The following is a 230,686-nucleotide window of genomic DNA, read 5'->3' on the forward strand; positions in this document are numbered from 1 at the left end:
TGGGGGCAAATGGATCATCGAGGGGGCGCCCAAGAGCCGGTCGTATTCGGATTCGGCAAGCCGTGTGGATGGCCGCCGACGAAACACCGAGGCGGCGCCGAGCAAATGCCGACGCCGCCGAACAAATCGATTCCTCCCAGTTCGATTTTTCGAATCGGCCCGCTGCGCGAATTCAGTGTCCACGCCTTGTCAGGCTGATTCTCGACCCCTCGCGCCGATCGACGAAGCAGGACTGTTCGGTCGATTGGCATGACGAAAGCTATGACGTTTTGTGGCAAAAGGCAAGCCGCTGGCCAGTACCGGCCAGGCCTTGCCGCACAAGCGAATGCGCGGCCCGCAAGGGATCGCGCGTCGATCCGAAATGTCAATGCGGGTAGGCACGAAGAACAATGCAGACATGCGGGTCAAAGGGGGGGGGCACGCGCAGGCCGGAGACCGCCGTGCTATATCCTGACGCCGCGTTCGGTGCCGCTGAAGGGGCCGCAGTTCAAGCAGCTGGTGTCGCTGCCGCTCGCCAGCCCGATCCTGAACAACGGCCGCATCCACGTGATCACGCGGGCCGGCTGCTGTCGCCGGTGGCCGACAGGCTGCTGCGGCATGTGGTCAAGGCCTTCCCGGTGATCCGAGGCCCAGGCCGCGGGGAACGAATGTTGCTCCCGCTGCAACGATCTTCCGTCTTAATCAACGCTTAATGTCGCGCTGGCATCCTCCCGTGCCCGCGGCTCTCCATTCCACTCTGGATACGCTTTCCGATGACAAGCGCCATCGATTTGCTGCTGGTCGAAGACGATGCCATGCTGGCCGAGGTCATTTGCGATGGCGCCCGGCAGAACGGCTGGCGGATCGACCATGCGGATTGCGCCGCCGCGGCCCGCGCCGCGCTGGTCGACCATGCCTATTCGGCGGTCCTGCTCGATATCGGCCTGCCGGGCGAGTCCGGGCTGACCGTGCTGCGGGCCATGCGCGCTGGCTACGACGTCACGCCGGTGCTGATGCTGACGGCGCGCGGCCAGCTGAGCGAGCGGATCGAAGGGCTGGATGCCGGCGCCGACGACTATCTGGTCAAGCCATTCCAGGTCGACGAGTTATGGGCGCGCGTGCGCGCGGTGATCCGGCGCAGCCAGGGCCGGGTGGTTCCCGTTTTCAGCTGGGGGGACATCGAGCTCGATCGCAGCCGCCGCGTGGTCACCCGGGCGGGCGCCCGGGTTCCGCTGAGCGCGCAGGAGTACCGGACACTGCTGGCGCTGCTGGAGCGCCCGGGCCGCGTCATCACGCGGGAACACCTGGAGCGCGTGGTATACGGCAATGCCAGCGCGATCGAGAGCAATACCATCGCGGTGTTCATCCATCAGTTGCGCCGCAAGCTGGGCGAGGGCTTGATCACCACGGTGCACGGCCATGGCTACATGATCGGGGAGTCCGGCGCATGAGGTCGCTGCAGGGGCGGCTGCTCGCCGTGATGGTCGGCGTCATCGTGCTGTGCTGGGTCGTGTCGCTGGCGGCGCTGATGGTGTATCTGCAGCACAGCCGCTCCAGTATCTGGGACGACAAGCTGCAGGCCTTCGCCGCCCGCATCGTCCGCGCGCTGCCGGCCAACAAGAAGGCGTTCAATCTGGTCGGGCCGGGGCGCGAGGTCCGCGACGACGACGGTTCGCCCGAGTTCGATCTGGTGATCCAGATCTGGTCGCAGCGCAAGCTGCTGACCGTGCAGAGCCCGCGGCCGCGTGCCCAGGCCAGTTCGCCGGCGGCCGCGCTGAAGCCGGACTTCGTCGACGGGTTTGCCACGCGTGTCATCGACGGCGAACGCTGGCGCGTCTATGCCATCTCCGACAGCACCGGCACCATGCAGGCACAGGTGGGGATTCCGCATGCCATCATCGACGCCGAGGTACGCGAGGCCACGATGCACGCGCTGATTGCCAACAGCGTGCTGCTGGCGCTGGTCGGCGTGCTGTTGTGGCACACGATGCGCCGATCGCTGAAGCCGGTCGCGGTGCTGGAGCGGCTGGTGCGCGATCGCACGACGTTCGACCTGACACCGCTCCCATCGACGTCCTTGCCGACCGAATTGCAGCCGCTGGTGCAGTCGTTCAACCGCGTGCTGGCGCAGCTCGATCAGGCGGTGGAGAGCGAGCGGCGTTTCATCGGAGACGCGGCGCATGAACTGCGCACGCCGTTGTCCGCGCTGCAGGCTCAGGTGGAGGTCGCCATGCGCGCCCCCAGCGGGAAGGAGAAGGACACCGCGCTGGAAAAGCTGCTGGCCACGGCCAAGCGGACGACGCGGCTGGCGGAACAATTGCTCGATCTGGCCCGCCTCAATGCCTGTGGCCAGGCGCCGCACGAACCCGCCGACCTCGGCAATCTGGTACTGCATGTCGCCAGCGAGTTCGAGGTGCAGGCCGAACTGCAGGCGCGCCAGCTGTCGGTGGAGACCGGGGGCGGGTGCATCGCCTGCAATGTCGACGAGATCGGCATCCTGCTGCGCAATCTCGTCGACAACGCGCTGCGGTATACGCCGCCGGGCGGCCGGATCCATGTCGCCTGCGGGACTGCGAATGGCGGCGCAGGCGGTGCCGTCTATCTGGAGGTCGCCGACGACGGGCCGGGCGTGCCCGCCGCCGAACGGCAGGCGATCTTCCGGCGCTTTCACCGCGCCAGCGGCAATCGGGTCCGCGGCAGCGGCATCGGCCTGTCGCTGGTCGCCACCATTGCGCAATCGCACGGGGCGCGCATCGAGACGGGCCCCGGCCTGGACGGCCGGGGCTTTCGCGTACGGGTCGTCTTCTCGCCGGCCGAGCCGATGCCGCCATCGGCATTGCCTGCGGTGTCGTTCCCCGGCGGCTCAGAACCGGTACAGGTAGCCCACCTGCACGGTGGTCGTGTTGGAGCGGTCGACGATCGGGCTGTCCTTGATTCCCGAACCCAGCCGCGTGGCGCTGACGTCCAGGAACAGCCCGTGATGGCGCGCCAGGCGGTAATCCACGCGCAAGCCCGCGGTGAAGTTGACGGTTGAATCGCCCTGATATTGGGGCCGGCCGATCCGCGCCTCCGATGCCCTGACGCCGTAGTAGTAGTCGACGTTCTGGCTGCTGAGCCATTGCGCCGAGACATGCGGCGTCAGCCGGAAGTTCCCGTACTGGAAGCCGCGGCTGACCTGCAGCGTGGCCCGGTTGCCATCGGCCGAGCCGAGCCATTCGGCCGAGACATTGCCGATGGGGTTGTGCCAGATCGCCGCACCGCCGAACCACAGCCTGGCGTTGCGGTCGGCCATGCCTTCCAGCGCTCCAGAGTCCGAGGCCTCATAGCCGTCGCTCAGGCCGTAGCGCGTGCGCAGCCGGAACGAGACCGGGCCCAGCGAAGGCAGCTTCAGGTCCGCAGTGAGGCCGAACACGTGGACCCACCGGTTCTCGTACGACAGCACCGGAATCACGCTGTAGTCGGTGCCGATATCGCGATAGGGCTTGCGCCGGGCGGCGGCGCCGACACCGAGGCCCCACTGCGATTCGCCGGGCTGCAGCGCGGCATCGGCAACCTGCGCCCAGCCCTGTGGCGTCCACAGGCTGGCCAGCAAGGCAATGGCCGCCACGGCGGCCGGATAGCGAATGGGTGTCGCGCGGCGACGAGATCTGGTTCGGTTCATTCTGGATGGGTAAGGCGAGGGTGGATCGGGAGGTCAGCAGGGCGGGCGATCGGCTGCGCCTGCTCCACGCGGGCACGCGCAAGCGCCAGTGCCCGGCACCGCAGGCACAGGCATGGGCCGTCGATGGCGGACGCAGGCGAGCCAGCCGGCGCCGCGGGTGCAGTCGTGGCGGAGCGGGGAGGAAGCATGGGAATCGGCACGGGACACCTTGCTGTTGCCGGGGCCGCCAAGGGCTGGCGTCCCACGGTGCGAATCGTGCCGATGCGGGTTTAAGAAGTTATTAGCGACGGCATCGCTGCCCGGCAGGCACCGCCGATGTCAGACGCGCACCGATGACACGCGCGGGTCCGGCTGCGCATACTGGTCGGCATCACCATGATCTTGCCCGCGGAATATGAATCGACCGCGGCGATGCGACGCCATGCCATCAAGGAACGCGCCTTCTTCCCCTGCCAGCGAGCGCAAGCGCCTCGGCAGCTGGCTTCCCGCCGACGAGTCCGCCGTGGCCGAATTCAGGCTGCGGCTTTGCCGGCAGGCCAGCGAGCACGCAAGCAGCAGTGGTCCCCGCTCAGAAGCGGTAGCTGCGCTGCATACCTTGTTGCGCGACGACGCTACGCTGCGGATGGGCCTGACGCGAGCGATCGGCGAGGCGACCGATGCGGGCTACGCGCTCGGATATCGCGACATCGACGAGCTGATGCTGGTGGTCGACTATCTGATGTCGTACGCGCCGCCGTTCAGCGACAGCAGCCTGGTGGTGTGCCCGCTCAATGCCGTGTTCGACTGGCCGATGTGCATGCCGTCGGGCTACGCGGTGTTCCGGCATCCGGTGTTCAACAAGCAGATCCGGCGCGTGCTGACGGCGTGGTCGGCGTTCCTCAGCGGGCCGCACTCGCGGGCGCACCTGAATACCGGATCGCCCGATGGCTGGTTCAGTGCCGAGGCGGACGCCAAGATCGGGCTCTCCCAATTCGTTACGCATCGCGAGCTACCGTACTGGGGCTTCCTGTCCTGGAATGACTTCTTCACGCGGCGTTTCCGCGACGGCGTCAGACCGGTCGAAGGCGCCGACGACGGCAAGATCGTCGTCAGCCCATGCGAGGCAAAGCCGTACGCGCTGCGCCGCGATGTCAAGCTGGTGGACGACTTCTGGATCAAGTCGCAGCCGTATTCGCTGCGCGACATGGTTGGCGCGCACGAGGAAGACCTGGCGCGCCGCTTCGTCGGCGGCACGGTCTACCAGGCCTTCCTCAACGCCTACAGCTATCACCGCTGGCACGCGCCCGTCGGCGGCACCATCGTCAAGGCGTACAACCTGGCCGGCACCTACTACTCGTGCGCCGAGGCGCAGGGCCCCGATCCCGAGGGCCTGAACGATTCGCAGGGCTATACCAGCGCGATGGCCGCCCGCGCGGTGATCGTCGTCGAGGCCGACGACCCAGCCGTCGGGCAGATCGCCTGCGTGTTCATCGGCATGGGCGAGGTGTCGTCATGCAGGGTCGAGGTGGTGCCGGGCCAGCGGGTCAGCAAGGGCGAGGAACTCGGCTGCTTCCAATACGGCGGATCGACGATCTGCATGCTGTTCGAGCCGGGCAAGGTCGACGAGATCGTCTGGGACCCGACGCGCATCCACGATCCGCCGATCGTCAAGGTCAACGCGCATCTGGCGACGGCGCGGTAGCGGCGCCGTCGGTAAACACATCGCGCGTTCCCGCGCGCGCGCCGTCGGTGAACGGATCGACGCGGCCCTGATGGGCACCATCCAGATAGACGTTGCGTGCGCGGATATCGGCGGCGCTGCCCGCGCTCGCAAAGGCGGGCAGTGCGGCCAGGGCCAGCGTGGTGGTGAGCAGGGCGTGCTTGAGCATCTTCATCGTCAGCGTTCTCCGAAAGGGTTGGCCGGTTGCGACCGGTGAAGACAGTCTAGGGAGCGCTCCGCCACCACAGCATGACGGCGACATGACAATGCTGTCATGCGCGTCGGAGATGCCATCGGCGATGCGATCCCGGCGTGGACCCCGGCCATCGGGTCGACGGTTGTCACCGGCCGCTGCAGTCTGACGACGACATGACAAATTTGTCATGTTCGGCCGTGAGCGCCAGGATTGCGGTACCGTTACCGTCTTGCCGGCGGTCCGGCGATTCGTTGAATGTCGATGCGTGTATTGATTGTCGAGGATGAACCGAAGGCGGGGGCCTATCTGCACAAGGGCCTGACCGAGTCCGGCTTCGTCGTGGACCTTGCCCGCGATGGCGTCGATGGCCTGTCGCACGCCCGCGCGCACCCCTACGACCTGATCGTGCTGGACGTGATGCTGCCGGGCATGGACGGCTGGCAGATGCTGCGGGAGCTGCGGCGCGACCAGGACACGCCGGTGCTGTTCCTGACCGCCCGCGACGATCTGGCCGACCGGCTCAAGGGGCTCGAGCTCGGCGCCGACGACTACATCATCAAGCCGTTCGCCTTTGCCGAGCTGGTCGCCCGGATCCGCACGATCCTGCGCCGCGGCCCCGTGCGCGAGAACGAGTGGATCGAGGTGGCGGACCTGCGCATCGATGCCGTTCGCCGGCGCGTCACGCGTTCGGGACAAAAGATCGAGCTGACCTCCAAGGAGTTTGCGCTGCTGCATCTGCTGGCGCGCCGGCGCGGCGAGGTGCTGTCGCGCTCGCTGATCGCCTCGCAGGTGTGGGACATGAACTTCGACAGCAACACGAACGTCGTCGACGTATCGATCCGGCGGCTGCGCGCCAAGGTCGACGATCCGTTCCCGGCCAAGCTGATCCACACGCGGCGCGGCATGGGCTACGTGCTGGACGATATCGCGCGGTAGCAACATGGTCGCCATCGCGAAGTCGCTGGGCATGCGCCTGCTTCCGCAATCGCTGACGGCGCGGATGGCGCTGGCCTTCGGCGCGCTGGCCGCCGCGATCATGGCGGCGATGGGCACCTATCTCGCCTCAGCGCTGTCGACCCAGCTGCAGGAACGGGACGAGGCCGAGCTCGTCGGCGAGGTGGTGCTGGTCCGCCATCTGTTGTCGGAGGTGGACTCGGAGCGGGCCGTGCGCGAGGGGACGCACCGGTTTGCCGATATCGCGCTCGGCCACGAGGGCCTGATCCTGCTGGTCCGTAGCCGCCAGGGCGAACCGCTGGTGACACTGAATCCTCGCCACGAGGTGGTGCCGCCGCTGACGGCCGTGCCAGCCGACGTGCATCCCGAACCTTCGATGCTGCAGACCTGGTATCCGCGCAATGGCGTGCCGTCGCGCGCGATCGCCGCGCTCGGCCGGCTCGGCGACAGCGACGAGACCGTGGAGATCGTCGTGCTGCGTGACGCGGGCTATCGCGCGGTGCTGATGCGCGACTACCAGTTCCATGTGTTCTGGGCGACGGTCTGCGCGAGCGGTGCCGCCGCCGCGCTCGGCTATCTGCTGGCGCGCCGCGGACTGCGCGGCCTGCGCAGGATGGCGGAGGAAGCGTCGGCCGTCACGACGAGCCGGCTGGCGACGCGGCTCGATGCGGGCACCGCGCCGAGCGAGTTGCGCGAGCTGGCGGACGCCTTCAACGGCATGCTGGCCAGATTGCAGGACAGCTTCTCGCGGCTGTCCGAGTTCTCCGCCGACCTGGCGCACGATTTCCGCACGCCGCTGAGCAATCTGATCGGGCAGACCGAAGTCACGCTGGCCCAGGCGCGCAATGTCGAAGAATACGAGGCGCTGCTCGAATCGAACCTCGAAGAGTACGACCGCCTGTCCCGCATGATCGAGAACATGCTGTTCCTCGCCCGTGCCGATCACGCGCAGGTCGCGCTGGCGCCGCGCACGCTCGATGCGCGCGCCGAGGTCGAGGCCGTGGCGGAGTACTTCGAGGCGGTGGCCGCCGAGCGCGCGATCTCGCTGTCGCTGCAAGGGCATGCGCCGGTGCGCGCGGACCAGACCCTGCTGCGCCGCGCGCTGACCAATCTGCTGGACAACGCGCTGCGCCATGCGCCGCAGGGCAGCCGGGTCTCGGTCATCGTCAGCGCCGAGCGCGAAGCGACCCGCATCCGCGTCGCCAACGGCGGCGCCGGCATCCCGCCCGAACGGCTGGCGCATATCTTCGGCCGCTTCTACCGCGGCGATCCGGCGCGCAGCAATTCGGCGCAGTCGACCGGCCTGGGCCTGGCCATCGTCGATTCGATCATGCGGCTGCACGACGGGCGGGCCACGGTTTCGAGCCGGCCGGGGCTGACGGTGCTGGAGCTGGCGTTTCCGCTGCCGGCCGCATGAGCGGTTCCGGGATTGACGGTGAACCGGGGGGAATGTTTGCGGCGCTCAGCTGCGGGGTGAATCCAGGTAATGAACAGCGGTGGCTGCGGCAAACATCCGTGCGAGACAGCGACCGTCGCGGTCAGGCAGGGTCTGTCCGCTCGCCGTCCGCGACAGGTGGCGTGCCTTCCGTGGCGTCCGCTGGCGAAGCCTGGGCAGGTGCCGGGGAAGATGGCTTCGCGCGCCGGCTGCGCAACTGCTCCAGATGCCGCGCGCGAGCGGCATCGCGCGCCGACACCTGGCCCGCTTCCGCGCCGGCCAGGTCGATCCGCGGCGCGCCTTCGGCCAGGCACGCCCAGTAGCGGCTGCCGCGGCACCATTGCTTCAGGGCGTCGCGCAGCTCCTGCTCGGTCATCTGCAATGCCGCGGCATGCGGCAGCAGATCGTCGTAGATGCCGATCTTCAACGGCAGCTTGGCGGCCGGCGCCTTGGGGAACGCGAGCGGGAACTGCTTCTGCAGCTTCCAGATGTTGCGCACGGTCGGATCGACCGGCTCTTCGGTGCGCCGGGCGGCTGCCGGCTCCCGGCGTGCCTTGCGCTGCGGCTTGCCGGCGCCGGTGCCAACGCCACCAGGCTTGGTGCCGCCATGTACCGCCTTGTCGCGTGCCGGTGCCTTGCCCTGACGATGTTGTCCCTCGTCTTGCGACTTGGCCTTGCCCTGAGGGGCCGTCGCCTCCTTGGCGGGGCGGCGTGCGTCGGATCGTCGTTCGGCGGGACGGCGCGAGCCCTCCCGTTGCCTGGCGAGTTCGGCTTTCAGTGCGGCGAGTTTTTCAAAGCCCATTTACGGTTCGGACAGCAAGTCCGGATAGCGAGTTCGGAGCGATTCTATCAGCGCGAAGCCATCCGGCGCCGGGCAGGGGCCTCGATTACGTCGCGCTGATGCCCTTCGCCTTGACGATGGCGCTCCAGCGGTCGTAGTCCTTGTTCAGCCGCGCCTGCATCTGCTTGCCGTCCTGGAACGACGCAATGGCGCCGGCCGTCACCAGCTTCTGCTGCAGTTCCTTGTCGTTGGACAGGATCTCGCGCGTTTCGCTGGCGATGCGGTCGACGATCGCTTGCGGCGTATTGAGCGGCGCGATCAGGCCGCCCCAAGAATCGAAGTCGAAGCCGCGGAAGCCCTGCTCGGATACCGTCTTCACGCCGGGCAGCAGCACCTTGGCATTGGGCGAGCTCAGGGCGATCGCCTTGAGCTTGCCGGCCCGGATATGCGGCAGCGCGGCCACGACGTCGGCAAACATGGTGCCGACCTGGCCGCCGAGCAGATCGGCGACGGCCGGCGCGCTGCCGCGGTAGGGCACGTGCATCATGTCGAAGCCGCCCAGGTCCTTCAGTTGCTCCATCGCCAGATGGCCGAAGCTGCCGGTGCCCGAACTGGTGTAGTTCAGCGGCGTCTTGCTGGCCTTGGCAAAGCGGATCAGGTCCGCCAGCGTCTCCACGCCCGGTACCACGTTCGGGTTGATGACGATGGCCATCGGCAGCACGTAGACGGTCGCAACCGACTGGAAGTCCTTCTTCACGTCGTACGCGCTGTTGTTGTACATCAGCGGGGCCAGCAGCGCCGGCATGCCGAACATCGACAGGTTGTAGCCATCGGGCGCGCTCTTGATGAAGCTGGCAGTGCCGATCGAGCCCGACGCGCCGGGCTTGTTCTCGATGATGACCTGCTGCCCCAGCCGTTCGGACAGCTTCTGCGCGACGATGCGCGCGGCGGTGTCGGTCGGGCCGCCGGCGGGGAAGGCCACCACCATCTTGATGATCTTGTCCGGCCAGCCGTTGCGCGCGAGCGCGGCGGGCATCATCGCGGCCATCGAGGCGGCGGCCCCGGCCTTGAGCATCTGGCGGCGGCTGAGGGTCAGCTTGGTCATGTTGTTGTCTCCGTCTATTGAGAGCGTCGATTGGGAATTTCGATCGTCAGATGACGCCGCGCGATCGCAGATCCGCGATGGCGCCGTCGTCGAGCTGCAGCAGTTCCTTGAATACCTGCTCGGTGTGTTCGCCCATGTGCGGCGGCGGCATCCGCACCGGCATGCGCCGGCCGTCGATGGCGTACGGCGGCGCCAGCACCGACTGGGTACCCGCCTCGCTGTCCTCGTAGCGATGCAGCAGGCCGGCCTGGGCGGTGCGCTCGGACTGCAGCGCGTCGAACATGCCGAGCACCTCGCCGCAGGGGATCTGCGCGGCGGTCAGGCGCTGCAGCAGTTCGGCCCGCGTGAATTGCCGCAGCGCCTCGCGCAGCTGCGGCAGCAGCGTATCGCGATGCCGCGAGCGCGCGGTGTTGGTGGCGAAGCGCTCGTCCTCGGCCCATTCGGGCCGGCCGATCACGTCGCGACAGAACCGCTGGAATTGGCCGTTGTTGCCGACGGTGATCACCAGCGGGCCATCGGCGGCATCGAACACGCCATAAGGCACGATCGACGGATGCGCATTGCCGAACTTGGCCGGATCCCCGCCCTGCAGCAGGGCCTCCATGCCGTAGTACGAGGTAATCATCAGGCCGCAGTCGTACAGGGCCATCTGCACATGGCGTCCGCGTCCGCTCGACTGGCGCGCATACAGCGCGGCGAGGATCGCCTGCGCCGAATACATGCCGGTGAACATGTCGACCGCGGCCACGCCGAACTTCAGCGGTCCCTGGCCGGCTTCGCCGTTGGTGGCCATCACGCCGGCCTCTCCCTGCACGACCAGGTCGTAGCCTGGCCGTTCGGCCTCGGGCGTGAAGCGGGCGTAGCCGGAGATCGAGCAGTACACCAGCCGGGGATTGCGCTCGGCCAGTTGTTCGTAGCCCAGGCCCAGCTTTTCCGCGCCGCCGACCTTGAAGTTCTGGATCACGACGTCGCTGCGCGCGGCCAGCTCGCGGGCCAGCTTCAAGCCCGCTTCGCTTTGCAGGTCCAGCGTGATCGAGCGCTTGTTGCGGTTGGCGCTGTTGAAGTACGAGGTATTGCGCGTGCCGATGCGCAGGCCCCAGTCGCGGGTGTCATCGCCGCGGGCCGGGTGTTCGACCTTGATGACGTCGGCGCCGAGGTCGGCCAGCGCCATCGCGCACATCGGCCCCGCCAGCACGCGCGACAGGTCCAGTACCCGCACGCCGGCCAGCGGCAGCGATGCGGCATTGTTTTCATGATGCATGGTCAGCGTCCCCTCCCCGCGGACGATCCGGTGTTCTTGGTCAGCGCAGATTGTCTATATGTTGATAAAGTTTGACAATTGCAACGGGTAATCACCATACCTGACACCTCGGAGTTGACAATGGATTTGAGCGCGCTGTCTCTGCTGGTCGATATCATCGACGCCGGCAACCTGAGCCGGGCCGCCCGGCAACTGGGGATGAGCCGGGCGAACGTCAGCAAGCGCCTGAACCATTTCGAGCGGCAGCTGGGCGCGGAACTGCTCAGGCGCAGTACCCGCCAGCTCGAGCCCACCGAGCTGGGCCGCCAACTCTACGAACACGGCCGCGCGATCCGGCGCGAGCTGTTGGCGGCGCGGGAATCCGTACAGAGCCTGGGCAAGCGGCTCAGCGGCACGGTGCGACTCGCCGTGCCGAGCGGCTTCGGCCAGCACACGATGTCAGCCTGGTTCATCGAGTTCATGCGGAAGTATCCGGCCATCACGCTGAACGTGATCTTCGACAACGACATCGAGGACCTGATCAAGGGCGCGGTCGACTTTTCGATCCGCGTGATGGGCGAGACGCCGACCAATGCGGTGGCGCACAGCCTGGGGGACATCGAGTATGTCGCCTGCGCGACGCCGGAGCTGGCCCGCGAGGTCGGCATGCCGGGCTCGCTCGCGCAGTTCCGCGACCTGCCGCTGATCACCTCGGAGCTGACCGGCGAGCGGCTGCAACTGGCCGGACTGGGCGGAACCGCCGGCGCCCGGCCGCATATCCGCCCCCGGCTGATGTCGGCCAACTTCTTCTTTTTGCGCGACGCGATCCTGCAGGGGATCGGCGTCGGCCTGGTGCCGCAATACATGGTGGCCACGGATCTGGCGGCCGGGACGCTGGTTCGCCTGCCGCTGCCGCCGCGGGACCTGGCCTTCCTGCGGACCACGATGTATCTGCTGTATATGCCGGCCCGCTACCAGACGCGGGCCGTGACGACCCTCATCGCCTTCCTGCGGGAGAAGGCGACGGCGGCGATGGCGGCGATGGCGGAGTAACCGCGGCGGCGGCGAGTTCGCGGCCTTTCGCGATGGCCTGGGCGATCGCCGAGACGATGTCCTCGCGCTTGCCGGCGTCATCGACCCGCAACGCATAGGACGGGTGCCAGGTGGCGACCAGCCAGGCGTCGCCGAGCCGCACCGGCGCGTTCAGGTGGTCGCGCAGACTGGCCTTGGGGCCCAGCATCGCGCCGAGCGCGGTCGCGCCCAACGTGACGATGACCGAGGGCCGTACCCGCGCCCGTTCCTCGTCAAGCCAATGGGCGCAGGCCTCGACCTCGCGCTGCGCCGGCGTCTTGTGCAGGCGCCGCTTGCCCCGGGCGATCCACTTGAAATGCTTGACCGCATTGGTCACGTAAACCGAATCGGGCGGCACGCCGGCCCGGCGCATCGCCTCGTCCAGCACCTTGCCCGCCGGCCCGACGAAGGCGCGCCCGGCGAGATCTTCCTGATCGCCCGGTTGTTCGCCGACCAGCATGATGCGGGCCGTCTGCGGACCGTGGCCCGGCACGGCCTGGGTCGCATGGCGCCACAGCTCGCAGCGGCGGCATTGGTCCAGCGAAGAGGGCGCCGGGCGCAGCGGCTGCGCGTCCTCGGGATTCACCGCGACCGGCTTGCCCCTCATCGTGCCGACCGCGCCAGCCTGTGCGACGCGGCGGGCGCCGTTGCGGGCGTCGGCGATCATCGCCGGTATCAGGCGGCCCTCCGGCAGCCCCTTCCAGAAACGCACCGGCATGTGCTGCTCGAGCGCGGCTTCGTTCAGGCGGGCCGGATTGAAAATGCTGCGGTAATAGGCCAGCCACAGCGGCTCGATGTCGTCGGCGGTGGCGCCTGCGCGCAGCGCGTCGACATCGATGCCGGCCACCGCACCGGCCACCCCGCTGGCCGGTGTCTCGGACAACTGCAGCGTATGCCCGTCCCACAGCGCCGCGCCCTGCGGCGTGCCGATCCACCACGACGAACCGCCCATGCGGCGCGCGAAGTGGTCGGCGGCGTCGGCCAGCACGTCATGCTCGGGCTCGTACCAGGCCAGGTATTCCGGGCTCCCGCCATTGCTGCGCCGATGAAACCGCACGTAGGCAATCATGTCGTGGTGGGCGCGCCGCACCGACTTGGCCATCGCGTGCAGCCGCGCGCCGTCTTCGTCGGCGGGCGAGGCCACCGCGCGATCGCCCTGGCACCATCGCCACAGCACCCGATAGAGGAAGGCCCAGCGTTGCGGCGAGCGGTAGCGCGCGGCTTGCTGCAGCAGGGCGGCCAACGCCTTCGATACACGGACCATCGGGGCGGCGCCGACGGCCTGCTGGCACTCCGCGGATGGCGGGTCATCACCGGGCATCGGCGCCGGGCCGGCGTCGAGCAGCATCAGCTGTGCCGTCCCGGTGCAGGCTGCCGAACCCCGTTCCGCCCAGGTGACGGCCTCCGGGGGCCAGCCGGCCGCCAGCGCGCGCAAGGCCTGCGCACGCCAGCCCGCGTAGCCGCCGTCGACTTCCAGTACCGGCGAGCTGGCGCGGCTCATAGCAGCGCCAGCTGCACGGGCGGCGCGGCCAGCGCCCGCCGCAACTGCTCCGACGGCCGGTCCGCCTGCGCCGGCCGGTAGTCCTGCACCACGATGAACGGTTTGATCTTGTCCATCGCGCAGCGCAACCGCACCAGGTCCTGATAACGGATCGCGCGCGAGCGGCGCAGCTCCACCAGCCGCTTCGCATTGCGCATGCCGATGCCGGGCACGCGTGCGATCAAGGCCTGCGGCGCACGGTTCAGGTCGACCGGAAACGACTCGCGATGCGCCAGCGCCCAGGCCAGCTTCGGGTCGATGTCGAGCGGGAGGTCGCCGGCGGACTGGAACAGCTCCTCGGCCTGAAAGCCGTAGCCGCGCATCAGGAAGTCCGCCTGATACAGACGATGCTCGCGCAGCAGCGGCGGCGCCTGCGCGGGAAGGCCGGAGGGACTGTCGGGAATCGGGCTGAACGCCGAGTAATACACGCGCTTCAGCTTGTAGGCGCCATAAAGCGTCTGCGCGGTCTGCAGGATCGTGCGGTCATCGGCCTCGTCCGCGCCGACGATCATCTGCGTGCTTTGGCCGGCCGGCGCGCGGCCCGGCGCGGACTTGTCGCTCTCCGCCTCTTCCTGGGCGAGCCGGATCGACCCCATGGCGCGTTTGATCGTATGCGCATTCTTCTCCGGCGCCAGCCGCTGCAGGCCGCCGTCGGTGGGCAGCTCGATGTTGACGCTGAGCCGGTCCGCATACTGGCCCGCCTGCGTGATCAGCCGGGGATCGGCGTCCGGAATCGTCTTCAGGTGGATATAGCCGCGGAACTGGTGTTCCTCGCGCAGCGAGCGCGCCACCTGGACCAGCTGCTCCATCGTGTAGTCGGCGCTGCGGATGATGCCGGAGCTGAGGAAGAGGCCGTCGATATAGTTGCGCCGGTAGAAGTCCAGCGTCAGATCGACGACCTCGCGCGGCGAAAAGCGGGCCCGCGGGACGTTGCTCGAGCGCCGGTTGACGCAGTACTGGCAGTCGTACTGGCAGAAGTTGGTCAGCAGGATCTTGAGCAGCGAAACACAGCGCCCATCGGGCGTGAAGCTGTGGCAGATGCCGGCCCCGGTACTGGCGCCCAGCCCGCCCTTGCCGAGCGAATCCCGTTTCGGCGCGCCGCTGCTGGCGCAGGAGGCGTCGTATTTGGCCGCGTCCGCCAGGATCTCCAGCTTGGTGAGCAGTTCCATCGGGAAACCATACTGTATGAATGTACAGTATTATAGGCGGGATCGAGCTGCCTCGGCTCAATACCGATGTCCGCTCCCTGCGATGGCTGCGACGATGGTGTACTCGTGAGCGCCAAAGGGAGAGTCCGATGTGCTACGCCGCGCAGATCAAGGCCGACTTCAGGAAGTTCACGCGCCAGTACGGCGCGGTGATGAGCCTTCGCCAGTTCTTCGAACTGTTCTGGCAAAAGCGCAAGGACCAGGAGTGGCAGAAGCTGCCCAAGGCGATGCGCGTCGCGTTCGCGCAGGGCGGCGGGGGAGGCGAGGAGGGCGACCCCGAAGAGCGCGAGCTGGCCGCGCTGATCGCCGCCGGCGACCGCGAACAGGCCAATGCGCTCGAAGCGGAGCTGTTCCGCCAGCGGGCGCGCCTGGCGGAGGCCGAGCGCGCGCTTGCCGGGCGGCCGACCCGCAAGGCGGAGAACGAGCAGCGCATCGCCGCCGACAAGATCGCCCGGCTGCAGCAGAACCTGGCCGACCTGCAACGCGCCACGCCCGCCCCGGAGGACGCGATGATCTTCCCGGGCTATTACGCGCCGGTGATGATCGAGGTGGACGGCCAGCGCACGATCGTGCCGATGCGCTACCGCTGCCGACTGCCCGGCTGGGACGTGTCGATGGAAAGAAAAAAGCCCGGGACGTACAACGCACGCCGCGACAATCTCGAGACGGCATGGCGCCAACTGTTCGGCTACCGCCACGGCATCCTGCCGATCCGCGCCTTTCATGAACACGTGGCCCGGCATCGGCTCGAGCACCGCGAACTCGGTCCGGACGAGAAGGAGCAGAGCGTCGTGCTGGAGTTCCGTCCCGATCCGCCGCAGGATCTGCTGATCGCCTGCCTGTGGTCGCGACACAAGGGCGAGGCCGGCGAACCGGACCTCTATTCGTTCGCGGCGATCACCGACGAGCCGCCGCCCGAAGTCGCCGCGGCCGGCCACGACCGTTGCGTCATTCCGATCAAGCCGCAGCACGTCGACGCGTGGCTCAACCCGGACCCTGCCAATCTGGCCGCGCTGTACGCGATCCTGGACGACCGCGAACGGCCGTTCTTCGAGTATCGGCTGGCGGCTTAGCGGGGAGCGCCGTGGCCGCATGGCCGACGGGGATGGTGCGTATCAGCCTGACTGCCCGAAGGTGTTGAGGTATTCGTCGAACTCGTCCCGGACGATGCTTTCTATCCGTTCGACTTCATCGTGGGTCAGGTCTTCGAACAGCTTGCGCTTTCGCTTCGACAATTCTCCGTGGTTCTGCACGATGAGATCGATCAGGTTGGAAAGCCGCGACTGTGGCAGATCAAGCCAGCCTTCTATGCGCTCTAGACTGGCGTCGTAGGCTCGCAGGTATTGGATTTCCTGCGCCAGATCGTGCTCGACGCATTGCTCGATACACCTGAACACAAACTCGCACAACGCAGTCGCGTCGAACGACGCATACAGCCAATACGGTTGAGGCGACTTGATCAGAATCGTGTCGCTGTCGGCGTCCAATGCGTAATTGAGCAGTGCGGTGCGCGGTGCCGAGTACGCCTTCAGCAAGCCGGCATAGGTGTCGATCTCCTTGAGCATGCGTGCAGATATGGGCAGGACGACGCCTTCCGGGGTGACCCCGGCCTGCCGGAGCAGGTGATGGATCAGGAAGCGGTGCAGACGCCCATTGCCATCGTAGAAGGGGTGAGCGAACACGAAGCCGAAAGATGCGCAGGCAGCCACAACGATGGGATGGACAGTCCCTGTCTGAATCAGGCTGGCCACCTGCGAAATGCCTTCCATCATTGCGTCAAGTTGCTCGGGATTCGGAGGAATATAGTCCGCCATATTCCGCATGCGGCCACCGCGCGAAAGCCAGTTTTGCCTGTCGCGATACGAATACTCGCTACGCGGGCCCGAGATGATTTCGTTTTGCCATTCGCATAGCTGGTCCTCGGTCAAAGGTCCAGGTGCGCCGGCAAACTGAAGCAATCGACGGAATTTCGCCACGCGCTGGTTATCGGGCACCTCTCTCTCGATCGAGTATGTCGAACGGGTTTCGGCGAGATACAGATAGTCGACGGCCCGGGCCAGCACCTCTGGCTCAAGGCGCTCAATCGCCGCGGCGACCTTGTCTGGCAGGTCAGACGCGATCCAGGCCGCGAGTTCGTCGGTGCGTCGCACCACCGGACAGAATGCAGGCGGTCCGAGATGGTTGTTCTGGACGCCGAACTGGGTATCGTTCTTGACGGGGCCGGTGATATACGCGCGTTCGTCGAGCGCCGGAATGCGGGGCGCGCCGGAAGGCACGTTGTAGTCGAACTGGGCTCCAGCCAACCATTTGGCGTAGAAACCGCTCAATCGGGCATAGCGCGACGTGGGCGCGGCTCGGAGCCATTCCTGCACGGCCTCGATGGCCTCCGGGTGCTCGAACAGTGCCGACAGGACAGTCAGGTCCAACTGTTCCTTCTTCAGCGCAAAGAGAAGGTGATCGACGATCGAGTCGCCGCCGCGGTACCTGTTTCGCGGGTAAATCACACGAGTGGTGCCATCGGGGCCAGTGTGCCGAGTCAACACGCCTGTCTTGTCGGCCAGCTCGTACGTCGAGCGTAGCGGCGGCACGCGCAGATCGAACTTCTGGACCAGCGCCATGTAACCGAGTGATGTAAGTGCCATATTTTGCGATGCAACTTTGGGCGGTTTGCTCGCGGCAGCTTACCAAACCTTCTACTCGACTTACCAGAATATCTATTTTTTGCCCTCGGACTTACCGTTTCATCTATGGGGCGTCGTGCCCTCGAAGGTATCGGGCTTGACAAGACCTGATGGGACGGTGCCGTGCCAACTTACCAATTTCTCTACTCCCTTTACCAATTCATCCACAAAAGGTCCCGAGTCTTACCATTTCGTCTACACGACCCAGGCTTCAGCGCCGGAACCACAGCACCGACAGCACGCTCGCCGCCACCAGCAGCAGCACCGCGCCCCCGGCAAACAGCGCGCCGATCTCGGTCTCCCTGCGCTCCAGCGCAAACCGCGTGCTGAGCTGGCGATAGACCTGGCTCAGGTCGGCCTCGGAGCCCGCGTGGAAGTATTCGCCGCCGGTGAGCTTTGCCACCGCCCGCAAGGCCGGTTCGTCGAGCTGCATGTAGTAAGACATGGTCGAACCGCTGGCGGCCCCGCCATCCTGCGAGCCGAAGCCGACCGTATAGACGCGCACGCCGCGCTCGGCGGCCATGCGGGCCGCGATGACCGGATCGGGGCCGGTGGTGCGGCGGCCATCGCTGAGCAATATCACCGCGCCGTGCCGATAGGAGCCGGGCTCCGCCGCCGGCCGCTCGCCGCGCCTGGCGCGCTTGTCGCGATGGCGGGCGGCCTCGGCGGCCGCCGATTCGTCCAGCGATCGGCCCTGGCTCTCCATCAGCTCGGATGCGCTGCCGAACAGCACGGACTCCAGGTCGATGCCATCGTCCGGGAACAGCACGGCAAGCGCTTCGATCAGGCCGCTTCCGGTCGCAGTGCCGCGCTGGAGCTGGAAGCGCTCGATCGCCTCGAGCATGTCCTGCCGGTTGTCGGTCGGGCTCAGCACCACCGAGGCCGTCGCCGCGAACGACACGATGCCGAGCCGGACGTTGGCGGGCAGCCCGGTGACGAGATTGGTGGCTGCCTGCTGGGCCGCGCTCAGGCGGGTTGGCGCGACGTCGGTCGCCTCCATACTGCGCGAGACGTCCATCGCGAGCACCAGCGTGATGGTGTCGGCCGGCAGCGTGATGGTCGCGCTGGGACGCGCGCAGGCGAGCAACGCGGTACCGAGCGACAGCAGGAAGAGCAGGGGAGGGAGGTGGCGCCGAAGCCATTGCCTCGGACCGAGCGCCGCGCGCGGCAGCGCGAGACTGGCGTACAGCAGGGCGGCCTTTCTGCGCCGGGCAAGCACGTAGAAGTAAGCCGCTGCCAGCACCGGAAGCACGAGCAGCAGCCAGAGCATTTGAGGCCAGAGAAACTGCATGCCCTGCTCCTTGGCGCGTGGTTAAGAACGATGGTACTGTAGTTTCCGATGCGTGAACTCGAGGCAGCGATGAAACGGGTGACGATCTACGGAACAGCCTTGGCGGCGATCGCACTCGTCTTCGCAGCGGGCGTTGGTTCCGCCTGGCTGCTGCAGCCGAAACAGCGGACGTTGACGCAGTCCGACATCGATTCCGCGGTGCTCCACACGCTGCACAACAAGGATCTGCCGTCGCGCGCCGCGCGCGCCGCCGAGGCGATCCGCCAGTCAGTCGTCGAGGTCCGCAGCTATCCCGCCGCCGAAGCGCCCGCGGAAAAATCGCGCGCGGACAAGGGGGGGCGCGATCGGTCCGCCAAGCCGCCCGAATCCTCCGCCCCTTCCAGACGCCCGCCCCGCGACGAAACCGCCAGGGGCAAATCACCGGGCACGCCCGCCACCCCCGGCCCCCACGCAGAAAAGGGCGGGCCGGAAGCCTTGCCCGACGGCCGGCACATCGGCACGGGCGTGGTCGTCACCGAAAGCGGCGTCATCCTGACCAACTTCCACGTGGTGGCCGGCGCCCGCCGCGTCGAGGTCCGCTTCCACGACGGGCATACGGCCGAGGCCACCGTGCTGCAGGCCGTGCCGGAAAAGGACCTGGCGATCCTGCAGCCCAGATCGATTCCCGACGACCTGCCGCCGGCGACGCTCGGCTCCAGCCGCGAACTGGCGCCGGGCAGCGAAGTGGTCGCGGTCGGCTTTCCGTTCGGCATCGGCCCGTCGGTGACGGCCGGCGTGGTGTCGGGGCTCGACCGCCAGTTCGTATCTCCCGACGAGAAGCAGCAGCTGGACAAGCTGATCCAGTTCGACGCCGCCGCCAATCCAGGCAACTCGGGCGGGCCGCTGGTCAACATGAAGGGCGAGGTGGTCGGCATCGTTACCGCCATCCTCAATCCCAACCAGAGCGGCAATTTCCTCGGCATCGGTTTTGCCATCACGATCGAAAGCGCGGGCGGTTCCGTCGGCGCTTCGCCCTTCTAGCCATCCAGACCTTCCAGATCGGAGCGACAGGCCCATGAACGACCAAGCCCGGGACGCCATCGAGACCGCCAACCTGATGGAACGCCTGCTGTACGAGGTCAAGCGCGTGGTGGTGGGACAGGACCACTTTCTCGAACGGGTGCTGGTGGCGATTCTTGCCGGCGGCCATCTGCTGGTGGAGGGCGTGCCCGGGCTGGCGAAGACGCTGACCGTCAACACGCTGGCCAGAACCATGCGGGGAACGTTCAAGCGGATCCAGTTCACCCCGGACTTGCTGCCCGCCGATCTGGTCGGCACGCGGATGTATCACCAGGGCACCGGCGAGTTCTCCACGGTGCGCGGGCCGGTCTTCGCCAACCTGCTGCTGGCCGACGAGATCAACCGCGCGCCGGCCAAGGTGCAGAGCGCCCTGCTCGAGGTGATGCAGGAAAAGCAGGTGACCATCGCCGGCGAGACCCACCGGGTGCCGATGCCCTTCCTGGTCATGGCTACGCAGAACCCGATCGAGACCGAGGGCACCTATCCGCTGCCGGAGGCGCAGGTCGACCGCTTCATGATGAAGGTGCTGGTCGGCTATCCGAGCGAGGACGAGGAGGTTGTGATCGTCAATCGCGTCACCGGTCCGCGGATCGACGTAAGCCCGGTCGCCACGCCCGAGCAGCTGGCCGAGCTGCAGCAGGAATGCCGCAACGTCTATGTTGATCCGGGACTGATCCAGTACGCGGTGCGCGTGGTGTCGGCCACGCGCCGGCCGGCCAGCTACGGGCTCGGCGATCTGGACCGCTACGTGACCTTCGGTGCCAGTCCGCGCGCGACCATCGGCCTGATCGAAGGCGCGCGTGCGCTGGCGCTGCTGCGCGGCCGGCACTATGCGGTGCCGGAAGATGTCATCGACCTGGTGCCGGACGTGTTGCGCCACCGGCTGTCGCTGTCCTACGAGGCCATGTCCGACGGCGTCACCGCCGATGCGTTGATCGGCCGCATCGTGCAGGCGATGCCGGTGCCCGAGCGTCCGCTGGAATCCCATGTTCGGGCGGCTGCGCGCTAGGCGCCGGTCCGGCCCGGACCCCGCCTCCGACAAGGCCACCACGCGGGGCGCGCCGCGCGGGGTCGCCGCCAGCCGTACCGACGCCTTGCTGCGCCGGATGGAGTGGACCGTCGTGCGGCGCCTCGACGGCATGCTGCAGGGCGACTACCGGACGCTGTTTCGCGGCTTCGGACTGGACCTGGCCGACCTGCGCGAGTACCAGGCCGGCGACGACGTCCGCCACATCGACTGGAACGTGACCGCGCGGCTGCAGACGCCGCATGTGCGCATGTTCCAGGAGGATCGCGAGATCGCGGTCTGGTTTCTGCTCGATCTGAGCGGCTCCGTCGAGTTCGGCTCGGGCGAGGTCCGCAAGCGCGATCTGCTGAGCGACTTCACCACCGTGATGGCGCTGCTGCTGACGCGCTATGGCAACCGCGTCGGCGCCGTGCTCTACAACGGCGCGGCCGACATGACGGCGTCGGTGGTGCCGGCGCGCGCCGGTCGCCGGCAGCTGCTGCATCTGCTCGACCGCATGCATGCGACGCCCGCCGCCTCGCCCGGCCACACCCGGCTGCGCGGCCTGCTCGACCATGCGCGGGCGGTGGCCCGGCGCCGTTCGGTTCTGTTCGTCGTCTCGGATTTCATCAGCGACCCGGGCTGGCAGGCTTCGCTGGCGATGCTGGCCAGGCGTCATGAGGTCATTGCGGTGCGGCTGGTCGATCCACTGGAGCAAGCCTTGCCCGACCTGGGTTTGCTGGTGCTGCAGGACGCCGAGACCGGCGAGCAGATGTTCGTCGATACGCATGATCCGGCCTTTCGCAAGCGCTTCCTGGCGGCCGCGCAGGCGCGCGAGGAAGAACTGCGGCTGGGGTTCGCACGCGCCGGCGTCGATTGCCTGACGCTGTCGACCGACGCGCGCCTGGACCTGGCGCTGCTGGACTTTTCGCGGCAGCGCCGTCACCGGCAGGGCACGGCGAAGGGCACGGCGAAGGGGACGGTGAAGGGCGCATCGAAGGCAGCAGTGAAGCAGGGGGCCGCATGGACGGCGTAAGCGACGCGATCAGCCGGCTGCCCGCCATCAGCTTCCTGTGGCCCAGGATGCTGTGGTTGCTCGCGCTGATTCCATTGCTGGCCCTGGCCTACCTGTGGCTGGACGCGCGCCGGCGGCGAACGGCGGTCCACTATCCGGCGCTGAAGACGGTCGGCTTCGCCAACCGCAGTGTCGCGGGCTGGCGCCGGCACGTGTCCCCGGTGCTGATCCTGCTTGCGCTGACGGCATTGATCGTTGCGATCTCCCGCCCGCATGCGCTGATGGTGCTGCCGTCCCGCATCGAGACTGTGATGCTGATCATCGACCTGTCGGGCAGCATGCGCGCGAAGGACGTTCAGCCGAACCGGTTGCGCGCCGCTCAGCACGCCGCCAAAGGGCTGCTGGAGGCCAAGCCTGCGGGCGTCAGCGTTGGCCTTGTCGCGATGGCGGGGACATCGGCCGTCGCCCAGGCGCCGAGCCGCAGGAAGCAGGACGTGGCCACGGCGATCGACCGCCTGCAGCCGCAGGGCGGCACCGCGCTGGGCAACGGGCTGCTGATCGCGCTGACGGCGCTGCGCCCGCAGGCGACCGAGGATGCCGCGCGCCTGCTGGAGGGCGACGCCTCGCCGCTGAAAAAGGGCGGCCCACCGGGCAGCCCGTTCGGCGCGCCGGGTCCTGCGCACGGAGGGCCGCAGGCAGGGGCGCAGGGGGCAGCGAATTCCGCCGACCCCGAGGCCCCCGCTGGTCCGGGGTCCTATGCGGCCGGTGCGATCGTCGTGTTCTCCGATGGCGAAAGCAACGCCGGCCCGACCGCGGTGCAGGCCGCCGAGCTGGCGGCCACCTACGGCGTGCGCGTCTTTACCGTGGGCGTGGGCACGACCCAGGGCGTCGTACTGTCCGCCGACGGCTGGTCGGCACGCGTCAAGCTGGACGAGGCGGTACTGAAGGAGGTCGCCAATATCACCGGGGCCGAATACTTCCGGCTCGAGGATGCCGCCAGGCTGAAGCAGGTCTATCGCGCGATCAACGCGAAGCTGACGCTCGGCAAGACCGAGCAGGCGGAAATCACCGCGCTGTTCGCCGCGCTCGGTGCGGTGCTGGCCGCCGGGGCGGCGCTGCTGTCGCTGTGGTGGTTCGGGCGCGTGATGTAGCGGCGCGGCTGCGCCATCGGCGCACCTTCAGCGCCCCTTGAAGATCGGATGCCGGGCGCAGGCCGACAGCACGATGCGCTCGGACTGCACCAGATAGTCGTTCAGCGCCGTCGCGCACTCGGCAAGCTTGCCCGACTCGAACAGCTGCAGGATCTGCTGGTTCATCTCGACGTAAGGGCCGTGCAGGAATTCCGGATCTTGCAGCATGCCGAACGCCAGCCGCAGCTCCGCCAGCAGGTGGGAGAACATCACGTTCAGCCGTTCGCTGTCGGCCAGTTCCACGATGGCCATGTGGAACTCCATGTTGGCGGTGCCTGCCCCCTGCCAGTCGCCGCGGTCGCGGCATTGCAACCCCGTTTCGACCGCTTGCCGCATGTGCTTGCGCGCCGGATGGCTGGGGTAGGCCTGCGCGATCGCCTGGCATTCGATCAGGCGGCGAACCCGGTAGATGTCGATGATCGCCGCGATGCTCGGAATGGCCACCGCGACGCCGCGGTTGGGCTCGTGCTTGAGCAGGCCTTCCTTGGTCAGCACGCGGAACGTCTCGCGCAGCGTGTTGCGGGAGATCTGCAGGCTTTCGCTCAGCGCGGCCTCGGACAGCCGCTGCCCCGGCGCGAAGTCGCCATGCAGGATGCGCTGGCGAATCTGCTCGGTGACCCGCTCGGCCAGGTTTTTTACGTCGGAACTGGTTGTCATGTTGGCTGCAAGGGACCGGTCGTCCGGCTGGGGAATCGGGAGGCGCGGCAGGCGCGCCCGCACCCCGCCGCACGCCTGCCGGGATTTCGCGCGATGTTACCCCACCTTTGTTCAACAAAATGCCCCTGATTGGTGCTGCGCCGCTGGCCTGGGTGCGGCTAGGTGTATACCAGAATCGATCCTGTCGGATGATTGTTGAACAATCTAGCCACGGTGGTTGAGTAATACGTGCATATATATCAACATGGCACGTGCCTTGCTAAACAGCGCTGCGGTGGAGGGGCGGCTGTTTCGATGGTCCGCTCACTGCCTCGACGCCGTCGCAGCAGGGTCGTGAAGACAGCGCGACGAGCATCCCACGTTTCGCCGTTATCCCAAGTGAGCGCAACCATGTGGCTTAAAGAAACAACGCAGGCAGAGCGCAAGACGCTCTTTGCCGCCTTCGTCGGCTATGGGGTCGATGCCTTCGACTACATGATCTACACGTTCATGATCCCCACCTTCATCCTGGTGTGGGGCATGACCAAGGCCGAGGCCGGCTATATCGCGACCGGCGCGCTGATCAGTTCGGCGATCGGCGGCTGGCTGGCCGGCATCCTGGCCGACAGGTACGGCCGCGTGCGCGTGCTGCAGCTGACCGTGCTGTGGTTCAGCTTCTTCACCTTCCTCAGCGGCTTCACCCAGTCGTCCGAGCAGCTGTTCGTGACGCGGATGCTGCAGGGCCTGGGCTTTGGCGGCGAATGGTCGGTCGGCTCGGTGCTGATCGCCGAGATGATCCGCGCCCGCCATCGCGGCAAGGCCGTCGGCCTGGTGCAGAGCAGCTGGGCCGTCGGCTGGGGCCTGTCGGCCATCGCCTTCTGGGCGGTCTACGCGGTCTTCGAGCAGCAATACGCCTGGCGCGTGCTGTTCTGGATCGGCGTGCTGCCGGCGGTCTTCATCCTCTATATCCGCCGCAATATCAGCGAGCCCGAGGTGTATCGCGAGACCAAGGCGAAGCTCGCCGCCACCGGGCAGAGCAACAACTTCATGCTGATCTTCAAGCCGGGCGTGCTGCGCGTGACCGTGCTGGCGAGCCTGCTGGCCACCGGCATGCAGGGCGCCTACTACTCGGTGACGACCTGGCTGCCGACTTACCTGAAGATGGAGCGCAACCTGTCGGTGCTGAACACCAGCGGCTACCTGATGGTGCTGATCGCCGGCTCCTTCGCCGGTTACCTGACCAGCGCCTGGCTGTCCGACCACCTGGGCCGCCGCCGGTGCTTCATGCTGTTCGCGGTCAGCGCGGCCATCCTGGTGATCTGCTACACGCAGTTGCCGATTACCGATGCGGCGATGCTGGTGCTGGGCTTTCCGCTGGGCTTCTTCCTGTCGGGCATCTTCTCCGGCATGGGTGCTTACCTGACGGAGCTCTATCCGAGCCATATCCGCGGTTCCGGACAGGGCTTCTGCTACAACTTCGGGCGTGCGGTCGGCTCCGTGTTCCCGGCGCTGATCGGACATATGGGGGCCACGATGTCGCTCGGTGTCGCGATCGGCTATCTCGCGGCCGGCGCCTATGGACTGGTCGTGCTCGCCTGCCTGCTGCTGCCCGAGACCCAAGGGCGCGAACTGGTCGGCGAAGCCGAGCCCGCGCATTGAGGTCCGACGCCATGCAAATCGATCTGAACAGCGATCTCGGCGAGAGCTTCGGCGCCTGGCGCATGGGCAGCGATGCGGCGATGCTCGACATCGTCAGCAGCGCCAACGTGGCCTGCGGCTTCCACGCCGGCGATCCGGCCGGCATCCTGCGCACGCTGAAGGCCGCCGCGGCGCGCGGTGTCGCGGTGGGCGCGCATGTCTCGTATCCCGACCTGCAGGGCTTCGGCCGCCGCAACATGGACGTGGCGAGCGAGGACCTGATTGCCGACGTCATCTATCAGATCGGCGCGCTGGCCGGCATGGCGGCGACGGTCGGCACGACGGTGCGCTACGTCAAGCCGCATGGCGCGCTGTACAACACCATCGCCAGCGACGAGCGCCAGGCGCGCGACGTGATCGCAGCCATCCGCGCGGTCGACCCCGAACTGGTGCTGGTCGCGCTGGCCGGCTCGCCGCTGGTGGGCTGGGCGCGCGATGCCGGCCTGCGCGTCGTCGCGGAGGCCTTCGCCGATCGCGCCTATACGCCGCAGGGCACGTTGGTCTCCCGCCGGGAACCGGGCGCGGTGCTGCACGATGCCGGCGAGGTCGCACAGCGGATGTTGCGCCTGGTGCGGGAAGGCACGGTGGTCGCCATCGACGGCAGCGTGGCGCGCGTCGAGGCGCAGTCGATCTGCGTGCATGGCGACAGCGAGGGCGCGCTGGAGATGGCACGCGCCGTGCGCGAGGCGCTGGAACGCGATGGCGTGAAGGTGTCCGCGTTCGCCTGAGCGCGGATCGCATCCGGAGATCATCTTGCGTTTCCTGCCCGTTTCCACGAATGCGCTGCTGGTCGAGCTGGCCGGCCTGGAGCAGACGCTGGCGCTGCTGGCCTCGCTGCAGCGCGATCCGTTGCAAGGCGTGGCCGAGCTGGTGCCGGCCGCGCGCACGATCCTTGTGCACTACCGCCCCTGGGCCACCAACGCCGCCGTGCTGGTCCGCGCGATCGCCGCGCGCGACCTGTCGCGGCGCGTCGAGCGCAGCCGTACGCTGATCGAGATCCCGGTCCGCTATGACGGCGAGGACCTGGCCGAGGTCGCGCAGCGGCTTGGCATCACCACCGACGAGGTCGTGCGCCGCCATACCGGCAGCGAATACACGGTCGCGTTCACCGGCTTCGCGCCGGGCTTCGCCTACCTGAGCGGCGGCCATCCGTCGCTGGACGTGCCGCGCCGCCATACGCCGCGCACGTGGATTCCGGCCGGGGCCGTGGGTCTGGCCGGGACCTTCAGCGGCGTCTACCCGAAGGCCAGTCCCGGCGGCTGGCAGATCATCGGCACCACGCCGGTGGCGATGTGGAATCTTGATCGAGAGCCGCCCGCGCTGCTGCAGCCCGGATATCGGGTGCGCTTTGTCGATATCGCGACGCTGGACGATGCCGCGCAGAGCCGCATGACGTCCCTGCACGACCCCGCACCCGCTTCAGGGGCGCAGGGCCCGGAGGGCTTGCAGGGCTCGCAACGCGAATGCGCTCGCGCCGCGGCGCTGAAGGTCAAGGGCACCGGATTGCAGACCGTATTCCAGGACCTCGGCCGCCCCGGCCAGGCCGGGCAGGGCGTGTCGGCCTCGGGCGCATTGGACCAGACCGCACTGAGGATGGCCAACCGTCTGGTCGGCAATCGCAGCGACGTCGCCACGCTGGAAACCGTCGGCGGCGGCATGCAGCTGCAGAGCCAGGGCGAGACCGTGCTGGCCGTGACCGGTGCCGATGCGCCGCTGACCGTGCGGGCGGCCGATGGCCGCCAGTGGCGGGTGCCGACGCATCAGGCCGTGGCCCTGGCCGATGGCGACACGTTGAGCGTCGGCCAGCCGGTCGCCGGCGCCCGCTGTTATGTGGCGGTACGTGGTGGCTTTGCCATGGCGCCGGTGCTTGGCAGCTGCGCGACCGACACGTTGGCCGGCATCGGTCCCGCGCCGTTAGCCGTCGGCGATCTGCTGGGTGTCCTGCCCGCGGCGCCGGGCGCCGTGGTCGGCATGCCGGAAGAGCCCGCGGCCGATCTGCCGACGGTCGAACACGACGTGGTGCTCGACATCGTGCTGGGCCCGCGCACCGACTGGTTCACCCCCGAGTCCGTCGCGCGGCTGGCCGCGCAGCGTTGGCAGGTCACGCCGCAGTCCAACCGCGTCGGCCTGCGGCTGGCCGGCGAGGTGCCGCTCGAGCGCGCCATCACCGGCGAACTGCCCAGCGAAGGCACCGCCCTGGGCGCGCTGCAGGTGCCGCCCAGCGGGCAGCCGATCCTGTTCCTGGCCGACCATCCGCTGACCGGCGGCTATCCGGTGATCGGCGCCGTGGCGCCTCACCATCTGGACCGTGCCGGTCAGATTCCGGTCGGCGCCTGGCTGCGCTTCAACCCGATCGGCCCGTTCCAGGAACTGCCACCATCCGCCGACTGAGCCGGCGCCTTTTACCGAAACTCGCGATGAAGAAAGTCCTGATTGCCAACCGTGGCGAGATTGCCGTCCGCATCATTCGCGCCTGCGCCGACTACGGTGTCGGCTCGGTGGCGGTGTATGCCAACGCCGATATCGACGCGATGCACGCGCGCCTGGCCGACGAGGCTTACGGCCTCGACGGCGACCGTCCCGCCGATACCTATCTGAACATCGCCAAGCTGCTGGACATCGCGCGCCGCAGCGGCGCCGATGCCGTGCATCCCGGCTACGGCTTCCTGTCGGAAAGCGAGGCCTTCGCGCAGGCCGTCATCGATGCCGGCCTGACCTGGATCGGCCCGTCGCCGGCCACGATCGGGCGGCTCGGCGACAAGGTCGAAGCGCGCAAGATCGCGCTGCGCGTCGGCGCACCGCTGGTCGCCGGCACGCCCGAACCGGTCGCCGACGCCAACGAGGTGCTGGCGTTTGCCGAGCAGCACGGCCTGCCGATCATCATCAAGGCGGCGTTCGGCGGCGGTGGCCGCGGCATGAAGATCGCCTGGCGCATGGACGAGGTCGAGGAACTCTATGCCTCAGCGGTGCGCGAGGCGGTCACCGCCTTCGGCCGCGGCGAGTGTTTCGTCGAGCAGTTCCTCGACAGGCCGCGCCATATCGAGGCGCAGGTCCTCGCCGATCGGCATGGCAATGTGGTCGTGCTCGGCACGCGCGACTGCTCGCTGCAGCGCCGGAACCAGAAGCTGGTTGAGGAGGCTCCCGCGCCGTTCCTCAGCGATGAGCAACGCGAGCGCATCCACGCCGCGGCGCGCGACATCTGCGCGGCCGCGGAATACACGAGCGCCGGTACGGTGGAATTCCTGCTCAGCACCAGCGGCGCGATCTCGTTCCTCGAGGTCAACACGCGGCTGCAGGTCGAACACCCGGTGACCGAACAGACCACTGGCGTCGACCTGGTGGTCGAGCAATTGCGCGTGGCCGATGGCCTGCCGCTGTCGATCACCGCAACGCCCGCGCCGCTCGGCCATGCGATCGAGTTCCGCATCAATGCCGAGGACGTGGGCCGCGGCTTCCTGCCCACGCCTGGGCCGGTGCGGCGCTTCGACGCGCCGTCCGGCCCGGGCGTGCGCGTCGATTCCGGCGTGCAGGCCGGCTCGGTGGTGCCGGGGACCTTCGATTCGCTGATGGCCAAGCTGATCGTGACCGGTGCCACGCGCGAACAGGCGCTGGCGCGTGCCCGCCGCGCGCTGCGCGAATTCCGCATCGAGGGCGTGGCATCGGTGCTGCCGTTCCATCGCGCCGTGATCGATCATGCCGATTTCGTCGGCAGCGACGGCTTCAACGTCCATACGCGCTGGATCGAGTCGGACTTCGCCGAGCCGCTGGCCGCGGCGGCACGTGCCGAACCGCAGCAGGACGACGGCCTGCTGCGCACGGCTATCGAGGTCGACGGCCGCCGCATGGTGCTGGGCTTGCCAGCCCAACTGCTGCGCGGTCTGGCAGACGCGCCGGCCGGCTCCGCTGCCGAAGGTACCGCGGGGGCCCAGGTGTCCGCGAGCAACCCCGCTGAACTGCCATCGCCCATCGCCGGCACGGTGCAGGCGTGGAAGGTCGCGCTCGGCGACGAGGTCAAGGAAGGCGATCTGATCGCCGTGATGGAAGCGATGAAGATGGAGATGCAGGTCCACGCGCATCGCGACGGACGTGTCGTGTGGCAGGCGGACGCCGGGACGTTCCTGGCCGCGGGCGCGCGGCTGGCCGAGATTGCCTGAGCGGGCTTGCACGGCCCGGCCGCGGTCGCGTCATGCCGCCTTTGCGTCGGTGACCGGCCGCTCGGCGTCCGCATGGAAATGCGGCAGCACGTAGGCGGCAATTTCCTCCATCGCGTCCCGTACCGGCCGCTGGTTGCGCCGGAAATGCAGGCCGACATGGTGGACGCCGGCCTCGCGCATCGCGTGCAGCTCCTCGATCAGGCCATGGCGGCCGACCGCACCGCCAAAGCGGTGCCGCTGCATCGGGGCATCCGGGTCGGCCAGCAGATCCAGATGGATGAAGCTGATGTACGGCTTGTCGCCGGCAACCTCGCGCCATCGCGCGCTGCGGCGGACATGGTCCTGCGGCGTCCCGGGATAGGCCAGCCAGCCGTCCATATGCTGTCCTGCCCAGCTCGGCGTCTGCTGCGCGAGACCGGCGACCAGCAAGGGCAGCGGACCGGTGGCGCGCGGCAATAACGCGATGCCGTTCGGCAGGCCCGCGGCGCCGTCGCGCAGCAGCGCCACGTGCTCGCGGAAGTGTTCTCCGCGCTTGTCGAAGTCGCGGCCGAAGATCGGATACTCCACGGGCCGATCGCCGCTGGCCACGCCGAGCAGCAGCCGGCCGTTGCTCAGTTGGTCGATCGTCGTCGCGGACTTCAGCGTCAGATGCGGGTCTCGCAGCGGCAGCACGATGGCCGCCGTGCCGAGCAGGATGCGCTCGGTGATGCCGGCCAGGTAGCCGAGATAGGAGAAGGCCTCGAAGACCTGCGCGGCGTCGCCGAAGTGCGGATCGTACAGCGGCACGTCGCGCACCCACAGCGCGCGAAAGCCGGCGCGATCCGCCAGCTGGGCCAGCGCGCGGTGCTCCGACAGATCCGGTTCACCCGGCAGGCGTCCGTCGCGCTGGCGCGCCACCTGGCCCGCCGGCGACCAGTCGTTGTCCAGGGGCAGCTCCACGCCGATGCTGAAGCCGCCTGCGGTCAGTGTGTGCAATGCCGACATGGCAGATCCTCCAGGCGGGCATGCGAGCCCGCCTTCCATGCTGAGTCGAAGAAGGGCCGCCGGGTCAGGTGGCCGCGCTGACCGTGCTGACCGCGCCGACCGCGTATTTCGGGTAATCGGTATAGCCCGCGGCGCCACCGCCGAAGTAGTGGGCCCGATTGCCCGGGTTGAGCGGCAGGTCGTGGCGCAGGCGGTAGGGCAGGTCGGGATTGCCGATAAAGCTGCGGCCAAACCCGATCAGGTCGGCCCAGCCCCTGGCAAGCGCTTCCTCCGCGCGCGCCTTGTCGTAGTTGCCCGAATAGATCAGCGTGCTGGGATAGACCTCGCGCAGCGCCTCCTTGAACGCGGCAGGCATCACAGGCGCGTCTTCCCAGTCGGCCTCGGCGATGTGGATGTACGCGACGCCGATCTTGCCGAGCGCGTGGGCGGCCGCCAGATAGGTGGCCTCGGGCGTATCGTCGACCGCGCCTTGCAGCGTCGTCAGCGGGGCCAGGCGCACGCCGATGCGGTCCTTGCCGACGACATCGGTGACGGCCTGCGCCACTTCCTTCAGAAAGCGCAGCCGGTTGTGCAGCGAGCCGCCGTATTCGTCGGTGCGCGCGTTGGCCTGCGAATCGATGAACTGATTGATCAGGTAGCCATTGGCCCCGTGCAGCTCGACGCCGTCGAAGCCAGCCTCCAGTGCGTTTCGCGCAGCTTGCGCGTAGTCGGCAACGATGCCGTGGATCTCGGGGACCGTCAGCGCGCGCGGCGCGGAGTGCTGCACCATCTCGCCGGCGCCGCCGGCCGGACCCTTGCCTTCCACATCGACGAATACCTTGACCCCTTCGGCCACCAGCGCGGACGAGGACACGGGAGCCGCATTGCCAGGCTGCAGCGAGGTGTGCGACACGCGGCCGACGTGCCAGAGCTGGGCGAACATGATGCCGCCGGCGGCGTGCACCGCGTCGGTGACCTTGCGCCAGCCGGCCACCTGTTCCGGCGTGTGGATGCCCGGCGTCCACGCGTAGCCCTGGCCCTGCTGGCTGATCTGCGTGCCTTCGGAAATGATCAGGCCGGCCGAGGCGCGCTGCCGGTAGTACTCGGCCATCAGGTCGGTCGCCACGCCGCCATCGCCGGCGCGCGAACGCGTCATCGGCGGCATCACGATACGGTTTTCGGTGGTCAGCTTGCCAAGGCGGTAGGGCGTAAACAGCATGGGTTCCTCGCGGTTACGGTTGCGGATCGGCGTGGCGGTGGGCCATGCCTATGCCGCGATGAGGCCATTGTGGGCAACGCGTCCGTTCGGAAAAACCCGGTGACCGGCAAATGATTCTTGCGCCGGGGTCAAGGGTCATGCGTGCTTCGGCAAATGCGCGGCGGTATCCTTCGTCCGGGCCACCGATCAGGCGGCGTCGCATCTGAAGACCTTGAAGACACCGAACAAGACGATGAGGACTGCATGACGGAGTCGAACTCCACCTCCCGGCCACCGGCCATCGGCCTCGCAGGCGCGGCGCGCGACCTGTATCGCGCGCTGTGGCGTCATGCGAGCGGCGTGCGGCTTCATTTGATCGGCGCCACGGCGCTGCTCGCCGCCGCGCAGCTGCTGCGGCTGACGATGCCGTGGCTGGCCGCCCAGGCGATCAACGCGCTGCAGCAGGACAGCCTCGCCACGGCCGGCCGCTGGATTCTTTATCTGATCGGCGTCTATCTGCTTTCGTGGCTGCTGCACGGACCGGGCCGCGTGCTCGAGCGCAACGTCGGCGTCCGCGTACGCGAGCGGCTGGGCGACCAGCTCTATGCGCGCATCGCCGCCGCGCCGCTGGCCTGGCGCGATGGCCGGCATTCCGGCGAGTTGCAGCACCGCGTGGTGCAGTCCAGCCGCGCGCTGTCGGACTTCGCGCAGAACCAGTTCGTCTACCTGCAGAACGCCTTCAACTTCGTCGGCCCGCTGGTCGCGCTGACGCTGCTCTCGCGCACCAGCGGCCTGATCGCCGTCACCGGCTACGTGGTGATCGCGCTGATCATCCTGCGCTTCGACCGCACGCTGATGCAGCTGGCCCGCGCCGAGAACGATGCCGAGCGCCGCTATGCCGCGGCGTTGCTCGACTTTGTCGGCAACGCCGGCACGGTGATCGGGCTGCGCCTGCAGGCGGCCTCGCGCAGGCTGCTCGGCCGCAGGATGGCGGCCGTGATGGCGCCGCTGCGCCGTGCGGTCATGGTCAACGAAGGCAAATGGTTTGCCGTGGACCTGCTCGGCATGGGACTGACCTGGATCCTGGTGGTGATGTACGTGCTGCAGGAGCGCTCGCCGGGGCAGGCGGTGGCGTTGGGTACCGTCTTCATGATCTACCAGTACGCGCAGCAGGCCGCCTCGGTCGTCGGTTCGATGGCCGCGAACTTCCAGAGCTTCGCGCGGATGCACACCGACTACGGCAGCGCCGAGCCGATCTGGGACGCCCCCGGCGATCCGGACGCCGTGGTGCCGGCCGTGGTGCCCGATGCGCCGTGGCAGACGCTGGAATTGCGCGGCGCCACCGTGCACTATGCCGACGGTTCCCGCGGTGGACTGCACGGCATCGACCTGGTGCTGCGGCGTGGCGCGCGCGTGGCCCTGATCGGCCCAAGCGGCGGAGGCAAGAGCACGCTGCTGCGGACGCTCGCCGGTCTCTATCAACCGCAGCACGGCGAACTGCGGCGCGACGGCGCGGCGGTCGGCTGGACCGAGCTGCGTACGCTGGCCACGCTGATTCCGCAGGAGGCCGAGGTATTCGAGGCGAGCGTCGAGGAGAATCTGACCTTCGGCCTGCCGGTCGATGCGTCGGCGCTGGGCGGCGCCGTGCATACGGGCGGATTCGACGAGGTATTGCACCGCCTTCCCGATGGCCTCGCCAGCGCCATCAACGAGCGCGGCGGCAACCTGTCCGGCGGTCAGCGGCAGCGGCTGGCACTGGCCCGCGGCGCGCTCGCGGCGCAGGGAAGCTCGCTGCTGCTGCTCGACGAGCCGACCAGCGCGCTCGACCCGCAGGCCGAGGCTCGCGTGTTCGACCGCATGCACGCCGCCTTTCCGTCGGCCTGCATCGTCGCCTCGGTCCATCGGCCGAGCCTGCTGGCGCGCTTCGATTCCATCGTCGTAATGGAGGGCGGAAAGGTCGTCGATGCCGGGCCGCGCGACGAGGTGCTGGCCAGGCGGGCGCATTGAATCGATTCAAGCATCGTTCCGGCGCCCGGATGTCCGGGGTTTAGCGATCCCGGTTCGCATGGCGGCGGCCCGCCCGCGCGCCGGACCTTCCGCTGTGCTGCTCCCCAGCGCACCGGCCGCCGCCGCGCGCAGCATGCGCCGGAACGTCGGACACTCCAGGTGGCTCGGCGCCGGGCACACCGCGGCATGCCGCAGCCCATCGCGCATCGCCGTCAGCCGGCGGATCGTGCGATCCAGCTCGTCGGCCTTGGCGGCGAGCCGCGCGCGGTCGATCCGTGGCCGGCCGTCGCTGGCGAACATCAGCGAAATCTCATCCAGCGAGAACCCGGCGGCACGGCCCAGCGCGATCAGCGCCAGCCGATCCAGCACGGCCGGCTCGAACAGCCGGCGCAATCCGCGCCTGCCGACCGACGCGATCAGTCCCTTTTCCTCATAGAAGCGCAGCGTGGAGGCGGGAACGCCAGATCGTTGCGCGACTTCTGCAATGTCCATGTCGGCAGCCCTTGACTTCAAGTTGACTTGAAGTGCCATGATGGCTCGCATGGACGATCAATGCAACGATCGATGCAACGGTCAATGCAACTGCGAGGAGCCGACGATGGACGGAAAACGGCAGGCTTACGACGAACAGGCTGCACTATGGAACGGTGCGGCCGGACAGGGATGGGTAACGGCGCAGCACGTGCTGGACCGGATGTTCGAGCCGATGGAGGCGCTGCTCGTGCAGGCCGTCCGCGACAGCGGCGGCACCGAGGTGCTGGACGTCGGCTGCGGCACCGGCGCCACCACGCTGGCCGTCGCGCGCGACCTGGGCGAGCGCGGGCGGTGCACCGGCATCGACCTGTCGGAGCCGATGATCGAAGCGGCCCGGCATCGCGCCAAGCGGGAGGGCGCCACGGCGCGCTTCCTCTGCGCGGATGCGCAGCGATACGCGTTCCCGCGGGCGAGCTTCGATACGGTGATCTCGCGGATCGGTGTGATGTTCTTCGACGATCCCGTCGCCGCCTTCGCCAATCTGCGCCGCGCCGCGCGCGACGGTGCCGCGCTGCGCTTCATTGCCTGGCGCGGCGCTGACGAGAACCGATTCATGACGACCGCGGAGAAGGCGGCCGCGCCGTTGCTGCCCGCGCTGCCGGCGCGCGCGTCCGACGGGCCCGGGCAATTCGCGTTTGCCGATGCAGACAGGCTTCGCGGGATCCTGGCGGCCGCGGGATGGACCGGTATCGGCATCCGTCCGGTCGATCTGGCATGCACCTTTCCCGCGAGCGAACTGCGGCGATACGTAACCAGCGTGGGGCCGCTGGGGCGAGTGTTCGGGACGCTGGATGCCAACGTGCGGGACACCGTCGTCGCGACGGTGCTGCGGGCCTTCGCACCCTACGTCGACGGCGGCGAGGTCCGGTTTACCTCGGCGTGCTGGATGGTCGAGGCGACGGCGGGCTCGCGCGAGGAGCACGGCCATGCATGACAAGCTGCCGCTGCTGGCCGTCGCCATCGGCGCCGGCGCAACGCTGACGATGGACCTTTGGGCCGAGATTCAACGGGTCGGGCTCGGCATGAAGCCGCTGGACTACGGCATGGTTGGCCGTTGGCTGGGCCATATGCCACGCGGCCGTTTTCGACACGAGGCAATCGGTCAGGCGCCGGCGATTCCGGCCGAACGCTGGATCGGCTGGACTGCGCACTACGTGACCGGCATCCTGTTCGCGGCGGCGCTGCTGGCCATCTGGGGACCGCAGTGGGCCTGCCGTCCGACCTTCGGCCCCGCGCTGATCGTCGGGCTCGCCAGCGTGGTGTTTCCCTTCCTGCTGATGCAGCCCGGCATGGGCGCCGGCATCGCGGCCCGCCGCACGCCCAAGCCCGGCGTCGCCCGCTTGCGCAGCCTCGTCACCCATGCGGTATTCGGCCTTGGCCTGTACGCGTCGGCCCACGTGATGCTGTTGCTCGACGGGCTGCTGCCGGGCATCTGCGGGGGATGACGCCGACCGCGTCCTGACATACGCCAATCAACCGGCGGTCGCGGCCACCCCGGCCCCCTGCAGGAAAGCCCGCTCCGCCAGACCCGCCAGCCCGGCGCGGGCAATCCGCCCGCGCCGCTCCCCGTCGAGCAGGCCGATCAGCACCGATGCCCAGATTTCGGTCAGTGCCTGCGCGGTAATGTCGATCCGAAACACACCTTGCTGCTGGCCGCGCAGAAAGAAGGCGTCCAGCTTGCCCTCCCAGTCGGTCTGCCAATCCGACGAGACGCCGGAAACCACCTCCCGCCAGTAATAGATCAGGAACGCCGCCACCTCGCGTTGCTCGATCATGTTCGCATTCAGGCGTCGTAGTGCGTCAAGGGGAGAGGGGTCGTCCAGTTCGGCGCACTGGACCACTTCGGCCAGCACGCGCACGCCATGGTCGATCAGGCGGGAAATCAGTTCGTCGCGTGTCCGGCAGAACCGGTACAGCGTGGCCTTGCTGATGCCGACGGCTTTGGCCAGGTCCTGCAGCGTGCCGCGCGGCTGGTCGACCAGCGCAAGCGCGAGCGCGGCCAGCAGGCGGCTGTTGTCTTCGTTCGATGCGGGGACGGCGGTCATGACAAGGTGAAATCCATTCTTTGTATCTCAAGAAGCACTTTCTGTGGCGTTTGCGGGGACGCAGCGCGTCGGTCCCGGATTATCCGGCAAAACAGGCAACTCCCATACCATATGAATCTTTATTGATTCATATGATGAATGAGCGTAGCATGCGCTCCTTTGCCGAACACTGAAGAAGGTAGACATGAATCACTTCCCAACGCGGGGATGGCGCACGCTGGCGGTAGCCGCGGCGGTCATCGTCACGGCGGCATGCGGCAATGCGGAACAGGCGGCCGCCCCGGCGGCGCCCTCGGTCGATGTGCTGACGGTGCAGCCGCGGCCGATGGCCGTCAGCAGCGAGCTGCCGGGCCGCATCGAGCCGGTTCGTGTCGCCGAGGTGCGGGCACGGGTCGCCGGCATCGTGCTCAAGCGCAACTTCAAGGAAGGCAGCGACGTCAAGGCCGGCGATCCGCTGTTCCAGATCGATCCGGCCCCGTTGCAGGCGGCGCTGTCGCGCGCCGAAGGCGAGTTGGCGCGCGCCGAGGCGGTACTGGCCGACGCCGACGCCGTGGTGCGCCGCTATGCGCCGCTGGTCGAGATCGAGGCGGTCAGCCGGCAGGATTTCGATGCGGCGCAAGCCACGCTCAAGAGCGCGCAGGCCGCCCGCCGCAGCGCGGCCGCCGAAGTCAAAACCGCGCGGCTCAATCTGGAGTACGCAACGGTGCGGGCGCCGATTTCCGGCCGGATCGGCCGCGCGCTGGTCACCGAAGGCGCGCTGGTCGGGCAAGGCGAGGCGACGCCGATGGCGACCATCCAGCAGCTCGACCCGGTCTACGTCGACTTCAAGCAGCCGGTCGCCGATGTGCTGCGCATGCGTGAGGCGCTGGAGCAGGGCCGGCTGCAGCGGGAGCCGGAAGGCGGCGTGCCGATCGTCGTGACCATCGAAGGCACCGACAAGAAGCGCGAAGGGCGGCTGCTGTTCTCGGACATCTCGGTCGAGCGCGGCACCGGACAGGTATCGCTGCGCGGCCAGTTGCCCAATGCCGACAGCCTGCTGCTGCCGGGCATGTACGTACGCGTGCATGTCACGCACGCGGTCGATCCCGCCGCGATGCTGGTGCCGCAGCGGGCGGTGCGCCGCAGTCCCGACGGCAAGGCCCAGTTGCTGGTCGTCGGCAAGGGCGACGTGGCGGAGACCCGCCAGGTCCGCACCGGCCCGATGCAGGGCGCCGAGTGGCAGATCCTCGAGGGCGTGAAGCCGGGCGACCGCATCGTGGTCGGCGGCGAAGCCAGTCCCGGACAGAAGGTCACCATCGCCCCCGCGGCGCCAGCCAGGCAGGCCGGGGAAGCCGGACAGTCCGGCCCCTCGAACCCTCCTGCGGCGGAACGAGGCTAGGCGCGCAGGCGCCGCGCCACTGAACAGACATCATGCTGCCAAGATTCTTCATTCATCGCCCCAACTTTGCCTGGGTGCTGGCGATCTTCATCGTGCTGGCGGGCCTGCTCGCGATGCCGTCGTTGCCGGTGTCGCAATATCCCACCGTCGCGCCGCCGCAGATCGCCATCTCGGCGGTCTACCCGGGCGCGTCCGCGACCACGCTGGTCGATTCGGTGACCAGCGTCATCGAGGAGGAACTGAACGGCGCCAAGGGGATGCTGTACTACGACTCGTCGAGCAGCTCGGCCGGCATCGCGGAAATCACCGTGACGTTCGCGCCGGGCGTCGATCCCGATCTGGCGCAGGTCGACGTGCAGAACCGGATCAAGCAGGCCGAGGCACGCCTGCCGGCCGCGGTCACCCGCCAGGGCCTGCGTACCGAGCAGGTCAGCGCGGGCTTCCTGCTGGTCTACTCGATCAACTTCAAGGGCGACGACGCCGGCAAGGACATGGTCACGCTGGCCGACTACGCGGCGCGCCGGATCAACAACGAGATCCGCCGCGTGCCGGGCGTCGGCAAGGTGCAGTTCTTCGGCGCCGAGGCCGCGATGCGCGTGTGGATCGACCCGCAGAAGCTGCTCGGCTTCGGCCTGTCGGTCGCCGATGTCAACGAGGCGATCGCCGCGCAGAACGTGCAGGTGCCCGCCGGCAGCTTCGGCAGCCCGCCGGGCAGCGCGGACCAGGAGCTCAGCGCGACCATCGCCGTCAAGGGCATGCTGACGACCACCGAGGAATTCGGCGCGATCGTGCTGCGCGCCAATCCCGACGGCTCGAAGGTGACGCTCGCCGACGTCGCGCGGCTCGAGGTCGGCCTGCAGGACTACAACTTCGACATGCTGACCAGCGGCAAGCGCGCGGTCGGCGCCGCGGTGCAACTGCGCCCGGGCGCGAACGCGCTGGAGACCGCCCGTGCGGTCCGCGCCAAGCTCGAGGAGTTGTCCAGATCCTTCCCCGACGACATCGAATACTCGGTTCCCTACGATACCTCGCGCTTCGTCGAGGTCGCGATCGAGAAGGTCATCCATACGCTGGTCGAAGCGGTGGTGCTGGTGTTCCTGGTGATGCTGCTGTTCCTGCAGAACCTGCGCTACACGCTGATTCCGACCATCGTCGTGCCGGTCTGCCTGGCCGGCACGCTGGCGGTGATGTATGCGATCGGCTTCTCCGTCAACATGATGACGATGTTCGGCATGGTGCTGGCAATCGGCATCCTGGTCGACGACGCCATCGTCGTGGTCGAGAACGTCGAGCGCATCATGGCCGAGGAAGGGCTTGGGCCTGTCGAGGCGACCGCCAAGGCGATGAGCCAGGTGTCGGGCGCCATCATCGGCATCACGCTGGTGCTGGCGGCGGTGTTCTTCCCGCTGGCCTTCATGTCGGGATCGGTCGGCGTGATCTACCGGCAGTTCTCGCTGTCGCTGGCCGTGTCGATCCTGTTCTCGGGCTTTCTCGCGCTGACCTTGACGCCCGCGCTTTGCGCGACGCTGCTCAAGCCGATTGCGCAAGGCCATCATGAAGAGAAGCGCGGCTTCTTCGGCTGGTTCAACCGCCGGTTCAGCCGGCTGACCGAGCGTTTCACCGCGCTGAACTCGAAGCTGCTGCGCCGCGCCGGCCGCTGCATGATCGTCTACGGCATGGTGGTGGCGCTGCTGGCGCTGCTGTACACGCGGCTGCCGGAATCGTTCGTGCCCATCGAGGATCAGGGCTACTTCGTGGTCGACGTGCAACTGCCCCCGGGCGCGACCAACCAACGCACCGAGGCCGTGGTCAAGGAACTGGAGAGCTGGCTGCTCGGCCGCAAGGCGATGGAGTCGACCACGATGGTGCTGGGCTTCAGCTTCTCGGGCAGCGGCCAGAACGCGGCGCTGGGCTTTCCGACGCTGACCGACTGGTCGGAGCGGGGCAGCGGCCAGCATGCCAGCGACGAGGTGGCCGCCTTCAACGCGCAGTTTGCGGGGCTGAAGGAGGCGCGCGTGATGGCGGTCGATCCGCCGCCGATCGAAGGGCTGGGCAATGCCAGCGGCTTCGCGCTGCGCCTGCAGGATCGCGGCGGCCTGGGACGCGCCGCGCTGGTGGCGGCGCGCGATACGCTGCTGAAGGAGGCCAGCGCGTCGCCGGTGCTGGCGTACGCGATGATGGAAGGTCTGGAGGACGCGCCGCAGCTTCGCCTCGATATCGATCGCGACAAGGCCGAGGCGCTGGGCGTCGGCTTCGAGGCGATCAACACCGCGATTTCCAGCGCCTATGGTTCCGCGACGGTGGCCGACTTCGCCAACGTCGGGCGGCTGCAGCGGGTCGTCGTGCAGGCCGACGTGCGCGACCGCATGACGCCCGAAGCGCTGCTGTCGCTGAACGTGCCGAACGTGCGCGGCGAACAGGTGCCGCTGAGCGCGTTCGCCACGCCGGAGTGGGAGATCGGCCCGGTGCAGGTGTCGCGCTACAACGGCTATCCGACGATCAAGATCATGGGCGACGCCGCGCCCGGTTTCAGTACCGGCGAGGCCATGGCCGAGATCGAACGGATCGCCGCCAGGCTGCCGGCAGGCATCGGCTACGAATGGACCGGGCTGTCGTACCAGGAACGGCAGGCCGGCGCGCAGGCGCCGCTGCTGCTCGGGTTGTCCTTCCTGGTGGTGTTCCTGCTGCTGGTCGCGCTGTACGAGAGCTGGGCGATTGCCGCCTCGGTGATGCTGATCGTGCCGATCGGTGCGCTGGGATCGGTGCTGGCGGTCAATGCCCTTGGCATGCCGAACGACGTCTATTTCAAGGTGGGGCTGATCACGATCATCGGTCTGGCGGCCAAGAACGCGATCCTGATCGTGGAATTCGCCAAGTCGCTGCGCGAGCAGGGCATGCCGCTGATCGACGCCGCGCTGGAGGCGTCGCGGCTGCGGTTCCGCCCGATCGTGATGACGTCGATGGCCTTCATTCTGGGCGTCGTGCCGCTGGCCATTGCGACCGGCGCCGGCGCGGCCAGCCAGCGCGCCATCGGTACCGGCGTGATCGGCGGCATGCTGACCGCGACCACGCTGGGTGTGGTGTTTGCCCCGGTGTTCTTTGTCTGGGTGCTGTCGCGCTTCAAGCGGTATCGGGACAATGCAGGGGACAACGCACGAACCACGACGCCGACTGCAACCACGACGACGGAGGGCGCGCAATGAAATCGATTCGATACCGCACGACGTTGCCGTGCCTGCCGTTGAGCGTCACCGCTGTCCTGACCGGTTGTTCGCTGGCGCCGGTCTATGAGCGGCCGGCGGCGCCAGTGCCCACGCAATGGACGTCCGGCCAGATGACGCAGATGGCCGGGATGGCGTCCGGCGAAGCACAGGCCGCGCCCTCATCGGCCGCCGTGCTGCAATGGGACAGCTTCATCGTCGACGACAAGTTGCGCGAGCTGGTCGCGCTGGCGCTCGAGAACAATCGCGACCTGCGGCAGGCGGTGCTGAACATCGAGGCGGCGCGCGCGATGTATCGCGTGCAACGTGCCGACCGTGTGCCGGGGCTGCAGGCGGAGGCGGGCGGCACGCGGCAACGCGTGGCCGAGGACCTGCGCCAGCCGGGCATGGGTTCTGTCCAGCAGACCGTGCAGGCCGGCATCGCGGTGCCGGCGTTCGAGCTCGACCTGTTCGGCCGCGTGCGCGACCTGTCCGAAGCCGCGCTGCGGGAATACTTCGCGACCGAGGAGGCCGCACGCAGCGCGCGGATCAGCCTGGTCGCCGAGGTCATCCAGGCGTATCTGGCGCGGGACAGCGCCCAGCGGCGCCATCTGCTGACCACGCAGACGCTGCAGACGCGCGAAGCGTCGCTGCGGCTGATTGCCCAGCGCCGCCAGGCCGGCACGGCCACCGCGCTCGATTTCTACGAGGCGAGCGGGCTGACCGACCAGGCGCGCGCCGACCTCGAACGGACCGACCGCGAGTTTCGCCAGGCAACCAATGCGCTCGCGCTGCTGGTCGGCGTGCCGGACATCGCCGCGCAATTGCCGCAGGCGCCGCGCGACGACGTGCTGCTGGTGCAGACACTGGCGCCCGGCACGCCGTCCGAGCTGCTGATTCACCGGCCGGACATCCTCGCCGCGGAACAGCGGCTGCGCGGACGCCATGCCGACATCGGCGCGGCACGCGCGGCGTTCTTTCCGCGCATTACGCTGACCGGCATGTTCGGCAGCGCCAGCGGCGAGTTGTCCAACCTGTTCGGCGCGGGCCAGACGGTATGGTCGTTCGCCCCGCAACTGACGCTGCCGATCTTCTCGGGGGGCCGCAATCTCGCGAACCTCGATCTTTCCCATGTGCGCAAGGACATCGCGGTGGCCAACTACGAGAAGACGATCCAGACCGCGTTCCGTGAAGTCTCGGACGCGCTGGCGGCGACCGACACGCTGCGCCGCGAAGAAGTGGCCCGCCGCGCCGTTGCGCAGACCAGCGAGCAGACGTTGCGCCTGTCCGAGGCGCGCTACCGCGCCGGGGTCGACGATCATCTGCGCTATCTGGAGGCACAGCGCAGCCACTATGCCGCGCAAACGGCGCTGATCGACGTGGCCGCGCAACGGCAAAGCGCGCTGGCCGCCCTGTTCAGGGCCCTCGGCGGCGGCTGGTCAAGCGGGCGGACGCAGGAGGCCGACGCGTCCACAGTGGGGCAACGTTCCCCGACATAGTGCTTCGGATGCCCCCTTGGGTAACACCTTGGGGATCCGTTTTGGGGCGGGCATTGGCCTTAAGTTTTTCTTGGGAGACGGCAAATAAAGTCTTAATTTTCTTTATTTGAGCGGGCCAGTAACATCGGGCGACCATAAGAGGAGAAGCCTGCCATGCCCGCCGTTCGCAACACCGTTCGCAACCCCGTTTGCAACCCTGTTCGCCGCCGTACCTTGCTCGCCGTGGCCGCGTTGTGCGCGATGCCTTCGCTGACAGTCGCCGCGGACAAGTACCCATCCAAGCCGATCCGCATGGTGGTTGCCTTCGCGGCGGGCGGGGCGAACGACACCATCGCCCGCATCCTGGCCAAGGAACTGCAGCAGAGCATGGGCCAGTCGGTCGTGGTCGAAAACCGCGGCGGCGCCGGCGGCCTGATCGGCGCCGACATGGTCGCCAAGGCGACGCCCGACGGCTACACGCTGCTGCTCGGCAGCGCCGGCGCGCAGACCATTATGCCGGCACTGACCCGCAAGATGCCCTACGATCCGCGCACCGGCCTGGCTCCGGTGTCGCTGGTTGCCGAGGCGGCCAATGTGCTGATGGTCAGGACCGGTCTGCCGTTCAACAACGTCAAGGAACTGCTGGCCGGCGCGAAGCAGAAGCCCGGCGCCTATACCTACGGCTCGTCGGGCAATGGCACCACGCTGCATGTCTCCGGTGCGCTGATGGAAAAGCTGGGCGGCATCGACCTGCTGCACATCCCCTACAAGGGCAACGGCCCCGCGATGAACGACCTGTACGCCGGCAACGTCGACATGGTGTTCGGCTCGGTCCCGGTGGCGATGGCGGCGCTGAAGACCGGCAAGGCGAAGATCCTGGCGGTCACCACGAAGAAGCGCATCCCGTCGCTGCCCAATGTGCCGACCATGGCCGAAGCCGGCGTGCCGGGCTACGACTTCTCCAGCTGGTACGGGCTGTTCACCACCGGCGGCACCGATCCGGCGATCGTCGAGCAATTGGCGCGAGAAACAGCCAAGGCACTGGCCAAGCCCGACGTGGTCGCCGCGCTGGCGCAGCAGGGCGTCGAACCGGAGAGCAGCACGCCGGCGGCATTCCGCGCCCGCATCAACGACGAGCTGGTGCGCTGGGAGCGGGACGTCAAGACGATGAAGATCACGGCGGAGTAAGACCGTCAGTCAGTATCGGCGCGCGCGGCGGCGCGGTATGCGCACAGCGCCGCGCCGGTGATCGCGATCTGCACGATGGCGCAGGCCGTCGCCGGCGTCGAACCGAATCCGACCAGCCTGGTGCCCAACGCGCCGATCGCCATTTGCCCGCAGCCGTAGAGGCCGGCGGCCGCGCCGGTCAGTCCGGGCACCGCCGAGATCGAACGCGACAATGCCGCGGGGCTGGCCAGTCCCGCGCCGACCGTGAGCATGAAGGTGATGGCGATCAGCAGCGGGGCGGTGAGCCAGCCGCCAAGCTGCACCAGCAGCAACGCCGATGCCATCGACAGGCTCAGCCCCGCGCCGGCATTCAGGAAGACCTCCGGCCTGAGCTGGCCCGCCAGGCGCTTGGTGATCATCGTTCCCACACTGGCGCCGACGATCGTGACCGTGGCAAACCAGCCGATCTGCCAGACCGGCAGACCCAGCTGGTCATGGACGATGTACGGCGAGGTCGCCAGATACGGGTAGAGCGCGGTGGTCGAACAGGACCCGCCCACCATGAAGCCCAGATAGCGCCGATTGCGCAGCAGGCGGCCGTAGTCTCGCGCGATCGTGAACACCTGCAGCGATCGGCGCTCCGGATTCGTCTCGGGCAGCAGCCGCCAGGCGCAGTACACCATCACCCCGGCAATGGCGACCAGGAATACATAGATCGCACGCCAGCCGAACTGGTCCGCGAGAAACGATCCCACGACCGGCGACAGGCCCGGGCCTACCAGCGTCAGCAGGTTCAGCAGCGCCAGTTCGCTGGTCACACGGTCAGGCGCGGCGGTGTCGCGCACGATCGATCGGCCCAGCGTGATGCCCGCAGCGCCGCCGAGCGCCTGCGCCATCCGCGCGAACAGCAGCCAGGTCAGCGACGTTGCGAACAGGGCCAGGATGCTGGCGCACAGGTATAGAGCCAGCCCGATCAGCAGCGTGGGCCGCCGCCCGATCGTGTCCGAGACCGGCCCATAGATCAGTTGGCCAAAGGCCAGTCCCAATACGTAGTACGTGATGGTCTGCTGCATGCCCGCGGTGCTGGCGTGCAGGTCGGCGCCGGCGAGCGGCAGCGCCGGCACGAAGATATGCATGGCCATGGTGCCGCTGAGCGTCACCAACACCAGCAACCACATCGGGGCACGGACGGAAGGGGGAATCGCTTGTTGTGAGGACTGCATGATCGGGGCCGCTTCAGACTTCGGTCAGGCGGCGTGCGATTTTCTCGAGGGCGGCACGGGTCGTGTGCAATTCTTCGGGCGACAGCGCCTGCAGGATCTGCGCTTCGATTTCCAGACTCTTGCCCAGCATGCGTTTGGCCATTGCCCGGCCTTTCGTCGTCAGGCGAATGCTCTTGGCGCGCCGGTCGGACTCGTCCGCCTCCCATTCGACCAGACCCATCTCGCGCAACTGCGACAACACCCTGACCAACGACGACTTGTCGAGCGCCAGGTATTCGGCGAGCTCGCCCTGGCGCATGCTCGGCGCCGACGATTCATAGAGCGCGACCAGCGGCGCACGCGAAGCATCGGTCAGCCCCAGCTCGCGAAAGCTCTGGTCGACGGCTTTTCGCCAGCGGCGATAAACGGCGCCGACCAGACGGCCGAGACGCGCGGGGGATTGTTCGACGGCGGAGAGATCGGGGGGGTGGGACGGCGGAATGGGTGGCATGCAAACTATTTTGCCGGGTAGATGGTTTGCATGTCAACCAAGCGCTATGGGCCAGACCTTGAGGCTCAAGAGGCCGTGAGCGGCGTTTCGATAGGCGATAAGGCTTCAGGGAACGGCGAAAGGCATTTGATTTCCCGGTAAGCGATACCAAAATTACCGGTTTTACTTGTATCCCCCGATCTTTTACGCTGCTCGCCATTCAATATTCGAAAGACGAGGAGACTTGAATGGGGGACCAGCATAAGCGCAGCGTTACCGATCCAAGCCGCCGCACCGTCATCAAAAGCGGTGCGGCGCTAGCGGTTCAGGGAACGCTCGGCCTGGTGGCACCGAGCGTGTTCGGAGCGACGCGGACCAGGGAAATGCCGTTCGACAACGGCCACCGCCAGCTGATCGCATTTCCGCAGAAGCGCCCGCTGATTCTGCTGACAAGCCGGCCACCGCAGCTGGAAACACCGTTTGAAGTGTTTCGCGAAGGCGTGATCACTCCCAATGACGCATTCTTCGTGCGCTATCACTGGAGCGGCATTCCCACGGATATCGATCCCGCCAGCTATCGCCTGAAGATCGACGGCCATGTCGGCAACGCGATGGAGCTGTCGCTGCGGGAATTGCGCAAGATTGCCGATCCCGTCGAATTGGTCGCCGTCAACCAATGCTCGGGAAATAGCCGGGGATTCTCCGATCCACGCGTCAATGGCGGTCAGCTTGGCAATGGCGCGATGGGCAATGCCCGCTGGACCGGTATTCCGCTGCGGGCGCTGCTGGAAAAGGCAGGCATCAAGCCCGGCGCGGTACAGGTCAGTTTCGATGGACTGGACCGCCCTCCGTTGGAAACAGGACCCGACTTCGTCAAGGCGCTGACCGTCGATCACGCGATGGATGGCGAAGTCATGCTGGCCTGGGCGATGAGCGGCAAGGACCTGCCCATGCTGAACGGCTACCCGTTGCGCCTCGTCGTGCCTGGGCACTACGGTACGTATTGGGTCAAGCATCTGTCCCACATCCAGGTACTGGATAAGCCGTTCGACGGATTCTGGATGAACGCCGCCTACCGGATTCCAGCCAATGACTGCGCTTGCGTCTCGCCGGGGACCGCGCCCACTAGCACCGTTCCGATCGGCCGCTTCAATGTGCGCTCCTTCATTACGAGCCATATGCAGGACAGTGTCGTCCCGATAGGCCGGGACGTCATCGTCAAGGGCATTGCGTTCGACGGCGGGCACGGCATCCAGGACGTCGCATTTTCCGACGATGGCGGCGCCAGCTGGCGTGCGGCGTCGCTTGGCAAGGACCTGGGCCGGTATTCGTTCCGGGAGTGGACCATTGCGTTCCGTCCGGACAGGAAGGGCACCTATGACCTGCGGGTTCGGGCAAAAAGCCGGTCCGGCGAGATGCAGCCTCTGACGGCAAACTGGAATCCCGCTGGATATATGCGCAACGTGGTGGAATCCACGCGCGTCATCGTCAGGTGAGGGCGCCATGAAAAGAACGACATTGCCTTCCATCGTTGCTGCGCTCATTGCCTTCGCAGCAACATCGAGTGTGACAGCGCTCGAGGTCAAGCTCCCTCAGGAAACGGCGATGTACCAGCCCAGTACCCTGCCGGGATACGCGCTTGCGCTGCAAAATTGCATGACCTGCCACTCCGCGCAATATGTCTCGACGCAGCCCGTGACTTCGTCGCGGACCTACTGGGAAGCCACCGTCAAGAAGATGAAGAAGCCGTTCGGCGCCCCGCTGAAAGACGAGGACATACCGGCGATTGTCGATTACCTCGTCAAGACCTATGGGGCCGAAAAAGGGGAGGGCGTTTCCTCGACCGTGAAAAAGTGAGGCGATGCAGGTGCGGGTGCAGGTGGTTCGCGGCGCGATCGTGGCGCTTCTCCGGTATCAGGCCTGGAGATGCGGATGGATCAATTCCTCGAACCACTCGATAAACGCGCCGACGCGGCGCGATCGATGGCCGCGATGCGGATAGATCAGCGAAATCGGCATCGGAGGCGGGCGGAATTCGGGCATGACTTCCACGAGCCTGCCTCGGTCCAGCAGGTGCTGTACGTCGAAACGCGGGATCTGGATCAGGCCAATTCCGGCGGTGCAGCAGGCGATATAGCTTTCGGCATTGTTGACGACGAGGCGGCTCGGAATCGTCGCATGATGCAGCGTGCCGTGCGACATGTATTCCCATGGCAACTCGCGTCCGGTGGTCGGCGAGGCATAGCCCACCGCCCAGTGGCCTTGCGAAAGATCGCCGGGATGCGCCGGCATGCCTTATTCGTGCAGATAGTCCGCGCTGGCGCAGTTGATCAGGGTCAGCATGCCGAGCCGATGCGCCACCAGGCTGCTGTCCTGCAGCGTCCCGACCCGGATCGCGCAATCGACGCCTTCACGTACCAGGTCGATCGCGCGGTCGGTCGACCCCATGACCAATTGAAGCCTGGGATAGCGCCGCAACAGGTTGCGCAACGCCGGCGCAACCAGACGCCGTGCGATGCGGCTCGGCATGTCTACATGCAGCCGTCCCGAGACGGCGCGCTGGCTGGCGCGAAACATCTGGCCGATGTCGTCGGCCTCGTCAAGAAGCGGGCGAACGCGATCGAGCAGCAGCATGCCGTCGGCGGTCAATTGCACCTGCCGCGTGGTCCGGTGCAGAAGGCGGACGCCAATGCCCTGTTCCAGCTGCTGGATGGCCGCCGACACCGTGGTACGCGGCAGATCCAGCGCATGCGCGGCCTTGATGAAGCTGCCCATTTCCGCCACGCGGACAAAGACGCGGTATTGATCCAATCGGTCCATACGATTTCTTCCGTTGCCGCCATGCTACGGCATCGGCCGTCGTACCGGGAGCCGGGGCGCAAGAAAACGGCCCGCTCATGCGCCGATGGAACCGGGCGCGAGCAGGCCGCAAATGGGGGTAGGGGGAATCAGGGGGAATCCGCGGAGAACGTCGTCAGACCGCCGACCGCCTACTTCGTGGTGTAGCCGCCATTGATCAACAGGGTCTGCCCGGTGATCCACCAGCCGTCACTGACGAGATGGCGGATAAAGGGAACCACGTCTTCGATATCGGTCAGGCCGGTCGCCGAGAACGGGGACAGCGCCGCCGCGGTCTTATGGTAGGCGACCGCGTCTTCGCCCTCTGCGGGATAGAAGAACGGGGTATCCATCGGCCCCGGCCCAACCGCGGTTACCGAGATACCGCGCGCGCCGAACTCCTTGGCGGCGGCCCGTGTGAAATGCTCGACTGGCGCCTTGGTGCCGGCATAGGCGGAATCGAAGGGTGTAAATGCGCCCAGCAGCGAAGTCACCAGCGTCACGATCTTGCCGTTGTCGTTGACGTGCCGACCGGCCTCCTTCAGAAAGAAGAAAGCGGACTTCGCGTTGACCGCGGCCATCTCATCGTATTCGGCTTCGCTGACCTCGAGGATCGGCTTTTTCAATACCTTGCCCACCGTATTGATGGCGATGTCCGGCCTGCCCACCGCGGCCACCGTATCGGCGAACAGTTTGCCGACCGCAGTCGCACTGCCGAGATCGCCCTGGAACGCAACGGCCCGGGCTCCGGCGCGCTCGATCGCCGCCAGTGTCGCTTCGGCATCGGCCTGACTGGCCGCGCTGTGGTAGTGGATGGCCACCGCCTTCGCGCCTTGCTCGGCGAGGTCGCGGGCAATCAAGCCGCCAAGGTTCTTTGCGCCGCCCGCAATCAGGACGGTCTTGTTCCGGATCGAATGGTCTGCCATTGCGGTCTCCCTTGGGTGTCGAGGGGACAAGTGTAGGCAGCAAACGATGGGAAATTGAGAGGGCGCGTTGGGATGGACTATCCACGAATTACGGACAATGCACCGCACATGCGAATAAATTGGCGCCTCGGGCCGACACGGCATTAAAGAAGAGTTGACTCGGCCCGCTGAGTTGCGTGTCCTTCAACCACGCGCGATTCGCCGGATGCGCTCAGGAGCCAATGCGTTGCAGGAGCCGTGTTCACCAAGCCAAGGGCCGCGGCAATCCACCGGAATCGCCCGGTATCCGTGGGAGACTTGTGGACCCCAGACGCGCCTCTACCTTTGCCCCACGCGGAGTCTTCAGAAGGGGCATTCGGCAAAAGACAGTTTCTTATCGCCGACGTAGCTTCATTCTCCTCCCAGCGGGGAACAAAGCCGTCGCGTCGCCGTGCGGCTGATCCGGGCGCCGGCTCCAGTAATCTGACCGATACATCGCTACACGATAAAGGATTGCATTTATATCCCTCTTTCGTATGGGGAGAGATGCCGTTTGCTGAATTTCAGATGACAGAAAAAATTAGGTGGAGATTTGCATAAATAAGAGAAAATGCCTTTGATCTAATACATCGGCAAGCCATCCATTTAATCCAGATGGAAGTTTATTTCATCCGTTGCTTCGAGCGATTCCAAATTATCCAGTGATATTCTTGCGCCGCATTTGGTGCCAAGTCTGTTGTCAGGAACGGTTGTGTGCACGACGGCCGTGGGGATAAAACTAATTTGGAAAACAGCTCATGCGCTCACGGAGCCAATGGTTTGCTTTTGATTCCCGCGCCGCAACGCTTGCTGCGGTTACCCTTGTTGCTTTGATTGCCGGCTGCGGAGGAGACGGTGCACCGGACGCCAAGGCAACCCTTTCCACACAGGAGCCGATGCTCCGACCCGCTGCGGTAGTCCAGGTCGACGTGCCTGCCATCACTCAGGACAAGTGCCAGAACGACGCTGACTACATTTTCATGAGCGAGGACACCTCGAGCGACAATCAGCAGCTTGCATTGGTGAACCGGCATGTGGACTGCCGTTCGGGCCTGAGCGACCAGTTCGACCTCTACGTCGAGCTCAAGGAAAAGGACGGCGTCTACAGCTACGCCAATCCACAAGTCGATGGGACCGGTGACGTCATCGGCGATTCGATCGGAACGGTCCGCTTTCGTACCAAGATGAGCGTCTATGGTCCCTACAACCGCCTCAGCAAGCGCGTGGCCGTGAGCGTCAAGGCGGAGGGATTCAACCCTAACCCTGAGTACAAGGGACCCGTCAAGCAGCCACTCATCAAGGTCATGCCGATCTTTGCCTGCGGCGAATCCCAGGAGGTCTCGGGCTACACGCCGGAATGCACCGTGGCTGGCAGCCCTCTGAGCGTTCCCTTGAATGGCGGGGAGGTCAGTAGCGAGTACACGATCACCTTCAATTGGGTTCAGACCGCCGAATTGAAGCGGGACGCGCTGACTTTCCCGGTCAAGTTCGACACGTTCGCCTTTGCGCCCGATGGTGCATCGTTCCAGAGCGCCTATGGGCAGACCATCTCGTTCTATCCACGGCTGGACTCGTCGGGTATCCTGCTACGCTGCGACCGCGGGGTTGCGTACAGCGGAGATAACGGCTGCGTTTTTCCCCAAGCCGCCGCCGTGCTTACCGTATCTTCGCCTGGGGCAGAGGAGTATGCGGCTCACATCATGGAAGCCCAGACTGCTGGCGCTCCCGGCAAGTTTCAGATGAAGCCCGGATTTCGGGCCATTGCTGACGACTCAGTACGTGGGACTGGCCTCGTACTACAGCGGACGCAAATACCTATCATGAACGTTGCTAACCGATACGCCTCGTGCGGGAGCCCGAGCTCGCTTATCGTTCAAAATCCCAGGGCAAGCAGCTCATGCTCCCCAACAGGCGGTGTGCCCACGTGCCAATGCGACGAGTATCCCTTTGCCAGTACATATCAAGGGGCTTTCGAGATGCCATCGACCACTTCTGCGAAATACATTCTTGCCGCACATAACGGAAAAGGGGGAACCGACCTCGGAACGTTCTACCGGCAGGAGCGTGTTATTGATCTCTCCTATGAGACTGGTCAGGCTGGAAGCCGCTTGGACCCGTATCCAGCATCCGTTCGCGAGTATGGTGGCGATGCGTTTTGGGTCCATGTAACACCGTGAGCTAGCAAATGAACACCACCGTGGTACAACTATGGAAACGCCTGGACTTGCTGTTGCGGGAGCGTGCTGCGCCGATGTACACGATCCTGCTGCCGCCAGCGCATTCTTCCGATTTCGAAGCACTGGAGCAAACTCTGAATCTGAGGTTGCCGGACGACGTACGCCAGTGTTATTCGTGCCACGGTGGCCAGCACTTCCAGGACTGGAATTCTCTCGCTTTCTTCCCATTCCTCTACTGGCATGATTTGGATCGCATCGGACAAGATATGGCGTTCCTGTCGACGCTGCGCGAAGAGGGCATCGCATCTGACGGCAATGCTGACATGTGGTTCCAGCCGGACGATTCTATTCGTGCGAACCAGGCCGTTCGTTTCGACTATTGGAACCCGAAGTGGATTCCCATTGCGAGAAGCGTGACCGGCGTAAGGGTGTTTATTGATTTGGTGCCTGGACCGATTGGTACGGTGGGGCAACTTGTCTTGTGGATGCCCGACAGTGGCGATGGAAGGTATGTCCTGGCACCAAGCCTTCCGGCTTATCTATCCGACATGGCGGACGCACTTGAGCACGGCTGGCTGCGCTTGTCAGGGAAGGAATGGTGGGATTGCATCCTGAATGGACCGTCTGGGGATAAATGGCCGCGGAAAACTTAGCAGGATTCCCAACCAATGAATACCAATGTCGCATCGCTGCGCACTACTGGCATGATGTTGCGCAGAGCCCTGTCACCTCCGGACCCGCTGGTACATCGCCATCAGCGGCGTGGCGGTCGAACCATGCAGCACAATTGACACGACGACCGTGCACAAGGTGATCTGCAGCAGCAGGTCGGCCTGCGCCATTTCGGGGGCATGGGCGAGCGAATAGGCCAGGTAGTACAGCGAGCCGATGCCACGGATGCCGAACCATGCGGTAAGCCGCCGTTGCGCCGGCCGCAAGCCCATGCCGGCCGTGGAGAGATAGATCGAGAGCGGCCGGATCAACAGGATGAGCAGCAGGGCGCAGCCCAGCGCCGGAACGCTGAACGTCGCCCGAGTCAGCATGGCCCCGATCAGAAGCGTGACGCATAGCTCCGCCAAACGCTCCACGTCGAGGGAGAACGCGGATACGGTCTGCGTGAGATACGCCGCGGCCTTGTGCTCGTGAGTGGCGACCTGTTCGAGGCCCTTTATGGGGACGGTACCGAGCACTTCGTCCGGCGGCGTGTTCGGGTTTTCGTCGCGTTCCACCTGGCGCATTGCCACCCCGGCCGCAAACACCGCCAGGAAGCCATACGTGCTCGCCGATAACGCGGCGCCATAAGAGACGCCGATCAGCCCCAACGTGAAGAAGCTCTCTAGCCCGACAGCCTCATGAAAGCGCATGCGCAAGGCAAGAATCGTCTTGCTGGCCAGCAGGCCGAGCGCGGCGCCGACCGCGAGGCCTCCTACCGTTGCCCAGATCAGGTCGACGGCAATCCATCGCGTCAAACCGGGGCCCAGCTGGTGATGGCCGAGCAGGCCCAGGCCAAGCATCACGAAGGGAAATGCCGTGCCATCGTTGAGGCCGCCTTCCCCGGTCAGGCTGAAACGAACGATGTCCCGGTCTTCGGTGTCCTCCATTTGCACGTCGGAGGCGAGCACGGGATCGGTGGGCGCAAGGATGGCGCCGGCAAGGACCGCGACGCCAAGCGGCAGGCCGAGCCAACCGACCCCTACCGCGCATACCCCGGCGATGGTGAGCAGCATCGCCACACTGGCAAGCTGGACCGGCAATCGCCATATCCGATATGACATGCGCACGCGCAAGCGCAACCCGACGCCGAACAGCGAGATCAGCACGGCGATTTCAGTGACGATCTCCAGCGCGGCGACGTGGTCCGGATCGTGGAGATCGAGCAAGATAAGCCCGGCGCCAACCGGTCCGAGCGCCACGCCAAACAGCAGGTATAGCGCCGAGGGGGCGATCGGCATCTGTTTCACAACCGAGCCGATGAGGCCCATCGTCACCATCAGCCCACCGATTACCAGCGCCCAGATCGCGAACATCGTGACCTCCCGGCCAAGCGGTTCGCCAGCGCCGGGCGCAACAATCGACTCGCCCGTACGCAGCTATCCGCACCCAATCAACTTAGGCGAAGTTGGGCGATAGACGCAATGCCGGGCGCGGGCGCGGCGGGCAATTCGATCCGGACCCGAAGTCCTCGTCCATCGGGCACGTCCTCCAGCAGTACCCGCCCGCCATGCGCCTCGCAAACCTGGCGCACGATAGCCAGGCCCAGACCACTGCCCGGCTGTGCCACGTTACCCAGGCGCGCGAATCGATCGAAGGCCTTGTCCCGCAGCGCCGGTGCAATCCCCATGCCGCTGTCGTCCACCAGAACCAGGTGCGTGGCGGTGCCGGCAATCACCGTCACTTCCACCCGTCCGCCCGCCGGCGTGTATTGCACGGCGTTGTCCAGAACGTTGGCGAGCAGCTCGCGCAGCATGCCCTCGTCGCCATTGACGTAGGCCTGCGCCTCGTCGCGGGCGATCAGGCCAAAGTCCAGCTGCCGGTCGCGTGCGGCGAGATACCACTCGGCCGACACCGTCCTGCATAACGCCGTCAGGTCGAGCGGATGTGCCGCGGCGCCAGCGGCAGAATGCGGCGGCTGGGCATCGCTACGTGCCAGCGTCAGCAGCTGGTTGGTCAGCCTGATGGTGCGGTCGATTGCATCCCTGATCTCGCGCCATTCCGGCTTGGCCTGATAGGTGCGCACGGCATGGTCTGCCTGAGTTCTGACCAGTGCCAGCGCGGTGCGCAATTGATGCGAGGCGTCGTCGAGGAATTGCGATTGCCGCGAGATCATGGCGCGCAGGCTGTGCAGATAGCCGTTCAGCGACGCGAGCAGGGGATGGACTTCGCGCGGCAGCTCGGGGACGTCGATCGGGTCCAGACTGTCGGCGCCGCGGGCGCGCAGCGTTTCCTCGATGTTCTTCAGCGGTCGAAGCGCGACATGTACGGCCAGCGCGATCAGCGCAATCGAGGCGGCAATCAGCAGTGCTTGCTGCCACAGCGTGGTCGCCAGCAGCCGCATCGCCATATCGTCGCGCATTTCCAGCGTTTCGCCGACCTCGACCAGAGCGATACCGCCATCGCCAGCGCCGGCCACCGGTTGCCACAACGCCGCGACACGCAAGGGCGTGCCGAGATAGTCGGTCTTGTAGAAATGCACGAGAGCAGGGTAGTCGTCGCTGCGCGGCACATCGTTGGGCATCGCGGGTAGATCGCGATCGCCGGAGACAAAACGCCCGGCCGGATCTCGCACCCGGTAATAGATGCGGCCGCGCGTATCGACCTGGAAGGTATCCAGGGCAACGTAGGGAACGTCGACCACCAGTTGCTCGTTGCGATAATCCAGCCGTTCGGCGATCGCGCGCGCGGAGGCCAGCAGCGTGCGGTCATGGGCCTGGTTCGCTTCCGCCAATGCCGTGCGATACGACGTGAAGGCGGTAAAGAGTCCTACCGCCACCAGTGGAATGGTCAGGCGCCACAGCAGACGCCGGCGCAGACTGTGCCGCCTGTCAGCCGTCGCCATGGTTCGCTTCGAGCAGGTAGCCGATACCCCGGACGGCGGTAATCGTCGTGTTGCCATTGCGCAGCTTCTTGCGCACGCGCGACACGTAGAGTTCGATGGCCTCGGGATTGACTTCATCGTCGAGCGAGAACACCCGTCCCAGCAGGCTTTCGCGGGTCACGACCCGGCCCGCGCGAATGAACAGCGCCTCCAGCACCGCATGCTCTCGCCGCGACAGCGTCAGCGGTTCATCGCGCAGCAGAAAGGCGCGCTCGACCGAGTCGAAGGCGAGGTCGCCGAAGCGCGTCACGGGCTGGCCACCATGGGTGCGACGCAACTGCGCCTTGATACGCGCGCTCAATTCACCGAGGTCGAAGGGCTTGGCGATATAGTCGTCCGCGCCCAGGTCCAGGCCCTTGATGCGGTCGGCAACTTCGGTGCGGGCCGTCAGGATCAGAATGGGCGCGCCGATGCCGCGAGCCCTCGCAATACGCAGTACCTCCAGGCCATCGATGCCCGGCAATGACAGGTCGAGCAGGATCAGGCCATAAGGTTGGTCCTGCAGCATCGACAGAGCCGTTTCGCCATCGGGGACATGATCGATATCGAATCCGTCCGCCCGCAGGGATTTGACCATCCAGGCTGCCAGCTCCTGATGGTCCTCGATCAGCAATAAACGCATGGAATAGGGTAAACGCTAGGCCGTGACAGTCGCAATGACAGGCTTGCGACAGGATCGGGCTCTACGATACGGCCAATCGCGCGGAAGTCAATTCGCGTTCGCGCGCCATAACAACGACCACAACGACCGGACCAGGAGACCCCATGACCGCCATTCCCAAGCTTGTTGCCGCCGTGCTCGCGACCGGCTTGCTGCTATCGAGCAGCGCGCAAGCCCAGCCATCGCGACCGGAATGCATTGCGCCCGCCAAGCCGGGAGGCGGATTTGACCTGACCTGCAAGCTCGCACAAAGCGCGTTGCAGGACGGCGGGCAGCTGAAGTCCCCAATGCGCGTTACCTATATGCCGGGCGGCATCGGTGCGGTCGCCTACAACGCCGTCGTCGCGCAGCGGCCGGCCGATGGCCAGGCCATCGTCGCGTTCTCCAGCGGCTCGTTGCTGAATCTTGCGCATGGCAAGTTCGGCAAGTACGGCCCTGACGACGTCAAGTGGCTGGCCGCCATCGGCACGGACTACGGCATGGTCGCGGTCGCGGCCAACTCGCCATACAAGACGTTGAAGGAGTTGATGGCCGCGATGAAGGCCGATCCGCAGAAGGTGGTGTTTGGCGCCGGCGGCTCGGTCGGCAGCCAGGACTGGATGAAGGCGGCACTGGTGGCCAAGCAGGCCGGCGTCGAACATCGCGCGATGCGTTACGTCGCATTCGAAGGCGGCGGAGAGGCCATCACCGCGTTGCTCGGTAACCACGTGCAGGTCGTGCCCGGCGATATCGGCGAAGTCGCCGGCATGCTCGAGGCCGGCAAGATCCGCGTGCTTGCGGTGCTGTCGGACAAGCGGCTGCCGGGCAAGCTGTCGGGCATTCCGACCGCGAAAGAGCAGGGCTTCGATGTGCAATGGCCGATCGTGCGCGGCTTCTATATGGGGCCGAAGGTGCCGGACGCCGAATTCCAATGGTGGAGCACCGCGTTCCGGACCTTGCTGGCTTCCCGCCAATTTGGCGAGGCGATCGACGCGCGTGGCTTGTTCCCGTTCGCCAAGACCGGTCCGGAGCTGGACGCCTATGTCAGGGCCGAGGTGTCCCGTTATCAGACCCTGGCGCGCGAATTTGGCCTGCTGAAGTAGGCCGGCAAGCGGCCTGTGCCGGGCGCATGCCGCCCGGCATTCCTCCTGGCATTCCTCCCGACGCCGCGTTCGCGGCCCTTCCAATACGCCGAGACATCGATGAATAGTGATCGCGTTTTCGCCATCGCGTGGCTGCTGCTGAGCGTCGCCGCCGGGTGGGTGGCCACCGCCTTTACCGCCGAGTTCAGTTACGAGCCGGTCGGCCCGCGGGCATTTCCGCTGTTGCTGTGCGTGCTGATGGCACTGTGCAGCGTCTGGTTGCTGCTCTTCCCGGGACCCAGGGTGGCCTGGCCAGAGCGCCGCGGCGTCATCCGGCTCGCCATCATGGTGCTGACCTTGCTGGCGTATGCGCTGGTGTTCCAGTGGCTTGGCTTCGCCATTGCCACCGCCTTGCTGACGATCGTGCTGGGCCGGCTGTTCGGCGGCGGCTGGCGGGCGTGCGTGGCAACGGGGGCCGTCATGGGCATCAGCCTGTTCTTCCTGTTCGATCGCTGGCTGGAAGTCACGCTGCCGATCGGCTCCCTGATCGAGGGTCTGCTATGAGCGCGTTCGAACATCTGCTGCATGGCTTCGGCATCGCGTCGCAATGGTCGAACCTGCTGGTCGCGGCCATCGGCGCCTTTATCGGAACGCTGGTCGGCATGCTGCCGGGGCTGGGCCCGATCAACGGGGTCGCCATTCTGCTGCCGCTGGCGTATGCGATGAAGCTGCCCCCGGAGACCGCGCTGATTCTTCTCGCGGCGGTTTACATGGGATGCGAGTATGGCGGCCGCATTTCGTCGATCCTGCTGAACGTGCCCGGCGACGCGGGTGCGATCATGACTGCGATCGACGGATACCCGATGGCACGAAAGGGGCTGGCCGGCGTGGCCCTGTCCATCTCGGCGTGGAGCTCTTTTGTGGGATCGGTGATTGCCACCATCGGCCTGGTGATATTTGCGCCGGTGCTGGCCGACTGGGCGGTCGCCTTCGGTCCCGCCGAGTACTGCGCGCTGATGGTGTTTGCCATCGCGTGCCTGGCCGGCATGGTCGGCGACAAGCCGGTGCGCACGCTGCTGGCGGCATTGATCGGTCTGACCCTGGCCACCGTCGGCGTCGATGCCAATAGCGGCGTGTACCGTTTCACCTTCGACAACGTGCACCTGTCCGACGGCATCCAGTTCATCGTCGTGGTCATCGGCTTCTTCTCGGTCAGTGAGCTGATGTTGATGCTCGAGCAGCATACCGAAACAGGACAGCAACTGGTCAAGAATACCGGCCGCATGATGTTCAACGCCCGTGAAGCCGCGCAGACCTGGTGGTGCACGGTACGTTCGTCGGTCATCGGCTTTTTCGTCGGCGTGCTGCCGGGGGCGGGTGCCACCATTGCCAGCGCGATCACCTATATGACCGAGAAGCGCATCTACGGCGGCAACGGGACGTTCGGTCATGGCGATACTCGCGGCGTGGCAGCACCCGAAGCCGCCAACAACGCCTCGGCGACCGGCTCCTTCGTGCCGATGCTGACGCTGGGTGTGCCGGGCTCCGGTACGACCGCCGTGATGATGGGCGCGTTGACGCTGTACAACATCACGCCCGGCCCGATGCTGTTTACACAGCAGCCGGATATCGTCTGGGGCCTGATTGCGTCGCTGTTTATCGGCAACGTGATGCTGCTGGTGCTGAACATCCCGCTGGTCAATCTGTTTGCGCGGGCACTTTCCACGCCGATGTGGATGCTGGTGCCGGCCATCGCGGCCATCAGCGCCATCGGCGTCTACGCCGTGCATGCGACCACCTTCGATCTGGTGTTGATGACGGTGCTCGGCGTGTTCGGCTACATCCTGCGCAAGATGGATTTCCCGATGTCCGCGCTGATCCTCGGCTTCGTGCTGGGCGAAATGCTGGAACAGAACCTGCGCCGCGCGCTGTCGATTTCGAATGGCGACGTGGCGGTGCTGTGGTCGAGCCCGATTTCGGCGGGCTTGCTGGCGGCGTCGATCACGATGCTGATTGCACCGGTTCTTGTCCGTCGGTTGCGCAGTGTACGCAGGCAAGCGGCGTAAGGCCTGGAACGTTCCAAAGGAGATTGGCGATGTCCCTGTTGATGGCACCATGGCACCGCGCACTGGCGTTTGTCTTTGCGGTGCTGATCTGGTCCGGCCAGGCGTTGGCGGCCGATATTCATGTCGTGACCTCGGGCGGCTTCACGGCAGCGTACAAGCTGCTGGTGCCCTTGTTTGAACAGGCGACCGGTCATCGCGTGATCAGCGCCTATGGCGCTTCCATGGGCAACGCGGCCGACGCCATCCCCAACCGGCTCGCGCGTGGCGAGCGATTCGATATCGTGATTCTGGCCGATAGCGGCCTTGCAGCGCTGCAGCGCGAAGGGCGGGTCCAACCGGATTCACGGGTTGACCTGGGTCGCTCGCTGATCGGCGCGGTGGTCAGAAAGGGCACCGAGCCGCGGCCCGATGTCAGTACCGTGGAAGGCTTGCGGCAGGCCTTGCTCGATGCCAGGTCAATCGCGTATTCCGCAAGTGCCAGCGGCACCTATCTGTCGACGGAGCTGTTTCAGCGTCTCGGTGTCGCCGAACAGGTCAAAGGCAAGGCGCACCGCATTCTGAGCGAACGTGTGGGCACCGTCGTGCTGCGAGGCGATGCCGATCTCGGTTTCCAGCAGGTCAGCGAACTGCTGCCGTTCTCCCAGCTGGATTTCCTCGGCCCGATCGCGGCCGAAGCACAGCAGCGCGTGTTCTTCTCGGCCGGCCTGACGGCCGACGCGCGTGAACCCGAGGCAGCCCGGCAGTTGATCCAGTTCCTGGCGTCGCCTGCCGCTGCACCCATCGTCCGCATCACGGGGCTGGAGCCCGCTGGCCAGTGACACGGCATGGCCGGCCATTCGCCGGCCTGCCGGGGCTATTGGTCGCGTTGCAGGTCGGCGAGCAGCTTCCGGCGTTCGCTCTTCTTCCTGATCTGTTCCGTGTCCAGGGTAGCGCCATGCAAGCGCAGCCTGTCTGCCGCGGACGTCACGACGAATCGACGCCGAGCACCGACCGGAAGGTCCTCGGAGCCGTAGACACCGAGGACGACGATCGTCACGGCCTGCACCGCCGCAGCTCCTTCAGGCAGCTCCCGCAGTGCGGGCGCCATCAGATGTTCGAACGAGCCGATGTCCCGGATCGCCGCCGGCTGCAGCGGCCCTTGCCGCGTACGCTCCAATGGCCGCGAGTAGGCCCGCTGTTCTTCGTCCTGGGTTTCGGTCGCCGGCATGACGATCGTTCTGTCTGGCGTCTCCAGCGCAATGAGGACGCTTTGCACATAAAGCGGTCCCCAGCTCATGTTCGTCACGAAACAGCGCGCGGCAAGGCCCTCCCCCGGGCCTCGCGTGATCAAAAGCGTGGCGCGCAGTTGCCGCCGGTAACTGCTGACGAACACCTGCAGATAAATGACCCATACCAGCAAGGTCCCCACGCCCGTGAACGCGGAAATCAGCTGGCTGTGGTCGAGAATCCACTGCAAGACATACTCCGGGGAACGGGTTGGCAGGAGAGGGCCCCGGGGGGCGTGCCGGGATCTTCGCTACCCCTGGATGTCGCGAGGGTCGTTGCCGAAGCTGTTGCGCTCGCGAATCCGGCCGTCGGCGCCATGGATGAACAACTCGACCTTCGCCTGTTGCGCCGCTTCCGTGGCGGAGGCGATCGCCTCCAGTTGTGTCGCGTAGGTAGGGCCGGTGCCGTCCGTTCCTTCGATCTGCACTGCCCATTTGCCGCCGTCGGTCGGCACAACGTGGACATTTCCTGCCATGGTCGCCTCCTGTCAGTGCTTGGCTTGCATTCCGTTGTACGCCGTGCCGCAGAGATGCGGTATCGGGCGCCGTCTGACCGCGTCGGAGGCCTGGCGCCGCGTCCCGACCGATGGGACCGAGGCTGCCAAGAGAATCGGGCAAGCATCGCGGACCAATAGGCATTCGCGTCTGCCGGCCGCAGCTGGACAATGACGCGGTCAGACAACACCACCCCCGAGGGGCCTGTCATGCCAGATCGCCATCGCTTCGCTTTCCTTTCCCGTCTTCGTTCCGCCGACCCCGCCCTCGTGCTCGCCGCAATCTACGTCAGCGCTACGTTCAGCGTGGCGTACGCCCAAGGGGTCACCGGTAACCAGCCCGCGCAAGGCACGCCGCGCGAGCGCGGCAACGCCACCATGGACAAGCTTTCCGGCGGGGCGGGCCAACCCGTGCTGAACGCGTTGCGCAGGGACTTCCCACCGCTGGCGGACGCCATCGTCGACTACTCCCTTGGCGATGTCTGGTCCCGGCCCGGGCTGGACGACCGCACCCGCCAGCTCGCCGCCATCGCCGCTTTCGCGGCGCAGGGAAACCTGCAGGTGCTGAAGATCCACGCCGGCTACGCGCTGCGCCTGGGCGTAACCCCCGAAGAATTGAAGGAGGTGGTCTACCTGACCACGGTCACCGCCGGCTTTCCGCGGGCTATCGATGCGGCGAACGCGGTGCGCGAGGTGCTGGAGGCTGCTGGGCAGGGAAAGGGCGGGGTGGCTCCGCGTTGAATGGGATCGAGCGATCAGATCCTGATTTTCTGCCGCTTGTTATCATTGAATTTGCCAAGCCAAATGCGACTTTCTGCGATACCAGCGATATGAAACATCCCGAAGAAGCGTTGCAAGCTTTTCAGAATGCCTGGAACCAACACGATATGGAATCCTTTGGAGCATTGTTCCATCAGGATGCGACGTTCGTGAACCGGTTTGGGCGATACGTTCGCGGTGTCGAGGCAATTATCGAGATGCACGCCCCGATCCATGCAACGATCTACAGTGATTCCACGCTCGAGAACGAATTGATAGACGTGGTGGCAATCGGTACTGATGCGGCGGTCATGCATTTCTGGAGCCGGCTGACAGTCGGAACGGCTCACCCCGCGGGCCCGCATGCTGTCGACACGCTGATCCTCGCGGTACTGACGCGGCAGGCGGACGAATGGCGAATCATGGCGCTGGAGAATGTCACCTTGACCAATCCTCGCACGGGTGAACCGGTCTTGAGAGACGGCCTGAAGCAATGAATCTGCCGGCAGCGATCCATACCTGAGATGATGGCGTTCCTGCTGGCGGCTTCCTTGCTGCTACTGATTGCCCTGCCGCCGTTCTTGCTGCAGCGGTTTCGTAGTCAGGCCCCATGGTGGGCAAAGTATGTGATTGCACTTGCCCCCGGCATGCTGACATTGGCTGGCTGGAAGACGGCAGCCTTCCTACAGCCATTTCTTGATTGCAAAGGCGGGCCAAAGAACCTTCATGGATGCAACGGCTTTGGCATGGACCTGACCTGGCTGACAGACTTCAGCTTCTTCATGATGCTCGCTTGCATCCTTGTCGCGACGCCATTGTCATTTTGGTTGACTGTCCGCACATTCGCCGAACACTTTGCCTTGAAGCCAACTCGGAATGCAGAAGAGTAATTGGCGAGGTCGACGCGACGCAGCGATAAATCGCTACGACACCGCCGCCTCCTCCCGCGCCCGCAGTTCCTGCACCAGGCTGACGTAAGCCTGCATCGCCGCCTGCGTCGTCATGCCTTTGCGTGCCGCCCAGGCATCGTACTTGGCGCGGCCCACGACATCCATGACGCCCGGGCGCTCGCCTACCACATCGCCAATGCTGCCTTGCTTGTAGAGCGCGTAGAGGGCAAGCAGCGTGTCGTTGTCTGGCGCCTGGCGCAGCGTCTTCGACAGCGCCGCGGCTTCGGCGAACGCCTTTTCCTGCGGGCTCGGGCCGTCGGGAACGGGCTCGCCGCCGAAGAAGCGGTCTTCCAGCGTGACGTCGTCGGGAAACCAGCGTGCTTCGAGCAGCTTGCCGGCGCGCATCGCGAGCGCCAGTACGCCCGGCGAAGCGAGCGCATTGCCGGCCATCAGCGTGGCCGGCAACACCGCCACGCCGGCGTTCAAGCTCGGCATGCCGAAGGCGCCGAAGCGCAATGGCGGCTGACCCATCGCCCAGCCCTTGAGCCGGGCCAGGCCCTTGGCGCCGCGGTAGACGCCTGTCGCGCGGTTCGAGCCCGGTTGCAGCCATGCAAAGTCGGGAATGCCGGCGGCGTAGAGACCGGCGAAGTCCCCAGATTCGAGAAGGCGCCGCACGGATTCGAGCAGCGACAGCACATCGGCGGGCGCCATGGCCGCATCCACTGGTCCCATGCCCAGAGAGGCCGCGGCCGTGACATCGAAGAATTCCAGCACGTTGCGGGCGACGATCTCGCGGTCGTTGTCCACGCAGACCATGTGGTAGCTGTCCTCGAGGACCACCATGCGAGCCAGCCCGGCGCGCTTCCGGCCGCCGATGTGTTCGACCAGGTAAGTCGCCGAACGCAGGCTGGTCAGCTCGTCCTCGCGCGCATGGACGACCAGCGTCGGGCACACGATTCGGTCCAGCCCCGTCATGACGAACGCGCGCAAGCGGTCGACTTCGCGGATGCAAGCGAGCGGTACCCATCCATAGTGGAAGTTCTCGCCGCGCTCGAACTTGGCCTTGACGATGGCGCGCAGCTGCTCGTTCTTGATGCCGTACGGGTCTTCTTCCATGACCTTCATTCGCGCGGGCACACCCGGCAGCCGATAGAGAAGGCTGCGCGCGCCCCGATACCAAGGCGTGGCCCAGCCATCGATATAGACCGGCGGCGCCAGCACCACGAGCTTGCCCTTGGCATGGCGTTCGCGCTTGGCGGTTTCCACCGCCAGCAGCGAGCCCATGCACATCCCCATCAGGTGCAGCACGTCGTGCTGATCGATGATTTCGTGGTACTTGGCCCGTACCGCTTCGAGCCAGTCCTCCGCGCGCACGCCGACCAGGTCCTCCGGCGTCGTGCCGTGACCGGGCAAGGTCAGCGAATGCGTGACGAACCCCGCGTTCTTGAGCCGCTTGTGCATCGAGCCCAGGTCGTACTGCGTGCCGCCCAGCCCGTGGATCAGGAAGACGCCGGGCTCACGCATGGCGTTCCGCGCCGACCGGCGAAACCAGACGCAGCAGGCATGCCACGCGTTCGACCGCGCCATCTGGTCCCCGTACCGGAGCCAGACGCGCCTGCACATGCAGATCACGGCCGTCAAGCCGGATGTCATACGCATCGGTGCTCATATCGCGATGTCCGGCGGACACAGCTTCCCAGCCGGCCTGCGCCAGCGGCCGGTCCGCATCGTCGACGCGGTCGAGCCAGTCGCGGATATTGCGCAGCTGCGCCGCCTCGGCGCCGAGTACGGCTTCGGCCGATTCTCCCCACCACGCGACGCCGGTGACGGCATCGAACTCGACGCTCGCCACGCCATTGGCCTGCAGCGTCCGTTCGTAGCGCAGCTGCCATTCACGTGCCTTGGCCAGTGCGATTCGTCGCGCCTCGTTGAGCGCGCGGCCGGCCAGAAGCAGCACGGCCCAGACCCAGACATAGGCCTGCACTTCGATCACCGACTCGCCCGGGAAACCTTCGCGGATCGCAAACGGTCCGCCGCCATGCGCGGTCAGCCAGATGATCAGCAGCGCGCCCACCATCGTGGCAACGGCACCGCCGCGCGGGCCCCAGAACATCGAGGCCAGCAGCAGGAACGGCATCGGCAGGTAAGTAAGCGTCGCCGCGACGTCGCCAAAGCGCTGATGCACGCTGCCGTCGAAGACGATCAGGGTCGTCAGCAGGAACAACGCGAACATGGTCGCGCCGGCGCCGAACTGCTTCATTGGCATGCCGCCGGAGCGCTTGACCGCAAATCCCTTGAAGCCGACGATCACGGGTGCGACGAGCAGGATGCCGACGATCGTGGAAAACGCCCAGGCGCGCCATTCGCGGGATAGGTCGATCGCGCGCTCCGGTTGCAGCCAGCGCCAGAACTCCACGGCCAGCGTCGCGCCCACCACGCTGGTGACGATGGCGCCTGCCACGAGCAGTGCCGCCGCGGTCAGCGGCCGTGCGGCCTGCTGGCGATGCGAGGCGATCCAGGCGCCGATCGCAATGCTGGCTGCCTCGATCAAGGCGAATGCAAGCGCGGCGCCGAAGGGCAGGGCGTGTCCGGCCACGCCCCAGATCGCCGCGGCAACCACGGTGCCGGCCAGCACTGCCGCCCGCATGCCGGGCGGACTCACCAGCCAGGCGCCGAAGCTGACGCCGCAGGCCAGCCACACGGCGACCGCTTGCGTATCGCTGGCGGCCATGGCGCGCGACAGCACGCCGACGGCCAGATAAACAACGGCGATCAGGATCGCCACGACGATGAAGCGGGTGCCTGCAGACTGCATCGGTATCCCCCATCGATCCGAATTCCTGCCGGAGCGAACCGCCCGCGCGGCCGCCATGCGTCGATGACGATAGTAGTACAAGGTCGCGCGGGCGCAACATTGTGACTAGAATCCGCGTGGAAGACATCGCCCTGGGGAAACGATGATCCGGCTCGCGTTGATCCTGTTGGGATTCGACTATCTGCGCCAACGGGCACGCGGAATGTTCTGGCTCGGCATCGCCTTTTTGCTGGCCGGCATCGTGTTGTTCATCGATGGACTGGACGGCGCGGTCTATTTTCCGCTCGAACTCTTTGCGGTGCTGCTGATGGCTGGCGGCATCGGTACGCTGGTCGTCGCGTTCGTCGGCGCGGGCGGCATGCGGACCATGCGCGTGTTCAAGGGACTGTCGCTGATGCTCGCGGCATCGCTGATCCTGGCTGGACACCATCACGGTCACTTCTGGCTGTCGATGATCTTCGGCACGCTGTTCCTGCTCGATGGCTTGCTGCAATGCATATCGGCGAGCGTGGTCCGGTTCCCGCGCTGGCGCCTCGCCGTTGGCATGGGCGCGCTGGAAATCCTGATTGCGATGTTCTTCTTCCAGCCTTATCCGACGGATTATCGGGGCACGGTGCCTTACGCATTGTCGCTGTGGATGTTGTTCGGCGGCTGGGGCATGGTCATGCTGGCCTACCGCGCGATGCGGGTTCCCGAGACGACAACGATCGAAAGCCTGATGCACGGTCCGCGACGGCGGCGCGGCGGGGCAGAGAAGGGCGGCGCCGCGGACGCCGGTTCTCCGCCGTTTCGTACTGGCACGGCGCAAGAGCCCGTGCACAAGGTCACGAAGACGCTGCTGTTTTCGCAGCCCGAACCATCCACGACGCTCCCCGCCAAGGATGGCCCGGCTCTGACGGTCCATGTCTGGACGCCGTCGGGGTCGGTACAGCGTCCGCTACGGCGCCGTCCGCTGGTCGACCGATATATCGCTGCCGTCGACGCCAACGGCGCAATCTGGACCGGCCACGCCGCGCTGGAATCGCCGGAAGGCATCTACATCAGCTTCGACCCGGCCACGCCGTTGAATCGTACGCCCGACAGCGTCGCGCAAGCGCTGCGCGCGTCCAGCGACAACGATGTGGAGGGGCACTTCGAACTCGACTACCCAACGGAGTCGGCCCGCCGGGGCGATTCCACCGCGCGCGTGCACCTGCGCAACTACGATCCGGCGCGGCTCGAGCGATTCCGGGATGCCTGGTGCTCGGATACGACCTACAACCTGACGTATCGCAATTGCGCAGTCAGCGTGGCGCGCGGGCTGGAGGCAGCAGTGGAGGGCGCGCTGATGCGCCGGCGTGGTAATCGGCACAGCTGGGGCCTGCTGCTGACGACGATGCTGACGCCGGAACTCTGGCTTGCCGCGCAGATCCGCAAACGCGCGAAGACGATGGCATGGACGCCGGGCCTGGTGCGCGACTACGCGCGTGCGCTGAGCCTGCTGGTCGATCCCCATACGGGACCGCAAGCCCGGCGTGCATGGCGGCTCGGCATCCCGGCATTGAGGCGGCTGCAGCGTCAGCGTCGGCGATGGCAGGAGGAGGACGAGCGGGGCTGGTGATTCGTTCGCTGGTCCAGCTCGGGAGCGGAGGGCGCCGCAGTCTTGGCGATTAACGCTGGTGAGTAACCCGTGCTATATTGGAAAACGATCGATTCCAAAATAAGCGATATTTTGAGCATGGCCTCCCAACCGCAAGCCCCCTCCGGCCCCCGCTCCCGCAGCCTAGGCCGACCGCGTGAATTCAACGTCGATCAGGCGCTGGACCGGGCCGTGCGGGTATTCAGCGAACGCGGCTACCACGGTGCCTCGATCTCCGACCTGACTCAGGCCATGCATCTGGCACAGGGCAGTCTCTACAAGGCATTCAAGGACAAGCAACAGCTTTTCCTGGCGGCGTTTGACCGATACCGCGCGCAGCGCGCCGAGAAGCTGCGTCATGCCATCGGCGATGGCGGTACCGGCCTGGAACGCCTGCGGAAAACGCTTGCCTTTTATGCGGAATCCTCTCAAGGGGCGACGGGCCGGCAAGGATGCCTTGTGGTCGGCAGCACGGTAGGCCTGTCGGCGTTCGAGAAGCCAGTGGCCGACCACATTGCCACGGCGCTGGAACGGAACGAAGCATTCCTCGCAGACCTGATTCGCCAGGGACAAGACGACGGTTCCATTGCCCTCCATGTCAATGCCGAGGCCACCGCGCGGATGCTGTTGTGCCTGACGCAAGGCATGCGCGTGGTCGGCAAGACCCGCCGCAGCCGCCAAGACATGCACGCGGTGGTAGAGGCCGCGCTCAACGCGCTGACCTGATTTTTTTGGTTCTTCGCAGAATTCCGTGAAGGGTTCCGGTTTTTCGTATGCTTGATGCCTGTTATTTCAGGGGTCAGGAGCGGGAATGCTGGATCGGAAGACGTTGCAGGCGCTGGGTTGCTGGACCGGATACCGTCTTGAGCGGGTAGTCTGGCCCGAAGGCGACAGTCGGACGCTATCGCTTTATCTGAAGCCGACCAGCAAGGTCATGCACTGCCAGGAATGCGGTGCGCGCTGCAAGCAGGTACACGAGACCACCGTTCGGCGGGTACGAGACCTGCCGATTTTCGACTATCGCGTCGTTCTACACGTGCCGCGCCGGCGTGTCTGGTGTGATCAATGTGGCGGCCCGCGGCTGGAGCGCCTGGATTGGCTCGGGCGCTATCAGCGCGTGACAGCGCGCCTGGCCGAGGCTTGTGGTCGACTGTTGCGCGACTGCTCGGTGCGCGCTGTCGCCGCGTTCTATGAGCTTGGGTGGCACACGATCAAGTCCATCGACAAGGCGCGCTTGCGCGAGGCGGTGACGGAGCCGGACTGGGCCAACATCCGCTATCTGGCGATGGACGAATTTGCGCTGCATAAGGGCCACCGCTACGCCACGGTCGTCGTGGACCCGATCGGCCGGCAGGTGCTGTGGATTGGCAAGGGCCGTTCACGCGAGACGGCGCGCGCCTTCTTCGAGCAACTGCCAGCGGGCGCGGCAGAGCGGATTGAAGCGGTTGCCATCGACATGACGACGGCATATGAACTCGAGATCCGCGAGCATTGCCCGCAGGCCGAAGTCGTCTATGACTTGTTCCATATCGTGGCCAAATATGGACGCGAGGTCATTGATCGGGTTCGGGTCGATCAAGCCAATCGGCTACGCCACAACAGGCCGGCCCGACGCGTTCTGAAGTCGACGCGTTGGCTGCTGCTGCGCAATCGGGCCAATCTGAGCGAGGGTCAGGCCATTCATCTGAACGAGGTGTTGGCTGCGAACCGACCGTTGATGACGGTCTACATCCTGCGCGACGAACTCAAGCGGCTGTGGTTCTACCGCCGCCCGGGATGGGCGCAGCGGGCATGGCACAACTGGTTTGAGCAAGCGCAGCAAAGCGGTATTGGTCCGTTACAGCAGTTCGCCCATCGCTTGAGCGGCTACTGGCACGGCATTGTGGCCCGGTGCCGGCACCCGCTGAACACCAGCGTCGTCGAAGGCATCAATAACACCATCAAGGTCATCAAGCGGCGCGCTTACGGCTATCGCGATGAGGAGTACTTCTTCCTCAAAATCCGCGCTGCCTTCCCCGGTATTCCTCGATGAACCATTTTTTTTCCTATTTAGGAAACAAGCATTTCCCTTTAATCAAGGAGATTCCCCATGAAAATCGCATTTCTCGGCCTCGGGACGATGGGCCTGCCAATGGCAATCAATCTGATCAAGGCAGGCCACGCGGTGCGGAGCTGGAACCGCTCGCCAGCACCGATGACGAAGCTGGCGGAGTTTGGCGCGCAAAGCGCCGCCACACCGCGGGAAGCCGCCGCCGATGCCGATGTCGTGATCTCGATGCTGGCCGACGACGCTGCCACACGCGCCGCCGTGCTCGAGGCGGGAACGCTGGCCGCCCTCAAGCCCGGTGCGATCCACGTCAACATGGCCACGGTATCGGTCGTCCTGGCCGCCGAACTGGCAGCGCTGCACCGCAAGCAAGGCGTTGGATACGTCGCCGCGCCGGTGCTTGGCCGCGTGAATGTCGCCGAAGCGGGCGAGCTCAATATCCTGGCTGCCGGCGCTGCCGCGACGGTAGCGGCAGTGCAACCGCTGTTCGACGTACTGGGCCAAAAGACCTGGTATCTGGGCGAGCGGCCCGAGCAGGCCAATGCCGCCAAGCTCGCGGTGAATTTCATGATCGGCAGCGCGATCGGCACCATGGGCGAGGCGGTCGCGCTGGCGCAGGGACATGGCGTGGACAAGGCCGAGTTTCTTGAACTGGTCACATCAACAGTATTTGCCGCACCGGTCTACAAGGGCTACGGAAAGGCGATCGCCGAGGAGCGCTTCGAGCCGGCCGAGTTCAAGCTGGCACTTGGCCTCAAGGACATACGTCTTGCGCTGGCTGCCGCCGAGCAAGTCAACGTACCGCTGCCGTTGGCAAGCGCATTGCGTGACGCCCACATCGAAAGCCTCGCGCACGATGAAGGCCATCTGGACTGGGCGGCGTTGTCGCGGACGTCGGCACGTCGGGCAGGGCAGAGGTAGGACGATGTCAACGGAACGTTTGCACGCCGAGGCCTGGCTGAGCGAGAGGGCAGAACCCTACGCTTGTACGAACCTACCCTGTGTCGTCGCTGGAAATCGCATGGCCTTGGTCGCGCAAGGCCCTCGTCCAGCGCTTGATGCGGGCACGAGGGTCGCCCTCGGGCAGCATACTCGTTCGTTATTTCGGCCGCAGCCCGATGATGTGCTCGAGGTCTTCCCGATTCATGCCGGGGCTCCGAGCACAACGCCCGTCTTCAATGCTCGAACCTGGGCCAGTACCTGGTCCCGCACGGCGTCTGGTAACACCGTGGGCAGAGGAGAGGCTTGACGGAGCTCCTGGGCACGCCGGGTCCGGCCAAGCGCTTTGCGCCAGGATCGCTTGGCAAGGATCGATTCCCACTCTGACCACAGTGAATCGGACCGGTAGTCCCCCTTTGCGCGCCATCCTGTGCCCGGAACAATAGGGCAGGATTGGCCTCGATCAGTCGAACTGCCTCTCTGTGGAGCGCCAAACTCTGCAGGTCCTGCACCTCATGGCGGCCAGGATCTGTTCTGACCCGTACCTCGAGCTGTGGTGCAGCACGCCTGGAGGACGCCGCAACAGAATCCACCGGCGCCGGCTGGAACGTACGTGACGGCCGAGGTCAACAAGAGTGCTCAATCAGGAAGGCATGCACATGCTCAAAGGAAAATATCGCCATATAACCGCAGACTTACGTAGAGACCTATTTGTGAGTGCTGCCTTTTCTGTTTAGTCGCAGCCCGGGGTATTGCCTGTCGATTCACTTTCGTTATCGAATCGTTCCGACTTTGCTATTTCCTGATCCACGAGGTCTCTGTTAGCCTCTTTGCTGTTACAAGAGCGAGAAAGGCGGTGAAGCAAATGGAAACTAAACGTGCTCGTGGCTGTGTTATACGGCCTTCGCAGTTATCGGTCTACAGTCCGGCCAACCATCATGGTACCAAGAACATTAGACTAATTGGGGCCGATACGGGCGCGCGTCACTTGGAAATGTTGCTGGGCGAAATTACGGCCGGAGGAAGTGCCTTGCCGCATGCCCACCCGGGTCTGGAGCAAGCCGCTTACATACTGGAAGGATCTGGAGTTGCCACAATTGACGGTACGGAACATGAGGTGTCCAGTGGCGATGTACTGTTCTTTCCCGAGGGTGTTTTCCATTCCGTCAAGGTTACCAGCGGCGTGCTTAGGCTGCTGGTGATTTACTCCCCTCCCTATGGCGAGGATCCTGCCAAGGTGCTCAGGTAAGTGAAATGGCCGGACAATCGTGGAGGCTGCCGGGTTAAGTTGGGCGCGGTCCGGCAACAGGATTTTTTAGCTCCCGATAGTAGTTTGCCTCCGGTTTTTTGCGAGGCGAAACATAGCCGAGCGGTTCCGTCAGTAGAGTGGTGATCGAACCCGGCCGCCACCCTGCTGGCTGGCTCGAGGGATTCACGCGTGGTTTCGGCAGTGCGTAGATGAATCAGCTCAGCCTAGTGGATGGCGTTAATCGCTTCGGTAAGGGTGGTGTCATTGCTACCGCCTCGCACCGCATGGCTGCTGCGCTGCACAGCTCTCGCTCCAAACTTTAATTCCCAACAACATGGGACAGCGCATTTTGCTCAACATATGAGCAAAAGCGCTCCACGGCGGTCGACATACTGCGCCCCGCTAGGCTCAAAATACCAATGCGACGTTGCATGACTGGATCGTTTAAAGAACGCGCTGCCAAGCCCGCCTGTCCCAGATGGGTGAAGGTACTTCGAGGCAGAGCCGTCAAACCTAAACCCGAGGCAACGAGCCCTCCGATCAACTGCAAGTCCATGCTCGCAACTTCCAACACCGGGCGGATCGTAACTCCGGCTTCTATAAATGCGGCATCCGTTGCTGCGCGGGTACTGGTGCCGGGTGTAACAGCGATGAATGGGCGGCTAGCGAAGACCCGCCAGCTCAATGCCCGGTCGCGCGTCTTGTGATCGTTCAATGCGTCGTCTCGAGGACACACCAGCACGAAATGGTCATCGTACAGGTGGCGATAGTTGAATCGACCGTCCGGCGGAGGTTGCACGCCCAGCCCGACATCGATTTCGCGGCGCTCCAGCAGAGCTAGGATTTGATCCGCTGTATCTACCCTCAGGGTGAATCCAACTCCCGGATAGTCGGTGCAGTAGCGCTTGACGGAATCCAGGAGAAGGTATTGGGCAATGGACGGCAGGGCAGAAACCCGTAGCAGCGAATACGATCCCCTACGAGCATTGAAACACAAAATCCGCCAGCTCGACATGGATCCGCCAGCTTGGTGGAGGCCACGCGGCGACGAATTGTCCAATGGTGCGCGATATCCAGTGACCGAATCCGTCTCTGAGTGGGCGGACGAGATCCTTGCTCTAGATCAGTTGCTGAATGAGGGATTCCTCGTTAAGCCGCTGCAAAGGCTGGCCGACGAGGCAAGTAGGCCAATTGATGGACAGTGGAGATCGCTGCGCCTTCTCCAGGACTATCTCGAAGCCCAAGGTAAAAGCACCGAAGAAGCACGAGCGGTGATGGCACCGCTTGTTAGGCTGCATGCGCTACGCAACCCTCTTAAGGGCCACGGGTCGACGAACGAACGCAAAGCCGCCCAGAAGCAGGCGCGATCTGATCATGGGACCTTGCGGGCCCACTTCACAGCTCTGGTAACGGAGTGCGATAGAACTCTCGCAACCCTCCTTGAGGTCTTTGGCGTTGCTCTCGATGGGAGATGCTAGTGCTCAAGAGCAATCACATCGGCACAACAAAAGAGACGGCACAAAGTGTCGAATGATCTAGGGCAACGCAACGATGCGCTATTTGTGTCAAAAGCGAACTATCGAGCGCTTCTTAATGAACTTCGCACCCGACTGTGCACGCATTCGCGTTCGAGCACTGACAAGCGCCAGCGTTATTTTGCGTAATTTTGTTACTCATGCACTGACGGCGTGACGCGGTGTGTGGGTTGCGTGGTAACAAAATTTGAGCTCGATCTTCTGCGGAGCCGAGACTTCGGCCTTGTCAGCCGGCGTCGACGAGACGAGCTTGGGATGGGCGAGGGCGGCAGAACTGGCTACCACGGCAACGATCACGAGCGCTGCACGGATCGGGAAGCGGAGGGCTTGCATAGTGAACTCCAAGGAAGAGCGTGAGTTGAAAGACTGGGCTAGAACCACATCCGAACACCGGCGACAAAGCGCGTCTCGCCACTACGGCCGCCGGAGGCACGCACCATATCCGCGGTGTCGCCAAAGGTCTGATACCGTTCCACGCCGATGTACGGGGCAAACTGGCGGTTGAACTCGTAACGCAGACGCACGCCTACTGCGCCGCTGGAAAGCCCGCTGCCAATACCGATTTCTCGGTCGCTCTTGCCGTACAGGTTGGTCTCGATTCGGGGTTGCAGGATCAGACGCTGCGTAATCAGCAGCTCGTACTCGGCCGACAGGCGCAGTGCGGTGCGTCCCTCCGTGCCGAGATAGCCGGTGGCATCGATCTCGAACCAGTACGGTGCTAAGCCTTGCACGCCGAATGCCAGCCAATTGCGCGTCGGTCGTCCGTATCCGGCATCGTTGCGGATACCGAGCTGGGTGTCCCAGTAGGTCGAGATGGCATGACCCCAGAGCAGCTCCGTGCGAGCCTCGTGGATCTTGCGCTTTTCTGCCTCGCCCTCTGCCTTGATGACGAACCGATTGTATGTGCCGCCGATCCACGCCTGTGCCTCGTAGGCAGCGGCATTGCTCTCGCTGCCTTTGGCCCATTCGAGCCGGTCCACCAGCACCGAGGCAAACACATGCTCGTCTGCCATGTGGAGCGACCGAGTTGGCCCCAACGCGTATTTGCCGACCCCCAATCGGTACCCGCCGGAATACGCATGCGGGTCACGCGCGTCAGGCGGGGCGCTGCCCCCCTGCATCTGCATGTCTCCATGGTCCATGTCGGCTTGACCATGATCCATGCCCCCCATCTGGCTGGCGTCCATAGGCTGCATCGTGCCGTGGTTCATGCCCTGCATCTGGCCGTGGTCCATGCCTTGCATCTGGCCGTGGTCCATGCCTTGCATCTGGCCGTGGTCCATGCCCTGCATTTGGTTATGGTCCATGCCCTGCATCTGGCTATGGTCCATGCCGCCCGGTTTGGCAGGCGATGCCGACGCTCCAACCGACTTCGCTTCCTTGGAGAGGCTGGTCGAAGTCGAGTCCGCCTGGGGATCCGCCGTGTGGGCGTGCTGGCCCCACGCGGCGCTCATGCCTGCGGTCGCGAATAGGGTGACCAGTATGGTGCTTGTTCTTTTGTACATGCTCGTACTCTGTTAAGGGTCAGGCGACCACCACTTCGCGGAACATTCCGGCGTCCATGTGCAACATCAGGTGGCAGTGCCATGCCCATCGACCCAACGCATCAGCGGTGACTAGGAAGCTGATGCGCTGCGCAGGCTGCACGGCAATCGTGTGCCGCCGCGCCTGGAACGCGCCATCGGGTGCCTCCAGTTCGCTCCACATGCCATGCAGATGCATCGGGTGCGTCATCATCGTGTCGTTGTGCAAAATGACCCGCAGCCGCTCGCCATACTTGAAATAGACGGGCGTGGATTTGCCGAACTCCACACCGTCAAAGGACCACGTATAGCGCTCCATGTTGCCGGTCAAGTGCAATTCGACTTCGCGACCCGGACCGCGCTGGTCCAGCGGGCCGCCGATGGTGTGCTGGTCGGCCAGCGTCAGTACCCGACGGCCATTGTTGCGCAGGCCGATGCCAGGGTCATCAAGGTTAGTGCGCGCCATGTCCACCCGCATATCGGTGCTCGCGCCGTACTCGGTCTTGGCGTGGCGCGCTTTGGTACTTGGGACCTTGAGCGATGCGTCACCTGCCATGCTATTCATGCCGGCCGCGCCGTGCTGACTGTGGTCCGTGGTCATGGCACCGTGGGCCATCCCTTGCATGGCCATGCTGCCATGATCCATGCCTGGCATGCCGCTGTGGTTCATCCCGGACATGGTCATACCGCCGTGATTCATGCCCCCCATGCTGCCCATCATGTCTGCCATGGTGAGCCACTCCGGTTTATCGAGTGCTGGCACGGCGGCCGCCAGTCCCTCGCGCGTGGCCAACGTGCCGCGGGCGTAGCCAGTGCGGTCCATCGCCTGCGAAAAGATGGTATAGGCCTCATCGCGCGGCTCCACCAGGACGTCACACGTCTCGCCCGCGCCAAAACGGAACTCGTCGACAGTGACTGGTTCGATATTCTGCCCGTCGACCTGGAACACCTTGAGCTTGAGGCCGGGAATGCGCACGTCGTAGAAGGTGTTGCCCGAACCATTGATGAAACGCAGCCGCACTTTCTCGCCGGGCTTGAACAAGCCGGTCCAGTTGCCGGCCGGCGTGACGCCGTTGGTCAAATAGGTCAGCGTGGCACCGGACAAGTCCGCCAGATCGGTCGGGTTCATCCGCATCTGCTGCCACATCTTGCGCTTGGCTAATGCGCTCTGAATGCCGTCGTTGGAGACGTCTCGAAAGAAATCGATGACGGTGGGCTGGTTGTAGTTGTAGTAATCGCTTTGGACTTTCAGCTTGGAGAGGACCCGCATCGGGTCTTCATCGGTCCAATCGGACAGCAGCACAGTATAGTCGCGGTCAGCTTGCACGCCATCGATCCCCGAAGCTGGGTCGATGACAATGCCGCCGTATACGCCGGTCATTTCCTGAAAGCCCGAGTGCGAGTGATACCAATAACTGCCCGTCTGCTCCACCTTGAACCGGTACGTGAAGGTCTCGCCCGGCGCGATGCCTGGAAAGCTAATGCCAGGCACACCGTCCATTTCAAACGGCAAAATGATGCCGTGCCAGTGAATCGAGGTCGCTTCGCGCAGCCGGTTGGTCACTCGAATGGTGACCGTGTCGCCCTGGCGCCAGCGTAGCGTTGGGCCGGGCAGCATTCCGTTGATGGTGGTGGCAATCCGTGGGCGGCCAGTAAAGTTGACCAGCGATTCGCCGATTACCAGGTCGAACTCCGTGCCGCGCAGCACCGGCGCGGTACCAGACTCGACGCGTTGCGGCCGGTCTGATGTCTGGGCCCAGGCAATGCCCCCCAGACCGGACAATCCCGCGACCACGCCGCCCGCAGCCAAGCCCTGCACGAAGCGGCGGCGCGGTAGATTGGGCAGCACAATGCCAGACGGTCGATCACGTCCCATGAACTTGTCCTTTTTCGCTTGTATGGCCGCATCGAGCAGCGGCATGCAGAGCGTAACTAGATCAAGGCTACTGCCAACTTACCTGCGCATTACATTTCGGTAATGTTGCTGTCACGCCTAGGATCGCTGGATAGACTAGCCGCGTGTGCAGTGGCCGGCGGCGCTGAGGACCGGCAAAAGCAAACGCGGGGAGTTCAGTGAATGAAGCTGCTGGTGGTAGAAGACGAGGTCAAGACCGGCCAGTACTTGCGCCAGGGTCTGACTGAGGCAGGTTTCGTAGTGGACCTGGTCACGAACGGCTTGGATGGTCAGCATCTGGCGATGAGTGAGTCGTATGACGTCATCATCCTGGACGTCATGCTGCCGGATCTGGATGGATGGCGAATTCTCCAGACGCTGCGTAGCGCGCAAAACCCCGTTCCGGTCTTGTTTTTGACTGCGCGCGACAGCGTGGCCGACCGCGTCAAAGGACTCGAGCTGGGCGCCGACGACTATCTGGTCAAGCCGTTCGCCTTTTCGGAACTGTTGGCGCGGGTCAGGACCTTGCTGCGCCGGGGCAGCGCGCAGATGGCGATGGACCGCATTCAAATTGGCGATCTAGTGCTTGACCTGAGTCGGCGCCGCGCGACGCGAGCGGGCCGCCGGATTGCGCTGACCAGCAAGGAGTTCGCGCTGCTCGAACTGCTGGCGCGCAGGCGGGGCGAGGTGCTGCCGCGCTCGCTGATCGCGTCGCAGGTCTGGGACATGAACTTTGACAGCGACAGCAACGTGATTGACGTGGCGATTCGCCGCCTACGCGCCAAGATCGACGACGATTTCGACACCAAGCTGGTCCAGACGGTACGTGGTATGGGCTATGTGTTAGAAGCGCCCGAGGATCAGGAATGAAGCGCCGCATGTCGTTGACCTTGCGGCTGACCTTGCTGTTCTCTCTGACTTCGGCGGTCGTGCTGTTGGGCCTTGGCGTGCTCATCTGGCTGTCCATGGACCGGCATTTTGCCGACGAAGATTTTGTCGTGCTCGGGGACAACGTTCGCCTGATACAAAAGGTCGCTCACGAGGAACATAGAGCGCGACTGCCAAGCCGCCTCGCTGAAATGGTGGAGCACCACCCGGGATTTGTCGCCCACGTGAGCACCGCGAAAGGCGAGGCCGTTTACCGCACCAAGGGTTTCGACTTTGGCGCCGTGCTTGACCGCATTGATCGGCTGCCCCCCGACGAGACGACGTTGGTCTGGCAGCAAGATGACAAGGAATACCGTGGGATGCGCGCGCACGCAACCGTGCCCGGCGAACCGTCACCGCTGACGGTGGTGGTCGGCATGGACACAGAAATTCATGCCCACTTTATGCACGCGTTTCGCCGCTCGCTGGCGTTCTATACCACGCTGGCGGTCCTCGCCAGCGGTCTGTTCGGGTGGTGGGCAGCCAGGCGAGGGCTGGCTCCGCTGCGAACGATGGCTTCTCGTGCCAAGGGTGTCACGTCCAATCACCTCGATGCCCGCATGCCGGTGGAGACTGTGCCGGTCGAGATGGCCGATCTGGCGGCGACGCTGAATGCCATGCTAGAGCGCTTGCAGGACGATTTTCAACGCTTGTCCGAGTTCTCTTCCGATCTGGCCCACGAACTACGCACGCCGATTACCAATCTAATGACTCAGACGCATGTCGTGTTGTCACAACCGCGTGACGCTGCCAAGTACCGCGATGTACTGGCCTCCAACGCCGAGGAGCTGCAGCGCCTCGGTCGAATGGTGTCCGATATGCTGTACTTGGCCAAGATGGAACATGGCATCACCCTGCCCAACGAGGAGTCGATCAAGGCGAGCGACGAGATTCGTGCGCTGTTCGACTTTTACGACGCTTTGGCCGAAGACAAAGGTGTGCACTTGCATCTGCAGGGCGATGCCAGAATTGTGGGCGACCGTCTAATGTTGCGCCGGGCGTTAAGCAACCTGCTGTCGAACGCGTTGCGGTACACGCCCCATGGCAAAGCTATCGTGATTAAGGCACGCGAGCAGGACGGGGCGGCGACCATCGTCGTCGAAAACGAGGGCGAGGCCATCGATCCAGAATTGTTGCCCTCGCTGTTCGATCGATTCTTTCGCGCCGACAAGTCACGGGCGCGCGCGGACTCGGATAGCGTGGGACTTGGGTTGTCGATCACGCAAGCGATCATGGCCGCGCATGGCGGTGGAATTGCCGCCGAGTCGTCGGAGGGAGTCACTCGCTTTATTCTTAGCTTTCCGCCGCGCCAACTCTGAATTTAGAGCTACTGCCGTTTCCCCGGGTATGCAAATGGGTCAGTGCTCTTCAGGCTTTGTCGCCCGCCGGTCAAGATTTTGCACGGCTGGTGAAGCCAATGTGACTCGCGCCGTGACGTTTCTAAAGTCCGAGCTCGTTCATATCCCTGCTATTACGATAAGTATCCTTATCCCAATAGCTCTTTGACTACGCTAAACTGGCGCCCATGAAATCGCGCCTGACCCGACCTGACCCTGCATCTGCCGCCAACTCGCGCACGAATGCCGGGCTCGTCGACGCCTCCACGACGTTCCCCGATGCCGCCTCCCTGGCCGCGCTTCGCGCCTGGCATGCCGGCCTGAGCTCCCGGCAAGCCGTGGCACAGTACCTGGGGGAGGAGAGGGCGCATGGCCAATCCTCGCGCGCCGTGCTCGGCCGCATGCGCCGCCGGCTTGCAGCGCTGGCACGCGAACGCGGCCGCGACGACCTGGCCGCATTGTTCGAGATGCCGGCGTCCGAACGCGTGGAGCAGGGCAGGGCTGCCGATCGTGCCATCGAGGTCTTGCGCGCGCTGCCGATACCACGACCCGCGATCACCGACGACATCGGTCGTTGGCTCCCGGCGCGCGCCGTCGCTGCCTTGCGCGCCCACGGCATCGATACGCTGGCGGCGTTGACCGTGCGCGTGCCCAGGCGCCGCCGCTGGTGGGCGGCCATCCCGAAGCTGGGCGCTGCCAGCGCCAGGCAGATCGAGGCGTTCTTCGCCGCGCATACCGAGCTGACCGAACGGGCGCGTGCGTTGATCGTGCAGGAGCGACGCAGCGTCGTCGTGCCATGGGAGCAGTTGCGCCTGCCTCATGAAGTCGACGGCTCGCAAGGGCGGTTTCGCGCGCCGCGCGAGAGTTGCACGTTGACTGCGGACAACGATTACGAAGCAGTGCAGGCCTGGCTGGCGCTGCACGAGTCGCCCGCCACTCATCGCACCTACCGCAAGGAAGCGGAACGGCTGATTCTGTGGGCCATTGTCGACCGGCAGCGGCCGCTGTCGTCGCTGACCACCGAGGACGCCGTCGCTTATCGCGGCTTCCTGCGTCGACCCATGCCGCGCGAGCGGTGGGTCGGTCCGCCACGCCCGCGTTCGTCGCCCGACTGGCGGCCATTCACGGGCGCACTGTCGGCACGCTCGGTCGCCCATGCGCTCTCAATCCTCGGCGCGATGTTCCGCTGGCTGGTCCAGCAGCGATACATCCTCGCCAATCCGTTTGCCGGCATCAAGGTCCGCGGCGGTGGCCGCACGGCGGCGCTGGACAATTCGCACGCCTTCACCGAGGGCGAATGGAAGCTGGTGCGGACCATCGCCGACGGGCTCGAGTGGTCCTACGGCTGGGAGGCCGCCGCGGCGCAGCGCCTGCGCTTCGTGCTGGATTTCGGCTATGCCACCGGACTGCGGGCCAGCGAATTGATCGCGGCAAGGCTTGGCGATATCGAAACCGACGGGCAGGGCGATGAATGGCTCAAGCTGACGGGGAAGGGCGGGCGCAGCGGCAAGGTGGCATTGCCGCCGTTGGCGCGGCGCGCGTTGGAGCGCTACCTGACGGAACGCGGATTGCCGATCAGCCAGAGTCTGTGGCGGCCAGAGACTGCACTGGTCGGTGACCTGACGGGCGAGCCGGATTGCGGCATCACCAGCACTCGGCTATGGTACGTGGTGAAACGGTTCTTCAAGCTGGCCGCGGATGTCATTGGTGCGGACCATCCGGCGGCGGCAGACAAGCTGCGCCGTGCCAGTCCGCACTGGATGCGGCATACGCATGCCACACACGCTTTAGCCCGGGGCGTCGAGTTGACCAGCGTTCGGGACAACTTGCGGCATGCGTCCGTGTCGACGACGTCGGTCTACCTGCACAGCGATGAAGTGAAGAGGGCGCGACAGATGGGAGAGGCCTTTACCGCCTGAACCGAACGACCAAGTCATCAAAATCCGAGCCGTTTCATAACGACACATACATAATTTCTTGATAGCACAGGAAAATGCAGACCAATTCCTAACATATGGATCTTCGCAGGAAACTGCATGAAGGAGTTGAGGCGTGCACTTCTCTTGGCCACGACATAACTGCGACCAAGGACCGAGTACCTCATGGCAATCGATCTGAGCGGCGCCTCAAAACGGCACTTCAGATTCCGACGAAAGCTGAGCGCTCAAAAATTCGAGCTTGGCTAATAGCTCGTCAAACGTCACAATCTCGACGTCCTTGCATGCGTTTCGGAACATCTCGAAGCTGCGCAATCTAGTGGAGTCACTCGGCAAACGACCTGCAACGACGACGCATCTGATAACGTCAGAACCGGATTTTCGAAGGATTGGAACATCGTTAACATGAGCGAACCAACGTTGTCTGAGTTCGCTCTGTTGGAATAGCACTTGCGTGACCGCCCCCGAGAGCTCGGAGCTTGGACCGAATACTTCTTGACCTCGATAGGCAGTCTTTTGTAGCAGGGTGGTTTCCGGGGTTTTGATCTCCACGATGGCGAGTGCCTGTCCATGTTCGCTAAATAGAAAGTCGCCGATCTGCGCACCGGCGCCAGTGAGGGTAGAACCTTTTGCGTGGAACTGAGTGCGAGTCAACTCAACCGGACGCGCGAAGACCATACTTAGCACCAGTTTGTTTTGCTCGAAAAATGTCTGCCAGTGCCCTTCATTCAGCTTGTCTGATATCTTCGCCCTAAATGCCTCAATCATCTTGGCGAGAGTCACACGCTCAATCTCGGCATGTAGCATGAGCAGCTCTGCCGGAGCTTCCGTTACCAGGTCATCAAGCTGTTTGCGTACGGCATCTACACTGGAACGCCGTTCGGCGCGCGCTCGAGCGGCCGCCTGCGTCGGCCCCTCACGTCGAACTTCCATTAAGGGGCGGGTCACCGGCACGATTCGTTGGAATCGCTCAGCATCAAGCCTGGCGAGCATTTCGTCCTGCACGATGCTGTGCTTTGTTTGCCGGATGAGCTCCCGGCCGCGTTTTGTGACGCGGTTGAAAGCTCGGCGAAGCCTGTCTACTTCCTCTCCATCAATCGAAACTACACCGTCTAGGACGCCCACTTCCAAATTATGACCAATCACTAGAACACTGGCATGCGGGATCCGCGATAAGCCTTGCCAGATAGGAGCGAGGTCCTTGTTCAGACCGAGTCCGTTGCCGGGAGGATCAAAGAGGGCCCAGTCCAACCGCGATTCGATACGCGAAGCCGAAGCTTCTGCGTCGTCTAGCAATTTATCGGCAATGTCATCGACATAGATTACGGTAGTGAAGCGGCCGTTCTTTGGGGCGAGGTAACGCCGTGCGTGCGGATTCGCATGGATCGGCCGCATGATGATTCTGTTCGGGAGGATCGTTGCCAGTAAAGGCCATTCATCCTCAGGCATGGCCTCCCACAGCCCCACCTCCTCATTGATGGCGCGCTTGTACGTCCGCAGAAAGAGCTTGCGTGCAGGCTCCGTTCCCTCCGTCGATACTTCCAACCGATAGTGTGCTTTGAGCACGTCTTCGTCACTGAACGCGTGCGGCGTTTGGAGTGTTAGCTGTTCCATTTATCGTCGAAAGCAGGCGTTGCGCACACTTGAGGAGGGCCGATAATAGCTATTCCTCAATCTCGGCTGATGACTTATGTAGACCGGACAGAGGATTTTCGGTCGTCTGTCAAGTACTTCGCTCGCAGCCTGTGCATAATCCGGCAAAGCTCTTAGCTCCGCGTCTGAATGCTGCCCATTCAGCCGCGGCTTCCTCCGGCGCAGTTTTCCACAACAGGTCGGTTGTACCGCGTCGACGAAGCCAGCGCCACGAATGCGTTAACATTGTTACATAATTAGATGAGAGGGCGGCGGGCCAGTTGGGCAGCCGCCAACGTAATGACCGGGGAAGGGGCATGTATCTAAAACGCATACGCGCGCGGAACTATCGCGCATTCGGGGACGGCACGTCTACGCCAGCACTTGATTGGGAACTCAACCCCGGGCTCAACATCTTGGTGGGTGAAAACGATGCGGGCAAGACCTGCATCGTAGATTCAATCCGGCAGGTGCTACTGACCACAAGCTACGAGCCCGTCCGGCTTTTCGAGCAGGATTTCCACATAAACGGAACTAACCGGGCGCACGTACTCAACATCGAAGCCACACTGTGCGACCTGAGTCCAGACCAAGAGGCCTCTGTTCTCGAGTGGCTAACCCTTGAGAAAGATGGCACTTGTTCGCTCACCCTTCATCTCGAAGCGCGCTATCACCCTCCTAATGCGACCAAGCGGGGGCGGGTGGACACGATCGTTCGGACCGGACCAAACGGGACCGGCCCAGAGGTCGGCCATGCTGTCCGAGAACTAGTCCGTGCGACCTATTTGAGGCCGCTGCGTGATGCTGAGGCAGAACTTCGCCCCGGTCGGCAATCACGTCTTTCTCAAATTTTGGCGGTACACAACGACATCGCTGGCCAGGAGATCAACGACTTCGACAAGGCATCGCCGGAGACAATCCCAGAGCGGCTCGTTGGTTTGATGGCCTTTGCACAGCACCACCTTGGCGAGCATGAGGTCGTGAAAGGCGTCGAGAAGGACATTAACGACAATTATCTCAGCCAGTTCGCATTTGCCGGAGGTGACCTACGGTCCCGAATTCGCATCGCCTCGGACCTCGCGTTGACACCAATCCTCGAGAAGTTTGAGCTATCACTGCTTCCTGGCACGCATATCCATCCCGATGCGCGATGTGTCCGTGGTCTCGGATACAACAACGCCCTCTTCATGGCTACGGAACTGGTCCTGCTGCGCGATGGCGAGGAATTAGCGCTGCTGCTTGTCGAGGAGCCAGAGGCCCACCTCCATCCTCAGCTGCAAGAGCGCGTCATGGACCTCCTGAGGAATCACGCGAACGCGGACCAAGGTGACAAAAGGGTTCAAGTCATCATGACAACCCATAGCCCATCGTTGGTGTCAACCGCGCGGATTGAGGATATGACGCTGGTGCACAAGGCTCATACCTTCCCGCTTGCGGTGGGAAAGACGAAGCTCAAATACACCGACTACTCCTTCTTGCGTAGGTTTATCGACGCCACGAAGGCCAACCTATTCTTCGCGCGTGGCGTCATGATGGTGGAAGGGCCGGCAGAAGCCATCTTGCTACCTGCCATCGCCGAGATGTGCGGCCGGTCATTTTCCAAAAACGGCGTCTCGATCGTTAATGTGGGCCACACCGGCCTCTACCACTATGCACGCATTTTGCAGCGCGAGGGCAGTGGACCGGACATCCCAATCCCTGTGGTATGCGTGACCGACCGAGACATCGTCCCAGATGTCGCCAGGTCGTACGTGCCGACGACCGCAAAGGGCAAACGCTTCGAATCCGATTACTCCGCATCGGACATCGCTACGTTGGTAAAGAAAAAGAAGGACCGCGCGGAAGGTGGCAAGACCATCGTCTGTGTCTCAGATCGTTGGACCCTCGAGTACGACTTGGCGCTGTATGGCTGCGCCGAACTCATGTACCTCGCAATCACACTCGCAGCGAAGGCAAACTCCCGTGACGAGCGTCTCGATGAGCAGGATGAGTCCGATACGCTCATGGCTGCCAAGAAGCGTTGGGCTACCCTGAAGGAAGGTGGGCACGCCGCAGATGAGCTGGCCTCGATCATCTACCGGCCATTGATGATGAAGGAGGCCTCAAAGGCTATCGCTGCGCAGTACGCTGCCTACTTAGTCGGCACAGGAGCGTATGGTAAGGGTAACGATCTGTTCGCGAAGCTGCCTCCGTATCTGCAGACGGCATTTGCCCACCTAACCAGTTCCCCGGCTACTATGTCTGCGGCAGCACCGGCGGCGGCGGCCGGCGGAGCCGTGTTCGCTGCAGCGACAACTCATTTGGTTCCTGGCGCACCCGTGGCGTCGCCCTCGCCGGTGCCGGTTGGTGCTTGCGATGCAGCGCCCATCCCCCACCTGCCACTTCCCGCGGTTCCGCTGCCAATTTCGGCTGTACCCCCGGCAATTCCCTCTTGCTCCATGGATCTGAACGATTCCGCGGCTATCGCTACCGCACCAACTCAGTTGGTAGCCGTTCAGCAGGCGAATTCGAAGTCGCTAAGCACTGAGGCAGAGAAAAGAACAGAGGAAGCAGGCGAGTGAACGCGGTCAGCCTCCAACCACAAGATTTAGTCGACCTGGCAGCCCTTGCCAAGGATCTAAACCTGGACGATAGAGAGCGCCGAGCCGCGCTTCTAGAGAACAATTCCAGGGATTTCAACGCGGTGCCAGGAAGCGGCAAGACCTCGCTACTCGCAGTCAAATTGCTGCTGCTCGCGAAGAAGTGGCCTTATGCGCGGCGCGGTCTTTGCATCCTTAGTCATACGAACGTCGCACGTGACGAAATTGCTCGCCGCCTTGCGCAGACGACGGAGGGGGCGCAACTGCTTAACTACCCTCACTTTATCGGAACAATTCATGGCTTCGTCAATCAGTTCTTCGCCCTGCCCATATTGCGAACCTTAGAGCAGAAGATCGATGTCATCGACGATTCAGTGTTCGCTCAGAAGGCTCTCGCTCAGTTGCAGCTGGGTCAATTCTCCAAATTGCGCTATTTCTTGGAGAACCAGAGCAATGGCGAGGGCATTGCCACGTCGTTGTTCTACAGAACTGCAGCCCTTACGGTGAGTGCCGAAAGTGGTGCTCTACCGGCATCTCATACGGCGTCGTATAAATCCCTGATCACCCTCAAGACACAACTTTCTAGCTTGGGCATCTTTCGGCATCGCGACATGTTTGCGTATGCAGACTTGGCGCTCCGAACGTGTCCGCGCCTTCTCGATGTGGTGCATCGCCGCTTCCCTATGGTCTTCATCGATGAGATGCAGGACACGTCGTGGGAACAGGAGTCGTTTCTGAACCGGATCTTTGATACGAAATCCATAATGCAGCGGTTCGGCGACGTCGACCAGAAAATTCTCTCAGACGAGGAAAACGTTGAGCTGCTCACATTTCCTCGCGAGGGCCACGGTTCCATCAGTACTAGCAAGCGGTTCGGCAAGGCGATTGCGCACGCCGTAGGCACGGTACGCATAAGCAGCGAAGCCCTCGTTGGTGAAGGGGCTGACACCCAGAATCCCCTGCTCTTGCTATACGCCACGGGTGATGTGACAAAGGTAGTCCAGCACTTTGGACGAATCGTCATCGAACGCCTGAGCGAAGCTCAAATAAGTACCCACGATGTGCGTGCAATGTGTGCGCGTAAAGCCGGCGAGGGCAGAGTGTCGGCCGGGCGCCATTTGCGTGACTACTGGCCGGCCTATGGGGATGGACTGCCCAGCGAGGGCATGCGCTCAAGAAACTTCTGGAATCTTATTGGAGACCAAGGGCTTCAAGAAACATCATTGAGTAAGCGCGTTTCGGATGTCCGAAGGGCCTTGTTGCTAGTACTTCGAGATGCGGGTGCCCCGTTGGCTAAGGACCTCCGTGACGGACGAGCCCTGAAACGAGCTAGCAGCGCGTTCCCGTCTATGCGCCATCTGGACGCAGTTACCCGGCAACTGGCGCTGTCCGGCGACCGGCTTTGTTCAAGCGACCAGCGCTCCATTCTATTTCACCTTCTGTACGAAGGCCTGAAGCCGTATCTTCCAGCCACTCTCAAGTTTGACGCGTTCAAGGCGTTGGAGGTATTCGACGAGCCCGACGTTACCACCGCCTGTGCTTCTCCTGTATCGACGATGTGTGAGGTTGTTCACAAAGAACGGACGCTCCAGATTGATCTCGGGACGATCGCCGGCATGAAGGGGGAGACACATTCAGCTTCGCTGGTGCTGGAGTCGTATGGTGGCATCAGCCGCAAGTTCGATGTTGCCCTCGGGCTCGAGTACATCGCAGATATGCCGTCGAGGCCCATAACCAAGCTTCCAAAGACTCAGCAAGCACAGATGCGGAACCTATACGTGGCTATGTCACGTCCCACGAGCCTGCTTTGTCTCGCTGCCAATGAAAGTCGCGTCCCTCAAAGAGTACGGGAAGCCCTTGTAAAGAAGGGCTGGCAGATAGAGACCGTGACTTGAATTCGCATTCCAGCGGTATGAAGTTATAGGAGCCTTACGCGGGAACTCCGTGAACTGATGGACGCGAACGTCAATTCAGCTTCGTCGTCTTCGAAAGCGTTGAACGTGCAGGTTATCGGACGGGCGGCCACTCATGGGCGCTATCGCCACGCTTGCGCCGATGTGCTGGAGATGCGCAGGAGATGCTCTGTGCGACGTGCCAACAAATTGGTCGCGGGAAGGCTACGCAATATCGAATCCACGAGGAGGGCAACGAGTTACTGAAGCAAACGGGAAAGGCTGGCGCGGCGTCAAGGGGTAACCTTGGCGCCGTTATCGCGGCCGGCTGGCCCGATGTCGACGACGCGAGCCGGCCGGCGCTGTAGTGTCCGTGGCGGCGAAGTCGGTCTTATGGCTTTCGGCATGTCTTCCGAACTGCGAGATTTGTACATAACAGAAGAGAATGCACAAAGCGTCGGATCAAGCGGCGAAACGCAACGATACGCTCACTAAGTCAAAAGAGATGTATTGAGCGCTTTTCCCCGCACTTCAGACGCGACTTTGCTCACATTTACGTTTGAGCACTCCCGGCATAGTCGCCGGCTGTGCCGTCATCGAAACTGCCAGCCTCCGAAAGGTGAGCGCCTAGGGGCGGGTAACAAATTTATGCAAAAACCGGTAACAAATTTATGCAAATTAACGGCCAGCGGGGACAGAGACGATGCGGCCGCCGCCAACTTAACATAAGAAGTATTATCGGCGACACAGATGTTGGAGCTAAGTTGTAATGTCCGGTTTTAGCCAAGTTCAAATGTCCGAGTGAGTTGGCGTACCCTGACCGGCTGCCATCTGATGGGAGCCGGCCATGTCTTCAGACAGGATCACCCTGACCATGAGGCAGATCGATCGGTTGAAGGTATTGCAGGCGCTGGCCGAGGGATTGCTCAAGACCGGGATTGCGGCTGCGCGCATGGGGCTCTCGACCCGGCAGACGTTGCGACTGCTGAGGCGATTCGAGGCCATTGGACCGGTGGCGCTGATCAATGGCCGTGTTGGTCGTGCCGGCAATAACCAATTGACACCCGGACTAGAGGCGCGGGTCCGCGGGCTGATCCGTGACACCTACGCCGATTTCGGTCCCACGCTCGCCTGCGAGAAGCTGCGCGAGCGCCACGGTATTGATCTGGCCAAGGAGACGGTGCGCCGGATCATGATCGACGCCGGCTTCTGGGTCCCGAGGAAGCTGCGCCCGCCCAAGGTTCACCAGCCGCGGCACCGGCGCGCCTGCCTGGGCGAGCTGATCCAGATCGATGGCAGCGACCACCGGTGGTTCGAGGACCGGGGGCCGGCCTGCACGCTGCTGGTCTACGTCGATGACGCCACTGGCCAGCTGATGCAACTGCTGTTCGTGCCAACCGAATCGACGTTCTCGTACTTTGCGGCCACGCGGGCCTATCTGGAGCGGCACGGCAAGCCGGTGGCGTTCTACAGCGACAAGGCTGGCGTGTTCCGGGTCAATGCCAAGGATGGGCCGGATGGGCGCGGCTATACGCAGTTCGGGCGGGCGCTGTTCGAGCTGAACATCGACATCCTGTGCGCCAATTCGAGCCAGGCCAAGGGGCGCGTCGAACGGATGCATGGCGTGCTGCAGGACCGGCTGGTCAAGGAGCTGCGGCTGCGCGGGATCGACACGCCTGCAGCCGCCAACGCCTACGCCCCGGCCTTCATGGCCTAGTTCAATGCGCGCTTTGCCAAGGAGCCCAGAAGCGCGTTCAATGCGCACCGGCCGGTGCGCACCGATGAGGACCTCGAGCGGATCTTTACCTGGCGCGAATGGCGCAAGGTATCGCAGAACCTGACGTTGCAGTACGACAAGGTCGTGTATCTGCTGCAGGACTGCGCGGCGCATCGCAAGCTGATTGGCCGGACCATCGAGGTGGCCGAATACCCGGATGGGCGGATCGAGTTATGGGCCGATGGGGCTGCCCTTCCCTACAGCGTGTTCGATCCGCGCGAGACGATCCGACAGGCGGACATCGTGGAGCACAAGCGACTGGGGCACGTGCTGGAGATTGCGGCGCGGGTGCAGGCGTTGCGGGAGGATCGGCAGACGGCAGGCCCGTCCAGGACGCTCAATGGGGGCGCGGCCACGGCGATGAAGCCCACGCCGGGGGCCAAGCGCAAGCGGCAGATCAATCGGCTGGATCTGGACAGGGCGATCGCGGGGTCGACCGCCCCACCCTGTTGAGACGGCGCCGAGACCGGCCAGCTTGACTGCGTTACGTCTGACCCCGAAAGAAAAAAGCACGATCGGACTGACATTTGAAAGTAGCCAGCGGTCACACCTTTGAAAACCAGCTGGACAACAGATGTCAGGCATGAATAGAAGTGTCCGCTTCAAGAGGATTAGAGATGTCCGCTGTTGCTCAATGGCTCAATGACCGACACCTGGAGCTTCTCGCCCGGCGTCCGGAGATTGCCGTGGGCAAGCCAGAATCCATTGGCACCGATAATGCGAGGCGCCATAAATTGAATAATGGTCTGACCAATTCACATCGATATCGATGATTTTCGGCAAACCATATCCAGAACTTGCCGTCGCGCAGTCCAGCGGATCACGCCGTATTACCGAATAATCGACACCTATATATGCGGCCGTACTGTTTTGTCGTCTCGGCGCCCCCCCCCTGCGGCCAGCGATCCGGCAATCCTCCAAGCTCAAACCGACACAAGACGCCGCCCACATGCCCTAGCGGTTCCCCCGGGATCATTGAACCATGCCACGCAACATTACTCCGTTGCATGGAATATATTCCAATTTGCAATACAGGTATCGGTTCGGGTGTTCCCCCATTGAGAACTTCCCCAAGGTTTATAGACTGAGGCGTCTGATAATAACAATGCGTGATGAATATTCCGTACCACGGAATATTCGGGACTATCGGGGTCGGCTTTCACTAGAAAATGAGGAGACAACCATGGATTCGCAAAGCGCCCCGCAAACAGAGGGCAATCGATCTGTCCGACCGAAAGGCCGACGTGGAACCCGGACCGCTGTGCCATTCGCTGTCCTGGCATCGACGGCGCTGGTGCTTGCCGTTTCCGGATGCGGAGGGGACCGTGACGAGCCGGCGAAACCCGCCAAGCCGGCCATTTCGGTGAAGAGCCTGTCTTCGCCCGAGGGCCTGGTCAGTGGCGACGACACGCTGATCGAACTTACCCAAGCCGATGGCGGCACGATTGGCGACGCGAAGGTGAAACTGAACGGCGTCGATGTCACGGCGAGCTTCAAGCAGGATGCCGGCAGAAAATCGATGCTGGGGCTGGTGTCCGGGCTGAAGCAGGGCGAGAACAAGATCGAGGTCACCGATGCGGCCGCCGATGCGAAAGTGCGCGGTTCCTTGACGCTGACTGCCTTCCCGATACAGGGGCCGATTCTCTACGCGCCGCAGGAAGGCAGCTTCCACTGCCAGACGGACACGTTCGCCGTCTATCCGGGCGGCCCGACGCTCACATCCGGTCCGAATACCGATCCCAATTGCGCTGCCCCGACCCGGGTCGATTGGGTCTATCACGATGCGACAAAGTCTGGAACCGCGGTCTGGCAGCCGTACGACCCGGCGAATCCGCCCGCCAATGTAGAGACAACCACGCTGCTCGATGGCCGAACCGTACCCTACATCGTCCGACTGGAAACCGGCGTCATCAATCGAGGCATATACCAGATCGCCGTGCTGGGAGATCCGGTAAAAAATCCGAATCCCAGCGCGTTGAATCCGCCCGGTAATTTCAACGGGCGGCTGGTCTACCCGTTCGGGCAGAGTTGCGGTGGCGGCTGGTACGTTCAGGGTAGATCGATGGGTCCGGTGGGAGGCTCGAGCAATTCCGCCAATGGCGCAGCCGGGGATTTCAACGCCTTGAACGACTTGCCGCTCAGCAAGGGTTTTGCGGTAGCCAATTCCACGCTGAATTATTTCGGCCAGAACTGCAACCACATCATCTCGGCCGAGACCATGATGATGGTCAAGGAGCGATTCATCGAGGCAAACGGGCCGGTGTTGTACACGATGGGCTGGGGTTCCTCCGGATCTGCCATGCAACAGAGCATGATTGCCGACACCTATCCGGGACTGCTGGATGGCATCGTGATGTTGGCCGGCTTTCCGGATAACGGCGGCCCCCAAAGCATGGAGGGCCGTCTCTTCTACAACTTCCAGCTCAATCATACGAAAGGCGGGACGACGCAGAACGGCACTTACTCCCCTGTTCCCAACAGTCCTTACGATCCGACTTACGACAACGCCACCGCCGCGGCCAGAGCCGCGGATCCGACGCTGTTGAACTGGACCAACGCGGAGATTGCCGCAGCCTCCGGTTATGGCACCTATCACAGCGTTCGCCAGCAAGCCAGCTTCTGGGCCGCGCGAACCGACTCGGTGCTGAGGCCGGCCAACCAGGGCGATCGCGACAACGTGATGGGGGGTGCCGGGAACAGTTCGGTGTTCAATGCGGTCATCGGCAATGCGGAGAAGTACAGCCCCGCCAACGTGGTCACCAGCGCTCCCATGGGCGTCCTGCCAGCGCCCCCTGTCAGTCTGCTGCCACCCAACCCCACCGGGCTTCGGCCTAACGTGAACGATCACAACAAGAATATTCTTGGCGTCGATCCTTCGACCGGATTCGCACGATCGTTCACCGGCAACGTCGGCGTTCAGTACGGGCTCAATGCACTGAACACCGGCCTGATCTCCATGGCTCAGTTCATCGACCTCAACCGCAAGATCGGCGGCCAGGACATCGACGGCAATCTGCGTACGGAGCGCATGCGCGCGGACCCCGAGGCGCTCAAGCGCGCCTATCAAACGGGAATGATCATGTATGGCGGCGCCGGGCTTCGCAGCACCGCCATCCTGAACCTCGATGGCTTGAACAACGAGTTCACGGGCGCTGGTGACATGCATCTGAAGTTCTTCCACTTCATTGTCCGCGCTCGCATCGCGGCGGCGACGGGCCAGTTCGCGAACCATGTCATGTGGACGGGAACGGCCAATGTCGGCAGCTTCGCGCATGATCCGAATGCACACCACACGATGCCCGTCCAGGCTCCGCGCCCGGCTCACACCGGGCGGTCGTTGCCGGCGATGCAGAAGGCGTTTTTCGGCATGGACCGATGGCTGACGGCGGTAGTCAGCGACCGCAATGCCGATTCGCGCGCAGCGAAAGTCGTTCGAAACAAGCCGGCGGACATCGTCGACGGCTGCTTCGGTGCCACTACGGCTGGCGCGGCCGATGACTTTATCGCGGAGCCGCAGCAATTTGGCGGTTTCAGTACCGTGTTCCGCAAAGGCAATGGCAGCATTTCGCCGGCCGGAATCGTCGAGGTTAGCGAAACGCCGTCGCGGTGCAATTCGATGTTCCCTGCTTCCTCGTATCCGCGCTTCGAGGCCGGCGAACCGATCCATGCCCGCACCATGCAATGCCAGCTCAAGGCCGTGTCGGTCAGCGACTACGCGGGTTACGCGGAGCGCAATCCGTCGTGGACCGGCTCGCAGCGCGAAGCCGATCTGGCGGCGCTGCGCGCGGTGTTTCCCGGCGGGGTCTGCGACTACAGCAAGCCGGGGGAGCAGGAGCAACCGCTGGCAGGGACATGGATCCGGATCACGCCTGACAACGGGATGGTGATCGGGCATCCGCTCGCACCGTGATGTTGGGGCGCGGCGGCGCCGGATCGCACCGCCGCGCCGCTGCATTTCCCATCGGCAATGATCTGGAGGAGTGGATGGGCCGCAGACGAATCGATCCAGCCGCCGCAAGCGATCCCGCGGCGGACCCGCGCTTCGTGACCGCGCTGGCACGCGGGCTGGAATTGCTGCGATGCTACCGGCCCACCGACCGCTGGCTCGCTCACCAGGAACTGGCTCGTCGAACCGGGCTGCCGTCCGCCACGGTCTCACGCCTGACATTCACCTTGTCGGCTGCCGGATATCTGAAACATCGCCCTTCCACTGGCGAGTACGCCTTGGCGCCAGGCGTCTTGTCGTTGGGCTTCAGCATGCTGACCAACTTCGACATCGGGCGTTTGGCTCGTCCCTACATGGAGGCGCTCGCGGAACACACGCAGTCGGCGATCTCGCTCGGGGTCAGGCACGAAGCCTCGATGGTTTATGTCGCGCACTGCCGCGGCACGGCAAGGTTGATCCTGGGGCTCGACGTCGGCACACGAATCCCGCTGGCGGTCACGGCGATGGGCCGGGCGATGTGGTCGGCCTCTACGGCAGGCATGCGCGAGATGATCAGCCGGCAGCTGCGGGCAGCCCAGCCGGTCGAATGGCCCGCGTTGCTCGATGGCCTGAAACGCGCAGAACGCCAGGTCGCGGAGCGTGGCTATACCAGTTCGGAGTCCGAGTGGGAACGGGAGATCGCTGCCGTCGGTGTTGCCATCGACCTCGGAGACGGCCGGGAACCATTGGCGCTGACCGTCGGCGGCCCCTCCTCCCGTCTGCATGGCACTCTACTACATGACGACTTCGCGCCCGCGCTGATGAACACCGCACGTGCGATCGTCGCTTCCATCCAGGCCGCCGAGTGGGAGGACTAACGGACGTCATTCGTATCCTTCAATGACGACGAGATCCGCCTGGGAATACGGTGTTCGCAGCGCGATCAATGCCTGATATTCCGGGGATTCGTAGCACTCCAGCGCGCGCTGGTAGCTGTCGAATTCGAGCACGACTACGCGCGATCGAGGTTGGCCCTCGACGACGGCCTTTTGTCCATTCCGGACCAGAAAACGGGCGCCGAATTTCTCGAATACCGTCTTGTTTGCAGCGATGTACTGTTGATAGCCTTCCATATCGGCGATATCGACCATCGCCACCCAATAACCCTTGGCCATACCTTCCTCCGAGTTTGAATTGTCGCGTCAGGCCGCGCGCCACCGCTGCCGGCGGAGCCGCCGCACGGGCTTCCCGATCAGTCTATGCCGAGTCTCGGAAAAGAACAGGCACCTGGGCGCCGCGAGAGGGTGCCCTGCCGTTTCGCCGGCTCGCTAGCGGCTCAGTGCGAGCACCATGCTTTCCACGGCGGCGAAGGCCTTGTCGCGCCGGTCATAATCCCAGCGCTGAACGGCGCAGCCGACGTGCCCATCGTCGACGTGGTACTCGATCACGTTCACCGAATTCGGGATGGATCCGCGGACCCGGTGCGATACCGCGGTTCCGGCTTGAACCGCCCAGGCACGGCGGCCCGAATTGGCGAGCAGCGGCGCCACATACGGAAGGTGGATATGCCCTCCCAGCACGATGTCCATGCCGGCATCCACCCATGCCGGTACGGCAGCTTCGCGGCCGATCAGCAGATTTCGTGTATCCGACTCGACGACCGCGCGCACCGGTTGATGGACGACGACGATTCGTAGCTGGTGCGGGTGGGCTTGGCGCAGCTGCTGACAAACGCGGTCGATCTGCTCGCGCGACACCTCGCCGTTCTTGTGTCGCGATGGCCGGGTCGTGTTCACGCCGATGGCAAGAACGCGTTCATTGCTGAAGACCGGCTCCAGCACCATACCGAGCACTCGCTTGTAGCCGCCGTACGGATTCAGCATCCGAGCCGCCACGTTGAAGAGCGGAATATCGTGATTGCCGGGGATGACCAGCGTCGGCAGCCCCAGCCTGCAGAGAAACGCGCGCGCCGCCGCGAATTGGCCCGTTCTCGCCCTCTGCGTGATATCGCCCGACAGAACGACGACCTCTGGCATCAACTGGCGCGCCAGCGACAGCACGGCCTCCACGACCGGCGCTTGCTCGGTACCAAAATGCGTGTCGGACAGGTGCAGGACGCGAGCCACGCTCATGAGCGATCCAACCGGCTTGTGTCCCGCGGCACCAGCAATTGCAAACGCTTCGGCGATACCGAAAAGTGCAAGGGCGTGCGAGCCCAGTGGATCTCGCCGTCCATCGCCACCTTGATGCGCCGGCGCCCGCGCACGCGCACCGTCAGCGATTCAAAGCTGAAGCTGATGACCCTGGAGGTATCGCCCAGCCGGCCGATCGCACCCATCAGCAGCAATCCATACAACGCCAGCGTGCCGACTGGTTTCGCAATCATGGCGACCAGGCGATTGTCTTCCAGGTGGGCAACTTCGGGAATGCCGACCTGCTCCAGCTGCAGGCTGTTGTTGCCGACCACCAGCGTCGGCGTTCGCATTACCTGGTGTTGGCCGTGGGACAGCAGGTCCAGCGTCAGCTGCGCCGGCGCGCGCGCCAGTGTGACGAGCGCCGACAGCAGCGCGACCCAGCGGCGCCGACCGAGCATTTTCTTGTAGACCTCGCGGTCTTCCAGCAATTGTGGATATAGCCCCAGACTGGCATTGACCAGGAATGGCCGGCCGTCGAGCAGGCCGACCTGTACCGGTTCGATGCGGGCGTCCAGCAGGCTGGCCAAGGCCTCGTCGGTTTCTCGCGAGATGCCGTAGGTGCGGCCGAAGTAATTGAACGTGCCGCGGGGCAGGATGCCGAATGGCAGCCCCGTCGGCAACACGGCTGCGGCCACCGCGTTCAAGGTACCGTCGCCGCCCGCGGCGACCACGATGCCGCTCTCCTGCCTGGCACGTTCGACCGCGATCTGGGCAAACTGCGGCAACTGTTTGGGCCGGTCCACTGCGAAGATGGTATAGGCGCGCCCTGCTTCGCTCAGTCGCTGCTCGATCCTGGCGCGCGTCTCGATCGCGTCGCCGCTGCCGGAGCCGCCATTGAATACGACGAACAATGGCTCATTGCCAGTCAGGCGGGCAACGGATTCGGTCAGCGGCGAAGCGTCGGCGTTCGGCATGGTCACAAGATGCGGGCAGGCAGTGTCGCGGCCCGAGTCCGGTCCTTTGACATCAAGCGTCAGGCCGGCCGAGCCGTGCCGCCTCGATCGCCGCGATGTCGATCTTCTTCATGGTCATCATCGCATCGAATACGCGCTTGGCCGCCGCACGATCCGGGCCGGTGACCGCGTCAGTCAGGGCGCGCGGGCTGATCTGCCATGACAATCCCCACCGGTCCCTGCACCAGCCGCATTCGATTTCCTGTCCGCCATTGCCGACGATTGCGTTCCACAAGCGGTCGGTTTCGGCCTGGTCGTCGGTAGAAATCAGAAACGAGAAGGCCTCGTTGTGTTTGACCTGCGGGCCTCCGTTCAGTCCGACGCAAGGAATGCCGATCACCGTGAATTCGACCATCAGGACATCACCCTCCTTCCCGGACGGATAATCGCCCGGTGCCCTGTGGATGGCGCCGACCGCGCTGTCGGGAAAGGTTTGCGCATAGAAGGTAGCGGCATCGAGCGCGTCGTTGTCGTACCACAAGCAGATCGTGTTCTTGCTGAGCATGTCGTGTCTCCTGGAGCGTCAAGAATCCGCCATCCGACGCTGCGTTCGCGGCGGCCGCTGTCCACATTGGTGGGCCGGTCTATCGGATGGAACGGATGCCGTTGTCGGGCCCTGCCACTGTCGCACACTATCGCGACAGGAGCGAGGCCAGCGCTCCACCATCACGGCTGCGATCTTCGAGCCGATGCGCGGGACAGCGCCGAGAACACCGGCTGGCTGCCGACCGTTGGGCGCTGCAGCATTCTCGCGTACCAGGCTCGCAACGCCTCGCACTCGGCAGGCACCGGCAGCTTGACCAGTGCGGCAAAGATCAATCCCCCGATCACCGCGATATCCGCCATCGAGAAGGCCTCGCCAGCGACATACGGCTGCTGTTTCAGGACCGAGTCGAAATAGTGCATGCCCTTCACTGCCTTGTCGCGCTGGCGCAAGCCCCATTCCGCGTTTTGATAGATTTCGACATCCGGCCCCAAGCCCGGGGTGGCGTGATGGAAATAGACACTGATGGCATCCAGCAATTCCAGTTCGGCGCGTTTGTTCATCATGTGGATGATGCCTTTTTCGCGCGCCGTCCGGCCGGTCAGAGTCGGTTGGCCATCGACTGCGTCCAGATATTCGGTGATGGCCGTACATTCCGCTATGCACGTGCCATCGCCAAGCTCCAGCACCGGCAGTGTGCCTGAGTAATTCCTGGTGGCAATGAACTCCGGCCTTTTGTGCTCGCCCTGGTAAAGATCGACCATCACGAATTCGACACGCGACTGAAGGTTCTTTTCGGCCAATGCAATGCGAACGCGCGTTGGATAAGGCCCAGTCGGGAAATCGTAGATCCGCATCGGGGATATCGTTGCGGCGGTGTTACTGCCGGGATGGGAGGTCACGATTGCCGTTCTCCAAAGTGAATCGCATGTCGGATGGAGGGTGCGTAAACCCTCCGCAGTCTATCTACCTAACGATCGTTAGGTTCGACAATAGAAGGTACAATGCGGCACGTCAAGAACGTGCGGATGGAGAGACGCAAACCATGACAAGGCACACGAGCGCGAGCGGGACCGCTGGCCCGTCCCCTGGCTCCAGGGAGCGGATCCTGACCGCGGCCACTCACATCGCGCAGGCGCATGGCTACGGCGGCTTGAATTTTCGGGATCTCGCGGAGGCGGTGGGAATCAAGGCCGCCAGCATCTACCACCATTTCGATGGCAAGGCCGATCTTGGCGCGGCCGTAGCGCGGCGGTATTGGCAGGGCACAGCGGACGCTCTTGAAGAACTGCTGGCAAAATCGCCGGATCCGCTATCGAGCCTGCATCGCTATCCCGAGTTGTTTCGCAAGGCGCTCGAAAGCGGCAATCACATTTGCCTATGCAGCTTCATGGCCGCGGAAACGGATGACCTGCCGGAAGTGGTGAAGGCCGAGGTCAAGGCCTTTCAAGACGTGAATATTGCCTGGCTGACCAAGGTGTTGTCGGCAGCGGCCGTAGTGGATCCGGCTCAGAGCGGCCAGCGGGCACGCGCCATCTTTGCCGCCATTGCGGGCGCTCAACTTGTTGCAAGAAGCCATGCCGACATTGCTGTGTACGACGCGTTGGTCGACAGTTATCGAAGCGCTGGTCTTCTACCGGCATAGCGTCTTTTCTGCTGGCTGAACGAATCGGGCCGCACCCATTTGCACAGCCCGTTTCATCGCACATCCGGCCCATGGAAGGCCGGCGATCCGTGTTCGGCAAGCTCTGCCAGCACCTTGTGCACGGTCACGCGGTGGCGGCCGTGGCCGGATTCGCCGCGGGCGGTGCGGTTCGCAGCGGCAATACCACCTTCGCGACGAGCCCCGGCCGGCCATCCGCGCGCCCCGTCAGTTCGACGCGGCCGCCCAGGTTCGCTGCAATCGTCTGCACGATGGCGAGTCCGAGTCCACTGCCCTCTTCGTCGGTCGCCCCGCCGCGATAGAAACGCTCGAATACCCGCAGGCGAGCAGTCTCCGGAATGCCCGGCCCGGTGTCTGCCACTTCGATCACGACATTGCCGCTGCCACCGCCACCGCCTTCGTCGCGGCGCACGCTCAGGTCTACCCGCCCTCCCCGGCCGCCATACCGGATGGCATTGTCCGCCAGGTTCTTGATCAGCATGCGCAGATCCGTCTCCGTGGCGGCGAGCCGCACGTCGTCCAGCCGCTCCACGCCCAGGTCGACGCCGCGGTCGATGGCGAGCGGCAGCAGGTCGGTCACGACATCGGTGACGACAGCGGCCACCGCCACGTTGTCCAGCGCGCGCGGCGTGCCGATTTCCGCGCGCGCCAGTTCGAGCAGCCGGGTGATCAAGGTCCCGGTGCGCCGGATGCCGCGGCGCAGTTCTTCGAGTTGCTGGTCGATGTTGCCGCGCGGCGCCTGCATCAGATTCTCGACCTGCAGCTGGAGGGCGGTCAGCGGCGACCGCAATTCATGCGCGGCGTTCGCGATAAAGGTGCGCTCCGTGTCGATCAGGCCGGACAGCCGGACCATCATGCGATTGACCGACTCCAGAAAGGGCCGCAGCTCCTCCGGCGCGGTGCCGGTATCGATCGGCTCCAGGTGATTGAGGTCGGCCTGCGCGACGCGCTCGCCGATCACGCTCAACGGCCGCAGCGCGTCCCTGACGCTGACGCGGATCGCCCATATCAGCACCGGCAACAACAGCACCACGGGAACCGCGGCCCATGCCGCCACCCGCCGCGCATTGGCCGCGCGAACGGCACGCTGCTGGGCAATCTGCATGTAGGCATCGCCGGCCTGCATCGCAAACACGTCCCAGACGATTCCGCCGGCCTCCACGTCGGAGAAGCCCAGCGGCGCCCGCGGCAGCAGTACCCACGGCGCGCTGCTGTGCCCGGGGCGGACGCTATCCTCCGGCCCCCAGGTCTGCACCAGGACAGGCGGCGCCGCCGACGGCCCGCCGTGGGGCGGTGCCGGCATGACCGGCGGCGCCGCGCGGATCGCTGCAGCGGCGTGCCGCAAGTCGTCGTTGAACTCGCTGGCCAGCTGGCGGACCACGATCCACGCGCCCAGCGCGCCCAGAAATCCGACAAGGAGCGCCAGGCCGCCGAGCGACAGGCTCAGACGGCGGTGCAGCGATCCGACGGCAGCGGTCTTGGCCATATCCGACTCCGGTCCGGTTCACGGCCGCAGTGTCGGCGATCGGCTCTCCGATGCCAATCGGGTTGGCCCCGCGCATTGCGCCAGAGCGGGCGCAATCTCGGGCCTGAATGCGGCCCTGAAGGCGGATCCGATGTGTTTGAGCCCCGAAGTTGAGCCCCGAGGTTGAGCCCCGAGGTTGAGCCCCGAGGTTGAGCCCCGGCGTTGCGCATGGCACGATACCGTGATGCCTGCCGCCGCCCCCGATACCACGCTCCGAGACCTCGCACGCCTGCGCCGCGTTCGCGACCGCATCGACCGCGACTACGCGAAACCGCTCGATGTCGAGGCGCTTGCCCGGGGCGTCCACATGTCGGCCGGCCATCTCAGCCGCCAGTTCCGACAGGCGTACGGCGAGTCGGTCTACTCCTACCTGATGACCCGGCGTATCGAGCGCGCGATGGCGCTGCTGCGCCGCGGCGACCTGAGCGTGACCGAGGTCTGCTTCGAGGTCGGATGCTCGTCGCTGGGCACGTTCAGCACGCGGTTCAGCGAACTGGTCGGTGTCTCCCCCAGCGTTTACCGGCGCGACTGGGCCGGCGAAGCCGAGGGCATTCCGGCCTGCGTCGCCCGGCAGGTGACGCGACCGATCAGGAATCGAGAAGCGACGGAAAAAGAGCCCGTCTAGACTGGCCCCCATGGCTTCGAGCCCGCGCCGCGACGGCCCGGCCGGGGCCTGCCCTCAAACACCATGGAGCCCGATCTTGGACATCACCATCCACTCGACCTTCCTGCCTCACAGCGACCCCGAGGCCTCGCTGGCCTTCTATCGTGACGCGCTCGACTTCGAGGTCCGCAAGGATGTCGCCTTCGGCGGCCATCGCTGGATCACCGTCGGTCCGAAGGGCAAGCCCGACACCGCCATCGTGCTGTACCCGCCCAATGCCACGCCCGGCGTCACCGACGACGAGAAGCGCACCATCGCCGAGATGATGGCCAAGGGCACCTTTGCGATGCTGCTGCTCGGTGCCGCGGACCTCGATGCGGTGTTCCAGCGTTTGCAGCAGTGGGACGCGGAGATCGTCCAGGAGCCGACAGACCAGCCCTATGGGGTACGCGACTTCGGTGCAAGAGACCCGGCCGGCAACATGATCCGGATCCAGCAGTTGAAGTGAGGTCGAATGGGCCGCGCATCCTGATTGCTGGATGACTCGCCGCCCCCCCCGGGGCACCTCCTCCGGCGAACCCTTGCTTCGGCGCCTGACGTTTTTACCAACGGCGACGCGTCAAGATTGCATCGCCACGCCATATCGATCGCCCCACGGAATCGGTCCCCGGATGTAGCGCGACGCACGTTTGCGCCGATTCGGGTGCCGGTCCGGCGGCTTGTCGCCATTGTCCCTGCCTCTCGCCGCATTGGCGCAGCCCTTGCGTGGCCGCCCAGAGTGCTCCGCCTTGTCGGGGCCCTGATGGCGACACACGGAGGACCGACATGCTGGCACCCGAGCCCAAACCGATCACCCGCTCCCCGCAGAACGAGCCCCGCCCGGTGCCCTCGCGGCTGCCGGTACGTCTTCGCATCAATGGCGCCGATTACACGTTGCACGTCGAGCCCTGGGTCACGCTGCTGGACCTGCTGCGCGAGCAGTTGGACCTGACCGGCACCAAGAAGGGCTGTGATCATGGCCAGTGCGGCGCCTGCACGATTCTTGCGGACGGGCGCCGCATCAATGCCTGCCTGGCGCTGGCGGTCGCCTACGACCAGGCCGACATCACGACCGTCGAAGGACTCGCCCGGCTTGCCGGCGACGGGGGCGCGCTGCATCCGTTGCAGCAGGCCTTCATCGAATGCGATGCGTTTCAATGCGGCTATTGCACGCCGGGCCAGCTCTGCTCGGCCGCGGGATTGCTGAACGAAACCCCGCCGCGCAACGTGCCGGAGATCCGCGAGCGCATGAGCGGCAATCTGTGCCGCTGCGGCGCCTATCCGCAGATCGTCGAGGCGGTCTCCCGGGTGGTGCTGAACGGCCGCGCACGGGATGAAGGCGCACGCCAAACGGATAACGCAGGCGAAACCGCCGCGATTCCTGCCGGCGCAACGCCGTCATCGGCAACACCGGAGCAGACGCCATGAACCCGTTCCGCTATGAACGCGCCGACACCATGCCGGTGGCGCTGGCGCTGATCCATGAGGCGGCCGAGCGCGCGTCGGGCAATGCGTCCGCACGCTGCCTGGCGGGCGGCACCAATCTGGTCGATCTGATGAAGGTCGACGTGATGCGCCCTGTCACGCTGGTCGACCTGGGCCTGCTGCCGCTGGCCGAGATCGAGGCACAGCCCGACGGCAGCCTGCACCTGGGCGCGATGGCCCGCAATGCGGACACCGCGGAGCATCCGCTGGTGCGCGAGCGCTATCCGCTGCTGCGCGCCGCCATCCTGGCCGGAGCCTCGCCGCAGATCCGCAATATGGCGACCAACGGCGGCAACCTGCTGCAGCGCACGCGCTGCTACTACTTCTACGATGCCGGCGTGCCGTGCAACAAGCGCGCGCCGGGCACCGGTTGTCCGGCCGCGAGCGGGCTGGCCCGCCAGCACGCGATCCTCGGCGCCAGCGAGCACTGCATTGCGACCCACCCATCGGATATGTGCGTGGCGCTGGCGGCGTTGGATGCGACCGTCCATGTCGAATCGGTCAGCGGCACGCGCGAGATTCCGTTCAGCGAATTCCATCGCCTGCCCGGCGATCGGCCGGACATCGATACCACGCTGGCGCCCGACGAGATCATCACGCATCTGTCGCTGCCGCCGGCCGAAGCCTTCTCCGCTCACAGCTGCTATCTGAAGGTCCGCGAGCGCGCCTCGTACGCCTTTGCGCTGGTGTCGGTGGCGGCGGCTCTCGATCTGGAGGCCGACGGCCGCATCCGCGCCGCCCGGCTCGCACTGGGCGGCGTCGCCCACAAGCCCTGGCGCGACACCGAGGCCGAGGGCTTGCTGGTCGGCAGGCCGGCGGACGCCGAAGCGTTCGCCGAGGCGGCCCGCTTCGTGCTGCGCGATGCGCGAGCCTGGGGCGGTCCGGCGCTGCCGGAAAGCTGGGCGGATAGCCCGCCCGACGGCGGCCTCAACAACGGCCCCAACAGCGGCCCAAATAACGGCTTCAAGATTCCACTGGCCGAGCGCGCGATCGTGCGCGCGCTGGAAATGGCGGCCGCCGGCATACTGACCAACACCGGTCAGGACGCATACCGCGAGGAGACGCTGGCATGACCAAGACCGTGCTCGAACCGATCGACGAAAATCAGCAGCCGGTGGCGTTGCCCGGCTCCGGCCAATCGGGGATCGGCACGCCGACGCCCCGCATCGACGGCGTCGCCAAGGTCACCGGCCACGCTCGCTATGCGGCCGAGCATCCCGCGCCGGATCTGGCCTATGGCGTGGTGGTCAACAGCACCGTTGCGCGCGGCCGCATCGTGTCGATCGACGCAAGCCAGGCGCTGGCAGTGCCCGGGGTGATCGACGTGATCACGCACCAGAACCGTCCCAAGGTCCGTTCGCTGCGGCTGTTCTACAAGGACATGACGGCGCCGGCCGGCTCGCCGTTCCGGCCGTTGTACGACGACGAGATCCACTACAGCGGCCAGCCGGTCGCGCTGGTGGTGGCGGAGACCTTCGAGCTGGCGCGCTACGCCGCGATGCTGGTCCAGGTCCAGTACGAGGCCACACCGCACGAAACGAACCTGCTGGCCAACTTGCAGCACAACCACGAGCCGTCCTCGCTGAAGGCCGGCTATTCGCCGACGCCGAAGCCAAAGGGCGACGCCGATGCGGCCTTCGAGGCCGCGCCGGTCAAGATCGATGCCGAGTACTACGCCGGCGTCGAGCACCACAATCCGATGGAGATGCATGCCAGCACCGTGATACGCGACAGCCGCGGCCATCTGTTGATCCACGACAAGACCCAGGGCTCGCAGAACTGCCGGTGGATGGTGTCGCGCGTGTTCGGCCTGCCCAAGCGCAAGGTGGTGGTGCGCAACCAGTTCGTCGGCGGGGCTTTCGGCTCGGGGCTGCGGCCCCAGTACCCGCTGCTGATGGCGGTCATGGGCGCGCTGAAGCTGCAGCGCTCGGTGCGCGTGGTGCTGACCCGCCAGCAGATGTTCACCTTCGGCCATCGTCCGGAAACGTGGCAACGCGTACGGCTCGCCGCGGACACCGAGGGCCGGCTGAAAGCCGTGATCCACGAGGTCGCCGCGGAGACGTCGCGGCATGAGGACTACGTCGAAGTCGTCGCGAACTGGTCCGGACAGCTCTACGCCAGCGAAAACGTCCGCCTCGAATACCGGCTGGTGGATCTCGATCACTACACGCCGATGGACATGCGCGCACCGGGCGCCGCCCACGGCGTGCATGCGCTGGAAGTGGCGATGGACGAGCTGTCGTACGCGGCCGGCATCGACCCGCTGGCGCTGCGGCTGGCGAACTACGCCGAGCGCGACGGCAACAAGGGCCTGCCCTTCTCGACCAAGTCGTTGCGCCAATGCTATGACGAGGGTGCCCGGCGCTTCGGCTGGAACGAGCGCCCGCTGCAGCCGCGCTCGATGCGGGACGGCCACGAGTTGATCGGCTGGGGCATGGCCACGGGCACGTGGGACGCGATGCAGATGGCCGCACGCGCCAGCGCGACGCTTCATGCCGACGGCCTGCTGGAGGTCGCCAGCGCGGCCAGCGACATCGGCACCGGCACCTATACCGTGATGACGCAGATCGCGGCCTCCGCGATGGGCCTGCCGCTGGAACGGGTGGTGTTCCGCCTCGGCGATTCCGAATTGCCGTTCGCGCCGATCGAGGGCGGCTCCTCGCATGTGGCGACCGTCGGCTCCGCCGTCGATGGGGCCTGCGAACGCCTGCAACGCCAGCTGTGGCGCCTGGCCCGAGGGCTGCGCGACAGCCGCTTCCAGGGCTGCGGCTTCGAACAGGTGGCATTCCGTGACGGCATGATCTGCCTGCGCGCCGATCCCGCCGTCGCGATGCCGCTGACCGATGTGCTGTCGGCCCACGGCAAGGACAAGTTGGGCGTGCGCTATCTGCTGGTCCCCAATCTCGCGGAACAGAAGAAGACGGTGCGCGCGGTCCATTCCGCGGTGTTCTGCGAGGTACGCGTCGACGAGGCACTGGGGCTGGTGCGCGTGATGCGCGTGGTCAGCGCGGTGGCCGCCGGCCGCATCGTCAATCCGCTGACCGCCCGCAGCCAGGTGATCGGCGGCGTGGTCTGGGGCATCAGCCAGGCGCTGCACGAGGAAACCCATGCCGACCACGCGCTGGGCCGCTTCATGAACCACGACATCGCCGAGTACCACGTCGCGGCCAACGCCGACATTCGCGATATCGACGTGGTCTTCATCGAGGAGGACGACCGCATCGTCAGCCGCATCGGCGCCAAGGGCGTCGGCGAGATCGGCATCGTCGGCGTCGCGGCCGCGATCAGCAACGCGATCTTCCATGCGACCGGCAGGCGCCTCCGGACGACGCCGATGACGCCGGACAAGGTGATGGCGCGGTAGGTCGGCCCCCGGCACAGCCCGTTCGTTGCGCATATGCGCTCGCCGCATATGCGCATGCCAATTTGCAGCTTCGCTCCCGTCTCGCCCGTCCCTACAATGGGCCGGCATGTTCCCCGGCGCAGCCGCGCCGCCGCAGAACAACACGCAGAACAGAATCGAGAACCAACGGGAGAATTCGATGCGAGTCGCAAGCCGAGTCCGGATACTGGCCACCCTGTTGCTGGCCTTCGGCGCCATGCAGTCCGTCTGCGCGGCGGACCCTGACAAGAAGGAAATCCGCTTCGGCGCGACCGCCGGCCCCTATGCCGACCAGATCCGCTACGGCATCAAGCCGATTCTCGAAGGGCGCGGCTACAAGGTGACCATTGTCGAATTCAGTGACTACGTCCAGCCAAACCTGGCACTGGCGGACGGCGCGCTCGACGCCAATGCCTTCCAGCATTCGGTCTATCTGAAGACCTTCTCCGCCGACCGCAAGTTGCAGCTGTCCGAGGTGATCCACGTGCCAACGGCACCGATCGGCATCTACAGCCGCAAGCACAAGGCGTTGAGCGACGTGAAGCCGGGGGCGACGGTCTCGCTGCCGAACGATCCGACCAATCTCGCACGCGCGATCGCGATCCTGCAACAGATCGGCTGGGTCACGGTCAAGCCCGGCACGGACGCGGTGCGTGCATCAGAGCGGGACATCGCCGGCAATCCGCACAAGCTCAAGCTGGTGCAGCTGGAAGCGGCGCAACTGCCCCGCTCGCTCGATGACGTCGACTATGCCTTCGTCAACGGCAATTTCGCACTGGCCTCCGGGCTAAAATTGACGTCGGCGCTGGCGTTGGAAAAGATCCCCGACTACTACATGAATCTGGTGGCCGTCAAAACGAGCGATCTGAACAAGCCCTTCGTTGCCGATATCCGCGATGCCTACCGCTCTGCCTCGTTCAAGGCCGTGACGCAGCAGCGCTTTGCCGGCTTCGTGCTGCCGGCATACCAGAAGTAGCGCACCGTCGCGGCCGCGTCGGGCTCGCGGGACAGCGCGCCGTCAGCAGCGGCCGAACCGCGACGGCCGTCAGCACCAGCGAGATCATTGCCAGCGCGACCACCGTATTGGCTGACACCGGCTGCCGATAGACGAACGTCGCCACGACGAACTGCGTGGTCGGCAGGCTGAACTGCAGCGGGCCGCTGATCGACAGTGTGCAATCCGGGGCGGTTTCAGGGCTTGAGGGCCGGATGCTTGAGCGCGTGCGCCGTCTCGACCAGATGGAAGCGGAAGTTGCGCTCGTCGGGGTCGAGGCCCAGCTCGCCATGGCGGTAGGCGATGGCGAGCGCCTGGATCGATTCCGGGTGATCGCGCTCCGCGGCAGCTTCGTACCAGGCCACAGCCTTGTCGTCGTCGCGCGCGACCCCGCTGCCCTCGCGATAGGCATTGGCCAGCATGAACATCGCCTGCGCCACCCCGCCTTCGGCCGCCACCGTGAACCAGCGCGCCGCTTCGGCGGGGTTCGGCTGCGCGCCGTAACCGCCGCGATGGAGCAGGCCCAGGTAGTAGGCCGCGCCGACATGGCCCGCCTCTGCCGCGGCGCGCAGATGCCGCCAGGCCGCCTGATGGTCGGGCTTGCCGTTTACCGCCGCGCCGCCGTCGCCGCCAGCACCGCCAAGGAACGCGGCCTTGCCGAGCACGAAATTGGCACGCGCGTCGCCCGTCGCCGCCGCGCGCTGCAGCCACCGGCGTGCCTGTTCTCGCTCCGAGGCATTTGGCCGCGACAGCAGCGTTTCGCCCAGCGCGGTCTGCGCGGCCACCTCGCCGCGCTCGGCCGCGGCACGCAGCGAGGCCAACGCGTCGGGATCGGCGGCCGCCGTGGCCAGGGTCTGCCATTGCGTGAGCTGCATCCGCCGGGCATCGTCATGTTGCGCGGCATGATGGCGCCAGACCGCTGCGCCGGCGACGCAGGCGCCCGCCAGCAATACCGCGGCCGTGGCGATGACGGGCAACGGATTCAGGCGGCGCCACGCGAGCGGCTTGCCGCCGCCCCGCCACTCAGCTGTTGAGGTCGATCGCATATTTCGCCAGATTCTTGCCGGAGCCGTCGTCGGCGCTCTCCAGCGTGATATTGGTCAGACCGGCGGCCTGCGCCTGCGGCAGCTGCCCCGGCGCGGAACTGAACACCACCTTGCCCGCGGTCGCGACCTTGGTGAAACGCCAGCTGCGTGCCGAGCCGTTGGCGGCACGGGTGATGGTGCCGATCTTCTTGATGTAGGCAATCAGCACGTCGCGGTTCGCATCGGGCGAGGCGTAAACGGTCTTGCTGCCGTCCAGCCCCGGAAAGTTGCCGCCGCCGCTGGCGCGGTAGTTGTTGGTGGCGACGATGAACTGCTGGCTGGCGGTCACGGGTGCGCCGAGATAGCTGAGGTTCTTGATGCGGCTGCCGACCGGCTGGGTCACGTCGATCTCGTAGCTCAGGTCCGCGCTGGTGAACATGTCGAAGTTGTAGCCCGGGAAGCTGCTGATCAGCTGCTGCTCGGTGCTCGCCGTGGTGCTGATCTGGTTGAAGCGGCGCGCCGCGGTCTCGAGCCAGGCCTTCATCTCGTCGCCATTGACCTTCACCGCGTAGACCGTATTCGGATACAGGTAGAGATCGGCGGCGTTGTTGATGGCCAGGTTGCCGGCCTGCACGTCCGTGTAGTCGCTGCCGCCGCCGAAACCGCTCTTGAACGGCGCCGACACCGACAGCACCGGCAGCGACGCCAGGTCCGGCAGGTTGGCGGCGATGTAGTCCTTGACGTAGGCCGCCTGGGCCTGATTGACGATCTGGATCGCCCCTGGATCGCCGACGTCCGCGAAGTAGCTGTTCATCCGGTAGTCGGTGGTGCCGATCGGCGTCTTCACGTAGGCGATGGTGGCCTGGTGCTCTGCCTCGATGGCAGCGGCGACCTCCGGGTCGGCCTCGACATAGGTCTTGTCGGCCTTCTGGATCGAGCGCGCCTGCACCGTGGTCGCATTCTTGTCGACCGTCCAGCGCGTGCCGTCATGGGCGAGTTCGAGCTTGATCACGCCCAGGTGCTTGCCCCAGTAGTTCGCCATTACCGTCGGCACGCCGTTGACCAGCCCCCTGGCCTTGTCGACGCCGGGCAGGTTGAACTGCGCCACGGTGCTGTTGGCGTCGGGGAAGATCTGGTGCGAATGCCCGATCAGCATCGCATCGACGCCGGGCACCTTCGACAGATGCCAGCTCGCGTTCTCCATGTTCGGCGAATACGTCGACGCATCGAGGCCGCCATGCGAGATCACCACCACCAGGTCGGCGCCCTTCGCCCGCATTTCGGGGATGTACTGCTCGGCGGCTTCCCTGGCGCCGACCGTGTAGACCTTGCCGTCGAGCCAGCGCTTGTCCCAGGTCATGATCGCCGGCGGCGCGAAGCCGATGATGCCGACCTTGACGGGCACCGTCACGGCCTTGCCGTCGGGCGCGGTGGCGCTCAACTGCCGCGTGATGATCGTGTAGGGCTGGAACAGCGGCGCCTTCGACTTGACGCTGTAGACGTTGGCCAGCACCTGCGGAAAGGTCGGACCCGCGCAAGCGGTCTGCGCGGCCGGCTCGGGCAGCCCGTCGACGTTGAAGCGGTTGCCGGTGACCTGGTTCAGGAACGGCAGGCCGTAGTTGAACTCGTGATTGCCGATACCGCCGCCATCGAACCTGGCCGCGTTCATCACCTTGTACATCGCCAGCGTATCGCCGCACGACAGCGGGCTGACCTGCGCCTGGTAATCGGCCAGTGCGGTGCCCTGGATCGTGTCGCCGTTGTCCAGCAGCATCGTATTGGGGAATTCGGCGCGCGCCTGCTTGATCAGCGTCGATACGCGCTCGAAGCCCATGGTCTGGTCTTCGGCCAGCTTGAAATAGTCATAGCTGCGCACGTTGCTGTGCAGATCGGTGGTCTCCAGCAAGGCCAGCGTGGCCCGGGTGCCCGGCGCGACCGCGGCCGGCGGCGGCGTGCCCGGACCGGGATTGCCCGCGCCATCGTCATCGGAACCGCAGGCAGCCAGCACGGTAACGGTCGCCAGGGCCGCCAGCCTGGCCAATGTGGATCGGAGTGGGGACACGGGTCTGCTCCTTCGCTGGGTGAGAAGCCGAAGATTGTCGCGGCCAACTATGGCGGCGGCATGGCAGAAATGTGGCAGCCGGCGGACGGTGCGCGATCCGGCTCCCTGCCCTGCCTCGTCCGCGCGCCACACGCCTCGCGCCCCAGACCCATCGCGCCTTGACAGATTTCGTTTAACTCTGTTATTAATAATGATTACTATTTGCATCATTCTGTTTTCGTCACCTTTCCTTGCCATTCCGCCTTCCGCTCTGCCGTGTCCGCCTCCGCCCCGCCGGAGCGGCGGTCGAGCGGAATCTCCTGCTGCAACATGCCTACGCCGGTCTGCCTGCCACCCACGAGCATCGAGTCGCTGTATTGCGACCACCATCTATGGCTCAAGGGCTGGCTGCACCGGCGCCTGGGCAGCGCCGAGCAGGCCGGCGACCTGGCGCACGACACCTTCGTGCGGCTGCTGAACAGCGATCGGGTACCGAGCCGGCTCGACGAGCCCCGCGCCTACCTGACCACGGTCGCGCAGCGCCTGGTGTCCAACCACTGGCGCCGCGAAAAACTCGAACGCGCCTATCTCGAGGCCCTGGCGCAGGCGCCAAGCCGCGTCGAACTGTCGCCGGAGGAACGAGCGATCCTGCTCGAGACCTTGCTCGAGCTCGATTGCCTGCTCGACGGCTTGCCGACGATCGTCAAGGAGGCCTTCCTGCTGTCCCAGCTCGACGGGCAGACGCACGCCCAGGTCGCGCAGGCGCTGGGCATCTCGGTCCCGACGGTCAAGCGCTATGTCGTCAAGGCGCTGCAGCGATGCTTCTTCGCGGACCTGTCGTTCGTCGGATAACGACCGCATCAACCCGGATATCGCCGCCTTGGCTTCGACCTGGTACCAGACCACCGCCGACGCCGCCAACGTTCCGGCCGACGTGGCCGAGCGCGCGCTGGAATGGCTGCTCGAACTGCAGGGCGAGGACGTGGCGCCCGAGGTCGTCGAGGCATGGCAGCGCTGGCGCGCCGCGCATCCCGATCACGAGCGGGCCTGGCAGCGGATCGAGTCGGTCAAGGACCGGCTGCGGCCGCTATCCTCGCCGGTGACCGCCGATATCGCGCGGGCCGCGCTCGCCCCGCCGCGTTCGCCAAAGCGCCGGCGCGCGGTCAAGGTGCTGGCGGTCTCGCTGTTCGCTGGGGGCCTCGCCTGGAGCGCGCGCGACCATACGCCGTGGCGCCAATGGGCGGCGGACCATCGCACCGCGGTCGGCGAGCGCCGTTCGCTGGTGCTGGCGGACGGCACGCAGCTGTGGTTGAACACCGCCAGCGCGATCAACATCGAGTTCGACGCCGCGCAGCGGCGCGTCAGGCTGCTGGCCGGCGAAATCCTGATCGCCACCGCGAAGGACGATGCATCGCCATCCCGGCCCTTCCTCGTCGAAACGGCGCAGGGCACGGCGCAGGCGCTCGGCACGCGCTACGTCGTGCGCCAGCGCGGCGACGATACCGACGTCAGCGTGTTCGAGGGCAAGGTCGAAATCCGCCCCAATGGCAAAGGCAACGATGGCCGCTCGATCGTGCTGCCGGCCGGCTATCGCGCCAGCTATACGGCGGACAGCATCACGTCCCCTGGCCCGGCCGAAAGCGACGGCGCGACCTGGGCCGAAGGCTTCATCGTCGCCCGCAGCATGCGGCTGGACGATTTCCTTGTGGAACTGGGCCGCTACAGCCACGACGCGTTGTCCTGCGACCCGGCGCTGGCCGGCCTGCGCGTGTCCGGCTCGTTCCCGCTCGACGACATCGGCAAGGTATTGAGCGCGCTGGGCACGACGCTGGAGGTTCGCACCGAAGTGGTGACGAGGCTGTGGGGGCGACGAGAGATCCGGCTGACGCGGGGCCCGGCCGCAAGGGGGTAGTTCACGACGATCCGAAAAAAATTACCGCGAGCTGATCCGTTCTGGATTTTCGCGGGTCATGGGAGGTGAGCACTCCAACTTCTCCTCCTTCAGAAAGGTCAGATCATGGCTTCCCTCCGGGTCCACGTCACGGCGCCGACGCGCCAGCCCACTCACCGATTCCGGCGCAAGTTGCTGGCCCGCGCGGCGCGGCAGATCGCCTGCGGCGCCGCCATGGTCCTGCCGGCGCTGTCCGTGCCGGCCATCGCCCATGCGCAGCCTGCCTCCGCAAGCCGCAGCTATGACATCCCGGCCGGCACGCTCGAATACGCGCTCAGCCGCTTCGGCCGCGAGGCCGGCATCATGCTGTCGTTCAAGCCCGAACTGACCGCCGGCCGCAGCAGCGCCGGCCTGCAGGGCAACTACACGGTGCGCCGCGGCCTGGACACGCTGCTGGCCAACTCCGGGCTGGTGGCCGTCGAGCAGGCGAACGGCACCTACGTCGTCAATGCCGCGCCGCGGTCCGCGGATACCGGCGATGGCGTCGCGATGCTGCCCACAGCGACCGTGGTCGCATCGGCCAGCGACGGCGCGCTGCCGGCGCCCTATGCCGGCGGCCAGGTCGCGCGCGGCGGCAGCCTGGGCGTGCTGGGCACGGCCGACGTGATGGACGTGCCGTTCAGCACCACCAACTACACCGCCGAGATGCTGCAGGACACCCAGGCCCGCACGCTGGCCGACGTGGTCGTCGGCGAGGCTTCGGTACGCACGCTGACATCGAGCGGCGGCTTCGGCGAGGACTTCCAGATCCGCGGCTATACCGTGTCAAGCGGCGACGTCGGCTTGAACGGCCTGTACGGCATGGCCTCCGCGAGCCGGATGCCGGCGCTGATGATGGAGCGCGTCGAGGTGCTCAAGGGCCCGGGCACGCTGATGTACGGCATCGGCCCGAACGGCAGCATCGGCGGCGCGATCAATGTAGTCACCAAGCGTGCCGGCGACGAGCCCCTGACCCGCCTGACCGGCACCTTCCAGAGCAAGTCGCAGCTCGGCGTGCAGGCGGACATCGGCCGCCGCTTCGGCGACAACAAGGAATGGGGCGTGCGCTTCAATGGCGGCTACCAGAACGGCAAGACGACGCTGGACGATGGCCGCGCCGAACAGACGGTCGGCGCGATCGGGCTCGACTATCGCGGCCGCAAGCTGCGCTGGTCGCTCGATGCCTACAGCCAGCACGAGGGCATCGACAATTTCCGGCCGCAGATCGGCTTCCTGGCCGGCGTCACGTCGATTCCCGAGGCGCCGTCCGGTCACCGGAATTTCTACCCCGGCACCAAGCTGAACCTGCACGACACGGCCGTGATGAGCCGGGTCGAATACGACCTCGCGCCTAACCTGATGGTATGGGGCGCGGCCGGCTATCACGAGGGATCGACGTATCAGGACTTCCCGTCGGGACGAGTCGATGCCCTGGGCAATTTCACCGTCAACAACGCCTGGTACGACGCGTACAGCAAGACGCGCACGGCCGAGGTCGGCGCGCGCGCAAGCTTTGCAACCTGGAACGTCGGCCATACCGTGACGTTCAGCGCGACGCGGCTCGATCAGGAGGCCGGCAACTTCTATCGGGCGAATCCGCTCAGCGACGGCGTGCCGTCCAGCATCTACCACCCCGTGCCGATTCCGCCGGTGCGCGGCACCCGTGACGAACCGCAGCGCGCCTCCGAAACCGAACTGACCAGCTTCTCGCTGACCGATACGCTGTCCTTCGCCGACGATCGCGTGCTGATCACCGGCGGCCTGCGCCACCAGCGCGTGGCGCTGGAAAATTTCACGGCTGGCGTGCAGTCCGGCAAGTACGACGACAGCGCGGTCTCGCCGCTCGCCGGCATCGTGATCAAGCCGCTCTCCAATGTGTCGGTCTACGGCAACTACACCGCGGGTCTGACGCGCGGCGGCGTCGCACCGGCCGGCACCGAGAACGCGGGCGAGGTCTTCGCGCCGTACAAGTCCAGGCAGTACGAGGCAGGGGTCAAGGTCGACTGGAGCCGCCGCGTCACCACCACCGTCTCGGTGTTCCAGATCGAACGCCCCAGCGCCGTCACCGACCCCGCCACCAACATCTACAGCTTCGACGGCGAGCAGCGCAACCGCGGCCTGGAACTGTCGGCCTACGGCGAGGTGATGCGCGGCCTGCGGCTGATGGCCAGCGCGACGTTCTTTGATGCCAAGCTGACCCGTACCGCCGGCGGCGTCAACGACGGCAAGGACGCCAACAACGTGCCCAAGCGCACCTTCAACCTGGGCGTCGACTGGGATACGCCGTGGGTGCAGGGCCTGAGCCTGTCCGGCCGCGTGCTCCATACCTCGTCGATGTACTTCAACGCGGCCAATACGCTGAGCCTGCCCAGCTATACCCGCTACGATATCGGCGCCCGCTACCGGACCCGGATCGGCAGCACGCCGGTCGTGCTGCGCGCCAATGTGCTGAACCTGTTCAACGACAACTACTGGCTGGCCAGCGGGACCTATGTCACCGCGGCCGCACCGCGCACGCTGATGCTGTCGGCGCAATTCGACTTCTAACGGCTATCCAAGAGCTATTCCATGAAACCTTCCACCACGCTCGCCGTCGCGCTGATGGCCTTCGCCACCGCGGCGCATTCTCACCAGATCTGGATCGAGCAGGCGCCGGGCCAGAACGCCAGCGTGCGCTTCGGCGAATTCGCCGAGAACCTGCGCGAGGTCTCGCCCGGCACGCTCGACAAGCTTGGCGTGCCGAGCGCCGCGCTGCTGTCCTCCAGGGAAGAGCGGGCCGCCGACGGCGTCAAGACCGGCGACGGCTATGCCCTGCCCTTCCGGGCCAAGGCCGGCGACGCGATCGTCGCCCAGGCGCCCCACTACCCGCTGTACCCGTTCAAGCGCGGCGATCAGCAGCTGACCGGCTGGTATTTCCCCGCCGCGCGGCTGGTGACCGAGCTGGCGCCGCAGGCGCCGAAGCTGGTGCTGGACGTGGTGCCGGCCGGCAAGGCCGGCGAGCTGCAGGTCTTCTTCCGCGGCAAGCCGCTGCCCAAGGCCAAGGTCGCGCTGGTCACGCAGTCCGGCTGGACCAAGGAGAAGCAGACCGACGAGCAGGGCAAGGTCGCCTTCGACATGCCGTGGCAAGGCGTCTACGTCGCCGAGGTCAGCCACCAGGACGAAACCCCGGGCGAGCGCCAGGGCCAGAGCGGGCCCGAGCGATACCATCGCGTCGACTATGTCAGCACGCTGACCTACGTCAAACCCGACGGCCTGCCCGCCGTGCCGGCCATTCCCGCACCGACCAAGAAGGCCAGCCACTAAATGCCAGCCGCCGTGCCCCGAGCCCTGAAGATCGGCTCGCTCGTTTCGCGCATCGTCGCCGCCGTGCTGGGCGGCTATGCGCTGGCGGCGCTGGCCAGCGTCGCCGCGCTGGCGCTGCCGATCAGCAAGCCGCAGGCCGTGCTGACCGGCATGCTCGCCAGTTTCGCCATCTATGCGGGCGCCGTGATCTGGGTCTTCGCGGTACGCAGCGCACGGCGTGCGTGGGCCGGGCTGCTGGTTGCGGCCGCCCCGTTGCTGCTGGCCGCCTGGTATGCCGGCGCCGTAGGGAGTGCATCGTGAAGTCCAACGCGAAGACCTGCAACACCAACGACAGCGACAACGACAGCGCCATCGCCGCCAAGGGCCGCGGCATCCGCCAGACCATGTCCGACCTGCATACCTGGGCCGGACTGCTGGTCGGTTGGATTCTGTACGCGATGTTCCTGACCGGCACCGTCAGCTATTTCAAGGACGAGATCTCGCAGTGGATGCGGCCGGAACTGGCCCATCAGCGCGAGGTGCCCGATCCCGCGGTGGTGGCCCAGCGCGTGGCCACTACGCTGGGGACCGTGGCCGCCGGCAGCCCGCTGTGGGGCATGGAAATGCCGACGGACCGGCACAACGTCGTCAGCGCGTTCTGGCGCACGCCGGGCGCGCCGGCCGGCAAGCGCGCCTTCGACAGCGGCACCTTCGATCCCGCCACGGGCGAGAAGGTCGCGGCGCGCGATACCAACGGCGGCGAGTTCTTCTATCGCTTCCACTTCCAGTTCCACTACATGCCGGTGCTGTGGGGACGCTGGCTCGCCGGCTTCTGCGCGATGTTCATGCTGGTGGCCATCGTCAGCGGCGTGATCACCCACAAGAAGATCTTCGTCGACTTCTTCACCTTCCGCTGGGGCAAGGGCCAGCGCTCCTGGCTCGATGCGCATAACGCACTGTCGGTGTTCGGCCTGCCCTTCCACCTGATGATCACCTATACCGGCCTCGTGACGCTGATGGCGATGTATATGCCATGGGGCCAGCAGGCGGCATTCAAGACGCCAGGCGAGCGGCAGCAGCTGACCGCGCAAATGAATGCCTCCCCGCCGCCCGTCAAGCCCAGCGGCGTGCCGGCCCAGCTCGCCCCGATCGACGACATGGTGCGCCAGGCGCAGGCGCGCTGGGGCCAACACAACATCAGCCGCGTGACGATCGCCCATGCCGGCGATGCGTCGGCCCGCGTCACCGTGTTGCGCGGCGAGGCCGCGCGCGTGTCGATGAGCCCGCAGTACCTGGTGTTCAACGGCACCACCGGCAAGCTGCTCGAGGCGCGCGACCGCGTCGGCCCGGCGGCCGAGGTGCGCGGCGTCATGTATGCGCTGCATCTGGGGCGATTCAGCGATCTGCAATTGCGCTGGCTGTACTTCATTGTCAGCCTGGCCGGCACGGCGATGGTCGGCACCGGTCTGGTGATGTGGACCGTCAAGCGTCGCCAGAAGCTGCCGAATCCCGAGCGGCCGTATTTCGGCTTCTGGCTGGTCGAGCGGCTCAATATCGCGGCGATCGCCGGCCTGTCGATCGCGATGACGGCGATGCTGTGGGGCAATCGCCTGCTGCCCGCGGAACTGGCCGCCCGCGCCGCATGGGAGATCCACCTGTTCTTCATCGCGTGGGCGGCGACGCTGCTGTACGCGCTGCTGCGTCCGGCAAGGAAGGCCTGGATCGAACTGCTGTGGCTGGGCGCCCTGCTGCTCGCGCTGCTGCCCGTGCTCAACGCGCTGACCACTGACCGGGGGCTGTGGCGCAGCCTGGCCGACGGCGACTGGGTATTTGCCGGCTTCGATCTGATGATCTGGGCCTTCGCCGCGCTGCACGCGATGCTGGCGGTGCGCACCGCGCGCCATCGGCCGAAGAGCAGGCCCGCCCCAAGGACGCGCGCGAGGTCCGTCACCACCACGGCCACCGCCACGCTGTCGGAGGACGGAGCATGATGGACCTGCTTGCCTTCTTGTCATGCATCGTTGCCTTCGGCGCGCTGGCGCTGGCGATGGAGCGCCATCAGCAAGCGATCTTTGCCGCTTTGCTGCCACCCTCGCGCACTCGGCTGCTGCGCGCGGCCGGCTGGCTGGGACTGCTGCTCGCGTTGTGGTTGCTGGTTGCGCACCGCGGCTGGGCGCTCGGCCTGGTCCACTACAGCGGGCAGACCAGCGTTGCCGCGGGACTCGTCCATGGCGTGTTGATCTGGCGGGAGCGGCGGCAAGCGGCTCGCCGGTAACGAGGTCTCGATCGCTGCGGCGTAAAAACCGCCGCGCCCTCGCACTGTTTCAGCGTTGATACGAATAAAACCGCGCGAGAACCAGACCTGCACAGAATTCATTTGCGTCCATCGTTGCTGTCGCCTCAGATAAGACGTCCCTGTCCTTCCATCGTGTGAGGCATCGGGGGTGCCGCGCGGCAACACGCGGCATTGCCCCACCCGGATCGCACGGACCGCCTGCTCGCCCGGCCTGATCGGGCGGTCCTCGATTGACGCAGTCCGCCAGGGCACGACGCATGGCCAGCAGCGAAGTCATCCGATACGCGGTGGAATTGGGGGACAGCCTGCGGCGCACGCTCGGCCCGGCGGCTCCCTCCGCGGATCTCGATGCGCTGCAGGCCGCCGCGCAGCAATTGGACGCCTTCGCACAGCAGGCCCCGTCCGCCAGCGACTGGACCGCGGCGGTCGATGCGTGGACCGCCGCCCGCAACAGGCTTGCGGCCCATCTGAACCGGTATCTGCTCGAAGGCTTGCCGGATATCCCGGGCCTGCAGGACCTGGTGCGCGCGCTGAACTGGGACAGCCCCCATGGCCTCAATGGCGAACTGCCGCTTGGCCCGCTGAAGCTGGCGCTGTCCTCGTCCGCGCTGGTACTGCAGCCCAGGCTGCCGGACGGCACCACGTTGCCCCCGTTCTCCGCCGGCCCCCGGCAACCGTCCGGCATTGCCGTCTCGTTGCCCTCGCCGTTCGGCGGCGGCCTGCCGGGCGGCGGCGCGATCGTGCGCTTGCCTTCGGGGACCGGCTTTGGCGGCGCGCTCAACGTGCCGCTGGGCGCGGTATCGGTCAGCGCGTCGGCCGTGCTAGAGCGCCTGCCCGACGGCGTGCCATCGTTTCTGGCGCTGATGGGCGTGTCGTTCGTGCCGCCGATCCAGCTGTCGTTCGGCTTCTCGCTGGACCGCGTCGGCGGCCTGGTCGGCGTGCACCGTCGCGCCGATACCGATGCGCTGGCGGTGGCCGTGCGGTCCGGCGCGGCGGCTGATACGCTGCTGGCCACGCGCCCGCCGGCGAACCCGAGCCTTGCGATCGAGGCGCTGCAACGCTTCTTTCCCGCGTTCCGCGGCAGCCATCTGGTCGCGCCGACCCTGCGGCTCGCGTGGCTGTCCGCGGGCGCGGGCAGCTTCCTGTCGCTCGATCTCGGCCTGGTGGCCGAGGTCCCGAGCGGCAAGGTCGTGCTGCTCGGCGTCGCGCGTGCAGGCATTCCCGGCGTGCCTGGCTTGGTGCAGTTGCGGCTGGACCTGCTGGGCATCGTCGATCCGGCGCAGGCGCTGATATCGCTCGACGCCAGCCTGGTCGACAGCCACGTGCTCGGCGTCTTCTCGGTGTACGGCGATGCCGCGATGCGGCTGCACTGGGGCAGCCAGGCGTATGCGGTGGTGTCGATCGGCGGCTTCTATCCGGGCTTCAACCCGGAGCCGGCGCAGTTGCCGGCCTTGCGCCGCGTCGGGCTGTCGATGCAAACGCTGGGCGGGCCGCTGTCGATCCGCGCCGAAGGCTATCTGGCATTCACGACCAACACGATCCAGCTGGGCGGGCGGTTCGATATCACGTTCTCGATGGGGCTGACCGCGCATGGCTTCCTGCAGATCGACGCGCTGGTGCAGTTCCGCCCGTTCGCTTTCGTGGCCAATGCGTCCGCGGGATTCGAGGTGCGCGCCGGGGGCTTCAGCTTCGGCGGCGTGCGGCTCGACGGCACCGTGTCCGGTCCCGGACCGCTGGTGATCCGCGGCCGGCTGACCATCGAGACCTTCCTGTTCGACGTCTCCTGGGACGAGACCTTCTCGCTGGGCAGCGGCCCGGCCGACATGGCCGCGAGCCCAGGCGAGCTGCTGACGATCCTGCAGCAGGAGATCGTCCGTGCCGGCAATGTGCGGGCCGCGTCGATCGACGATCCGGCGGTGGTGCTGGCCCCTCGCCCCACGCGCCCGGGCATCGCCGCGGTGCCGCCGACCGGCGCGCTGCAATGGTCGCAACGGCGCGCGCCGCTGGGCTTGCCGATCGACCGCGTGGACGGCCTGCCGCTGCCCGCACGCGGGGGCGCGCGTGTGTTGACGCCTGGCGAGCCGGTCCTCGAACGCTTCGCGCCGGGCCACTACTGCAACCTGAACGAAGCCGAGCAGCTGAACCGTCCGCCGTTCGACGTACTCGATGCCGGCGTGGTGTTGAGCGGAGGCCCGCCCCACGACAGCGCGGCGCAGAACGACGACCGGAAAGTCGACCTGGTCGTGATCCTGCCCGGGCTCGAGTACAAGAAGATCGCCCAGCGCACCGACCTCAGGGCGATCGCGCATCTTGTCGCGGCCAGCCATCGTCCCCCCGCGCTCGGCAACACGGCGCAGCTGATCCACGCGGCCCGCGAAGTGTGGACCACGGTGCCGCCGACGGAATTCGCGAGCTACACCAGCGCCACTGCCGCGCATGCCTTTGCCCGCCACAACAGTACCGGCGGCGCGGTGCCGATCGCCGACCTGCTGTCGCCGGTCAACCTGTCCGGAGTCTGAGCATGGCAAAGTTCCTTTCCTGGCGGGTCACCGCGCTGCGCCACGGCGCCAACGGCAATGTGGTCGCGGGACGCCTGCAGGCCGGCGCCACGCTCACGCTCGAAGAGATCGTCACCGGCGGTACGCCTCGCTCGATCACGGCGCCCGCCCCCTACGAGCTGTTCGGCCCCGGCGACGTGCAACGGCTGACGCCCGGGACAATCACCCGGCGCTATCCGCCGCCCGGCGCGTCCGATGCGGAGAACACCAAGCGCGCGCTGGTCGAGTTCAGTCACCCGGATACGCTGGACCTGCCGTGGCGGTATTCGCCTGATCCTGCGCTGCCCGGCGCGATCCGGCCATGGCTGGTGCTGGTGGTGGGGCTGCCTGCCGACGTCGTGCCCGGCGGCGATGGCCGCGTTACGCTGTCCGCGCAGGCACAAGCCGGCCATCCGCTCGGCGACTCGCACCAGTGGGCCCATGTGCATGAAGTCGACGGCGACTGGTACAGCCGCATCCTGAGTCCGGTGAAACTGGAGCCCCAACGCGCCTATGTGGCCTGCCTGGTGCCCGCCTACGTGGTCGAGCCCGACGGCACGCTGCGCGATGCGTGGCCCGTCGCCGCCGGGCAGCCGGTGCGCGTGACGTGCTACGACAGCTGGGGCTTCCGTACCGGCGAAGGCGGCGATTTCCGGGACATCGCCAAGCGGCTGCGCACGCCGGTCGACGGCGAGCTGAAGGAGGACTTCGGCCGCGCGAAGCTGCGATACCAGCGGCGAGGCTCCGCCGCCGCCGGCGAGCCCACGACGGTCGCGCTGCCGATGGGCGGTGCGCTGCAACGGGTCAGCATGGTCGGCGCACCAGGCGATCCCCTCGCGCCCTGGCTCGCCGCGGAAACCGCCGCGCTGACCGCAATGCCGCCGGTGCCGCCGGGCCGCTGGCTGCTGACCGCGCCGCGCTACCACGCGCCGTTCACGATGCCGGGCACCAGCCCCGCGGCCGGATGGAGCGCGCAGCTCCATACCGATCCGCGCCATCGCGGCGCGGCCGGTCTCGGCGCATGGGCCGCCATTGCGTGGCAGGACCGCATCGCCAAGGCCGCCGCCACGCGTGCGGGCGATCTGGCGATCGCACGCGAGCGCATCGGCAACGTCGCGCTCGGCGTCGAGGTGTCGCGCTCGCTGTGGTTCCGCCATATGCCGCCGGACCCCGTCGACAAGCTCGCAGTGCTCGGCGCCATGCTGGGCCGCATGCCGGTCAGCGCGCAGCAGACAGTGTCGTCGGCGTTGACCGGACGCACGCCCGGCATGGTGCCGGCGATCTGGTCGTCGGCCGCGCGGCGCGCGCTGCGTCCGGGCCCCGCGCGCTCGGTGCTGACGCGCGATGGCGTGATTGCCCATCGCGTGCTGCTCGAGGCGGCCGCCGCCTGCCCGGCGCCGCCCGACGATCCCGATGCGATCTGGCACCGGCCGCGCGGTGACGCCGCCCCCTTGCTGAAGGACGCGGTGCGGCGCGCGTTCGACGACGAGCGCCAGGCCGATGACATGTTCCGGATGCTGATGGACAGCGAAACCACGACGGACCTGAACCGTCTGGCCGCCGCGCTCGATGCGCTGACGCGCGATGCCGACGGCCGCGTCGACCCGGATAAGGTCATTCGTGCCGTGCGGGAACCCGGACAGCGGATCGACGAGCCGGCCACCGCCCAATGGGTCGACACGCTCGCGGGGAGCCGCCCGCGTTGCCGGCCGGTGGACCTGGACACGCTGGGCCAACGCGTTGCGGACGCCGTCAATCCGTTCGCCGCGCGTCCGCCGGCGGTCGATCGCGTGCTGGCCACCCTTGTCGGCATCGACGACATCGGCCCCGTCGAAATCGAACCCGAGCTGGACCTGCCGCTGTGGCAGTTCCTCAACGAGGCCGCGCCCGACTGGATGCTGCCTGGCATCGGCGACCTGCAGCAGGACCGCGTGGTCGGGCTGGCCACGCACGCCGCCTTCGTCGAAGGCGTGCTGGTCGGCGCCAATCATCAGGCGCTGGGCGAGCTGCGCTGGCGCAATGTCCCGATCGCCCCACGCTGGTCGCCGCTGCGCAAGTTCTGGCAGCGTACCGGCGGCCAGTTCGATATCCATCCGATCCGCCAGTGGCCCGCCGATGCGGCCCTGGGCGCCGCCGCGCTGACGCCGACGCCGCTCGCCAGCGAGGCGGTCGTACTGTTCAAGACTCCGCTGTTTCGGCGCTATCCCGACACGGTGGTCTATCTGTACAAGGCCGAGGCGGATTGGTCCGTGCCGGACCCGGACGAACCACTGGACGAGTCGCGCAAGCAGTATCCGACGTTCCCCGGCAGGATCGGCCGCGACGTCGCGTTCTTCGCGTTCAACGTGGCGCCCGCGGATCTGGCCAACTATTGGGTCGTACTGGAAGAGCCGCCGGCCGGCTACCGCTTCTACAGCCGGCACGACGATCAGGACCGGCCCATTGGCAGCGTCGCCGATGGCGCCGCCTACGCCCTCGAAACCTTCGCCCGGCCGGTTCGCGTGATGATCGGCAAGCTGGAGCTGGCATGAGCGCCGTCGAGGTGCTGGCCCCGCTGCGGATCGAGACGCGCTTCTACGCGCCGGACGGTGCGCGGCCCGGCTGGCTGCTGCGGCTGCGCGTCTGGCCCGACGAATTCTCGATGGCGCGCCGGCCCATCGCCCCGTCGCCGGCCGAGCTCGATCTCTACGACGACGTGCTGCGCCAGTTCCCCGCCGATGCCGGCATGCAATGGCGCATGCTGGCCGCGCGGCTGGGCGTCGAACGGGCGCTATGGCTGCGACGGACCGTTGCCATCGTGGCCGATCCGGTGCCGCGCACCGATCGCGGCATGGCGCAGCCACGCGATCCGTCGGCCTGGCCCGACACGCACCAGCCCTTCGGTCTGCCGCCCGCGATCCACGTCTGGTTCGTTCAAGTGGGCCAAGCCGGCCAGGCAGCAACGCCCACGCTGGCCGGTACGATGCGTCCCAAGCGCGAGCGGATCGCCGAACAACTTGGCCTGACCGCCTTCGAAAATCCTGCCGCCACCGGCGAGCTGCCGCAAACGTGGTGGACCTCGTTCGAGGTCGCCATGGACGTCGAACTGGCGATCGAGATCGGCTTCCCGGCCGGCGCGCAGCCGCCCGCGCTCGACGCCATCGTGGTCGCTGGCATCGGCGACGTCTCGCCGGAACCGCTGATCGCGATGCACGCCGCCAGCGGGCGGCTGTCGGTGCTGCGGCCCGGCACGCCGACCAATACGGTGGACGGCGAGGCCACCGCCGAGGTCGCATCCAATGCCGGCGCCGATCCGGCCGCATGGGAAGGCATCGACGATGCGCCGCCGGCCGCGGACAGCGCCTCGGCCGCCGTGATGCAGGCGCTGGCCGGGCCGGATGCGGTACCGATCAAGCTGCAAGGGGGCGACGTTGCCGCAAGCGGATACGACCCGTTGGTCGTGCATGCGTTATGGCCGGTGCTGTGGGGTCATGCGCTGCGCGATGTCGTCGGCGCCGGCGAACAGGAGGCGCGGCTGGCCGAATGGGCGCAGGCGTGGCTGGCGCCGCAGGGCCCGTATCCGGCGATCCGGGTCGGCTCCCAGCCCTACGGCCTGCTGCCGGCCGCCGTACTCGCCGGCTGGACCGGCCAACACATCACGGCGGGACAGATCCGCGATTGGGCCGGCCCGTGGCGCGATGCCGCCGCCGCCGATGCCGCGGTCTACCCCGGCACCGTGGTGGGCGCCTCCGCGCAGCGGGCGGCCGAACTGCTGGGCGAGGACACGCCCACGCGCCGCTGGGCCGTGCGGCTGGTTTCGCCGCTGCCCGTGGTCAACGCGATCCGGGCGATGCGCGCAATGCCGCCGCTCCAGCCGAGCGCGTGGGAAAACGACACGGCCTCGAGCCTGGCCGGCCGCAAGACGCCGCTATCGCCGCTGGGCGCCTTCTCGGAGCAGGCCCCTGTGCCCGCCAGCACGCCCGAAGCCGACAGCGACGATCCGGAAACGCTGCGCCTGCTGCTGGAGGACGACAGCGAGATCTTCCCGCAGCGCTGGGACCACAAGCTCGGCCTGCTGGGACATCTGATCTTCGAGTCGCTGTGCCTGCTGCGGGCGAGCGTCGGCCAGGCGCGCGAGTCGATCGAAACGGGTCAGTCCGTCGACCCGCACGCGCCCTTGCCGATGCAGGCGAGCGCCGATGCGCTGGTCAGGCTGGTGCGGCGCGGTTATCCGGGCACGCCGTCGCAGTGGCAACTCGACGATCTGTTTGCGTCGCCGGACGCCGGCGCGCAGCGCGTCGCCACGCGTTGCCTGCGCGGCATCGAGGCGTTGGCGGCGCTGGTGCAGGCCTATGCCGATGACCCCGACGGCGTCTTCGGGTGCGTGCTGGCCGCCCTGGACACGGCCAGCCATCGCGTCGATCCGTGGATCACGGGCCTTGCCAGTTCGCGCCTGCGCGAGCTGCAGAACGCACGTGCACCGTGGCGGCTCGGCGTCTACGGCTGGGTCGATGCGCCGGCGCCCTACGATGCGGGCAATCCCGGCCATGGCCTGCCGCCCGGTCCCACCGCCGCCGGCCTGCTGCACGCGCCGTCGCAGACGCAGGCGATGACGGCCGCGCTGCTGCGCGATGCGGCGGTCCGCCATCCCGGCGATGCGCGCTGGCGGATCGCCATCGATTCGGCCAAGGTCCGTGCGGCCATGCGGCTGGCCGAGCGGGTTCGGCTCGGCGTGCATCCCTACGAGGCGCTGGGCCTCGAGGTCGAGCGCATCGTCGGCGACTGGGACACCGTGCGCAAGCTGCGCGAGGACTACCCGATGCGCGACACGCATGCGGGCACGCGATGCTGCGACGGGGCGCGCGTGCTGCGGCTGCTGTTCCGGCATCAGGCGGGCGATCCGCCTCCACCCGCGCTGCCGGCCGGCGTGCGCGAGGCGCTGGCGACCTGCGATGCGGCGCTCGACACCTATGCCGATCTGCTGGTGGCCGACGGCATCCATGCGCTGGTCAGCGGCCATGGCGGCCTGGGCAACGCGGCGATGGAAGCCGCGGCGGGTCTCGGGCCGCCGCCCGAACTGCGCGCGATACGCACGCCGCGGCAGGCCGCCAGCGTGCGCGTATCGGCGTGGGCGGTGCTGCCGCCCGGCGATGCGGCGCAAGCAGGCGGCCAGACAGGCGCGCCGCCGGCCGTGCTCGCCGATCCCGCGTTGGCGAGCCTGCTCGACCGGGAGCTGGGCCCAGCAAGCGGCTGGACCTGGACCGTCGGAGCCGATGCGGTAAGTCTGGCCGACCTCGGCCTGCATGCGATCGAGGCGCTCGCACTGTCGCCGGCGGAACTGGCGCAGCGCCTGCGCGGCCAGCGCGCCCCGTCGCTGCCCCTCGCCTCCGGCACCGGCGCCGGCAAGCTGGCCCGCGCCACGCGGCTGGCCGAGCTGCTTGGCGGCGGCGACAGCGATCCACCGATTCCCGGTGCGATCGATGGCCGCGACGACGATGCTGCGCCCGGCTCGCCCCTGCGTGACGCGATGATGGCCGACCTGGCGGCCCGGCTCGGCGTGCTGCGAAACCGGCTGACCTCGCTGCTGGCTTCGCTCGCCGCGCTGGATCTGAACGACCCCGCCGCGGTGACATGGTCGCTGCAACAATGCCGCGCCTGGGGCGCCGTGCAGGCCGACGACGCCGAGCCGCTGGCCCAGGCGCTCGCCCGCCTGCAGGCACGGCTGACGGCTATGCCGGAAACCGGCGCCGATGGTGCGGGCGGCCTGCGCGGGCTGCGGCAATCGATCCGTGCCCTGGTTGGCCATCCTCGCCTGCCGGTGCTGCCGCTGGTGCCGTCGCTGGCCGTGGGCCCGTTGCGCGCGGCAATGCGCGACGACGAAGGACGCCCGCGCACCGACCGGGATTGGCTCGAGATCGTCGCCGCCGTGCGCCCGCGTCTGGCGAGCCTCGAAGCCTGGCAGCTCGATCCCGCAACGCAGCCCTGGGGCGCCGCCGTACGGACCGCCGATGGCTCGGGCAATCCGTGGAGCCCGGCGGGACCGGTGGTGGTCGCGTATGGACCCGACCCGGCCGCGCTGGCCGGCAGCCTGGCCCGGGTCGCGATCGCCGGGCTGGACGCCTGGCAGGACGCGATCCCTTCGGCCCGGCACACGACCAGCGCGGCCTTCGGCTTCAACGGCCCGAAGTCGCGCGCGCCGCAGGCGGTGCTGCTGGCGGTGCCGCCGGACCCCAGCCAACGGCTGAACGACGCGGAACTGGTGGCGCTGGTGCTGGAGACGCGGCAGCTCGCGCGCGCCCGCGCCTCCCGTCCGCGGCCGGGCAGCCGGATCGCGACACCGGCGGCGCTGTCTTCCTTGCCGGATATGTTCTGGAGCCATTGGACCTGAGGCCGCCCACCCGCCTGCGACGCCCGCCGATGGCCCCACCGATCGAGACCGCCATGTCCCTGCATTTCCGCCTCGAACCGCTGAGCCCGCCGACCGACTTCCATCGCGGCCTGCGAGCGCGCGTTGCCGATCCCGTCTGGTTCCTGACGCGGCAATGGCAGCTCGGCGAACTGCAGGGCGAAGACGTGTCGAGCCCGGTCTCGGTGGCGGTCAGCGTCACGCATGAGCCGTTGCGCTATGCGCCGCGCCGCCCCGATCTCGATCCGGCGCGCATACCGGCCGAAGCGCTGGTCGAGGCCGAGCCCGGAGACTGGTGGACCATCGGCCGGCGCATCCGCCTGGGGCGTGCCGCCGCGCCGCTGTTGCCTGCGCTGCCGCCGCAGCGCCTGCAGGCCTTGCGCCTCGGTCCGCTGCCCGCGCCCTACGAAGCGCTGTCGGACGAACTGGACGGGCGCGCGATCTTCACCGCGGGACTGCTCGCCGGCCATGCGCTGTGGAACGAGGTGCCATCGCCACCGGCCGACAACTGGTCGTCGCGCCGCCTGACGCACGATGCGCGCTTCAGTGCAGGGACGCGCGCGCTGGAGATTCGCGACCACGATGGCGGCGACGTGGACTGGTACTCCGCCGACGCGGGCGGCACGGTGCTGCGCGCGGACGCCGGCGCGGTCGCGCCGCTGCCTTCATCACGGCAACTGCTGGTCAGCCGGCTGTCCTACCCGGGCGCGCCGCATCCGCGCTGGTGGCAGATCGAAGACCAGGCCGTGGACCTGGGCGCCTTCTCGCCGGACCGCGCGCATCTGGGCACCGCGCTGCTGCTCGATGTGGCGCTGGCCCATGCCGACGACTGGTTCTGGTTCCCGGTGCCCGAGCCACCGCCAGCGACGAACGGCAAACGACCGCCTTCGTCCGGCATGCTGGTGACGCTGCGCGAGACCGTGGTGCACGACAGCTTCGGCGATATCTGGACGCTGGCGCCGCCGCCGGTGGACGGGCAACACGCTTGGTCGCTGTTTCGCACCACCGGCATGGAAGCCGGCGCGTTGCTGATCTGGCCAGTCGCGGTCGCGCCGCATGCGGGCCCGTGGCTGGACGACGTGTCGCTCGGCATCGACGAGGACGCGAACGTGGCATGGGCGGTGGAACTGCGCGCCGATGGCCGCGTGCTGCTGGCCGACGATACGAGCGGGGCCGCCGCGCGCGAGACCACGCGCACCGGTACGCGGCAGTTCCGCTATCTGCCGATGACGACCCTGCCCGCGCACTGGCATCCGTATCGGCGTACCGGCCCCGACGGCATCCATGGCGACTGGCAACAGGGACTGGTGGCCGATCTCGGCGGCGTGCTGCCGCGCGTGCGGGCGGGTCCGGCATCGCGGCTGATCGGCGGACCGTCGGGGCCCGGCTTCGGGCGCGGCCACGAGATCGCTGCCGAGGCGATTGCCAGCAGCGGCGCATCGCTGCGCCGCCATGCCCGCCTGGCGCGCGATACCGAGGGCCGCCCGGTGCTGTGGGTCGAGCGCAGCCGCACGCCGCTGGCCGGACCGCCGGTCTCGCATCTGCGCTTCGACGTGATGGCGGAGGATGAGGTGCCCCCGGGAGACGGCGATGGCTGAGGCCTTTGTCTACGTGAAGCTGTTCGACGGCTTCGTGCTGCCGTACGAGAGCGGCGCCGAGCAGTATCTGGGCGAGCTCAAGCCGTGGTGGGACGAGCTTGCCGCGAGTTATCGCGGGCTGCGGCTCGATCCGGGCTTTCCCGTCGAGCAGATTGGCTTGCTGGCCCATATGGTCGATGCCGCGCGGATGCTGGGCGGCGAGCCGCCCGATCCGTTCGCCTGGTTCGAGGTGCCATGCGAAGCGGCGCAGCTGGAGGCGCTGGTGGGTTTGCTGTATGCGCTGCCCTTCGTGGAATGGGCCGAGCCGCGGATACAGAACTATCCCGCTGCACGCGTCGCTTACGGGACCAACGAGGATGCGCTGGCTTCGAAGCAGCTGCGTGCGGCACCGGTCGGCATCGACGCATGCTATGCGTGGCGCGTGCCCGGTGGCGCGGGACGCGGCATCCCGCTTGCCGATGTCGAGCATGGCTGGAATCTGCAGCATATCGACCTGGCCATCGTACCGATCACGCCGTTCTCGGTCTTTGGTGCCCCCACGCAGAAAGACATCGACCATGGCACGTCTGCTCTCGGCATCGTGGTCGCGGGCGACAACGGCGGCGGGATCGTCGGTATCGCACCGCAGGCGCATGCGCATGTCGTGACATCGATGCGGCAGGATGGACAGCATCGGCTGGATACCGCCATTGCGGTCGCCGGCGATGCAGTGCGGCCCGGCGGCGTCGTGCTGATCGAACTGGGCAGCGCGCGGCCGTGGGCCGGCGATAACGAACCCGGGCTCCCCGTCGAACTATCGAGGAAGGTCCAGACCACACTGCAGCTGCTGGGATTCTTCGGCATCACGGTGATCGAGCCCGCGGGAAATACCGGAGAGAACCTGGACATTCATCACGAATGCAACCACTTCAATCCCGCAGATCCGGGCTTTCGCGATTCGCTGGCGATCATGGTCGGCGGGGCCACGCAGGATCCACCCGTTGCAGGGGTGTACCAGCCATGGCAACGCGGTTCCACGTTCGGCACGCGCGTGGACTGCTTCGCCGCGTTCGCGGGCGTGCGTGCCCCGTACGATCATGCCCCCTATCCCTATCACGAATTCGGCGGAACGTCCGCCGCCTCCGCGGTGATCGCCGGCGTGGTTTGCGCGATTCAAGGCATGCAGGCCGCCAGGGATGGACAGTGCCTCTCCCCTACCTCCATTCGCGATCTGCTTCGCAACCCTTCCCTTTGCACGCCGGCCGCGTCCGACCCGCCGGGCAATATCGGCGGCATGCCGGACCTGCGCAAGGTCGCCGTGCATATGGGCTGGCCGCGCATTCTTCCCGCGCCGGCCGCCGCGGCCATCGCCGGCGACAGCGCGCTGCTGGTGGGGCTTGGCGCCGACGACCGCCTCAGCCTGCGGATCTGGTCGCGCTTGTTCGGCCCAGGGCCCGAACTGCCCCAGCCGGACAGCAAGCCGTTCGACCTGTCCGATTGTCAGCCTGCTCTGTTGGTATCGCTCGAGACCGCGCCGCTGCTGCGTACGGTATTCGAGGTCCTGATCACCGGCGTCGACGGGTCCTTGCGGTACTACTACTGGGACACGCTCGGCAATACCGGCGATATCGCCAGGGAACGGACAGAACTCGGCAGCCTCGCCCCCGGCTACGACGTGGCCGCTTGCCATCCGTTGTACGAGCTGACGACGGTGGCGGCTATCCAGATGAGCGGCCAGTTGGTGGCGGTGGAGTACGACGCGACCGTCATGGGCAATCACGACTTCTCCGACGCGGTGCAACTCGATGCGTTCAGCACTTACCGCCGTACCCCCGGTCCCGTGATGCTGTCGCGCAAGCCGCGCACCGTCGATGTCGTCGCCATCGACGACGGCGGCGCGCTGCGCTGGATTTCCGGCATCGTTCCGGATGGCGGTACCACGACGTTCTGGCGCGAATCGGTGGCCGCGCAGTGCGATGTGCCGATGGAACCTGGCGTCAAACCCGGCATCGTCGGCACGCTCGATGGCGTCGCCGTAGTGGCCGTCGGCAGCGACGGGCTGCTCTATGGCTGCGGCTTCGGTCTGCAGCCGCTGCTGTTCGAGACGCTGATTCCAATCGGTCCGGCCCCGGCCTTCGCCGCGGAAGGCCATCTGGGCCTCGCGCTGCTGCACGACGATACGCTGGTGACGGTTGCCGTCAGCGCCGACGGCCTGCTGCATGCCGCCTTCCGACCGCTGGTACCGGGCGGCGAATGGACGCCATTGCTGGCGATCGATCCTTACACCGCGGTCAGCCCCGCCGGCGGGGCCACCGTCATCACGCAGGGCGACACCGTGATGGTGTTCGCCGTGCTGCCCGACGGCCGCGTCTGCCGCAGCGACTACACGCCGGAGCGCGGCTGGTCGCCGCTCATGGCGGGATGATCGACTGCGACCGCATCAGGGCCGGCGGCAGCTGACGTCGCCTTCCTGGCAATCCGTCAGGCGCTTCAGCTCGCCGGTACGCCAGCGCGTCAACCGCGCCTGGCATAGCTGCACGGCGACGCCGGCGATCGAACCGCCTGACGTCCGCCCCGTTTCCAGCTCGCAGGCGCGGCGTTGGTATTCGAGAAAGCTCTTCTGCGAAGCGTTCAACTGCTGCCGCTCCCTGGCGTTCAGCACCTTCGTCAGCTTGCGGTACTGCTGTGCATATTCGGCATTGGCCGCATCGAAGGTTTCCTGGGCGCAGGACTGCATCTGTACGGTGGTGACAGCCTGCTCCATGCAGTCCGCGGCATTGGCGAACTGGCATGCGCCGGCGAGAGCCGCGAGTGCGGCCGCATGTTTGACGATCATCTCGATTGGCCTCCGAGTCGGTGTGGGATGGTGTGTGGGGTGGCTGCCGGATACGGTCGCGATTTACGGGCGCCATTTACGGTCGCCATCGGTCGCCACTTCGCCGAGATTATTGCCGCAGACGAAGGGACGGTGCGCTTGCGCCGCCGCCGCGGCTGACGTATGGTTGCGCCTTCAGGGATAACCGAAGCACTGCCTCGAAACCCGCCGAACCCGGCCCGGCATGCAAGCCGTGGCCCCACGTACGACGGGAGGCGATCTTGGACAGGCGCGTCTATCTGCTGACGGCAACGGTATTCCTGGCGGGCATCGCCGAAAACATCTGCATCGGCATCCTGCCTTCCATTGCCGGCGATCTCGGCGTTTCCGTGGCATCCGCGGGACAACTGACCACCATCTTCTCGGCCGTCTTTGCCATCGTGGCCTTCGTCTCGTCGGCGCTGCTCGGACGCGGCGATCGCAGGACGCTGATGTTGATCGCGCTGGCCGTGTTCGCCTCGAGCAATGCAATCGCCGCGGCGAGCCCCAACTACCCTGCCCTGTTCGGCGCGCGCGTGCTGATGGCGGGCAGCTGCGCGCTGGTGATCCAGTTGGCGGTCATGCTCGCCACCTCGCTCGCCGGTCCTCAGCGGCAAGGCCGTGCCATCGGTATGGTGTTCGTCGGCATCAGCGGATCGCTGGTCCTCGGCGTACCGGCGGGCATGCTGCTCGATCAGTGGGCAGGCTGGCGCGCGGTGTTCGCCACGCTGGCGGCGCTATCGCTGCTGCCCGGCGCGCTGCTGTGGATGGCCATGCCGCCATCGCCGATGGAGCGGAGCACGTCGCTGCGCGCCTATTGGCGCGAGCTCGCCGATCGGCAGGCACTGAGCGCGCAACTGGTATCGGTGGCGATGATCGGCGGGCATTTCACGCTGTTTGCCTATCTGACGCCCTACCTGCAGGCAAACCTGAGCCGCGACCCCTCGGTACTGACGGCCGCCTACCTGCTGTTCGGCGTGGCCGGCGTCGTCGGTGCCTGGCTCGGGGGCTGGTGTTCGGACCGCCTCGGCAGTACGCGCGCCTTGATTGCATGCCCCGCCGCGTTCTGCATCGCCATGGCGGCGCTGCCCTCCGCCACCGTTTCACCCTGGCTGCTGCTGCCGGCGATGGTCGTGTGGGGAGCGATCAGCTGGTCGGTCTCGCCCATCGTGCAGAACTTCCTGGTGCAGACGGCCCCCGGCAACGCCGATATCCGCGTCGGTATCAATGTCGCGGCAATGCATGCCGGCGTGGCCGTGGGCGCCGCGGCAGGCGGCGTCATCGTCGGTCGAGGCGAACTGCTGAAAGCGCCGTGGGCGGGCAGCATGCTCGTCGTGCTGGCGTTCGCCTTTGCGGTGGCGGCCGTACGGATTCACGCAGGCGCGGGCCGCGCGTCCGAAGCACGCACACCTGCGGGCTCCGGGCTCGGCAAGTAGACCACCGATCGTCACTTTGGCGTGCCGCAAGGGCGGCAGCGGCCATCTCTCTCTTCCGTTCCATCAAACGGTTCAGCCCACGCGCGATTATGCGATTTTTCTCATGGCGACTCTGCTGGAGTCCATGAGAAGGTCTTGGCCGCGCGTATAGCGCTCCTTGATCCGAAGTGCCGAATAGTGTGCTCTAGAACTCTCCGTGTTGTTGAGCACTTCCGGCCATTCCACTACAGTGCAATATTCCACTATGATAGAAATTCGCGAGTACCCGCCGTTCCGAAGGTGGCTGAGCGGACTGCCCGACGAGGCCACCAAGGCTGTGATCGCTCGACGGCTGATGCGGCTGTCCGTCGGCAACTTCGGCGACGCCAAATCCGTTGGAGGTGGAGTTTCAGAGCTTCGCATCGACTACGGACCGGGTTTCCGCGTTTACTTCGCCCGCGAAGGCCCCCGCGTGGTGCTGCTGCTTGGTGGTGGGGACAAGTCGACGCAACACCTCGACATACGCAAGGCGCAAGCGCTGTGGGCAGAAATCAAGAGGACGCAAGCATGAAGGATCTGGAATATCGTACGTTCGACCCAGCGCGGTATCTCGACACCGACGAGGCGCGCGCCGCGTTTCTCGCGGACGCGCTGATGGATGCGGATCATCCTGAGTTGTTCGCCGAAGCACTGGCCGCAGTCGCACGCTCGCGCGGCAACATTGCCGAGACGGCGCAGGCCGCCGGGTTGTCAACCTCGGGGCTCTACAAGATTCTGGGCGCCGACAGCGATCCGAAACTCTCGACGTTGCGGGCCTTGCTCGATGTACTGGGCGTTGAACTGACGATCCGTCCTAAGCTCGCGCACTAAGCGGACCCGTGCGGACGGACCGCCTGCGCCCCTATCGCGTCGTCCCCAGCGCGCCCCCGTATTGCGCCGCGCCCTGCTGCCGCGACACCAGGCGCGCGGGCACCAGCAGCGTCAGCACCGCGCCCGCGACCAGGCAGCCGGCCAGCAGATACATGCCGGCATTGGTGCTCTGCGTCAGGTCCTTGAGCCAGCCGACCGCATAGGGGCTGATAAAGCCGGCCAGATTGCCCAGCGAATTGATCATCGCGATGCCGGCGGCCGCGCCGGTGCCGGCCAGGAAAGCGGTCGGCAGGCTCCAGAACAGCGGCAGCGTGGTCATGATGCCGATCGTCGCCAGCGTCAGGCCCACCATCGCCAGCACCGTGCGGTCGTGCCACAGCACCGACAGCACCAGTCCGATGGCACCGGCAATCGCCGGAATGGCGATGTGCCAGCGGCGCTCGCCCGTGCGGTCCGCGCTGCGCGCCACCAGCACCATGCCGAGCACGGCGACACCGTAAGGAATCGCGGTCAGCAGGCCGATGTCCAGCGCGCCCTTGACGCCGGTCTGGCGGATGATCGTCGGCAGCCAGAAGCTGATGCCGTACAGCCCCATCACGAAGCTGAAGTAGATCGCGCTCATCATCCAGACGCGCGGGCTCGACAGCACGCGCCGGATCGGCATGTCTTCCTTGTGCGCCGTTTCCGCGGCGATGTTGCGCTCGAGCACGGTCTTTTCCTCGGCGGTCAGCCACTTGGCATGGCTGATCCGGTCGTCGAGGAAGGCCAGCACCCACAAGCCCACCAGTACCGACGGAATGCCTTCGAGCAGGAACATCCATTGCCAGCCGGCCCAGCCGTTGCGGCCATCGAAGGTCTGCATGATCCAGCCGGACAGCGGGCCGCCGATCACCCCTGACAGCGCGACCGCGGTCATGAACCACGTGGTCGTGCGCCCGCGCCGTTCGGCGGGATACCAGTAGGTCAGGTACAGGATGATGCCGGGGAAGAAGCCGGCTTCTGCAACGCCCAGCAGGAAACGCAGCACGTAGAACATCGTCGGCGTGGTGACGAACATCATCGCCGCCGAGATCAGGCCCCACGTGATCATGATCCGCGCGATCCAGACCCGCGCGCCGACCTTGTGCAGGATCACGTTGCTCGGCACCTCGAACAGGAAGTAGCCGATGAAGAAGACGCCGGCCCCCAGGCCATAGACCGTTTCGCTGAATTTCAGGTCGTTGAGCATCTGCAGCTTGGCGAAGCCGACATTGACGCGATCCAGATACGCGACCACATAGCACAGCAGAAGAAAGGGAACGAGGCGCCAGCTGACCTTGCGGTAGATCGCGTCTTCGAATCCAGCATTCGTGGAACTCATGGCTGTCTCCTGATGGTTGTCATGCTTGACGGGGTGGCGACGGTGATGCCGCCATTGGCGATGCAAGCGGGCCGCCTCGTGGGCGGCCCGTGCGGTGTGCGAAGCGGTCAGACGCAGCGGCCGCCGTCCACCTCGATGCAGGTGCCGGTGACGAAGGCCGCTTCGTCCGACGCGAGGTAGAGGCAGGCCGCGGCGATATCGGCGGGAGTGGACATGCGGCCCATCGGAATCGTGGCGAGGAAGGACGCGCGATTCTCGGGTGTGTCGGGCTTGCCCATGAACTGTTCGAGCAGGCCGGTGGCGCCGATCACCGGATTGACGCAATTGACGCGGATATTGTCCGGGCCGAGCTCGGCGGCCATCGCCTTGCTGGCGGTCACCACGGCGCCCTTGCTGGCGTTGTACCAGACCAGGCCCGGACGCGGCCGGATCGCCGCGGTCGATGCGATATTGACGAACACGCCGCCGCCGCGCTGGCGAAAATGCGGAATGAAATGGCGCGCGGTCCAATACAGGCTTTTGACGTTGACGGCCTGCACGCGATCGAATTCGTCTTCGGTGATTTCCAGAATGGGTTTGTTGCGATGCGTGGTGCCGGCATTGTTGACGACGATGCCGACATCGCCGAATGCGGCCAGCGCGACCTCGCGCATTGCCTCCACATCGCTGCCCTGCGAAACGTCGGCCCGCACGGCACGGGCGTGTCCGCCGGCCTGTACGATCGACTGCGCCACTTCCGCAGCCTTGGCCTCGTCGATATCGGCGACCACCACGCGCGCGCCTTCCCGCGCAAACAGGTTGGCGATGCCCTGGCCAAAGCCCGAACCGCCACCGGTCACCACCGCCACTTTGCCCGCCAGTCTCATCGTTGTCTCCATCGTTATGGTGCGGCTACATGGCGGGACATTTTAGCTTCGCTTTGCGATCGGAGTGGCATCCGGTGAAATACTGCCGATTGCCATATTGGCAGGGCGCGAGGCGAAAAGAATCAGACGGCGCTAGCGGCGGCGCGATCCAGCACCACGAAGTATTTCCGCACCGGCTCGATCACCTCGAATACCCCTTCGAATCCGGCGGGAATCACGCAGGCATCGCCGGGGCCGAATTCGCGGGCCTCGCCCGCGGCATCGCTGATGCGCAGGCGGCCGCTGATCACATGGAAGAATTCCTCCTTGCCCTGTGGAAACGCAATACGCCACGCCCCGGGCTCGCAGGCCCAGATGCCGCAATCGAAATCGCCATGCGTCGCGCTGTAATGCGTCCACGTGGTGCGATCGGGATTGCCGCGCACCAGGCGGTCGGGACGCGGATTGTCGTGCGTGGGAATGGGTTCGGTGCGAAAGTCGATCAGCTTGGTCATGGGTACCACGGTGTAGTCGTATGGAATGGTGTCATTCGCGAGAGCGTACTCGGCAATCGTTATCCGCCCGCGCCGGTCCAGCGCAACTCGCTCAGATAGTCGTGGCCATCGGTGGCCATCCAGGTGCGCCGGAATTCGACCGGAGCGCCTTGCAGATCGAATGCCACGCGAATCGCCAGCAATACCGGATGTCCGGCCGGCAAGCCGAATGGAGCGGCCATGTCTTCCGGCAATACGCGCGCCTGCAGGCGATCCTCGACACGGCTGATCGATACGCCGCACTGCTGCTCCAGAAACGAATACACCAGATGCGCAGCGGCGCCATCCTCGCCCCACTCCCGAGCGCCGACGCGGGCAAACGGAAAGGCGATCGTTTCGAGCACCAGCGGCTTGCCCTCGATATCCCGGCGGCGCCGCAGCCGGTAGACCATCGCATCGTCCTGCAGCTTCAGCGCCGCCCTTTCCTCTTCGTCGGCGCTCGCTCGTTCGCGGCTCAGGATGGTATCGACCGGCAGCCGCCGCGCGCCATCGGCACGATCGACCAGGCGAAAGAAGCTGGTGAAGGCGCGCTCGTCGGTGGCGCGCGCGACGAAGGTGCCGCGGCCGCGATGGCGCGTGACCAAGCCCTGGCCGCTGAGCACATCGAATGCCTTGCGCACCGTGCCGACGCTGACTTTCAGGTCCCTCGCGAGCGCCTCCTCGCCGGGCAGCAATTGGCCTGGCAGCCATTCACCGCCGATGATGCGTTCGCGGATATGCCGGGCAAGACGGACAAAGGCCGGGCTCAGATCGATGGCAGTCATTCGCGAATTCTATATAGAACATAGAAATAACACTACAGAATTTGATTCCCAACGGTTTATCGAGTCCCTACAGTCACCATCCATCTGCACCGCGAATTGCCGCGAATGGCCGCGAATTGCACGACGGCTCCACCGCCATTTCACGGCAATTTCAGCGCCAATGCCGCAACGGCCTCGATGCAGCGCCAATAACCGGCTGGGTGTGCACGCAAGGCCGGACGACCGAGGAGACAAACGCATGAACCGACCATTGACCGCCGCGCGCCTGCTTGGCGCGCTGACGCTGGCCGCCGCCTGCGGCGCCGCCATCGCGCAGACCGCGTATCCGACCCGCCCGGTGACCATCGTGGTGCCCTACTCGCCCGGTGGCACCACCGATATCGTCGCGCGGCTGGCCGCGCAATATCTGTCCGAGTCGCTGGGCAAGAGCTTCGTGGTGGACAACCGCCCAGGCGCGAGCGGCACCATCGCCGCCGGCATGGTGGCCAAGGCCGCGCCCGACGGCTATACGCTGCTGGCCAACGAGGTCGGCCAGACGGCGACGCCGGCGCTGTTCTCGAACCTGAAGTACGACCCGGTCAAGGACCTGACGCCGGTCACGCTGATTGCCGAAACGCCGGTGGTGCTGGCCGTCACGCCGTCGCTGCCGGTACGCACGCTCAAGGACCTGCTGGCCTACGGCAAGGCGCATCCGAATGCGCTGAACTACGGCTCCGGCGGTGCCGGCAGCGGCCCGCATATCGCCGGCGAATTGTTCAAGCAGGTATCGGGCATTCCGGTCACGCATGTCCCCTACAAGGGCTCCGGTCCGGCGATCACGGACCTGATGGCCGGGCAGATCCAGATGCTCAGCTCGGCCGCGCCCACCATCGCGCCGCACGTGGTCAGCGGCAAGATCCGCGCGCTGGCCGTGGCGGGACCGCGCCGCGTGCCGACGCTGCCCGATGTGCCGACCGCCGCTGAGGCCGGCCTGCCGGGCTTCCAGTTCAGCATCTGGTTCGGGCTGGCGGCGCCGCATGGCACGCCGCCCGAGATCGTCAACAAGCTCAATGCCGAACTGCAGAAGATGCTGCAGCAGCCCGCGATCCGCGAAAAGCTGTCGGCCGCGGGCGCCGATCCAGTCGGTGCCGGTCCGCAAGCCTTCGGCAAGCGCATTGCCAGCGAAACCCGCCGCTGGGGCGACCTGATCCGCCAGTCGGGCATCAAGCTCGATTGATCGAACCCATCGAATTGCCATGAACAAGCCCATCCATCGCATTACCTCCGTCGAAGCCCTGCATGTCGGGCAATTCCTCTATGCCCGCATCCGTACCGAGGCCGGCCTGACCGGCTATGGCGAGGCCGGTTCCTGGGGCCATATCGAGGCCGCCAAGGCCGCACTGGAAAAATTCGGCCAGTACCTGATCGGCAAGGATGCGAACCAGATCGAGCTGCACTGGAACGTGATGCAGCGCTTCTCGCATTTCCGTGGCACCGCCGTCAACGCCGCGGTATCGGCCATCGATATCGCGCTGTGGGATCTGCTCGGCAAGCGGCTGCAGGCGCCGGTCTGGCAACTGCTGGGCGGCGGCTATCGCGACAAGCTGCGCGTCTACGGCCATGTCTACGCGGAAACGCTGGATGAGGTGCTGGCCGATTGCCGCCGGCTGCGGGCGGAAGGCTTTACCGCGGTCGGGCATATCAATCCCTTCCTCGATGAACCGGAGGGCGACGCCTATTTCCGCTCGCATGCCGGCAAGGTGCGCGACGCAAAGGAACGCGTGATGGCGTTTCGCGAGGCGGTCGGTCCCGATGTCGATCTGCTGATCGAGATGCATCGGCGCCTGAGCCCGGCGGAGGCCATCGCCATCGGGCAAGTCCTCGAGCCGATGACGCCGATGTGGCTGGAGGATCCACTGCGGCCGGAGTTCTATCCGCAGATGACGACGGTCGGCCATGCGATTCGTGTGCCGATCGCCACCGGCGAGCGCTTCTGCACGCCGGCCGAATTCCAACTCCAGCTCGCCGGCGGTGGCGTGCGTTTCGCGCGGACCTCGGTCTGCGTCTGCGGCGGCATCACCGGCGCCAAGAAGATCGCCGCGCTGGCGGAGGCGCAGAACATCGATATCGCGCCGCACAATCCGCTGTCGCCGATCAGCCTGGCCGCCTGCATGCAGGTCGCCGCAGCGGTGCCGAACTTCGCGATCCAGGAATATCCGACCGGTTTCGAGAATCTGGTGCTGAAATCTGGCCAGAAGCTGCTGGGCGCCGATCTGGTCAAGGGCTATCCGGTGCCGGAGAACGGCTTTATCGCAGTGCCGGACGCGCCGGGCATCGGCATCGAGCTGGTCGACGACGTCGAGCACCGGCGCGCACCGCTGTATCGGCCGGTGTCGATGCGGCGGACCATCGATGGCGCGCCGCTGGACCAATAAGGGCATCGGCCCGCTGTACGCTTCGCTCTACGCCTCGCTCTACGCCTGCTCGCCGATCTGGCTCTCCAGTTCGGCGAGCCGCTTCTTCAGCGCCCGCTCCTGCTGGAAGCGGGTGGTCTCGTCGCGGATCACCGCGACGATCCCGGTCACGGCGCCTGCCGCATCCTTCAGCAGCGCGACGGTGAAGGCGATCGACATCGCCTTGCCGTCCTTGTCGACCGCCGGCACCTTTAGCAATTCGCTGCCGTAACGCGTGATGCCCGTGGCCATCGTCTTGTCGTAGCCTTGCCAGTGCCGGGCGCGCAGCCGCTCCGGAATGATCAGGTCCAGCGACTGGCCCAGTGCCTCGGCTTCGGTATAGCCGAACATCCGCTGCGCCGCCGGATTCCACAGCGTAATGGCGCCGTTGGCATCGGCAATCACGATGGCATCGCCGATTGCCGCCACCAGTTGCGCGTAGTCGATCGGTTCCGGCATGGAGATCTCCTCGTTGTCGTTGTCTTCGTTGCCCGTGCCTTCGGTGCGCCGGGTGCTGGACCGACGGTAGCCCCAACCGGCCCCGGCCCGCAACGAATGCCGCGACGCCAGCGTGGAGATTCGCATTCGCCGCGGTACTGAGCACGGTTCGGCGATTTCGCTTGGGAATCAATCCGGCACCATTTAAGATGCCGCCCTGAGTCAGGCCGGAGAAGCCAATGGCGCGGCCTTTTTGTCGATCCGTCATCGATCCGTCATTGCCAAACAGAATGCTGCGAGCGCGCATCCCCCTTTATCTGGCGTTCCTGATCGCCATGCTGATCACTGTCCCGGCGAGCGCGGGTCCCGCGAAACTCGACGCCCGCCTGCATGCCGCGGCCGCCCAGGGCGATGCCGCCGCCATTGCGCTGCTGCTCAAGCAAGGCGCGAATCTGGAAACGCGGGACGACAGCGGCGCCACGCCGCTGCTGATCGCAACCCGCCACAACCATATCGACGCCGCCAGGGCGCTGATCGATGCCGGCGCCAACGTCAATGCCAAGGATCGCATCCAGGACAGCGCCTATCTCCATGCCGGCGCGCGGGGCTACAACGAGATCCTGAAGATGACGCTGACACATGGCGCCGACCTGAAGAGCACCAACCGCTATGGCGGCACGGCGCTGATTCCGGCGGCCGAGCGAGGACATGTGCAGACCGTGCGCATCCTGATCGCCGCGGGCGTCGACGTCAATCACATCAACCGGCTGCATTGGACGGCCCTGCTCGAGGCCATCATTCTCGGCGATGGCGGACCGAGCTATACCGAGATCGTCCGCCTGCTGGTCAACGCAAAGGCGGATGTCAATATCCCCGACGGCAAGGGCGTGACCGCGCTGCAGCATGCCCGCCAGCGCGGCTATCGCGACATCGAGAGGATCCTGGTCAAGGCCGGCGCGCGGCAATAGCACCGCGGCCGGACCTCCGCGCTAGCGCTGCATGCCCCAGCGCCGGACCGTGGCGGCCTCCAGCGTGCGGAACACCAGCCCTTCGACCAGCAGGCCGATCAGGATCACCATCGCCAGCCCGGCGAACACGCGGTCGGTATAGAGCTCGTTGCGGTTCTGGAAGATGTACCAGCCCAGGCCGCCCTTGCCCGACGACGCGCCGAACACCAGTTCGGCAGCGATCAAGGTACGCCAGGCGAAGGCCCAGCCGATCTTCAGGCCGGAGACGATGGCGGGAAGCGCGGCCGGCACCAGGATCAGCAGCACATAACGCAACCCACGCAAGCCATAGTTTCGCCCCGTCATCCGCAAGGTCTCCGGCACGCCGCGAAAGCCCGCATAGGTGTTCAGCGCCAACGGCCACAGCACCGAGTGGATCAGCACGAAGATCAGGCTGCCGCTGCCCAGGCCGAACCACAGCAGCGCGAGCGGCAGCAAGGCGATTGCCGGCAAGGGGTTGAACATCGCGGTCAGCGTGTCGAGCAGGTCGCGGCCGATCGCCGTCGAGACCGCCAGCGTGGTCAGCACGAAGGCGAGCGCGATACCGGCGGCATAGCCTTGCAGCAGGATCGTCAGCGAGATCGCGGCCTTGCTCGGCAGCTCTCCGGTCGTCAGCCCTTCGACGAAGGCCTGGGCAGTGGCGAGAAAGGACGGCAACAGCAGATCGTTGTTCTGCAGCCGGGCGACGGTCTCCCACAGCGCCGCCAGTGCCACAAGGATCACGGCGCGACGCAATCCGCTGTTCTGCCATAGCCGCTGGCGCAGCGGCAGCGCCCGGGCGACCGCGGCCGCGGTGAAGGGTTCGAGGTCGCGCTCGTATTCGGGCCGCAGCGGCGGATGGACAGCTGATGTCGTCGTGGCGATGGTCGTCATGGCCCGTCCTCAGCGTGCATGTGCCGCGCGCGGGGAGTTCCCACGAACGCTGGCGTTGTCGGAGTCGGCCCCGGCGTCCGGCGCCGGCGTGTCGAACAGCAGCCGATGGATGCGCTGCGCGGTCTGCTGGAAGGCCACGCTGCCCTGGCTGTGCAGATCGAACTGATGGCTGTTCAGCTCGGCGCGCACCCGGCCTGGATGCGGCGACAGCAGCAGGATGCGGTTGCCGACCACCAGCGCCTCCTCGATCGAATGGGTGACGAACAGCAGCGTGAAGGCCGCGTCCTGCCACAGCGCGAGCAATTCCTCCTGCATGCGGCGGCGGGTCAGCGCGTCGAGCGCCGCGAACGGTTCGTCCATCAGCAGCACCTTGGGCCGCAGCGCGAGCGCCCGCGCGATCGCCACGCGCTGCTTCATGCCGCCGGACAGCGTATGGGGATACGCGTCGGCGAAGTTGGCCAGGCCCACCTTGTCCAGATAGTGCAGCGCCACGTCGGCCGCCTCCGCACGGCGCAGCCCGCGCGCCTGCACCAGCGGGAACATCACGTTCTGCTTGACGGTCTTCCACGGTGGCAGCTGGTCGAATTCCTGGAAAACGACGATGCGGTCCGGTCCCGGCGCCCGCACGCGTTCGCCGTCGAGCCGGATCTCGCCTTCGATCGGCGGCACGAAGCCCGCCACCGCTTTCAGCAGCGTCGACTTGCCGCAGCCCGACGGGCCCAGCAGCACGAAGCGGTCGCCGGCATGCACATCGAAGCTGACGCGGTGCGTGGCGCGCACCACGCGCTCCGGCGTCCGGTATTCCAGCGAGACGTCGTGGATCTGCAGCAGCGGGCCGCGTTGGCCGGCCGGGCTGACCACGCGCAACGGTTGCGAGACGGTGGCGGTCATGGTCAGCTCCCCTGGGCGGTGACCGGATCGGCGAAGAAATAGTCCTGCCAGGACTTCGGCTGGTTGCGGATCGCGCCGACGCGATGCATGAACTCCGCCAGCACGAAGGTGTTCTGCGGCGCGATGCGGAACTGCACCTGCGGGTTCTTCAGGATGCCGACCAGCAGCGTCCGGTCGATCTTCGCCTTGTTGGCACGGATATAGAGGTCGGCCGCCGCCTCCGGATTGGCGGTCGCAAAACGCGCCGCCTCGGCCAGTGCGTCGACGAAGGCGCGGTAGGTCTTCGGGTCGTCGTTGCGGAATTTTTCGGTGGCGTACAAGACCGTCGACGAGCTGGGGCCGCCGAGCACGTCGTACGAACTGAGCACGATATGCGCGTTCGGATTGCCGGCCAGTTCCTGCTCCTGGAATGGCGGATTGGCAAAGTGCGCGGTGACCTCGGTGCCGCCATTGATGATCGCGGATGCCGCCTCCGGATGCGGCATCGCCACGGTCCATTTGTCGAGCTGGTTGAATGCCTTGTCGCCCCATTGTTTCGCCGCGGCGAGCTGCAGCACGCGCGACTGGACCGATACGGTGACCGCCGGCACCGCGATACGGTCCTTCTCGGTGAAGTCGGCCAGCGTCTTGACCTTCGGATTGTTGCTGACGAGGTAGTACGGAAAGCTGCCGAGGGAGGCGATGCCCTTGACGTTCTGCTTGCCGCGGGTGCGGTCCCACAGCGTCAGCAGCGGACCGACGCCCGCGCCGCCCACATCGATCGCGCCCGACAGCAGCGCGTCGTTGACGGCGGACCCGCCCGACAGCCGGGTCCATTCGACCTTGATGTCGACGCCCTGCTTCTGCCCGTGCTTCTCGATCAGTTGCTGTTCGCGGGCGACGTTGAGCAGCAGGTAGACCACGCCGAACTGCTCGGCGATGCGGATCTGGCCTTCGGCATGGGCGGGGCTGGCGAACGCCAGGGCGCCGGTGCCGACGGTGGCGCTGACGGCAAGCGCGGTCAGGCGGCGGCCGACGCGCAGGCGCAAGCGGCCGAGCAGGGACGAGCGGGAATACGGTGCTGCCATGGTGGGGCTCCGGAAAAGTGGTTCTCTTGTGCGTTGGGTACTCGGACCGCCCGGAAGACGGTCCGTCTGGCCGATCGACCCGGTCGATTCGGGTCGAGCGGCCGCGATGTCCGTGCCGTCAGAACGGGATGTCGCCCTCGATCGTGGTGCGGTACATCACGCGCCGTTGGTCGGCCGGACAGCCGGCCGCCAGATGCAGCAGCGACCGGTTGTCCCAGAACACCAGATCGTGCGGCTGCCAGCGATGGCGATAGACGAACTCCGGCTTGACGCTGTGCGCGAACAGCGCATCGAGCAGCGCGCGGCTTTCGTCATCGGGCAGGCCGACGATGCGCGTGGTGAAATGCTCGCTGACGAACAGTGCGCGCCGGCCGGTCTCCGGATGCGTGCGAACCACCGGCTGCAGCACCGGCTTGACCTGCGCGATCTGCTCGGCCGTCAGGTTCGGCCGCCATGGGCTGCGCTGCTGCAGCTCGGCATAGCGCGCCAGATAGGTGTGCTCCGCCTGGCGACCCTCGACCGCCCGCTTCAATTCCGCGGGCAGCGTCTCCCAGGCCAGATGCTGGTTGGCGAACAGGGTGTCTCCTCCCTCCGCCGGCAGCTCCTGCGCGTGCAATAGCGAGCCCAGGCTGGGCTTTTCCTTGTACGACAGGTCCGAATGCCAGAAATGGCCGGCGTCGCCGAGCCCGATCGGCTTGCCGTCCTTCAGCACGTTCGAGACGATCAGGATCTCCGGATGGCCTGGCAACTGGAACTGGTGCAGCACGTGGATCTGCAGCGGACCGAAGCGCCGGCTGAAGGCGATCTGCTGGTCGGGCGTGATGCGCTGATCGCGAAACACCAGCACGTGGTGGTCCAAATGCGCGCGGTGAATACGGGCGAAGTCCGCATCCGATAGCGGCTGCGACAGGTCCAGCCCGACTACCTCGGCCCCGAGCGGCGCCTCGAAGGGACGAATCTCGAAGCCGGTGCCGGCGCGTGGCGTCACGACGGGAGGACGCGCGGGCGGTGCCGCCTGGAGGGAAACGGTCATGTCTGGTACGTAAACTGGGAATGGATCAAGGCACGATGCAAACGCGGTGCTCGCGCTCGCATCGAATGAGATCGATGCTAAGGAGACCGCCCATTGCCGGTCAACGAATCAAATCGTTTGGTCTTATCCGTTCCTCGCATATGGGCGCGCCGTTCTGACCGCCTGATGAGACCAGCCTGATGACGCCGGCCTGATGAGGCCGGCCATCCGCCATGAACTTTACTGTTATCTCATGGTCACACGATCCGCTTCTTTCCTCCGTGCCAACGGCCTCGCCGCCGGCGCCGTTCCCGACCATCTGGAGCCTTGCATGAATACGACCCCGCCCCGGTTGTTGCCGCTATCGACGCTCGCCGTGTCGCTGGCCCTGACCGCGACGTTGCCCGCCGCCATGGCGGCCGAGCCCGGCTCAGCCAGTACCCCGCCTGCTGCCGTCACCCCCTACGGCCCGCAACTCGAAGGCTTCCCCTACCCCCACCCGATCCAGCGCTTCACCTTCCAGTCGCAGCAGCAGGACCTGTCGATGGCCTTCATGGATGTTGCACCGAAGGGCAAGCCCAACGGCCGCACCGCGGTGCTGCTGCACGGCAAGAACTTCTGCGGCGCGACGTGGGAAGCCACCATCGAGACGCTGGCCAACGCCGGCTACCGCGTGATCGCGCCGGACCAGATCGGCTTCTGCGCGTCCACCAAGCCCCGCGGATACCAGTTCAGCTTCGCGCAGCTCGCGGCCAATACGCACGCGCTGCTGCAATCGCGCGGCGTGACGCGCGCCACCGTGATCGGCCATTCGATGGGCGGCATGCTGGCCGCGCGCTTCGCGCTGCAGTATCCGAAGGCGGTGGAGCAGCTGGTGCTGGTCAATCCGATCGGGCTGGAAGACTGGCAGGCGGAGGGCGTCCCGTATGCCACCGTCGATCAGCTGTATCAGGGCGAGCTCAAGACCAGCTTCGACTCGATCAAGGCTTATCAGCTGCGCTTCTACTACAACGGCAAGTGGCGCCCCGAATACGACCGCTGGGTTGCGATGCAGGCCGGCATGTACGCCGGTCCCGGCAAGGAACAGGTGGCCTGGAACCAGGCACAGACCTCCGAGATGCTGTTCACGCAGCCGGTGATTCACGAGTTTTCGCGGATCGCCGTGCCGACGCTGCTGATGATCGGCGAGAAGGACCGCACCGCGCCAGGGGCGAACCGGGCCGCGCCCGAAGTCGCCGGCAGGCTGGGCAACTATCCGGTGCTGGGACAAAGCGCCGCACGCACGATTCCGAACGCGACGCTGGTGGCGTTCCCCGAGCTGGGCCATTCGCCGCAGGTCGAATCGCCGGGGCAGTTCCACAAGGCGCTGCTGCGCGGGCTCGGCGCGGCGGACAGCCCTCGTTGAGGGCGAGACAACGCAGCGATCGGGGGCGCGATCGGACAAGCCGCCATCGCATCGGCGATCCGTCGCGATCGATCAGTCCAATCGAAACCTGACAATCTCCATGCCCGCAACCGCCAGGGCAACAACGCGCTGTGTGCCGCCGCGGCCAACGGCAAGACCGATATCGTCCGTCAATGGGTCAACGCCGGCGCGGACATCGATGCCCGGAACGAGGCTGGCCGCCCGGCCGCCAGGCTCGCCGCGCGCGCCTGACACGGTGACGTGGTCAGGCTGCTCGAGACGCCCCGCATCGGTTGACGCGACATGACGGCCGCCCGCGCAAGGGGGCGGCCGCCGGCGCAAGGGGGCGGCCGCCGGCGACGCCGACTGTCACACCGACGCCGGCAGCAATACCACCTTGGCCGCGGCCACTCGGCCGGCGGACAGATCGTTGAATGCGTTTGGCCCATCGGCCAGCGCACGGGTCTCGACCCATTCCAGCCCCCCAAAGCTGCCCGCGTCAAGCGCCGCCACGGTCGCGCGCATATCGGCCATCGTATAGGTGTAGGTCCCGAGCAAGGTCAGTTCGGCAAGCGTCAGCTTGCGCATATCGATCTCGCTTTCCCAGTCCTGCAGGCCGATATGCATCACTACCCCGCCAGGGCGTGCCGCGGCAATGGCGAGGTTCCGGGTTGGCTTGGCGCCGACCGCATCGATCACCAGATCGTAGGTCGACTCCTCCGGGGTACAGGACAACGGATCGATCGTCTCGCACCCCAGATGCCGGGCCACCGAAGCGCGGCGCAGCGCATTGGTTTCGGCCACGGCAATGTGCCTGCACCCATAGGACTTGACCAGCGCGGCGGTCAGCATGCCGATCGCACCGCCACCTATGACGAGCGTGCGGGCCTCCGGCAAGGGACGCACCATCGCCCTCATCGACAGATTGAGCGCATGCAGGGCCGTAGCAGCCGGCTCGGTAAGTGCCGCAGCGACGCTCGGCAGCGAATCCGGGATTGGAATCGCGCAGCGAATCGGAACAGCAAGATACTCGGACAGCGCGCCGGGCCGGCTCATCCCGACCATGCCGCGCTCGGCGCACAGGTTGTCCCGGCCCTGCAGACAGTACTCGCAGCGCCCGCAGGTCACCAACGGATTGGCCGTGACGCGCACGCCAACCGGGAGCAACGCCTGGTCGCTGCTCTCGACGACAGTCCCGGAGAATTCGTGGCCCAGGACCAGTCCTGGTTGTCGGCGAGGATCGTGTCCGTGATAGGCATGCAGGTCGGAGCCGCAGATGCCGCTGGCATCGATTCTCAGCAGCGCTTCGCCGGTGTGCAGAGCGGGCATGTCGCGCTCCTGCAGCGCGACGGCATGGGGTTCGGTATAGACGATCGCTTTCATGGGAGGGGCAATGAATCCAACGGCGGAGAAAGAGAAACGGGAACTGCGAGGCGACACCCAGCCGCCCCACCCAGATCAGGCGTTCGCCTTGGACGGCGCCAGCCCATCGTGCGAGGTACGGCCACTGCGAGACGAAATCCACATCGTGCATGCCGCGCTGAGGATGCCGATTGCCAGCACATAGGCACACAGGTACCAGGGATCGCCTCCGCCCTTGGCGTTCAGCCACGTCGCGACGATGGGCGTCAGTCCGCCGGCAAATACGCCCGCGAACTGGTAGACGAAAGAAATGCCGGTGTAGCGCACGCTCGGGTCGAATACCTCGGAGAACATCGACGACATCGTGCCGAACACGGCAGCATGGAAGACGCCGAACGGGATGATGATAGCGGCCCAGACCAGCATCACGTTTCCTCCGGAATGCTGCATCAGCCAGAAGGCGGGGAACGCCGACAGCCCCGCCAGCAACGCGCCGGTGCCATAGACCAGCGGCCGGCCCACCCGATCCGATACGGCACCCCACAGCGGGATGAACAGCGTCATCACGCCGGCGCCGATCAGCACGCCAAGCAAGGCGTCGTTGCGGGACAGCTGCAGCGTCTGCGTCAGGTAGGACAGCGAGTAGACGCCGAACACGTTGAAGAACACACCGTCGATGAAGCGGGCCCCCATGCACGCGAGCACCACGCGGGGATATTGCCGCAGCATCGCCACGAACGGCAGGGGCTGGCGCTCCCGCTTGCCGCGCTGCGCGCCGGCGAATTCCGGCGACTCTTCGACGTGGGTCCGCATATAGGAGCCGATCAATACCATCACGGCGCTGAACAGGAACGCGATACGCCAGCCCCAGGCAAGAAAGTCCGCATCCGACAGGCCGAACGACAGCGCCGCGATGACGCCGCTGGCAAGGACCAGCCCGAGCGACATCCCTGTCTGCGGCAGGCTGGCAAAAAAGCCGCGCCGCCGCGGCGGGGCGGTCTCGAAGGTCATCAGCACGGCACCGCCCCACTCTCCGCCCAGTCCGATCCCCTGCGCGATCCGGCATATCAGCAGCAGGACGGGAGCCCAGACGCCGATCTGTTCGTAGGTCGGGATCAGCCCGATGGCCGTGGTGGCGACGCCCATGATCATCAGCGTCAAGACCAGCATCCGCTTGCGGCCCAGCGTATCGCCGAAGTGGCCGAAGATGATGCCGCCGAGGGGGCGTGCGATGAAGCCCGCGGCGAAGGTGGCGTAGGCGAGCAACGTGCCGACCATGGGATCGGTGGACGGGAAATAGAGCTTGTTGAAGACCAGGCCCGCCACCACGCCGTACAGAAAGAAGTCGTACCACTCCACCATCGCGCCGATCGTGCTGGACGTCACTACCTTGCGTAGCTTTCGCCCTGCGTCCTGCTCCGCCATCCGTGCCGTCATGGCTGTCTCCTGTGGGTCTTGTCATGGGGGCGCGTTCGACGCCCCGGGTATCGATGAGGTCGGGTCCGGCTTCCCCGTCTGCGCCGGCAGTCGCCTATTTCGCCGTGTAGCCTCCGTCGACCATGAAGGTCTGGCCGGTGATATAGGCCGCCATATCGCTGGCGAGAAACGCCGCCAGCCCCTGCAGGTCCTCCAGTTCGCCATTGCGCCCGACGCAGGTGCGGCCGGCGTGATGCTGTGCCAGCGCCGCGTCGGCAAACACCGGACTGGTCAGTGCGGTCGGGAAGAAGCCCGGTCCGATGGCATTGCAGGTAATGCCATGAGAGGACCACCGCTGGGCGATCGCACGCGTCAGCTGGACGACGCCACCCTTGGCGGCGCCGTATGGCGCGCTGTCCGCGAAGGCGCGATACGACTGCAGCGAAGCGATATTCAGGATGCGCCCCCAGCCGGCATCGCGCATCGCGGGCGCCAGCGCCTGGGTCAGAAAAAACGGCGCGCCAAGGTGCGTATCGAGCTGAAGGCGCCAGGACGCGGGGGTGACAGCTTCGAAAGGCTCGCGCAGGTTCATGCCGGCGGCATTGACCAGGATATCGATATGCCCGTGCCGCTGGCGCACGGCCCCGACCGCGGCGGGGATGGCGTCGAGATCGGAGACGTCGCAGGCGATCGTGTCGACGGCTATGCCCAGCGCATCGAGCCGGCCCGCGGCGGCATCGAGATGCGATTGGCGGCGCGCGGCCAGCAGTATGCGCGCGCCGGCCAGGCCCAATGCGGTCGCGATGGTCTCGCCGATTCCCGAACTGCCGCCAGTGACCAGGGCCTGCCGGCCGTTCAGCGCGGGCGCAAGCCGGCCAATGGGTGCCGAGCCATGGAACGCCGGCATGCTCAAACCTCCACCGGCGCGCCCATCTCGACGCGGGAACCCGGAAAGTACTTTCTCATGCGGTCGTCGGCGGTCCGCGCATGCGCCTCCATGCCTTCAAGGCGCGAGATGCGGGCGGTGACCTGGCCGATCTGGCGGGTCGCTTCACGCGTCATCCTTTGCCACGTCAGCGTCTTCATGAACTTGTGAACCGACAGGCCGCCCGAATACCGGGCCGCGCCCTTGGTCGGCAGCACATGATTCGGACCGCTGGTCTTGTCGCCGAACGCCACCGTGGTCTCCTCGCCGAGGAACAGCGAGCCATAGCACGTCAGATTGGCGAGCCACCAATCGAGGTCGCGCGCATGGACCTCCAGATGTTCGGACGCGTAACGGTCGGAGATGTCGACGACCGCTTCGCGGCTGTCGCACAGAACAACCTCACCGTAGTCACGCCACGCGGCGGTCGCGGCATCCTTGGCGGTCGGGGGCAACGCGGCGATCAGTTCCGGAACGAGCGCCATCACCTGTTCGGCCATTTCGCGCGATGTCGTGAACAGCCACGCCGGAGATTCGTGCCCGTGCTCGGCCTGTCCGACCAGATCGCTGGCCACAATGGTGGGATCGGCGCTGTCGTCCGCGATCACGGCAACCTCGGAGGGGCCGGCGAACACATCGATGCCGACCTGCCCGAACAGCGTGCGCTTTGCCTCCGCGACGAACTTGTTGCCCGGGCCCACGACCACATCCGCCGGCTGCCCCGTGAAGAGCCCGTAGGCCATCGTCGCGATCGCCTGCACGCCGCCAAGGGTAAGGATCAGATCCGCGCCGGCGGCCTGGAAGGCGTACAAGACGTGGGGATGGATACCCTGCCCCCGGAACGGGCTCGAGCATGCCACCACGGTCTTGACTCCCGCGGCCTTCGCCGTGGCGACGCCCATGTAAGCGGAAGCGATATGCGCGTAGCGGCCGGCGGGCGCATAGCACCCCACCACGTTGACCGGAATCACGCGCTGGCCGGCCGTCACGCCAGGGTGCAGTTCTACCGAGAATTCCTGCAGCGACGCCTTTTGCGCAACCGCGAAGTCGTGGACCTGGCGGATCGCAAAGTCAATATCGGCGCGGACCGAGGCCGGAACGTCGCGGATCTGCCGATCGATCTGATCCCGAGTCATCACGATGTCGCCAGTCCAGCCGTCGAGCTCGCGAGCGTATTGCCTGACGGCGTCCTCGCCTCTGGCCTGGATCTGTTCCAGCATGTCCGTCACCACGCGCTGCGCCGTGGCGGTTTCGGTCCGGGGTGTCTTCTCTGCCTTTTTGAGGTAGGTGATCATGTCGGCGTCCATGGTTGGCAATTTGTAAGCGTTATCATCCTTGGCGGAACATTTGGCAATCAACGACTGGATTCCGATGTAATTCGCCAAATTTGACTTTCATCGCGAATGAAAGCGCTTTCATTCACGAGAATAGTCGGGGTCCCGAAATCCGCAAGAAAGGGTTTTCCCGCATCGCCGGCCATCAGCGCACCGTGGTGGCGCGGGTTGACCAGGGCGCACAAGGATCGGAGACAATCCGCTATCACGTTGGGAGCGAAAACCGTGCGGCGAACGAGACTGGAAGATGTGGCAAGACTCGCGGGGGTATCGATGGCGACGGTGTCGCGCGCCCTCTCTTCGCCCGGCCTGGTGAGAAAAGACACGCTGGCACGCGTGCGCCACGCCGTCGAAGCGCTCGGCTATGTGCCGGATGCCTCTGCACGGACGTTGGCGTCGGGGCGCTCACGCACCGTCGCCGCGGTGGTGCCGACATTGGACAATGCCATCTTTTCGCACTCGATCCAGGGCCTGCAGAGCGTGCTGGCGGCAAGCGGCTATCAGCTGCTGCTGGGCTCGCACAACTACGACGTGGACACCGAAATCGACGTGGTGCGCGCACTGGCCGAGCGTGCTGTCGACGCGATGGTGCTGGTTGGAGCGGATCATGCTCCTGAAACGCTGTCGGTGCTGAAGCAGTCGGGGATCCGGACCATCCTGACCTGGTCGCTGTCGAGCCACTATCCCTGCATCGGCTTCGACAACGTCGAGATCGGCGCGCTGGCCGCCAGGCATCTGTACGACCTTGGCCACCGTGACTTCGGCATGATCTCCGGGATCGCCCAACACAACGATCGGGCGCGACTGCGTACGGAGGGATTCCTCGGCACGCTGCGTGCATTGCGCATCAAACCGGCCGCCGGCGCGCTGTGCGAGCAGCCTTACAGCTTCGCCGGGGGCCGCTCAGGTCTGCGCCACATTCTGCAGGCGTCGCCGAGCCGGCCGACCGCCATCTTTTGCGGCAACGACGTGCTGGCGCTCGGCTGCCTGTTCGAGGCGACGGCATTGGGAATCAAGGTGCCCGATCAGCTTTCCATCGTCGGCTGCGACGACTTGCCGATCTCCACGGAAATCTCTCCGGCGCTGACCACCATTGCGCTCGAAAGCGCGAAGCTGGGCCGCATGGCCGCCCAGGCGCTGCTGTCGTGGCTGCAGGACGGCGTTGAGCCTGGCCGGACCGAGCTGCCCGTGACACTGGTGGAGCGTCAAACCACGGCGGCGCCGGCAACGCCCCGTTGATCACGGCCTGGCGAACGTCGCGCTCCAGCGCCCTCCCCCCTCGACCGTGCCCTGCATGGTCTTGCCGCTGATCTCGCCGGTATAGCGCTGCTGACCGGCGACAAACGAGATCTTCGTACCGTCGATGCGCCCCTCGCTGATCGGCGTCGTGGCGCCTTCCTCGCGCAGCATCCCTTCGATCATCTGGTACTTCTGCGTCAGCACCAGCTGCTTTTCTCCCATGCGCCAGCTGCCTTGCACCTTGGCCGGAATCACCCACTTGTAGGCGGTGCAGTGGCCCGCGCAGCCCTGCGTGACCTGCGCGGTCTCGTCCGGCTCCCAGTCGTCCATGGTGAAGGTATTGGAGACGACGCGCGTGCCCGGCTTCATGTTCAGCAGGGTCGGACGCAGCCGCAGGTTCAGGTCCGGCAACAGGAACAGCGTCACCACGGTGGCGTTGGAGAAATCCGACTTGAAGATGTCGCCCTGGTCGAAGCGCGCGCGGTTGCCGACGCCTTCGGCCTGCGCGGTCCGGCGCGACAGCGCCACCATGTCCGGATTGAACTCGATGCCGCGCGCCGTGGCGCCGCGTTTGGCCGCGGTGATCACCAGCCGGCCATCGCCCGATCCGAGGTCGACCAGATGATCCCTGGGCGTCAGCTCGGCCATGTCCAGCATGCGGTCGACCAGTGCCTGCGAGGTCGGCACCCACACCACGTCCTTGCCCGATTGGCCGACGGATGGCTTGTAGACCGAGGTCGCCTCGGACGCCGTCTCCGTCTGCGCCAAACCGGAGCCGCTCAATGCCAGGGCACCCGCGGCAAACAGCGCGGCAGCGACGAAGGACTTGTGCAACATCGTCATCGACGTTCTCCTGTTCGAATGGTCACATGGGGTCCGGTGAAGCATCCTGCTGTTCCGCGGCATCGACCTCCTTGCGCTTGAACAGCAGGATCGGCGCGCCGGCGGCGAGCATCGCGAGCCCGATCAGCGCCGCGGCGCCGGTATAGGCCACGCTGGCATAGAGCATGTACAGGCAGGTCAGGCAGAAGATGATCGGCGTGACCGGATACAGCGGCACGCGGTACGGCAACGCGCGCTCGGGATGGCGCCAGCGCAGCACGAACAGCGAGCAGCCGACCAGCAGCAGGAAGCCCCAGAACACCGGCGCGGTGTAGTCGACCATCGCCTTGAAGCCGTCGCGCGTGATGGCCCCCACCGCGATCAGCGCCAGCGCGATGATCCCCTGTGCGATCTGGCCATTGGCGGGCGTCTTGCCGCGGCCGTCCCAGATGCCCACCCACTGCATCACCGTCATGTCGCGCGCCATCGCGTAGAACACGCGCGAGCCTGTGAAGATCGTGGCGTTCAGCGTCGAGATCGCGGCGACCACGATGGCCGCGGTGACCACGCGCTCGCCGATCGGCCCGGCCACCACGCGCATCATGTCGGCGGCGACCGCATCGGATTGGCGCAATCCGTCAAGCCCGAGGACCGACAGCAAGGCCAGATTGGCCAGCGTGTACAGCACCACCAGAATGACGGTGCCGCCGGCCAGCACTTTGGCGATATTGCGCGGCGCGTCCTTCAGTTCGCCGGTCAGATAGGCCGCCTCGTTCCAGCCGCCATAGGTCAGCAGCACGAAGATCATCGCCATGCCGATCGCCGCGGTTTCAGGCGGCATCGACGGCGCGGCGCGTTCGGCGGTCTCGGGCGACCCGAACATGCCGAACAGGATGATCGCGCCGATCGCGCCGATCTCGAGGAACGTCACCACCACCTGCAGGTTCTTGCCCTCGATGGTGCCGATCACGTTCACCGCGGTCAACACGATCACCGCCAGCGCGGCATAGATGGCCGGACCCAACGGACCGGCCGGCACCAGCTGGGCCACGTAGTCGCCCAGCATGAAAGCGACCGCCGCGATCGCACCGGTCTGGATCACCGTGCAGCGCGCCCATCCGAACATCATCGCGGTGGAGCGGCCGTAGGCGCGCGACAGGAAGTGGTATTCGCCGCCGGCATTGGGATGGGCCGCCGACAGCTCCGCGTAGCACAACGCGCCGATGAAGGTGATGATGCCGCCGACGATCCAGACCAGCACGAACATCGCCTCCGACTCGACGCTGCCCGCGACGATCGACGGCGTGCGGAAGATCCCGACCCCGAGCACCAGGCCCACCATGATCGTGATGGCATCGAAGACCGACAGGATGCCTTGCGGTCTGGGTTGGTTCGGATCGGTCATCCCGGTCATCCCTTGCCTCGGACGGATGGAGCGAAATGGGCTTGCCAACTGAGCTCGCCAGATGAGCCTGCATTCCGCGCTCGCATCGCTGCCGTGGAAGGCAGCGGACTTGTCTGCCTGTCCACAATACGAAACATCCGGATGGGTGACTAGGGGTGCGGCGACCTCCTCCGAGGGTCGGTCACGCGACGTGACGGGAGGGACGCTCCAATGGCGCCGAAAATGACATCGGTGTCATTCAACGTTGGCCGAACGCCGCACCCGCGAACAGGTCCTTGAACTCGCGCGGCTGCGAACGCCAGTACTGCTTCGGCGCCCGGACCTGGGCGCCGAGCCTGGCGGCGGCGTGCCATGGCCAGCGCGGGTCATACAGCATCGCCCGCGCCAGCGACACCGCGTCAGCTTCGCCGTTGGCGATGATGCTCTCGGCCTGCTCCGGCTCGGTGATCAGGCCGACCGCGATGGTCGCCAGCCCAACCTCGGCCTTGACCCGCTGCGCGTACGGAACCTGATAGCCCGGGCCCAGCTTGATCGCCTGCTGCGGCGACACGCCGCCCGTGGTCACATGGATCGCCGCGCAACCGCGCCGCGCGAGCTCCTTCGAGATCGCCACCGTGCCGTCGATATCCCAGCCGTTCGGCACCCAGTCGGTCGCCGAGATGCGCGCCCACACCGGGCGGTTGGCCGGAAAGACGGCGCGCACCGCGTCGAACACCTCCAGCGGAAAGCGCATCCGGTTCTCGAGGCTGCCGCCGTACTCGTCGTCGCGATGATTGGCGATCGGCGACAGGAACTGGTGCAGCAGATAGCCGTGCGCGGCATGGATCTCGATCGCATCGATGCCAAGGCGCGCGGCACGCTTCGCGGTCTCGACGAAATCGCGCTTGACCCGCTCGAGGCCGGCGCGGTCGAGCGCCATCGGCGCGACTTCGCTCGGCGCATGGGGTACGGCCGACGGCGCCTCGGTCTGCCAGCCCTCGGGCTCGTCCGGCCGGATCTGCGCACCGCCATCCCACGGCGCGCGGCTCGACGCCTTGCGGCCCGCATGGGCGATCTGCATCGCGACCTTGATCGGCGAATGGGCGCGCACGGCGTTCAGCACGCGGGCCAGCGCGGCTTCGTTGTCGTCCGAGTACAGGCCGAGATCGTAGGGTGTGATGCGTCCCTGCGGCGACACCGCGGTCGCTTCGAGAATCAGCATGCCGGCGCCGGACAGCGCGAGGTGGCCCAGATGGATCAGGTGCCAGTCGGTGGCATTGCCCTGCTCCGCCGAGTACTGGCACATCGGCGCAATCAGGATGCGGTTGTCGAGCTGCAGATCGCCGATCTGCAGCGGGGTAAACAGTGCGGACATCGAGAACCTCTTCTGTGTTCTGGTGGATACCGGCTCGCCGTGGGAGGCCATGCGGGCCAGACGAGCCAGGCAGGCATTGTGCGGCAACTGGGCGATCGCTGCAGGCGGCGGGGAACGGCGCGCATGGATGCATGTTGGTGCGAGACCCATCGATCGTGGTGCGGCGCCTCCCGCCGATGGTGCCCGCGCGTGGTGTCGGCGCGATTCAGGCGAGGCGATACGCGAAATCGCCGCGGTGACCCCGAAAATCCGATGGCATATCACTTGCTTTGGCAGTGCCGACGTCTCTTCCCCACTCAGGAGCCATGCCAGTGAACCGCTTCGCCTGTGCTTTCGCATCGATGTCGACCGCCGCTTCCCACGCCACCGCCGCATCGGCAACCGGCGCCCGTCAACGGCTTGGCAGCATCGGCGCGGCGCTCGCGCTGTCGCTGCTGGCCTTGCCGGGGTCGGCGATGGCCGAAAAGGTCCTGCGCATCGGCATGACCGCGGCCGACATTCCTCGTACGCTGGGCCAGCCGGACCAGGGCTTCGAGGGCAACCGCTTCAGCGGCATTCCGATGTACGACGGCCTGACGCAATGGGACCTGTCCAAGAGCGACGGCCCCAGCCTGCTGGTCCCCGGGCTTGCCACCGAATGGAAGGTGGACGCCAAGGACAAGACCAGATGGGTCTTCAAGCTGCGCCCCAACGTCAAGTTCCATGACGGCACGCCCTTCAACGCCGATGCGGTGGTGTGGAACGTCGGCAAGGTGCTGGACAAGTCCGCGAAGCAGTTCGACCCCAGCCAGGTCGGCGTGACCGCGTCGCGGATGCCGACGCTGCGCTCGGCGCGCAAGATCGACGACATGACCGTGGAGCTGACCACTTCCGAGCCGGACTCCTTCCTGCCGTACAACCTGACCAACCTGTTCATGGCGTCCCCCACGCAATGGGAGAAGAAGTTCGCCGCGGTGCCGGCCTCGGTCAGCGACCCGATCGAGCGTTCCAAGCAGGCGTGGGTGGCCTTCGCCGCCGATGCGGCGGGCACCGGCCCCTTCAAGATGAGCCGCTTCGTGCCGCGCGAGCGTCTCGAGGTGGTGAAGAACGCCCAGTACTGGGACGCGAAGCGCGTGCCGAAGATCGACAAGGTCGTGATGATCCCGATGCCGGAGGCCAATGCGCGCACCGCGGCGCTGCTGTCCGGCCAGGTCGACTGGATCGAGGCGCCGGCACCGGACGCCATCGCGCAGATCAAGAGCCGCGGCTTCCAGGTCTACTCGAACACGCAGCCGCATATGTGGCCGTGGCAGCTGTCGTTCGCGCCGGGCTCGCCGTGGCTGGACAAGCGCGTGCGGCAGGCGGCCAATCTGTGCGTGAACCGCTCGGGCCTGAAGACGCTGCTCGGCGGCTATATGGCCGAGGCCAAGGGCATCGTCGAGCCGGGCAACCCGTGGTGGGGCAATCCGAAGTTCGACATCAAGTACGACCCCGCCGGCGCCCGCAAGCTGATGCAGGAGGCAGGCTATTCGGCGGCCAGGCCGGTCAAGGTCAAGGTGCAGGTCTCCGCGTCCGGCTCCGGGCAGATGCAGCCGCTGCCGATGAACGAATACGTACAGCAGAACCTGAAGGAGTGCTTCATCGACGTCGATTTCGACGTAGTCGAATGGAACACGCTGTTTACCAACTGGCGTATCGGCGCAAAAGACGCCAGTGCCCACGGTGCCAATGCGATCAACGTCAGCTTCGCGGCGATGGACCCGTTCTTCGCGATGGTGCGCTTCGTCAGCAGCAAGACCCAGCCGCCGGTCTCGAACAACTGGGGCTACTTCAGCAATCCGGAGTTCGACAAGCTGATCGAGACCGCCCGCACCTCGTTCGACGACAAGGGCCGGGACGCCGCGCTGGCGAAGCTGCATGCCCGCATCGTCGAGGAGGCGCCGTTCGTGCTGATCGCGCATGACGTCGGCCCGCGCGCGATCTCGAAGAAGGTCAAGGGCGTGGTGCAGCCGCAAAGCTGGTTCATCGACATCGCCACCATGTCGATGGACTGAGCGGAACCCGACCGACTTTCCGGCCACGACCATGTCCTACCTGCTTCGCCGCGCGCTGTATGCGCTGCCCATCCTGCTGGGCGTCGCGCTGCTGTGCTTCTCGCTGGTGCATATCGCGCCGGGCGATCCGCTGGTGTCGGTGCTGCCGCCCGACGCCTCCGAGGAGATGCGCCGGCAGCTCGCCGCGCTGTACGGCTTCGACAAGCCCTTCATCGAGCAATTCGTGCACTGGCTGACGCGTGCGCTGCACGGTGACCTTGGCACGTCGATCGCCACCAGCCGCCCGGTGATGCAGGAGGTGGCCGCCGCCGTCGTCAATTCGGTGCGGCTGGCGGCGGTGGCCACACTGATCGGCTTTACCTTCGGCTGCCTGTTCGGCTTCGTCGCCGGCTACCTGCGCGATTCCGCGATCGACCGCACGGCCTCGTTCCTGTCCGTGTTCGGCGTCAGCGTGCCGCATTACTGGCTCGGCATGGTGCTGGCCATCGTGTTTTCGGTGATGCTGGGCTGGTTGCCGGCGACCGGCGCGGGCCCAGGCGGCTCAGGCGATTGGAGCTGGGACTGGGAGCACCTCCAGTACATGCTGCTGCCGGCGATCACGATGTCGGTGATTCCGATGGGCATCGTCGCGCGGACCATCCGCGCGCTGGTGGCCGAGATCCTGTCGAACGAGTTCATTGTCGGACTGAAGGCGCGCGGCCTGTCCGACCTGGCGGTGTTCCGTCATGTGGTCAAGAACGTCGCCCCGACCGCGCTGTCCGTGATGGGCCTGCAATTGGGCTATCTGCTCGGCGGCTCGATCCTGATCGAGACGGTGTTCGCGTGGCCCGGCACCGGCTTCCTGCTGAACTCGGCGATCTTCCAGCGCGATTTCCCGCTGCTGCAGGGAACCATCCTCGTGCTGGCCGTGTTCTTCGTGCTGCTGAACCTGATGGTCGACGCGCTGCAGACGCTGTTCGATCCGCGCATCCAGCGCAACTAGCCCCGGAAAAAAGCCATGGAAATGACGCTGGACAATACCGGCCGGCCGGCCACGGCGGAGCGCTCCCCCGGCTACTGGACCACGGTCGGCCGCCGCCTGCTGCGCAACAGGCTCGCGATCGCCGCGGCCCTGATCCTGCTCGCGCTGATCCTCGTCGCGCTGTTCGCGCCGCTGCTGATGCCGGCCGATCCCTATGCGTCGTCGATTCTGAAGCGCCTGAAACCGATCGGCACCGAAGGCTATCCGCTCGGCACCGACGAGCTGGGCCGCGACATGCTGTCGCGGCTGATCCTGGGCGCGCGGCTGTCGCTGTTCATGGGCATCACGCCGGTGCTGATCGCGTTCGTGCTGGGAAGCGCGCTGGGCATCGTGGCCGGCTATGCCGGCGGCTGGGTCAATACCGCGATCATGCGGGTGGTCGACATCTTCTACGCCTTTCCTTCGGTGCTGCTGGCCATCGCGCTGTCCGGCACGCTGGGCGCCGGCGTCGGCAATGCGCTGCTGTCGTTGACCATCGTCTTCGTGCCGCAGATTGCGCGCGTGGCCGAGAGCGTCACCACGCAAGTACGCAACCGGGAATTTGTCGATGCCGCGCGGGCGTCGGGTGCCTCCGCGCTGACCATCGTGCGCGCGCACGTGCTGAACAACGTGCTGGGACCGATCTTCGTCTATGCGACCGGCCTGATCTCGGTGTCGATGATCCTGGCTTCCGGGCTGTCGTTCCTGGGTCTGGGCGTCAAGCCGCCGGAGCCCGAATGGGGCCTGATGCTGAACACGCTGCGCACCGCGATCTATACCCAGCCATGGGTGGCCGCGTTGCCCGGGGCGATGATCTTCGTGACGTCGATCTCGTTCAACCTGCTCGCCGACGGCATCCGCTCGGCGATGGAAATCAAGGACTGAGCCGATGCCCCTGTCCACACCGAACGTCGATCTTGGCGGCCCGGCCCAGCCGCTGGTGATTGCCCGCGATCTGGTCAAGCATTTTCCGTTGAAGGGCGGCATTCCTGGACGCCGCGCCGGCGCCGTGCGTGCGGTCGATGGCGTCAGCTTCGACGTGCTCAAGGGCGAGACGCTCGGCGTGGTCGGCGAATCCGGCTGCGGCAAGTCGACCACGGCACGGCTGCTGATGCAGCTGACCGCGCAGGACAGCGGCGAGCTGATCTTCGACGCGGAAGGCGTCGGCTCGGCGCAATTGCCGCTCAAGCGCTACCGAAGCCAGGTGCAGATGGTGTTTCAGGACAGCTATTCGTCGCTGAACCCGCGGCTGACCATCGAGGAATCGATCGCCTTCACCGCGCGCGTGCACGGCATTCCGGCGCGCGAGGCCATCGAGCGGGCCCGCCACCTGCTCGGCCGCGTCGGGCTCGAACCGTTGCGCTTCGGCGGCCGCTATCCGCACGAGCTGTCCGGCGGCCAGCGCCAGCGCGTCAATATCGCCCGTGCGCTGGTGCTGCGGCCGCGCCTGGTCATCCTCGACGAGGCCGTGTCGGCGCTCGACAAGTCGGTCGAGGCCCAGGTACTGAACCTGCTGCTGGACCTGAAGGCCGAATTCGACCTGACCTACGTCTTCATCAGCCACGACCTGAACGTGATTCGCTATCTGTGCGATCGCGTGATGGTGATGTACCTCGGCAAGGTCGTCGAGATTGGCGATACCGAGGCGATCTACGCCAACCCGGCCCATCCCTACACGCGTGCCCTGCTCGCGTCGATGCCGTCGATGGACCCGGACCGCCGCACGCTGACGCCGCCGCTCGCCGGCGATCCGCCCAATCCGATCGATCCGCCACCGGGCTGCAGTTTCCATCCGCGCTGCGGCCTGGCCGAGGCCGTCTGTGCGCGGCGCGCGCCCGTGCTGTCCGCGACGATCGCCGGCCATCAGGTGTCCTGCCTGATGGCGGAACCGGACAGCGGCCATTCACGGGCAACGGCGCGGCGAGCCGAGGCCGCCGTTGCCGATGCCTGTTGAGGAGACCAGCATGAATGCCCCCGTCATCGCATCGGCACCAGGCGCATCGGCACCGACCGCCACGCCTTCGTCCGACCCGCCGATGGTCTCCGTGCGCGACCTGCATGTCGCCTTCGACGCCGGCGGCAAGACCATCCGCGCGGTCAACGGCGTCTCGCTGCGGGTGGCTCCCGGCGAAGCGGTCGCGCTGATCGGCGAGTCGGGCTCGGGCAAGAGCGTCACGCTGCGCGCGCTGATGCGGCTGCATCCGCCCCGCCGCACGACGATGACCGGCGACATCGTGATCGACGGCACCGACGTGATGCGGCTCGATGCCAAAGGCCTGGCCAGCATCCGCGGCGGCACCGTCGCCATGGTGTTCCAGGAGCCGTTGCTCGCGCTCGACCCGGTCTACACCATTGGCGAGCAGATCGTCGAGTGCATCCGCGCCCATGCTCGCGTCTCGGCCGGGGAAGCCCGCAAGCGGGCCCTGCAGGCGCTGGAGGCGGTTCGCATCCCGAGCCCCGAGCGCCGCCTGGCCGCCTATCCGCACGAGCTGTCGGGAGGGATGCGCCAGCGCGCGATGATCGCGCTGGCGTTGTCGGCCAGGCCGAAGGTGCTGCTGGCCGACGAGCCCACCACCGCCCTCGACGCCACCGTGCAGATCCAGGTGCTGATCCTGCTGCGCGAACTGCAACGCGCGCTGGGCCTGTCGATCGTATTTGTGACCCACGATATCGGCGCCGCGGTCGAGATCGCCGATCGTGTCGCGGTGATGTACGGCGGCCGCATCGTCGAGGAAGGGCCGATCCGGACGCTGCTGCGCGACGCGCGTCATCCGTACACCATCGCGCTGTTGCAAGGCCGCCAGCACGGCATGGCGCGCGGCGAGCGGCTGGCGACCATCCCCGGATCGCCGCCCGACCTTGCCGCTTTGCCCGCTGGCTGCAGCTTTGCGCCACGGTGCGCCCATGCGCGGCCCGAATGCTTGCGGCAGGTGCCGCAGCCCGTCTCGGTCGGCGACGGTCACCGCGTCAGCTGCGTGCTCGCCGCTGCCACCGAACCTGCATTGGCCGTGGCCTGACCCCACCGGACCGGTTCCGACCATCGCGCATCGCCCGGCCCTCCGGTCGGGCCAAACCCTGCGGAGACCCCATGAGCCTCGCATCGCACCCTTCCCGTTCGTTCATGCCCTACCCAGAAGCCGACGTGCCGCACGCGCTCGACGGGCCCTTGCGGGGGCTGCGCTTCGCCGCCAAGGACCTGTTCGACGTGGCGGGCTACCCCACCGGCGGCGGCAACCCGCATGTGCTGGCGATGTCCGGCATCAAGCCGTCCACGGCGCCCGCGGTGCAATGCCTGCTGGACGCGGGGGCGGCCTTCGTCGGCAAGACCCATACCGACGAGCTGGCCTTCTCGATGAACGGCAAGAACGCACACTATGGCGCGCCGGTCAACGGCGCGGCACCGGAGCGCATCACCGGCGGCTCCTCCTCCGGTTCCGCGTCGGCGGTCTCGAACGGTCTGTGCGACTTTGCGCTGGGCACCGACACTGGCGGCTCGGTACGTGCCCCCGCCAGCCATTGCGGCCTGTTCGGGATCCGGCCGACGCATGGCCGCATCTCGCTGGCGGGATGCCTGCCGCTGTGCGACAGCCTCGATACCTGCGGCTTCTTCGCGCGCGATATCGGCACGTTTGCGCGGGTCGCCGGTGTGCTGCTGGGCCCGGATGCCAACACCTTGCCAGCTTCGGTCCGCCTGCTGCTGGCGGACGATCTGTTCGCGCTGGCCGAGCCCGCTGCGCGCGATGCGCTGCTCCCGGTGGCGGCTCGCATCCAGCACGCACTGGGCAACGGCGATGCCGTCGCGGCCGCGGACCGTCCGATCGACGACCTGTACTGGGCCTTCCGTTATGTGCAAGGCCGGGAAGCCTGGCACAGCGATGGCGACATGATCGAGCGCTACGGGCTGCGGCTGGGTGCCGACGTGGCGGCGCGATTCGCGTTCTCGAAGAGCGTCACCGCTGGCCAGTGCGACGAGGCCATGCAGGTGCGCCGGGCGTTCACCGCCCACCTCGCCGCATTGCTTGGCGACGACGGCGTGCTGCTGTTGCCGACGATGCCCGATATCGCGCCGCTGCAGGACGCGCCGCTCGACACGCTCGAGGACTATCGCAACCGCGCCGTGCAGATGCTGTGCCTCGCCGGCCTCAGCGGCTTTCCGCAGATCAGCCTGCCGCTGTGTCGCCGCGATGGTGCCCCGCTGGGCCTTTCCCTGCTGGGGCCCGCCGGCAGCGACCGCAGTCTGATCGCATTGGCCGAGCGCGTGGTGGCCGCCTTGGGCTGAGCCCTGGAATACCTCCGTCGTTCCCGCGAAAGCAGGGACGACGGGGTGGCAGCGGCCGCCTGTGGTTCTGCCAATCGCTTATCGGGTCAGCTTATCGGTCAGCTTATCGGGTCACATCCAGCACCCATCCCGGCTCGATGTGGTCCGGGTTCTCCGCGAGGTTGTACTGCGGATTCAGGTTGATCAGCTCGCGCAGCGCGTAGGCGGCAACCTGCTGGTCCGTGGTCATTGCCTCGGCCTCGGCGTCCTCCTTCTGCCCATCGGACAACAGCGTATCGAGGTTCGTCGCCGCGATGCCCCACAGCGTCGAAGTCTCGACGCCGGCATGGTAGGGTTGCACGGTCACGCGTCCGTTGCGCGGACGCGGCCGCTCGGGCTCCGGCTGTTGCGCAGGCGGTTCGGTGGTCGGCGGCTTCGGCTCCTCGGACGGTTTTTCCGAGCGCGGCGGTGGCGTCGGAGCCGGCTGCGTCGGCGACGGCTCCTGCGTCGGCGGCGCCGATGGCGTCGAGGACGGCAATGGCGGCTTGACGGGCTGGTCTTCCTCGTCGCTGCCCAGGGTCTCCAGCAGGATCTTCATGCCGAAGTTGACGATCACGCCGCCGCCCAGCAGTACCAGTCCATACGGCATCGCCCGGCCGAAAAACTCCCATTTGCGCGGCAGCAGCGATTGGTCCGGCTTCAGCTGGATATTGCCGCCCTTGTCCGCTGCCAGCTTGTTGAACTCCCCGTTGGCGACGCCGCGCTCGACGCGCGACTGCAGGAAGGCACCGACACCGAAGGTGGCGAGGCTCGCCGCACCGAGGCCGCCGGCCACGCCGCCGTACGTCATCACGTCCGTTACCGCCAGCGGAATCGCGCCGGCGGCATACATGCTCATCACGAACTTGCGCGTATGGGCCGCGGGCAGCGCGGGCAGCTTGACCTTGGCGTGGTAGCCGATGCGGTTGGCGATGTTGAAGCTCGCCAGCACGCCGTTGGCCGCCAGGAACGCCGTGTTGCTGTACGTCGCGACATTGCCCAGGTCCACGCCGTGATGCATGAACCAGGTCACCGTCGTCGCGTTGTTGATCGCCAGCGTGCCGATCTGCAGGCCGTCATTGATGCGGCCGGCGACGGTATCCGGCGTCAGCAGCGCCGTGCCGGCTTGCTTCAGCGCCTGCACGGCGGCTGCAACCTCCTCCGCCGAGGGCTTGTTGGTCTCCGCGCCGACATGCCGCTCGAGGACCTGGATATGCGCATCGAATACCTTGCGGTTGTTCTCGCTGATCCCCCAGATCGCGGCACGATCGCTGGCCAGGGCCTTGCGCAGCCAGGCGACATCGGCAGGCGTCTGCCGCTCGGTGCGGCGGATCACCCGGTTGGCGAAGGCCGTGCGGCCGGCGGCGACGCCGCCGCGATAGATGAAGCAGGAGCCGGCGACCACCACCGACGCCGCGGTGCCAGGCATCGGCATGAATGGCATGGCCGCAGCCCCGGTGGCGAAGGCCCCGCCGACCGATGCCGCCACGGTGGCGCGCAGCTTCCACGGGCGCGGTGCCGGCGTGGGTGACGACGATGCCGGCTGCGGGTTGGCCGGCGTCGGCTTGTTCGACTCGCCCGGTTCAGGCGCTGCCGCGCCCTCGGCCTCCGGCTCGCCGCCATGCCGGAACGTGGCCGAGCGCACCGTGCCCTGCGGATCGGTCGCGACGCGGGCCACATTGGCCTGCGCGGCCTCGCGCATCTTCGCCAGCACCGTCACCACGGCCTGCCCATGCGCGGCCAGGCCGCCGCCGGGCTCGACCGACATCACGTCGGCGATCTTGACGCTGCCATCGGCGAAGAATGCAAACTCGACGTCCTGCAGCAGCAGGCCGCGCCCGTCCGCACCGTTCTCGATACCGTGCTCGATCGCATCGAGATCGCGCAGCGTCCGCGCGTTCATCCGCGCCGCGTAGTGCGGCAGCAGATTGCCGTTGCCGTCGAGCAGGTCCGCACTGCCGGCCAGATAGCGTTCATAGACGATGGCCGGATGGCCGAGCACCGTGTCCCCGTCGCCGCCATGGATGCGCAGCGTCGGCATGCCCAGCGCCTCGACCTGCGCCATCGCCTCGCGCTCGGCGCCCATCGGGAAGGCGGCGATCATGCTGTCGTTGCCGAGCCCCACCGCATGGCTGTTGCCCAGCGCAAACACCGTCTTGACGGCGCCCGAGCCCAGCCGCGGGCCCAGATAGTGGGCCAGGTCGACTGGCGTCTGCCGGCCATCGTCGTGGACCAGGCGCACCGCGTCGACGCCGTCGACCGCGAAACTGCGGTTGGCATGGCGATACGGTTGCGGTTGCAGCGTTTGCCATGCCACGCCTTGCTGATCGAGCTTCAGTACCGGCTTGGGCGGGCCGCCTGCGTTGTTGGCGGCGGCCCGCGTGGCGGCGGCATCCAGCGTATCGAGCTTGAAATCCGCCGCCGGCAGCATCACGTCGACGCCCATCACGTCCGCCACCTGCTGCGCGAAGGCGCGCCGCGCATGCTGGCTGCCACCGTCGAGCGCCAGCACGACCGCGCCGTCCTTCTTGCCTGCGTCGGCCAGTTCCAGCGCGAGCCGATGTGCGCCGACCGCTTCGCCGTTCTCGTCGAGCAGGCCGCGCTCGCGATCGAAGCGCCCCAGCACGACGTTGTAGTCGCCCGGCACCATCACCTTCAGCCGCGAGGCGCCGAACGTCGCATCGGCATGGCGCGGCGACGCGGTACGCCACGCGGCGGGATCGGCGGCGTGGATGTCATTGCCGTCGCGGGCGGCGTTGACCGGCCTCGGCGCATCGCCGCGCGGCATCGTCAATGCGCTGTCTGGCAGCGCCCGTCCGCCTTCGCTGACGCCGACGATCGGCAGCGCCGGCATGGCGCCGTAGAAGCGTCCGCCCTGGCTGTGCACCGGCGCATCGGACTGCGCCATCGCTTCGGGGCTCGCATCGACGCGCATCGCGCCGCCGAAGACGGTATCGCCGCCGTCATGCCAGCCGCGGATCTCCCACCTGCCGTCCGGCGCGTAGACACGGGCGTCCAGCGCGGTGGCCAGTTGCTGCGCCAGCGGCAGCGGACCGTCCATGCCGAAGCAGTCGTAGATCAGCACCGGCATGCCTTCGCGATAGTCAGGGTGCGCGCGGATCCGGTCGGCCAGCGCGGCCGCGTCGTAGTCGGGGCGGCCGCTGCCGTCCATGTCCATGCGCACGCCCTGGTAGGCGCCCTCGGCCCGCACCGTGAAGTAGCCGGGCACCTGCGGCACCGAGATCGGCATCGCGCGGTTGTCGAAGGTCACGTAGCCCGCCTCGGCGGCCAGATCGAGATGCGCCCTCCCCCGCGGGAAATGCCCCAGTTGCTGCAGCACATCGATCCGCTCGCCCGCCTCGTTGCGTACCAGCGGCAGGCCTTCGACGAAGCCTTCCGGCAGCGCCACGCGGATATCGCCTTCGTAGCCGCGGTTCAGCGCAATCTCGCCCGGTACCGTGCTGCCGTCGCGCCGCGACAGCGGCACGGTACCGATCGCATCGTCGGCGGCCGGCACGCGGCCGGGCTGGTACTGCGCCGCCGGCACGACCTGCAGCCGGACCTTGACGCCGACCGCGGCCTGCCGGTCGAGCTGCGCGGCGGCCTGCAGCGGCGAATCGAAGGCGCCGATCACCTTGGGCCTGGCATTGGCCGCATCGGCGTCGCGCACCGCCACGTACTTGACGCCGGCCAGACGGCCGCCGGTCGCATGCACGCTGTCGATCATCGTGGCGACCGCGTCGATGCCCGGCACGCCATCGCGCAGCGACCAGCTGCGATCGACGATCGCGGGCACATGCCGGGCCTGGAGGTTGCCGGGCCCGCCCTCGTCGGCGCCATGGAAGGGACGCCGCAGCCCGTGCGCGAACAGGTCTTCCAGCACCGAGCGCGGCTGCCGGCGCGGCATCGCGGTGCCGATCAGTGCGGGGACCGGCGCGCCGGGGCCGGTGGTCGCCTCGGCGCCGGCCCAGTGCCGCAGCAACCGGTAGACCGCCGCATGGACCTCCGGAGAGAAGCCATCGACCGTGGGGACCCGCTGCCGCGACACACCGTCGACCGCACCGGCGTGGACCGACGCCTCGATGGCCGACAGGATCTGGTTCTCGGTCGGCATCAGGTGGGCCTTGCCCAGCTGACGCAGCAACGCGGCGCCGATCGCATAGGCGCCCCAGTTGGACACGCTGGCGGTCACCAGGATGTCGGTCCGGACCGTCGAGGCAATCGGCGTGCCGTCCGGCGCCAGCGGGACGAACGCCGCCACGTTACCCATGCCGGCCTCGTTGCCGCCATCGCCGACCGAGGAGGTGCCGATGCCCATCTCCTGCGCCGCCTTCAGGAACGCATCGATACCCGGGGTGAAATCGTCGAGGTTGACCCCGCGCATATTGTGCTTGGTGCCGGCAGCCGTGCGGCCGGGCAGTTCGATCGACGACACGTGATCGGGCCGCAGTTCCTCCAGCATCGCGCGGACCACCGGCGAGCTGCTGTCCGCATGCTCGTCGAACACGTGGACGGAATCGAGCGGCTGCCCCATGTCGGCCAGCGCCGCTTCGAGGATCGGCTGGTTGGCCGAATCGACGATATAGCTGACGCGCTTGCCGGCGGCGCGCAGCATCGCGCCCAGCGCCACGGTTCCGGGCGGTCCGTCGGTCTCGGGCAAGCCCTCGGCCACCGAGAAGCCGGTCAGCAGCAGCACGTGTTCGGCATCGGCCATCGCCGCGGCGGCGTGCACCGCCCCCTTTGGAATCGCCAGCCGGTCGATATTGCGGCCGGTATAGCCGGTCACCATCGCGTCGATCGCGGCCGGCATCCGGTTGGCATCGAGAATGCCGCGAATCTGGCCCGGATCGGTGCTCGCGCTGAACTCCGGCACGCCGAACGCACGCGCGCGAGGATCCTCGGTCATGCCTTGAGCGAGCCGCACGACCTCGCTGGCGCGGCCCGTGGTCACCGCCAGCAGCGGCAGCATGTCCTGGGCACTGACCTCCTCGAACGGAATCGGCTCGGGCAGCAAATCGTCCTGCTTCAGCACGCCGCGCTCGATCAGCCGGTCGACCAGCGCCTTGGCCTGGTACTGCATCGGGTCGATCAGCTTGACGTGGCCGAGGCCGCTGGCATCGAGCTGCTGGCGGATCAGCCTGGCCAGCGCCGGATAGTGCGTGCAGCACAGCCACAGCGACTCGGTCTCGGGCGGAATCCGCTCGGCGTTGATGTACTTGGCGACCAGCTTCTGGATCGCCACCAGTTCCGGCCCTTGCTTGGCCTGGTGCTGCAGCGCGTTGACCGCGGCGGCCCACTCGTTGGCGCCGATCTCCAGCACGTTCTGCCCGGTGCGCAGCGCGTCCACCGCATCGCGATAGGCATGGCTGTTGACGGTGCCCGGCGTGGCGACCAGCGCAAAATTGCGGCCGCCGTCCTCGGCCATCGCGCGGGCGGTGGTGTGGATCAGGTTGATGAAATCGCGCTCGCTCAGCCCGGCCCAGCCTTCCGGATAGGTGATGCACGCCGTGTTGCAGCCGAGCGCGTTGGCATCGGCCTGTTGCTGGTGCATCGCGTGCAAACCGTCGTTGACGCGGCGGATCAGGTCGTCGCGCTCGCGCCCGCCGTAGGTGCCCGCGGCGTGATCGCCGTACGCGACCAGCTGCACGCGCTTGCCGGTCATCGAGAAGATATGCCGGGCGATGTTCATCGCGGCCAGGATGCCGCCGTTGCTGGAGTCGAATACGGTGACCTCGATGATGTCGTCGATCACCTTGATGCCGAACTGCTCCGGGTCCACGCCCTTCGGCACGAAGCGGCGTTGCATGCCGTCCAGCATCTGCGCCAGGTCAAGTCCATCCGGCAACTGCCTGGCCTGCGCCTGCAGCAGCTCGTACAGCCCCAGGAAGCTGCGCTTGTCGAGGCCGCGCATGCTGGTCGCGCCGCGCTCCAGCGTGACGCTGTCATACGCGTGCAGCGCGGCCATGCGGTCGATCATCGCAGCGACGCGATCGGTCGTCGGCATCGCGTGGTCGCTGCCGGACGCGCGCTGCAGCGCAAAGCCGACCGCCTGCGCCGCCAGGTTGGTGTTCATGCCGACCACCGGATGGCTCGCGCCGACCGCCGACCACTGGTCGATATCGGCGGGCTCGACATGCAGCGACGTCATCGCGCGCTCGAGCGCCGAGCGCATGCCCGCGGTATGGCTGTCGGCGCCGATCGCCACGGTGACCAGATCCTTGGCATTGGCCTCGACCAGCAGCTGGTCGACCCGCGGCGCACCGTCGAGGCGTTCGCCGTTGGCCAGCCGGTATTCGCCGGCGCGGTTGCGGCCGGCCACCTCGACCGCGACCACGGCCTGGGTCCGATACTTTGCCAGCAGCGCCTGCGCCTGCTGGGCGGCCCCGGTCGAATCGGTGGCGGTGAAGGTCTCGATGCGGGCATCGGCCAGGCCAAGTTCGCCCTGCAGCAGATCGGCCAGCAGCGCCTCGTGCGCGGGGTCGGTGACGAAGATCACCTCCTTGCCCAGCGCGCTCAGATAGGCGCCGAGCGTCGCCGCGCCCAGCGGTCCATGCGTGTCGGCGCCGCCGTGCAGCGTCGCCGGCGACGTTGCGATCAGCACCGTATCGACATCTTGCAGCGCCCGCGCCGCCAGCTCGGCGCCATAGGGCACCGACAGCGACATCGGGCGCCCGTCCATGCCGGCCACGCGGTCCAGCGGCGAAATCGCGTTCTGCAGCACGATCGACGGCTCGGCGCGCGCGGCCTCGAGCACGGCGGCACGGCCGCCGCCGCCATGTGCGAACACCGCGCTGCGGACATTGGGTCGGGCATCGCCGCGCGCGTCCGCGCGCGCCTCGGCGCGGCGGCGGCTGCGACCGCTGGTGTTGGTGCGGCTTGCCGCCGGTGGCGCCTCGCCGTGCCGGCTGCGTTCGCCGGCCTCGCGCATGTACCTGGTGACGGCCTGCTGCATCGCCCGGTCCATCATCCGATTGACCACGCCGTCCTGCAGCCGGACGCCCTGCGCCACCGCCGCGTCGAAGGTCAGCCGGCTGGCCAGCTTGACCGATTGCCAGGTGCCGAGCTTCTGCGGGGTGAAACTGCGCGAGCCGCTGCCGTCGGTGGCGTTGGCCGGCGTGCGCGGGGCCGGGTTCGCATCGGCCGGCGGCTCGGCCGCGACGCGCGGCGGCACGCCGCTCTCGGCCTCGCCGGCGCGCCCCGGCACGGCCGCCGGCCGGCCCGTGGTGCCGTGCTGCTGGCCCGTCTCGTCCCCGCCCGCACGAAGCGGGCCCGCCGTCTCGCCAGGGTGGCGTCCCTGCGTTGCGCCGTCCTGGTTCGGACGCACGCGCCACGGCAGCTCGGCATCGCGGCCGTTGACCGCGGTGTCGCCCCCCTGCACCGCCTGCTGCAGGGCCTGCGCCTGTGCCGCGGCCTCGGCGGCCGGATGGCGTCCGGTGATGCGCCGCGTGGCGTTATGCACCGCCTGCGCACTGCGGATCTGGATGCCCGCGGGCATCATCTGCGTCATGCCCATCAGCAGCATCGCGCCGTTCTGCAGCTTCTCGGTCATCGTCATGTCGCCGCCGTGCTGCGCGAAGGTGATGGCCTGCTGCCCGGTCATGATCGCACCGGAGCCGAACGCGGCGCCATTGAACACGCGGCTGCCGATCGCCATGCGGTTGGCGTTGCCGGCCAGGGTCCTGGCCGCCATCTGCGAGAACGTCGACGCGTTGCCGCCCAGCGTGCCGCCGGCCCGCATCGCCAGCGCCGCGCCCTTGCCCAGTCCCAGCCCCGCCATGCCGGCCACCGAGCCGAAGCCATTGGCCCACAGCGAAAAGGCGCGGGCGTTGTCCAGCGGATTGAGCGAGCGGCCATGCGTGGCCATGTCGTTCGCATCGACCGCGGTCACCGCCAGGCCATAGCCCATCGAACCGAGCATGCCGCCCCAGGCCACCGCCACCAGCGGCGTCAGCGTGCCGCCGGAGGCGACCATCACGCCGAGCCCGCCGATCGCGCCGACCGCGGCCACACCGATATCGAGCCAGGCGCGGAATTTCTCGCCGCCGGTGACGATGTGGGCGTCGATGTCGTCGAACTCGGCATGGCCGTCCGCGCCGAGGTTCAGGTCCCTCGCCAGGTAGACGGTGCCCTTGTCGTGCAGCTCGTTGTTTTCCTGGAAGTCGCGTTCGGCGGACTGATCGCCCTTGCCGTAGACCGCGCCCTGGTCGTCGACCCACAGGGTCCTGCCGTCCTTGACGAACTCGAACACCGCGCTCTGGTAAGGCGACATGCCGGGCCCGGTCACATACATCGGAATGACCTTGATGGTGGCGCCTTCCGGTGCGTCCTCGGCCAGCTGTTCCTTGATCAGCTTCGGATCCGCGTTGGGCGCGGCCAGCGCGATGGCATTGTCGAGCGCCTTGTCGTCGCCGGCCTTGACGGTCAACTCGTCCTTGCGCAGCGCCAGCGAATCGAAGGTGCCCTGCAGGATCTCGTCCTTGTCCAGTTCGAAGCGCCGCTGGTCTTCCTTGGCCTTGTCGGTGCCGCTGTATTCCTCGTAGCCTCGATCCATCGCGCGGGTCAGGTCGTAGTCGGCCATCGCCGGCGCGCGGTCGTGGTCCTTCAGTTCCCTGGCAAAGGCGAGCGACAGGCCGGTGTGTCCCTTCGCCGCGGCGTCCTGCGCGCCGCCATAGATCCGTCCCTGCGTGCCGCCGACCTGGTTCTGCATCACCATAGTGAAGACGTCGTTGTCCTCGTTGGCCAGCCAGCTGGCGGTCGAGGTCGCGGCCGGACCGGTGCCCGGTTCCGCGCCGGGATTGCGTCCGTAGTAGCCGGCGTCGGCGGCGTCGACCACCGCGGCCAGGCCATGGTAGAAGTCGTTCCAGTCGTTGTAGGTGCCGCCGGCCGGCGCGACATTGCGGCCGGTCCAGTCGTTGCTGTATTCGCTCTTGACGGTGTCGAGCAGCGTGGTGGCATCCTCCTCGGTCAGGTAAGGCGCGACCTGCTGCATGTACTGGCCGACCCGGTCGGCGTACATCGTCTCCTGGCCAATGATCGGCTTGTAGTCGTCGTCGTGCGTCTTGCCTTCGAGGTCCTTGCGCATCGACGCCTCGATCTGCGCGCGGAAGGCCTCGCTGCCGAAGCGGTTGCCCTCCACGGCGAGATAGCGCTCGCGCTCCTGCTCTGTCTGCGCGGCATTGGCCGCGCCCTGGCGCAGCTTCAGCGCGCCGACGAAGTCGCCGGCATCGAGCTTCTGCTTGAGGTTTTCCTGCAGATAGCCTTCGCGTATCGGCACCGCGCCCTTCATCAGCGACAGCATGCGCTGCATGCCCGCTGCCGCCGCGGCGCTCTCTTCCTTGCTGATGCCCTCGCCGCCCTGCGCACGCCGCTGCGTCTCGGTAAACGCGTACATCACCAGGCCGGAGTCCTTCACACCGGCCTCGAACGCCTTCCGGGTCGGATCGTTCGGCGGCGCATTGTCGGCCGGCACAAGGTAGTCCGCCCCCAGCGACTTGTACATGACATAGGCCGCCGGGTTGAACTCCATCAGGTCCCGCTCGTGCTGCGACAGGTCGCGCGGCGTCGCCGAGTTCGGATCCATCGTGGCTTTCGGATCCAGCGTCAGTCCCTGCACCTGCGCCATCGCCAGCGTGGTCGGATCGGTCTTCGCCAGCTCGCGCTCGAAGTCGGTCTCCGGGGTCAGGTTCTCCAGCTCGCCGGCAATCCGCCCCTGCATGTCGGCGGCATCGATGACCGCGCGCATGCCCTGGTCGTTGCCATAGCGGCCCTGCAGTTGCTCGATGGCCTGCTGGCGGTAGCTGTCGGGCACCTTGACGCCATCGCCCGCCTTCAGCGCGTCGAGCTGCGCCTGCGCGTCGTCGACGCGGTTCTGCGCCTCGGTCAGGTCGTAGCCGCGATCCGTCATCGACTGCGAGCGGTCGTGCGGCTGGTTGCGGACATTGGCCAGCTCGGTGTCGGCGTCCTTCTTGTAAAGCTGCGCCGCCAGCGTATCGATCTCGACGCGCATCGTGCCGAGGTAGGTCTCCTCGGCCTTGTCGCGCGTCTGCTGCGCCTCGTAGACGGTCGCGCGCGCGTCGCTGACCGCCTTGCCACTCTCGGGATCGCCACGGCGGATGCCCATCGGGATCTCGGACAGCGCCTTCTCCTCGCGCTGCAACGTGGCTTCGGCCTGATCGAGCCGGTCCTCGGCGAGCCCCAGTTCGAAGCGCGCCCCCTGCGTGTCGCGGGCCTGCTGCGTCGGCTCGGCCTTCAGGAAGCCGTCCTTGATCATGTCGAGGTTCTGGTCGAGCACCGGATCGTTGTAGCGCTCGCGGATCTCCTTCGCCTTGGCGTCAACCGCCGCGGCGATCGCCTTGTCGTCGCCGCCGGTCGCCGCGGCCTGGTTGGCGGCCACGCGCAGCTCGTTCTGCGCGCCGGCCATCACCATGCCGTATTTCTGCTCGATCGGCTTCCAGTCGGCATCGGTCATCGTGCCGGCATTGCGCTTGGTCTCGCTGTCGTCGTAGGCGCCCTTGGCGTCCTTGTGCCAGCGATCGGTGTGCCCCTTCGCCTCGTCCTGCTCCTCGTCGCGCGCCTGCTGCGCGGGATCGGTGGCCGGCTTGTCGCCGCCTGGACCCTTGACCTGGACCACGCCGCCAGGATTCGTTTGCGGGGTGTAGAGCGCCGGCGTGACCACGGGCTGACTGTTCGCCGCGCGGTCGGGCTGCTGTTTCTGCTCGGCCTGCTGCGCCTGATTGGCCTGGTTCGCCTGCTGGGCCTGATTTGCCTGTTGCGCCTGCTGGGCCTGGTTGTTCTGTTCGTTGCGCCGGGCGGTTTCGGCTTCCTGCGCCTCGCGCTGCCGCTCGGCCTCGCGTGCCTGCGCGCGCCTGGCTTCCTCGGCCGCCGCGCGCGCGGCCGCTTCGGCGGCGGCACGGGCCGCGGCGAGAATGGCTTCGCGGGCTTGCATCAGGTCCTTGAAATCCAGCATGACGCTCTTCTCCTGAGGAACGGGGGCGATGCGAACGGCGTTAAGAACGGCGACAAGAACGGCGGGAAGGCAGCCGCGCAGACCGCGGTCGACCACGGTGCCGGCGCCCGCGAGGCGCTACGCCTGGGCGGATTGCCGCCAGCGTGACAGGCCATTGTCTGCCCGGTGTGGCGCGATACCAACTAAGGAGAATCGTAGGCTGGCGCTGCAGCGGGCCACCCGCAGGGCATGGAACTACGCGAATACGTAGTCGAAGGCCGCCTGACGTTGCGGCCAGGGGCGATGACGGCCGTCGCCGTCATCGCCCCGTCATCGAAATCATCTACAGCCGGTTGTTGTCGAGGTCGGTGACCAGCATGCAGCCCGGTGCATGCGTGATGCAGATCTCGGGGCGGGCCTCGCGGATCACGGCCTGGGGCGTCACGCCGCAGGCCCAGAACACCGGGATCTCGTCCTCGTCCACCGGCACCGCGTCGCCGTAGTCCGGCGCCTCGATATCCTCGATGCCGATCAGCCGTGGATCGCCGATATGCACCGGTGCGCCGTGGACGTCCGGATAGCGCGCCGTGATCTCGGTGGCCAGGATCGCATCGGCGGCCTTCAGCGGACGCATCGACACCACCAGCTTGCCGGACAGGCGTCCGGCGGGCCGCGTCTCGATCGAGGTACGGAACATCGCGACGTTGCGGCCCAGATTGATATGCTTGAGCGGAACGTTGGCGGCGATCAGCGCATGCTCGAACGAGAACGAGCAGCCGATCGCGAACGCCACGAAATCGTCGCGCCACAGCGCGGCGATGTCGGTGGTCTCCTGATAGTCGGTACCGTTGCGGTAGACGCGGTACAGCGGCACATCGGTGCGGATATCGACGTCGACGCCGAGATTGCGGAAGACCGGATCGCCCGGTTCGGTGACGTCGATCAGCGGACAGGCCTTGCGGTTCAGCGCGCAGAACTGCAGGAAGTCATAGGCCCAGTCGCGCGACAGGATCACGATATTGGCCTGGACATAGCCTCTGGCGAGCCCGCTGGTATGGCCGCGATAACGGCCGGAGCGGATCAGCGCGCGCAGCGCGGCGGGGTCTTCTGGCAACAGTCCGTTGGCTTGCTGGAGGGGCAGGTTCATGGTCGTCGGCGTGGAGTCGTGCACGCGAGCGCAACGTGCGCTGTCGCGAGGTGTGCAACGATTCTGGACGCCGCGCCGACGCACTGTCCAACAAAACTTTTGGATGCAGCGCGATAAGGCTTTTCGATGACGAAGGCAAGCGATGCTTGCCTTCGGGAATGGAGGCAACCGCTGTCAGGCGTCGCGCGGGGTATCGCGGTCCATAGGGCGGTCCATAGGGCGGTCCATAGCGCGGTCCATATCGCCGCCGGTCTCGCCGCCGCTGCTCTGCGCCGCCGCATTGGCCATCAGCATCGCCTTGTCCTCGCCCGCTTCGGCGCAGAACGCGGCCACCACGCCGACCGTCAGCGCGATCACCGACTCCGACAGCTCCAGCCCCGCGCCCGTGCGCCAGGAGGCGACAATATCGAGCGAAGGCGGATGGCTGTCGATCTCGACGACGGTCAGCGTGCCGTCCTCCAACTCGCGCCGCACCAGCACCGGCGGCACCGCGCCGATGCCGAAGCCCTCGCCGATCAGCCGCGTCATCGCCGCCACCGAATTGACGCAGCTGACGCGCGGCGTTTCCACGCCGTTCAGATGGAACAGGCTCAGGATGTCCTGATGCGGGCGCGAGTTCTTGACGAAGGTGATCACGCGTTCGCCGGCAAGATCGGCCAGCGAGCGGTACGGCCTGTCATAGGCCGAGCCCTTGGCGACGATCCAGCGGATCGGATACTTGGCCAGTTCGATATTGCGCACGGTCTCCACGCGCAGCAGATCGGTCTGGAAGATGATGTCGAGATAGCCCTTCTGCAGCTGGTCGCACAGGTTCAGCGCCGCATCGGCGGTCAGCTCGATCTCCAGCGCGGGGTAGGCCTCCATCACGCGGCGGACCACCGACGACAGCCAGGTATGGATGACCGAATCCATCGCGCCGATACGAAGGCGCCCCTCGCTGACGCGCGTGGAATCGATCGACTGGCGCAGCCGGTGCATGGTGTTGACCATGCGCTCGGCATATTCGAGCACCTGCTGGCCCTGCGGGGTCAGCGAGACGCCGCGCGAGTCGCGCAGGAACAGCTTGACGCCGAGGTCCTCCTCCAGCACGGCGATGCGGCTGGAAATCGAGGCCTGGGTGGTGAACAGTTTTTCCGCGGTCAGCCGGAAGCTTCGCAAACGGGCGACCCAGACGAACGTCTCGAGAAAGCGCAGGTTCATGTCGACAGGGGTGGGACACGGAAATGACGATGCGGCTGGCGCGAGCGAACAACGCCGGCATCGCGCGCCGCGGCGCCACGCCCGCGCACCGCAGCCGTGTCGCTCAACTTCCCTGCGTCGACGGACGTGCCGCGTCGGCGGACTCACGCACCGGATGGACCGGCGCCTTGTCGACCGGCTGTTCGGCCAGCACCTTGATGCGGCCCAGCGCCGCCTGCATTTCGTTGCCCAGCGCCTGCGGATACTCCGCACGCGGGCCGGCGGGCACGGACAGCGGGTCGAGCCACATCTGCCACGTTACCACGGCGGTGCCCGCGTCGGGACCGGGACTTACCTGCAGTCGCCCGCGCGTATGGTTGGACAGCTTGCGGTAGACGTAGGAGTACGGTCCGCGATCGACCAGCACGTCGACGACAGGCGGCCCGCCGTTCTTGCGCTCGGCACGACGGACCGTCCCAGGCGATCCGTCGCCCAGCACCACGCTGCACGAACGCAAGGCGCTGTCCCATGTGGCAATCGCGCAGTAGTCGCCGGCCTGCGCCCACACCTGCTGCGGCGTGCGATGGATCAGGATCGAGCGCTCGACCGGGACCAGTTGGGCATGGGCGGCGGGCGCCATGGTGAGCGTGACCAAGGCCGCCAGCAGCGCGCCGCGAGGACGTCGCCATGCAGGGACGAGGGAGGATTGGATGGCTGGCATGCCGGAGAAAGGATCGGTCGTCGGAGAAATGTTGATGGCCAGTGCCGAGAATTGTCGATACGCTCCGCACGTCATTCCCGCGAACGCGGGAATCCGGCGTCTTTCAACGCCACTGGGTCCCCGCCTTCGCGGGGACGACAACGTGGTCGGCGACAACGCCGTCGTGAAGATGGCGTAGCGTACCGCGAGCGGCGCGCCTTGCCATCACCGAGCCTTCGTAGGACGGGAACTTCCGCGCCGTTGTCAGCCCTGGCTGGTTTGCGGCGGTGCGATATCGACCAGCCAGCCGGGCACGATACGGTCGGGATCGCCGATCGAGGCATTGAGCTGCAGCAGGTGGTCGAGCGCCCGGCTGGTCTGCGCGACGTCGCCGCCGGGCACGGCACCCGCCCCGCCGTCGCCATCCAGCAGCGTGTCGCGATGGCTGCGCGCGATGTCCCATAGCGTGTCGCCCGGCGCCACCTGGTGGTAGCCCGCCAGCACCGAGGCCGCGCGACGCGACAGGTTGCGATGCGGGGCCTCCATCGTCGGCGCCGTGGCCTGCCGCTCGGCCAAGACGCGCGGCGCGGCGCCATGCGTGGCCTCGGCCGATGCCGCGCGATCGCGCCCGGACGACCCGAGCAGATCCGGCCACTGAAATTCCTTGTTCAGCGTGATCGCATCGATCTCGCTGACGCGAGACTTCGACAGGTCCGGCCCCTTCAGGTACCACAGCTGCGCCGGACCGACCTTGCTGCCGTACTGGCCGATCTGCAGGCGGTTGGCGGTATTCGATCCGTAGAAGCGCAGCGGGCCGATATTGGTCGCATCCATCAGCACCGGCGTGACCGGCCACGACCACGTGGCCTGCCCGTCCACATCGGTCAGCCTGCCGTTGGCGAAGTTGGTGCGCAGGATGTTGTGCTTGACGTGGCCGACGCGCAGGCTCGCCATGCCCATCTTCGACAGCCATGGCAAGCCGAAGCGATAGGCGACGCCGCCTTCGACAATATTGACGCCGTCGCGCGTGCCGACGGTGGTCTTGCCGTCGCGCGAGAACGCGAACGGCGTGGTGCTGCCGCCGACCCACAGCGACTTGATGCCGCCGATATTGAGCCACAGCGTCATCGAGTTCAGCCCGTCGCGCGAGCGGAACGTGATCTGCCAGCCGTCGATGCGCGTGGTATCCGGCAGGTTGTACTTGCGCAGCTCGCGCGGATCGCGCGAGACGTCGACCTGGCCCGTCGCGGCCGCGTAGGCCCCATGGGCCAGCGCCGCCACGCGCGCGCCGCGCTGCAAGCCGCGGCGGATCTGCGCGACGGTCAGCGTGCTGTCGCCGCTGGCGTTGGCGAGCCCGCCCTGCAGCGCGGTCGGGGCCGTCCGCTCCAGCCGCCGGCGCACCGGCCCGAGCGATACCGTGCCCAGCCGCGCATCGGCGCGCTGCTGGCGCTGCGCCCAGGCAAGCAGGCTGTCCGCGGCGCGCGGATTGGCGACTGCCAGCCGGTCGATCGCGCCGGTACCGGGCCGGAATGCCGCTCGCCTCGCCGCCAACGCTTCGCGCCGCGCATCGCGATGCCGCGCCGCGGCCTGGTTCATTGCCGCGCGCAGGTCCTGGCGATCGGCATGCCTGCCTGCGCTGGCGCGTTCGCCGCGTTGCGCGCGCCGCCATGCCTGCGTGGCCTGCTGCTCGGCCATGCGGGCTTCGGCCCGTTGCCATTCGGCGCGACGCCACTGGCGCATCGCCGCCACGCCCTCGCCGACGCGGGTCAGGCGCGGATCGGCGGCGGCCTGCCGGGCCAGGTCGCGCAACTGCACGGCCTGCGCCTGCCACGGCGAGTCGGCGCCCCCCCGCCGCGCGAGCCGTTCCATCTGGCGTGCCGCACGCTCCAGTACCCGCCGCCATGCCGCGGGATGGGTGTCGCGCAGCGCCGCCAGCGCGCCGTCCGCGGGCGGTTGGGGTCCACGACCGCGCGGCGCCGTCGCTGCCCTCGGCGCCAGACCGCCTTCGCCGAACACCGCGCGCCCCGCGCGCTCGGCATTGGTCTGCGCGAGCCGCTGCGCCTGCGCCGCGAGCGCGTGCTGGCGCGTCAGCGCGCGATGGGTCGCGGTGCCGGGCGTCGCCGTCTGCAATCGCGCCGACAGCGCGTCGGTGACCCGCGCCGCGTCGTTGGCGCTGCGCAGCGACTGCCGCCACGCGCGCAGACTGGCGGCCGCGGCCCGCCGGGTATCGCGCTTGCGCACCCGTGCCGCCGCGAGCAGCAGTTCGGCATAGGCGCGCCGGACCTCGCGCGCCGAATCGCTGCCGCGCGCCTCGGCACGGCTGGGCACAAACCCTTGCCAGCGGCGCACCGTTCCAGCCTCGCCGCCCTGGTAGCGCTCACGCACGCCGCCCGCGGCGGCGAGGCGCCGGGCGACGTCGGGCGAATGCGCAGCCACGGCATCGACGAAGGCCTGCCATGCCGCCAGCTTGGACTTGGTATTGCCGGCAGCGGCCGCCTTTGCCGCCAGCGCGCTGGCGCGCTCCTGATAGAAGATCGCGCGGCCGGCATCGAGGCGGTTCAGCGCGCCGTTGCGCGACGTCCTGTTGCCATCGGCGTGAGGACGCGCCGGGCCCGACCGCATCACCGTGGACCATGTCATGCCGTCGGCGGTACGAGCCGCCGCCGCGGTGCGCCCTTGCGGCGCGAGGCGCAGCGATGCCCGCGGCGTCAGCATGCCGAGCCGCCGCGCCTGCAGCCACAGCAGGCCGGTAGCCGCGTCGGCCATCCCCATGCGGAACCGTTGCCGCAGCGAAGCCGCCACGGCGCGTTGCCAGCGTGGCGGCAGCACCGGCATGGCGGGCGTCGCTGCGTTCGGATCGGTGGAGCGGCGCGGCGCAACCGCATGGATATCGCCTTCGATCGATGCACGAACCGGCCTGGTGCTGCCCTTGGGCACGAAGTCGAGCACGGCGTCGCGATTGACGCGCATCGCGTCGAGCGTCTTCGCGACCAATGCCGCGCCATCGGTCAGCGCGGCACGATGACCGCCGAGGCGCGTTACCAGGGCCTGTGCCTGGGCCAAGGGCGCGGTGTCGCGCGTCGGAGCGGTTTGCCGCGACGGCAGCGCGGCGCGCCATTGCGCGAGCTCGCCGCGCAAATGGCGCATCGCCTCGGCGCGCGGCGCCAGCACGTCGCCCGAGCCCTTGAAATCCCGCTGATTCGCTTCGATGCGCCGCAGCTCCTGCCGCAATCCGATGGCCAGCAGCGGATGCCAGCGGGTGGCGAGCCGCTGCGCGGCCGCGTCGAGGCGGCGCAGATCGCGGACGATCGCCTGCTGGCGCGCGGTGTCGGTCTCCCACCGCAGCCGCGCCAGTTGCGACTGCGCGCGTGCCTCGATCTGCCGCATCTGCTGGCGCATCGGCCCGGACAGCCAGCGCTGCAGCGCTTGCCCGTCCTCGAACGCCGTCTCGCGCGCCGCGCGCACCAGCTTGGCCTCGGCATCGCGCTGCTTGCCGACCGCCTGCGCCGCACCGCGGCGCCCGGCGTCGAGCCAGTTCAGCATGCCGAGCGTATCGACGCGGCTGAGCCGGTCCTGTACCGCGCGCCAGCGGGTACGGGCCACGGGATAGCTGTGCGGCGGCGTTTCCGTGCGAGGCTGGGCCGCCGAGGGGCCCGGTGTCGCCGGCGGCCGTGCCGCGCCGGCGGGATCGGCGCCCTGCCGCCTCAGCGAACCGGGAAAGCCGGCCAGGCTGGACAGCGCCGGCAGCCGCTGTGCCAGCGTGTCCTGCCATTGACCCAGGCGCATGCGTGCCGCCGCCAGCGGCGTCTGCATGGCATTGCGCAGCGGCATCGTCAGCGTCGACAGCGCCTGCGCGCCGCGGTCCAGGCCGGCCACCGTGCCGCGCCATGCCGTCGCGGCGTGGCGCGTGCCGGCGAGCGCGCCGGTGGCGCCCTGGCGGATCCAGCGGCCGCTGACCGGATTGATCATGAACTGCACGCCCCCGAGCAGCAGCTGCGTGCGCGTCGTGGCGCGCTCGCCGGGCGTCATGTTTTCCCAGTTCGACACGGCCGAGTACGCGGTATAGCCATAGGTGCCGGCGCCGACGGCGAGCGCCTGGCGCCCGCTGCGGGTGGCCTGCTGCTGCAACGCCTGCGTGCGCAGCGCCAGTTGGCTGGCCTCGTCGGTCAGGCCCCGGCTTTCGGCCACCAGCGCGCGCTGGCCGCTGCGTGCCGCGCTGACGCCGGCCACGCCCGCGCGCACGCCCAGCGCGGCGGCGAGGATGTTGAGGCCGTCGATCAGCATCTGCGGGTTCTTGTCCGGGTTCCAGCTCTGGCCATGCGAGATCTGGTCGGCGATGCTGGCCGCCGAAGTGCCCACGCCGTAGGCGGTCGCCGCCCCGGCGGCGGCCATGGCAACGGGCGCCAGCGCGCCGGCGGAGCCGACCACCAGCACCACGCCGGCGACGATGCCGACGCCGGCTGCGATCGTGTCCAGATGGGTCTTGCGGCGGAAGCTCTCCCAGCCACTCTCGATGCGTGCGTCGCCGATCTCCAGCTCGATATTGCCCTTGCTGTCCACCGTGAACTCGCCGTCGCGCGGCATCGCCAGCACGGCATCGGCGGCCGGCAGCGTATTGTTTTCGCGGTAGTCCTTCAAATCGTCGTACGCGCGCCCAGCCTCGTCGACGAAGCGCGGACCCTGGTCGGTCTCGACCTTGAACAGCATCGTGCGTACGATGCCGCGCTCTCGGCTGGCGTAGACCACCGGCAGCAGCGTCACGCGCGCATGCTCGCCGCCCTGCTCGATCAGCTGGTCGGCCACCACGTCGAGCATGTCGGCGTAGTCGTCGTCGATGCCGGCAAAGACGTCCTGCTTGCGCAGCGTTTCCATCTGCGCGTCGGCGTCGCCCGCGAGCTGCACCTCGGGCGGAATGCCGAGCGCCAGCCCCGCCATGTTGCGGGCATGGGTGCGGCCCGCCATCTCGTAGGGCCGGCCGCCATAGTCGACGTAGTGCTGGTTGATGACGCCCTGCGCCATCGCGCGCGGCTCGGAGACGAACAGCTCGTACAGCGCTGCCGGGTCCTCGCGCTCCTCCGGGGTCAGCGTCGCCGTCAGCGCGCGCGTCTCCTGCGCGGCGCCGGCCTGCGCGGCCTCCTGCACCAGTTGCTGGCGCGCGGCGTCCTCGTTGTCGAGCGCCTGCTGCAGCGGCGCCCACGTCGGCGCGTCCTGCTCGCGCAGGAACGGATGCTCCCGCTTCCATGCCTGATGCGCGTTGCGCAGGCGCTCGACGTCGTCGCTGGCCGCGCCGCTGTCGCGCTCGCTGCGATAGCGTTCGAGCTCGGCGGCGCTGGCTGACGCCGTGGCACGGGCGCTCTCCAGCGCCTCGCCGGCGGAAACCACGGTCTCGTCCTTCTCCACGTCGACGCCGAGGTCGCGCGCACGGTCTTCGGCGGTCAGGCGGGCGCCGAGCGCGGCCAGCAGCGCGCGATGGTCGGTGTCGACCTGCGCGGTGAGCCGAGTCAGTTCGGGGTCTGCGTCGGCGCCGGGGTTTTGGCCGGGGCTGGCGCCATTGGCATTGGCCGACGCATTGCCTTCGCGGCGAGCCTGCGCGATGGCCTGCGCATCGTTGTTCAGCGTCTCATAGTCGCGCCAGGCGGTATCCTCCGCCGCGATGGCCGACTGCAGCTGCGCATGCGCTTCCCAGACGCGTGCGGTCACCGGGTCCATTTCGACGCGCGATGGGCTTTGCCCCGGGAGCGACAGCGTTGTCGGCGCAGCCGGATAGCTGCCGTACAAGTTGGGAGACTGCGCCGAGAACTGGGTCGGGTACTGGACATACCATCGCCCATTCTCCTTGACGGCAACCGGCGGCGAACCGGGCGCCGCCAGCAGCGGCGCGGTGGCCGACGTGGAGCTCGTCGAGGTGGGGGATGTCGGCGGCGGGGTTGCCGTGTCTCCGCTGGCATTGCCGGCCGCTGCATCGATACCGGGCGGCAACACGGTCCATGGCGCCGGGCGCGCGGCCTCGCCGAAACTTGGCGTCAGCAGCGGCGAGGTCGACAGCGAAGGGCCCGTGCTCGGCAACGATCCCGGCGGCTGCGTGGATGGCGCGAGCGGCCCGGACGGTCCGGACGGTCCGGACGGTGCGAGCAGGCCGGCCGGCGCGGACGCCGAGAAATCGTGCGTGCGATGGGCCTCCAGCGCCAGTGCGTACTCGCCCTCCGCGGCGCGCCTCGCCTCGGTGGAAGCCAGCGCGTCGCTGCGGCCATGGGCGACCGCCTGCGCCAGCCGCGTTTCGTCGCGGCGCTCGCGCGCGGTGTCGATTTCCTGCTGCGTGGCACCCGGCCGCCGCACCGTCGCCTCATAGGTCTGCGCCGCGTTGGCGGCGGCCTCATCGGCCGTCGGCAAGGCCCGCTGCGCCGCACCGCCGTCCTTGCGCCATTCGTCGGTCCGGCCCTGCCGCAACACATCGGCCGCGTCGCCGTTGGCGTTTGCGACTGTCCCCCGCAGGTTGGCGCGCGCCTGGCTTGCCGACTCGCGCAGCGTGGCGATGCGGTCGTCGTGCGGCGCACCGGCCCCGCCCTTCTCTGGCGCGCGCAGTCCCTCAACCAGCGCCACGTCGGCCTGCTGCGAGCTGCGCAATGCCTGCAGCGCGTCGTGGTCGCCGCGGGCGGCCTGCATGCGGTCCTGGGCGTCGGCGTAGGCGATACGCGCCTTCTCGCGGGCATCGGGATTCGTCGCGCCTTCGTACGCGGTGCGGGCCTGCTCGAGGCCGGTCTGCGCCTCGCGGTATTCGGTGTCGATCTGGGCGGCACGGTCGCGCAAGGTCTTGCGCGCGGCCTGATCGTCCCTGGCCGATTGGGCTTCGGTCAGCGCGGCCTGCGCGGCCGTATTGCGCTGCTCCAGCGTCTGCCTGGCCCGCTGGACCTCGGGTGGTTCGACCAGGCACTGGTTGGCGCGCGTCTCGTCGACGCGATGCTGCTCCTCCCTGGCGGCGAGGTCGTTGGCGGCCACCTGCGCGTCCCAGGATGCCTGCGCCGCGGCCGCCTGCCGGTCCGCCACCCACCACGCATCCAGCGCCGCCCCGTAGGCGTCATCGGCCCGCTGCAGCGCCGCGGCATCGCCTTCCGAGCGGGCACGCTCGCGCGCCGCACCGGCCTGTTCCAGCTCGCGGCCCGTCCTCGCCAGCTCACGCTGCGCTGCATCGCGCTCGTAACGGCGCCATTCGGTTTCGAGCGCCACTGCCGCGCTGTCCGATTGCCGTCGGGCGGCACCGGCCGTTTCGCGCGCCTCGCTCAGTGCCTGCTGGTCGGCAGCATTCAGTTTGTTCGGATCGCTGCCCGGCGGGGCCAACGCCGTCACCGCACGGTCGGCGGCGGCCAGCGCCTCATCGGCCCGCTTGGCACTGACGTCGGCCACCGCAACCGTGTGCAGTTGCTGCGCGTCGTCGTACGCAGCCTGCGCCGTGTCGACCTTCGCCTGGGTCTGTGGCCCCGGCGCCCGCAGCGCCTCGGCTTTGGCCTCGTCGAGCGCGATGCGCTTGTCGTGCGCGTCCAGTTCGAGCGCTGCCTCGTTCAGCTCGGCCTTGCGCGTCGCCGCGGTGGCCTCCGCCGCCTCGGCCCTGGCGATATCGTCGCGCGACTGCGAACGCTCGGCGGCCTCGCGCGCGGCTTCCGCCTGCGCGCGCGCGGCCGCCTCCGCCTCCTGTGCCTGGCGCAGCCGCTCGAGCATCGCGGCAATCTGCTCCCGCATCTGCTGCAGCCGGGCCTGCAGCTCGGCCAGTTCGCGCTGTCGTTGCGCGGCCGAGTTCGACTCGGCATCGGCCGTGCCTGGTGGCGGCGCGGACGGTGCCGGCGGCGGGGGCGGCGGCGGCGGCGGGACCGTGACGGGGCGCACCGTCGAGGGACCTGACAGATCGGCGGGATAGCTCATCGTGACCTCGAAACGAAGGCCGGGCGAGGCACCATGCCGATGCGGACGCGCCCTGACCCGGGGCGCCGCCATCAAACCGCGCGTCGATGAAGGGCCCGTGACGACACGAACCCTCGTGGTGCAACGCGCCGCCGCTGCTGCGCTGCACAGCGATCTCCCTACGAGTCTCCGTAGTCCATGCCCTGCCCCGCATGTCACTGGCGCGCCGTATGCTTACGCGTTGCCCTGCAGGAGCGATCGGGCGGTAGGTGAAGAAGGGTGCGCGGTTCGCGAATCTGGCGACATCGCGTCATCGGGGAAAACCCGATATCCGCCTGGGTGCGCGGGAATGCCAGATTGGCCGGGGCCCGCGTATTGACCGAGATTTAGTGGCGATCTCAATTTTTTCTTATGAGGACCCAAGCTAAAAAATAGTTGGACGAGCCGCCCGGCGAATTTGAAGAATGCAGATGCCGGGGGACGTCCATCCATGCATGACAGGTTCCCGCAGACCGCCGCGAGTCGTCCGACTTCGCCGCGGGCAATCCGCCTGCAAGTGGGGACGCGCGCTCTGGCCCGGATCCAGCCTGTACCGACGCACCGCGACGAGACACCACGACGAGGAACGCATGGAAACGCAGATTGGCAGCATGCAGGGGGAGCAGCAAAGCCGACCGTCGAACGGCCTTTTTGCCTGGTATCGCGATATCACGCCGGGCGAGCGCCGCACGTTCTGGAGCTGCAAGGTCGGCTACGCGCTCGACGCGATGGACACGCAGTTCCTCAGCTTCGTGATTCCGACGCTGATCGCGACCTGGGGCATCACGCGCGGCGATGCGGGCTTCATCGGCACCGCGACGCTGCTGACCTCGGCCGCGGGCGGCTGGGTCGCCGGCATCCTGTCCGACCGCATCGGCCGCGTGCGCACGCTGCAGCTGACCATCGTCTGGTTTGCCTTCTTCACCTTCCTGTGCGGCCTGGCGCAGAACTACGAGCAGTTGCTGATCGCCCGCGCGCTGATGGGCTTCGGCTTCGGCGGCGAATGGACCGCGGGCGCGGTGCTGATGGGCGAGGCGATCCGCTCGCAGGACCGCGGCAAGGCCGTCGGCATGGTGCAGGCCGGGTGGGCGCTGGGCTGGGGCATGTCGGCGCTGCTGTATGCGCTGGTATTCAGCATCCTGCCGCCCGAGACCGCCTGGCGCGCGCTGTTCCTGATCGGCCTGCTGCCTGCGGTGTTCGTGATCTTCCTGCGGCGCCTGGTCAAGGAGCCCGAGGTCTATGCCGAGCACAAGGCCAGGGAGGCCGCCTCCGCCGAAAAGACGTCGTTTGCCGCGATCTTCTCGCCGAAGCTGCTGTCGATCACGCTGCGCGCCGCGCTGCTGACGACGGGCGCGCAAGGCGGCTACTACGCGATCACGACCTGGCTGCCGACCTTCCTGAAGACCGAGCGCGGATTGACGGTGCTCGGCACCGGCGGCTATCTGGCGATGGTGATCGTCGGCTCGTACCTGGGCTATATCACCAGCGCCTACCTGACCGACCGCATTGGCCGCAAGCGCAATTTCATGCTGTTCGCGCTGTGCTCGATGGCGATCGCGCTGATCTACACGCAGATCCCGGTCAACGACACCGTGATGCTGATCCTCGGTTTCCCGCTGGGCTTCTTCGCCTCCGGCATCTTCGCCGGCATGGGGGCCTTCCTGACCGAGCTGTTCCCCACCAGCGTGCGCGGTTCGGGCCAAGGCTTCTGCTACAACGTGGGCCGCGCGATCGGTGCGCTGTTCCCCTTCCTGATCGGCCATGTCAGCCAAAGCATGCCGCTGGGACAGACGATCGGCGTGTTCGCCGCCGGCGCCTACGGCGTGCTGATCGTCGCCGCGCTGACCCTGCCGGAAACGCGCGGCAAGACGCTGGAAGCATGAGCGATCCGGGAACCCATGCGCGCGGCGATAACCCTTCAGGGCCTAAGGAAAGTGGCGTATATACAACATCGTCGCCGCATCGCATCAACCGGCCGCAGGCCTTGCCGTATCGCCGTTCGCGGGCATCGCGACGGATGGCAATGCGGCCCCGCATCGCACGGCTGGAATGCGCGTTCGATGTCATGACATCTTGGCTTGCAATAATTTGGCCGGCGCCGGATGGCAGCAGCAGCCACCGCTGGCGCCATCACGGTTTCGCACCACCACAGCATCGATATCGATAGCGATAGCGGCCGCGCAACGCGCGGCACGCACAACACCGGGCACGCCGCACCGCGGCGCCATCCGGGTTTTCCGACGGGAATGGGTCAGCAGTATGTTGGGCTTTGCCTGAAGGCCTGGCCAGCGGGCGCGCCATGTCGCCAGCGGACCGAGCACGGCAAGCCTTCACGCTGTCGCGTCAATGCGGCAGCCATACGCATTTGTCGGAGGCGATCGATGGAAAAAGTAGTGGAAGCCGGCCTGGGCCGCGACACCAGCCTGTCGCGGACCCTGAGTGCCGACCTGCCGCGCGCCACAAGCGGCGGCACGTCGGCCCGCGGTCCACGTGGCCTGCCGCCCGTGGCGGGCCCCCACGGCATCAAGGTATTCGGCGAACGGCGTATCGTTCCCGTCCAGCGGCGCACGCGCCAGGGCGGCATGCCGGGACTGGTCGAGGCCCTGCTGCGCGAAAGCTCGCATGAATCGCGCACCGCGCTGATGCAGTCGGCGATCCGGGGGATCGGTTTCGACTGGCTCGGTTATGGCACGGCCACCACCGTGGGCGGGCAGGTGCAGATGCGCACCTTCCTTGATACCTATTCGCATCCGGCCTGGCGCGACTACTACCTGCGCGAGCGCTATTACGAGGTCGATCCGCGCCAGCCGCGGCCCGGCACCTTCGGCCTGCCGCTGGTGTGGGACGTCAGCGATCTGGAGCGCAGCACCTCGGGCGGCACGCAGGCGCTGCGGCTGCGCCGCTTCCTCGACGACCTGCGCGACGCCGGCATCCGCAGCGGCGTGTTCCTGAACCTGCCGATGCCGGGCACCAGCGACTTCGTCGCGATCAGCTTCGCCTCCGGCATCGAGAGCCGCCGCTGGATCGGCGACCCGGTGATCGGCCAGGCTTTGACGGTCGGCTTCGCGCTGCACGAATTCCTGACCTGCCACGCCGATATCCCGGCGCTCGGCGGCACGCAGCGCGACGGCCTGTCCGAGGTCCAGCGCGACATCCTGGCCTGCCTGGCACAAGGTCTGTCGGACAAGCAGATCGCCAACCGCATGGAGATGTCGATCTTCAACGTCGACTACCACATGCGCCGGCTGCGCAGCCATTTCGGCGTGCGCAATCGCGTACAGCTGGCGCATGCGGCCACGATGCAGGACCCGACGTTGATCGCCACGGCGGTGGAGAGGATGGATCGGGCGGAGAGGATGGAGCGTGGGGGCAATGGTGCCCGCGAGCGCGCCGGGGCGGGATATCGCGCGGAAGAGGCGTTGTTGGATTGCTAGGGGCGGTTGCCCTCTCCCCCAGCCCCTCTCCCGCGAGCGGGAGAGGGGAGCACGTCAGCGGTCGAGCAACGGCGACGCGGTATCTATCGCGCCAACCGGCTCCCTCTCCCGCTTGCGGGAGAGGGCTGGGGAGAGGGCAAACCACGCCAGCAAACCAAAAACACCCTACCCCCCCTTCGCCCACCGCATCAGATCCGCCACCCGCTCGAACAGCGAGCGGTCGATGAAGCGATCGAGCGGCACCGTCAGATAGAGCCGCTGCGCCAGGTCCGAATCGAAGGCCGACGGGATCAGGTAGTCGGCGGCGGCCTGGCGGATGCGGGCCGCGACCTGGCCGCCGCCCTTGGCGACCACCTTGGGCAGCGTACCGGGCCCGTCGTAGCGCAGCGCCACCGCGTACTGCGTGGAATAGACCACCGCGGTCGACACCCGCACCCGCTCGCCGACGCCGAAGAACGCCGCCTCGAAGAACGCCGCGCGGCGCCGCCCGGCGATCATCGGATCGCCCTGCGTGTCCTTGTACTCGCGCCGGTATTCCTCGATGCTCATGCGCTGGCGCTTCATGAACTCGTAGCGCTCGTGCACGTAGTCGATCACCGCCATGATCAGATAGATCACCGCGGCCCAGCAGCACATCATCAGCAGGATATGGGCGATCAGCAGCAGGATCTCGGCCGGCCGCGCATAGCCGGTGCGCACGCCATCCTCGATCGCCCGCAGCGCCAGCACATAGATCAGCCCGCCCAGCAGCGCGATCTTGATCACGGTCTTCAGCAGATTGACCAGATTGCGCACCGCGAACATCCGCTTCAGGCCCTCGGCCGGATTCAGCCGTGCCAGCTGCGGCTTGATCTGCTCGAACGCGACCAGCGGCCCGACCTGCACGAAGGCGCCGACGATGCCGCAGACCAGCGCGATCGCCGCGATCGGCAGCACGCCCATCAGCAGGAAGCGCGCACCGGCCTCGCCGAGCGCCAGCATCTGCTGGTCGGCCAGATGCTGGTCGATCGCGCCCATCGCGCTCAGCCACAGCGCCTGGAACAGCCGCACGAAATAGCGCCCGAGCAGCCATAGCGCGATCAGCACCCCAAGAAAGACGAAGGCCGACGTGACATCGCTGCTGCGCGGCACCTCGCCACGCTTGCGCGCGTCGTCCAGCTTGCGCCGCGTCGCCTCGAGGTTCTTTTCGCTATCGGCCATGGCGTGGCCTCACTGGACGCCCGCGCGTCCGCGCAGCAGGTCGATCAGCGCGTTGTCCGGCCGCAGGAAGCCCTGCAGCGTGTCCACCATCACCGACAGCATCAGCACCAGCATCAGGAAGGCGACCGTGATCTTGACCGGCTGCGCGAACTGGAACACGTCGAACTGCGGCACGAAGCGGGCGATCAGCGCAAAGCCGAGCTCGACGATCACCAACAGCAGCAGGATCGGCGCCGCCAGCTTGACGACCCACGAGAACATCGTGCCGGCATAGATATTCGCAAACTGGAACGACGACAGCGAGACATCCGGACCGAAGGACATCACCGGCCAGAAGGCGAACGATTCGACGATCACGCCAGTCATCGCAAACAGGCCGCCGAACGACGCGAACAGCGCGATGCCCAGGTGGGACAGCAGGTTCTCCATCGGCCCGTCCTCCTGCTGCGTCACCGGATCGAAGAACGTCGCGTTGCCCGAGCCGGTCTGGAAGTCGATCAGCTCGCCGATCATCTGCAGCGCGACGAAGAACAGCCCGAACGCCATGCCCAGCAGCAGGCCGATGAAGGCCTCCTTGAAGATCAGCAGCAGCCACAGTCCGCCCGCCACCGCGTCGATGTCGACGCGGGCGCCCGGCGAGACAAACAGCGCGATGGCCAGCACGATGCCGTTGCGCGCCACGCCGGGGATCGATTGGTGCGACAGGAACGGCACCACGGTAAAGGCCGTCAGCAGCCGCGGCATCACCATCAGGATCGGCATCACGGTCTCGCGGCCCCACTGGAAGAAGATCGCCGGATCGATCATGCCTTGATGCCTGCTCCCATGCCCCGCTGCCACACGCGCAGCGCGGCCTCCTCGGCGGCCTCCTCCTCGCGGCGCTCGATGTCGGCTCGTGCCGCGGCCTGTTCGCGGCCGATCAGTTCGCGGGTGCCGGTCAGCCGAGCCTGCGCCTGTGCCCACAGCCGGCGGCTTTGCTCGAATTCGGCACGACGCTGGCCGGCGATATCGAGGGCCTGCGCCAGCGCGGCATTGGCGCGGGCGATGCGGGCGTCGAACGACGCCTGCCACGCCTGCGCATCGAGCAGGCCCGAGATCGCGACGCCCTCCTTCGCGGCGCTGTCGCGCAGGCGCTGCAGAAACGCCGCGCGCTCCGACAGCGCCGCGCGCACCGCGCCCTGCGCCGCCTCGGCGGCCCGCATGCCTTCGAGAAACGCATCGCGCTTCTGCCGCATCTCGCGATGGGCGTCCTCGTGGCGGCGTTCGCGCACGCGTTCGAGCTGGCGCAGCGGCACCGTGGTCGATTGCCCGTTCATCGTTTGGCCTCCTGCTGAGCGGGGGCGCGCCCTGCCGCGGCCATCGCCGCCGTCGCTGGCGTCACCGCCGGAGCCGGCGGCGTGATCGCCCGCTCCAGCGTGCGCAGCGTGGTCTCGTAGGCGTCGAGCTTGCCGGCCGGCTGCGCCAGGAAGGCGCGGATCTGGCCGATCGACGCGACCGCCGCGTCCGCCACCGCATCGGCGCCGGGACGGTATTCGCCGATCTGCAGCAGCAGCTCCAGCTCGCGATACTTGGCCAGCAGCTCGCGCAGCCGGGCCGCATGGCGCGCCTGCTGGTCGTCGACCACATGCGGCATCACGCGGCTGACGCTGGCCAGCACGTCGATGGCCGGATACTGGCCGGCACTGGCCAGCTTGCGCGACAGCACGATATGGCCGTCCAGGATCGAGCGGACCTCTTCGGCGATCGGGTCGCTGTCGTCCTCGCCTTCGGTCAGCACCGTGTAGGCGGCCGTGATCGAGCCGCGCGCGGCGGTACCGGCGCGCTCCAGCAATTGCGGCAGCATCGAGAACACCGACGGCGGATAGCTGCGCCGCGTCGGCGGTTCGCCGCTGGCCAGGCCGATCTCGCGCTGCGCGCGCGCCAGCCGGGTCAGCGAATCGACCAGCAGCAGCACGCGCTTGCCCTGGTCGCGAAAATGCTCGGCGATCGCGGTCGCGGTATACGCGCACTTGACCCGCTCCATCGGCGCGCGGTCCGACGTCGCGACCACCAGCACCGTGCGGGCCAGCCCTGCATCGCCAAGGCTGTATTCGATGAATTCGCGCACCTCGCGGCCACGCTCGCCGACCAGCGCGACCACGTTGACATCGCTCTGCGCGCCGCGCGCCAGCATGCCGAGCAGCGTGCTCTTGCCCACGCCCGGCGGCGCAAAGATGCCGACACGCTGGCCTTCGCCCAGCGTCAGCAGGCCGTCGATCGCGCGCACGCCGGTCGCCAGCGGCGTGCGGATCAGCGCGCGGGTCAGCGGATCGGGCGGCTCGTTCTCGACCGGCACCTGGCTGACGCCGACCAGCGGCCCGCGGCCGTCGATCGGGCTGCCCAGCGCGTCGAGCACCCGGCCCAGCAGCGCGGCGCCGGCCGGACAACGGTAGCCGTGCATCTGCGGCACGACCTCGGTCACCGCCGACACGCCGGTGGTGCGTCCGAGCGGCGTCAGCAGCGCGGTCTGCTGCTCGAAGCCGACCACCTCGGCGAGCAGCGGCGGCTCACCCGGCGTGACCAGCTGGCAGATCTCGCCGACATGCGCCTGGATGCCGGTCGCATTGATCAGCATGCCGACCGCCTTCGACACGCGGCCGCGCATCGCCACCGGCGTGAAGTGGTCGAACGCGCGTTCGAGATCGAGCGCGGCATGCTGCAGCGCGGCCTTCAGGTCGGATGTCGGGATCGGGTCGGCCATGGGCGTGGGTTCAGAAATGCGCTGCGAAACGGCTCAACGAACCGTCGTCCCCGCGAACGCGGGGACCCAGTGGCGTTGAAAGACGCTGGGTTCCCGCCGGCGGGGGAACGACATGGTGGTGATGGACATGTTGTCGGCCTCTCGCAGCCTCAACCCGCCTGCACACGGCGCGCAAACGCTTCGAGCTGGGCCTGCAGCCCCACCTCCATCGTGCCGGACGGGGTCAGGATGCGGCAGGCATCGGGCTCGAGGCTGGGCTCGACCACGACGTTGGCGCGGCGCGGCCAGTCCAGCGTCTCGGCCATCGCATCGAGCAGGTTGCGCACCGCCTGCTCGCGGCCGAGCGGGATCTGGATCGTGATGAAGGGCTCGCTGCGGACCAGCACGTCGATCCGCTGCAGCGCGACCTCGAGGATGATGTCCGGATCGAGCTCGCCGGCGATCTGCTGGACCGCCTTCATCACGATATTTGCCATGGTCCGCCGCATCGCGCCGAGCTGGCGCTCCGCCTCCGCCGCGGCGCTGACCTGCGCGGCGGCGTGCTCGGCCTGGGCCTTGGCCCAGCCGTCGCGGTAGCCGTGCTGGCGCCGCTGCTCGGCGTCGCGCTGCGCGTCGGTGGTGATGCGGTGCGCCTCGCGGCGGGCGGCCTCGATGACCTCGGCCGCGTCCATCAGCGCCGCGTACTCGGCCTCCTTCAGGACCTTGCGCTCGGACAGCAGCTGCAGGTTCTCGCTGGTGATCAGAAAAGCCAGTGCCATGTCGGAAACCGTTCCGGAATCAGATTAAGCAGGAGCAGCTCGCGCAGCTGCGCGGCCTGCGGGCGGCTCAGCGCCGGCACCGGCAGCGCGGCGAGCCGCCGCGGGAATTTGCGCCGCACCGCGTTCAACAGCGCGGATGGGGCATCGCCCTGTGCCGTGCCGCTGGCCGCCGGCGGCAGCGCCTGCACCAGGCCGCACAGCAGCCGGTAGCCGCGTTCGGCCATCACGCGGGCGGCGGACGATGGCCGCGCGCGAATGGGATCGAGATTCATCGGCAGGTCCGGCAGATCGGGCACGCGCTTCAGGATAAAGGCCACCGCCTGCGGATCGAAGCGCCGCGCGGCGCGCCGCAGCCGGTACGGCACCGTGCCGATCAGCGGCTGCGCCAGCGCCCCCAGCCTGCCGTCGAGCTGCTGCGCCAGGCGGCTGCGCTCGCTGGCGAAGCCGGGCTTGTGCACCGCCATGCCGCACCAGACCGCGAGCAGCCGCAGCGCGCTGCGATCGAGCAGCACCAGCCTTGCCAGCGGGTCGCCACGCCCGTCGAGCAAGGCCTGCAGCAATCGCCCGCGCGCCGGTTCGTCGCCGCCGAGCGCCAGCGGCCCCGCCAATATCTGCGCCGCGGCAGGGCCGAAGCGGTCAGCCTTGCGCAGCGGCAGCGGCCATTCGCGCGGCAGCCAGCTCGGATGCTGATGCGCGAGCGGGCGCTGCGCGAAATCGGCGACCGCGCGGGCCAGCGCAAGCGACGGCACATGCGAGGACGCATGCAGGCCATGCGGCAGACCCGGCGCGGCCAGCGCGACCATCAGGCACGGCTCCTCGTCGACGGACGGGCGCCAAGGCGGCCCAACGCCTGCCGCAGGCCGCCGCGTTTCCACGCCAGCACGCCGATCCCGGCGAGCGCCAGCGCGGCGATCACCGCCCCCGCGATCGCGGCGAAGCGGCCGACCGGGAACCCCTGGCTGGCCGGTGCACGGGCCACCGGGCCGATGGGCGTAAACGGCCGCGCCTCGACCAGCGACAGCGAGACCTTGTCGTGGGTCACGCCCTCGATGCTGTGGGCGACCATGTCCTTGACCGTCGGCACCAGCAGCCGCAGGTCGGTGTCGGGACGATGCTTGATGAAGACTGCCGCCGACGACGGCCGGATCTTGTCCGACAGCGGATCGGTGGCCGGGATCACCACATGCACCCGCGCGGTCACCACGCCGTCGATGTTGCGCAGCGTTTCGGACAGTTCCTGCGACAGCGCGAAGATATAGCGCATGCGCTCTTCGGTCGGCGTCGCCACCAGTCCCTGCTTCTGGAACACCTGGCCCAGCGACGAGAAGCGCTCGCCGGGCAGCCCTTCGCTGCGCAGGATCTCCAGCGCGGCGGGCAGCTGCGCCTCGTCGACGCGCACGCTCCAGCCGGTCTCGCCGGCGCGGACCTTGTCGGCGTCGATGCCCTCGGCGGTCAGCACCGCCAGCATCTGGTTGGCCTCGGCCTCGTTCAGCGAGGCATAGAGATCGACGCGGCAGGCCGCGAGCAGCAGCGCCAGTGCAAGCGGGGCAAGACGCGACAGCCGGCGCCGCCGCGTGGCCGGCATGGCCGAAGCCGCAGAGATCGGCGTCATTGCTGGTTCTTGAGCAGGCTGTTGAACAGATTGGTGCCCGCGCTGCCGATGCTCGACGTGACATGGATCGACGAGAACAACTCGAGCGATTCGGTCTGAAGCATCATGGCCTGATACACCACGTCGCTGGTGCTGCCCTGCTGGATCGCGGCGAACATGCTCTCGCGCATCTCGTCGAGCCGCGCGGCCTGGCGTGCCGCCTCTTCGCCCGCCGACACATAGGTGGTGCGGATCGCGGCGCCGAGCGACGACGAGCTCGGCTCGCTGGCGGTGGTGCCGCCGGCGGCGCCATGCTGCACCATCTCGGCAAACGTGCGCGCGTCGGCCGGATCGGCGGCCTGGTTGGCCTGTGGCGCCTGCTGGTGCGCGGACACGGTAGCCGTATCGGCAACGGCGCCTTGGGCGGCGATCGCGGTGGGATCCATCGCTGTTCTCCTCGACTGAAATCAGGGACAAGCGGGTCAGGGTGCGCGGCGCGCCGGACCGGCGCCGTGGCCGTCCGGCGACGCGCGCGACCCCGCCGCCGTCAGTTGGTCCTCGACGTCTGCTTGACGTCCTGCATCGCGCCCTGGACCAGGTTGGCCTTCTGCGTGTTGTGCGCCATTTCGCTGCTGACCACAGCGTTCTGACGGGTCAGCGTGTCCTGCAGGGCCATGATGTTCACCGAGAACTCCTGGGCCTTCTGCTGGATTTCCTGCATCTTGGCGTTCAGATCGACTTCACCAGCCATTTCCATCTCCTTCGTCAAGTGGTACTCAAGTGGTACTGCCAAACACTCCGCATCGGCGATGCGGAACCGATCTGCCGCGGTCCCTTGCGAGAGACCGCGGCGAATTCCTGCCGCGCACTCCAGCGCTCCCTAGCGCTGCGGCGGCGGCTCGCCGCCCTTGCCTTCCTTCAGCACCAGCCCGTCCGCTTCGATCTTCTCGATCTCGGCGCCGTTCTTCAGCACCGCCCCTTCGAAATACCGGCTGCCGTTGGCCAGCTGCACATAGCGCGTGCCGTCGCCGTTGTCGGTAATGCTGACCACCCGCGCCGGAAACACGCCCTGCCAGTTGTCCCAGCGGCCCTCGCGCAGATGGCGCCGCCGGCTGTCGGCGGTCTCGCGGTAGTCGATGCGGTCGGACACCAGCACGCCGGGGTGCAGGTCCTCGATCACGCGCTTGACCTTGTCGCGGCCCGCCACCGGGTCCGCCGTGCCGGTCAGCACCACGCGGCCGTTGCCCTGGTAGGCGATGCCCACGCCCGGCTCGTCGACGTAGCGCTGGATGTGTTCGATGATGTCGTCGGCCGACCGGACCTGCTGCTGCACGCCGCGCCCGAACGGCGCCAGCGCCTGCGCGATGCGTTGGCGATCGACGCGCGAATTGACGAAGCCGCGCACGGCGACCGCGCCGTTGGGCAGCGACACCACCTCCAATTCCGGATAGCCGGCGACGGTCTCGCGCACCGCGGCCGGGTCGACCTGCGCGGTACGGGCGAATCCGCCGTCTTGCGACAGCGTGGCGGCCAGCCAGCCGGCACCGATCAGCAGCGCCACCACCAGCACGCCGATGCCGCCCAGCACCCAGCGGCTGGACTGGCGCACCGGCTCGTCGCTGTCGGCGCGCGCGGCGCGGCGGCCCGATTCGGCCCACGCGAACAGCGTGTCGGTAGTCTCGGAAGCCGCCGGCGCGGCGCGCAGCAACTCCATGTCGAGCGAGCCGACCGTCAGGATGTCGCCACCGGCCAGCGCGATCACGCGCTGCGTGGTGTCGCGGCCGTTGACCTTGACCTGCGCCTCGCCGATGCGCTCGGCCGACACCGCCAGCTCGCCGACGTTCAGCACCAGATGGCGCGGCTGCACGTCGTCGCCGGGCACGCTGATGTCGACGTCGCTGGCGGCGCCCAGCACATTGGCACCGCGCCGCAACGAGATCACCCGCCCGTAGACGGCGCCGCCCAGCAGCCGCAGCGTCCAGCCGGCGGCGCCGGCCTCCTGGCGCGGCGGGCCGGCAAGCGGATCGGCGTGGGGATCGACGTACGAATCGGCGTGCGGATCGGCGTGCAACGTGGCCATCAGCTCATCCCCGGCATCACCAGACGCGGTGTCAGCAGGTAGAAGCGTTCCATGTTGGCCTGGCGCTTCTCCTGGTACTTGAACAGGTTGCCGATGATCGGCACATCCTGCAGGAACGGCACGCCCGACGACGCGCGCAGCTTCTCCTCGACGGTATAGCCGGCAATCAGCAGGCTCTTGCCCTCGTCGACCATCGCCTGCGTGGTGATCGAGCGGCGCCGCACGATGGGGATGTTGTCGACGGTCTCGCCGGACAGGTCGCCATCGGCGATATCGATGCTCAGCATCACCGCGCGCCCTTCCCGCTCGTCGATCACCAGCGGCGTCACCCGCACCGCGGTGCCGGCGACCACGTTGAACAGGCCGGCATCCTGGAAGCCGTCGACGCGCACGTAGAACTCGCGCATGTTCTCCAGCGCGGCCTCGGTGTTGTCCAGCGTCAGCACCTTGGGCCGCGCGACGAAGTTGGCCTGGCCGCGCTCGGCCAGCGCCTTGACGCGGGTCAACAGGTAGCGCGTGACGTCGTTGCCGATCGCGCCGGTGAACTGCAGGCCCGAGCCGGCGGTATTGCCGGTGGTGCCGCCCTCCGAACGCGCATTGCCGAAGGTCAGCGGCGAACCGCCGCCACCGCCAAGCTGCAGGTCGACGTGCCGCGTATGCAGGCGCCAGTCGACGCCGAGGCTGTCCAGGTTTTCCTGGCTGATGTCCATGATCGTGACCTCGATCTCGATCAGCCGCGGCTTGACGTCGAGCGACGAGATCAGGCGCTGGTACTGCGCCATCCGTTCCGGAACATCGCGGACGATCACCGCGTTCAGCCGCGTATCGGCCTGGAACTGCGGCAGGCCGCCAAAGCCCCAGTTGCCGAAGCCGGGCTGGCCGATGCCGGTGGAGCCGTCGTTCATCGACTCGAGCACCTGGCGCGGATTGGCCTGCGGCAGCGTCATGTTGTTGGCCCCGCCGCTGCGCAGCTCGGCCATGCGGCTGGCGCCGCGGCTCGGGCCCATGCTGACCGGCGTGGTCGCCGTGCCGGCGCGCTGGCGCCCGTACAGGCTGCGCAGCACCGTAACGACGCCCGGCACCGTGATGTCCTTGCCGGAACGATTGATGCGGAAGTCCGACGCCCACGAGTACTTCAGCGGGAAGATCTGCACCTCGGCGCGGTCGTCGTTGACGGCGCGATCGTCGAACGCGCGCACCGCCGAGCGCACGGTCTCGACATAGCGCTTCGGGCCCGAGACCATCACGGTGCCGTCGTCGTCGTTGATCGTGATCGGGTAGCGCGAGTCGATGACCTGCATGTGTTCCAGCGCATCGTTCAGCCGGTCCCCTGCCCCGCGCGCGAACGGAATGACCTCGCTGCGGGCCTCGCCGGCCGGCTCGATATAGAGCAGCGAACCGTCGTAGTAGTAGGTCAGGCCATAGCTGGCGCAGACGCTGCGCAGGATCGACAGCGGCGAATCGGAGAAGCGGCCGCTGATGGTGCCGTCCACGCGCGAATCGACCACCGCGGTGGTGCCCTGCGTCGAAGCCAGCTCCCGCAGGAAGTCCGCCACGCGCTTCTCGCTGGCCGAGATCTGGAACGGCTTGCCGGGCCAGTTCAGGTCGGCCGCGTGCAGCGGCCCGGCCGCGCCGAGCCACAGGGCGAGCAGCAGCGCCACCGCCACCATCATGCGCAGCGCGCCCGCATACCGCGGCGGCAGCGTCTTATCTGTCGACGGACGGCCCTGCATTGCGCCCGCCATGGCCAGACATCGAGGTCCGAACCGTTCGCTTGTCAACATATCCTCCCCGGTTTTCCACTGCGTGATTTTGCGTAGCTGTCGTGCGTAACTGTCGTGCGTAACTGCCGTGCGAATCTGTCGTTACAAGAAGGTCAGCATGGTCTGGATCGCGCGCTGCGAGAACCGCATCACCTCGCCGCCGAGCCAGCCGCCCAGCAGCACCAGCGACACCAGCACCGCGATCAGCCGCGCCGAGGTGCCGATGCTCTGGTCCTGGATCTGGGTGACCGCCTGCAGCACCGCCACCACCAGCGCCACCACGGTGCCGATCAGCACCACGGGCAGCGTCACCCACAGCACCACCAGCAGCGCCTCGCGCGTGATATCGAGAATCGTGTCGGCGCCCATCGCTCACTCGACCTCGGGATTGCGGATCCAGCCAACCGGCACCAGGCGCACGTCCTCGTCGACTTCCTGGTAGGACAGCACCGGCAGGCGCGGTGCGACCGGCTCGATCAGCCGCTTGATGTAGCGGCGCACGTCGACGCTGACGACCACCACCACGCGAGCGGCGTTGGCCTTTTCCAGCAGCTGGCGCAACTGCTCTCGGATCTCGCGGGTGACGTCGTGGCTCAGCAGCAGCAGGTTGCCGCGCGCGGCCTTTTCGATCGCGCCCTGCACGCGTTGCTCCAGCGCGGGTTCGAACAGCACCGCGTCGATCGCGCGTTCGCCGCCGACATGGCGGCTGGTGATCAGCCGGCCCAGATCGACGCGCACCAGTTCGGTCAGCGCGATCGCATCGGTTTCCTTGGGTGCCCAGGTCACCAGGCTTTCGAAGATCGTGCGCAGGTTGCGGATCGGCACGTCTTCCTGCAGCAGGCGGCGCAGCACCTCGGTGACGCGCTGCAGCGGCACCACGCGGGCCAGCTCCATCACCAGGTCCGGCGCCTCGGCCTGCACCACGTGCATCATCTCCTGCACGTCCTGGATGCCCAGCAGCGGCGCGGCATGCTGCTTGATCACCGCGCCGACATGGACGGCCAGCACTTCCTCGCAGGACAGCGTGCGCGGCGCCCCCGGGGCCCGCGCGTCGCTGATGGCTTCGCGGCCGGCGCGGCCGGTCGGCTTGTCCTGCGGAATCCATACCGCCTCGGCAAACGGCCCGAACGGCGCGCCGACCACAGCGCGGCCCTGGTCCACCAGGGCGCGCGAGCCCGGCTCGACCAGCTCCATGCCCGGCCGCAGCGCGCCGCGCGAAGCCACCACGTCCTGCACGCGGATCGCGTAGGTATCCGGCTCGCCCAGCGGGCGGTATTCGATCCGCAGCCGCGGAAAGACCATGCCCAAGTCCGATTCGACCTGGCTCTTGGCGATCGTCATGCGCTGCTCGAACTGGCGCATGTCGAGGCGATCGCGCAGCGTCGGGTCCAGGTCGAGCGCCAGCGCGGGCGCCACCGCCGAGCGCGTATCGTCCGACTTGCGCTCGTCCGGCATCTCGATCCAGGTCACCGTGCCGGCGGTCCGTTGGCCGCGGCGCATCAGCCAGTAGCCGCAGCCGGCCACCACCAGCGCCATCGTGGCGAACGTCCATTTGGGGAAGCCGGGCACCACCAGGAACACGGCGATCGCCACGCCCGACACCAGCAGCGCCTTCGGCTGGGCCAGCAGCTGGCGGCCGATCACGGTGCCGAGGTTGGCGGCGCGGCTGTCGCTGTCGTCCGACGACACACGGGTGATCACCACGCCGGCGGCGATCGACACCAGCAGCGACGGGATCTGCGAGACCATGCCGTCGCCGATGGTCAGGATCGCGTAGCGCTGCAGCGCGTCGCCGATGCTCATGTCCTTCATCAGCGTGCCGATCGTGATGCCGGCCAGGATATTGACCAGCGCAATGACGACGCCCGCGATCGCATCGCCCTTGACGAACTTCATCGCACCGTCCATCGCCCCGTGCAGCTGGCATTCCTGCTCCAGCTCGCGGCGCCGCTCCTGTGCCTGGGCGGCGCTGATGGTGCCGGCGCGGACGTCGGCGTCGATGCTCATCTGCTTGCCCGGCATCGCATCCAGCGCGAAACGGGCGCCGACCTCGGCCACGCGCTCCGAGCCCTTGGCGATCACGATGAACTGCACGATCGCGATGATCAGGAACACCACGCCGCCGACCACGACGTTGTTGCCGACGATCAGCTTGCCGAAGGTCTCGATGATGTGGCCCGCATTGGCGTGCAACAGGATCAGCTTGGTCGACGCGATATTCAGCGACAGCCGCAGCAGCGTGGTAAACAGCAGCAGCGAGGGAAACGTCGACAGCGACAGCGCCGACGGAATATAGGTGGCGACGATCAACAGCGTCAGGCTGATGCCCAGATTGATCGTCAGCATCAGATCCAGCAGGAAGGTCGGCAGCGGCAGCACGAACAGTGCGATCACCGCAAACAGCAGCAGCGTCAGCGCGATGTCGGACTGGCGCGAGGCCGCCGCAGCCATCTGCTGCAGGCCCGGCGCGGGGCCGATCCCCTTGGTGAATCCCGACAGTTTTGCCATGACGCGATATGTGGGCTGCTATTGGGCTGCTATTGGGCTGCTATTGGGCTGCTTTAGGGCTGCTATTGGGGTGCTATTGGCGTGCTTTTGGGCCTTCTGGCCGCTGCAATGGTTCGATCGGCCGTTCCCCCGGCGAGCCTGCCCGACGCGATGCCACGGCAAGCCGAGCCACGCCGCCGCGGCGCACCCCTGGCGAACGGTGAGCGCAGTGTATGGCGGCTGCGCCACGCGACCAATACCGAGGATTCGTAGCAGCGGGACTGCGCAGGGGGTGCCGGGGGCCGCCCCTACCAAGGCTCGTAGTGGACGGCGCTGCACCTGCTTCCGTATCGTTCTCCCGTCGCGCATCTGCCATGCAGCTGCGTACTTCGTTTGCGTACTTCGGTCACCGGCTGCGGCCGCTGCGGCCAGCATCGCGCCGCCGGCGGGCCTTGCCATTCCTCTGCCATTCATGACGTCATCCGTTGCGCTCAGCGAATCCCCAGCGCCGGCAGGCCCCTTGTCAGCGGGCCGCGGCGGGCCGGCGCGTGCGCGCGTGCGGCTGCATCGCCCGGGAACCAGCGACACCCCGATCCGCGAACTGGACGCCGCGCCCGAGCTGCCGCATGTCGAAGCCGATGTGGCGGCCCTGGCCAATCGCCTGCTGTGCCGGACGGCGCCATTGCGGTTGCGCCTGGCCGGCGCCGACTGGTTGCTGCATTTCGAGCCGCAGGACGGCCCCGCGGCCGGCGGGTCGGCCTCTTCGCACGGCGGACTGGACGTCCACCGCAACGCTTACGCCTTCACGATCGGCGAAACGCGCGGACAGCTGTCGTTCGATATTCCGAGCGAACGCCGGCTGCTCGGCGTGGACGGCGCCGCGGAGACGCTGCCCGCGCTGCTGCGGCAAGCGTTGATGGCGGATGCACTCGCCCAGGTCGCGGAAGCCGCGGCCGCCGTATCCCGGCAGCCGTTCGCCTGGCAAGGGGATGGCGCCGGCCCGCGCTCGCGGGCGCCCTGCTTCGGCCTGACGCTGCGGCGTATCGCCGATGGCGGCGACGACCGCGACGGCACCAGCGGCAGCGAGGCGCTGCACGCGACCCTGCAGCTTGACGAGCCCGAACGCCTTGCCGCGCTGCCGCTGCTGCAGCGCGGAGCCGATACGCCGCTGGCGCCGTGGCTGGCACAACTGCGCGTGCCGCTGGCCGTGCGCATCGGCACCACTGCCATCGCGGTCGGCGAGATGCGCGATATCCGTCCCGGCGACATCGTCGGCATCGAACAGTGGCAGACGCATGGCGGCGCGCTGGCCGTCCATTGCACCACCGGTGCCGCGGGACTGGGCTGGCCCGCGCTGGCCGAGGGGCGCCGCATCACGATTCAACGCCCGACCGGCGCCCCCGCCGCGCCGTCGGCTCATGGAGACAGCATGGAAGACCGCAACAACGGGCAGCGCGACTTGCCGCATCCGGACGCCGCCCCGGCCGCGCTCGATCGGCTGGAAGAACTGGAGGTGTCGCTGCGCTTCGAGGTCGGCGACGTCTCGCTGGCGCTGGCCGACCTGCGCGAGGTGCGGCCCGGCTACGTATTCGAACTGCCGCAGCCGCTGAAACAGAGCGAGGTGCGCATCGTCGCCGGCGGCCGCATCCTGGGCACCGGCACGCTGATCGCGGTGGGCAACCGGCTCGGCGTGCGCGTGTCGAGCTTCGCCGCGGGCGACGCATGAGCGGCAATCTGTACAACCCGGTACTGATCCTCACCGTCATCCTGGCGTTCGGCATTGCGCCGTTCGTCGCGCTGATGGTGACCAGCTATACCAAGCTGGTGATCGTGTTCGGGCTGCTGCGCGCCGCGCTGGGGCTGCAGCAGGTGCCGCCCAACATGGTGCTGAACGGCATCGCGATCATCCTGACCGCCTATATCATGGCGCCGATCGGCGCCGATGCCTTCGACGCGATCGAGCGGCGCGCGCAGAGCAATGCGCCGTTCAACGTGGGGGATGTGGTCACCGTCTACGACTCGGTCAGCGGGCCGCTGAAGGAATTTCTGATCAAGCATACCGAGGAACGCAACCGCACCTTCTTCGTGCAGTCGGCCAAGCGGATCTGGCCGGAGGGACGCGCCGACGATCTGCAGCCGGACGACATGATGGTGCTGATCCCGAGCTTCACGCTGTCGGAGCTGACGCGCGCGTTCCAGATCGGCTTCATCATCTATCTGGTCTTCGTGGTGGTCGACCTGATCGTCGCGGCGATCCTGCTGGCGCTGGGCATGTCGATGATCGCGCCGACCACGATCTCGGTGCCGTTCAAGCTGCTGCTGTTCGTGATGCTGGAGGGGTGGACGCAGCTGATCCAGGGGCTGGTGCTGTCGTACCGCTAGGTTGCTGCGGCCGGTGCGGCCGCGGCATCGGCCTCGCTCTCCATCCTCTCTGCCTCAGTCGATCACCTCGGCGCAGGCATCGGTCGGCAGCGCGGCGACATCGCCGATCACCGGCACGATCTTCAGGCCCGCGGAGGCAACCCGGCACGGGGCGGCCAGCACGCCGCAGCCCCCGAGCGCAAGGACCGATGCAAGGAGCAGCGGCAATACAATCAGCAATCGTTTCATCGGGCATGGCCTCGTCAGCGGGAACGCGCATTGTGCACGATTCCTTGCCTGCCGGCATCCTGGGCTAGCATACGGACTGATACGCCCTTCCGGATCGCCGATGACTTTTGCCGCAACGACCCATCTGCACGACCTGCAATCGCCCTTCCCGGTTCCCCGCACGCGGCGCCGCCGCTGGATCGCCGGCGCGCTGACCGCCTTGCCGATGGTCCTGCTGGCCGCCCTGCTGACGGGCTTCGCCACCGGCGCACTGGCCCAGCCGCTGTGGTTCGCCAATGGCAAGCCGACTCCCGCCGCGCAGCAGGCAGTCGCCGCACTGGCCAACGCACCGGCCGACGGCCTGGACGCCGAGGACTACGACGCCAACATGCTGCGCGACGCGGTGGCGAAGGCCGCCAACGGGCCGGCGCTGCCGCCCGAGGCGGCCGATCGCCTCGACGGTGCGCTGACCGCGGCAATGCAGCGCTATCTGTCCGACCTGCACCGCGGCCGCGTCGACCCGCGCAAGGTCGGCGCGAACTTCAATATCGCCGAGGAGAAGCCGTTCGATCCCGATGGCTATCTGCGCGCCGCGCTGGCGGCGAACCGTCTGCCGGCAGCGATCCGCGAAGCCGCGCCGTCGTTTCCGCTGTATGGCACCCTGCGCGATGCGCTGGCCCGCTACCGCGCGCTGGCCACGCAGCCCTACTGGAAGTCCCCTCTGCCGGCGCTGCCCGAGCGCAAGCTGACCGAGGGCAAACCCTATGACGGCCTGCCCGCGCTGGCCCAGCGCCTGACCGCGCTTGGCGATCTGCCCGCGGGCACGCCGGTGCCTGCCACCTATACCGGCCCGCTTGTGGCCGCGGTCAAGTCGTTCCAGACCCGCCATGGCCTCGAAGCGGACGGCGTGATCGGCCCGGCCACGCTGGACCAGCTCAATACGCCGCCGTCGGCGCGCGTGCGGCAGATCGTGCTGACGATGGAGCGGCTGCGCTGGACCCCGCTGGCGGAAGGCTCGCGCATGATCGTCGTCAATATCCCCGAGTTCATGCTGCGCGCCTACGAGTTCCACGAGGGCAAGCTCGATATCCGGCTCGAGATGAAGGTGATCGTCGGCAAGGCCCTCGACACGCGCACGCCGCTGTTCAAGGAAGACATGCGCTATATCGAGTTCAGCCCGTACTGGAACGTGCCGCGCTCGATCGCCACGAAGGAGATCATTCCGCGGCTGCAGCGCGATCCCGCCTACTTCAACCGGCAGGGCTTCGAATTCGTGGCCGGCAACGAGGTCATCAAGCAGCTGAACGCCGCCAATATGCAGGCGGTGATGGACGGGCAGATGCGCATCCGCCAGCGGCCGGGCCCGCTGAACGCGCTCGGCGACATCAAGTTCGTGTTCCCGAACAACCAGGCCATCTATCTGCACCACACGCCGGCGCCGCAGCTGTTCAAGCGCGGCCGGCGCGACCTGAGCCACGGCTGCATCCGCGTCGAAGATCCGGTGGCGCTCGCCAGGTTCGTGCTCAAGGACATGCCGGAATGGACCGAGGAGCGGATCCGGCAGGCGATGGGCGCCGGCAAGGCCAGCACCGTCTCGCTGATCAATCCCTTGCCGGTAACGTTGGCTTATGGCACGGCCATCGCAAGAGCCGATGGACGGGTATACTTCCTCGCTGACATTTACGGCCAGGATAAAGTGCTCGGCCAGGCGCTGCAGCAGCGCGCCGCGCGCCGGGCCTCACATACGCCAGCCGTCAGGGCCACGCCGCCGGCCAAACGCGCGGCCAGCGCCCCGCCCTCCTGAGACAGGCAACATCGAGCCAACTTCGAGCCAAGCAAGCTAGAACATCACATCATGACGTATTCACGTGATCCGGCACGGCGCCGCTTCCTGCAACGTACCGGCGGCCTGGCGCTGAGCGCCGGCCTGACGGCCCTGGCGCCCAGGCTGGCGCTGGCCAATGTGCCGGGCGCGCGCGCGCTGGCCTTCGACCACACCCATACCGGCGAGCATCTGTCGCTGGTCTATGCGATGGGCGAACAGGTCCTGCCGCAGGCCCATCTGAAGCTCAATCGCTTCCTGCGCGACCATTATTCGGGGGACGTCGGCACGATCGATCCCGAGTTGTTCGGCGTGCTGTACCAGCTGCGCACGGTGCTGGGCAGCGACAACCCGTTCCAGGTCATCTCCGGCTATCGCAGCCCCCATACCAATTCCCGCCTGCGCAAGACGCGCGGCGGCGGCGTGGCCAAGCACAGCCTGCATATGGACGGCAAGGCGATCGACATCCGCCTGCCCGGCGTGCCGCTGGACGATCTGCGCGACGCGGCCGTGTCGCTGCAGGCCGGCGGCGTCGGCTTCTACCGCAGCGAAAACTTCATCCACATCGACACCGGCCGCGTGCGCCGCTGGGGCTGATCCCCACGGCAACCGTTATTGGCGCGGCTCGCTTCGGCCGCGCTTGTCCGAGACGATCCGGCCATCCTTGAAGACCAGCTGCAATTGACGGACGTTGTTGACGTCCTCGAGCGGATTGCCGCCGACCACGATCAGGTCGGCGATCTTGCCGGTCTCGATCGTGCCGAGCCGATCGCCGACGCCACAGACCGCTGCGCCATGCGCGGTCGCCGCGCGAATCGCCTGCCACGGCGTGGCGCCATCGCGCACCCATAGCCCCAGCTCCAGCAGGGCCGCGTCCTTCAGCGGCCGGATATCGGACCCCAGCGCCATCCGCACGCCCGCCCGCAACGCTTTCTGGAAGGCCTCGGTGTGCTGCTCGACCGCGGCTTCCGCACGGCAGCACAGCGCGTGCGCCAGATTGCGTTCGCTGGACCAGCGCCGTTCGAAGATATTGGTGGCCTGCCCCGGCGTCAGATGGCTGATCGCCAGCGTCGGCACATACCAGGTGCCGTGCTCCACCAGCGCCTCGATGCACTCGTCGTCCATGATGTAGCCATGTTCGATCGAATGCGCGCCGAGCCGGACCGCGGCCTTCACCGCGGCCGGATTGGTGGCATGCGCCATCACCTTGAATTCGCGCAGCTTGCAGATATCGAAGGCGGCGCGGATCTCGTCGTCGAGCAGGAAGCTGTGCCGGTGCAGGTCCCACGCCGGCCCCAGGATGCCGCCCGACAGGTTCAGCTTGATATGGTCGACGCCATGCTTGATCTGCTCGCGGATCGCCTGGACGAAGCCATAGGGACCGTCGCATTCGAGCGCATGGCCCGAGGTCAGGAAGTGCCCGCCGGTCGTGGTCAGGAAATGCCCCGCGGCAAAGACGCGCGGGCCCAGATGCTGGCCGGAATCGAACGCGCGCTTCCACGCGACATCGATGAAGCTGTGCGCGCCCGCGCTGCGAAAGCCGACGATGCCCGATTCGAGCAGGCCCTGCTGCAGCTTGTGGCCGAACAGCGTGACCTGGTCGGGCAGGGGCATGTCCATCAGCGTCGGGAAGTAGTCGGGATGGATATGCACGTCCCACAGGCCCGGCATCAGGAAGGCGCCGTGCAGGTCGACCACCTCGCAGTCGCCCACGCCGGCAGGATCGCCGGCATGGAAGATCTCGCGGATCTTGCCGTCCTCCAGCAGCACGGCCTTGTCGGGCTGCGCGGCCGGCTCCACGCAGTCGATCAGCGTGGCGTGTTTCAGCAGCGTTCTCATGCTTTCCCCCTTCTCGGTCGTCATCGTTTGGCGGCAGGGGCCATCTGCCTGGCCAGCTCGCTCCATTTGGTGATTTCCGCGTCGATATAGCGGCCGAACGCCTCCGGCGACGAGCCCTGCACCACCGCACCCAGCGACGCATAGCGCTGGCGCACCTCGGGCATCTGCAGGATCGCGTTGACCTCGCGGTTCAGGCGCGCGACCACCGCATCGGGTGTTTTCGCGGGCGCGAGCAGGCCCCACCAGGTGCCGCCGCTGAAGTCGGGCAGGCCCGCCTCCGCGAAGGTCGGCACATTCGGCAGCGAGGGCAGCCGCGACGGCAGTGCCACCGCCAGCGCGCGCAGCTTGCCGGCCTTGACGTGCTCCTGCACCGCGGGCGGCGTGTCGAACGTGTAGTCGATATGGCCGGCAATCACGTCGGCGATCGACGGGCCGCTGCCTTTGTATGGAACATGGGCCGCCTCGATGCGCGCGATCCGCTTGAACAGTTCGCCGCCCATATGGTTGGACGTGTTCTCGCCGAACGACGAATAGTTGAGCTTGCCGGGATTGGCGCGGGCATAGGCAATGAACTCGGCCAGCGTCTTTGCCGGCACCGACGGATTGACCACCAGCAGGAACGGCACCGTTCCGACGGTCGACACCGGTTTCAGGTCACGCCGCGGATCGTAGGACAGGCTCATCGTCGAAAGCGCGATCGAGACCTCCGGCGACGCCGCCAGCAGCAAGGCATAGCCGTCCGGCTCGGCCCGCACCACCGAAGCGGCGCCGATGGTGCCGCTGGCGCCGGGGCGGTTCTCCACGACGATCTGCTGACCCAGCCGCGACGACAACTGCTCGGCCAGCAGCCGGCCGCCGACATCGGTGCTGCCCCCTGGCGGATAGCCGATCACCATGCGAATCGGCCGCTCGGGCCAATCGGCGGCCGCGCCGAGCCGGGGTACCGCCGTCGTCAGCATTAGCGACGAGGCGGCGAGGAAAGTGCGTCGTTTCATCGTGAGCTCCCCTGTTTCACATCAGCATGGCAACGCGACATCGGTCGAGCTGGGCGGCTTTCGGATCAGCGTGTCAGGCCGCCGGGCTTACCATCGCATCCGCAATCCGGTAGGCGGTATTGACCGAATCGGTGACGCCCAAATGCCCGTGCCCCACCGCCAGCCACAGGCCCGGATGACCCTCGGCCGGCCCGACGATCGGCACCGAGTCCGGCATGCACGGCCGGTGCCCCATCCATCGGCTCGGCGCCGGATCGTCGAGGCCATCGAAGGTTTCGCGCGCGATCCGCTCGAGCATCGCCGCGCGGCGCATATCGGGCGGACGCGACAGCCCGCCGATTTCGACCGTGCCGCCGACGCGCAGCCCCTCCTCCATCGGCGTCACGAAGACCTTGCGGTCCGCCAGCACCACGGTGCGCGATACGACCCGCGCCGCATCGCGGAACTGCACGTGATAGCCGCGCTGGCTCTCCAGCGGAATGTCGAGCCCCAGCGGCGCCGTCAACTGGCGCGACCAGGCGCCAGCAGCGACCACGATCTCGTCGAAGCACTGGTCCGTGCGGCCGCCGGCCTCCACCACGCACCAGCGCGGCCGGCCCGCGAAGTCCGCGCGGCGCAGCGCGCGGACTTCGGTTCGCAGCCGGCTGCCGCCGCGCTGCTCGAACGCCCGCACGATGGCTCGCACATAGCGGCCCGGATTGACGATGGTCGCGTGGTCCTGCAAGAACATGCCGACCTGATAGCGCCTGCCGACATTGGGCTCCAGCGCCTCGATGCCGGCCCGGTCCAGCCTCTCGACGTCGTAGCCGAACTCCTTGCGCATGCGCCACGACGTCGCGTCCTTGTCCAGCGCCGCGGCATCGGGATACAGATGCAGATGCCCGCGCCGCACCAGCAGCTCGGGCACCCCGATCTCCTGCGTCAGCTGCAGATGCCGCTGCACCGCATTCACGTGGATCGCATGCAGCCGCTCCGCAGCCTGCTCGACGCGGCGCGGCGACGCCGACGCGATAAATCGCAGCAGCCACGGCAAGGCGCGCGGCAGATAGGGCAGCGGCAGATACAGCGGACTGCGTTCGTCCAGCAGCATCGCCGGCAACGACGCCAGCACGCCCGGCATGGCCAGCGGCGCGACCGAGCCCGGGCTGATGGCCCCGGAATTGCCATAGCTGCAGGCCTGCCCGGGCTCGTCCCGGTCGATCAGCGTGACCTCGGCCCCGCGCTTCTGCAGCTCGTACGCGATCGCCGACCCGACGATGCCGGCGCCGACCACGGCAACGCGTGGCGGGCGGGACGAAGCGGACGGAGGGATCGGCGTGTTCTGATGTTGCATGGAAATCTGTTGGATCGGTGGATGGCTTGACGGCTTCGAATGTAAGTGGCTCACTATCGCGGGCGCAATAGCGGATATCGGCATGCGATATCTGGGCAGCTTAACGAGGAGACCCTGGAATGGGAACGGCGAAGGCAGTGCGGGCACCGACAGCCCGGATCGCGGGGGCGAACGGCGATGGCCGACAGCGCGACGAGGGTGAAGACGACACGCGGCCGGCCAATCCGCTCTTCATCGCGTCGATCGGCAAGGCCTTCGAAGTGCTCGAATGCCTGGCGGACATCGGGCGCCCGGTCGGCCTGACCGAGCTCTGCCAGCATGCCTCGCTGAGCCGCAGCGCGCTGCAGCGCATCACCCATACGCTGACCGCCCTCGGCTATCTGCGCCAGGACCCGAAAACCCGCGCGTTTACGCTGTCCGGCAAGGTGCTGCACCTGAGCCACGCGATGCTGTCCAGCGACTCGCTGCGCGACCGCGCCCTGCCCCATCTCGAAGACCTGAATCGACGCACCGCCGAGACCGTCAACCTGATGGAGATGGAAGGCGACGAGATCGTCTATGTGGTGCGCTTTCCCGGCTTTCGTGCGGTCAGCGTGGACCTGCACGTCGGCTCCCGTCTGCCGATCCACTGCTCCGCGGCCGGCCGCGCGATCCTCGCGGAAATGGACATCGACGATGCGATGCGCCTGCTGGCGCGCGTGCCCCGCCGCGCGATGACGCCGCACACGCGCACCGAGCTGTCCGACCTGCGCACGGCGCTGCAGACCGCGCGCAAACGCGGCTATGCGCTGAACGACCAGGAATCCTTCATCGGCGATATCTCGATCGCCAAGGCGATCCTGAACCGGCAGCGCGAGCCGATCGGCGCCGTGAACATCGCGGTGTCGACCTCGCGCTGGACGGTCGAGGAAACGCTGCGGCAATTGCTGCCGCAGCTGCTGGTCACGGCACGCGCGATCGAACGCGACGTCAACGCGCGCTGAGCGATTTGCGCGGGGCGTGGCCGCTGCAAGGGCCGAATCGCCTCCGCCGCCGTTGTCAAAAAACTGTCATCGACGCTGCCTACCATGCTGTCTGCGCTCCCCCAGAGCGGTCCCCCCTCGATGCCCGGCCACCCGCCGGGCATCGTCGTTTGCAGCGTCGAACTTTCAGATTGCTTTCAACAACATGAAGCCAACACCGAACCCCTCTCGCCGCACCCTCCTCAAATTCCTTGCCACCTCGCCGATGCTGCCGCTGGGCTCGGCTTCGGCCGCGCTGCTGGCCGGCTGCGGCGGCGGCGACGACGCGGACACCGCGCCGAACCCCGGCACGCCGGCCGCCACCTTCACCACCGCCGAGTTCATCGGCATGGCGGCGCCGACCCTGGCCGCACCGGCCGCGATGGCCACCACCACGGTGGGCTCGGAGCTGAAGGTCTCGTTCAGCGACGGCAGCAGCCAGACCTACAAGCTCGCCTATCAGCCCTTCTTCATCACCGGCGATACCGTGCCTGACGGCAAGGGCGGCAGCGTGGTGGCCGGCGGCTACTTCGACATCCACAACCAGCCGATCCTCGACCGCTCGGTGCCCGGCAGCGAGCGCCAGTTCTTCTCGGATTGCGTCGACGGCAGCTCGCTGCTGACGCTGCCGAACGCCAACGTGCCGGGCGTCAAGGGCAAGCCGGTGTTCGCCGTGGTGCAGTTCGAATACACCACGCGCGACCAGGCGGGCGGCTCGACCTACGGCATGCTGCCTTCGCCGATCGCGATCCTGACGCTGGACCAGGACCCGGCCACCGGCAAGCTGACGCTGGTCAAGTACCACAACGTCGATACCTCGTCGGCCCGCGGACTGTGGATTACCTGCGGCGCCAGCCTGTCGCCGTGGAACACGCACCTGTCGAGCGAGGAATACGAGCCGGACGCCTTCACCATCGCGTCGAACACGCAATTCCAGCGCTTCAGCACCTTCACCTTCGGCGACGCGACCGCGGCCTCGCCTTACGACTACGGCCATCTGCCCGAAGTCACGGTCAACCCCGACGGCACCGGCTCGATCGTCAAGCACTACTGCCTCGGCCGCATCTCGCACGAGCTGGTCTGCGTCGCGCCCGATGAGCGCACCGTGCTGATGGGCGACGATGCCACCAACGGCGGCGCCTTCATGTTCATCGCCGACCGCGCGCGCGACCTGTCGTCGGGCACGCTGTACGTCGGCAAATGGAACCAGACGTCGGGCACGGGCCCGGGCTCGGCCACGCTCAGCTGGATTCCGCTGGGCCACGCCACCAGCGACGAAATCCGCGCGCTGGTCCGCGGCGGCATCAAGGCCACCGACATCTTCGACGTCAAGACCACCGATCCGGGCGATGCCAGCTATACCCGCATCCCGTTCAACGGCGGCTTCCAGTGGGTCAAGCTGATGCCCGGCATGGAAAAGGCCGCGGCCTTCCTCGAGACGCACCGCTACGCGGCGCTCAAGGGCGGCAGCCTGGGCTTCACCAAGTGGGAAGGCACGACCATCAACGTGCGCGACAAGGTCGCCTATATCGCGATGTCGCGCATTGAATCGTCGATGCTGAACGGCTCCGGCGACGTCAAGGTCGAAGGTCCCTACTCGGGCGCGGTCTACGTGCAGAACCTGCGCGGCGGCCAAGCGGATACCACCGGTGCGCCGATCAACTCCGAATGGGTGCCGGTCGATATGGCCGCCGTGCCGGAACTGATCGCCGAGGACTTTGGCGGCGGCAAGCTCAAGCAGCAGGATGCGCTGGGGAATTTCGCCAACCCCGACAGGATCGCGACCCCGGACAACCTGAAGTACTCGGAAAAGCTGCGCACGCTGTTTATCGGCGAGGACAGCAATACGCACGTCAACAACTTCCTGTGGGCCTACAACATCGACACGAAGAAGCTGTCGCGCGTGTTGTCGACGCCCGCCGGCGCGGAATCGACCGGGCTGCATGCGGTGGACGAGATCAATGGCTGGACTTACGTCATGAGTTCGTTCCAGCATCCGGGCGATTGGGAATCGCCGCTGCATGACATCGTCAAGCCGACGCTGGATCCGCTGGTTCGGGCCAACTACAAGGACCGCTTTGGCGCTGCCGTTGGCTATATCACCGGGGATGCGACTTCGGTGAAGTTGGCGAAGGGATAAGCCGTTGAGGCAGGAATGAAGCCCGGGCGGAGGATTGCCCGGGCTTTTTTATTTCACCGGTAGCCGACGGGTACGCATTCAACGGGCGCCATAAGCCTATAGACTGTCGCCCTCGCCTGCCTCCCGCATCCGCCGCCCCGCGAGGGCCGGCCCCCTCCTCACCGCTTACCGATGACCGACAAGACCCGACAAATCGCCATTGCCCTGATCGTATTGGCGGTCATTGCCATGCTTTGGCTGGTTGGCAACGACCAGAACAATGCCGGCGATGCCGCCCCCTCATCCGTTGCGGACGCGTCGCCAGCCGCAGCAGCCAGCGCGGCGGCCGGCATTTACCGCGGCGGCACGCTGGAACCGTACAGCATTGACCCCGCGCGCCCCGGGGACCGCCTGCCGGTGTACCAGGCAGCCGCGATCCTGCAGGACTATCGCGACGACCGCGACAGTGCCGAACAGCGTTATCGCGGCGCCTACTTCATCGTGGAAGGCGTCGCCAGCGGGATTCGCCGAGAAGGCGGCACGCAGGTCTATCTCGAAATCCGCACCAGCGATCCCGGCCAACCGGTACGCGCGAACCTGCTGCCCCAGCAGAACTGCGGGCTGGCGCGGCCGGTTTGCGAAGTCGAAGCGCGCGCCACGATGGTCCGGCGCGGACAGAAGGTGGCGGTCGAATGCACGGGTGCGGGCATGGTGGACGCCACGCCCATGCTGGACGGTTGCCTGCTGCGCGGCGGCGCCAATTGATCCGAGGGGCAGCAACTGCCCCGGCACCTCTTTCGGCATTCGATCGGTCCCTGCCCGGACGGATGGCAGGATGAACCACGCCCCGTGGCCGGTTCCCGCCCGCGTGTCATCCCGCTGTCATTTCCGCCCCGCACAATCGCCGCCATTCGGCCTCCCATGCCGAATCGCATGACCGCGCCGGCTTCCTTGCGGCGCGCCGCACCACCGGTTGTCCTTGACACCGGTTTTTTTGCGGCTTGAATGAAAACGTTTTCATTTCACTCCACTTCGCCTCGCTTCCAGCCGAATGATTCGCAAAGCCGCCGCCATCGCCACCACGCCCGCGCCGCCCAACGGCGCGACGCTGATGAACGTCGCGAAGGCGGCGAGCGTGTCGCTGGCGACGGCATCGCGCGTGTTCAGCAATCCGGAGCTGGTCCGTCAGGACACCGCCGAGCGCGTGTTGCGCGCGGCGGGCGAACTGGGATTTCGCCCGAACCTGCTGGGCGCCAAGCTGCGCGCCCAGCGCACCCGCATCGTCGGCGTGATGCTGCCGACGATGGAAAACGCGGTCTTCGCCGAATGCTGGCGCGGCATCGAAGAGGCGGCCCTTGCGCAAGGCTATTCGCTGATGTTGGTGACCAGCCGCTACGACCCGCAGCGCGAACGCGAGCGGATCGAATATCTGCTGCGCCATCGGGTCGACGGCATGGTGCTGACGGTGGCCGATGCCGCCCGCAGCGCGGTGCTGGACCAGCTCGATGCCGAACGCGTGCCGTATGTCCTCGCGTATAACCAGGGCCCACGCAGCGGCAAACGCTATTCGGTATCGGTGGACAACCGCGCCAGCGCGCGCGCCGGCGTGGAGACGCTGATCGCGGCCGGGCATCGCCGCATCTGCGTGGTATCGGGCGCCTTCGCCGCATCGGACCGCGCCAGGCAGCGCCACGCGGGATATCGGGACGCGATGCGCGCACATGGTCTAGAACCGCTGCCGCCGCTGTCCCTGCCGGCCCATACCCCCACGCAGACGCCGGCGGAAGTCGAGCGCATCCGGCAGTTCGTCACCGCGCCGTCCGCGCCCACGGCGCTGTTCTGCACCAACGACATGCTGGCCATCGGCGTGATTTCGGTGCTGAAGCGCCTGGGACTGTCCGTACCGGGCGACATGTCCGTGCTCGGCTACGACGGCATCGAACTCGGCCAACTGCTGGAGCGGCCGCTGTCCACGGTCGTGCAGCCCAACAACGAGATCGGAGCCCGCGCGCTCGCTTGCCTGCTGGCACAGCTTGACTCCGGCAACGCCGGCGCCGGACCGGATCAAGGCTTGACGCGCGCGACGCTGCTGCCGCACGCGTTGCGCGCCGGCGCCACCGTCGCGCCGCCGGCCTAGCGCCGCCAGCAACAGAACGAATCCCGTCTCGCATCGTCATGCGTCGTCTTCCCCCACCGTCGTCTCTAGAAAAGGAGTGCATCATGCAATCGACTTCGTCCTGGCTGCGCCGCCTGCGCTGGGTGCTGCCCACGATCGGCGCGGTCGTATTCAGCCACGCCGCGGCCGCGCAAACCGCGATCTGCTACAACTGCCCGCCGGAATGGGCGGACTGGGCCGCGCAGATCCGCGCGATCAAGGAAAAGACCGGCGTCACGGTGCCGCACGACAACAAGAACTCGGGCCAGTCGCTGGCCCAGATCGTCGCGGAAAAGGCCAATCCGGTGGCCGACGTGGTCTATTACGGCGTGACGTTCGGCATCCAGGCGCAGAAGGAAGGCGTGACCGCGCCCTACAAGCCCGCCAACTGGAATGACATCCCGGACGGCCTGAAGGACCCGCAGGGCCACTGGTTCGCGATCCATTCGGGCACGCTCGGCCTGATGGTCAATGTCGACGCGCTGCGCGGCAAGCCCGTGCCGCAATCATGGGCCGACCTGCAGAAGCCCGAGTACAAGGGCATGGTCGGCTATCTCGACCCGGCCAGCGCCTTCGTCGGCTATGTGGGCGCGGTAGCAATCAACCAGGCCCTGGGAGGTTCGCTCGACAACTTCGGCCCGGCGCTGAAGTTCTTCAAGGACCTGCAGAAGAACCAGCCGATCGTGCCGAAGCAGACCGCATACGCGCGCGTGCTGTCCGGTGAAATTCCCATCCTGCTGGACTACGACTTCAACGCCTATCGCGCCCGCTACAAGGACCGCGCCAATGTCGCCTTCGTGATTCCCAAGGAAGGCACGCTGGTGGTGCCCTACGTCATGAGCATGGTCAACAAGGCGCCGCACCCGGCCGAAGCCCGCAAGGTGCTGGACTTCGTGTTGTCCGACGCCGGGCAGGCGCTGTGGGCGAATGCCTATCTGCGGCCGGTACGCGCCAAGGCGGTCTCCAAGGAGGTCGAGGCCCGCTTCCTGCCGGCTTCCGACTACGCCCGCGCCAAGACCATCGACTACGGCAAGATGGCCGAAGTCCAGAAGGCCTTCAGCGATCAATACCTGAAGGAAGTGCGCTGATGCCGCGCCGGGGCGCACGTCGCCCCGGCCGCCGCCTTGCCGGCTCCTTCCAGTTGGAGACACTTGCACCATGCGCCGTCGCCCCCCTTCCCCCACCGCCCGCACGCTGATCGTCTTCGCGCTGCCGGCGCTGATCGTTTTCCTGGCGTTCTTCTGCCTGCCGATGGCCAAGCTGCTGGCGGTCAGCGTAGCGGGCGACGACGGCGCCGGCGTCTATTGGACCGTGCTGTCCAGCCCGCGCTATCTGCACAGCCTGCTGTCCACGGTGCTGCTGTCGGGTTCGGTGACGCTGGTTACGCTGGCGATTGCCGGCGTGGCAGGAACCTTCCTGCAGCGGCATCCGGTGCCCGGCAAGCCGGTGCTGGTCGCCATGCTGACCTTTCCGCTGGCCTTCCCCGGCGTCGTGATCGGCTTCATGGTCATCATGCTGGGCGGCCGCAACGGCCTGCTCGCCTCGATCGGCGATCTGCTCGCCGGCGAGCGCTGGACCTTCGCCTATGGCATGGCGGGACTGTTCGTCGGCTACCTGTATTTCTCCATTCCGCGCGTGATCCTGACCGTCATGGCCGCGGTCGAAAAACTCGACACCTCGCTCGAGGAGGCGGCCCGCTCGCTGGGCGCCAACCGCTGGCGCGTGGTGCGCGACGTGATGCTGCCCGCGCTGATGCCGGCCTTGATCTCCAGCGGCGCGATCTGCTTTGCCACCAGCATGGGTGCGTTCGGCACGGCGTTCACGCTGGCCACGCAGCTCGACGTGCTGCCGCTGACCATCTACAACGAGTTCACCAACTACGCCAACTTCGGCATGGCCGCCGCGCTATCGATCCTGCTCGGTGCCGTGACCTGGGCGCTGCTGGCGGTGGCTCGTCATCTGTCCGGCAACGCGGTTGCCGCTACCGCGTAGGAGCGCAAGCATGAAGACCAACCGTCGTGGCGCCGCGTTTTGGGCGCAGCTGGCGCTGACGCTCGCCGTTTGCGCGTTCATGACCGTGCCGGTGGCGCTGTCCGTGCTGGCCGGCCTCACCAACAATATCTTTGTCGGGCTGGAGAGCGGCCTGACCACGCGTTGGGTCGAGGAGGTGTGGGGCCTGTACCGCAACACCATCTTCCTGTCGCTGTGGATTGCGCTGGCGTGCCTCGCCTGCACGCTGATGCTCGGCGTTCCGGCCGCCTACTACATGGCGCTGCGCCGCAGCCGCGTGACGCGGCTGATCGAGGAGCTGCTGATGTTGCCGGTGGCGATCCCCGGCCTAGCGACGGCACTCGGCCTGATCCTGCTGTATGGCGGCCTGCCATGGCTGCGCACCAGTTGGGTCTTCATCCTGATCGGGCATGTCCTGTTCACGCTGCCGTTCATGGTCCGCTCGGTGCTGGCCATCATGTCGGCAATCGACATCCGCACGCTCGAAGATGCCGCCGCCAGCCTGGGCGCCGCGCGCATGCAGCGATTCTTCACCGTGGTGCTGCCCAATTGCCGGCAAGGGATTCTCGCCGGCGCACTGATGGTCGTCACGCTGTCCGTCGGCGAATTCAACCTGACCTGGATGCTCCATACGCCCACCACGCAGACGCTGCCGGTGGGCCTGGCCGACAGCTATGCGTCGATGCGGCTGGAGATCGGCTCCGCCTACACCATCGTGTTTTTCCTGATGATCATCCCGCTGCTGGTGGTGATGCAGATGGTGTCCGCACTTGGGGCGCGCGCGCAGCGACATCCAGTAGAGGACACCCCCACGCCGTTCGCCGGCACCGTCACCACTTCACCAAATACACCAGCCGGCCTGGACAGCGCGCCGCAGTCCCAGCCGCAGACGGAGGCTCCCCGCCATGCATGAACCCACCACCATCGCACTGCGCCGCTGCGGCAAGACGTTCCCCGACGGCACCCGCGCGCTCGAACCGCTGGATCTGGACATCGGCGCCGGCGAAACCGTCGTACTGCTCGGGCCCTCGGGCTGCGGCAAGACCACCACGCTGCGCATGATCGCCGGCCTGGAATTTCCTGATGCGGGCGGCGAGGTGCTGTTCGGCGGCACACCGGTCACGCACCTGCCAATCGAACAGCGCGGCGTCGGCATGGTGTTCCAGAACTACGCCCTGTTCCCCAATATGACGGTGGCCGAGAACATCGGCTATGGCCTGCGCGTGCGCAAGGTCGACGCGCAGACCCGTCGCCGGCGCGTCGACGACATGCTGGCCATGATGCAGCTGGGCGCCTTCGCCAACCGGCGCGTCGACCAGCTGTCCGGAGGCCAACGCCAACGCGTGGCCCTGGCCCGCGCCATCGCCGTACAGCCGCGCGTATTGCTGCTGGACGAACCGCTGACCGCGCTCGACGCCAAGCTGCGCGACGCACTGCGCGCCGACATCAACCGCCTGCTGCGCAGCCTGCGCATTACGACGGTGTACGTCACCCACGACCAGGCGGAGGCGATGGCGCTGGGCGATCGCATTATCGTGATGGACAAGGGACGCATCGCGCAAAGCGGTACGCCGCAGGAGGTGTACCGGAATCCGGCCAACGCCTTTGTCGCCGACTTCATCGGCACCATGAACCGCTTGCCGGCAGCTGCGGATCAGCAGCTATGGCGGGTGCCAGGCGGCGCGTTGCCGCGTGAGGCGCAACACATCGAGGCGGCACAGGCCGAGCTGATGTTCCGGCCGGAGGACGTGTCGCTGACCGACGCGCCCGGCGCGCCCGATGTCCACGTGACCGGCAACGTCGTCACCGCACTGTTCCTCGGCCATGCGACCCGGCTGCTGGTCGACGTGGGCGCCCCTGCCCCGATCGTGCTCGATACCCCGCGACGCGACCGCTGGGCGGCCGGCGACCGCGTTGGCCTGCGCATCGATACCAGCCATCTGGTCACGGTGCCCACCGAGCCCGCACGGAGCGCCGCATGATGCAGCCCGCTTCCCAACCCGCTTCCCAACCCGCCTCCCAGGCGGCGCCCTACCTCGTCGCCCATATCACGGACCTGCATATCAAGGCCGGAGGCAAGCTCTCCTACCGGCGCGTGGATACCGCAGCCGCGCTACGTCAGTGCATCGACACGCTGATGGCATTGCCCCAACGCCCCGACATCGCCGTTGTAACCGGCGACCTGGTCGACTTTGGCAGTGAGGACGAATATCGCTTCCTGCGAGGCATTCTGGAGACACTGCCTATCCCGGTGTGCCTGATGCCGGGCAACCACGACAGCCGCGACGCACTGCGCCGCGTGTTCCACGATCACGCCTATCTGTTCGCTACAGGCGATGGCGACGCGCCCGTGCATTACCGCATCGATGCGGGGCCGTTGACTCTGATCGCCTTCGACTGCACCGTGCCGCGCCATAGCGGCGGACGCGTGGAGCCGGACCAATTGCCATGGCTCGAAGCCGCGCTGGCCGTCGCGCCGGAGCGCCCTACCCTTCTGATGCTGCACCACCCGCCCTTCCACACTGGCATCGGTCATATGGACCAGCAGGGCTTGGAGAACGCCGCGCTGCTAGAGGCCGTGGTCCGGCGCCATGCGCAGATCGAGCGCGTGCTGTGCGGCCATCTGCATCGGCATATCACTCGGCGCTTTGGCGGCACCATCGCCATGACAGCGCCGGGCCCGGCGCACCAGGTGGCGCTAGACCTCGACCCGCAGGCGCAGTCGCGCTTTCGCATGGAACCGCCGGGGTTTTTATTGCACTGGTGGCATCCGGTGCATGGGTTGGTTACGCATGCGGCGCCGATTGGGGATCATGGGCCGGTGTATCCGTTTTTTGATTCGGAGGGGAGGTTGATTGATTGAATGATTGAGGGACATGGGATGGGGGGCGGAGGCAATGGGTGCAAGCGGTTCGCTTCTCCACACAACTTTTCGAATCGTGATTCAATACTTGGCTTGCACTGGCCACCGCCCGCTATCGGCCAGAAGCGCTCAGTGGACTACGCCAAATCGCTAACAAAAGCCAGCAAGCTCCCTGCTCCTTCCCTGGCAGCCGGCGTTTCCACTTTGTTGACCATGGCTATGAATTGGCCGTCAAGTCGGCAGACGAATCACCTGATTGGCAACACCCATTGAGTTCCCCTCTATCAAAAGAAATCGACAACTAAAGATCCTGCTTGCCGGTCAGATGTTCGAGGTAATGGATCGTGCGCTTCGAATTGGTGCCCGTCCCCTCCTCCGCCGAGTCAGTGGGATACCGCACAGCGTCGACAACCTGAAGCTGCAAGTACATCGGCGCAACCATCGACGGGTTGATCGCCACGAACCGTAATCTGAACGGTTTCGTCTGCCTCATCGTCCGGAACCAAAATATCCTGGACGATCGCACCAGTCAGCACCTTGATTACCTTGCCTTCTTTATGTGGCTCCACCAAAGCCGCCATGAACTGCTACAGCTGAGCTGGCGCATCGATATAGCGCTAACTCGTGGTTCACATCATTGACCCAATAGCGTCTAAGGTTTTGTACTATGAGCAAATCCTTGTCGACTGCTGATGGTATCGTCCTTATAGAAGAACTTTCCGCTGCTGCAATGGGAATGCTCCCCTTTGCTGCCCGAGCGCACCGCTGGCGCCATCTTGTATAGGCAACGCTACTGACCATGAGCATGCCTGCGACGGCTCTGGAAATGAACTTCAGTATGATATTGAGTAGTCGACGAGAATCGTTCAGCCTGACAAGGCGCACCTTGGGAGGAGACCCTCCATAAGTAGGGCGTCGCCTCCTCGTAATTATCTGTACGCAATATACCCATGAAGACGCTAACTTCTAGAACTAATGGGTGGCTGGCAGCAGGGCCACCGCCACTTGACCCAGCAGACGCGCGAAATACGGAAGACGAGGATGCTGCAATCGCGGAAGCGAAGCGTGCGCTATCCGATGTACTCCTCTGCACAAACCTCGTCGTTCTATCTGGTCTCGGAACCTCTCTTTGCGTTCACCCTTCCGCTCCAGGAGGTGCCACGGCCCCGACGATGAGAGATCTCTGGGTGCGCGTCCAAATTCAACAGGACGCTGCGGCGTTGGCAATGAATCCTGCGGATCCAACTTTCTTCGAGATCTTGAATCTTGTGGGACATCCCGCGGCGACGCAAGACATCGAAGCTTTACTGTCACGGTGTCGATTGGCAGAAGCCTTTCTAAGTGGAGGGGCCCGAGACGCAGTTGTCCGCTTCATTGCTCTGGCGGAGAAGACCATCATTGAAGCAACAAACTTTGTCACCTTGGACCATCCACTTCCGGTTCATACAGAATTCCTGCGCCGAATAGCAAGGCGATCGCAACGGAAGTCACGCGCCAAAATTTTCACCACAAACTACGATCGCTGCTTCGAAGAGGCGGGACGACAAGGTCGCTACGTGGTGATCGATGGCTTCTCCCAAACTGTGCCACCCACATTTGACGCGATCCACTACACCTACGAAACGGTCCGCCGCGTTGGTGACACAGAGTCATTCGACCCCATCCCCAATCTGTTTCACCTATACAAGCTACATGGCTCAGTGGACTGGCAGCGGCATGAGCCCTCAGGCGAGGTAATGAAATGGACAGCAGGCGGAAAGCCTGTGCTGATTTACCCACGCAACACAAAGTACGAGCTGGCGTTCGAGCAGCCGTACCTCGAAATGATTGGCGCTTTTCAATCTGCCTTGCGTGAGCCTGATACTGGCGTGCTAGTTACCAGTCGCTCCCAGAATAGGCCAGCACGTCTTCTCGGCCCATCCATTGCTCGTCAAGCAAGTTGTCGAGTTTGGCAACATTCCAGAAAGAAGGCGAATACAGCTCGCGAACTTCCCGCATGCGCGGGACACCTTGGTTTCTCTATCTCCGAGCCATCTTCTCGGGCGCCATTGTGCCATTCTCGGCGCCACGGGCGGAGGCAAAAGCTGGACGCTTTCTCTACTCGTAGAGGAAATTGTCCGTCTCAATGGCAAAGCCATACTCTTCGACGCAACAGGGGAGTTCCAAACTCAAGATGCGCCAGGAGTCGTCCACGTCCATTTGGGTGGTACAAGCGCAGGGCCAAATGACACTCGCCGATTTGTGAGTTTCCCGTACTGGCAGTTGACCGAGTCTGACCTATTTGTGCTGTTACGACCAAGCCCCGGAGTCCAGGCGCCGAAGCTGAAGGAAGCACTGAAGAGTCTCAAAGTCGCTCACCTAGCGCCCGCCCTGGCAAACAACGGTGTGGTTCGAAAAGCTGGCCAACTGAAGCAGCCGTTCGAACAGGCGTGCATTCAACATGCCATCGCCTTGAACCGTCCTGGAGCTCATTTCGACATCATGCGTCTTTCCAATCAAGTATGGGAGGAATGCATATATCCGAATGGGTTGGGAAACCAAGCCCTCACACATTGGGGTGGACCCACGCCGAACGAACAGTCTGCTTGTGTCACACTGCTTTCTCGAATCGAGAGCGAAGTGAACTCGCCTAGCCTAGCATGCCTTTTTTCTCCTGGAGGCCTGGATCAGCTTCCTAACGTTATCCAAGCGTTCTTAACCAACCCAGCCCAACGCGTGTTGCGTGTCAGCTTGGAGTACCGGAACGTAGTAGAGAAAGCTTGCGGTGACCTCGACTCGTCAGCGGCCAAGTTCCTCCCAACTCTTGGGCAAGGAGAGGCATTGATCGTAGGGGTCAGCTCATCGCTGCGTGAAGGTCTGTTGACTGGTGTGCCGCTGCCTGTCGACTGACGAAGCGACGGGGGAAGCAATTGTCCATCACTGGCGGAGCGCCGCCGGAGGCGGCCGGCCGTAGCCGACCCATTGCAGTCGTTCGACCTTAAGTCCAACTTCGGGCACCTAGCGCCCCGCGTCCAGCGACTCGGAGTCAAGAGTTTTGCAACGCACGCGCATTTGCTTTTGCCCGGTTTCGGTCATCACTTGCATCCCGATGGCGATCCGCGAGCTGCCGCCTTGCTCGCCCTGCTCGATCCGCCGGAGGCGATAGCGCGCTTCATTGAGAAGGCGACGAGGCTGACGGGGCTGCAGTCCATATCGATGTCGCGCTCGGGGCCATGGTTATCCATTACCGGTTACCCGACGATGCCGCATTCGCGACGTTTGCTACGGCGCGGGGCATTGGATTGCTCGCACATAGCTTGGAGCAACTAGGGTAGGGCGAGGTGATACGCCCGCAGGGGAGGTATGTTGGGGTGGTGCGCGAGAGGGTGGGGGAGAGATGAGGTCCTACACGCCCGGCTTAAGCCGCTCGCGGCTCCAGGGAATGGATATTCGCACAAGGGCCGAGTGATCCGAGAAATGTCGGGGGGCTTACTGAGTCGAGTCACGATACGCAGGCAGTGGCGACGGTGTCAGAGAATGCCCTGTGGCGGGCGACTCCCACTGACTTCCTCCTTCAGTGCGTTGCGAACTTTCGCGAACCCCGTAGACAAATGATGCGCAATCAACTGCTCCTCGCCCTGCCGTTCCACTTCATCGAATAGCGCCTTGTCTCGGCCCGAGGCATCGCCGTGCAACGGGCCGGAAAATGTAGCGAGTCCGCCAAGAAGGCAAGCCGGCAGGGATGCACCCGTGGATGCCGTGATGCGAGCTGCAAGGGCGGAGCTCGTCAATTCGTAGTCCACCAGAAGAACCATGGCTGTCCGCAAAAGCTCAGCCACGTGCGCCGGCTGTTTCCACCCTTGCGCAAAGCGAAGGTGCAACGGTTATTGACCCGGTTGCGCACCGAACGCGCTGGCAAGTTGGCCGACTAGGCTTTGGCATTCGACCTGCAGGACCTTTGTCATGCGCCCATGCGTGGAGTCGATGCATCGATACGCTGTGGGTGCTGACCCAGTGCGCTGATATTGCCGTGGGACCGGAGACCTAGTCGACCTCGGCGGCGAGGACGCATTTCGCTTCCCGGGGGAAATTCTAGCAACCTTGCCAATCCCGGTGCGCCCGATGCCCGGCGACCGCGACAGCCCGGACGCTCTGCGTCACCTGTTTGCCAATCATGCCCATCTATTCGCCGCGGCCAATGGTGAGGCTCCCATGCCCTACCGCATCGACGCGAGGCCGTTGACGCTAATCGCCTTCGACTGCACCGTCCCGGGCCAAAGGGGTGGACGCCTAGACCCAGATGCGCTGCGTGGCTGCAAGCCGCGCTGGCTGTCGCCCCAGAACGCCCTGCGCTGCTGATGCTGCATCACCCGCCCTGCTCACGGGAAGTGCGAATACGTTTCCTTCAAGGGCTTTAGTCTTGCAGATGCGCCTCTGTCTTGAACAGTAACCTCTGTCCAAGTACATTATCTCCCAACCATTTGAGAGAGATGAAAAAAGCACAGTCCTAAGCCGTCGAAGCGGCGGTGTGAAAACTATTGCGCAAGAATGAGAGAAAAACGCGACGACTTCCGGGCATCCGTAAAGCATGAGCTTGCCAAGCGAGTGAATTTTCGTTGCTCGGTGTGCGATGCTCATACATCGGGACCACGGGCTAACACTGAAAAATCGTTCAGTATCGGAAAAGCTGCTCATATTAAGGCGGCGGCACCGGGAGGTCCAAGGTACGACCCAAGCCAAACTCCTGAAGAGCGACGCTCCTTTGAGAATGGCATTTGGTGCTGTGCAAACTGTGCGGACCGCGTCGACCGTGATGCCGGTCGGTATTCAGTTGACCAACTTAAGCAACTCAAGGCGAACGCGGAACAGTTGGCGACCGAAAGAATCGGGCGCACCACCGTGGAGCTTCGGACGCCCGTGGCGGTCCGTCGAGCCGTAGAAGAATTCTGTCGAACGGAGGAAGTGCGGTGGGAGCAGCAGGATCCGAGATTCAATGTTTCTGTGAATTGGGAAAACGGCCATCCGGTTTACCGATTGCGAGCTAGGGAACCAGTATCGGGACAACTGGTCATCGGAGTGAAGAAGAAAAAGGAATACATAGAAGGGCTGCGCGACGTTCTTGACTACGGGGGCACACACACCTTTCAAAAGATTGATGTCCGCATGGAAGGCTCACCACTGTTTGCTCCGAATGCGGGCACTTACGACCATTTCCAGATCTCGACACAGGCACGATCGGCATCGATAACGGCCATTTTCGGCGGTGGGACGGATTCGGCCTTGTACCTCGATTTTGCAGGTCAAGCAACTTACGGATTCAAGGGCTTTCGCTTTACGGGTTCAGTTTTCTCTGAGCTTCTTGTCATTACGTTGTCCGCGGATCATAACGGGGGTGATACGCGAGTTGGACTCACGTTCAACTTGCAGAAATGGGAGCACAAACCCCTTCTTCATCTTCCATATTTTGAGAGACTGAAGCAAGTACTTTCCAGTCTTTCGAATGGAACGCGAGTGCAACTGAGTGTTGACGTCAATGGGGCGGAAGTCGGTATAGGTTCTGCAACGCTGGATTCAAGCACGGCTTTCGGTGCACTTCGTGCGTTTGTTCATGAAGTCGAAGTACTCCGCAAACTCGACGTATTTTTTGGTTTAGACCTCACAATGCCCGGCGACCTGGACGAAATCCTGCGGGACCAGGGGGACGTTGGCGAGTTGTTGTCAATGATAGAGATAAGCAATGCGGAAAAGCAAGAAATAGCCGTGTGTATCATCCCCGCGGCACCCGTGTCCGATTTGGTAACCCGCATTGAAAGACAGCACTCTGGCACAATTGCACTACGACAGGAAATGCGCCTTCGCATAATGGGACAATCATACGGTCCTTTCTGGATAGAGCTATCCTGCCCGCAGGCCATCATGGTGGCGGTTGGCCCGAGCAAAATCGTCGAAGGAAGGGAAGTTCGACTACTTCTTCGGGCAACCGAAGGGCACCATTGGTCCTCACGCTGCCTCGATGCGAAGGATGCACATGCTTAACTGCGCCGAGCTATGGAATCCGACTTGCGCAATGGTTTCCCACCGTTCTATCAATGTTGGGCGAGAGGCCCCAGGCAAAACAAGCTGTTTAGCACGCCGGTGGGGTGATTTGTCGGCAAGAGCTGGAACTGATGCAAGACGTCATTTATCTCCGACTCCCTCCCGGCACCACCCCCACATACCTCCCCCGCGGCCGTATCACCTGCCCCACCCCCAACTGCTCCAGGCTATGCGCCAGCAGTCCAATACTTCGCGCCGTAGCAAACATCGCGAAAGCAGCATCGTCCGGCAGCCCGTAATGAATGACCATGGCCGCTAGCGCAACGTCGATATTGGGCTGCAACCCCGTCAGCCTCGTCGCCTTCTCGATAAAGCGCGCTATCGCCTCCGGCGGCTCGAACATCGCCAACAACGACGCGGCGCGCGGATCGCCATCGGGATACAGGTGATGCCCGAATCCGGGCAAAGGCAATCCCGTAGACAGATGATGCGCAATCACCTGTTCCTCACCCTGCCGCTCCACTTCTTCGAATAGCGCCTTGACCCGGCCGGAGGCATCACCATGCAAAGGGCCGGACAACGTCGCCAGTCCGCCAAGCAGGCACGCCGGCAGGGATGCGCCCGTGGATGCCGTGATGCGGGCCGCAAACGCGGAGCTCGTCAGTTCGTGGTCGACGAGGAGGACCATGGCCGCTCGCAGAAGCTCGGCCACGTGCGCCGGCTGTTTCCACCCTTGGGCAAAGCGAAGGTGCAGCGGCTGTTGCCCCGGTTGCGCACCGAACGCATTGGCGAGCTGGCCGACCAGGCTTTGGCATTCGACATGCAGCACCCTCGTCATGCGTCCGTGCGTGGAGTGGCCCGTGGCGGCCAGCGTAGCGAGGGTCTTGAATGCCGCAACGCGTCCGGGCTTGGCGACGCGGGTAGAGCATGAAAAGTCCACCGACTGCTGCGCGTCCCACAGCAATTGCGCCACGTCCTCGAGGGTGGCCGAACCGGCCAGGGACACCGCATCCTGTCCCCGGTAGTACAGCCGCTCGCGCACGAAGGTCGAAAGCGCGGTCGGGATGCTGGGTTCAGCGCCAAACAGCGTATTGGTGGCGAGGGTTTCGTGCTTTCGGCCGGCCTGTTTGCGTTTGGCGAGGCTCGCCACGTCCTCTGCGCGGTACAGGCTGCGGCGCGTGTCGGCCGGGTCGGTCATGACTTCGAGCTTGCCGCGGCTGACGTAGGCGTAGATCGTTTGCGGCCGCACGCCGAGCTGTCGGCACGCCTCGTCCATCGATATCCAGGAGCTCATGGGGGTGTCGTCAATGTTTATATGTTGATTTTATAGATCAATATTGCCATGACGATCAAGTATTACCTACTATGCCGTCAACGTTCAACGCCTCGCTCAAACACCAAACGCTGACGCCCATGAAGCCGCAAATCCTGCAACTGAATCCGATCCTGATTCCCGCGATCAATGACGAGCTCGCCTCGCTGTACCACGTTCACAAGTACTTCGAGATCGCCGATCAGGCGGCGTGGTTGCGCGAGCACGGGCCTTCTATCCAGGCTGTCATCACCGGAGGACATACGGGGATTTCGCGGGCGATGCTGGAACAGTTGCCTGCGCTGAAGGTGGTGGCCATCAATGGCGTGGGCACCGATGCGGTGGATCTTGAATATTGTCGTGGCCGCAATCTGCCGGTCACCGCCACCCTCGGCGCGCTGACCGAAGATGTGGCCGACCTCGCGATCGGTTTGCTGATCGCGGCCTGCCGCAATATCTGCGCAGGCGATCGTTTCGTGCGCGATGGCCAGTGGGAGCTGTATCCGCAGCCGAGCGCGATTCCGCTTGCCCGACGCTTCAGCGGCATGAATGTCGGCATCGTGGGCATGGGGCGTGTCGGCCGCGCGGTGGCGACGCGGGCGGCGGCGTTTGGCTGCCCGATCCGGTATACCGACCTGCGCCGCATGGATGACGTGCCCCACGAATTCGTGGCCGATCTTCGCGAGTTGGCGCGTCGCAGCGACGCGCTGGTGCTTTGCGCAGCGGCGGACAAGGCGGAGGGCATCGTCGATGCCGCGGTGCTGGACGCGTTGGGCCCGCGTGGCTATCTCGTCAACGTGGCACGCGGCCGGTTGGTCAATGAGGATGACCTGGCCGAAGCCGTGGCGGCCGGCCGCATCGCGGGCGCGGGTCTGGACGTGTTCGTCGACGAGCCGCGCGTGCCGCTGGCCTTGCGCGAGTCCGATCGTACGACGCTGCAGGCTCATCGCGCCAGCGCGACTTGGGAAACGCGTACCGCGATGGCGCAGATGGTGCTCGAAAGCGTGGCGCAGGCGCTGGCCGGTGGTCGTCCGACGATGAGCCTGACCACCTGAGCGCAAGAGCGATCGTTCCCGCACCGCACCGCACGAACGCAGGACCCCAGGAACACCGCGCCCACGAGTGCGCGGGCGCCTTCCAGCCTCACACCCCATGACGGAGACCCGCCCTTGAACCCTTCCCGAAAAATCGCCCTCGTCACCGGCGCCGGCAGCGGCGTTGGCCGCCTCAGCGCGATCGCGTTGCTGGAGGACGGCTGGACGGTGGTGCTGGCCGGCCGCCGCGCCGAGCCGCTGCAAGCGCTGGCCGCCGAGGCTGCTGCGCGCGGCCAGCACGCAGTGCCCGTGCCCACCGATGTCACCGACCCCGCCAGCGTGCAAGCCTTGTTCGACACCATCGAACAAGAGTTCGGTCGGCTGGACCTGTTGTTCAACAACGCCGGCGTCAATGCCCCGGCCGTGCCGATGGACGAGCTGCCGCTGGACGCATGGTTCAACGTGATCAACACCAACGTCACCGGCGTCTACCTTTGCGCGCGGGCGGCGTTCGGCCTGATGCGCCGGCAGTCGCCGCAGGGCGGACGCATCATCAATAACGGCTCCATCTCTGCGCACACACCGCGCCCCTACACGGCGCCCTATACCGCGAGCAAGCATGCCGTCAGCGGCCTGACCAAGGCACTGGCGCTGGACGGACGCGCGTTCAACATCGTGGCCGGCCAGATAGACATCGGCAACGCGCTGACGGAACTGTCGGAGCGGATGACGCGCGGCGTGCTGCAGGCCAATGGCACGACGGCGCCGGAACCGATGATGGACGCCACGCACGTCGCCAATGCAGTGCGTCATATGGCATCGCTGCCGCTCGAGGCGAACGTGCTGACCATGACCGTCATGGCCAGTGCCATGCCCTTCGTCGGGCGCGGCTGATATCGATTAATCCGTCCCGGCTTCCCGGCGCCCCCGGCGCCCCCGGCGTACCGGCGTACCGGCGTACCGGCGTACCGGCGCTCCCGGCATTCCGGCATTCCGGCATTCCGGACGCCGCCCCAGAGTTGACACAACAGTTGACCAGAAACAGAGGAGACAACCATGCCATTCACCAAGCTGATCACGTCCCTGGCCGTCCCGGCCGCCCTGATCATGGCCCCCGGCCTGTCATCGGCACAGGCACAGAACTACCCCACCCGCCCCGTCACCATCATCGTGCCCGCACCGGCCGGCGGCGGCATCGACCTGATTGCCCGCGTGGTCGGAGAAAAGCTGGCGGTCAAGCTTGGGCAGCCCTTTATCGTCGAGAACCGTCCGGGCGCATCGAACAATCTGGGCACCGCCGTGCTGGCCAATGCCAAGCCGGACGGCTATACGATCGGCATCGTCGGCGGCAGCCACAACATCAATAAATACCTGTTCAAGAATCTCGGCTGGGATCCGGAAAAGAGCTTCGAGCCAATCGTCTATACCCACGTGATTCCGCTGGTGTTCGCGGCCAATCCGAAAATTCCCGCCAAATCGGTGCCCGAACTGGTCAATTGGATGAAGGCCAATCCGGGCGAGGCCAAGGTCGCGACTTCCGGTCGTGGCAGCGCCCAGGAGATGGCCGCGGAAATGTTCCGCATGGTCAGCGGGGCCAACATGCTGCTGATTCCGTACAAGGGCTCGTCCGCCGCCCATCCGGACCTGGTGGCCGGGCGCACGGTGCTGTTCATCGACACCATCAGCGCGATCCAGGAGCAGGTGAAAGCCGGCAATGTCCGCGCGCTGGCCGTTTCGACCCGGAACCGTTCCAAGGCGCTGCCCAATGTCCCGACCGCGGAAGAGCAAGGACTGAAGGGCTATGACGCCAACACCAATGGCGGCTTCCTGGCACCCGCGGGCACGCCGAAGGAGATCGTCGCCAAGCTCAATACCGAGATCAATGCGGCATTGAAGCTGCCGGAGGTACGCGCCAAGCTGGAAGCGGCCGGGATCGAGGTCCAGGGCGGCACGCCGCAGCAATACGCCGCGCTGATCAAGTCCGACCTGGCGAAATGGGGGAAGGTGGTCAAGGAGGCCGGAATCCAGCAGGAATAGCGGCCGGCAAGAAAACCGGGTAATTCTTGCCCGTTGGCCCTAAAGTTTCCCATCCCTCTGCCGTCAATCCGCGTTGAGCACAAAAAACCGGACCACGCAGTCCGGCCCGGCGAAGGCGTCCGCCTTTGGGCGCCAACCCACAACAAAGGGGAGCGGAGGGAAACATGCATATCGGAAACTGGTCCATCCGGGCGAGGCTGACCGCGTGCTTCGGCGCGGTGTTGCTGGTACTGGCAATCGCGCTGGGCATGGGCGTCACGCAGTTGCGGGCCATCGGCGAGGCAGCGCATTCGGCCGAGGCCGGGGCCGTTACCGCGGCCAAGGGCCCAGCCGCCCTGACTCAGCTGGATCAACAAATCACCACCACCACCGAATGGATGGCCGGCCTGGGCATCGCCGCCCTGCTGTTGGCGGTGGCAAGCGTCCACGTGCTGTCCAGGGGCATCCAGCAGCCGCTGGCCGAGGCCGAGCTGATCGCCGAAACGGTCGCCGCCGGCGACCTCAGCCAGGAATTCGAGACCGAGCGCAGCGGTCCCTTCGGCCCCCTGCTCGGCGGGCTCGGCCGGATGGAGGACATGCTGACCGACCTGATTACGCGGATCAAGACGTCCACCGACTCGATTACCGAGGCCTCGCACCGGATCGCGGCCGGCAATACCGATCTGTCGCAGCGCACGGAGCAGCAGGCCGCGACGCTGGAAGAAACGGCGTCCAGCATGAGCGAGCTGACTGCGATGGTGCAGCAAAACACCGAACGGGCCCGCGAAGCCAACCGCTTTGCGCAATCCGCATCGGGCATCGCCGAGCGCGGCGGTGAGGTGATGACGGCCGTGGTCGACACGATGCAGGCGATCGACACCAGCTCCAAGAAGGTGGCCGATATCGTCGACGTGATCCAGGGCATCGCCTTCCAGACCAATATCCTGGCGCTGAATGCCGCCGTGGAAGCGGCGCGCGCCGGCGAACAAGGCCGCGGGTTCGCGGTGGTGGCCGGTGAAGTGCGCACGCTGGCCCAGCGCAGCGCGGCGGCGGCACGCGAGATCAAGGACCTGATCGACGACTCGGTGCAGCAGGTCGGCAGCGGCTCGACGCTGGTCGGCAAGGCCGGTCAGACGATGCAGGAAATCGTTGGGGCCGTTCGGCATGTGACGACGTTGCTCGGCGAGATCGGAACGGCGTCCGAGCATCAGAGCAGTGGGATTGCTCAGGTCGCCGAGGCTGTCACGCAGATGGATACCGTGACGCAGCAGAATGCCGCGCTGGTCGAGCAGGCCGCCGCGGCGTCGAATGCGCTGGCCGACGAAGCCCGTGAGCTGCAAAGCGTGGTGGCGCGATTCCGGCTGGAGGCCGGTCCGGCACCGCTGCCGGCGCCGCGGGAGCCGTCGCTTCAATTGGCGGCGGCGCGATAACCGACGACGTCGCCCTATAGGCCCAGCCCGAGTCGGATCGCCGCCTCGACGGGCGAATAGGCGCCATCTTCCCGCTCCAGCTGTAGCGGCTCTCGCGGCAGCAGCGGCGGCTGCGCCATGAACCGGGGCGTCGTGCCGCGGTGCGGCTGCGCCGAATGCACCAGGAACGGGTGGCACAGGTACACCGTTCCGGCTTCACCGGTCGCCAGCGCCTGCGGACGCCGCTCCGTTTGCTGCAAGCCCGCGACAATCTCGCGCAACGTCAGGCCGGCATCGCCGGCAGGCGCCAGCATGCGGGCAACATCCAGGTGCGAGCCGATTCGAATGCGCGTTGGCGCGTCATGCTCGCTGACATCCGAGAATAGGAACAGCATCAGCAGCGACCTTCCCTTCGAGTTGACGTTGGCGCGCCACTCCATGAAGTCGGGATTGTCCCAGCCGAAGCTCACATCGACGTGCCAGCCGGCATCGCCGGGATCCTCTGGCGAGGGAAAGCGAACGGGGAAGGTCCCCATCGACTTGCAAGGCAGCCAGCGCCCGGCGCCGACTAGCTGATCGAACGCCTGGCGCAACACGGGCGTGTTTGCTGCCTCGATAAACGGCGGCTGGGAATACATGCCGAGGCGGATCACGGGCTTGGTCCAGCTGGAGGGATCGTCCGGATCGCAGCCAGTATCGCGCCACAGGATTGCCCGGGCTTCATCGGCCAGCGCACGGGAAAATGCGCGGTCGATCCGAACGAACCCGTGCTCGATGAAATCGCGGATCTCCGCCGCGTCCAATGCGCCCTCTCGACGATCGCCGCTTTGCATCTGGCCCCTCCCCAGCGGTTGTCATGCCTTAGGCCGGCATGGTACCGAAACCGCAGACGAGGGACCGGGCCGTCAGTTCAAGCGCTGCCCCGACGCCGCATCGAACAAATGGACATGCTCGACCCGCGGCCTGAGCCTCAGTGCGCTGCCGGGCCGCGCCTCAACCCGCTCGCGGAATGCGGCCACCAGCTGATGCCCGCCCAGCCTGGCCGCAATCAGCGTTTCCGAGCCGGTCGGTTCGACCACGACGACGCCAGCCTCCAGCGAGTCGGCCGCGTCGAGCGTGAAATGCTCGGGCCGCACGCCATACAGCACCTCATGTCCGTGCACGGCGTCGGGCGTACGATCCAGCGGCAGCCGCAGCCCGTCGTCGGTCA

179 protein-coding genes and 7 pseudogenes (2 of these 186 only partly in view) are annotated in these 230,686 nt (G+C 66.5%); 103 read left to right on the top strand and 83 right to left on the bottom strand.

Features of this window, described 5'->3' with window-relative positions; genetic code table 11:
- A protein-coding gene (locus FOB47_RS05465; protein WP_244959154.1) for a cache domain-containing protein crosses the window boundary here: on the bottom strand, positions 1–18 show its beginning. It extends 1,536 nt beyond the left edge of the window; only the first 18 of its 1,554 coding nucleotides appear in the window; it begins with the start codon at positions 16–18; its stop codon lies beyond the left edge, outside the window.
- A 746-nt stretch (positions 19–764) separates the two neighbouring features.
- On the opposite strand from FOB47_RS05465, the gene FOB47_RS05470 reads away from it, so the two are divergent.
- Both FOB47_RS05470 and FOB47_RS26100 read left to right on the top strand, forming a co-directional pair.
- Positions 765–1,430, top strand: a complete 666-nt coding sequence (locus FOB47_RS05470) for a response regulator transcription factor (RefSeq protein WP_053824623.1) — start codon at positions 765–767, stop codon at positions 1,428–1,430.
- A 536-nt stretch (positions 1,431–1,966) separates the two neighbouring features.
- Positions 1,967–2,725, top strand: a pseudogene (locus FOB47_RS26100) (sensor histidine kinase); the annotation flags it as partial.
- A gap of 117 nt (positions 2,726–2,842) precedes the next feature.
- Here FOB47_RS26100 and FOB47_RS26105 read toward each other — a convergent pair.
- Positions 2,843–3,640: a MipA/OmpV family protein gene (locus FOB47_RS26105; protein ID WP_244959156.1), complete on the bottom strand. Its 798-nt coding sequence runs from the start codon at positions 3,638–3,640 to the stop codon at positions 2,843–2,845.
- Between the two features lie 421 nt (positions 3,641–4,061).
- Here FOB47_RS26105 and FOB47_RS05480 point away from each other — a divergent pair, with 421 nt between their 5' ends.
- The gene (locus tag FOB47_RS05480) at positions 4,062–5,321 is read left to right on the top strand and encodes a phosphatidylserine decarboxylase family protein (RefSeq protein ID WP_174780217.1); all 1,260 of its coding nucleotides are present in this window, start codon (positions 4,062–4,064) and stop codon (positions 5,319–5,321) included.
- On the opposite strand, the gene FOB47_RS05485 is transcribed toward FOB47_RS05480, so the two are convergent.
- On the bottom strand, positions 5,293–5,514 hold the full coding sequence (locus FOB47_RS05485; RefSeq protein WP_174780218.1) for a hypothetical protein: 222 nt from the start codon (positions 5,512–5,514) through the stop codon (positions 5,293–5,295). The two genes, FOB47_RS05480 and FOB47_RS05485, sit on opposite strands and share 29 nt — an antisense overlap.
- Positions 5,515–5,796: 282 nt before the next feature.
- On the opposite strand from FOB47_RS05485, the gene FOB47_RS05490 reads away from it, so the two are divergent.
- Complete coding sequence (locus FOB47_RS05490) at positions 5,797–6,471, top strand: heavy metal response regulator transcription factor (RefSeq protein ID WP_006576095.1); 675 nt, start codon at positions 5,797–5,799, stop codon at positions 6,469–6,471.
- A gap of 31 nt (positions 6,472–6,502) precedes the next feature.
- Positions 6,503–7,906, top strand: a complete 1,404-nt coding sequence (locus FOB47_RS05495) for a heavy metal sensor histidine kinase (RefSeq protein WP_174780895.1) — start codon at positions 6,503–6,505, stop codon at positions 7,904–7,906.
- 121 nt (positions 7,907–8,027) lie between these two features.
- Here FOB47_RS05495 and FOB47_RS05500 read toward each other — a convergent pair whose 3' ends face one another.
- From FOB47_RS05500 to FOB47_RS05510, 3 genes are all read right to left on the bottom strand, one after another.
- Complete coding sequence (locus tag FOB47_RS05500; RefSeq protein ID WP_064575238.1) at positions 8,028–8,726, bottom strand: ProQ/FinO family protein; 699 nt, start codon at positions 8,724–8,726, stop codon at positions 8,028–8,030.
- A gap of 85 nt (positions 8,727–8,811) precedes the next feature.
- On the bottom strand, positions 8,812–9,810 hold the full coding sequence (locus tag FOB47_RS05505) for a tripartite tricarboxylate transporter substrate binding protein (RefSeq protein ID WP_174780219.1): 999 nt from the start codon (positions 9,808–9,810) through the stop codon (positions 8,812–8,814).
- Positions 9,811–9,856: 46 nt separating this feature from the next.
- Positions 9,857–11,071, bottom strand: a complete 1,215-nt coding sequence (locus FOB47_RS05510) for a CaiB/BaiF CoA transferase family protein (protein ID WP_174780220.1) — start codon at positions 11,069–11,071, stop codon at positions 9,857–9,859.
- Between the two features lie 120 nt (positions 11,072–11,191).
- On the opposite strand from FOB47_RS05510, the gene FOB47_RS05515 reads away from it, so the two are divergent.
- Positions 11,192–12,103 carry a LysR family transcriptional regulator gene (locus FOB47_RS05515; protein WP_174780221.1) on the top strand — a complete coding sequence of 304 codons (912 nt, stop codon included), beginning with the start codon at positions 11,192–11,194 and terminating at the stop codon, positions 12,101–12,103.
- Here FOB47_RS05515 and FOB47_RS05520 read toward each other — a convergent pair.
- A complete protein-coding gene (locus FOB47_RS05520; RefSeq protein ID WP_174780222.1) occupies positions 12,048–13,622 on the bottom strand; it encodes a UdgX family uracil-DNA binding protein in 1,575 nt (524 codons plus the stop codon). The two genes, FOB47_RS05515 and FOB47_RS05520, sit on opposite strands and share 56 nt — an antisense overlap.
- The gene (locus FOB47_RS05525; protein WP_006576090.1) at positions 13,619–14,830 is read right to left on the bottom strand and encodes a putative DNA modification/repair radical SAM protein; all 1,212 of its coding nucleotides are present in this window, start codon (positions 14,828–14,830) and stop codon (positions 13,619–13,621) included. The genes FOB47_RS05520 and FOB47_RS05525 overlap by 4 nt, the downstream gene beginning before the upstream one ends.
- A gap of 128 nt (positions 14,831–14,958) precedes the next feature.
- Here FOB47_RS05525 and FOB47_RS05530 point away from each other — a divergent pair, with 128 nt between their 5' ends.
- The gene (locus FOB47_RS05530) at positions 14,959–15,942 is read left to right on the top strand and encodes an SOS response-associated peptidase family protein (RefSeq protein ID WP_174780223.1); all 984 of its coding nucleotides are present in this window, start codon (positions 14,959–14,961) and stop codon (positions 15,940–15,942) included.
- Positions 15,943–15,984: 42 nt separating this feature from the next.
- Here the strand turns inward: FOB47_RS05530 and FOB47_RS05535 are convergent, their stop codons facing one another.
- Together FOB47_RS05535 and FOB47_RS05540 are read right to left on the bottom strand one after the other, a co-directional pair.
- Positions 15,985–17,511, bottom strand: coding sequence for a Fic family protein (locus FOB47_RS05535; RefSeq protein WP_174780224.1), 1,527 nt, complete (start codon positions 17,509–17,511; stop codon positions 15,985–15,987).
- Positions 17,512–17,761: 250 nt separating this feature from the next.
- On the bottom strand, positions 17,762–18,841 hold the full coding sequence (locus tag FOB47_RS05540; protein WP_174780225.1) for a VWA domain-containing protein: 1,080 nt from the start codon (positions 18,839–18,841) through the stop codon (positions 17,762–17,764).
- 48 nt (positions 18,842–18,889) lie between these two features.
- On the opposite strand from FOB47_RS05540, the gene FOB47_RS05545 reads away from it, so the two are divergent.
- The 4 genes from FOB47_RS05545 to FOB47_RS05560 are packed head-to-tail and all read left to right on the top strand — an operon-like array spanning position 18,890 to position 23,072.
- Complete coding sequence (locus FOB47_RS05545; protein WP_244959157.1) at positions 18,890–19,861, top strand: S1C family serine protease; 972 nt, start codon at positions 18,890–18,892, stop codon at positions 19,859–19,861.
- A 34-nt stretch (positions 19,862–19,895) separates the two neighbouring features.
- Positions 19,896–20,909 carry an AAA family ATPase gene (locus FOB47_RS05550; RefSeq protein ID WP_174780226.1) on the top strand — a complete coding sequence of 338 codons (1,014 nt, stop codon included), beginning with the start codon at positions 19,896–19,898 and terminating at the stop codon, positions 20,907–20,909.
- On the top strand, positions 20,887–21,942 hold the full coding sequence (locus FOB47_RS05555; RefSeq protein WP_174780227.1) for a DUF58 domain-containing protein: 1,056 nt from the start codon (positions 20,887–20,889) through the stop codon (positions 21,940–21,942). The genes FOB47_RS05550 and FOB47_RS05555 overlap by 23 nt, the downstream gene beginning before the upstream one ends.
- The gene (locus FOB47_RS05560; protein WP_174780228.1) at positions 21,930–23,072 is read left to right on the top strand and encodes a vWA domain-containing protein; all 1,143 of its coding nucleotides are present in this window, start codon (positions 21,930–21,932) and stop codon (positions 23,070–23,072) included. Before FOB47_RS05555 ends, FOB47_RS05560 begins: the two co-directional genes overlap by 13 nt.
- A gap of 27 nt (positions 23,073–23,099) precedes the next feature.
- On the opposite strand, the gene FOB47_RS05565 is transcribed toward FOB47_RS05560, so the two are convergent.
- Positions 23,100–23,768, bottom strand: coding sequence for a GntR family transcriptional regulator (locus FOB47_RS05565; RefSeq protein ID WP_006578164.1), 669 nt, complete (start codon positions 23,766–23,768; stop codon positions 23,100–23,102).
- Between the two features lie 390 nt (positions 23,769–24,158).
- Here FOB47_RS05565 and FOB47_RS05570 point away from each other — a divergent pair, with 390 nt between their 5' ends.
- Genes FOB47_RS05570 through FOB47_RS05585 form a run of 4 tightly spaced genes read left to right on the top strand, consistent with a single transcriptional unit; the run spans position 24,159 to position 29,599 of the window.
- On the top strand, positions 24,159–25,406 hold the full coding sequence (locus FOB47_RS05570) for an MFS transporter (RefSeq protein WP_006578163.1): 1,248 nt from the start codon (positions 24,159–24,161) through the stop codon (positions 25,404–25,406).
- A gap of 11 nt (positions 25,407–25,417) precedes the next feature.
- Entirely contained in the window at positions 25,418–26,173 is a 756-nt protein-coding gene (locus tag FOB47_RS05575; protein WP_174780229.1) for a LamB/YcsF family protein, read from the top strand.
- 25 nt (positions 26,174–26,198) lie between these two features.
- The gene (gene pxpB, locus FOB47_RS05580) at positions 26,199–27,836 is read left to right on the top strand and encodes a 5-oxoprolinase subunit PxpB (protein ID WP_174780230.1); all 1,638 of its coding nucleotides are present in this window, start codon (positions 26,199–26,201) and stop codon (positions 27,834–27,836) included.
- A gap of 26 nt (positions 27,837–27,862) precedes the next feature.
- Positions 27,863–29,599, top strand: a complete 1,737-nt coding sequence (locus FOB47_RS05585) for an acetyl/propionyl/methylcrotonyl-CoA carboxylase subunit alpha (protein ID WP_174780231.1) — start codon at positions 27,863–27,865, stop codon at positions 29,597–29,599.
- 30 nt (positions 29,600–29,629) lie between these two features.
- Here FOB47_RS05585 and FOB47_RS05590 read toward each other — a convergent pair whose 3' ends face one another.
- Positions 29,630–30,583 carry a TIGR03571 family LLM class oxidoreductase gene (locus FOB47_RS05590; protein ID WP_174780232.1) on the bottom strand — a complete coding sequence of 318 codons (954 nt, stop codon included), beginning with the start codon at positions 30,581–30,583 and terminating at the stop codon, positions 29,630–29,632.
- Positions 30,584–30,647: 64 nt separating this feature from the next.
- Positions 30,648–31,781 carry an alkene reductase gene (locus tag FOB47_RS05595; RefSeq protein ID WP_174780233.1) on the bottom strand — a complete coding sequence of 378 codons (1,134 nt, stop codon included), beginning with the start codon at positions 31,779–31,781 and terminating at the stop codon, positions 30,648–30,650.
- A gap of 243 nt (positions 31,782–32,024) precedes the next feature.
- Here FOB47_RS05595 and FOB47_RS05600 point away from each other — a divergent pair, with 243 nt between their 5' ends.
- A complete protein-coding gene (locus FOB47_RS05600; RefSeq protein ID WP_174780234.1) occupies positions 32,025–33,767 on the top strand; it encodes an ATP-binding cassette domain-containing protein in 1,743 nt (580 codons plus the stop codon).
- 6 nt (positions 33,768–33,773) lie between these two features.
- Here the strand turns inward: FOB47_RS05600 and FOB47_RS05605 are convergent, their stop codons facing one another.
- Positions 33,774–34,310 (bottom strand): helix-turn-helix domain-containing protein, encoded by a 537-nt coding sequence (locus FOB47_RS05605; protein ID WP_244959158.1) that lies wholly within the window; start codon positions 34,308–34,310, stop codon positions 33,774–33,776.
- Positions 34,311–34,365: 55 nt separating this feature from the next.
- Here FOB47_RS05605 and FOB47_RS05610 point away from each other — a divergent pair, with 55 nt between their 5' ends.
- Together FOB47_RS05610 and FOB47_RS05615 are read left to right on the top strand one after the other, a co-directional pair.
- Complete coding sequence (locus FOB47_RS05610; RefSeq protein WP_174780898.1) at positions 34,366–35,235, top strand: class I SAM-dependent methyltransferase; 870 nt, start codon at positions 34,366–34,368, stop codon at positions 35,233–35,235.
- The gene (locus FOB47_RS05615; RefSeq protein WP_174780235.1) at positions 35,228–35,746 is read left to right on the top strand and encodes a DUF2938 domain-containing protein; all 519 of its coding nucleotides are present in this window, start codon (positions 35,228–35,230) and stop codon (positions 35,744–35,746) included. Before FOB47_RS05610 ends, FOB47_RS05615 begins: the two co-directional genes overlap by 8 nt.
- Positions 35,747–35,773: 27 nt before the next feature.
- On the opposite strand, the gene FOB47_RS05620 is transcribed toward FOB47_RS05615, so the two are convergent.
- Positions 35,774–36,346 carry a TetR/AcrR family transcriptional regulator gene (locus FOB47_RS05620; protein WP_174780236.1) on the bottom strand — a complete coding sequence of 191 codons (573 nt, stop codon included), beginning with the start codon at positions 36,344–36,346 and terminating at the stop codon, positions 35,774–35,776.
- A gap of 184 nt (positions 36,347–36,530) precedes the next feature.
- Here FOB47_RS05620 and FOB47_RS05625 point away from each other — a divergent pair, with 184 nt between their 5' ends.
- From FOB47_RS05625 to FOB47_RS05640, 4 genes are all read left to right on the top strand, one after another.
- A complete protein-coding gene (locus FOB47_RS05625) occupies positions 36,531–37,724 on the top strand; it encodes an efflux RND transporter periplasmic adaptor subunit (RefSeq protein WP_064575271.1) in 1,194 nt (397 codons plus the stop codon).
- Positions 37,725–37,759: 35 nt separating this feature from the next.
- Complete coding sequence (locus FOB47_RS05630; RefSeq protein WP_043439587.1) at positions 37,760–40,927, top strand: efflux RND transporter permease subunit; 3,168 nt, start codon at positions 37,760–37,762, stop codon at positions 40,925–40,927.
- The gene (locus FOB47_RS05635; protein ID WP_217488889.1) at positions 40,924–42,423 is read left to right on the top strand and encodes an efflux transporter outer membrane subunit; all 1,500 of its coding nucleotides are present in this window, start codon (positions 40,924–40,926) and stop codon (positions 42,421–42,423) included. The genes FOB47_RS05630 and FOB47_RS05635 overlap by 4 nt, the downstream gene beginning before the upstream one ends.
- Before the next feature lie 240 nt (positions 42,424–42,663).
- The gene (locus FOB47_RS05640; RefSeq protein ID WP_244959159.1) at positions 42,664–43,590 is read left to right on the top strand and encodes a tripartite tricarboxylate transporter substrate binding protein; all 927 of its coding nucleotides are present in this window, start codon (positions 42,664–42,666) and stop codon (positions 43,588–43,590) included.
- Between the two features lie 5 nt (positions 43,591–43,595).
- On the opposite strand, the gene FOB47_RS05645 is transcribed toward FOB47_RS05640, so the two are convergent.
- On the bottom strand, positions 43,596–44,747 hold the full coding sequence (locus FOB47_RS05645; protein ID WP_174780238.1) for a multidrug effflux MFS transporter: 1,152 nt from the start codon (positions 44,745–44,747) through the stop codon (positions 43,596–43,598).
- 58 nt (positions 44,748–44,805) lie between these two features.
- Entirely contained in the window at positions 44,806–45,282 is a 477-nt protein-coding gene (locus tag FOB47_RS05650) for a MarR family winged helix-turn-helix transcriptional regulator (protein ID WP_174780239.1), read from the bottom strand.
- 227 nt (positions 45,283–45,509) lie between these two features.
- Between FOB47_RS05650 and sorA the strand changes: the two genes are divergently transcribed.
- Both sorA and sorB read left to right on the top strand, forming a co-directional pair.
- A complete protein-coding gene (sorA, locus tag FOB47_RS05655; protein ID WP_174780240.1) occupies positions 45,510–46,757 on the top strand; it encodes a SorA family sulfite dehydrogenase catalytic subunit in 1,248 nt (415 codons plus the stop codon).
- Positions 46,758–46,764: 7 nt separating this feature from the next.
- Positions 46,765–47,118: a SorB family sulfite dehydrogenase c-type cytochrome subunit gene (gene sorB, locus FOB47_RS05660; RefSeq protein WP_174780241.1), complete on the top strand. Its 354-nt coding sequence runs from the start codon at positions 46,765–46,767 to the stop codon at positions 47,116–47,118.
- 57 nt (positions 47,119–47,175) lie between these two features.
- Here the strand turns inward: sorB and FOB47_RS05665 are convergent.
- Both FOB47_RS05665 and FOB47_RS05670 read right to left on the bottom strand, forming a co-directional pair.
- A pseudogene (locus tag FOB47_RS05665) lies at positions 47,176–48,081 on the bottom strand (LysR family transcriptional regulator).
- Positions 48,082–48,251: 170 nt separating this feature from the next.
- On the bottom strand, positions 48,252–49,025 hold the full coding sequence (locus tag FOB47_RS05670; RefSeq protein WP_174780242.1) for an SDR family oxidoreductase: 774 nt from the start codon (positions 49,023–49,025) through the stop codon (positions 48,252–48,254).
- A 776-nt stretch (positions 49,026–49,801) separates the two neighbouring features.
- Here FOB47_RS05670 and FOB47_RS05675 point away from each other — a divergent pair.
- On the top strand, positions 49,802–51,220 hold the full coding sequence (locus FOB47_RS05675; RefSeq protein ID WP_174780243.1) for a NucA/NucB deoxyribonuclease domain-containing protein: 1,419 nt from the start codon (positions 49,802–49,804) through the stop codon (positions 51,218–51,220).
- Positions 51,221–51,228: 8 nt separating this feature from the next.
- On the top strand, positions 51,229–51,873 hold the full coding sequence (locus FOB47_RS05680) for an SMI1/KNR4 family protein (protein ID WP_174780244.1): 645 nt from the start codon (positions 51,229–51,231) through the stop codon (positions 51,871–51,873).
- 72 nt (positions 51,874–51,945) lie between these two features.
- Here FOB47_RS05680 and FOB47_RS05685 read toward each other — a convergent pair whose 3' ends face one another.
- The 3 genes from FOB47_RS05685 to FOB47_RS05695 all read right to left on the bottom strand — a co-directional run bounded on the left by FOB47_RS05685 (position 51,946) and on the right by FOB47_RS05695 (position 55,437).
- Positions 51,946–53,247, bottom strand: a complete 1,302-nt coding sequence (locus tag FOB47_RS05685) for a cation:proton antiporter (protein ID WP_174780245.1) — start codon at positions 53,245–53,247, stop codon at positions 51,946–51,948.
- Between the two features lie 77 nt (positions 53,248–53,324).
- Positions 53,325–54,833: a sensor histidine kinase gene (locus FOB47_RS05690; RefSeq protein WP_244959160.1), complete on the bottom strand. Its 1,509-nt coding sequence runs from the start codon at positions 54,831–54,833 to the stop codon at positions 53,325–53,327.
- The gene (locus FOB47_RS05695; protein WP_174780246.1) at positions 54,763–55,437 is read right to left on the bottom strand and encodes a response regulator; all 675 of its coding nucleotides are present in this window, start codon (positions 55,435–55,437) and stop codon (positions 54,763–54,765) included. Before FOB47_RS05695 ends, FOB47_RS05690 begins: the two co-directional genes overlap by 71 nt.
- A 143-nt stretch (positions 55,438–55,580) precedes the next feature.
- On the opposite strand from FOB47_RS05695, the gene FOB47_RS05700 reads away from it, so the two are divergent.
- The 4 genes from FOB47_RS05700 to FOB47_RS05715 all read left to right on the top strand — a co-directional run bounded on the left by FOB47_RS05700 (position 55,581) and on the right by FOB47_RS05715 (position 59,421).
- Positions 55,581–56,558, top strand: coding sequence for a Bug family tripartite tricarboxylate transporter substrate binding protein (locus tag FOB47_RS05700; protein ID WP_174780247.1), 978 nt, complete (start codon positions 55,581–55,583; stop codon positions 56,556–56,558).
- A gap of 99 nt (positions 56,559–56,657) precedes the next feature.
- On the top strand, positions 56,658–57,101 hold the full coding sequence (locus FOB47_RS05705; protein WP_174780248.1) for a tripartite tricarboxylate transporter TctB family protein: 444 nt from the start codon (positions 56,658–56,660) through the stop codon (positions 57,099–57,101).
- Entirely contained in the window at positions 57,098–58,603 is a 1,506-nt protein-coding gene (locus FOB47_RS05710; protein WP_174780249.1) for a tripartite tricarboxylate transporter permease, read from the top strand. The genes FOB47_RS05705 and FOB47_RS05710 overlap by 4 nt, the downstream gene beginning before the upstream one ends.
- Before the next feature lie 29 nt (positions 58,604–58,632).
- Complete coding sequence (locus tag FOB47_RS05715) at positions 58,633–59,421, top strand: substrate-binding domain-containing protein (RefSeq protein WP_174780250.1); 789 nt, start codon at positions 58,633–58,635, stop codon at positions 59,419–59,421.
- A 35-nt stretch (positions 59,422–59,456) separates the two neighbouring features.
- Here FOB47_RS05715 and FOB47_RS05720 read toward each other — a convergent pair whose 3' ends face one another.
- Both FOB47_RS05720 and FOB47_RS05725 read right to left on the bottom strand, forming a co-directional pair.
- A complete protein-coding gene (locus FOB47_RS05720; protein WP_174780251.1) occupies positions 59,457–60,059 on the bottom strand; it encodes a hypothetical protein in 603 nt (200 codons plus the stop codon).
- Between the two features lie 60 nt (positions 60,060–60,119).
- The gene (locus FOB47_RS05725) at positions 60,120–60,344 is read right to left on the bottom strand and encodes a DUF2188 domain-containing protein (RefSeq protein ID WP_174780252.1); all 225 of its coding nucleotides are present in this window, start codon (positions 60,342–60,344) and stop codon (positions 60,120–60,122) included.
- A 228-nt stretch (positions 60,345–60,572) separates the two neighbouring features.
- Between FOB47_RS05725 and FOB47_RS05730 the strand changes: the two genes are divergently transcribed.
- The 3 genes from FOB47_RS05730 to FOB47_RS05740 are packed head-to-tail and all read left to right on the top strand — an operon-like array spanning position 60,573 to position 62,011.
- On the top strand, positions 60,573–61,103 hold the full coding sequence (locus tag FOB47_RS05730; protein ID WP_217488891.1) for a carboxymuconolactone decarboxylase family protein: 531 nt from the start codon (positions 60,573–60,575) through the stop codon (positions 61,101–61,103).
- The gene (locus tag FOB47_RS05735) at positions 61,100–61,618 is read left to right on the top strand and encodes a YybH family protein (RefSeq protein WP_244959161.1); all 519 of its coding nucleotides are present in this window, start codon (positions 61,100–61,102) and stop codon (positions 61,616–61,618) included. The genes FOB47_RS05730 and FOB47_RS05735 overlap by 4 nt, the downstream gene beginning before the upstream one ends.
- Before the next feature lie 27 nt (positions 61,619–61,645).
- Positions 61,646–62,011, top strand: coding sequence for a hypothetical protein (locus FOB47_RS05740; RefSeq protein WP_174780253.1), 366 nt, complete (start codon positions 61,646–61,648; stop codon positions 62,009–62,011).
- 33 nt (positions 62,012–62,044) lie between these two features.
- Here FOB47_RS05740 and FOB47_RS05745 read toward each other — a convergent pair whose 3' ends face one another.
- Positions 62,045–63,535 carry an acyl-CoA-binding protein gene (locus FOB47_RS05745; RefSeq protein ID WP_244959162.1) on the bottom strand — a complete coding sequence of 497 codons (1,491 nt, stop codon included), beginning with the start codon at positions 63,533–63,535 and terminating at the stop codon, positions 62,045–62,047.
- Positions 63,528–64,826 carry an MASE1 domain-containing protein gene (locus FOB47_RS05750; RefSeq protein WP_174780255.1) on the bottom strand — a complete coding sequence of 433 codons (1,299 nt, stop codon included), beginning with the start codon at positions 64,824–64,826 and terminating at the stop codon, positions 63,528–63,530. Before FOB47_RS05750 ends, FOB47_RS05745 begins: the two co-directional genes overlap by 8 nt.
- A 142-nt stretch (positions 64,827–64,968) precedes the next feature.
- Between FOB47_RS05750 and FOB47_RS05755 the strand changes: the two genes are divergently transcribed.
- From FOB47_RS05755 to FOB47_RS05775, 5 genes are all read left to right on the top strand, one after another.
- On the top strand, positions 64,969–66,426 hold the full coding sequence (locus tag FOB47_RS05755; protein ID WP_174780256.1) for an HdeD family acid-resistance protein: 1,458 nt from the start codon (positions 64,969–64,971) through the stop codon (positions 66,424–66,426).
- Positions 66,427–66,543: 117 nt separating this feature from the next.
- Entirely contained in the window at positions 66,544–67,170 is a 627-nt protein-coding gene (locus tag FOB47_RS05760; RefSeq protein WP_390884794.1) for a TetR/AcrR family transcriptional regulator, read from the top strand.
- 85 nt (positions 67,171–67,255) lie between these two features.
- Entirely contained in the window at positions 67,256–68,476 is a 1,221-nt protein-coding gene (locus FOB47_RS05765; RefSeq protein WP_174780257.1) for an ISL3 family transposase, read from the top strand.
- A gap of 57 nt (positions 68,477–68,533) precedes the next feature.
- Complete coding sequence (locus FOB47_RS05770) at positions 68,534–69,412, top strand: NAD(P)-dependent oxidoreductase (RefSeq protein ID WP_174780258.1); 879 nt, start codon at positions 68,534–68,536, stop codon at positions 69,410–69,412.
- Between the two features lie 883 nt (positions 69,413–70,295).
- Positions 70,296–70,679 carry a cupin domain-containing protein gene (locus tag FOB47_RS05775; RefSeq protein WP_174780259.1) on the top strand — a complete coding sequence of 128 codons (384 nt, stop codon included), beginning with the start codon at positions 70,296–70,298 and terminating at the stop codon, positions 70,677–70,679.
- 319 nt (positions 70,680–70,998) lie between these two features.
- Here FOB47_RS05775 and FOB47_RS05780 read toward each other — a convergent pair whose 3' ends face one another.
- The 4 genes and pseudogenes from FOB47_RS05780 to FOB47_RS05795 all read right to left on the bottom strand — a co-directional run bounded on the left by FOB47_RS05780 (position 70,999) and on the right by FOB47_RS05795 (position 75,613).
- Positions 70,999–71,694, bottom strand: a complete 696-nt coding sequence (locus FOB47_RS05780; RefSeq protein WP_174780260.1) for a LysR substrate-binding domain-containing protein — start codon at positions 71,692–71,694, stop codon at positions 70,999–71,001.
- A 703-nt stretch (positions 71,695–72,397) separates the two neighbouring features.
- Positions 72,398–72,547: pseudogene (locus FOB47_RS05785) on the bottom strand (copper resistance protein CopC); the annotation flags it as partial.
- A gap of 38 nt (positions 72,548–72,585) precedes the next feature.
- Positions 72,586–73,719 (bottom strand): copper resistance protein B, encoded by a 1,134-nt coding sequence (locus FOB47_RS05790; RefSeq protein WP_370639469.1) that lies wholly within the window; start codon positions 73,717–73,719, stop codon positions 72,586–72,588.
- A gap of 19 nt (positions 73,720–73,738) precedes the next feature.
- On the bottom strand, positions 73,739–75,613 hold the full coding sequence (locus FOB47_RS05795) for a copper resistance system multicopper oxidase (protein WP_149320087.1): 1,875 nt from the start codon (positions 75,611–75,613) through the stop codon (positions 73,739–73,741).
- 201 nt (positions 75,614–75,814) lie between these two features.
- Here FOB47_RS05795 and FOB47_RS05800 point away from each other — a divergent pair, with 201 nt between their 5' ends.
- From FOB47_RS05800 to FOB47_RS05810, 3 genes are all read left to right on the top strand, one after another.
- Positions 75,815–76,501, top strand: a complete 687-nt coding sequence (locus tag FOB47_RS05800) for a heavy metal response regulator transcription factor (RefSeq protein WP_149320006.1) — start codon at positions 75,815–75,817, stop codon at positions 76,499–76,501.
- Complete coding sequence (locus FOB47_RS05805; protein WP_149320007.1) at positions 76,498–77,877, top strand: heavy metal sensor histidine kinase; 1,380 nt, start codon at positions 76,498–76,500, stop codon at positions 77,875–77,877. Before FOB47_RS05800 ends, FOB47_RS05805 begins: the two co-directional genes overlap by 4 nt.
- A gap of 206 nt (positions 77,878–78,083) precedes the next feature.
- On the top strand, positions 78,084–79,814 hold the full coding sequence (locus FOB47_RS05810) for a phage integrase family protein (protein WP_174780261.1): 1,731 nt from the start codon (positions 78,084–78,086) through the stop codon (positions 79,812–79,814).
- Positions 79,815–80,021: 207 nt separating this feature from the next.
- On the opposite strand, the gene FOB47_RS05815 is transcribed toward FOB47_RS05810, so the two are convergent.
- Positions 80,022–81,446: a Shedu immune nuclease family protein gene (locus FOB47_RS05815; RefSeq protein WP_174780262.1), complete on the bottom strand. Its 1,425-nt coding sequence runs from the start codon at positions 81,444–81,446 to the stop codon at positions 80,022–80,024.
- A 335-nt stretch (positions 81,447–81,781) separates the two neighbouring features.
- Here FOB47_RS05815 and FOB47_RS05820 point away from each other — a divergent pair, with 335 nt between their 5' ends.
- From FOB47_RS05820 to FOB47_RS05840, 5 genes and pseudogenes are all read left to right on the top strand, one after another.
- Positions 81,782–84,025: an ATP-dependent nuclease gene (locus tag FOB47_RS05820; protein WP_217488892.1), complete on the top strand. Its 2,244-nt coding sequence runs from the start codon at positions 81,782–81,784 to the stop codon at positions 84,023–84,025.
- Positions 84,022–85,938, top strand: coding sequence for a UvrD-helicase domain-containing protein (locus FOB47_RS05825; RefSeq protein WP_174780263.1), 1,917 nt, complete (start codon positions 84,022–84,024; stop codon positions 85,936–85,938). The genes FOB47_RS05820 and FOB47_RS05825 overlap by 4 nt, the downstream gene beginning before the upstream one ends.
- A gap of 844 nt (positions 85,939–86,782) precedes the next feature.
- Positions 86,783–88,165 (top strand): annotated as a pseudogene (locus tag FOB47_RS05830) (ISNCY family transposase).
- Positions 88,166–88,895: 730 nt separating this feature from the next.
- On the top strand, positions 88,896–91,622 hold the full coding sequence (locus FOB47_RS05835) for a DUF6351 family protein (RefSeq protein WP_144425949.1): 2,727 nt from the start codon (positions 88,896–88,898) through the stop codon (positions 91,620–91,622).
- Complete coding sequence (locus FOB47_RS05840; protein ID WP_217488893.1) at positions 91,622–92,515, top strand: IclR family transcriptional regulator; 894 nt, start codon at positions 91,622–91,624, stop codon at positions 92,513–92,515. The genes FOB47_RS05835 and FOB47_RS05840 overlap by 1 nt, the downstream gene beginning before the upstream one ends.
- A gap of 6 nt (positions 92,516–92,521) precedes the next feature.
- Here the strand turns inward: FOB47_RS05840 and FOB47_RS05845 are convergent, their stop codons facing one another.
- From FOB47_RS05845 to FOB47_RS05865, 5 genes are all read right to left on the bottom strand, one after another.
- Complete coding sequence (locus FOB47_RS05845; protein ID WP_174780264.1) at positions 92,522–92,812, bottom strand: DUF1330 domain-containing protein; 291 nt, start codon at positions 92,810–92,812, stop codon at positions 92,522–92,524.
- Between the two features lie 153 nt (positions 92,813–92,965).
- A complete protein-coding gene (locus tag FOB47_RS05850) occupies positions 92,966–93,763 on the bottom strand; it encodes a metallophosphoesterase family protein (protein ID WP_174780906.1) in 798 nt (265 codons plus the stop codon).
- 2 nt (positions 93,764–93,765) lie between these two features.
- Entirely contained in the window at positions 93,766–94,746 is a 981-nt protein-coding gene (locus FOB47_RS05855; RefSeq protein ID WP_174780265.1) for a diacylglycerol/lipid kinase family protein, read from the bottom strand.
- 52 nt (positions 94,747–94,798) lie between these two features.
- Positions 94,799–95,290: a VOC family protein gene (locus FOB47_RS05860; protein WP_174780266.1), complete on the bottom strand. Its 492-nt coding sequence runs from the start codon at positions 95,288–95,290 to the stop codon at positions 94,799–94,801.
- A 161-nt stretch (positions 95,291–95,451) separates the two neighbouring features.
- Positions 95,452–96,126: a glutathione S-transferase gene (locus FOB47_RS05865; protein WP_174780907.1), complete on the bottom strand. Its 675-nt coding sequence runs from the start codon at positions 96,124–96,126 to the stop codon at positions 95,452–95,454.
- Positions 96,127–96,314: 188 nt separating this feature from the next.
- On the opposite strand from FOB47_RS05865, the gene FOB47_RS05870 reads away from it, so the two are divergent.
- Positions 96,315–96,914 (top strand): TetR/AcrR family transcriptional regulator, encoded by a 600-nt coding sequence (locus FOB47_RS05870; RefSeq protein ID WP_174780267.1) that lies wholly within the window; start codon positions 96,315–96,317, stop codon positions 96,912–96,914.
- Positions 96,915–97,038: 124 nt separating this feature from the next.
- Here the strand turns inward: FOB47_RS05870 and FOB47_RS05875 are convergent, their stop codons facing one another.
- A complete protein-coding gene (locus FOB47_RS05875) occupies positions 97,039–98,418 on the bottom strand; it encodes a sensor histidine kinase (RefSeq protein WP_174780268.1) in 1,380 nt (459 codons plus the stop codon).
- A 223-nt stretch (positions 98,419–98,641) separates the two neighbouring features.
- Between FOB47_RS05875 and FOB47_RS05880 the strand changes: the two genes are divergently transcribed.
- The 6 genes from FOB47_RS05880 to FOB47_RS05905 all read left to right on the top strand — a co-directional run bounded on the left by FOB47_RS05880 (position 98,642) and on the right by FOB47_RS05905 (position 104,943).
- Complete coding sequence (locus tag FOB47_RS05880; RefSeq protein WP_053823882.1) at positions 98,642–99,082, top strand: helix-turn-helix transcriptional regulator; 441 nt, start codon at positions 98,642–98,644, stop codon at positions 99,080–99,082.
- A 76-nt stretch (positions 99,083–99,158) separates the two neighbouring features.
- Positions 99,159–99,569 carry a VOC family protein gene (locus tag FOB47_RS05885; protein WP_174780269.1) on the top strand — a complete coding sequence of 137 codons (411 nt, stop codon included), beginning with the start codon at positions 99,159–99,161 and terminating at the stop codon, positions 99,567–99,569.
- Positions 99,570–99,994: 425 nt separating this feature from the next.
- Positions 99,995–100,528, top strand: coding sequence for a (2Fe-2S)-binding protein (locus FOB47_RS05890; RefSeq protein WP_390884869.1), 534 nt, complete (start codon positions 99,995–99,997; stop codon positions 100,526–100,528).
- Complete coding sequence (locus FOB47_RS05895; RefSeq protein ID WP_174780270.1) at positions 100,525–101,658, top strand: FAD binding domain-containing protein; 1,134 nt, start codon at positions 100,525–100,527, stop codon at positions 101,656–101,658. Before FOB47_RS05890 ends, FOB47_RS05895 begins: the two co-directional genes overlap by 4 nt.
- Entirely contained in the window at positions 101,655–103,949 is a 2,295-nt protein-coding gene (locus FOB47_RS05900; RefSeq protein WP_174780271.1) for a xanthine dehydrogenase family protein molybdopterin-binding subunit, read from the top strand. The genes FOB47_RS05895 and FOB47_RS05900 overlap by 4 nt, the downstream gene beginning before the upstream one ends.
- Positions 103,950–104,184: 235 nt before the next feature.
- Complete coding sequence (locus FOB47_RS05905; RefSeq protein ID WP_390884868.1) at positions 104,185–104,943, top strand: MetQ/NlpA family ABC transporter substrate-binding protein; 759 nt, start codon at positions 104,185–104,187, stop codon at positions 104,941–104,943.
- A 215-nt stretch (positions 104,944–105,158) separates the two neighbouring features.
- On the opposite strand, the gene FOB47_RS05910 is transcribed toward FOB47_RS05905, so the two are convergent.
- On the bottom strand, positions 105,159–105,938 hold the full coding sequence (locus tag FOB47_RS05910; RefSeq protein WP_244959164.1) for a tetratricopeptide repeat protein: 780 nt from the start codon (positions 105,936–105,938) through the stop codon (positions 105,159–105,161).
- A gap of 46 nt (positions 105,939–105,984) precedes the next feature.
- Positions 105,985–108,048 carry a bifunctional 2',3'-cyclic-nucleotide 2'-phosphodiesterase/3'-nucleotidase gene (locus FOB47_RS05915; RefSeq protein WP_244959165.1) on the bottom strand — a complete coding sequence of 688 codons (2,064 nt, stop codon included), beginning with the start codon at positions 108,046–108,048 and terminating at the stop codon, positions 105,985–105,987.
- Positions 108,049–108,357: 309 nt separating this feature from the next.
- Here FOB47_RS05915 and FOB47_RS05920 point away from each other — a divergent pair, with 309 nt between their 5' ends.
- The 12 genes from FOB47_RS05920 (at position 108,358) to FOB47_RS05975 (ending at position 128,459) form a co-directional block, all read left to right on the top strand.
- Positions 108,358–108,879: a sigma-70 family RNA polymerase sigma factor gene (locus FOB47_RS05920; RefSeq protein ID WP_053823876.1), complete on the top strand. Its 522-nt coding sequence runs from the start codon at positions 108,358–108,360 to the stop codon at positions 108,877–108,879.
- Between the two features lie 28 nt (positions 108,880–108,907).
- A complete protein-coding gene (locus FOB47_RS05925; protein ID WP_174780273.1) occupies positions 108,908–109,939 on the top strand; it encodes a FecR domain-containing protein in 1,032 nt (343 codons plus the stop codon).
- A gap of 105 nt (positions 109,940–110,044) precedes the next feature.
- Positions 110,045–112,504, top strand: coding sequence for a TonB-dependent receptor (locus FOB47_RS05930; protein WP_244959166.1), 2,460 nt, complete (start codon positions 110,045–110,047; stop codon positions 112,502–112,504).
- Positions 112,505–112,525: 21 nt separating this feature from the next.
- Positions 112,526–113,260, top strand: a complete 735-nt coding sequence (locus FOB47_RS05935) for a DUF4198 domain-containing protein (RefSeq protein WP_174780274.1) — start codon at positions 112,526–112,528, stop codon at positions 113,258–113,260.
- Positions 113,261–113,560, top strand: coding sequence for a DUF3649 domain-containing protein (locus FOB47_RS05940; RefSeq protein ID WP_053823873.1), 300 nt, complete (start codon positions 113,261–113,263; stop codon positions 113,558–113,560).
- Positions 113,554–115,230, top strand: a complete 1,677-nt coding sequence (locus FOB47_RS05945) for a PepSY-associated TM helix domain-containing protein (RefSeq protein WP_390884867.1) — start codon at positions 113,554–113,556, stop codon at positions 115,228–115,230. The genes FOB47_RS05940 and FOB47_RS05945 overlap by 7 nt, the downstream gene beginning before the upstream one ends.
- Positions 115,227–115,514, top strand: coding sequence for a DUF3325 domain-containing protein (locus tag FOB47_RS05950; protein ID WP_174780275.1), 288 nt, complete (start codon positions 115,227–115,229; stop codon positions 115,512–115,514). Before FOB47_RS05945 ends, FOB47_RS05950 begins: the two co-directional genes overlap by 4 nt.
- Positions 115,515–115,792: 278 nt before the next feature.
- Positions 115,793–118,054 carry a DUF6603 domain-containing protein gene (locus FOB47_RS05955; RefSeq protein ID WP_174780276.1) on the top strand — a complete coding sequence of 754 codons (2,262 nt, stop codon included), beginning with the start codon at positions 115,793–115,795 and terminating at the stop codon, positions 118,052–118,054.
- A gap of 2 nt (positions 118,055–118,056) precedes the next feature.
- Positions 118,057–120,603, top strand: coding sequence for a hypothetical protein (locus tag FOB47_RS05960; RefSeq protein WP_174780277.1), 2,547 nt, complete (start codon positions 118,057–118,059; stop codon positions 120,601–120,603).
- Positions 120,600–124,439, top strand: a complete 3,840-nt coding sequence (locus FOB47_RS05965; protein WP_174780278.1) for a hypothetical protein — start codon at positions 120,600–120,602, stop codon at positions 124,437–124,439. The genes FOB47_RS05960 and FOB47_RS05965 overlap by 4 nt, the downstream gene beginning before the upstream one ends.
- 53 nt (positions 124,440–124,492) lie before the next feature.
- Positions 124,493–126,055, top strand: a complete 1,563-nt coding sequence (locus tag FOB47_RS05970; protein ID WP_174780279.1) for a hypothetical protein — start codon at positions 124,493–124,495, stop codon at positions 126,053–126,055.
- Positions 126,048–128,459 carry a S8 family serine peptidase gene (locus tag FOB47_RS05975; protein ID WP_174780280.1) on the top strand — a complete coding sequence of 804 codons (2,412 nt, stop codon included), beginning with the start codon at positions 126,048–126,050 and terminating at the stop codon, positions 128,457–128,459. The genes FOB47_RS05970 and FOB47_RS05975 overlap by 8 nt, the downstream gene beginning before the upstream one ends.
- A 15-nt stretch (positions 128,460–128,474) precedes the next feature.
- On the opposite strand, the gene FOB47_RS05980 is transcribed toward FOB47_RS05975, so the two are convergent.
- Positions 128,475–128,870: a lysozyme inhibitor LprI family protein gene (locus FOB47_RS05980; RefSeq protein WP_174780281.1), complete on the bottom strand. Its 396-nt coding sequence runs from the start codon at positions 128,868–128,870 to the stop codon at positions 128,475–128,477.
- Positions 128,871–129,130: 260 nt separating this feature from the next.
- Here FOB47_RS05980 and FOB47_RS05985 point away from each other — a divergent pair, with 260 nt between their 5' ends.
- The 3 genes from FOB47_RS05985 to FOB47_RS05995 all read left to right on the top strand — a co-directional run bounded on the left by FOB47_RS05985 (position 129,131) and on the right by FOB47_RS05995 (position 131,173).
- Positions 129,131–130,324: an MFS transporter gene (locus tag FOB47_RS05985; RefSeq protein WP_053823865.1), complete on the top strand. Its 1,194-nt coding sequence runs from the start codon at positions 129,131–129,133 to the stop codon at positions 130,322–130,324.
- A 244-nt stretch (positions 130,325–130,568) separates the two neighbouring features.
- Positions 130,569–130,874 (top strand): type II toxin-antitoxin system RelE/ParE family toxin, encoded by a 306-nt coding sequence (locus tag FOB47_RS05990; RefSeq protein WP_174780282.1) that lies wholly within the window; start codon positions 130,569–130,571, stop codon positions 130,872–130,874.
- On the top strand, positions 130,871–131,173 hold the full coding sequence (locus tag FOB47_RS05995) for an addiction module antidote protein (RefSeq protein ID WP_082371731.1): 303 nt from the start codon (positions 130,871–130,873) through the stop codon (positions 131,171–131,173). The genes FOB47_RS05990 and FOB47_RS05995 overlap by 4 nt, the downstream gene beginning before the upstream one ends.
- A gap of 31 nt (positions 131,174–131,204) precedes the next feature.
- Here FOB47_RS05995 and FOB47_RS06000 read toward each other — a convergent pair whose 3' ends face one another.
- The 4 genes from FOB47_RS06000 to FOB47_RS06015 all read right to left on the bottom strand — a co-directional run bounded on the left by FOB47_RS06000 (position 131,205) and on the right by FOB47_RS06015 (position 134,696).
- On the bottom strand, positions 131,205–132,533 hold the full coding sequence (locus FOB47_RS06000) for an MFS transporter (RefSeq protein WP_174780283.1): 1,329 nt from the start codon (positions 132,531–132,533) through the stop codon (positions 131,205–131,207).
- A 107-nt stretch (positions 132,534–132,640) separates the two neighbouring features.
- Positions 132,641–133,399, bottom strand: a complete 759-nt coding sequence (locus FOB47_RS06005; RefSeq protein ID WP_174780284.1) for a glucose 1-dehydrogenase — start codon at positions 133,397–133,399, stop codon at positions 132,641–132,643.
- A gap of 122 nt (positions 133,400–133,521) precedes the next feature.
- Positions 133,522–133,893 (bottom strand): cupin domain-containing protein, encoded by a 372-nt coding sequence (locus FOB47_RS06010; protein ID WP_053823862.1) that lies wholly within the window; start codon positions 133,891–133,893, stop codon positions 133,522–133,524.
- A gap of 59 nt (positions 133,894–133,952) precedes the next feature.
- Complete coding sequence (locus FOB47_RS06015; protein ID WP_053823861.1) at positions 133,953–134,696, bottom strand: GntR family transcriptional regulator; 744 nt, start codon at positions 134,694–134,696, stop codon at positions 133,953–133,955.
- 238 nt (positions 134,697–134,934) lie between these two features.
- On the opposite strand from FOB47_RS06015, the gene FOB47_RS06020 reads away from it, so the two are divergent.
- Both FOB47_RS06020 and FOB47_RS06025 read left to right on the top strand, forming a co-directional pair.
- Positions 134,935–135,912 carry a Bug family tripartite tricarboxylate transporter substrate binding protein gene (locus tag FOB47_RS06020; RefSeq protein ID WP_053823860.1) on the top strand — a complete coding sequence of 326 codons (978 nt, stop codon included), beginning with the start codon at positions 134,935–134,937 and terminating at the stop codon, positions 135,910–135,912.
- A 19-nt stretch (positions 135,913–135,931) separates the two neighbouring features.
- Positions 135,932–137,110 (top strand): mandelate racemase/muconate lactonizing enzyme family protein, encoded by a 1,179-nt coding sequence (locus FOB47_RS06025; RefSeq protein WP_053823859.1) that lies wholly within the window; start codon positions 135,932–135,934, stop codon positions 137,108–137,110.
- 39 nt (positions 137,111–137,149) lie between these two features.
- Here the strand turns inward: FOB47_RS06025 and FOB47_RS06030 are convergent, their stop codons facing one another.
- Positions 137,150–137,587: a PAS domain-containing protein gene (locus FOB47_RS06030; protein ID WP_053824609.1), complete on the bottom strand. Its 438-nt coding sequence runs from the start codon at positions 137,585–137,587 to the stop codon at positions 137,150–137,152.
- 269 nt (positions 137,588–137,856) lie between these two features.
- On the opposite strand from FOB47_RS06030, the gene FOB47_RS06035 reads away from it, so the two are divergent.
- Positions 137,857–138,534: an ankyrin repeat domain-containing protein gene (locus FOB47_RS06035; RefSeq protein ID WP_174780285.1), complete on the top strand. Its 678-nt coding sequence runs from the start codon at positions 137,857–137,859 to the stop codon at positions 138,532–138,534.
- A 21-nt stretch (positions 138,535–138,555) separates the two neighbouring features.
- On the opposite strand, the gene FOB47_RS06040 is transcribed toward FOB47_RS06035, so the two are convergent.
- The 4 genes from FOB47_RS06040 to FOB47_RS06055 form a co-directional block, all read right to left on the bottom strand.
- Positions 138,556–139,446, bottom strand: coding sequence for an ABC transporter permease (locus FOB47_RS06040; protein WP_053823857.1), 891 nt, complete (start codon positions 139,444–139,446; stop codon positions 138,556–138,558).
- A 9-nt stretch (positions 139,447–139,455) separates the two neighbouring features.
- The gene (locus FOB47_RS06045; RefSeq protein ID WP_174780286.1) at positions 139,456–140,337 is read right to left on the bottom strand and encodes an ABC transporter ATP-binding protein; all 882 of its coding nucleotides are present in this window, start codon (positions 140,335–140,337) and stop codon (positions 139,456–139,458) included.
- Between the two features lie 2 nt (positions 140,338–140,339).
- Positions 140,340–141,404: an ABC transporter substrate-binding protein gene (locus FOB47_RS06050; RefSeq protein ID WP_174780287.1), complete on the bottom strand. Its 1,065-nt coding sequence runs from the start codon at positions 141,402–141,404 to the stop codon at positions 140,340–140,342.
- Between the two features lie 118 nt (positions 141,405–141,522).
- Complete coding sequence (locus tag FOB47_RS06055) at positions 141,523–142,437, bottom strand: TauD/TfdA dioxygenase family protein (protein WP_174780288.1); 915 nt, start codon at positions 142,435–142,437, stop codon at positions 141,523–141,525.
- A gap of 310 nt (positions 142,438–142,747) precedes the next feature.
- On the opposite strand from FOB47_RS06055, the gene FOB47_RS06060 reads away from it, so the two are divergent.
- Together FOB47_RS06060 and FOB47_RS26365 are read left to right on the top strand one after the other, a co-directional pair.
- Positions 142,748–143,821, top strand: coding sequence for an alpha/beta fold hydrolase (locus FOB47_RS06060; protein WP_174780289.1), 1,074 nt, complete (start codon positions 142,748–142,750; stop codon positions 143,819–143,821).
- Between the two features lie 129 nt (positions 143,822–143,950).
- Positions 143,951–144,073 carry an ankyrin repeat domain-containing protein gene (locus tag FOB47_RS26365; protein WP_420839244.1) on the top strand — a complete coding sequence of 41 codons (123 nt, stop codon included), beginning with the start codon at positions 143,951–143,953 and terminating at the stop codon, positions 144,071–144,073.
- A 117-nt stretch (positions 144,074–144,190) separates the two neighbouring features.
- Here the strand turns inward: FOB47_RS26365 and FOB47_RS06065 are convergent, their stop codons facing one another.
- The 4 genes from FOB47_RS06065 to hpsN form a co-directional block, all read right to left on the bottom strand.
- Entirely contained in the window at positions 144,191–145,204 is a 1,014-nt protein-coding gene (locus tag FOB47_RS06065) for a galactitol-1-phosphate 5-dehydrogenase (RefSeq protein WP_174780290.1), read from the bottom strand.
- A gap of 75 nt (positions 145,205–145,279) precedes the next feature.
- Positions 145,280–146,620, bottom strand: a complete 1,341-nt coding sequence (locus FOB47_RS06070; RefSeq protein WP_244959168.1) for an MFS transporter — start codon at positions 146,618–146,620, stop codon at positions 145,280–145,282.
- Between the two features lie 94 nt (positions 146,621–146,714).
- Entirely contained in the window at positions 146,715–147,506 is a 792-nt protein-coding gene (gene hpsO / locus FOB47_RS06075; RefSeq protein ID WP_174780291.1) for a (S)-sulfopropanediol 2-dehydrogenase HpsO, read from the bottom strand.
- A 2-nt stretch (positions 147,507–147,508) separates the two neighbouring features.
- Positions 147,509–148,819 carry a sulfopropanediol 3-dehydrogenase gene (hpsN, locus tag FOB47_RS06080; RefSeq protein ID WP_174780913.1) on the bottom strand — a complete coding sequence of 437 codons (1,311 nt, stop codon included), beginning with the start codon at positions 148,817–148,819 and terminating at the stop codon, positions 147,509–147,511.
- Between the two features lie 312 nt (positions 148,820–149,131).
- On the opposite strand from hpsN, the gene FOB47_RS06085 reads away from it, so the two are divergent.
- On the top strand, positions 149,132–150,097 hold the full coding sequence (locus tag FOB47_RS06085; protein WP_244959169.1) for a LacI family DNA-binding transcriptional regulator: 966 nt from the start codon (positions 149,132–149,134) through the stop codon (positions 150,095–150,097).
- Here the strand turns inward: FOB47_RS06085 and FOB47_RS06090 are convergent, their stop codons facing one another.
- From FOB47_RS06090 to FOB47_RS06100, 3 genes are all read right to left on the bottom strand, one after another.
- Entirely contained in the window at positions 150,098–150,940 is an 843-nt protein-coding gene (locus tag FOB47_RS06090; RefSeq protein ID WP_174780293.1) for a class I SAM-dependent methyltransferase, read from the bottom strand. It lies immediately after the preceding gene.
- A 22-nt stretch (positions 150,941–150,962) separates the two neighbouring features.
- A complete protein-coding gene (locus FOB47_RS06095) occupies positions 150,963–152,324 on the bottom strand; it encodes an APC family permease (protein ID WP_174780294.1) in 1,362 nt (453 codons plus the stop codon).
- A 238-nt stretch (positions 152,325–152,562) separates the two neighbouring features.
- Positions 152,563–153,678: an NADH:flavin oxidoreductase/NADH oxidase gene (locus tag FOB47_RS06100; RefSeq protein WP_174780295.1), complete on the bottom strand. Its 1,116-nt coding sequence runs from the start codon at positions 153,676–153,678 to the stop codon at positions 152,563–152,565.
- A gap of 455 nt (positions 153,679–154,133) precedes the next feature.
- Here FOB47_RS06100 and FOB47_RS06105 point away from each other — a divergent pair, with 455 nt between their 5' ends.
- The 6 genes from FOB47_RS06105 to FOB47_RS06130 all read left to right on the top strand — a co-directional run bounded on the left by FOB47_RS06105 (position 154,134) and on the right by FOB47_RS06130 (position 160,990).
- A complete protein-coding gene (locus FOB47_RS06105; protein WP_244959309.1) occupies positions 154,134–155,711 on the top strand; it encodes an ABC transporter substrate-binding protein in 1,578 nt (525 codons plus the stop codon).
- A gap of 31 nt (positions 155,712–155,742) precedes the next feature.
- Positions 155,743–156,693 carry an ABC transporter permease gene (locus FOB47_RS06110; protein ID WP_151022538.1) on the top strand — a complete coding sequence of 317 codons (951 nt, stop codon included), beginning with the start codon at positions 155,743–155,745 and terminating at the stop codon, positions 156,691–156,693.
- Between the two features lie 15 nt (positions 156,694–156,708).
- Positions 156,709–157,596 (top strand): ABC transporter permease, encoded by an 888-nt coding sequence (locus tag FOB47_RS06115; protein WP_174780296.1) that lies wholly within the window; start codon positions 156,709–156,711, stop codon positions 157,594–157,596.
- Between the two features lie 4 nt (positions 157,597–157,600).
- Positions 157,601–158,665, top strand: a complete 1,065-nt coding sequence (locus FOB47_RS06120; RefSeq protein ID WP_174780297.1) for an ABC transporter ATP-binding protein — start codon at positions 157,601–157,603, stop codon at positions 158,663–158,665.
- A 10-nt stretch (positions 158,666–158,675) separates the two neighbouring features.
- On the top strand, positions 158,676–159,728 hold the full coding sequence (locus FOB47_RS06125) for an ABC transporter ATP-binding protein (RefSeq protein ID WP_390884865.1): 1,053 nt from the start codon (positions 158,676–158,678) through the stop codon (positions 159,726–159,728).
- Between the two features lie 71 nt (positions 159,729–159,799).
- Positions 159,800–160,990, top strand: a complete 1,191-nt coding sequence (locus FOB47_RS06130; protein ID WP_174780298.1) for an amidase — start codon at positions 159,800–159,802, stop codon at positions 160,988–160,990.
- 103 nt (positions 160,991–161,093) lie between these two features.
- Here the strand turns inward: FOB47_RS06130 and FOB47_RS06135 are convergent, their stop codons facing one another.
- The 5 genes from FOB47_RS06135 to FOB47_RS06155 form a co-directional block, all read right to left on the bottom strand.
- Complete coding sequence (locus FOB47_RS06135; RefSeq protein ID WP_174780299.1) at positions 161,094–171,974, bottom strand: LWXIA domain-containing protein; 10,881 nt, start codon at positions 171,972–171,974, stop codon at positions 161,094–161,096.
- A gap of 322 nt (positions 171,975–172,296) precedes the next feature.
- A complete protein-coding gene (locus FOB47_RS06140; protein WP_053824607.1) occupies positions 172,297–173,100 on the bottom strand; it encodes a putative hydro-lyase in 804 nt (267 codons plus the stop codon).
- A 174-nt stretch (positions 173,101–173,274) separates the two neighbouring features.
- On the bottom strand, positions 173,275–174,300 hold the full coding sequence (locus tag FOB47_RS06145) for a LysR family transcriptional regulator (protein WP_244959170.1): 1,026 nt from the start codon (positions 174,298–174,300) through the stop codon (positions 173,275–173,277).
- 103 nt (positions 174,301–174,403) lie between these two features.
- Positions 174,404–174,919 (bottom strand): SRPBCC family protein, encoded by a 516-nt coding sequence (locus FOB47_RS06150; RefSeq protein WP_174780300.1) that lies wholly within the window; start codon positions 174,917–174,919, stop codon positions 174,404–174,406.
- A gap of 324 nt (positions 174,920–175,243) precedes the next feature.
- Entirely contained in the window at positions 175,244–182,893 is a 7,650-nt protein-coding gene (locus tag FOB47_RS06155; RefSeq protein ID WP_174780301.1) for an LWXIA domain-containing protein, read from the bottom strand.
- 608 nt (positions 182,894–183,501) lie between these two features.
- Here FOB47_RS06155 and FOB47_RS06160 point away from each other — a divergent pair.
- Together FOB47_RS06160 and FOB47_RS06165 are read left to right on the top strand one after the other, a co-directional pair.
- Positions 183,502–184,794, top strand: coding sequence for an MFS transporter (locus FOB47_RS06160; RefSeq protein ID WP_174780302.1), 1,293 nt, complete (start codon positions 183,502–183,504; stop codon positions 184,792–184,794).
- Positions 184,795–185,292: 498 nt separating this feature from the next.
- Positions 185,293–186,345 (top strand): helix-turn-helix transcriptional regulator, encoded by a 1,053-nt coding sequence (locus FOB47_RS06165; protein WP_244959171.1) that lies wholly within the window; start codon positions 185,293–185,295, stop codon positions 186,343–186,345.
- Positions 186,346–186,510: 165 nt separating this feature from the next.
- On the opposite strand, the gene FOB47_RS06170 is transcribed toward FOB47_RS06165, so the two are convergent.
- From FOB47_RS06170 to sctV, 13 genes are all read right to left on the bottom strand, one after another.
- Complete coding sequence (locus FOB47_RS06170; RefSeq protein ID WP_174780303.1) at positions 186,511–187,545, bottom strand: EscU/YscU/HrcU family type III secretion system export apparatus switch protein; 1,035 nt, start codon at positions 187,543–187,545, stop codon at positions 186,511–186,513.
- A gap of 9 nt (positions 187,546–187,554) precedes the next feature.
- Positions 187,555–188,352 (bottom strand): type III secretion system export apparatus subunit SctT, encoded by a 798-nt coding sequence (gene sctT, locus FOB47_RS06175; protein ID WP_043439419.1) that lies wholly within the window; start codon positions 188,350–188,352, stop codon positions 187,555–187,557.
- On the bottom strand, positions 188,349–188,861 hold the full coding sequence (locus FOB47_RS06180) for a type III secretion protein HrpD (protein ID WP_174780304.1): 513 nt from the start codon (positions 188,859–188,861) through the stop codon (positions 188,349–188,351). The genes sctT and FOB47_RS06180 overlap by 4 nt, the downstream gene beginning before the upstream one ends.
- Positions 188,858–190,285, bottom strand: a complete 1,428-nt coding sequence (locus FOB47_RS06185; RefSeq protein WP_174780305.1) for a FliI/YscN family ATPase — start codon at positions 190,283–190,285, stop codon at positions 188,858–188,860. Before FOB47_RS06185 ends, FOB47_RS06180 begins: the two co-directional genes overlap by 4 nt.
- A 149-nt stretch (positions 190,286–190,434) precedes the next feature.
- Positions 190,435–191,043 carry a type III secretion system stator protein SctL gene (gene sctL, locus FOB47_RS06190; protein WP_053823833.1) on the bottom strand — a complete coding sequence of 203 codons (609 nt, stop codon included), beginning with the start codon at positions 191,041–191,043 and terminating at the stop codon, positions 190,435–190,437.
- Positions 191,025–191,846, bottom strand: coding sequence for a type III secretion system protein SctK (locus FOB47_RS06195; protein WP_174780306.1), 822 nt, complete (start codon positions 191,844–191,846; stop codon positions 191,025–191,027). The genes sctL and FOB47_RS06195 overlap by 19 nt, the downstream gene beginning before the upstream one ends.
- The gene (gene sctJ, locus FOB47_RS06200) at positions 191,846–192,655 is read right to left on the bottom strand and encodes a type III secretion system inner membrane ring lipoprotein SctJ (protein ID WP_244959172.1); all 810 of its coding nucleotides are present in this window, start codon (positions 192,653–192,655) and stop codon (positions 191,846–191,848) included. The genes FOB47_RS06195 and sctJ overlap by 1 nt, the downstream gene beginning before the upstream one ends.
- Positions 192,652–193,080: a hypothetical protein gene (locus FOB47_RS06205; protein WP_053823831.1), complete on the bottom strand. Its 429-nt coding sequence runs from the start codon at positions 193,078–193,080 to the stop codon at positions 192,652–192,654. The genes sctJ and FOB47_RS06205 overlap by 4 nt, the downstream gene beginning before the upstream one ends.
- A 101-nt stretch (positions 193,081–193,181) precedes the next feature.
- Positions 193,182–193,385, bottom strand: coding sequence for a hypothetical protein (locus FOB47_RS06210; RefSeq protein WP_006580119.1), 204 nt, complete (start codon positions 193,383–193,385; stop codon positions 193,182–193,184).
- A gap of 129 nt (positions 193,386–193,514) precedes the next feature.
- Positions 193,515–194,714, bottom strand: a complete 1,200-nt coding sequence (locus FOB47_RS06215) for a SctD/MshK family protein (RefSeq protein WP_244959173.1) — start codon at positions 194,712–194,714, stop codon at positions 193,515–193,517.
- The gene (sctC, locus tag FOB47_RS06220) at positions 194,714–196,459 is read right to left on the bottom strand and encodes a type III secretion system outer membrane ring subunit SctC (RefSeq protein WP_226995064.1); all 1,746 of its coding nucleotides are present in this window, start codon (positions 196,457–196,459) and stop codon (positions 194,714–194,716) included. The genes FOB47_RS06215 and sctC overlap by 1 nt, the downstream gene beginning before the upstream one ends.
- Positions 196,460–196,579: 120 nt before the next feature.
- On the bottom strand, positions 196,580–196,846 hold the full coding sequence (locus FOB47_RS06225; protein WP_006580269.1) for a flagellar biosynthetic protein FliQ: 267 nt from the start codon (positions 196,844–196,846) through the stop codon (positions 196,580–196,582).
- Positions 196,847–196,849: 3 nt separating this feature from the next.
- On the bottom strand, positions 196,850–198,985 hold the full coding sequence (gene sctV, locus FOB47_RS06230; RefSeq protein WP_053823830.1) for a type III secretion system export apparatus subunit SctV: 2,136 nt from the start codon (positions 198,983–198,985) through the stop codon (positions 196,850–196,852).
- 535 nt (positions 198,986–199,520) lie between these two features.
- On the opposite strand from sctV, the gene sctQ reads away from it, so the two are divergent.
- A complete protein-coding gene (gene sctQ / locus FOB47_RS06235; RefSeq protein ID WP_244959174.1) occupies positions 199,521–200,690 on the top strand; it encodes a type III secretion system cytoplasmic ring protein SctQ in 1,170 nt (389 codons plus the stop codon).
- On the top strand, positions 200,687–201,346 hold the full coding sequence (gene sctR, locus FOB47_RS06240; protein ID WP_006576043.1) for a type III secretion system export apparatus subunit SctR: 660 nt from the start codon (positions 200,687–200,689) through the stop codon (positions 201,344–201,346). Before sctQ ends, sctR begins: the two co-directional genes overlap by 4 nt.
- Before the next feature lie 54 nt (positions 201,347–201,400).
- On the opposite strand, the gene FOB47_RS06245 is transcribed toward sctR, so the two are convergent.
- Entirely contained in the window at positions 201,401–201,574 is a 174-nt protein-coding gene (locus FOB47_RS06245; RefSeq protein ID WP_170265853.1) for a DUF6726 family protein, read from the bottom strand.
- A gap of 205 nt (positions 201,575–201,779) precedes the next feature.
- Between FOB47_RS06245 and FOB47_RS06250 the strand changes: the two genes are divergently transcribed.
- Complete coding sequence (locus FOB47_RS06250; RefSeq protein ID WP_151022559.1) at positions 201,780–203,357, top strand: L,D-transpeptidase family protein; 1,578 nt, start codon at positions 201,780–201,782, stop codon at positions 203,355–203,357.
- A gap of 51 nt (positions 203,358–203,408) precedes the next feature.
- The gene (gene mepK / locus FOB47_RS06255) at positions 203,409–203,972 is read left to right on the top strand and encodes a peptidoglycan L,D-endopeptidase MepK (protein WP_174780308.1); all 564 of its coding nucleotides are present in this window, start codon (positions 203,409–203,411) and stop codon (positions 203,970–203,972) included.
- Between the two features lie 15 nt (positions 203,973–203,987).
- Here mepK and FOB47_RS06260 read toward each other — a convergent pair whose 3' ends face one another.
- The 3 genes from FOB47_RS06260 to FOB47_RS06270 form a co-directional block, all read right to left on the bottom strand.
- Positions 203,988–205,214: an amidohydrolase family protein gene (locus tag FOB47_RS06260; RefSeq protein ID WP_174780309.1), complete on the bottom strand. Its 1,227-nt coding sequence runs from the start codon at positions 205,212–205,214 to the stop codon at positions 203,988–203,990.
- 20 nt (positions 205,215–205,234) lie between these two features.
- Positions 205,235–206,209: a Bug family tripartite tricarboxylate transporter substrate binding protein gene (locus FOB47_RS06265; protein WP_174780310.1), complete on the bottom strand. Its 975-nt coding sequence runs from the start codon at positions 206,207–206,209 to the stop codon at positions 205,235–205,237.
- A gap of 73 nt (positions 206,210–206,282) precedes the next feature.
- Positions 206,283–207,542 carry an NAD(P)/FAD-dependent oxidoreductase gene (locus tag FOB47_RS06270; RefSeq protein ID WP_174780311.1) on the bottom strand — a complete coding sequence of 420 codons (1,260 nt, stop codon included), beginning with the start codon at positions 207,540–207,542 and terminating at the stop codon, positions 206,283–206,285.
- A 119-nt stretch (positions 207,543–207,661) separates the two neighbouring features.
- Here FOB47_RS06270 and FOB47_RS06275 point away from each other — a divergent pair, with 119 nt between their 5' ends.
- From FOB47_RS06275 to FOB47_RS06315, 9 genes are all read left to right on the top strand, one after another.
- Positions 207,662–208,525 (top strand): IclR family transcriptional regulator, encoded by an 864-nt coding sequence (locus FOB47_RS06275; RefSeq protein WP_174780312.1) that lies wholly within the window; start codon positions 207,662–207,664, stop codon positions 208,523–208,525.
- 184 nt (positions 208,526–208,709) lie between these two features.
- Positions 208,710–210,683 carry a PhoX family protein gene (locus FOB47_RS06280; protein ID WP_174780313.1) on the top strand — a complete coding sequence of 658 codons (1,974 nt, stop codon included), beginning with the start codon at positions 208,710–208,712 and terminating at the stop codon, positions 210,681–210,683.
- A 171-nt stretch (positions 210,684–210,854) separates the two neighbouring features.
- Positions 210,855–211,427, top strand: a complete 573-nt coding sequence (locus tag FOB47_RS06285; protein WP_174780314.1) for an OB-fold protein — start codon at positions 210,855–210,857, stop codon at positions 211,425–211,427.
- Between the two features lie 286 nt (positions 211,428–211,713).
- Positions 211,714–212,799, top strand: coding sequence for a LacI family DNA-binding transcriptional regulator (locus FOB47_RS06290; protein ID WP_174780315.1), 1,086 nt, complete (start codon positions 211,714–211,716; stop codon positions 212,797–212,799).
- An 83-nt stretch (positions 212,800–212,882) separates the two neighbouring features.
- Positions 212,883–213,905, top strand: a complete 1,023-nt coding sequence (locus tag FOB47_RS06295; protein WP_174780316.1) for an ABC transporter substrate-binding protein — start codon at positions 212,883–212,885, stop codon at positions 213,903–213,905.
- Positions 213,906–213,975: 70 nt separating this feature from the next.
- On the top strand, positions 213,976–214,809 hold the full coding sequence (locus tag FOB47_RS06300) for an ABC transporter permease (RefSeq protein ID WP_174780317.1): 834 nt from the start codon (positions 213,976–213,978) through the stop codon (positions 214,807–214,809).
- A 10-nt stretch (positions 214,810–214,819) separates the two neighbouring features.
- The gene (locus tag FOB47_RS06305; RefSeq protein WP_174780318.1) at positions 214,820–215,740 is read left to right on the top strand and encodes an ABC transporter permease; all 921 of its coding nucleotides are present in this window, start codon (positions 214,820–214,822) and stop codon (positions 215,738–215,740) included.
- Positions 215,733–216,809, top strand: a complete 1,077-nt coding sequence (locus tag FOB47_RS06310; RefSeq protein ID WP_174780319.1) for an ABC transporter ATP-binding protein — start codon at positions 215,733–215,735, stop codon at positions 216,807–216,809. The genes FOB47_RS06305 and FOB47_RS06310 overlap by 8 nt, the downstream gene beginning before the upstream one ends.
- Positions 216,806–217,690 carry a phosphodiesterase gene (locus FOB47_RS06315; RefSeq protein WP_244959175.1) on the top strand — a complete coding sequence of 295 codons (885 nt, stop codon included), beginning with the start codon at positions 216,806–216,808 and terminating at the stop codon, positions 217,688–217,690. The genes FOB47_RS06310 and FOB47_RS06315 overlap by 4 nt, the downstream gene beginning before the upstream one ends.
- Before the next feature lie 383 nt (positions 217,691–218,073).
- Here FOB47_RS06315 and FOB47_RS06320 read toward each other — a convergent pair whose 3' ends face one another.
- Positions 218,074–218,271 carry a hypothetical protein gene (locus FOB47_RS06320; RefSeq protein WP_174780320.1) on the bottom strand — a complete coding sequence of 66 codons (198 nt, stop codon included), beginning with the start codon at positions 218,269–218,271 and terminating at the stop codon, positions 218,074–218,076.
- A 645-nt stretch (positions 218,272–218,916) separates the two neighbouring features.
- On the opposite strand from FOB47_RS06320, the pseudogene FOB47_RS26110 reads away from it, so the two are divergent.
- The 3 genes and pseudogenes from FOB47_RS26110 to FOB47_RS06335 form a co-directional block, all read left to right on the top strand.
- Positions 218,917–219,342, top strand: a pseudogene (locus FOB47_RS26110) (SIR2 family protein); the annotation flags it as partial.
- A 271-nt stretch (positions 219,343–219,613) separates the two neighbouring features.
- Entirely contained in the window at positions 219,614–220,579 is a 966-nt protein-coding gene (locus FOB47_RS06330; RefSeq protein ID WP_244959176.1) for a helicase HerA domain-containing protein, read from the top strand.
- 162 nt (positions 220,580–220,741) lie between these two features.
- Positions 220,742–221,070, top strand: a pseudogene (locus FOB47_RS06335) (citrate/2-methylcitrate synthase); the annotation flags it as partial.
- A 198-nt stretch (positions 221,071–221,268) separates the two neighbouring features.
- On the opposite strand, the pseudogene FOB47_RS06340 reads toward FOB47_RS06335, so the two are convergent.
- Positions 221,269–221,649 (bottom strand): annotated as a pseudogene (locus FOB47_RS06340) (citrate/2-methylcitrate synthase); the annotation flags it as partial.
- Positions 221,650–222,217: 568 nt separating this feature from the next.
- Here FOB47_RS06340 and FOB47_RS06345 point away from each other — a divergent pair.
- Positions 222,218–223,705 (top strand): hypothetical protein, encoded by a 1,488-nt coding sequence (locus FOB47_RS06345; protein WP_174780321.1) that lies wholly within the window; start codon positions 222,218–222,220, stop codon positions 223,703–223,705.
- Between the two features lie 145 nt (positions 223,706–223,850).
- Here the strand turns inward: FOB47_RS06345 and FOB47_RS06350 are convergent, their stop codons facing one another.
- Positions 223,851–224,999 (bottom strand): citrate/2-methylcitrate synthase, encoded by a 1,149-nt coding sequence (locus FOB47_RS06350; protein ID WP_174780322.1) that lies wholly within the window; start codon positions 224,997–224,999, stop codon positions 223,851–223,853.
- A 119-nt stretch (positions 225,000–225,118) separates the two neighbouring features.
- Between FOB47_RS06350 and FOB47_RS06355 the strand changes: the two genes are divergently transcribed.
- The 4 genes from FOB47_RS06355 to FOB47_RS06370 all read left to right on the top strand — a co-directional run bounded on the left by FOB47_RS06355 (position 225,119) and on the right by FOB47_RS06370 (position 229,497).
- Positions 225,119–226,072, top strand: a complete 954-nt coding sequence (locus FOB47_RS06355) for a 2-hydroxyacid dehydrogenase (RefSeq protein ID WP_174780323.1) — start codon at positions 225,119–225,121, stop codon at positions 226,070–226,072.
- Between the two features lie 114 nt (positions 226,073–226,186).
- Entirely contained in the window at positions 226,187–226,945 is a 759-nt protein-coding gene (locus FOB47_RS06360) for an SDR family oxidoreductase (protein WP_174780324.1), read from the top strand.
- Positions 226,946–227,107: 162 nt separating this feature from the next.
- Complete coding sequence (locus FOB47_RS06365) at positions 227,108–228,088, top strand: Bug family tripartite tricarboxylate transporter substrate binding protein (protein ID WP_174780325.1); 981 nt, start codon at positions 227,108–227,110, stop codon at positions 228,086–228,088.
- Positions 228,089–228,252: 164 nt separating this feature from the next.
- Positions 228,253–229,497 carry a methyl-accepting chemotaxis protein gene (locus FOB47_RS06370; RefSeq protein WP_174780326.1) on the top strand — a complete coding sequence of 415 codons (1,245 nt, stop codon included), beginning with the start codon at positions 228,253–228,255 and terminating at the stop codon, positions 229,495–229,497.
- 14 nt (positions 229,498–229,511) lie between these two features.
- Here the strand turns inward: FOB47_RS06370 and FOB47_RS06375 are convergent, their stop codons facing one another.
- Together FOB47_RS06375 and FOB47_RS06380 are read right to left on the bottom strand one after the other, a co-directional pair.
- Positions 229,512–230,309: a phytanoyl-CoA dioxygenase family protein gene (locus FOB47_RS06375; protein WP_174780327.1), complete on the bottom strand. Its 798-nt coding sequence runs from the start codon at positions 230,307–230,309 to the stop codon at positions 229,512–229,514.
- A gap of 72 nt (positions 230,310–230,381) precedes the next feature.
- On the bottom strand, positions 230,382–230,686 hold the 3' end of the coding sequence (locus tag FOB47_RS06380; protein ID WP_174780328.1) for an ABC transporter ATP-binding protein. Its footprint extends 763 nt past the window's final position; the window shows 305 of its 1,068 coding nt (coding positions 764–1,068); its start codon lies off the right edge, out of view — the gene reads right to left on this strand; the stop codon is at positions 230,382–230,384.

It is taken from the genome of Cupriavidus gilardii (assembly GCF_013347325.1).
GTDB lineage: Bacteria > Pseudomonadota > Gammaproteobacteria > Burkholderiales > Burkholderiaceae > Cupriavidus > Cupriavidus gilardii.

Bases quoted from the DNA above. Each gene is read 5' to 3' on its own strand.
- FOB47_RS26105 (WP_244959156.1), bottom strand. From the start codon at position 3,640: ATGAACCGAACCAGATCTCGTCGCCGCGCGACACCCATTCGCTATCCG.
- FOB47_RS05480 (WP_174780217.1), top strand. From the start codon at position 4,062: ATGCCATCAAGGAACGCGCCTTCTTCCCCTGCCAGCGAGCGCAAGCGC.
- FOB47_RS05485 (WP_174780218.1), bottom strand. From the start codon at position 5,514: ATGAAGATGCTCAAGCACGCCCTGCTCACCACCACGCTGGCCCTGGCC.
- FOB47_RS05490 (WP_006576095.1), top strand. From the start codon at position 5,797: ATGCGTGTATTGATTGTCGAGGATGAACCGAAGGCGGGGGCCTATCTG.
- FOB47_RS05495 (WP_174780895.1), top strand. From the start codon at position 6,503: ATGCGCCTGCTTCCGCAATCGCTGACGGCGCGGATGGCGCTGGCCTTC.
- FOB47_RS05500 (WP_064575238.1), bottom strand. From the start codon at position 8,726: ATGGGCTTTGAAAAACTCGCCGCACTGAAAGCCGAACTCGCCAGGCAA.
- FOB47_RS05505 (WP_174780219.1), bottom strand. From the start codon at position 9,810: ATGACCAAGCTGACCCTCAGCCGCCGCCAGATGCTCAAGGCCGGGGCC.
- FOB47_RS05510 (WP_174780220.1), bottom strand. From the start codon at position 11,071: ATGCATCATGAAAACAATGCCGCATCGCTGCCGCTGGCCGGCGTGCGG.
- FOB47_RS05515 (WP_174780221.1), top strand. From the start codon at position 11,192: ATGGATTTGAGCGCGCTGTCTCTGCTGGTCGATATCATCGACGCCGGC.
- FOB47_RS05520 (WP_174780222.1), bottom strand. From the start codon at position 13,622: ATGAGCCGCGCCAGCTCGCCGGTACTGGAAGTCGACGGCGGCTACGCG.
- FOB47_RS05525 (WP_006576090.1), bottom strand. From the start codon at position 14,830: ATGGAACTGCTCACCAAGCTGGAGATCCTGGCGGACGCGGCCAAATAC.
- FOB47_RS05530 (WP_174780223.1), top strand. From the start codon at position 14,959: ATGTGCTACGCCGCGCAGATCAAGGCCGACTTCAGGAAGTTCACGCGC.
- FOB47_RS05535 (WP_174780224.1), bottom strand. From the start codon at position 17,511: ATGGCACTTACATCACTCGGTTACATGGCGCTGGTCCAGAAGTTCGAT.
- FOB47_RS05540 (WP_174780225.1), bottom strand. From the start codon at position 18,841: ATGCAGTTTCTCTGGCCTCAAATGCTCTGGCTGCTGCTCGTGCTTCCG.
- FOB47_RS05545 (WP_244959157.1), top strand. From the start codon at position 18,890: ATGCGTGAACTCGAGGCAGCGATGAAACGGGTGACGATCTACGGAACA.
- FOB47_RS05550 (WP_174780226.1), top strand. From the start codon at position 19,896: ATGAACGACCAAGCCCGGGACGCCATCGAGACCGCCAACCTGATGGAA.
- FOB47_RS05555 (WP_174780227.1), top strand. From the start codon at position 20,887: ATGTTCGGGCGGCTGCGCGCTAGGCGCCGGTCCGGCCCGGACCCCGCC.
- FOB47_RS05560 (WP_174780228.1), top strand. From the start codon at position 21,930: ATGGACGGCGTAAGCGACGCGATCAGCCGGCTGCCCGCCATCAGCTTC.
- FOB47_RS05565 (WP_006578164.1), bottom strand. From the start codon at position 23,768: ATGACAACCAGTTCCGACGTAAAAAACCTGGCCGAGCGGGTCACCGAG.
- FOB47_RS05570 (WP_006578163.1), top strand. From the start codon at position 24,159: ATGTGGCTTAAAGAAACAACGCAGGCAGAGCGCAAGACGCTCTTTGCC.
- FOB47_RS05575 (WP_174780229.1), top strand. From the start codon at position 25,418: ATGCAAATCGATCTGAACAGCGATCTCGGCGAGAGCTTCGGCGCCTGG.
- FOB47_RS05585 (WP_174780231.1), top strand. From the start codon at position 27,863: ATGAAGAAAGTCCTGATTGCCAACCGTGGCGAGATTGCCGTCCGCATC.
- FOB47_RS05590 (WP_174780232.1), bottom strand. From the start codon at position 30,583: ATGTCGGCATTGCACACACTGACCGCAGGCGGCTTCAGCATCGGCGTG.
- FOB47_RS05595 (WP_174780233.1), bottom strand. From the start codon at position 31,781: ATGCTGTTTACGCCCTACCGCCTTGGCAAGCTGACCACCGAAAACCGT.
- FOB47_RS05600 (WP_174780234.1), top strand. From the start codon at position 32,025: ATGACGGAGTCGAACTCCACCTCCCGGCCACCGGCCATCGGCCTCGCA.
- FOB47_RS05605 (WP_244959158.1), bottom strand. From the start codon at position 34,310: ATGCGAGCCATCATGGCACTTCAAGTCAACTTGAAGTCAAGGGCTGCC.
- FOB47_RS05610 (WP_174780898.1), top strand. From the start codon at position 34,366: ATGGACGGAAAACGGCAGGCTTACGACGAACAGGCTGCACTATGGAAC.
- FOB47_RS05615 (WP_174780235.1), top strand. From the start codon at position 35,228: ATGCATGACAAGCTGCCGCTGCTGGCCGTCGCCATCGGCGCCGGCGCA.
- FOB47_RS05620 (WP_174780236.1), bottom strand. From the start codon at position 36,346: ATGACCGCCGTCCCCGCATCGAACGAAGACAACAGCCGCCTGCTGGCC.
- FOB47_RS05625 (WP_064575271.1), top strand. From the start codon at position 36,531: ATGAATCACTTCCCAACGCGGGGATGGCGCACGCTGGCGGTAGCCGCG.
- FOB47_RS05635 (WP_217488889.1), top strand. From the start codon at position 40,924: ATGAAATCGATTCGATACCGCACGACGTTGCCGTGCCTGCCGTTGAGC.
- FOB47_RS05640 (WP_244959159.1), top strand. From the start codon at position 42,664: ATGCCTTCGCTGACAGTCGCCGCGGACAAGTACCCATCCAAGCCGATC.
- FOB47_RS05645 (WP_174780238.1), bottom strand. From the start codon at position 44,747: ATGTGGTTGCTGGTGTTGGTGACGCTCAGCGGCACCATGGCCATGCAT.
- FOB47_RS05650 (WP_174780239.1), bottom strand. From the start codon at position 45,282: ATGCCACCCATTCCGCCGTCCCACCCCCCCGATCTCTCCGCCGTCGAA.
- sorA (WP_174780240.1), top strand. From the start codon at position 45,510: ATGGGGGACCAGCATAAGCGCAGCGTTACCGATCCAAGCCGCCGCACC.
- sorB (WP_174780241.1), top strand. From the start codon at position 46,765: ATGAAAAGAACGACATTGCCTTCCATCGTTGCTGCGCTCATTGCCTTC.
- FOB47_RS05670 (WP_174780242.1), bottom strand. From the start codon at position 49,025: ATGGCAGACCATTCGATCCGGAACAAGACCGTCCTGATTGCGGGCGGC.
- FOB47_RS05675 (WP_174780243.1), top strand. From the start codon at position 49,802: ATGCGCTCACGGAGCCAATGGTTTGCTTTTGATTCCCGCGCCGCAACG.
- FOB47_RS05680 (WP_174780244.1), top strand. From the start codon at position 51,229: ATGAACACCACCGTGGTACAACTATGGAAACGCCTGGACTTGCTGTTG.
- FOB47_RS05685 (WP_174780245.1), bottom strand. From the start codon at position 53,247: ATGTTCGCGATCTGGGCGCTGGTAATCGGTGGGCTGATGGTGACGATG.
- FOB47_RS05690 (WP_244959160.1), bottom strand. From the start codon at position 54,833: ATGGCAACACGACGATTACCGCCGTCCGGGGTATCGGCTACCTGCTCG.
- FOB47_RS05695 (WP_174780246.1), bottom strand. From the start codon at position 55,437: ATGCGTTTATTGCTGATCGAGGACCATCAGGAGCTGGCAGCCTGGATG.
- FOB47_RS05700 (WP_174780247.1), top strand. From the start codon at position 55,581: ATGACCGCCATTCCCAAGCTTGTTGCCGCCGTGCTCGCGACCGGCTTG.
- FOB47_RS05705 (WP_174780248.1), top strand. From the start codon at position 56,658: ATGAATAGTGATCGCGTTTTCGCCATCGCGTGGCTGCTGCTGAGCGTC.
- FOB47_RS05710 (WP_174780249.1), top strand. From the start codon at position 57,098: ATGAGCGCGTTCGAACATCTGCTGCATGGCTTCGGCATCGCGTCGCAA.
- FOB47_RS05715 (WP_174780250.1), top strand. From the start codon at position 58,633: ATGTCCCTGTTGATGGCACCATGGCACCGCGCACTGGCGTTTGTCTTT.
- FOB47_RS05725 (WP_174780252.1), bottom strand. From the start codon at position 60,344: ATGGCAGGAAATGTCCACGTTGTGCCGACCGACGGCGGCAAATGGGCA.
- FOB47_RS05730 (WP_217488891.1), top strand. From the start codon at position 60,573: ATGCCAGATCGCCATCGCTTCGCTTTCCTTTCCCGTCTTCGTTCCGCC.
- FOB47_RS05740 (WP_174780253.1), top strand. From the start codon at position 61,646: ATGATGGCGTTCCTGCTGGCGGCTTCCTTGCTGCTACTGATTGCCCTG.
- FOB47_RS05745 (WP_244959162.1), bottom strand. From the start codon at position 63,535: ATGCGTGAGCCCGGCGTCTTCCTGATCCACGGGCTGGGCGGCACGCAG.
- FOB47_RS05750 (WP_174780255.1), bottom strand. From the start codon at position 64,826: ATGCAGTCTGCAGGCACCCGCTTCATCGTCGTGGCGATCCTGATCGCC.
- FOB47_RS05755 (WP_174780256.1), top strand. From the start codon at position 64,969: ATGATCCGGCTCGCGTTGATCCTGTTGGGATTCGACTATCTGCGCCAA.
- FOB47_RS05760 (WP_390884794.1), top strand. From the start codon at position 66,544: ATGGCCTCCCAACCGCAAGCCCCCTCCGGCCCCCGCTCCCGCAGCCTA.
- FOB47_RS05765 (WP_174780257.1), top strand. From the start codon at position 67,256: ATGCTGGATCGGAAGACGTTGCAGGCGCTGGGTTGCTGGACCGGATAC.
- FOB47_RS05770 (WP_174780258.1), top strand. From the start codon at position 68,534: ATGAAAATCGCATTTCTCGGCCTCGGGACGATGGGCCTGCCAATGGCA.
- FOB47_RS05775 (WP_174780259.1), top strand. From the start codon at position 70,296: ATGGAAACTAAACGTGCTCGTGGCTGTGTTATACGGCCTTCGCAGTTA.
- FOB47_RS05780 (WP_174780260.1), bottom strand. From the start codon at position 71,694: ATGTCGAGCTGGCGGATTTTGTGTTTCAATGCTCGTAGGGGATCGTAT.
- FOB47_RS05790 (WP_370639469.1), bottom strand. From the start codon at position 73,719: ATGTACAAAAGAACAAGCACCATACTGGTCACCCTATTCGCGACCGCA.
- FOB47_RS05795 (WP_149320087.1), bottom strand. From the start codon at position 75,613: ATGGGACGTGATCGACCGTCTGGCATTGTGCTGCCCAATCTACCGCGC.
- FOB47_RS05800 (WP_149320006.1), top strand. From the start codon at position 75,815: ATGAAGCTGCTGGTGGTAGAAGACGAGGTCAAGACCGGCCAGTACTTG.
- FOB47_RS05805 (WP_149320007.1), top strand. From the start codon at position 76,498: ATGAAGCGCCGCATGTCGTTGACCTTGCGGCTGACCTTGCTGTTCTCT.
- FOB47_RS05810 (WP_174780261.1), top strand. From the start codon at position 78,084: ATGAAATCGCGCCTGACCCGACCTGACCCTGCATCTGCCGCCAACTCG.
- FOB47_RS05815 (WP_174780262.1), bottom strand. From the start codon at position 81,446: ATGGAACAGCTAACACTCCAAACGCCGCACGCGTTCAGTGACGAAGAC.
- FOB47_RS05820 (WP_217488892.1), top strand. From the start codon at position 81,782: ATGTATCTAAAACGCATACGCGCGCGGAACTATCGCGCATTCGGGGAC.
- FOB47_RS05835 (WP_144425949.1), top strand. From the start codon at position 88,896: ATGGATTCGCAAAGCGCCCCGCAAACAGAGGGCAATCGATCTGTCCGA.
- FOB47_RS05840 (WP_217488893.1), top strand. From the start codon at position 91,622: ATGTTGGGGCGCGGCGGCGCCGGATCGCACCGCCGCGCCGCTGCATTT.
- FOB47_RS05845 (WP_174780264.1), bottom strand. From the start codon at position 92,812: ATGGCCAAGGGTTATTGGGTGGCGATGGTCGATATCGCCGATATGGAA.
- FOB47_RS05855 (WP_174780265.1), bottom strand. From the start codon at position 94,746: ATGCCGAACGCCGACGCTTCGCCGCTGACCGAATCCGTTGCCCGCCTG.
- FOB47_RS05860 (WP_174780266.1), bottom strand. From the start codon at position 95,290: ATGCTCAGCAAGAACACGATCTGCTTGTGGTACGACAACGACGCGCTC.
- FOB47_RS05865 (WP_174780907.1), bottom strand. From the start codon at position 96,126: ATGCGGATCTACGATTTCCCGACTGGGCCTTATCCAACGCGCGTTCGC.
- FOB47_RS05870 (WP_174780267.1), top strand. From the start codon at position 96,315: ATGACAAGGCACACGAGCGCGAGCGGGACCGCTGGCCCGTCCCCTGGC.
- FOB47_RS05875 (WP_174780268.1), bottom strand. From the start codon at position 98,418: ATGGCCAAGACCGCTGCCGTCGGATCGCTGCACCGCCGTCTGAGCCTG.
- FOB47_RS05880 (WP_053823882.1), top strand. From the start codon at position 98,642: ATGCCTGCCGCCGCCCCCGATACCACGCTCCGAGACCTCGCACGCCTG.
- FOB47_RS05895 (WP_174780270.1), top strand. From the start codon at position 100,525: ATGAACCCGTTCCGCTATGAACGCGCCGACACCATGCCGGTGGCGCTG.
- FOB47_RS05900 (WP_174780271.1), top strand. From the start codon at position 101,655: ATGACCAAGACCGTGCTCGAACCGATCGACGAAAATCAGCAGCCGGTG.
- FOB47_RS05905 (WP_390884868.1), top strand. From the start codon at position 104,185: ATGCAGTCCGTCTGCGCGGCGGACCCTGACAAGAAGGAAATCCGCTTC.
- FOB47_RS05920 (WP_053823876.1), top strand. From the start codon at position 108,358: ATGCCTACGCCGGTCTGCCTGCCACCCACGAGCATCGAGTCGCTGTAT.
- FOB47_RS05930 (WP_244959166.1), top strand. From the start codon at position 110,045: ATGGCTTCCCTCCGGGTCCACGTCACGGCGCCGACGCGCCAGCCCACT.
- FOB47_RS05935 (WP_174780274.1), top strand. From the start codon at position 112,526: ATGAAACCTTCCACCACGCTCGCCGTCGCGCTGATGGCCTTCGCCACC.
- FOB47_RS05940 (WP_053823873.1), top strand. From the start codon at position 113,261: ATGCCAGCCGCCGTGCCCCGAGCCCTGAAGATCGGCTCGCTCGTTTCG.
- FOB47_RS05950 (WP_174780275.1), top strand. From the start codon at position 115,227: ATGATGGACCTGCTTGCCTTCTTGTCATGCATCGTTGCCTTCGGCGCG.
- FOB47_RS05955 (WP_174780276.1), top strand. From the start codon at position 115,793: ATGGCCAGCAGCGAAGTCATCCGATACGCGGTGGAATTGGGGGACAGC.
- FOB47_RS05960 (WP_174780277.1), top strand. From the start codon at position 118,057: ATGGCAAAGTTCCTTTCCTGGCGGGTCACCGCGCTGCGCCACGGCGCC.
- FOB47_RS05965 (WP_174780278.1), top strand. From the start codon at position 120,600: ATGAGCGCCGTCGAGGTGCTGGCCCCGCTGCGGATCGAGACGCGCTTC.
- FOB47_RS05970 (WP_174780279.1), top strand. From the start codon at position 124,493: ATGTCCCTGCATTTCCGCCTCGAACCGCTGAGCCCGCCGACCGACTTC.
- FOB47_RS05975 (WP_174780280.1), top strand. From the start codon at position 126,048: ATGGCTGAGGCCTTTGTCTACGTGAAGCTGTTCGACGGCTTCGTGCTG.
- FOB47_RS05980 (WP_174780281.1), bottom strand. From the start codon at position 128,870: ATGATCGTCAAACATGCGGCCGCACTCGCGGCTCTCGCCGGCGCATGC.
- FOB47_RS05990 (WP_174780282.1), top strand. From the start codon at position 130,569: ATGATAGAAATTCGCGAGTACCCGCCGTTCCGAAGGTGGCTGAGCGGA.
- FOB47_RS05995 (WP_082371731.1), top strand. From the start codon at position 130,871: ATGAAGGATCTGGAATATCGTACGTTCGACCCAGCGCGGTATCTCGAC.
- FOB47_RS06000 (WP_174780283.1), bottom strand. From the start codon at position 132,533: ATGAGTTCCACGAATGCTGGATTCGAAGACGCGATCTACCGCAAGGTC.
- FOB47_RS06005 (WP_174780284.1), bottom strand. From the start codon at position 133,399: ATGAGACTGGCGGGCAAAGTGGCGGTGGTGACCGGTGGCGGTTCGGGC.
- FOB47_RS06010 (WP_053823862.1), bottom strand. From the start codon at position 133,893: ATGACCAAGCTGATCGACTTTCGCACCGAACCCATTCCCACGCACGAC.
- FOB47_RS06015 (WP_053823861.1), bottom strand. From the start codon at position 134,696: ATGACTGCCATCGATCTGAGCCCGGCCTTTGTCCGTCTTGCCCGGCAT.
- FOB47_RS06020 (WP_053823860.1), top strand. From the start codon at position 134,935: ATGAACCGACCATTGACCGCCGCGCGCCTGCTTGGCGCGCTGACGCTG.
- FOB47_RS06025 (WP_053823859.1), top strand. From the start codon at position 135,932: ATGAACAAGCCCATCCATCGCATTACCTCCGTCGAAGCCCTGCATGTC.
- FOB47_RS06030 (WP_053824609.1), bottom strand. From the start codon at position 137,587: ATGCCGGAACCGATCGACTACGCGCAACTGGTGGCGGCAATCGGCGAT.
- FOB47_RS06035 (WP_174780285.1), top strand. From the start codon at position 137,857: ATGCTGCGAGCGCGCATCCCCCTTTATCTGGCGTTCCTGATCGCCATG.
- FOB47_RS06040 (WP_053823857.1), bottom strand. From the start codon at position 139,446: ATGACGACCATCGCCACGACGACATCAGCTGTCCATCCGCCGCTGCGG.
- FOB47_RS06045 (WP_174780286.1), bottom strand. From the start codon at position 140,337: ATGACCGCCACCGTCTCGCAACCGTTGCGCGTGGTCAGCCCGGCCGGC.
- FOB47_RS06050 (WP_174780287.1), bottom strand. From the start codon at position 141,404: ATGGCAGCACCGTATTCCCGCTCGTCCCTGCTCGGCCGCTTGCGCCTG.
- FOB47_RS06055 (WP_174780288.1), bottom strand. From the start codon at position 142,437: ATGACCGTTTCCCTCCAGGCGGCACCGCCCGCGCGTCCTCCCGTCGTG.
- FOB47_RS06060 (WP_174780289.1), top strand. From the start codon at position 142,748: ATGAATACGACCCCGCCCCGGTTGTTGCCGCTATCGACGCTCGCCGTG.
- FOB47_RS06065 (WP_174780290.1), bottom strand. From the start codon at position 145,204: ATGAAAGCGATCGTCTATACCGAACCCCATGCCGTCGCGCTGCAGGAG.
- FOB47_RS06070 (WP_244959168.1), bottom strand. From the start codon at position 146,620: ATGACGGCACGGATGGCGGAGCAGGACGCAGGGCGAAAGCTACGCAAG.
- hpsO (WP_174780291.1), bottom strand. From the start codon at position 147,506: ATGCCGGCGTTCCATGGCTCGGCACCCATTGGCCGGCTTGCGCCCGCG.
- hpsN (WP_174780913.1), bottom strand. From the start codon at position 148,819: ATGATCACCTACCTCAAAAAGGCAGAGAAGACACCCCGGACCGAAACC.
- FOB47_RS06085 (WP_244959169.1), top strand. From the start codon at position 149,132: ATGGCGACGGTGTCGCGCGCCCTCTCTTCGCCCGGCCTGGTGAGAAAA.
- FOB47_RS06090 (WP_174780293.1), bottom strand. From the start codon at position 150,940: ATGACGATGTTGCACAAGTCCTTCGTCGCTGCCGCGCTGTTTGCCGCG.
- FOB47_RS06095 (WP_174780294.1), bottom strand. From the start codon at position 152,324: ATGACCGATCCGAACCAACCCAGACCGCAAGGCATCCTGTCGGTCTTC.
- FOB47_RS06100 (WP_174780295.1), bottom strand. From the start codon at position 153,678: ATGTCCGCACTGTTTACCCCGCTGCAGATCGGCGATCTGCAGCTCGAC.
- FOB47_RS06105 (WP_244959309.1), top strand. From the start codon at position 154,134: ATGGCCGAAAAGGTCCTGCGCATCGGCATGACCGCGGCCGACATTCCT.
- FOB47_RS06110 (WP_151022538.1), top strand. From the start codon at position 155,743: ATGTCCTACCTGCTTCGCCGCGCGCTGTATGCGCTGCCCATCCTGCTG.
- FOB47_RS06115 (WP_174780296.1), top strand. From the start codon at position 156,709: ATGGAAATGACGCTGGACAATACCGGCCGGCCGGCCACGGCGGAGCGC.
- FOB47_RS06120 (WP_174780297.1), top strand. From the start codon at position 157,601: ATGCCCCTGTCCACACCGAACGTCGATCTTGGCGGCCCGGCCCAGCCG.
- FOB47_RS06125 (WP_390884865.1), top strand. From the start codon at position 158,676: ATGAATGCCCCCGTCATCGCATCGGCACCAGGCGCATCGGCACCGACC.
- FOB47_RS06130 (WP_174780298.1), top strand. From the start codon at position 159,800: ATGAGCCTCGCATCGCACCCTTCCCGTTCGTTCATGCCCTACCCAGAA.
- FOB47_RS06135 (WP_174780299.1), bottom strand. From the start codon at position 171,974: ATGCTGGATTTCAAGGACCTGATGCAAGCCCGCGAAGCCATTCTCGCC.
- FOB47_RS06140 (WP_053824607.1), bottom strand. From the start codon at position 173,100: ATGAACCTGCCCCTCCAGCAAGCCAACGGACTGTTGCCAGAAGACCCC.
- FOB47_RS06145 (WP_244959170.1), bottom strand. From the start codon at position 174,300: ATGAACCTGCGCTTTCTCGAGACGTTCGTCTGGGTCGCCCGTTTGCGA.
- FOB47_RS06150 (WP_174780300.1), bottom strand. From the start codon at position 174,919: ATGGCGCCCGCCGCCCATGCCCAACTGGTCCCGGTCGAGCGCTCGATC.
- FOB47_RS06155 (WP_174780301.1), bottom strand. From the start codon at position 182,893: ATGAGCTATCCCGCCGATCTGTCAGGTCCCTCGACGGTGCGCCCCGTC.
- FOB47_RS06160 (WP_174780302.1), top strand. From the start codon at position 183,502: ATGGAAACGCAGATTGGCAGCATGCAGGGGGAGCAGCAAAGCCGACCG.
- FOB47_RS06165 (WP_244959171.1), top strand. From the start codon at position 185,293: ATGGAAAAAGTAGTGGAAGCCGGCCTGGGCCGCGACACCAGCCTGTCG.
- FOB47_RS06170 (WP_174780303.1), bottom strand. From the start codon at position 187,545: ATGGCCGATAGCGAAAAGAACCTCGAGGCGACGCGGCGCAAGCTGGAC.
- sctT (WP_043439419.1), bottom strand. From the start codon at position 188,352: ATGATCGATCCGGCGATCTTCTTCCAGTGGGGCCGCGAGACCGTGATG.
- FOB47_RS06180 (WP_174780304.1), bottom strand. From the start codon at position 188,861: ATGAACGGGCAATCGACCACGGTGCCGCTGCGCCAGCTCGAACGCGTG.
- FOB47_RS06185 (WP_174780305.1), bottom strand. From the start codon at position 190,285: ATGGCCGACCCGATCCCGACATCCGACCTGAAGGCCGCGCTGCAGCAT.
- sctL (WP_053823833.1), bottom strand. From the start codon at position 191,043: ATGGCACTGGCTTTTCTGATCACCAGCGAGAACCTGCAGCTGCTGTCC.
- FOB47_RS06195 (WP_174780306.1), bottom strand. From the start codon at position 191,846: ATGGTCGCGCTGGCCGCGCCGGGTCTGCCGCATGGCCTGCATGCGTCC.
- sctJ (WP_244959172.1), bottom strand. From the start codon at position 192,655: ATGACGCCGATCTCTGCGGCTTCGGCCATGCCGGCCACGCGGCGGCGC.
- FOB47_RS06205 (WP_053823831.1), bottom strand. From the start codon at position 193,080: ATGGATCCCACCGCGATCGCCGCCCAAGGCGCCGTTGCCGATACGGCT.
- FOB47_RS06210 (WP_006580119.1), bottom strand. From the start codon at position 193,385: ATGGCTGGTGAAGTCGATCTGAACGCCAAGATGCAGGAAATCCAGCAG.
- FOB47_RS06215 (WP_244959173.1), bottom strand. From the start codon at position 194,714: ATGGCCACGTTGCACGCCGATCCGCACGCCGATTCGTACGTCGATCCC.
- sctC (WP_226995064.1), bottom strand. From the start codon at position 196,459: ATGGCGGGCGCAATGCAGGGCCGTCCGTCGACAGATAAGACGCTGCCG.
- FOB47_RS06225 (WP_006580269.1), bottom strand. From the start codon at position 196,846: ATGGGCGCCGACACGATTCTCGATATCACGCGCGAGGCGCTGCTGGTG.
- sctV (WP_053823830.1), bottom strand. From the start codon at position 198,985: ATGGCAAAACTGTCGGGATTCACCAAGGGGATCGGCCCCGCGCCGGGC.
- sctR (WP_006576043.1), top strand. From the start codon at position 200,687: ATGAGCGGCAATCTGTACAACCCGGTACTGATCCTCACCGTCATCCTG.
- FOB47_RS06245 (WP_170265853.1), bottom strand. From the start codon at position 201,574: ATGAAACGATTGCTGATTGTATTGCCGCTGCTCCTTGCATCGGTCCTT.
- FOB47_RS06250 (WP_151022559.1), top strand. From the start codon at position 201,780: ATGGTCCTGCTGGCCGCCCTGCTGACGGGCTTCGCCACCGGCGCACTG.
- mepK (WP_174780308.1), top strand. From the start codon at position 203,409: ATGACGTATTCACGTGATCCGGCACGGCGCCGCTTCCTGCAACGTACC.
- FOB47_RS06260 (WP_174780309.1), bottom strand. From the start codon at position 205,214: ATGAGAACGCTGCTGAAACACGCCACGCTGATCGACTGCGTGGAGCCG.
- FOB47_RS06265 (WP_174780310.1), bottom strand. From the start codon at position 206,209: ATGAAACGACGCACTTTCCTCGCCGCCTCGTCGCTAATGCTGACGACG.
- FOB47_RS06270 (WP_174780311.1), bottom strand. From the start codon at position 207,542: ATGCAACATCAGAACACGCCGATCCCTCCGTCCGCTTCGTCCCGCCCG.
- FOB47_RS06275 (WP_174780312.1), top strand. From the start codon at position 207,662: ATGGGAACGGCGAAGGCAGTGCGGGCACCGACAGCCCGGATCGCGGGG.
- FOB47_RS06280 (WP_174780313.1), top strand. From the start codon at position 208,710: ATGAAGCCAACACCGAACCCCTCTCGCCGCACCCTCCTCAAATTCCTT.
- FOB47_RS06285 (WP_174780314.1), top strand. From the start codon at position 210,855: ATGACCGACAAGACCCGACAAATCGCCATTGCCCTGATCGTATTGGCG.
- FOB47_RS06290 (WP_174780315.1), top strand. From the start codon at position 211,714: ATGATTCGCAAAGCCGCCGCCATCGCCACCACGCCCGCGCCGCCCAAC.
- FOB47_RS06295 (WP_174780316.1), top strand. From the start codon at position 212,883: ATGCAATCGACTTCGTCCTGGCTGCGCCGCCTGCGCTGGGTGCTGCCC.
- FOB47_RS06300 (WP_174780317.1), top strand. From the start codon at position 213,976: ATGCGCCGTCGCCCCCCTTCCCCCACCGCCCGCACGCTGATCGTCTTC.
- FOB47_RS06305 (WP_174780318.1), top strand. From the start codon at position 214,820: ATGAAGACCAACCGTCGTGGCGCCGCGTTTTGGGCGCAGCTGGCGCTG.
- FOB47_RS06310 (WP_174780319.1), top strand. From the start codon at position 215,733: ATGCATGAACCCACCACCATCGCACTGCGCCGCTGCGGCAAGACGTTC.
- FOB47_RS06315 (WP_244959175.1), top strand. From the start codon at position 216,806: ATGATGCAGCCCGCTTCCCAACCCGCTTCCCAACCCGCCTCCCAGGCG.
- FOB47_RS06320 (WP_174780320.1), bottom strand. From the start codon at position 218,271: ATGGCGGCTTTGGTGGAGCCACATAAAGAAGGCAAGGTAATCAAGGTG.
- FOB47_RS06345 (WP_174780321.1), top strand. From the start codon at position 222,218: ATGAGAGAAAAACGCGACGACTTCCGGGCATCCGTAAAGCATGAGCTT.
- FOB47_RS06350 (WP_174780322.1), bottom strand. From the start codon at position 224,999: ATGAGCTCCTGGATATCGATGGACGAGGCGTGCCGACAGCTCGGCGTG.
- FOB47_RS06355 (WP_174780323.1), top strand. From the start codon at position 225,119: ATGAAGCCGCAAATCCTGCAACTGAATCCGATCCTGATTCCCGCGATC.
- FOB47_RS06365 (WP_174780325.1), top strand. From the start codon at position 227,108: ATGCCATTCACCAAGCTGATCACGTCCCTGGCCGTCCCGGCCGCCCTG.
- FOB47_RS06370 (WP_174780326.1), top strand. From the start codon at position 228,253: ATGCATATCGGAAACTGGTCCATCCGGGCGAGGCTGACCGCGTGCTTC.
- FOB47_RS06375 (WP_174780327.1), bottom strand. From the start codon at position 230,309: ATGCAAAGCGGCGATCGTCGAGAGGGCGCATTGGACGCGGCGGAGATC.